Origin of the sequence: Pseudoalteromonas sp. S2721 (assembly GCF_005887425.1) — a bacterium.
In the GTDB taxonomy this organism is placed as follows: domain Bacteria; phylum Pseudomonadota; class Gammaproteobacteria; order Enterobacterales; family Alteromonadaceae; genus Pseudoalteromonas; species Pseudoalteromonas simplex.
On the sequence record NZ_PNCZ01000028.1, the window covers coordinates 1 to 187,182 of the forward strand.

Genomic DNA, 187,182 nt, shown 5'->3' on the forward strand with positions numbered 1-187,182 from the left:
CGTCGTTTTGCTTTTTTGTAAGCAGTCCGCCGTGTCGGTGGATGCGCATTATAGGGAGATCCGAATTGAGATCAACTGTTTTTTGAAGTTTTTATGAAAAAAATAACTGTTCGCGCAAAATACGAACGAAACGGGTAAAAATAACACTAAATTACTCGTATTATGGCTATTTAGGCAGTGTTTTTTATAAATGAGCTTGTATTTAAGTTGTATAGAAGGTGATTTAACTATAAAAGAACGCGAATTGATCTTTATATGTGATCTTAATTGCTGGGTGCTAGGTGCTAGGTGCTAGGTGCTAGGTGCTAGGTGCTTCAAGATTGTATGGTAATGTTTGGGGTTGATAGAGCTGTTTTATTGATAGTGAATTTTAGAAAGTAAAAAGCCGAGCATAAGCTCGGCTTTTTGGTGTCTTTACGACTTACTCTGCAGACTGCGCGTCTTCTTGAACTTCTTCGTTTGTCGCTGGGCGACCAACTAGTTCAATATAAGCCATTGGTGCATTATCACCAGCACGGAAGCCACACTTAAGAATACGAGTGTAACCACCAGGACGGTCTGTATTACGTGGACCGATTTCGCTGAATAATTTACCAACTACTTCATTATCACGCGTGCGAGCAAACGCTAAACGGCGGTTTGCTACACTGTCAGTCTTAGCCAGTGTGATTAAAGGTTCAATTACACGGCGCAACTCTTTAGCTTTAGGCAAAGTTGTTTTGATGATTTCATGTTTCACCAAAGAACCAGCCATGTTGCTGAACATCGCTTTGCGATGGCTGCTGTTACGGTTTAATTGACGACCACTCTTACGATGGCGCATGACCCTATCCTTCTAACTAAACTAATATAGTGATTTAGATTATTCAGCTAGGCTTGCAGGCGGCCAATTTTCTAGGCGCATACCTAGAGAAAGACCACGTGAAGCTAGCACGTCTTTAATTTCAGTTAGAGACTTCTTACCTAAGTTAGGCGTTTTAAGAAGCTCAACTTCAGTGCGCTGAACTAAATCACCGATATATTGAATTTGCTCGGCTTTCAAACAGTTTGCTGAACGTACTGTTAGCTCAAGATCATCAACTGGACGAAGCAGAATAGGATCGAATTCTGGCTTCTCTTCTTTCTCTTCTGGCTCAGTTACATCACGTAAATCTACGAATGCATCTAATTGCTCAGCTAAGATAGTAGACGCACGGCGGATCGCTTCTTCAGGATCTAAAGTGCCGTTTGTTTCCATATCAATGATTAACTTGTCTAAGTCTGTACGTTGCTCAACACGGGCTGATTCAACCGAGTACGCAATACGTTCAACTGGGCTGAATGATGCATCAAGCAGCAGACGACCAATTGGACGCTCATCGTCATCAGAGGATAAACGACTAGATGCCGGCACATAACCGCGACCGCGCTCAACACGAATACGCATGCTGATCTCGCTGCTATCTGTCGTAAGGTGACAGATAACGTGATCTGGGTTGGCGATAGTTACATCACCATCGTGCTGAATATCAGCCGCAGTCACAGGGCCTACACCAGATTTAGTCAGGGTCAGAAAAACTTCATCTTTGCCTTCTAAAGTTACTGCTAGACCTTTAAGGTTTAACAGAATTTCAATGATGTCTTCTTGTACGCCCTCTTTCGCGCTGTACTCATGCAATACACCGTCGATTTCTACTTCAGTTACTGCACATCCAGGCATAGATGATAACAGTATACGGCGTAAGGCATTACCCAAAGTGTGACCAAAGCCACGCTCTAATGGTTCTAAAACTACTTTAGAACGCGTTGGGTTGATAGCGTCGATATCGACTAACCTTGGTTTTAGGAATTCGGTAACAGAACCCTGCATTTTATCCTCTCTTAACTCTTAACTTTACTTAGAGTAAAGTTCGACGATTAGTTGTTCGTTAATGTCCGCAGACAGATCTGAACGCTCAGGTAGGCGCTTGAAGCTACCTTCCATTTTCTTACCGTCAACTTCAACCCAAGTCGGCTTTTCACGTTGCTCAGCCAACTCTAGAGCAGCGATGATACGTGCTTGTGTTTTTGACTTCTCACGAATTACAACAGTATCTTCTGGAGTAATTACGTATGAAGGAATGTTCACAACACGACCATTAACTAAAATCGCTTTGTGGCTTACTAACTGACGTGCTTCAGCGCGTGTGCTAGCAAAACCCATGCGATATACAACATTGTCTAAACGTTGCTCTAAAAGCTGTAACAAGTTTTCACCTGTATTACCTTTAAGGCGAGCAGCTTCTTTGTAGTAGTTACGGAATTGCTTTTCTAATACACCGTAGATACGACGTACTTTTTGCTTTTCACGTAGCTGTAAACCGTAATCAGATAAGCGACCTTTACGAGCGCCGTGCTGACCAGGTGCAGTCTCAAGTTTACACTTAGAGTCGATAGCTCTTACGCCGCTCTTAAGGAACAGGTCAGTACCTTCACGACGACTCAGCTTGAGCTTAGGGCCCAAATATCTTGCCATGTTATTTCTCCTAACCTATTGTTAAACGCGACGTTTCTTCGGTGGACGACAACCATTATGAGGGATTGGCGTCACGTCAGTGATGTTGGTGATACGGTAACCAGCAGCATTCAAAGCACGTACAGCAGATTCACGACCTGGACCTGGACCTTTGATGAAAACTTCTAGATTTTTTAAACCGTATTCTTGAGCAGCAGTACCTGCACGCTCTGCAGCAACCTGAGCCGCGAATGGAGTAGATTTACGTGAACCACGGAAACCTGAACCACCTGCTGTTGCCCAAGATAGTGCATTACCTTGACGGTCGGTAATTGTTACAATAGTGTTGTTGAAAGAAGCATGAACGTGAGCCATACCATCAGCAACTTGCTTTTTAACCTTCTTACGACGAATTGGTGCTTTAGCCATAATCTACCCCACCTTATTTCTTGATAGGCTTGCGAGGACCCTTACGAGTACGCGCGTTAGTCTTAGTACGTTGACCACGTAGTGGTAACGAACGACGGTGACGTAGGCCACGGAAACAACCAAGGTCCATAAGGCGCTTGATATTTAATGTAACTTCACGACGAAGGTCACCTTCTACAGTGTACTTGCCAACTGCTTCACGCAATACGTCAAGTGTTTCGTCTGAAAGTTCACCGATTTTTGTGGTCTCGGCGATACCAGTCGCTGCTAAGATAGCCTTAGAGCGAGTCTTACCTATGCCATAAATAGCAGTTAAACCGATAACTGCGTGTTTATGATCAGGGACGTTAATGCCAGCGATACGGGCCACTAACACATCTCCTATATTTGAATTTGGTAATCATCTGTTTGAAAAGCCCGTAAGGATACTCAAACGAAGACCAAATCACAACTAAAAACACAGGCCGAGTAAATAACTCAGCCTGCACGACTGTTTAATTAGCCTTGCCTTTGCTTGTGCTTAGGCTCACTGCAAATTACGCGTACTACACCAGCACGTTTAATAACTTTACAGTTACGGCATATTTTCTTAACGGAAGCACGTACTTTCATTGCTCAACTCCGTAAAATGACCTTATCGACCGTAGCCTTTAAGGTTTGCTTTTTTCAGCACAGAATCATACTGATGTGACATCAGATGCGTCTGTACTTGTGCCATAAAGTCCATGATTACAACAACGATAATCAAAATTGATGTACCGCCGAAATAGAATGGCGTTTGCCATGCCATAGTCATGAATTCGGGCACCAGACAGATAAAGGTTATATACAAAGCACCTGCCAATGTCAGGCGTGTCATCACTTTATCAATGTATTTAGATGTCTGCTCACCTGGACGAATACCTGGGATAAATGCGCCAGATTTTTTCAGGTTATCTGCTGTTTCACGCGGGTTAAATACCAACGCGGTGTAGAAAAAGCAGAAGAAGATAATAGCCGCAGCTAAAACCATCGCATATAAAGGTTGACCTGGAGTCAACGTTGTAGCGATTGCTTGTAGCACATCAGCGACCGGACCTTCACCCTGGCCGAACCAGCTTGCAATTGTACCAGGGAACAGAATTATACTGCTAGCAAAGATTGGTGGAATAACACCCGCCATGTTTACTTTCAGTGGTAAGTGCGTGCTTTGAGCAGCAAATACCTGACGACCTTGTTGACGCTTTGCGTAGTTAACGACGATACGACGTTGGCCACGTTCAAAGAATACAACTAGGTAAGTAACAGCGAATACGATTACAGCAATCAATAACAGTACAAGTACATTCAGATCACCTTGGCGCGCCATTTCGGCTGTCGAACCAATAGCAGACGGCAGGTTAGCTACGATACCAACAAAAATCAGAACTGAGATACCGTTACCGATACCACGTTCTGTAATTTGTTCGCCCAACCACATTAGGAACATAGTACCAGTTACTAAACTCACTACAGCAGTGAAGTAGAAACCGATACCTGGGTTAACAACTAACCCGTCCATCATGCCCGGTAAGCTGGTAGCAATACCGATTGATTGGATTGTAGCAAGCACAAGCGTGCCGTAGCGTGTGTACTGGCTAATTTTCTTACGCCCTTGCTCACCTTCTTTCTTAAGCTCTATAAACGGCGGATACATATGCGTTAATAGTTGCGTAATAATCGAAGCCGAGATGTACGGCATAATACCCAGTGCTAACACTGAAGCGCGCTCAAGCGCACCACCGCTGAACATGTTAAACATTTCAACAATGGTGCCCTTTTGTTGCTCGAAGAAATCGGCAAGTACAGCGGCGTCAATCCCAGGGATCGGCACGAATGAACCTAGACGGTAAATAATGATAGCACCTAATACAAATAGTAATCGACGCTTCAATTCCGAAAGCCCACTTTGTGCACTTTTCATATCTTGACCTGGTTTAGCCATTAGTACTTCCTTAGTCTTCTACCTTGCCTCCGGCAGCTTCGATAGCTTCGCGAGCACCTTTAGTCACTTTAAGACCTTTAACGGTAACTGCGCGTGAAACTTCGCCAGATTTAACTACTTTAACGAACTGGATGTTCTTTTTAACTAGACCAGCTGCTTGTAACGCGTTTACGTCTACTACATCGCCTTCAACTTTAGCGATTTCAAAAAGGTTAACTTCAGTAGATACTAATGATTTACGTGAAGTGAAACCAAATTTAGGTAGACGACGTTGCATAGGCATTTGACCGCCTTCGAAACCAACGCGTACTTTACCGCCAGAACGTGATTTTTGGCCTTTATGACCACGGCCACCAGTCTTACCAAGACCAGAACCAATACCACGACCTAGACGTTTCTTTTCAGTTTTTGCACCAGCAGCAGGTGAAAGTGTATTCAAATGCATCGAATTAACCCTCAACCTTTACCATGTAAGAAACTTGGTTAATCATACCACGCACACATGCTGTGTCTTCTAACTCAACAGTGTGATTGATACGACGTAGACCAAGACCGCGTAATGTAGCTTTATGCTTCGGTAAACGACCGATAGAGCTCTTTACTTGTGTTACTTTTACAGTTTTATTAGCCATGGTTTACCCCGTGATTTCGTCAACGCTAAGACCACGTTTAGCAGCGATTGACTCTGGAGAGTTCATGTTCTCTAGAGCAGCAATCGTTGCACGAACGATGTTGATCGGGTTAGTTGAACCGTATGCTTTTGACAATACGTTCTGTACACCAGTTACTTCTAGTACTGCACGCATCGCACCACCGGCGATGATACCTGTACCTTCAGAAGCAGGCTGCATGTATACTTTAGAACCCGCGTGGCGACCCTTGATTGGGTGCTGTAGCGTGTTACCGTTAAGGTCTACACTGATCATGTTGCGACGTGCTTTTTCCATTGCTTTTTGAATAGCAGCTGGAACTTCACGTGCTTTACCATAACCAAAACCTACTTTACCTGCGCCGTCACCAACTACTGTTAGTGCAGTGAAGCTAAAGATACGACCACCTTTAACCACTTTAGACACACGGTTTACCGCGATTAGCTTTTCAGCCAAATCAGGCTGTTGTTGCTTTGCTTCTACGTTAGCCATTGTCTACTCCTAGAATTGCAGACCGGCTTCACGCGCTGCATCAGCAAGCGCCTTCACACGGCCGTGATATTTAAAGCCACTGCGATCAAAAGCAATCTTTTCGATGCCTTTGTCAGCTGCACGTTCAGCAACCGCTTTACCAACTGCTTGAGCAGCTGCAACGTTACCTGTGCCTTTAACTGTTTCGCTAATTGCTTTTTCAACAGTAGAAGCAGCAGCCAGTACAGTACCCTCAGCAGTAACTACTTGAGCGTAAATGTGACGTGGCGTGCGGTGGATAACAAGACGCGTTGTGCCTTGTTCAATATAATTTCTACGAGTGCGCTTAGCACGACGTAGACGAGCTGTTTTTTTATCCATCGTCTTACCTTACTTCTTCTTAGCCTCTTTACGGCGTACATTCTCGTCCGCGTAACGAACACCTTTACCTTTATAAGGCTCAGGTTTACGGTATGCACGGATGTTAGCAGCTGTTTGACCAACTAACTGCTTGTCTACGCCCTTAACTAGAACTTCTGTTTGGCTTGGTGTTTCAATCGTAATACCTTCTGGTACTTCGAAATTCACTGGGTGTGAGAAACCAAGAGTTAAGTCTAATACTTTGCCCTTAGCTGCTGCACGGTAACCAACACCTACTAACTGAAGTTTCTTCTCGTAACCTTCATGCGTACCAACAACCATGTTGTTGATTAGAGCGCGAGCAGTACCTGCTTGTGCCCATGCATTAGCTACGCCTTCACGAGGTAAAGTTGTAATAACGTTGTCGTTAACTTGTACTTCAACAGCGTCGTTGATTGTACGAGTTAATTCACCGTTTTTGCCTTTAACTGTGATGTCCTGGCCTTTTAATGTAACTTCTACACCGGCAGGAACATTGATTGGTGCCTTTGCTATGCGAGACATAGTTCCCCTCCGATTAAGCTACAAAGCCAATGATCTCACCACCAACGCCGGCACTACGTGCTGCGCGGTCTGTCATTAGGCCTTTAGAAGTTGATACGATAGCGATACCAAGACCACCCATTACCTTTGGTAATTCGTCACGTTTCTTATAGATACGTAGACCAGGGCGGCTAACACGCTGGATGTTTTCAATAACAGCTTTGCCTTCGAAATATTTTAAATCGATAGAAAGCTCAGGCTTCGCTTCACCGCTTACAGCGTAATCTGCGATATAACCTTCATCTTTTAATACTTTAGCTACTGCTACTTTCAGTTTTGAAGTTGGCATCGTTACTGATACTTTCTTCGCTGACTGACCGTTACGGATACGTGTAAACAAATCCGCAATAGGATCTTGCAAGCTCATAGTCTTACTCCCGTGATACTATTACCAGCTAGCCTTTTTAAGGCCAGGAATTTCACCGCGCATAGCTGCTTCGCGAACTTTAATACGGCTCATGCCGAATTTGCGAAGGTAACCATGTGGGCGGCCCGTAACGTTACAACGATTACGTTGACGTGAAGAGCTAGAATCACGTGGTAAAGCTTGTAGCTTTAATACCGCGTCCCAACGATCATCGTCAGATGTATTAACATCACTGATGATAGCTTTTAGTGCCGCACGCTTTTCAGCGAACTGAGCAACTAATTTCGCACGCTTTGCTTCGCGCGCTTTCATAGAATTCTTTGCCATAACCCTACCCTTATTTCTTGAATGGGAAGTTAAACGCTTCTAACAACGCACGGCCTTCATCATCTGTTTTCGCAGAAGTAGTGATTGTGATATCTAAACCGCGAACACGGTCTACTTTATCATAATCGATTTCTGGGAAGATGATTTGCTCACGTACGCCCATGCTGTAGTTACCACGTCCATCAAAAGACTTAGCACTTACACCACGGAAGTCACGGATACGTGGGATAGCGATTGAAACCAAACGCTCAAAAAAGTCCCACATACGCTCGCCACGTAGGGTTACTTTACAACCAATTGGGTAGCCTTCACGCACTTTGAAGCCAGCAACTGATTTGCGTGCTTTAGTGATTAGAGGTTTCTGACCAGAGATTGCTTCTAGATCCGCAACAGCGTTATCTAGGATCTTCTTGTCAGCTAGAGCTTCGCCCACACCCATGTTTAATGTGATCTTTTCGATCTGAGGGACTTGCATGACAGAGCTGAAACCAAACTTCTCTTGAAGCTCAGCAACTACTTTGTCTTTATATACTTCATGCAGTTTCGCCATCATTCTACTCCAACTATTAGATAGTTTTACCAGTAGATTTAAAGATACGTAATTTCTTACCATCTTCAATCTTGAAACCTACACGATCTGCTTTACCCGTTTCCGAGTTGTAGATCGCAACGTTTGATACGTCGATAGACGCTTCTTTCTCAACAATACCGCCAGCTTGGTTCAACTGAGGAACAGGCTTTTGGTGCTTCTTGATTAAGTTGATGCCTTCGACAAATACTCGACCAGATTCAGCAACAACTGAAAGCACTTTACCGCGCTTACCTTTGTCTTTGCCTGCTAGTACGATTACTTCGTCATCACGACGGATTTTTGCTGCCATGATAGACTCCTTATAGTACTTCTGGTGCTAGTGAAACGATTTTCATGAACTTTTCAGTACGAAGTTCACGAGTCACAGGGCCGAAGATACGAGTACCAATTGGCTGTAAGTTATCGTTTAAGATAACAGCCGCATTGCTATCGAAACGGATCAAAGAACCGTCCGGACGACGAACGCCTTTTTTAGTACGCACAACTACCGCGTTTTTAACATCACCTTTCTTCACTTTACCGCGAGGAATAGCTTCTTTTACAGAAACTTTGATGATATCGCCAACCGCTGCATAGCGACGGTGCGAACCGCCAAGGACTTTAATACACTGCACTTTGCGAGCGCCGCTGTTATCAGCAACGTCCAGCTGAGTTTGCATTTGGATCATGTTAATGACCTCCGGTGTAGAAATTACAACGCGCCTTAATTTTGTTTAAAATCAAGACATTTCGGTTAAATTCCACTCAAAAAACAAGCAAGTTGTCTCTTAAGGGCGGGCAATTGTAGCAGCAATGGCAAGGAAGTGGTAGGTTATTTTTTAATTAATTTGGAATTAATCGCAATGCTTGCATTGAGGAATTACAGCAGCTTGCTGGTTTGTTATTGATTATAAAACAAACAGGACGCAAATGCGCCCTGTTTTTGACTTTAATTAAATTTTTATTAATTACCAAATAGACCTTTTAATTTGTCTTTGATTTTATCTTTAGCTTTTTCTTTGACTTCTTCTTTAGCCGCATCACTGACATCTAGGCTATAACCAACATCATGGAATGGACCTTTGATACGCAGTGGAATTTTAAAGCCGGTACTGTCATCGGTCGTGCCTTGCCCTTCGATTGAATCAACAATCCCCGTTACCAAGCGATAGTCTACATTCGTCATAGGTAAATCAACTTTACCTGAGCCTGTAATGCGAATAAGCGGGCTAAGTAGTGATAGGTCTTTATTTTCACCAACACCGTTAGTGAATACAAAACTGCCCTGCAATGCCGAGAAGTCTGTTTGCTGTGAGTTATCAAAGCCTGTATCTAAACCTTCTGATACTGCACTCAAGTTACCTTTGATAAGCTCTTTTGCTTTACGAACCATCTCTGCAATGTTGGCCCCTTTTACCGCACCATCAGCAAACTCAAAGCCTAACTTACCATTTAAAGCATTGATAAAGCTCTTTTGGCTTTGACCTGTGGTCGTTAGATCCCAATTTAGAGAGCCTTTACCCATTAACTTATCGAAACCAGCCGCATCAGTTAGTAATGGCTGTGCATCAATTTTATCTAAAGAAAAGTTAGTACTAATTTTATAAGGTGTTTGCTTGGCGTTAACGGTTATCACACCTTTACCATTGCCTTCATAAGCAACAAACTTGTCTAGACTGATTTTTGCCACTGCATTTTTTAGGTTCACCGTTAACTGGTTTTCACCAAGGGTAATATCATTTGCTTGTAAGCCACTTGAACGCACGACTACATTTGCATCAAGTGCATTTAAGCCGCTCATATCAATTGCAGTATCATCCCAAACAATTGGTTGTGCTGGCGCATCTGCTGCAGGCTCTGCTTGCTCTTGTTTAGCTACGCCTTCTGGTAGGTAAGGGTTTAAATCAAGCATGCCCAAATCAATATCGGCATTCACAGCTAAACGTTCACCAAGCTTAATATCGCTTTTACCTTTAATTTGCAGCTCATCGAGGGTGGCAAGTAGCTCAGTAAGCTTAAACTGCTGTCCTTTTAGGTGCATCGAACCTTTTACATTAAAGGCATTAAACGCATTTTCTTTTGCATTAAGCTCAACACCTTGCCAACTCGCAATATTTTTTACTGAGTCACCACTGACAGAAAGAAGCCCTTGCACGTCATTACCCATTTCTGCAATTGCACCTTTAAAATTTAAATCGACTAAACGTGAATCAACCTCAGTGCTTACATTAAAGGTTTCGCCTTCAATCGCTTTAACAGGTGTATCTAGGGTGACATCTAAATCAAAGCGCTCACCCATATAGGTAATACCGCCTTTTAATTCTAAGGTCTTACGAAGAGAAGGTAATAAGATGGCTAACTCTAAATCGCTTATCTGTTGCTTTGCCCCGGTTTTACCATCTAGATAAGTGAAAGTACCACCGTAGATTGCTACTTCACCAAGTTCGATATCAAAGTTATCTGGTAAGTTAACAGCGCCAGAACTCTTTTGCTGCTCTGTCTGTGGTTGCTCAGCAACCGCATCAAATAATTGCCAGTTTGCTTTACCATTTTTATCGGTTTCTAACAAAATTGTTGGTTCGTTAATAACGAATTTATCGAGCTTAAACTCACCGCCAAATAACGACATCCACGGGATACGGATAGCAAGTTGCTGCATGCTTGCCATATCTTTTTGCGAGCCAGTTTGCATATTGGCAAAGTGCACATCATTCAATTCGAGTTTTAATGATGGAAATACCGACAGTTTTTTATCGCCATTAATAGTCAGACTACGACCTGTGGTTTGTTCTACTTGCTCCGATACTTTATTAAATATCGCGTCTGTAGGTATTAGGAATGGTGCTGCGACTACCAATGCAATCAGTAATACGAAGATGACACCAACAATTTTCAGTAAGGTTTTCATAATCATCCTTAAAAATGGGCAAACAATGTTCTTATCATAGCGGGAGTTAGGCGCAATTGCATTGCCGAACACACAAAAAGGTTTGTAAACAAGCTTAGGTACAAGAATATGAATCAGCGCTGAAACTTTTTGATACCTATAGGTTACAAAAAGATCTTGACCGTATGATACCCTAGGGTTACATTGATACCTGTAGGTTACATTTGAGTTTAAAATAAAAGGAAACGATTATGTCTAAGCAAGATATCAAAACGGAAGAAAAGTTTATGAGTCATAACGAATGGTTTTCAATATTCATGGGAGTCACGTTATTAATTATTAGTGTTTACCCAATGCTCAAGCAAACATCTGTATTTTTACTATTTATTGGTGTTGCCGCATTTTTAGGATCTTTCTTTATGTTTGTGATTAGAGGGGGATTTACATGGAAACTTGGTTATCGCCTTACTTATAAGGATGAATTTTTAAATACGATTGATACCATCGCTTATAAACATGTTGTGCTTGGATTACTTTTTAGCATGGGGGCTATTTTTTTATTGTCTGATGAACTTGCTTTAAATGTATCTCATAGCATGATGGCCACATTTTACCTTGCCTTGATGTGTTTGATATATGGCGTATCAATTCTTTGGCAAAGTAGAGACTAGGTATAAAAGTGCAAAATAATATCGCTAAATTCCGCAAAGAAAAGGGATTATCGCAGCAAGAACTTGCTGATGCTATTGCAGTATCACGTAAAACCATTAGCACAGTTGAAACAGGCCGCTTTATACCCTCAGTGATTATCGCGTTAAAAATCGCTGCTCACTTTGAACTCAGTGTTGAGCAATTATTTACACTCGATGACCATGATTAATAAACCACGTCAGTCGCAATCTTACTTATAAATTATCAGTAAGATTGCATCATTTCATTACTTCGGTATGATGCACGACCCTGTTGTTTTTGCACCCTGTGTACTAAAATTAAACAACCCAATTTGGTCAAAACTGGAGTATCGATTAAGCATGAAGAAACTGCTTATTTCACCGTCAAAAATGGCGCTTGGCGAGCAAGAAAGTCAAATTTATCAAAATATTCTCAAGCAAGCCTCTGATATCAGCTTAAACCTTATGGCAGTTAAAGTAGAAAACCACCCTGAAGACTTTTTAGGTTGGTGCTATGAGCTATTAAGTGCAAGCCGCGATCGCATTAACTACGATCTGTTAGAAGATAAGCAATTACCCACTCTTAAAAAACTTCATGACTTATTAATTTCTGCAATCAGCTTTTTGCAGCTAAAAACATTAAGGGTTGCGCCATGGCCTGTTATTGCAGGCTTCATCGAGCAGCATAAAGAGCTTGTAGCCCTTGATGAGCAACTACGCTTAGCTAAGTACATTGCTGCAATTAAATCGCAATCCCTAAAAGAGATGATCCCAGAAGACCGTTTAGCGTTTTCAGGTAAACACAGTGCCTCGCTTGATCCAAGTAGCTATAACTTCGACGTTGAATGGTTTGCTTCTACTAAGAACGCGAAAGGTTTCCACCAAATGTTGAGTGATTTACCAGGTGCGTTCGATGAGGCGCTTGCACACATTCCACTTGAGGGTGAAGTAACGCAAGAACATTATCAGCATTTTATGGTTGCTTACTTCATGGCATTTAATGGCAGCGATGAAAAGCCAACGCTTGCTCCTGCTACTCGCTTGCTTGCGATGCGCCGACCTGACGTGTTTACACCAATCGTAAATAGTAAACTTGATGCCCTTTGTGCGGCATTAGGCATTACTAAGCTTAATAACCGTGATTTTGAGCGCTACTGGCAAGATGTTGTCGAAGCAATACATAGCATGCCTTGGTTCAAAATGGCCAGTGCAGCAAATGAGCTTGAACAATCTCTGGTTGAAATCAAAGCCCTATTGCCTAACTTCTTTTATTATGCAGATAAAAGTACCGCTGATAACTCTAACTATATTAAGTTGTTAAACAAACCTAAGAGTACCACGAGCTCAGCAGGTAAAAAGACCGTACGCCGTGGCAAAGAATCAGCAGAGATACTGGTAGACCGAGCATTAGCAAATGATGATATCCCTGAACATATCAAAGCTAAGCGCGATTCAATCATCAGTGAAGTAGAAAAAGGCCGCAGTGTTGAAGAAACCATTAGTCTAATGCGTGCAATTTTCGGCTAAGTTACTCTCAAATAAGCAAAACCCGGTTGCTTCGCAATTGTGCAACCGGGTTATTTTTTGCACCACACATGTGCGCATGAACAATTCAAATAACCATCCTTTTCACAATTAAACAAGTTTAAAAGCCTGTTTTTAAAGCCTTTAAGCATAAAATATCCCGTTAGAAATTAACTTGGCACAACCAGTGCAATATCGTATCCAGACAACACATAGAAAATGTCCTCAAATAATAACCAGACTGCAATCTGAAAATGGGACAAAATCAACATAACAACAGGATACAGAAACATGCTAAAACTAAAAAAAACGGTCGCAGCAAGCGCCCTTGCGCTATTAACTTTGAGCTCAACATATAGCTATGCAGAAGTCACAGCAAACGCTGCGGCAACTTCAAACTACTTATGGCGTGGTCAAGAGCAAGGCGGTGGTGATGCTGCAATCCAAGGTGGTATCGACTACGCAAGTGAATCTGGCTTTTATGCGGGTACTTGGGTATCGAATGCTAGCTGGGCTGACGACATGACTTACGAGCTAGACCTTTATGCTGGTTTTGGCGGTGAAATCAATGAAACCTTTAGCTACGATGTTGGCTACATTTATTATGCATACCCAGATGCAGCGTCTTACACAGATGCAGACTTCTCAGAAATCTACGGTAGCATTAGCATGGGTAGTTTCACCTTTGGTGCAGCTGTCCTAGCAACATCAGCAGCAAGCGGTGACGGTACAGATTTTGGTGATTCACTTTATTTAAATGCTGACTACAGTTTCCCAGTTGGCAGTACCGGTGCAGAAATGGCCCTTCACTTAGGTCATTACTCAGGGGATTTCATTGGTGATGATGACATCATCGACTACGGTGTTTCAGTGTCGAAAGACGGCTTTACTTTCGGTCTTTCAGACAACGACATTGATGGTTCAGATGTAAAAGTGTACGTCGCTTACGCGGTTGACTTCACTTTATAAAGAATGTGTTACTTGCTGCAACACGAAGGGCCGTTAAGGCCCTTTTCTCATTTATATCAATACACTTATGGTACACTATGACCAGTTGAGCCTTGCCAAATGCGATACCATTGTTCACGGTTCATAGTAAGCTGCTTAGCGTCAACAGCTGATTTAACACGCTCAATATTACCCGTACCAAGTACCACAGACGGTGCACTTGGGTGCATTAACAGCCAAGCATAAACAACCTGATCAATGGCTGTGGCGCCAATTTCAGCCCCAACCTGCTCCAACACTGCACGTAAACGCACCGCTTTTTCATCTTCACTTGAGAATAAGCGACCCCCAGCTAATGGAGACCAAAGCATAGGTTTGATATCAAGTAATTGGCATTGGTCTAAGCTGCCATCATCAAGGGCTTTCATCTCGTAAGGTGAAAACTCAATTTGATTAGTCACAAGCTCAAAGTCTAAACGCGACTGCAACAAGCTAAGTTGCGATGGGGTAAAATTAGATACACCAAAGTCAAGCACATCACCATTTGCTTTTAGGGTATTAAATGCTTGTGCCATTTCATCGGCGTTCATCAAGTAATCAGGGCGATGAATAAGTAATACATCTAAACGATCAGTGCTGAAGTTTTTAAGTGACTGCTGTGCCGAGGCAATAATATGCGCGGCACTTGAATCATAATGATTTGCTTTGCCTTGTAGCCCTAGGCTTGCAAACGCAGGCTTGATACCACACTTTGTGATTATTTTGATTTCATCACGAATACTTGGTTTTAGTTTAAGTGCTTTACCAAATTCAGCTTCACAACCGTATTCACCGTAAATGTCAGCGTGATCGGTATGTGACACCCCCATTTCAATTGCATTTTCTAAAAAACTTAAGCATTGCTGGGGCGTTATCTGCCAATCTAGCAAACGCCAGAACCCTAATACCAACTCATCAATACAACGATCATTGTTATTCACCATAACGACCTACTTTTCCTAATAAACTCGACTCAAATTAACTCTTTAACCATATCACAGATTTACCAATCACAGCTGTTAACATACAGTTACAAAATAGATTGCTAATTTGTTACTAAACAGGATATTTTAGTACCTAAAAACAAATGTTATAAAACAAGGAATAAAAAATGAAATCGTCAAATGTTATGACTGCTTTGGTTGATATTTTTATCAGTCCAAGCAGAGCCTTTAATGGTTTAAAAGAGGCAAAAGGTTGGTCTTTTGTTGCCTTTATTTTACTTGCCGGCATTCTCGCTGCCAGCATGTTTGCTTTTTACAATAAGGCTGACCCGCAGTTTTTAATAGATCAACAAGTGGCAGCGGCCAGTGTTGATGCCACCATTGCAGAACAAAAAATGATTCGCCAAAGCATGGAGCAAACCATAGATATGCAAGTATGGTTTGCTATGTTTGGTGGCATTATTGGTTTGGCTGTTATTAATGCTCTAATGGCAGGCTACTACCTATTTGTATCTAAGCAAGACCCAGAAGCTAATTATGGCTATGGTGCGTGGTATGGCTTTGGTGTGTGGACTATGATGCCAATGATTATTTCAAGCCTAGGTTTACTCATCTTAGTATTAACTGCGAGTACCGACCAAATCTCACAGACGTTATTTAACTATGCTTCGATTAACCAACTTTTAATTGGTTTAGAAATTGGCCACCCATTCTACACCTTACTTGAAAGTCTCAATATCTTTTCTATTTGGGGTATTTTCATCGCAGCTATCGGTTTAAAGAGCTGGACTAATTTCACTTTCAATAAGGCACTACTGTTTGCAGCCTTACCAAGTATTGTTATTTACGGTATTTGGACTGTAATCGCTCTCGTTTAATTCTGCTTTGAGCGGCAATATGCCGCTCTTAACTTCCAAGGAAGAAAGATGAAAAAAGCCATTATAATTGGCCTCGCTGTTACGGCATTTGTCGCTTTACTAATCTCAAAACAAGTCACAGGCAATAAAGATGCACCAGAAATGCATATTGCAGAAGTTGAACAAGGCAATATTGCCGATTCAATTTTAGCCTCTGGTAACCTAGTTTTTAACACCCAAGTGCAACTGCGCTCAGAAGTGACTGGCCGTGTAGCGAAAGTGTTTGTAGAAGAAGGCGAAAGTGTCACTGAAGGCGATATTCTTATGCGCTTAGATACGACCGCGTTTGAATCTGAAGTTGCCCGCAATAAAGCTGTGCTTCGTGCGACCGAAATCGATATTAAACATAGCGAAACCCGATTAAAAAATATTGAGCGCCAATTAAGCCGCCAAAAAGAGCTTTATGAAGTTGGCCTTGCTGGCCAAGAAGTGTATGAAAACCTACAAAATGCCCGCGATTTAGCAAAAATAGATATTGAAGCAAAACGTGAAGCTTACAACCAAGCCCAAGCGTCACTATTGATTGCTGAAGACCGTTTAAATAAAAGCGTGTTTCGCGCTCCAATGAGTGGCCTACTTGCTTCGGTAAATATTAAAGAAGGTGAAACCGTTATTGCGGGAACAACCAACATTATTGGCTCAGACTTGATGCTAGTAGCTGACCCCAGCGCAATATTAGCCGAACTTCGAGTGGATGAAACCGATATTGCTGGTATCAAACTAGACCAACATGCAGATATCTATGCTGCCGCTTACCCAAATCAACCTTTTACTGGCAAAGTCATAAACATTGGCACATCAGCAAAAAATCAAGCTGGTTCACAAGGCTTATCATTTAAAGTCAAGGTACTGCTTGATGCCACTGACCGCCAGCTTTATGCCGGAATGAGCTGCCGCGCAGAAATCGCCACAAGCATTGCCGAAAACGGCTTAAAACTGCCTATTGAAGCTATTCAAAAAGAGGATGATAGCTACTTTGTTTGGAAGCTTAACGCTGATAACACAGTAACTAAAACAGCTGTTACGGTAGGTATTTCTTCAGATATCGAACAAGCGCTAACCAGCGGTGTTGCAAAAGGAGATCGTATTGTTATCGGCCCAGCTAGACCACTTAGCTCACTTAAAGAGGGTGATACGGTAGCCGTTAAAAACAGCCCTGAAAAAGGTGCTAGCTAATGTCTGTGGTGATCAAACTCAGTAATATCAATAAACAATACAAAATGGGCGAACAAGTTTTCAAAGCCCTTGATGATATTAATATTGAAATTGCTCAAAATGAGTATGTTGCCATTATTGGCCCTTCCGGCTCAGGTAAATCAACCCTGATGAACTTGCTTGGCTGCTTAGATACTCCCACCAGTGGTGACTACTATTTAAAAGATAAGCTCGTAAAGCGCATGACCGAAACGGAGCTTGCTCATCAGCGTAATGAAAGTGTTGGCTTTATTTTTCAAAGTTTCAATTTATTACCACGAGCATCCGCCCTTGAAAATGTTATGCAGCCCTTAGTGTATCGATTTATCTCAGCCAAAGAGCGAAAGCAACAAGCGCTCGAATCATTACAACGGGTTGGTCTTGGCGATAAGGTGAATCACCTTTCAAGCCAACTTTCTGGCGGTCAACGTCAACGTGTCGCTATAGCTCGCGCACTAGTTACTAAGCCCCATATTCTACTTGGTGATGAGCCTACCGGTAACCTAGATAGTAAAACCACCACTGAGATCATGGCGCTGTTTGATGAGCTTCATAACGAAGGACACACCATTATTTTGGTTACTCACGAACAAGATATTGCTGATCACTGCCAACGTGTTATTCGTTTAGTTGATGGCAAAGTTGTTAGTGATACCCGCAAAGGCGAAGGAGCAAGACAACATGTTTAAATCTGCTATCGCTGTAATGGAAGGCACAAAAGCAGCACTGATGGCAATTAAAGCCAATGCAATGCGTAGTGCCCTTACCTGCTTGGGCATTATTATTGGTGTTGCTGCAGTTGTGACCGTGGTAGCAGTAATGCAAGGGTTTACCAAGCAAATTAATGATCAGCTTGCTGATATGTCTCCAGATGTCACCAATATAAAGCCTTACACTAGCGTAGAAAAAGAAATGGTAGGGCAACAAGCAAAGTTAACCTACAGCGACTTTCTAACTCTAAAAGCACGCGTGAAAGAAGCTGAAACCTTTACTGCGCTTATGTTTACTTGGCGCTTTTCGGGTGCAGCAGAGTATGGCAATAAAAGCCATGCTTCACGGGTAATGGGCACAGAGCAAGACTACCAAAAAGCTTACCGCACCTACCCAGAACTCGGCCGATTTATTCGCGCAGAAGATGATGCAAAACGCCGTAGAGTGGCGTTTATTGGCCCTTCAATTATCGAAAAGCTTAACCTGCCTGAAAACCCTGTAGGTGAATATATCAAACTCGGTGGTGAGTGGTTTCGCATTATTGGTGTTGCTGAAAAACAAGGTAGTTTATTAGGTTTTGACCAAGACGATTACATTAATATTCCGATAAGTACCATGAGTGCGCTAGAGGGCGGCAGTGTTGATACCAATGTACAAATGATGTTTCGTTTGAAAGACGATGCTAACGAAGCGCAAGTACTGGCTAAAATTCGCCGCATCTTACGTCAATTACATAAACTGAAAGACGGTGAAGATGACGACTTTGAATTTGAAACCGCCGAAAAAGCCCGTGCTAATATCGATAAATTTACCGGAAGTGCAACCGCAATTACCGCGGGGATCGTAGGTATCAGCCTGGTAGTTGGTGGTATCGGAGTGATGAATATCATGCTGGTTTCGGTAACAGAACGTACGCGTGTGATCGGCACTTTAAAAGCATTAGGGGCAACACCTGGTTTTATTATGCTGCAATTTTTAGTTGAAGCGGTGGTGCTATCACTGTTTGGTGGTTTAATTGGTTTAGCGATAGGCTACGGTGCTGCGGCACTAATTTCAGTTTTAGTGCCGAGCATGCCAGATGCCTACATACCGGGTTGGGCGATTATGCTGTCATTTGGCTTTACTTCATTGATTGGTATTGTGTTTGGCTTAGCGCCCGCTATTAAAGCGGCACGCTTAAACCCAATTGATGCACTGCGTTATGAATAACTAGTCTGGCTTATAAGCTACTTGAGCGCAGCTTATTTCAACTGTTTTCGGGTACCAAATAGGCCCAACTTGGTTTACTGCAGCTTCAGCTAAACCATTGGTGAACGACTTATAAGTGTGAACGGTTTGCCATTCGGAATCAGGGCACTCCTCAGATAGGTCGACAGGCTCTGAACCTTCGTAAAGCGCCGCGGCAAAGTTATGATGCCATTGCTCTGTTGCAGGCGCTTTATTGGCTTGTGCAGCACTGCCATTATCAAAGTAGATATTTGTGCAACCACTTAAGGTTGCCACTAACACAGTTGTTGCTAGTAGGCTTTTCATAATTGTTGCTCCTGTGCTTGTTGCTCACACCATACTTTTACTGTGTGAGGAGCATAAATTCCGAGTGTAACGAGTCCTAATGCGCCATCAGCGAATGTTTGTTGCGATTGCATTTGGGCAACTTTTTTATCTTGGCAAATAGCCTTTACATCAACGCGCTCTTCACCAACGAGGCCCCACAAAAAGAATGGTCGGCTATCTTGGTAATCAGCTTTAGTAGCTAATTTATTGGTTGTTTTTTCTGGCACTATGGTGACTGATGAACACGCTGTCACCGATAAGGCAAGCAGCATACAGGCCATTTGTTTCATGAGTAGTTCCTTTGTCTGAGTTGTTAAGCTCAGTAAGTATAAGAATATGAGTACTCATTTTGGGTAAGAAAGCGTATAGAAATTGTAGGAAATACTACAGTTTCTAACATTTAGCCTTTGAACTAAACTGGGGCTATCGACGACTAACTCTCAAGGAAAGTAACTAAAGGTCATTATGACGGCATATCTACGAATATTTTTATTACTTGTGTGTTTAAGTGTGCTGTCTTGGTATAGCTTTTCAAGCGATCCTAGCTCTGATGAGCAACAAGGTATAACCAAAACCGCTGTGAACCTTGCTAATTGCCAACAGCAGTTAGCACAAAGTCGTATGCAAACTTACGCTGAACATTATATTTTGCCCTATCAGTTCAAGTTATTGAGTTGGAATATTTACAAGGCGCAAATAGATGGCTTGCTCACCGATTTGCAAAACCTAAATGCCGATGCTGATATTGTGTTACTGCAAGAAGCTATCGAAGAACCTGCGCTTACAAAGCTCAAACCTTATTGGCGATTTGCTAAAGGGTATAAGAGTGGTGGCGTGCAATCTGGGGTTATGACACTCAGCCGCTGGCCAGCTACGGTGCATTGCACACTCACCCACAAAGAACCTTGGCTACGGAGCCCAAAAGCCACCAATATTGTGGAGTATGCACTGCCAGATCAACAGTTATTACTGAGTATTAACCTGCATGCCATTAACTTTGCTTTTGGCGTTAGTGACTTTAAACAACAGCTAGACGATGCCGCTGCTATTATGCAAACGCATAAGGGCCCAATCGTATTTGCCGGTGATCTCAATACTTGGAGTGATGAGCGCCAAGCATTATTACAGAAAACATTAACCCAGCTAGGTTTACACGAAGCTATCTATTTAGATGATAAACGTACCAAAGCATTTGGCTTAGCGCTTGACCAAGTATGGGTGCGCGGTGTCAAAATAAAGACAACCATAGTACCTGAGCTTGCAAGCTCAGATCATAACCCAATCATTGCAACCCTGACCATAGAGCAAAAAGTACAGTGAAAATAATAATGAAAGGATATTGGTTTATCGCGTTAATGTTATTGAGCATTAGCCAACTCAGTTATGCAGCGACCCCAGAACAAGAGATAAATCACCTCATTGATTTTGTCGCTAAGAGTGATGCCGTATTTATTCGCAACGGCACAGAGCACTCAAGCCAAGATGCTGCCGAACACCTAGCTATGAAGTATCGAAAAGCAACCCGCTATGCAAAAACTGCCGAAAAGTTTATCGAAAATCTGGCGAGCAAAAGCTCATGGAGCGGTAAGCCCTATAAAGTTAAACTCAGCAACGGTAACTTAATCAATGCAAAAGATTGGTTAAGCAATGAATTAAAAGAGTACCGTCGAAACCAACATATTCATAATTAAAATCATCAACACACAAGAAGCGAAAAGCCATGCAAGAACACAAGAATCAGCCACTCAATGACTTTATTGAGTACCCTCATGACGAGATGCTAAAACGCGCCGAAGAGTTTTTAGCCGTGAGTCAGCGTCGCCACAGTATTCGTAGCTTTAGCGATCGCCCAGTGCCAAAAGAAATAATCGAAACTTGTATTAAAGCGGCTGGCACTGCACCCAGTGGGGCCAATCATCAACCTTGGCACTTTGTAGCAATACACAGCAGCGATGTGAAAAAACAAATTCGAGAAGCCGCTGAAAAACTAGAGCGCTCATTTTATGAAGGTCGCGCAGGTGAAGAATGGTTAGATGCCTTAAAACCACTTGGCACCGATGCCAGTAAGCCCTACCTTGAGCATGCACCTTGGCTAATTGCCGTGTTTAGTCAAAAGAAAGGCGGTATTTCTGCCGATGACAAAAATACCAATTACTATGTTCATGAATCTGTTGGCCTAGCAACCGGTTTTTTAATTCAAGCACTACACAGAGCTGGCCTTGCTACCCTTACGCATACACCAAAACCAATGAGCTTTTTAACCGAAATTTGTGGCCGAGATAAAGATAATGAGCGCCCTTACATGCTGCTAATTGCTGGCTACCCAAGCACAGATGCAACCATCCCTGAGCATGCCTTAGTGAAAAAGTCGCTGGACGAAATAGCGACCTTTATTTAGCTTTAAAATCAACAGCCAGCACATCACCCGGGTTTAAACCTGAAACGATGTGCTGCTTACCATCGAGCATTTCGCCAAGGCGCACATAGCGACGCACTATCTGATTATTTTCAAGTAAATAGACCATACTCAATTGGCCATATTGCTGCACCCAGCTTGACTCAATCAACACCCCTTTTTCAGTGGCGAGTGGTAATTGTAATTGCGCATAAAGACCAGGCATTAACCCAGTTTGGGCATCTGTTTCTAAACGGATTTCCATACTACGCGCAGCACTATCAGCAACGGGCACAATTTCTGTCACTGTGGCAGGCATTGACGTAGATAAAGCAGGTAATTTGACCGTTAAAGTTTGCCCAACATTCAATTTAATTGCTTGTTGTTCTCTGACATTAAATGCTAATTGCAATTGTTGTGGGTTATACAGCGCGAGTAATGGCGTGCCAGGAGTTGCGGTATCGCCAGGCTCTGCAAAACGCTCAACCACAACACCTGAAATCGGCGCTTTAATTTGCGTAAAACTCAGTGCAACTTGCGCTTGTGTTTGCTGCTGTTTAGCAATCGCTAGGTTCGCAGTTAAATTATCGAACCTTGCTTTTGCATCGTCGTATTCGCTAACAGATACCAAGCCTTGCTTGTATAAATCGTTAATACGCTTTAGTTGTTTCTCCGCTTGAGTCAGCGAGGCATTAATTGCATTTATTTGTGCTTCGCTTTGAGCCAGCCCTGCTTCAAAGTCATCTTGCTGCAAGGTAATTAGCACGTCACCTTGTTTTACAGTATCGCCAGCGCGTACATTTAAACGCTCAACTTGTGCCATTACACGAGAAGAGATTTGCGTATTTTGTTTTGCAATCACGGTGCCCGGTACAACTTCATCACGCGCAATATTTGCCAGTGTCACAGTCACTAACTGACCAGTGTAATCATTTGCCGATGGGGTTTTCATGCCTGCAGCTTGCTTATCAGAAAAACTGCCCGCCATGTAAAGTACCGCCACAATAATCACTGATAACGCGATGATTGAACCAATAAGTTTTGATTTACCCTGCATGAGCTTGTTCCTCTTTGGCTGCATCCTTTGCAAACACTAAATAATAAACCAGTGGCACAACAAATAATGAGAACAATGTTGATGCCACAATACCAAAAATAATTGCGATCGCTAGACCGCTAAATACCGGATCTAGGGTGATCACCAAGTTACCTAATAAGGTGGTTCCCGCTGTGAGTAACACAGGGCGCATACGCACGGTGCCTGCGGCGATTAAAGCCTGTTTAATTGCCATACCTTGGCCGCGAGCTTGATTAATAAACTCAACTAAAATAAGTGAGTTACGAACCACAATACCAGCAAGTGCAATCATGCCAATCATGGCTGTTGCAGTGAATAACACCGGCTCTGGAGCACCAGCAATGCTGCGCTCTCCAAATTGATTTAATAGCCAAAAGCCCGGCATGATCCCTATTACGGTTAATGGAATAGCCGACATGATGATCAGTGACAAACTGGCAGAGTGTGTTTGAATGCGTAAGATGATGAAAATTGCTGTTAGCGCAAACGCAAAGGCAACCCCCATATCTCTGAATACATCGATGGTAATTCGCCATTCACCTTCACCACTAAAGGTCACGTCAGTGCCTGCAGGTAATTGCCAAGCTTGGCTACCACCATTGTTGAAAAAGTGCCTACTTTGCCAATCAGTTTGGCTAAATTCGTCAGCGCTGATGCCTAAGTCGGCATTGACGTCAGCAATAATTTCAGCGGGTGTACGGCCATTTAGCTCAGCCATTACATACACAACATTACGCTGATCTTTACGCATAATTGGCTTGGCAACATCTTGATGCTGAAATTCACCTAACTCAGAAAGCGCCACCAGCGGACGTGGTGCACTTTGCAGCCCAAATTCATCACTGGTTTTTGCAAGCTCCCTATCACCACGAACTTGTAATGCCAGCAATTGAGCAAATTGGTTACGATCTTGATAAGGCAGTTGTAACTTTATATCGACAGGGTCTGTTTCGCCGCTAACATATAACACCCCAACATTTTTCCCATGTGAGGCAATGGCTAAGGTCTGGGCAATATCTTGCGTAGACACCGCCGACAATGACGCTTTACTTTTATCGGTAACAAAACGCTGTAAGGGTGCATTGGCAGCAATACTGGTATCAACTTCAACCACATGCGGCTCTTGTTTTAACCTTGCAGCAACAGCAAGGGCTGCTTGATAGTGCGTGTCTGTATCAACAAATGGCTCACTGTAAACTTCAGCCACTAAGGTACTTAAAACAGGCGGACCCGGTGGCACTTCAACCACTTTAATTACAATGCCATCGGTTGCCAGTGGCGCTAATGCTGCTCGCAAGCGCATGACCACGCCATGAGATTGATGATCACGCTCAGTCTTATCGAGCAATAATACTCTGAGCTCAGCAAGGTTCGCTGCTTCACGTCGATAATACCCACGCACCATACCATTAAAGTCCATGCTTGATGGCTGACCAACGTAGGCTGCCGCCTCGCTTACTTCATTTAGTTGCCAAGTGATGGTTTGTACTTGTCGAGTGAAAGCGGCGGTTTGCTCCAGGCTTGTACCTTCTGGCATATCAATTAAAACTTGTAACTCGTTTTTATTATCAAACGGTAATAGCTTTAAAGGCACTGCACGCATTACGGGTAACATGGCACTGGCGACAAACAAGGCTAATGTAGTCCATAAAACGAGTTTGGCGCGGCCTTTAGACTCAAGTAATGGTGATAATATGCGCTCATATAAGCCATGCTGATTGGCATCGAGTTGAACGCTGTCACCGACTGGCGCTTTAAGTAGTTTCATTGCCAACCACGGCGTAACAAAAAATGCCACTATGGTCGAAACCATTACACTAATTGGCACATTGAATGCCATCGGTGCCATGTACGGCCCCATCATGCCAGTAATAAACGCAAGTGGGATAAACGCCACCATAATGGTCAATGTTGACATAAACAGCGCCACACGAATTTCGCTCATGGCATCAACTATGCGTTGTTTTTTATCGCCTTTGTGGGTTAAAAAACGACTTATGTTGTCTATCCCAGTAATTGGATCATCAACCAACAAACCTAAAGAAAGGATTAGTGCAAACAGTGTGACTCGGTTAATTGTATAGCCAAAGGCAAAATCAAGTGTCAGGGTGATGCCGTAGCAAATAGGCACTGCCAAACCAACCACAATCGCTGGTCGCCAACCTAAAAATACGCCAACAAAAATAACCACGGTAAATACCGCAAACACTAAGCTTGAGGTAAGGTTATTTACTTTCTCGTTCGCGGTTTGGCCATAATAACGCAGTACGGTGTAGCCCACTTCATCTGGCAATAGATTAGCCGATAAACTGTCCATCATGCTGTGCACTTCGTTGGCTACAGCGACCGCATTGGTGCCTGCTTGCTTAGCGACACTAATGGTGACTAAAGGAAGTTGTTGTTGGTTATCTGAATGAGCCAGCCATTGATAGCTTTGCGCTTCGCTTGGACCATCACTCACCTCGGCCACATCGCTTAGATAAACACTCTTACCGTTTACCACGTTGACAACAAGACGTTCAATCGCAGATTGAGAGCGTAAAACATCACCCACTTGTAAGGCAATTTGCTGCTTACCCTCAACAACACTGCCCACATTCACTAATTGGTTAGATACGCTAAGCGCATAATACACATCAGTTAGGGTTGTTTGATGGGCAGCAAGAGCACTTGCATCAAGGTTAATTGTTAATTGACGGGTTCTACCAGCAATCACTTTCACTTCGCTGGTGTTTTCGATGCGCTGTAAACTATTAGCGATTTCGTTAGCAAAGCGGGTTAGTTGATAGTCATCGTAAAGTTTTGGATCTTTACTAAATAAGCCCAGCATCACAATGGGCACATCGTTCACTTCAACCGGACGTATTTGCCATGAGCTGATCACTGACGCCATCGTGTGTTGATAGCTATAGAGTTTAGCGTAAGTATCGAGAATAGCTTGCTCACGATCGTGACCGACTTCAAAGCGAAGGGTGACAACAGCAGCATTACTTTGTGTAGTTGAGTAAATATGCTCAACACCCGTTAACTGCGCCAATAACTTCTCCAATGGCTCTGTTACCAGCCTGGCTACTTCTGGCGCTTCAACGTTTGGTGCTGCTACATATATATCAAGCATAGGAACCACAATTTGCGGTTCCTCTTCACGCGGGGTTTGCTTTAATGCCATTAAGCCAAGCAACACCGACATAATAAAAATAATAACAGGAAGGCGGCCGCTCAAGCTGTTTTTAACAGCATTATCGATAGCACTCACTGCTTAATTACCTTTGCAAAATAAGCCATATAGAGTTGCTAGGATCGATACTACATTTTCATCAACCACGCGATAATAGATAGTTTGGCTTTCGCGTCGAGTAGCAACTATCTGAGCTTTTCTCAGCGCCGCTAAGTGTTGCGATAATGCAGACTGCGCCAACGGCACAGCTTCGTTTAATTCGCTCACGCTCATTTCACCATCTTGCAGCGAACATAAGATCATCAAGCGATTTTTATTCGCCAATATCTTTAGCATTTGCTCTGCTTGCTCCACATTGTCGGCCATAGCCGCAAAATCGATGTTCATATTCACACTACTCTATATTCTTAAAATGCCGCTAAAGTATAGATTGATATATTAGAAAAGTCTAATATTAGAGTTTGCTAATATAGTGTTATCTAATATATTAAATACATCACCCTTTTACGAAAACTTGGCATGGAGGATTAGTATGCTGACCCCAATTCCTGACTTAATGAAAATTATTGCCCCCAACCAGCGCCGTATTAGCGCTGACCAAGCAAAACAAGAATTAAGCGAAAACCACGGTTTATTAATAGACGTACGAGAACCTGCTGAGCACGCAACTAAAGCAGCAACAGGTGCAATTAATATCCCGCGTGGTGTACTTGAAATGAAATTAATGGAAATTGAAAAAGATCCTGCAAGGCCCATTTACTTACACTGTGCAAGTAGTGCCCGCGCCACACTAAGTGCCGAAGCACTGACTCGTGTTGGCTACGAAAATGTCACTGTAATCACCTGTAATACAGAACAAATTTGTCAGGTTTTTTAACTTCATAGAACAGTAACACTGGTCGGATAAGCTCGTGCTTTTCTACTTATAGGTACAGAGCAATGACTTTTACGCGCAGACGCTTTTTAAAAGCATCGGCGGCTGGTTTTGGAGCCGCCGTTTTATCTTTTGGTTTAATGGGCTGTAGTCTTAATGACGATGATGACGAAACTACAAAGCAAATCCCTGTCAGCTTTGATCACGGTGTTGCCAGTGGCGACCCGCTCGCTGACAGTCTAATTATTTGGACTCGCATAACACCTCTTGAAAACGTCACGAGTGTTAACGTAGTTTGGCAAGCCTCAACAGATGCTAACTTTACAACCATTAGCCATGATGGCGAAACACAGGTAAGCGATGCAACTGACTTCACCTTAAAAGTTGATCTGCAAGGTCTCGATGCCAACACCACCTATTACTACCGCTTCATAAGTAATGGTAAAACCTCACCCACTGGAGCAGGTAAAACACTTCCAACCGACAACATAGAACAAGTAAAATTTGCCGTTGTCTCTTGCGCTAACTATCCTGCAGGCTACTTCCATGTGTATGGTGAAATCGCAAAACAAACCGATTTAGATGCAGTACTGCACTTAGGTGACTACATCTATGAATACGGTAATACAGGTTATGCCACTGAAGATGCCGCCGAACTTGGCCGTTTATTACCTGATGACAATAACGATGAAATCATTTCTTTAGCGGATTATCGCAAACGTTACGCCCATTATCGTAAAGACGAAAACCTGCAAGCTGCCCATAGTCATTGTGCATTTATTACTGTTTGGGACGACCATGAAATAACTAATGATACATGGCATAGTGGCGCTGAAAATCACAACGACGGCGAAGGTGAATTTAGCGAGCGCAAAATGCATGCGCTACAAGCCTACTTTGAATGGATGCCTATCCGTAATGTTGCCGATAAAGAGCGTATTTATCGACGCTTCGAGTTTGGTAATTTAGTGTCATTGCACATGCTCGATACCCGTGTTTTAGCTCGCGACGAGCAAGTTAATTATGCAGATTTCGACTTAACCAGCAGCCAAGGACAAACTGACTTTGTTGCAGCAATTAGCTCACCTACTCGTGCTCTATTAGGTAACGAGCAACTTACATGGCTGACTGATGGTTTAACGACAGCAACAACACAATGGCAAGTACTTGGGCAACAGGTGCTGATGACCAAAATGCATTTGCCACTCGAGATTTTACAGTTACTAATGCATATCCAAGTGACTCAAGCAAACGGTGCTGATCCCTCGGCATTACTTGCTCAAGCAAACACATTATTTAGTGAGCTTGCGCAAATTAAAGGACGTATATTAGCTGGCGATCCAACGGTTACTAGTGAACAGCGAGCACGCGTAGAAACAACAGCACCTTATAATCTTGATGCATGGGATGGCTATGCTTATGAGCGCGAGCAAATACTAGGAACTGCAATTGCAGCACGAAAGAATTTAGTCGTTTTGGCAGGTGATACGCATAACAGTTGGGCAGGACACTTAGTCACTGATGCAAGCAATCCTGTTTCTGCTAAAGCCGCAGCTGGTGTTGAATTTGCAACATCTTCGGTTTCATCACCAGGTCTTGAGAACTACTTAGCGTTAAATACGCAATCGAGCGAAGCTGTCGCACAAATTGAGCAAGTCATTGCATTATTGGTTAACGACTTAGCCTACAACAACTTAGTTGAACGCGGCTACTTAACCGTCACCTTTACTCAACAGCAAGCGCTTGCCCAGTGGCAGTATGTAAGTAGCGTTAAAACAGCCGATTACACACTGCTTAACGAGCGTCAAAAAGCGCTCAGCGTACAAGCTGGTAACCCTACTTTACAAATGGTTTAACGCTTTTCATCTAATAGCGTAACTAACATTTGCTCAATGTTTTTTACGCTATAAGTAAGTGAACGCAGCAGCTCTAACTGACTATCTTCAGGTTGATGCTCAGCTTTAGTACTGCTGCTTTGAGTCATCTCATCTTTTTGTTTTAAGATTGCCTCGCGAAACGTCTCTGCATCAACCACTCCGAGCAATGATACTAATGCACCTTGCCCTGATTGACCTGCCGTTTCAAAACTCAGTCGATAAAGACCAAATTGACGCATTAAAGGACCTTGGCTTAGTGCTACATCGGTTATTTTTTCAAGTGGGATCGATTTTTCTTCTTTAAAGAAGACACCGCGTTTTACCACTAACTTACGTGTTAACAACGTGGCTGACATCGCCGCTAAAATACGCCCTGCCACCAGCCAGATTATTAACGCAACAATGGGAATGAAAGGGATCCCTACCATACTAATCACACAGGTAAAAATACCCAGTAATAACCAATACTGTTTTACTTTTGGATCAAAACTGGCACTCAATAAACTGGTTTCTGTCATCATAGGCTCCTTGATAGAGAGTTATGACAATATACAAACTTTTCATTAAACACAAAAAAAGCCGAGCAAAGCCCGGCTTAAGGGTACTGCAGGGAAAGCTATTCCACTGCTTCAACCGTCACTGTTAATTTACTCAGATCAGGTCCTTGCACTGTAAAACGATAATCCCCCGCTACAGCAATACTCAAGGTGATATCGCCCCCAACGGCTTCTAATAAGGTCGCTTCACCAATAATAGCGATGGGTGAATCACCACTACCGCCATAATTTATGGTGTTCCAGTCGCTTGAAGCGACTTTGAATCCATATTCTCCCACTTCAAGTGCCAGTGTCGTACTATATAAAGCATCGCCAGTATAAATTAACGGATCCACTGGATCCCAATTATTCATGCTGCCTCGCAAATAGACTTGAGTTTCGCCAAACATTTCTGCATTAAATACGGTCATGAGTGGCTCTTCAAGGTTACTAGCATCAAACACAAACTGATATTGACCATCGCTGGCAATATCCATTGTCATGTTTGCGCCTTTTACTGCGAGTAGTTTTTCAGTACCCACTGTAACCGCTGCGCTACTTTCACCTGAGCCATAATCGACTGTATTCCAATCACTTGAAGCAAACTTAAAGCTATAGCTACCTGCAGTTAATTGTTTAGTGAAAGTATAAACACCTTTGCCTTGGTACATTAACTCATCACTGCTATCCCAACTATTGAAGTCACCGCGCACATAAATTGGGGTGCCAACAAATGGCTCTTCATTATAGATTTTAAGCACTGGGTTATCGGTGTCTGTGGCATCGAATGAGAACACATAAACAGCATCCATTGCCGCCGTAAAGGTCATATTGGCGCCACTGCGTGTTAGCGGCTCATCTTCACCTTCGATCACTTCAGCAACATCGGCAGAAAGCGCACCAAAATCAACGGTAGACCAATCTTCAGAAGCCACTTTAAATTCATAGCTACCTGCTGTTAGAGGAATCGCAATTTTGTACTCGCCATTACCTACATATTCAAAGCTATTTGCCGTCCCCCAGTCATTTAACGAGCCACGAACATAAACTGTTGTGCTACCAAATGGCACAATATCTGGCGCCCCCACAGTCGCATCGGCACTTAAGCCTTCACCTTGTGCATCAGCTTGTGGTTTCACAAACACAGCAACAGTATATGGTGGAACATTAAAGGTACCTTCGCCCTCACCAGCCATAAAGCTTGCCGCTGACATACTTGAGTCAACACTCGCTTTTAAAACAGGATGAAGCTCAAAACCCGCAGCCGTTGATACCGTATGCGATAAGCTTTGCTCAGTGCCGTTCATCACCACGACAATGGCATCGTATTGGCTATCTAGGTCAGTCAACCCAACACCATCATCAATACTCATCACGACTAAGCCTTGTTGTTGACGCTTACCAATATTGTGGAAGCCAACGCGGTCTAGAATGTCTTGCTCTGTGGTTAAACTAAATAATGGGCTGGCACTACGAATTGCTAAGAACTCAGTAAATACATTACTTGCGTACTCAATGTCGCTTGCCATCGCTTGCGCATTCGTATTTGCAGAAATAGGTGCAATTTCGCCCCACTTCGCTTGGTTATCTTGCGCAGGAGGTAGGCCTACATTCCAGTTATTGGTATCCATACTGAAATCAACAAAGTTGAACCAATCACCAGAATCATAGCTGTTACGATCCATTGATTTAGAACGCAGCATATCAGCACCCATTTGCATAAATGGAATACCTTGGCTCATCAGCGGCATAGCTAAAGCCATATTGTGAACACGCACACGCTCTTCAATACTTAAGTTAGTACCATGCTTATATTGCAGCTGATCCCATAGTGTTTCGTTATCATGCTTAGAGACATAGTTAATGCTATCAGCTGGGTCGAGTGCATAAGCTGCTGGCTGACCACCCCAACTAAAGCTGCTACCTTTTGCTGAATTACCTTTAAAGTCTTTAAGAATGTAGTTTTGTAAGTTACCTGCCAGCGATAAACGCAACGTATCTTGCTCAGATAAATTGCCATCTGTGGCATTATTGCTAAAGAATGCACCACCACGAATTGCTTCACGGATACGGTCATTAAAGGTACCTACTTCAGTTCCAGCCATATCCATTTGTTTAGCTTGCACAAATAAACGGTTATCAGCGACTTCATCAAAGTTCCATCCTTCACCGTAAAAGTAAGTATCTGGGTCAACTGCTTGCACTGCATTAAGCGCTGCCATAATTGAGGCTTTTGGCATATGCCCCATCACATCAAAGCGGAAGCTATCGTAACCAAAGTCACGGGCTAAAATCACCATAGAGTCAGTAACAAACTTATCCATCATGACATGTTCTGTTGCAGTATTCTCACAACATGTTGAGCGTTCCATTATGCCTGTTGTTTCGTTATATCTGTGGTAGTAACCTGGTACTAGTTTATCAAACACAGATTTATCCCAAACACCTGATGAGGTAGTGTGGTTATAAACAACATCAAGCACAACACGCAAACCAATTTCCTGTAAAGACTGGATCATCGCACGCGTTTCTTTGACTCGTGCAATACCTTCAGGCGATGAAGCGTAAGAGCCTTCAGGCGCAATAAAATGATGCGGATCATAACCCCAGTTAAAGCTATCAACACCACGCATTGCATTAGCAAGTGCTTGAGCATCATCAGAGCCAGGTAGGTATGACGCCATTAAATCAACTATCAATGAACTCTTATCTTCGGTTTTACATGCATCGGCATCATCGTCAATGCGGCTACATAAATCACCTAAGGTTGCAGTGATATCAACACGCTGACTGGCATCTTCATCTATGGTGCCAATATCTGTCAGTGGCAGTAAATGGAAATGGGTTAAACCATTATCTGCTAGCTTTTTAAGATGTTGCATTGGTGCGCTATCAAGCTCAGTAAACGCTAGATACTTACCACGGTTTGCTTCACTGACGGTTTCATCCCGTACACTAAAATCACGCACATGACCTTCGTAAATGACCGCTTGCTCAGGGTAATCAACCGTTGGCACCATACGCTCATCCCAGCCGGTTGGTTTAGTATCTTCATCATCAAGGTTGATCAGTTGGCTATATAGACCATTGGTTGAAACGTTTAATGAGTAAGGATCTGTGCTCCATAAGCTTTCAATTTGCTTGGTCGCTGGGTGATAAACATCAAACATAAAGCGGTAGTAATGGCGATCGTGACTAATATCGATATTGCTAGACCAAATACCCGTTGTGCTATCCAAGGTCATAGCAAATTGTTCAAGCTCTGTTTTATCAGCATCATACAGCGCTAATTTCATATTGCTTGCAGTCGGTGCCCATACCGACACATCAATGCCATTATTTGCGTAATGCACACCAAGTTGTGCTTCATTAGCGTCACTTTCGCCACTGGTATATAAGTCATCAAGGGCTTTAGCGGTTTGCACATAAGTGGCTTCTGTTAGCTTGCCATCAGCGTCATAGCCTGCCACAACCAGTTGTTGTTTAATAAGCTCTTTTGCAGTGGCGGCATCCCAGTTACCTTGGTACGCATTCCATCCGGCAAGGTGTGGTACTTTAGCGATTTGCTCATCACTTAAAGATGTCGATGTAAGCTCAACCACTTGACCATTTAGCTCTTCGGTGTCTTCATCTATTGCTAAATCTGCATTGTTTGATGAGTGTAATTTAATGATACTAGTCAGTTCATTACTTGGATTATAGACAAAGGTTGAGAGGTCAAGCCAATGTGCTGAGGCACCTGAAAGACTCACTCCTAAACTCAAAATTGGGAATTCAAAAACAGACGGTTCACCATGAAAAGTAAAGTTCATACGTTGGAACTTTTCATCGTCCTGCATCAATGGCATTTTTAAGTCAACATCACCAAACGCTTTGCCGGACCCTTCGGTTCCAATATGCACAATGAAGTTAGCACACTCGTTGTAACCCTCTTTTAGTTTTACAATCCAATACGCGCCGTAGTTAGGGTCAACACCATCGTATTCATGACCATTTGCCCAATCAGTGGCATCAAACGGCGCTGCGTACGCATCACAGTCATCGTTATTCCATGAGTGTAAACGGTATCCTTCATAGATTTTATCTGTGCGGTTATAGAATAAGATGGCTTCGTCGTCTGCAGGGAAAACCACAGGATCAGGCAAAGTGGGATCAGCGCCTACTACGCAGCTCTCATTATTTTCATCTGGTACGGAATTGCCTTTACAACTAATTGGTGGTGGATCTACACACTCAGTCCCCGATTCATTAGGGATTTGCGGTACGCTACAAGTTAATAAAACTTGCCCAGAATCTATATCGTTACTAGCGCCACCACCACATGCAGTTAGCAATACCATGCTATATGCAATCAGTAAGCGGCTAAAATTAGCTATTATTTTCATATTATTATCTCCAGCTTACTGATCAATGGTTATAGGTAAAACCCAGATAAAACTGACGACCAAAGAATTGCGTGGTGCCTGTTTTACTGGTTGTTCCAAAGTAGCTTTGTGTTGGTTCATCGGTTAAGTTATTCACTTGTAATAACATGCCGAATGAATCTGTGAACTGATACGACGTTTGGAAATCGATAACCGTTTCCGCATCAAAGTTCACCACTTGCTCATTGACAGCAACTTGCTCTGAAACGAAATCATCGCGATAACGCACATTCAAACGTGTTTCAAAGTTTTCATAGCTGTAAAAAAGTGTGCCGTTAAAGACATTGTTTGACAGGCCAGGCAAATCTTGCGACACAGAATCACCACCTAAGTCGGTGATAGACTGCACTTCGCTCTCGGTATATGAGTAACTGGCATTAATGCCTAGGCCTTCAAACGGCGAGGGTAAGAAAGAGAAAACTTGCGTATAGGCAAGCTCAATACCACGAATATAACCCCCTTTGGCATTATTAACCGCAGTGGTGTACACACCATTAGTAGTTTCGATTTGCTCACCGCTGACAGGGTCAACAATGTATTCTGGTACGTTAAAACCATTACCCTTAAAGTCAAAGTTCTCTATGGCTACCGTGTCTATGAATGAGTCGATATTCTTATAAAACGCAGCAACAACCAGCGCACCATCGGTGTCTTCAAAGTATTGCTCGTACGAGATATCGTACTGATCCGCATAAAAAGGTTTTAAGAATGGGTTATTAGTACTTGAACCGTTAATTTCGCCGTCATTGTTAACCGATGCACTGGCATCGCCTGCTAAACGGTTAATCGGAGCACGCGCCATCACTTTTGCCGCAGCAAAACGAATTTGTGTCGCGTCACTCACTTTAAAGTTTAGGTTTAATGAAGGCAGGTAATCAGTGTATTTAATGCCTAACACGCTTGGTGCATAAAGGTCGTTAACAATGCCATTGTCATCAACAATATACTGCGCTCCGAGCTGCGGATCACCACCGACGTTTTCAAGCACCGTCGCGGACTGATCGGTATCTACTCGGCGAATACCAATATTACCTGTGATTGGCAGCTTGCCAATTTCAGTATCAATGTTAAGCATAAGGTAAGCGGACACCACTTCTTCATACACTGAACCACTTTGCAACATGGTCCATGAGTAGTTAGTGGTATAGTCTTGTGCATCTGGCTCACCATCACCATCTAAATCAACAACACCATCGGCATTACCCCAGGTTTGTACTGGTTGCGGAATACCATTTGGGAACCATGCGTTAAGTGCTTTATCTAAATCTATCGCTAGATATGATGGGAAATAACTAAACTCACCTTGCCAATCAACTACGGTGGTCATGTCATCGGTAAGGCGAAGCGGTGGTTGAGTCGAAGAAAATGCACCATCGTTACCGTATTCAAATACAGAGCGATTATTGCTGTATTCACGGTCAGAATAACGAGCGCCAAATTCAATGGAGCTAAACCAGTTACTCTCTAACTCATACTTAAAATCGAGTCGAAATGCTTTTACTTCATCTTCATTTTCATACGGGTAAATACCGTATTTACTTACCATAACTCGGTCAATATCGCTAAATGCGTCGGCTTGGTTAAAACCTACATCAGGCAAGTTTAAGCCGTTCAATTGATAGTTAAGTGATACATTAGTATCGAACACTGGGTTCTCAACGGTGGCATCTTCCGCAACCAATGCCCAAAGTAAACCATTACGGAAATTACTCTTAGCACGTGATAGCGACACGTCAGCATTAACGTTTAAACGCTCAGTAACTTGCCAATCCGCATTAATGCCGTAGCTGTCTACTTCATCGAAATCTTGGTTATCATCATTAACAATTTCAACACGGGTAAAGCTATTTGATGTGCGGTTAATCGCACCACCAATCACCGCATTACCGTCAAGCACTGGGTTAGCATACACCGCAGACGGACCACCAAACTTAACTCGGAAACCACGGGCAAATGACTCGCTATCAAAACGCGATAAAAACGCATCACCCTTTAATTTAAAGTTATCGGCTGGCACCCATTCAATTGAGGTTAAATAACCATTACGGGTTTCTTCACCACCTAAGTGCTGAAGCTCAAATCCCTCGCTGATGTATTCATTGGCAGGATTATCTGCAGGGCCATCGGTATCATTTGCCAGTCCATCAACATCTTTGTTTCCGTTATATGCTAAACCGATAAACTGAGTCGCCACACTTGGTTGGAATAAGCGCGCGTAACCCACTGCGACACCTAGCGTATCGTCAAGAAACTTACCTTGGTAAGAAAAGCTAATACGGTCGCCGTACTCGGTTGCATCAAAGACCTCTGAAGCACGGTCGTTATACATACCACGCACATTCGCAGTAAATTTGTGTTGCTGGTCATTATCCAATGGGCTGGCTGTTTGTAGCTCTACCGTACCTGCTACGCCCCCTTCAATGAGGGATGCCTTTGGCGACTTGTAGACCGCCGCTGAACTGATTAACTCAGACGGGTATTGATCAAACTCAATACTGCGACTACCACTAGTAGATACTTGCTCACGACCATTTAATGTCGAAAAAACAAAGCCACCAGATAAACCGCGAATGTTGATTTCGGCAGCTTGGCCTCCGGTACGTACCGCCGAGATCCCCGGTAGACGTGTTAATGCATCAGCCATAGACACATCAGGTAATGCCCCTAAGTCATCAGCTGATAGTTGCTCAGAGACAGTGTCGCTAAAGCGTTTTTGATTTAATGATTGAATTAAGCTGCGACTAAAGCCGCGCACTTCGATTACTTCTAGCTCAGGATCGATTTCCTTTGCTGATGTGCGTTCTTGTTCCGTCGCCGCTATTGCACTATTTGCTGCCACTAAAGCCAGCATAAGCGCACTTAGCTTGAATTTCCCCATTGGATTTCCACCCTGTTGTCGTTGGAGGTGTTGTATTTGTGGTTATTGTTGTTGTCAAAAAACAACCAATAAAGTGTAACCAAAAGGTAAATATTGTGTGATGAATACGTATGCAATAGGAGCTTGCTGGGGAGAGCAGCGATCACAACCCTTTTTCTATTAGTGATGTAATCGCAATATAGAGGGATTTATAAAGTAATAACGACGCGAACAGCTAGAGCAATAAAGATTATCCCTAGCAATTTTTCGAGCCATGGATTTGTCTTGGTGAAACCAAAACGCTTTTTTGATATGTCGGTTAACAGTGCAACAACTAGATACCAGCCCGTATCAAGCACAAATACCGTTAAACACATGATTAAACCAACTTGCAAAGTCAGCTTTTCAGGATCAATAAATTGCGAAAACAGTGCTAAAAAGAACACCGCAAGTTTTGGGTTTAAAAAGGCAATAGCAAAGCCATCTTGCAATGCGCTACGAGGACTCGGCTTAGTCTGCTCAACATTCAATGTTTGCGAGCTAGGTTTAGCTAACAAAATACGAATACCCAAATATGCGAGATAGGCTGCACCGCCATAGACCAGCACTTGATAAAGCGTTGGCAACTGAGTCATCAGCGCACCTAAACCAAGTAACGAGGCACACGCATAAAAGCCAACCCCAATACCATGGCTTAACGCCGCTAACATGCCATTCTTCATACCGCCATGTAAACTGTGCTTTAAAACCACAGCTAAACTCGGCCCCGGCGACATCGCTCCCATCACGCAAATTAAAACTAAACTCAACCACTCAGTTAGTGTCATTATTCGTTATTCTCGATTAGCAATAAAACGGATGTTATCTGACCATAAACCCCTGTTGCTGTAGTGATGGTTTTCACTTGCCAACCAGCTTGACCTAATTCGAACACTCGTTGATTTAATGCATCAATATCGATGCCGCCAAAAAAGCGTTTCTTTTTAAACTCTACAACTTTTTGCATGTTAGTCCGTCAGTTGGTATTCAAAGTCATAATGATGAATACCCGATTCAATTCGAATTGCCATTTTACCAGAAATACCTTCAAGTTCACCTGCGCCTGAGTCTGGTACCACTTCTAAAATCAATCGGTCAGCCCCTTTATCCATGGTGCCAAAATGTTGCAGCACAAAACTGCCTTGCTTACCTTCTAAGCTACCAACAACTTGCTCTATCGCTACATAACCTGCACTGCCCTGAGTTGCAGTCATGGCACTGAGCATTTCGCCTTGGCTTGTTGCTTCTAATGGACCTGAAAACTGTTTATCAATCGACATGCGTCCCAAATTTACGCCATCTTGCCCTGTGGCATAGCCGCCAATTGGGTTTAACTTTACGGTGAATTGACCACTGATCGTTGTAGATTCCATACTAATCCCTTAATAACTGTTGATTTTTAGAGCATTGATAACCATATCTATACCCTATTCATCAACAAGAATCTAGCATGTCTACCAATAAAGAAAAGGCCGCATTTAGTAGCCTGTTACCGATTTTAGCTTTTATTAAACCCTATAAATGGGTGGTGTTTGCAGCCCTTGGCGCCTTGCTGCTTACGGCCGGTGTTAACTTATCACTCGGACAAGGCGTTAAATTTGTTATCGACCATGGCTTTATTGCAGGCTCACAAGCTCAGCTTCAACAAGCAGTAATGGTGTTGATTGGTTTAATAAGCTTATTAGCTGTAGGTACTTTTTGTCGCTTTTATTTAATGTCGTGGATTGGTGAGCGAGTCAGTAACGATATCCGTAAAGCCGTGTTTGATCGCATCGTTACATTACACCCGAGCTACTTTGAAGAAAACCGTAGTGGCGAGCTGATGTCGCGCCTGACCACCGACACCACCTTATTGCAATCTATCATTGGTTCCTCTTTTTCAATGGCACTACGTAGTAGTTTAATGCTGATTGGTGGCTTGGCTATGCTACTTATTACCAACCTAAAGCTGACTCTTGTCGTTGTTGCCTGCGTACCAGTAGTATTAGTGCCGATGATGATTTTTGGCCGAAAAGTAAGAAAACTGGCAAGCTCAAGCCAAGATGCCATTGCCGATATCAGCACCTATGCTGGTGAGATCATTCAAAATATTAAAGTAGTGCAAAGTTATAGCCATGAAGAACGTGAAAAAGCAGCATTTAGCGAAGAGACCAACAAGGCGTTTCAAGTAGCGAAGAGCCGAATCAAACAGCGCTCGTTTTTGATTGCAGCGGTGATATTTCTGACCTTTAGTGCTATTAGCGTGATGCTTTGGGTTGGTGGCAGTGACGTATTAGCTGGCACTATGACAGGTGGTGAGCTAGGTGCTTTCGTGTTCTATGCGATTATGGTGGCGATGTCTGTAGCAACCGTTGCCGAAGTGTATGGTGAGCTGCAAAGAGCCGCAGGTGCAGCAGCACGGCTGTTAGAGCTACTTGCCGTTGAAAGCATGATCAAAAGTCCAGATACAAATCATGATGCACAACTTGAAGCAAACAAACTTAATCACCCTGCTATCGAGTTTAATGAGGTATCTTTTCATTACCCTTCAAGGCCAGATAAAGCCGCTTTAAATACGCTGAATTTACAAGTAAAACAAGGTCAAACTCTTGCTATCGTTGGCCCATCGGGGGCTGGTAAAACAACGTTGTTTGAGTTACTGCAGCGCTTTTACGACCCAAGCTCAGGGAGTATTTCGCTGGCAGGAATAAACATAAAAGCACTCTCTCTTGATTGCTTACGCCAGCAAATGGGGATGGTGGCACAAAACCCAATTTTATTTAGCTCAGACGTAATGCATAACATACGTTATGGCAACCCAAGCGCCAGCGACGAGCAAGTATATGCGGCGGCCAAATATGCCCATGCCGATGAGTTTATTAGTCAACTGCCAGATGGTTACCACAGCTTTTTAGGGGAGCAAGGTGTTAGGCTTTCAGGTGGGCAAAAACAACGCATAGTTCTGGCCCGCGCAATATTAAAAGACCCTGCAATTTTATTGCTTGATGAAGCAACCAGTGCACTCGACGCACAAAGTGAGTTTCATGTACAAGCTGCCCTTGAGCATCTAATGAAAGACAGAACAACACTGATCATTGCCCATCGTTTGGCAACGGTTAAACACGCCGATGTGATTGTCGTGATGGATAAAGGAGAAATTATTGCAATGGGTACGCATCAGCAATTGTTTGAGACTAACCCATTGTATAAACAATTGTGCGAATTACAGTTTAATCGAGATTAAGAAGGGAAATGTCAGGTTTGAAAGGGCATATCAAACCTGACCACAAATCTAGATATAAAATCTAACCTTGTGTATTCGGTACGATCTGAATTTCTACGCGGCGGTTTAAAGCTCGGCCATTTACTGAGTCATTGCTTGCCACAGGGCGTGTTTCACCATAGCCTCGTGTGCTGATACGCGCAGACATAATCTGATGATTCACTAAGTAATCTTTTACGCTTTGCGCACGTTGTTGAGATAACGTCATATTGTAGCTATCTTTACCTGTGCTGTCGGTATGACCTTCTACGCTTAAGTAGGTTTTTTCGTATTTATTCATCACCTTAGCAATCGCATCTAAGGTGCTATGAAAGCCCGACGAAATATAAGATTGGTCAGTTGCAAAAGTAATATTTGATGGCATGACTAGACGAATATTGTCGCCTTCACGAACCACTTCAACACCTGAGCCTGCTAGCTCATCGCGAAATGCTTCTTCTTGCTTATCCATATAATCGCCAACGGCTGCACCTGCTAATGCACCAATAGCCGCACCAATGAAGATACGTTTATCATCGTGGTCGCCAGTTGCTTTACCTAGAACGGCACCTGTAGCAGCACCAATCGCAGCGCCTTTACCTGTATTCGTTGTCTCACAACCTGTCAATAAAACGGCTAATACGCCCACTGTTAAAACTGATTTTGTAAAAGTCATGTGTCTCTCCATGGCAATTATTCAAATTGAATTGTTAACAATTATGAATGAACGTCTATGAACAAACTATGAAGAATGGGTTACTTATCGATTGCTACAGCAGTAACCGGAGGTAAGTTATAACTTTTGACCAATTCTGTTAAACGGCCATTGAGGACTAAGGTATTAAGGCGCTCTTGAATTTTTTCGGCTAAACTCAAGCTTGCAAACTGTTTACTTAGGGCAATGTGACCATAAATAACATCTTTATAGCGATAAGGCATTTTTACAATTTCTTGTGAAGGTCGCTGCAAAAAAACGGAGGCATGATCTGCAGTCTCTTCAACAGCAATCACTAAATCAACACGATTTTTTAATAACATCTCAAAAGCATTATGTTCGCTTAAAGCCTCGATTTTAGTGAGGGTTTTATCAGTGTCGAAGCGGGGAAAATGCGCAGCACCTCGCATTACCGCAATGCGCTTACCGACTAGGTCTTGATAATTGTTTATTTTAAGCTCGCTATCAGCTTTTGCATAAAACACGAAAGAAGACGACAGCATCATATACGGCGGGGTAAGAAACTGCATTTTTTGTTCGCGCGCTTCTGTGCGAATAAGGCCGCCCATCACATCCAGCTCATTTTGTTCAAGCATCTTTAAACAACGAGAAAATGGGCAAGCAACATACTCAAACTTAATTGGTAAGCTAGGTTGCATTTCACGCATAATATCAACAATTGCGCCACTCACTTTACCATCATCAGAAATCATGCCATAAGGGGGCGCATGATCAACAGCCACCAACACTTTCTCATAAGAGTTCGCAGATACTAAGCCACTGAAAAAAAATAACAACAAACTTGCAATGTAGTGTTTCATAGTGATACTCATGACTACGTTCACTGGTTCTGTATATTGTAGACGGCCTTGTGTCATAAAAACCACAAAAATGTCATACAATTTTGTCATAATTGAAAAAAAATTACTGTTGGCAAATCAATGTTATTCATCATATTTAAGCAATTCTTTTTATTAGGCTGTATGAGCTTTGGTGGCCCTGCAGCACACCTTGGTTACTTCAAACGCCACTTTGTTGATAATTTAAAATGGCTTTCTGCTGAACGCTATGCCCAACTGATTAGCCTTAGCCAAGCATTACCGGGCCCAGGTTCGAGTCAAGTTAGCTTTGCGATGGGGGTTGAAAAAGGAGGCGTATTGGGTGGCCTGTGCGCTTTTATTGGGTTTACCCTACCCTCATTTTTAATCATGTTTTTTCTGGCTCTAAGCGCTCATCAATTTGGTGATATATACTTTGCAGTAATTGCTGGGCTAAAACTCTTTGCAGTAGTGATTGTTGCCGATGCAACCTATAGCATGGCAATGAGCTTTTGCAAAAACCACTTACATAAACTTATAGCAGTGCTAAGTACTGTTGTATTGATTATTTTCTCACAATTATCGAGCCAAATTTTAGTACTTATTGCAGCAGCGGCTATAGGTTGGTGCTATCCACAACTTAAACTCCCTGAAAGCCAAGAGCAAAAATCAGTGAAAATTGCTTGGTTACCACTTGGCTTATTTGCCATCTTGTTATTAATTAGTTTTTTACCTTTCGGTGAATGGCTTTCTTTGTTTGCCCCATTTTATCAAACTGGCGCTATGGTCTTTGGTGGCGGTCACGTTGTGTTACCTATTTTACAAGCTGGTGTACCGAGCCTTGAAACTGAGCAGTTTTTATCGGCTTATGCCAGTGCCCAAGCCATACCTGGACCGATGTTTACTATCGCTACTTATTTGGGAGCACAAGTTACACCAAGCATTCCACTTGTAGGTGCTATTGTCGCGACCATCCTGATTTTCTTACCGGGTTTTTTGTTGATGTTAGCCTTTATGAAAAGCTGGTTACAGTTAGCAGATAAGCCACGCTTTGCAGGCAGTATCGCAGCTCTAAATGCCGCTGTAGTGGGGTTTTTAGCCGCTGCTCTTTATTCACCGATTTGGCAATCGGCAGTGCAAAATCTATGGCAAGTAGCTTTAGTCATTGCAGCATTTACATGGCTAAGAATGGCAAAGCCACCTATTTGGTGGCTTTTGTTAGGCTTTATTACGATTAGCTTATTGATTGGTCAGCTTTAAGCTTTCTCACGTGGAGGATTAGCTACCTTGATACTAGGCTTTAAGCCAGTTTGGGCTTCGCTTGTGCTCAACTGACCCGTAACACTTTGATAAGGTCTAAGCCCAAAAATAGGCAGTACAGCAAGTAGATGATCCATGATCTCTGCTTGCAAGTGCTCGTATGAAATCCAGCGCTTATCCTCACTAAAGCAATAAAACTCAATAGGTAAACCATGATTTATTGGTTGCAGCTCTCGCACCATTAAAGTTAAATCACGATTAATTTTTTCATGTTGCTTTAAGTAACCTTCAGCATAACGTCTAAATAAGCCAAGATTTGTTACTGGGTTAGGTAAATTTGCTACTCGTATGTAGTCATGCAAAGGAATTGCATCATCAATTTGCTCTCGAAAAGCATCATCCACCAAACGAATACTATTCATATCAATGTTTAAAGAACGCTTGATACGACGACCACCTGACTCTTGCATACCACGCCAGTTTTTAAATGACCCTGCAACTAACATGTAAGTTGGAATGGTTGTAATCGTGTTATCCCAGTTACGCACTTTTACTGTATTTAAACCAAGGTCGATAACTTCACCGTCTGCGCCATAGCTATCCACTTGGATCCAATCACCGTAAGTTACTAGTCGATTTGCCGCAATTTGAATACTGGCGACAAAACCCAAAATGGTATCTTTAAATACGAGTAAGGTCACCGCCGCTATCGCACCAAAGCCAGACAAAATATAAGTTGGCGACTTCTCTAGCAAAATGCTCACAATGAGAATGGCGCAAACCATAAAGGTGATAAGTTTTACAACTTGGATCAAGCCCTGAATCGGAATATCGCGCGCAAAATCAAGCTGGTTATAAATACCACCAGCAATGCTCACCACACTACTTAAAATGAAGCCACCGTAAATGATCAGTGCAATTTGACCCACCGTTTTAAGTACTAATGCAGCGACATCATGAACTGGATAAACATAATCGAAGGTCGCTAAATAAAGTACACAGCACAATATCCCTGCAAAACGACGGTTTAACTTATTGAGCATAGGTGTGAGCGCACCAATACGCTCAGGAGACAGGCGTGTAACAACCTTTTGAATACCCGGCAGTAATAAGCGACGGGTAAACATGTAAATTATTAGTAATGAGCCAACACCGATAGCTGTAGCGGTTAATGCACTTATTAGCGCCGCGTCTGGCATTGATTCAAACCAAGGCATCACCAACTCTTGTAGGTGAGTTTGCTTCATGGCGCTTCAATCTCCTTATTGATGGTAGCAAGGTACTCAGCTTGCTGAGCTTGGTGATAAGTTAGTAGCTGAGCATCTTTTTGTAACCACAACTCATTAATATGTTGTTGGAAAGCCGTTCTAAATGCACGGTCATGCTGATAATCACCAATCATCTCTGCGCTAATTGCTTGCACTTGCACTTCAACTTTAATCACGTTTAAACGGCCACGCATAAGGTTACGGCAAATATGGTCGCCCTCCCCCTGATAAATAATCGAGGTATTTAATAATGCATCAAATTGCTCACCTAACACCTCAAGAGCAAATGCTATACCGCCTGCTTTGGGCTTTAAAAGGTAAGTAAACGGACTATTTTGCTTACTGTGCTTTTGACTTGTAAAGCGCGTGCCTTCAACAAAGTTAATGATTGTTGTTGGGTGATTACGAAAATCACGACAGCTACGTTTGGTGCGCTCAACATCAAGCCCTTTCAGCTTAGGATTTTTTGCCAGTTGCGCTTTGCTCACCCGCTTCATAAAAGGCATACCCATAGCCCATGCGCCAGTGCCAATGAATGGCACATACTTCAGCTCATCTTTTAAGAAAAACTTTGGCGCGGGTAAAACATCGATTGCACTCAGAACAACAATGTCTAGCCAGCTCATATGATTAGAGATAAGTAAGTACCAACCATCTGTAGTAACTTTACCTTTAATATCAATTTCAATTACTGGGCAACCTAACCACAAGGCAAAGCGGTTACCTTTACACCAACCGCGATAAGCTAAATGAAGAATATCGCTAACCACCTTAAATGGCAGTAGTAACTTAAGCACACCAAGCAGCAGCACCAGCGTGCCCCAAATAATCACATTAGCAAACAAGACAATACTAACTAGAACGCCTGTTAACCAATTTGGTAAAAATTTCTTTAACATATGTGTGCTCTCGACTGCGTTAGCAATACTACTGCGTTTTAGCTTCTAATTCGGCTAACTGTTGATTTTTTTCTTCCCAAATTCGATTTAGCTCAGCTTGAAAGTTAACTCTAAACTCTGCATCGCCCGTATAATCCCCAATCAAATTTGGACTCACTTCCATCACTTCTACTCGCACATCGACTTGCTTTACTCGACCACTAGCAAAGTCCACAAAGCTAGGAATACCACCAGGGTAATGAATGGTTACATTCACTACTTTGGAAATTTGTTCACCCATTGCTTGCATAACAAACGCAACCCCGCCCGCTTTCGGCTTTAATAGGTGCTCAAAAGGACTATTTTGGCGAGAATGCTTTTGCTCAGTAAAACGCGTACCTTCAACAAAGTTAACAATACTCACTGGCATTTCTTTAAACTTTTCACAGGCTTTGCGCGTGGTTTCTAAGTCTTTGCCACGCAATTTAGGGTTTTTCTTTAACTGGGCTTTACTCGTACGAGTCATGAATGGGAAATCCAACGCCCACCATGCAAGACCCAAGAAAGGAACGTATATCAGCTCTTTTTTCAAGAAAAAGTTTAAAAACGGAATACGGCGATTAAACAGACGTTGCATAACAACGATATCGACCCAGCTTTGATGATTCGCGATCACCAAGTACCAGTCTTTCGCTTTTAACTGCTCAAGACCTGTCACGTTCAGATTATATGAAGCAAATATGTTTTGGTTGATGCTGTTGCAACTCACCCACATAGTGGCGCATTGCTTAGCAATCCAACTCATTAATTTTTGCAATGGCTTGATTGGAATAAGCTTTATGAGGCCACAAATAAAAATAGGCACAAACCAAAAAAGGGTATTGAGGGTGTAAAATAAAAAACTGAACACACAACGGATCATCGACATTACTACTTATTCCTTTAACGCTTAATCTTCAAAATACGTATAGCCAGCAAGGCCTGCATTTAGTTCTGATAAATATTGTGCCTTAGATTGCTCATCAATTGCCAGTGAGTTGACCCGTTTTGCAAAGTTTTCAGCAAGAATCTCGCTATCATAATCAACAAACTTTAATACGTCCTTAACACTGTCACCTTTAATGGCATTAGTCAGTTGATAGCCTGCTTCTGTAAGCTCAACATGCACTGAATCTGTATCGCCGAACAGGTTATGTAAATCACCTAAAATCTCTTGATACGCACCCACTAAAAACATTGCAATATGGTATTGCTGACCTTGCTTGTACTCAGGAATAGGTAAGCTGCTCTCTATGCCTGTGCCTTCGACATAATCACGAATTTGCCCATCTGAGTCACAGGTAATGTCTTGAATAATGGCGCGCTGTGTTAATGGCTGATGCAAGTTTTCAACTGGCATGACAGGGAATAACTGCCCAATCCCCCAGACATCGGGGAGTGACTGAAATAATGAGAAGTTAACGAAGAGCTTATCGGCAAGTTTCTCGTTTAAATCGTCTAACACTTCTCGATGTGAACGGGCATTCTCACTAAGTGATGCACGAACACGATGTAAAATTGTGAAATACAACTGCTCGAGCTTCGCCCACTCAAGCATAGTGAGTAGGCCATGCACATATTGGTCATGGGCTTCACTGAATAGATGCATTGCATCATGATAAATTTCCAACGCCATACGCGGTGTTAAACGCTGTAAACACTGCCACATTTCATCTAGTACCAATACACTGCCTGCCTCTGGCGCCGTTGGATTTGCATGGTTTGGCGCACGCTCAACATCAATAACATCTGTAATTAATACCGCGTGGTGCGCTGTTAACGCACGGCCTGACTCGGTAATAATGGCAGGGTGTTTAAGGTCATGTTGCTGACACACTTCAGCAAACGCATTAACTACATTACGCGCATATTCTTCAACACTGTAGTTCATTGAACACGAACTACGTGACCCAGAGCCTTCGTAATCAACACCTAAACCGCCACCGACATCCACGGTATTAAGTGGTACGCCTAACTGTGTTAACTCTGCAAAGTGACGAGCACATTCACGCAGTGCGCGATGAATATCGCGGATATTGGCAATTTGCGAGCCGATGTGGAAATGCACTAGTTGCATTAAATGAAGTTTATTGCGCGATTTAAGCAGCTCAACCGCAGATAGCACTTGCCCTGCTGTTAAACCAAACTTACCTTTTTCGCCACCGGTATTCTGCCATTTCCCCTTACCAACCGAGTTTAAGCGAATACGAATCCCAATTGATGGCTCGATGCCTAGATCATCAATTTCTGCCAATAGAGTAGTTAGCTCAGAAAGTTTTTCTACAACAATATGAACCTTATGACCCATACCTTGGCCAATACAGGCTAAGCGTAAAAACTCACTGTCTTTATAACCATTACAAACGATGGTAATTGGCTCTTGTGCTACACCTAAAATAGCCATCAGCTCAGGTTTTGAGCCGGCTTCAAGGCCCACTAAACCACTTGGGTGAGCAAGTAGTTTACTGACCACAGAACGCTGTTGATTAACTTTAATTGGATAAACACAGGTATAACTACCTTGGTATTCACGGGCATTTCGTGCTTTGGTAAATGCGCTAGTCAGCGTTTCAACGCGATTTTGTAAGATATCGGTAAAACGCACTAAAACAGGTAGGGTAAGACCTTGCTTTTTAAATTGCTCAGTCAGTTCAGATAAAGACACCGCGGCTTTAGTTTGATCGCCATCTGGGTAAGCCACCAGCTCACCTTGTGCGTTAATGTCAAAGTAACCGTCACTCCAGTGAGCAACATTGTATGTTTCGCGTGCTTTATCTAAACCCCAAGTCATGGCAATGTCTTCTGTAAATTCATTAAATATAAACGCACATTTTAATACGCTAGGGCTGACCACGCTAACAAAAATTGCGCTGTATGCCAAAGTGATAAAAAATATTCGCTATACTGATTAAAATTTGATTGAGCAATTAGCCAAGCACTGGCAGAATTGCACCCCTTTTTTACCATTAACCAAAAGTGTATAAGCAAGATGGCTAATTTAGATCAAAATAACTGGTTCACTGAAATTAGTGACCGTGATGGTAGTGCCTTTTCATTACGCATTACTAAGAAGCTTGATGAACAGCAATCGCCATTTCAAAAAGTAGAAATGTACGAAACAACTGACTTCGGTAATCTGATGATTATTGACGGTTGTACTATGGTAAGTAGCCGTGAAAACTTTTTTTACCACGAGATGATCAGCCATCCGGCATTGCTTGCACACCCAAATCCAAAAAATGTTGTGATCATTGGTGGTGGTGACTGCGGTACTTTACGCGAAGTATTAAAACACCCAAGTGTTGAAAACGTAACGCAAATTGATATCGACGAAGTCGTGACACAAATGTCACTTAAATACTTCCCTGAGCTGTGTGAATCAAATCAAGATCCGCGTGCTACAGTGATGTTTGATGACGGCATCAAGTACATGCGCGAAGCAGCGCCAGAATCAATCGATGTAGTAATTGTTGATGGTACAGATCCAGTTGGCCCAGGCGAAGGTTTATTTAACCACGCTTTCTATACCAGCTGTTTAACTGCACTTCGCCCGGGTGGCATCTTAATTCAGCAAAGTGAATCGCCACTTATGCACATGCCACTTTTAGTTGAAATGCGTGATGCAATGACTGAAGTGGGCTTTGTTGACTTACAAACGCTGCCTTTCCCACAACCAATTTATCCAAGTGGTTTATGGTCTGTAACGCTTGCTCGTAAGTCAGAAGCGTTCGCTGGTTTTCGTGAAGATGATGCCAATAAACTTGCGCAAAGCACTGAATACTATAATGCAGGTATTCACCACGGTGCATTAGCCACACCTAATTATATGAAACGTGCTTTCGAGAAAAAGTAAGCGTTTTGACTAAATGAAAAAAGGGCTCATTGAGCCCTTTTTGTTGTATTAAACCTTAAATCTATTAACTAACTGATTCAGTTCGTCAGTAAGCTGATTCATACGGTTAGCGACCTCTTGTGTTGAACTCGCTAACCCGCCTCCATGTTGGGTTTGATCGTTTAGATCAGACAGGTTTTGACTAATTTCATCTGCCACAGCAGTTTGCTCTTCAGTTGCTTGTGCTGTTTGCATCGCCATATCATTTACTTTGACCGATGATTCTTGCATCGAGTTAAGTATATCGTTAGTTTGGGTAAACGATTCTACTGCTTCATCAGCAAAACGCTTACCACTATTAATCGCCTGTAAGGATTGCTCAACACTGGCTGCAAATTGCTCAACCATAGTTTGAATATCATTAGTGCTTTCTTGGGTCCGAGTTGCTAGGGTACGAACCTCATCTGCAACCACCGCAAAACCTCGCCCTTGCTCACCAGCTCGCGCAGCTTCAATTGCAGCATTGAGTGCAAGTAAGTTAGTTTGCTCAGCTATAGCGCGAATAACTTCAAGCACTTTAGCAATGTTGTCTGAGCTTTGTTGCAGTTCAGTGGAACGTTGGCTGGCATGTTCCATATTATCTGACAAGGCAACAATTTTTCGACTCGAGTTATCAACCGCAGCCAAGCCTTGTTTAGCCAGTTGCTGTGAGTTGTCAGCTTCATGGGATGAGTTTTGTGCCACACCTGCAACCTCACGACTTGCAACGCTCATTTCATGTACTGCACTAACTATTGATTCAGATGCTTGGCTAAGCTTTTGATTTATTTGATGGTTCTGATTAGCAAAATTATCAAGGTCACGACCTAAATTATGCAGCTCTTTAGCCTGTCCAAGTATGTCTTTGATAAGTTGTTGTAGGTTATCTAAAAACCCGTTAAAAGCCGTCGCAAGTTCTGCAAACTCGTCTTGTGTTTTTACATTGATACGGCCTGTTAAATCACCATCTCCCGACGCAATCTCATTAATTCGCTCTGTCACAAAGTTAATCTGCTTCGTGAGTTGTCGAGGTACATAATAGCTAAACCAACCAGCGACAAGTAAAACGATAGCGATCATTATCATTAGTTTAACTTTAAAGCTGATAACACCATCCATTAACTTCTCAGTTTCAGATTTTGATGTTTTATCTGCTGCTTCGCCTGCTTTATCTAAAATATCCCTCAGTGCTGAAAATGTTTGTTCAGCAATCTGCTTTTTTTCACTGTTTTGTGGGTCATTGATAAAGTTTTTTGATGCCGAATACCATGAATCAAATGCGCTATCAAAATGACTAAACCGGTCGACTACCTCGGTGTAAGGTGACATGTAAGACAAGTATTGCCCAAAGCGCTCTTTAACTTGCTCGGCATTTTCTTGATGTTCATTTAGATAAGTTTTATCTGTGTTACTGCTTGTAACAAGAGTAAGCTCGGCAACCTTTGCTTGGTAAATATCTCTATCAGCATTAACAACGACCGAAATCGCATTCAAAAATCGTTCTGATTGCGCGTCAACAGCTTGTTTTTGCAAACTGATAAGATAAGTGTAGCCTGCAATTAGAATAAGAATGGCAATGCCTAACAAAATAATCGGTAGGGAACTTTTAACGCGAATGCTTTGTAAATTCATACATTTTCCTAATTAAAAATCGAAACCAGCATGCTTATTGAATCTTAGCTGAAAAATATAAAACTGTATGAAATTAAAAGTGCCAACTCGCTGAAAGCTGAAATTGCTGCTGCGAGTTATGCTCATTAAATCCCATACCGGGTCTGTTTTGAGCGTCACTGCTCAGCACTGAATATTCAGCACCTACTTGCCACTTGGTTGACAGTTGATAACGCCAACTTGCGGTTAAAGCTTCTCCACGACTTTGGTTAGGATCAAATTGCCAATCATCATGATCGCTAACCTTGAAATAATCATACCTAATTGTGAGACGATGCTGGTCTAACTTGTGGCTTAATAAAACAAAATGGCTATAAAAATCATTGTCTACCCCACGATTTGTACCCATCGCAGTTTTACCATCAAGGAGCTGTACAATAATGCGTGTTTGCTTATTAAACTTATACAACCATGCCGCGCTTAAAAAACGTGTATCCCACGCATATTGACCAGTACGGGTATTCAAAGCACCTGGATCGCCATTGTTGTCATAATAATAGACACGTAATTGTGATTTTTTTTGATAATCCCAATGAGCGCCAACGTAATAGCCAAAGCGCCCATCGACTTCTTCGAAAGGCTCCACGTGCTCGGCTTGCTTATCTAGCTGCGACCATTCAAATGAACGTGGAACAGCAAAATCAATTTGTTCATTGAACGTAGTCTGCCTGTCATGCATAGCAAAGCCACGCCATGACAGCAACGTCCCAGCAGGATCGTTGCCTTTAAAAACCGCAGCAAAGCCTTCAAAACTATGATTACTTCTAAATTGCCTACCTGGGCGCTTGATGTTTGCCTCTAAACCAAAGGCCCGCACTTCTTCGCCAATCCAAGTATTAATCGCAGAATTAGTGTAGTTATAAGGTGACATCCAGCCATTTTGCGGGTTCTCAAGCGACATTTTGGGATAAAAGCCACCTCCTTTCACTGTCCATTTATAACGACTAGCTGTAAGAGGCTGATATTGCAAATAAGCCTGAGTTAAACCAACTGTTAGTTCTGGATCAGGGTGAGCGTTAAGTACTGTGTGCGCAGACCAATCGCTATTTAACTCAAAACGACTACTCAGCATAGCTTGGGATATCACAACACCATCATGCTCTTGGTCATAACGGTATAAGCCAATTCCTTTACGCTGATAGCTAGCTAGTTGGTCACCACGCACAGCCGAAACAGTTACCAGACCATCATGCTCAGCATATACCACTGCAGGCAACCCAAAAACACTCGCCAATAGCAAGGCTTGCCATTTATTCATAATCATCAAACTCGTCACTGCTTAGTTCTAATTTTGGTAATAAGTTTTGCTTTAACTGATAGCTCACCGACTTTGCATTGTTCGTTATCTCGATAGTTTCTGGTGTACTGATATCATTAAAGCGGTCATGCCAAACAGCCAAAGTAAACTTACTTTCAGGTAAGCTTAATTCAACCATACCTTGATCATCTGTTTGCCCATAAATCCCACCATCGACGACCACAATGTAACCCAGCATCCAGTCATGAATGTTACAGCCAAGCTCAACAACCCCCGATTGTGCAAAGTTAATCGGTTTTTCGGGTTTATCGTGGTAAAGCTTTAACTCAAATTGCTTTGTTTTAGAAAATGAATAAACGTGGTGCATGATTGAATCAAGGTTAGGAAATTCAACATTTGCCCCTTGTGGCACTGCCAGCACATGAGGCACAAAGGCACGTTCTTTTTGGCTCATGGTATAGTGACTATCAGCAACAGCAAGCTGTTTTGAACCTTTGAGCCAAACCACGGCATTCTTGACTGGCTGATTCTGCTTATCAACTATCTGTATTTGCTGTGCCAATAAACTTTGACTAAACAATAGTAGCAACAGGGTTATTCTTATCATTTTGCTTAACCTTTTTAGGTGCAGGGCTGATATCGCAGCGTTCACTTTGTTGAATACGTATGCAGATCTCTCGTATTAACCGGCAAGTCACTTTATGCTTTAAGGATGTATGAGAATACGTGACAACAATCCATAACCATAAGCCGCCAAGGAACAATAATGCGATTAACTGCCTTAATGTTAGCAGCCTTTTCAGGTACTTGCCTAGCACAAACCACAACCGTCAGTTCACCTGATGGGCAGATCAAAGTAACTATCTCAGATGAGCAACACACACCTAGCTACGAAATCAGCTTTGCAGGTAAACAAGTCATTGCTAACTCTTCGTTAGGCCTTGTTTTTAAACAACAACCAGCAATGAGCGAAGGTTACAAAATTAGCAGCCAAACCACTGATTCGGTAAAAAGCAGCTGGGAGCAACCTTGGGGTGAGCGCCAAACAGTAGTTGATAACCATAACGAAGTCGCTGTTACTTTTAAAAAACCACAACCACAAGGTGGCACGTTTACGGTACGTTTTCGCGCTTTTAATGATGGTGTAGGTTTTCGATACGAATTACCAAAACAAGCTGGCTATGATGATGTAGAAATCACTAAAGAACTTACAGAGTTTGCTATTACAGACTCATCAGATGCAACTGCATGGTGGATACCAGCTCGTGGTTGGAACCGTTATGAGTATGTTTATAACACCACTCCACTTCATAAAGCAGCACTTGTGCACACACCATTTACTATAAAAAATAAAGAGGGTGTGCATATCAGTATTCACGAAGCTGCCCTTGTTGATTATGCAGGCATGGTGTTAAATCAACGTCGTGATGGTACCTTCCAAGCCGATTTAACACCTTGGTCAGACGGTGTAGCGGTTAAAAAGCACGGCGCATTTAATACTCCTTGGCGTACAATTCAAATTGGTGATGAAGCCGTTGATTTAATCAACTCAGATATCATCTTAAACCTAAATGAGCCAAATAAGCTGGGTGATGTATCTTGGGTTAAACCGGGTAAATACGTAGGTATTTGGTGGGGTATGCACATCAATGAAAATACTTGGGGTAGCGGTAAAATTCATGGTGCAACCACTGCAAACACGAAATATTACATGGACTTCGCTGCTAAATATGGCTTCGATGGCGTGCTAGTCGAAGGCTGGAATATTGGCTGGGATGGCGACTGGTTCTATAACGGTGACGTTTTTAGCTTTACACAACCTTATGACGACTTTGATATTGAAGAGCTGACACGTTACGGCAAAGAAAAAGGCGTACAATTAATCGGTCACCACGAAACGTCGGGTAACGTGACTAACTACCGTAACCAAATGGAAGATGCATTTGCGTTATACGAAAAATCAAATGTAAGCCAAGTTAAAACAGGTTATGTCGCCGACGGTGGTAACATCAAGCGTATCGATGAAAATGGTATTGTACGCAAAGAGTGGCACGATGGTCAGTTCATGGTTAATGAATACCTACACAACGTAAAACTTGCTGCAAAACATAAAATTAGTATCAACACGCATGAGCCTGTGAAAGATACCGGCCTACGTCGTACATACCCGAACTGGATTGCTCGTGAAGGTGCCCGTGGTCAAGAGTTTAACGCATGGGGTACACCGCCGAATCCACCAGAGCATATTCCAATGCTAGCTTTCACGCGTATGCTTGCAGGCCCAATGGACTTTACGCCAGGTATTTTTGATATGGGCTTTAACGGTTTAGGTGCTGATACCAACCGCCCACAAACAACCCTAGCGAAGCAATTAGCGCTATACGTTGTAATGTACAGCCCAATTCAAATGGCGGCAGATTTACCACGTAATTATTTAGCGAAGCCAGATGCATTCCAGTTTATTCAGGATGTACCAACTGATTGGCAACAAAGTATTGCACTACAAGGTGAAGTTGGCGATTTCGTTGTATTTGTACGTAAAGAACGCAAGCGTGATCAATACTCAGGTAACGACTGGTATCTAGGTGCTGTTACAGACGAAAAAGCCCGCACTTTAGAAGTGAAGTTAGACTTCTTAGATAAAGGTAAAAAGTTTGAAGCGCAAATCTACCGCGACGGTGACAAAGCTGAATGGGTAAATAACCCTTACGACTTAAAAGTAGAAAAACGCATAGTGACTGCTGATGATAAGCTAACGTTAAAGCTTGCCACCAGCGGCGGTACAGCGATTCGTTTTAAAGCAATCTAAGCTAAAAGCTGTTAGTTTAAGCTTCAAGTAAAAAGAGCGCGGCATTTGATGTCGCGCTTTTTTATTGCCATAAAAAAGCAGCCCACTCGGGCTGCTTGAAACTTATAGCTTAAGGCTTAAAGCTAAATACTTTTAAAAAGGCAAATAGATTTGCGCGCTGAGGCCACCTTCTGGGCGATTAAGTAGTTGTACTCGGCCGCCGTGCATATCGACAATACGTTTAATTATCGCAAGGCCTAAGCCACTGCCTTCGCTACCGCGAGCGGCATCACCTTGTTTAAACGGTTCAAATACAGTTTCAAGTTCGCTTTCAGGGATCCCCGGGCCATGATCGTTAACCACGACCATAGCAAACTTTTTATTACTGCTCACGCGGGTTTCAACCTCTATATCACCATCTGAATAGCGAATTGCGTTTTCAATCATATTAGTAACAACACGCTTTATTGCTACCATACTCACTGGCACTTCACTTAAGCTCGGGTTTTCTTTAAAGGTAATAGTGCGGTGATGTTTTTGTTCAGCTTCGACAACTTCTGACACAATCGCGTTCAAGTCTTCTAGCTCAAGCTCTTCACGTTTATGGTGGCGTAAATATTCAATGAATTGGTCGATAATGGCATTCATGTCTTCAATATCATGAATGATCCCTTCACGCAGGTAATCTTCATCGTCCGACATCATTTCGGTGGCAAGGCGAATTCGTGTAAGCGGCGTGCGCAAGTCATGAGAGACACCTGCCATTAATAACCGACGGTCGTTCTCAAGAGCTGCAATACCACGCGACATTTGGTTAAACGCACGGGTTACTTCAATGACTTCTGTAGAACCTTGTTCTTCTAATTTGGTAGAAAAGTCACCTACCCCTACTTTAACAGCGGCTTGTTGCAGTGCTTTTAAAGGTCTATTTAGATGGCGGGCAAACAACCAACCACCGAGCACACTTAAAAAGCCAATACTCGATAAATAAAAGGTTAAGAATTTTAGGTTGTTTTCTTGCAGGCCGGTGAGCGGCACGCGCACCCAATAACCCGGTGCTTGTGGAGCTTCAACCCAATAAACAAGTGGGTCGGTTTGGCTAATACGTACCCGAGCAGAACCATTGAGCTCTTTCGACATACTGCGCGATAACATTGAGTACTCACGAGTTTCAGCCAAACCCTGACTCATTGCTTGGCGCTGGGTCATGACCTCGATGCCGGTGATCTCAAAAAACTTGTCTGAGGCTTCCTTGCTTACCTCAACCCCTTCTTCCCATTCAATAAACACGGTTTTCACCTGTTTAGATAGGATCAGGTTTACTTGTTCTATAGTTGGTTTAACAACATAAAAACTGACCGTGATATAAGAGACAATTTGATTGATTAACAGCAGGGCTGCAACCAAAAATACCGTTTGTCCAAACGCACTACGTGGAAACATGCCCATTACTGTTATTTTTCACCGTCTGGCACAAATACGTAGCCTAAGCCCCATACTGTTTGTATATAACGCGGGTTAGCGGCATCAACTTCGATCATCCGGCGTAAGCGTGAAACCTGCACATCGATACTGCGCTCAAGCGCACTGTAATCACGACCGCGCGCTAAGTTCATCAGTTTATCGCGACTAAGCGGTTCACGAGGATGAGTCACTAATGCTTTTAATACCGCAAACTCACCACTGGTTAACGACATTGTTTTATCACCATGGCTCATTTCGCGGGTCGCAAGGTTTAGTGTGAAGTCACCAAAGCTAATTTCGTTTTCTTCGGCAGCAGGCGCACCTGGCACTTCTTTCGCACGACGACGTAAAATTGCTTTAATACGCGCTAACAGTTCACGTGGGTTGAATGGTTTAGGAATGTAATCATCAGCACCAAGCTCTAAACCGATTATGCGGTCAACTTCATCGCCTTTGGCTGTAAGCATTACAATTGGAATGTCATTTTCTTTTTGACGTAAACGACGGCAAATTGATAACCCATCTTCACCTGGTAACATTAAATCTAATACAATCAAGTGGAAGTTCTCGCGCTCTAATAAGCGATCCATCTGCTCTGAATTTGCTGCTGAGCGAACAATAAAGCCTTGTTCTACAAGGTAACGCTCTAGCAAACTACGTAAGCGCATATCGTCATCAACAACCAATACTTTTGTCGTTTCGTGTCCCATAACTTTCATTCTTTTTGTAATATGTTACTTATTAATATAAATGAAAAAGTTAAGAATAAAAAACGAATTACGCGCTTAGATTGTTACTGAACATTTCAAAATCCGACTCGACAAAGGTAAAAGACTTTTATACCTTGCGGCTGATTTTCTTTTTAGGCTGAATAAAATGGCAAAGACAAATTTAATAACCCGAGAAGGGTATCAGCAATTACAACAAGAACATGACTACTTATGGCATGAAAAGCGCCCTGAAATTACCAAAATTGTGACTTGGGCAGCAAGCTTGGGCGACCGTTCTGAAAACGCAGATTATCAGTTTAATAAGCGTGTTTTACGACAGATAGATCGACGTGTGCGCTATCTTCGTAAACGCATGCCAGATCTTAAAATTGTTGACTACAACCCGCAACAAGCAGGTAAAGTGTTTTTTGGTGCTTGGGTCGAAATTGAGAATGAACAAGGCGATACAAAGCGTTTTCGCATTGTCGGCCCCGACGAAATTTACGAGCGCAAAGATTACATTTCGATTGATGCACCTATGGCTCGAGCGCTCCTTGGCAAACAGGTAGATGATGATTTTTCGGTGATCACGCCTGAAGGCGCAAAAGAATGGTATATCAACGAGATAACTTATCCTGATGCAAACTAATTTTCCCTGAAAATTCAGAAAGCGTTAATTAGTGATTGTTTAGTCTAAAAATGTGATCTATAACTAAAGGTACTCAAGATAAATCATTACTTGAGTTTTAGAAGGTAGTAAGTATGTCAAACGCAATACAACGCATAATGAGTAATGCCATTGTATTCGCACTATTAATTAGTGTGAGTTTGATATCTTACGCCAGTGATATAGAAAGCCACTCAGACAGTGTTACGCCAACTGCTCATTTTATTGCGTGTGATAGTGCGGACCCTGCTAACTTAGATACCGACCTCGATAAACATACTCCTGCGTTCATCACTAATGTAGCCCAACCACTGCAAGATGCACCTGTTGTTTCGTATGTTCCCCCTTTTAATAAGGTGTCTGTTTATAGCGCGCACCAGCGAGGACCACCTGCTTTTTAATTAACTCAAATTTTCTATTTCAGTTTTATTAAAATGTATGGTGATCAAAATGAATAAATTCAAAGAATTACGTCTTCAAGACATTTCTAATGGTGCTTTATCTAATACTGTAAACGAAGTCGAACCAACCCTCGACTTAACTTCTCCAGCGCTAAAAGTATTAAATAGCTTTACAAGCAAAGACCCTGTGCGAGCACATCATGATTTGAGTATTGTCGATGCACTTAAACAAACCAGCAGTCGTTGTTCTGACTTTATTTTAGTCGTAGATAATGACGAAAAGCTTATTGGTATTACTTCAAGTGCTGACTTACAAAGCTCTAAAATCATGATTCTTGCTCAGCGCCTCAATTTACATCGCAATGAAGTTACTTTGCAGCATGTAATGACACCACTTAGCAGCTTAGCTGGTGTAAGCTTACAAAGTATTAGCTATGCATGCATTGGCGATGCACTGCAAACTATGGAACACCAAGGTATGATGTTCCTTTTAGTAACCAGCGCTGAACATGAAATTTGTGGTTTGATTTCAGCCCGTGAAATTGCTAAAAAATTACATATTCCTGTTAATATCAACCCAATTGCTAATGGCTTCAGCGAAGTATTACAGCAGGTTGATCACCCGCACTAAGCGTTAAAACCCGCGTTGTGTAAGACTATTTTTGCAGGCCTTAAAAGCAGTGCTTTTAAGGCCTTCTTATTGTGATATTATTCAGGCAATTAATCTTCAGTTTTACTGATTTTCTATTTTTAAAAAGGGTTATGCATGAGCAATATCTCTGCACGCTTAGCAACTGAGCTAAGTGCCCAGCAACCACAAGTTGTTGCTGCAATCAAATTACTTGATGAAGGTGCCACAGTTCCTTTTATCGCCCGTTATCGTAAAGAAGTAACTGGTGGCTTAGATGACACGCAATTACGTTTACTTGAGCAGCGTTTATCGTATTTACGTGAATTAGAAGAGCGCCGCGGCTTTATCCTTAATACTATCGAAGAGCAAGGCAAGTTAACTGCTGAGCTAAGTGCTGATATTAATAACGCTGACAGTAAAACTGAGCTTGAAGATTTATATTTGCCTTTCAAACCTAAGCGCCGTACAAAAGGACAAATTGCCATTGAAGCGGGTATTGAGCCGCTTGCCGATGCGCTATTTAACAACCCTAGCCTCGACCCTGAACAACAAGCAAGTGACTACATTAATGCCGATGCAGGCTTTGCAGATAATAAAGCGGTGTTAGATGGCGCTAAGTTTATCTTAATGGAGCGTTTTGCAGAAGACGCCAAACTACTTGCTAAATTCCGTAGTCATATCGCACAACATGGTCAGATTGAAAGTACTGTAATCGCTGGTCAAGAAAATGAAGGCGTAAAGTACCGCGACTACTTTAAGCATCAAGAACCACTTAAAAAAGTACCATCACACCGTGCACTTGCTATGCTGCGTGCGCGTAATGAAGGCGTCTTACAACTTAGTATCAACCCAGAGCCTGGCGCAGAAAATCCGGCGCAAGTGTGTGCACAAATGATTGCCGATCATTATCGCTTAGATGTTAGCAATTCTGCTGCAAGTAGTTGGTTAATGGGCGTAGTGCAATGGGCATGGAAAATTAAGTTAAGCTTTCACCTTGAGAATGAATTTTTAGGTGCAATGCGCGAAAAAGCAGAAACCGGCGCAATTGACGTTTTTGCTAAAAACTTAAAAGATTTATTAATGGCCGCTCCTGCAGGTCCACGTACTACGTTAGGTCTCGATCCTGGCCTGCGTACTGGTTGTAAAATTGCCGTTGTCGATAGCACAGGCAAGCTGTTAACAACACAAACGATTTTCCCGCACGCACCACAAAATCATTGGGATAAATCACTTCGTACTCTTGAGCAATTATGCCGCCAACATAAAGTTGAGCTAATCGCTATTGGTAATGGTACGGCTTCACGTGAATCTGACAAGTTAGTTGCAGAGCTGATTAAAGCGAACAGTGAGCTTAAGCTAAATAAAATTATGGTCAGTGAAGCGGGCGCTTCTGTTTATTCAGCGTCTGAGTTTGCCGCCAATGAATTCCCTAACCTTGATGTTTCACTACGTGGTGCTGTGTCTATCGCGCGCCGCTTACAAGACCCACTTGCTGAGCTGGTAAAAATTGAGCCTAAATCAATCGGTGTAGGTCAATATCAGCACGATGTATCGCAAAGCCAACTTGGTCAAACGCTAACATCTGTGGTTGAAGACTGTGTAAACTCAGTGGGTGTAGACTTAAATATGGCGTCGGTGCCATTACTTACTCGCGTATCTGGCTTAAACAAAACGTTAGCACAAAATATCGTTAGCTACCGTGATGCGAATGGCTCATTTAGCAAACGTTCTGAACTTAAAAAAGTTGAACGTTTAGGGCCTAAAGCCTTTGAACAAGCTGCCGGTTTCTTACGTATCAGCACAGGCTCAGATCCTCTTGATAACTCGTCAGTTCACCCTGAAGCCTACCCAGTTGTTAAGCGTATCTGCGAGAAGAACAGCTTAGATGTTAACAGCCTAATTGGTAACTCTGACATCCTAAACAAGCTCGTTGCGAACGACTACACGGACGAAAAGTTTGGTTTACCAACGGTTACCGACATTATCAAAGAACTTGATAAACCGGGCCGCGACCCGCGCCCTGAGTTTAAAACAGCTGAATTTAAAGCCGGTGTTGAAACCATTAATGACCTAAAACCGGGTATGATTTTAGAAGGTGTAGTGTCTAACGTTGCTAACTTTGGTGCCTTTGTTGATGTGGGTGTACACCAAGACGGTTTAGTGCATATTTCTGCTATTACGAACAAGTTTATCTCTGATCCACGTGAAGTGGTTAAAGCGGGCGATATTGTAAAAGTAAAAGTAGTTGAAGTAGATGCTGCCCGTAAACGTATTAGCTTTACCATGCGTTTAGACGATGATGTTGATACCAGCAATAAAGCCGCATCAGCTAGCAAACCTAAGCCAGCTGCGAAAGCGAAAAGTGCACCTAAACAAAAACGCGAATTTGGCAATGTTGCCATGGGTAATGCCTTTGCTGATGCATTTGCCAATGCAAAAGTGAAAAAATAATAGGCTGTAGGCATAAGTCGAAAAAAACCGCGTAAGTGTAAACTTACGCGGTTTTTTATTTTAGAAACTTAAATAAAAGCAGAGAACTGATTTTGATTAGTTGGCGAGGTCGCTGCTTGATAAAAATTAGCAATACGTGCAGCGCGCTCATCTACTTCAACGTCACGCTTTGCTGTTTTGGTTTCGCTGGTTTGAGTAGCGCTATCTTCGGCATACTCACTGTTTATTTTGAAAGTCGATTTGCCTGAATCAACATCGCCATCAGCTGATTGACTGGCAAGTTCAGCCTGCGCAGCCATAAGCTTTTGTGTGGCATCGGCAGCAATTGAGCGATCAGCACTTGAAGGCTCTTGAGGTGCAAGCGCAGCTGCACGCACAGTCTGCATTTTTTCAATTGTAGCTTTTGGGTCGCCTTTGACTTCAGCAACGTCAATTTGCACCTCGCCGCCCACGGCATAGTTCGTACCATCAGGGCCACGTTGATACTCATAGCTTGGTGAGCCAGCATATTGCCCCCCGACTGTTGCATGCGCTTGTTCATGAATACGCACTTCGGTATCGCGGGCTTTTAGCTCTTTAATTTGCTCAGCGTCTTGTTGCTCTTGCTCAGCAACCTTTTGCTCTTTTTGCTGCTCTTGTTTAGCTTCTTGCTGTTCTTGCTCTGATTGTTCAGGCTCGCCTTGTTCGCTACCTTGTTGGCGCTCTTCAATCACTTTGTCTTCAGCAAGACGACCTTTAGCATCATAGGTACCAGCCTCAGAACCTGGCTGCTTGGTTTTGTCACCATCATTCAGGGTTTTATTTTCTGCGTTACTCGGCTTGGTAGCAGCAGGAGGTGGGATCACTTCACGTAACTGATTATCACGGTGAGCACTTTCGGTGTGCACATTCGCCGTGTTGATATTAATCGAAGGAAACGGAGTGACGATATTCATAAGTACTAAACTTTAATATCTATTAATGTACCGAGCACTTCATCAGCAGTCTGAATCGTGTTGATATTGGCTTTTGCATTAAACTCTTCAACTTTTAAATTAACAAGCGACTCATCAATTGGGGCAGGTTGTGAAACTGGCGGAGTTACAGCTTCATTTGGAGTTGCCGCTTGTAATTGGCGTTGTTGAGCTAATTGGGCATCATCTTGCTGATCAATTGAGGCACGGCTAATCTCAGCGCTCGCCTTTTCGATACCTTGGCTTGCACGGTTATAACCTTCTACCGCATTATTAAAAACAGAACTGATTGGCATAACACCCTCCAACAGTGAGATCTACCCGTTAAGTATCGCTCATAAAACGAGCAAAATAAAGCTAAATCCCGCTATTTTTCTGGCCTCTCAGCGAGCTTTGCTTAACACATTGATTTCAGTGCTGATATAAATGCCGCTTTATGTGAAATAAAAGGCGCGTGTGAGGCCTTATCTAAAACTTCATATTCAAACTGAGGTTGTAAGGCATGCATTTTTTCAATCGCGCGATAAGGTACTAATGAATCTAAGCGACCGAAAATACCACGCACTGGTACGCTAAGGTTAGCGAATAGTTCCCGTAAATCATCCTGCTGTAAAATGTCTAAGCCCGCACTTAAAGCTTGCTCTTGAGGCGCTGGGTATTGGTTCAAAAGTGCTTTTAATTGCTTAATATCATCCCGTGCTGATTCACTGCCCATCGCTTGTATCGCCAAAAACCGTTCTATCGTTTTTTCTCTGTGACTAACTAGCTGATCTTTAAATGCGTTCAATACGTCAGGTTTAATACCCGGCCATTCGTCGGTTTGCGCAAAAAAAGGCGTTGAGGCAACCAACACAACCTTTGCTACTTTGTCAGGCCAATGTGCTGCAATATACAAGGCAAAAAGTCCGCCCAACGACCAGCCAACAAGAATAGAATTTTCATTTAGCTGTGTACTTAGTTGCTCAGCTGCAGCGTGCAAAGTGTAAGGTGTAGGAATAGACTGCGCGTTACCAAAGCCAGGTAAATCGAGACAACGGACTTCACCATCATGAAAAAACTCAAGCTCAGGTTTGATCACTTGCCAAACCCCTTGGTTCATTCCCCAGCCATGTAATAGCACCATCTCATTTTGCATATTTAATATTTCCCAACCACACTTAGCGCTCATAATAGCGTTTAAAGGAATGAATGCAATGTCTCACTTACCTCATGCCTTAAAACTAGGGCTAGACGCACTATTCCCCAACTTTTGCATTAGCTGCCAGAATCACATACAGGCTGATCAAGCTTTGTGTCAGTATTGTTTAGATGACCTTAATTTATTTGACCTTACACGCCATCCAAATCTGTTACACCGACCAGATATATGTGATGCATTTCCTGATAGTAATTTTGACCATTTAATTGCCTGTGCGTGGTATCAAGCACCTTTTAAACTTTGGCTCAAGCAATTGAAATTTAATGACCAACAATATTTTCGTGTGGCACTACAACAAGTGATAGGGAAACAGCTGCAATTAGCTCGTCAAGTTAATGCAAATTGGCCAGACCTTTTTATTGTGCTGCCTCTGCATAATCAACGCTTTTTAGCACGCGGCTTTAATCAGGTAAGCCAAACTTGGCTGCCTGTTTTAAAAAACCAGCAATGTACTGTTAGCTCAGCTCTTTACAAGCAAAAAGCAACCAAAGCACAATCACAGTTAAGTAAAGCGAAAAGAGTTAAAAATCTACAAAATGCATTTGTTTGTCAGCAAGATTTAACAGGGAAAACCGTGGCAGTTGTTGATGATGTGATGACCTCTGGCGCAACTTTAAATGCTGCGACAGAAGCCATAAAAAATGCAGGGGCGAAGCAAATATGGGCTATGCTCACTTGCCTAACAGGGTTAGGCAACCTGCATTATGATTAAGTGTGATTATTTATCACCAGAGGCATGAAAGGCATTACCAAAAAATAAGGCATTGCTTAGTAATCGACTCGTGCCGTACCAGTAACCACGGAATACTGGGTTATCTGTCATGCCTATCACACTGCCTTTGCCATATGAATGCGCAATGAGGCCAGCAGCACCCGCTACTTGCTCTACGTTTACGTCATCAGTAAAGCCAGCTAAAAGCGGTTTATCTGTGTAAGTAAGCACATTAACAAATGGGGCATCTGACTTCTCAAGTAGCCAAGTGCTATTCTTAAACACAGGTAATGTATTACGATTCAGCGAATAGGTAAGTGGATGAGATAAATCCACTGAGGTATTAAAAATAGCCCCTGCAATACGCTGACGGCCTGCTAAGTCATCTTTATCAGCATAGCTAAGCCCTGTGGTATCAAAGGCACTCGCTACATCACGACGAGATAAGTAATTGGCTTTTAGTAGCTGCTGATCGGCTAAGAACTTAGCACCGCCTTTGTGACCCCAAATAACACCGCCTTTACGCACCCACGACTTAATAGCCACTTTAGTCGCATCATCAAGACGATTGAAATTTCCGTGCGCTAAAATAATATGGCTGTAGTTTTCAAGGTCGATGTTACCTAAACGTTCCATTTCGATAATGCTTGGCGCTGTACCAACAAAACGATCTAAGTAGTACCACACTTCTCCCAGCTCATACTGGCTAGTTCCTTGACCACCCACTAGCAATACTTTAGGCGCTTTCACAACCGCCATTGCACGAGAACCTAAATCAGCCCCCTTCACCGTTAAGCCCGAACTAATGGGTGTAATTTCAATGCCAAACTCATTCTGTGCTTGGTTTAAATAACTAACCCAGTTGCTATCAGTTTGCAGACCAGCAGGAACAAGAATACTACCTGGCTCAAAAGCGATTTCACCTGATGGTGTTTTTGCTGTTAGTGGGCTTAATGCCACACGTGCTTTCACGCCTTGCTCGAGTAAGCTATTAAGCATTTTTGGCGCTAGGTAGTCATCCCATTTGAATGCGTAAGCATAGCTTTGCGGTAATGCTGCAAAGCTTGACTTAACACTTTGCTGCCAAGGCATTTTTGCCACATTTAAACCCCAGTTGCTGCTTACCTTTGCAAATTCTAGGTTGAAGGCATGAGCAAGTGTCCAGCCAGATACATCATAAAACGTATTATCAACAAAACGCTGCTGCTCACTGAAAATTGCTTTAATTAAACGAAATTGTGGCTGTGCTAATGGCACATAATAGCTCTGCTCAGAAAAGCTTTGACCGTTTACTTTTAACGGCTCTTCTAACATGTACGCATTGATTTGATGTTGTCTAAGTAAATCAAGGAAGTATTGCATGCGGCTTTGATCAGCACCGCCTTTAACTACATACCCTTTAAAGTCTTCATCACCAGCAAGATCAACTGCTTTGTTGTAAAATTTTGCTTGATAATCAAGTAAGTCTGTACGGTTATCAATCGCTGCTTGGAATGTCGATAAGCTAGTTAATAACTGATTTTTAATTGTAAACGGGAAGCTTAACGGACCGTTGATCGTTTCTTGTAAGTGACCACGCGAGCTCGCTTGTTCAAATAAGATGCCTACACCGCCATTGACGTCTGGGTAAGTTGAGCCTTTACCATAGTAAAAGTCATCAAAGCTTTCTTCAGTGAAGTAAAGTGCGTTGTGCTCATCAAGTGTCTTTGCATGATAGTTTGCAATTGCTTTAGTCAGCGTGACATTTTCTTCAGGCGTGATTGGGTGCTTACGAGTTGGGATCCCTGGTTGGAAAAAATAAGTGCTGTTTGGGCCCATCTCATGGAAGTCAGTTAGGATATTCGGTTTCCATTGGTGAAACTGTGCAATACGTGCACGTGATTCAGGATGTTGTAGTAATAACCAGTCACGGTTTAAATCAAACAAGTAATGGTTAGTACGGCTACTAGGCCAACTTTCGATATGCTCACGAGTTTGCGGATCTGATGATAACTTCATGCCACGGTTGCTGTTTGCCCAATTTGCAAAACGCGCTAAGCCATCAGGGTTTAATGATGGGTCGAGTAAAATAACCGTGTTGTTAAGTAAGGCGTCAATTTCTGGGCCCTGTGCAGCTGCAAGGTAATACGCAACCAGTAACGACGCATTGCTACCTGATGATTCATTACCGTGAACACTGTAACCCATCCAAACAACCGCTGGCTGCTTACTTGAGTCACTTGCTTCACCATTTAGGCGAGCTAAGTGAGCCTTACGAATTTGCTCAACTTGGCCAAGTTTGTCGGACGCTGTAATTGTTAGCATCACCAATGGACGCTGCTCATGAGTACGACCGATTACTTTAAAATTCATTCGGTCACTTTTTTCAGCAAGAATTTGCATATATTGCACAAGTTGATCGTGACGTACATGCCACTCACCCACTTCGTAACCTAACACCTGCTCAGGAGTCGGAATACTTGGGTCAAATTTCACATCTTGTTCAAAGTAATAAGAAAGAGGTTTTGCTAATGCGCTAACGCTCACTAGCATGGTTAATATTGTTATTATTAAACGCATAGATAGCACCCGTAATTATTTGATGTTTTAACGCTACCATTCGATAAAATAGATGCAACTTTTTACGCTCAACACTGGCGACAACACGATGAGCGGAGTATGATACACAGTATCCGAGTAATTTAGTCAAGTATAGTCCGTTTTATGATCTCTATTTCTGAATCTGCACAATCTCATTTTGCTAAACTTTTAGCAGACCAAGCTGAACAAACAAACATTCGTGTGTTTGTAGTAAACCCAGGTACTTCGCAGGCTGAGTGTGGTGTATCTTACTGCCCAGAAGACGCCGTTGAAGCGACTGATATTCGTCTACCATTCAATGGTTTTGATGCCGTTGTTGATGCAGAAAGCGCCCCTTTCTTAGAAGAAGCTGAAATCGATTTTGTAACTGACAAAATGGGTACTCAGTTAACGCTTAAAGCACCAAACGCAAAAGCACGCAAACTTAGCGATGATGCGTCACTACAAGAGCGTGTTCAACACATGCTTGAAACCGAAGTTAATCCACAGCTCGCAAACCACGGCGGTCAAGTAAGCCTAGTAGAAATTACAGCTGACGGTATCGCGGTACTGCAATTTGGCGGTGGCTGTAACGGTTGTTCAATGATTGACGTCACACTTAAAGAAGGCATCGAGAAAGAAATGATCGCCAAGTTTGACGAAATCAACGGTGTAAGAGACATTACTGATCACCAATCTGGTGAGCACTCTTACTACTAACCGGTATCTAAAGCATGCTTAAAAAATGGGTATTTCGCTTAGGTAGCGATCCCAAATTAAGCTTAAAACGCTTTCTTCGCGGCCTAGCACTGTTTGTGCTAGCCGTGATTTTTATTGCCATAGGTTATTATGGGCCCGCACTATTTCAATTAATTGGCCTAGTCATACTCGCAGTGGCTTTATTCTTTGCTGGTTGGGGCTATTTAGGTATTTTTGCCAACCGCTTCGCGCAAGTTTTAGAGCGCTCTTCACCCAAAAATCACGACCCTGATTTGTGGAAGTAATTTAATCTAATAATTGCTGATTATTGACAATTTTACGGTAGCGAAACCACAGCGTTAACCCGCGCATCAGCATAAAGCTGGTCATCGCAAACCATAAACCATGATTTTGCCAGCTACTCACTAACCAAAACAGTCCAAAAAAGCCCACTAAAGCACTAAATAGCATAGTATTACGCATATCTTTAGCACGGGTTAAACCAACAAATATGCCATCAAATAAGAAGCAGCCCATCGCCGCGATAGGCAATATAATCACCCAAGGAAGGTAAACCGTTGCAAGACTGATAACTTCGGGCACATCGGTAAGTAAGCGAATAATTGCCTCACCAAATAATAAAAATATAAGGCTATAAAACAGCGCAAATAACCCGCCCCAAAATAAGCTCAAATTAACCCATAACTTAATCTGCTTAGCGCTGTGCTCACCTTTCGCTTTACCGACCTTAGCTTCACTCGCATAAGCAATACCATCAAGCGCAAAGCTCACCAACATTAAAAAGTTTAGCAATACGGCATTAGCCGCTAAAGTTGTTTCGCCGATCCGTGCGCCATAAAAAGTCATAAAACTAAAACACAGCTGGAGTGCTAGTGAGCGAATAAAAATATCGCGATTTAAGCTCACCAAATCAAGTAACTTAGCAATACTTAACCAGGCTTTCACGGCAAGGTTGACACCTTGCTTTTTGGCGAGCTGAGCAACTAACATAAGTGCAAAAGCAAGGGCGATATAATCAGCAATTAAAGACGCCCACGCAGCTCCAGCCACACCCCAATCAAGAAACACCACAAAATAAATATCAAGCACGATATTGGTAATATTGGTGATTAGTAATAAATAAAAAGGCCCGCGGCCATAATGGACACCTAGCATCCAACCAAGTAAAACCAAATTACATAAAGCAGCGGGCGCACTAAAAATACGAATAGAAAAATAGCTATTTGCTTGTTCTAAAACAGCTTCATTAGCATTTGATAAATATGCCATTAAGGATTGAATAGGTATACTCAGCGCTATTAATAACAGCGCAACCGCTGTTGCTAGTAACAAGCTGCGCTTTAATAGCTCAGCGAGCAAGGTATGATCGCTTTTACCATAAGCCTGGGCAACCAAACCTGTGGTACTCATGCGCAAAAAGCCTGCTAGCCAAAATAATAACGAGATAACTGCTGAGCCCAGCGCTATACCAGCCAAATAGTGAGCGCTTCCTAAGTGGCCGATTACAGCAGTATCAACTAAACCTAACATTGGCACGGTAATATTTGATAAAATCATCGGACCGGCTAATAACAGTAAACTTTTATGGTGTGCCTTATGACGTTTAAGAAAATGTTTCATGTAGTATTTGCAGTCCTGTTAGGTTTATCTTTGCGCGCCCATGGTGCAGTCATTCTACAGTATCACCACGTCAGTGAAAGCCTTCCTGCGGTTACCAGTGTCAGTAGCGAAACATTCACTGAACATATGCAATATTTAAAAGATAATAACTTTAACGTTATTCCATTAGATGAACTCATTACCTCATTACAAACAGGCCAACCGCTAACAGATAAAACCGTCGCGATTACCTTCGACGATGGCTACAAAAATAACTATGAAGAAGCAGCGCCCATCTTAGAAAAATTTGGCTATCCGTACACTATTTTCGTCAATCCCGAGCTAATTGATGAAGGCAAAAGCTATGTAATGACTTGGCAGCAGTTAAAGGAGCTATCGAAAAAAGGTGCCTTAATTAGCAACCATACGCAAATTCATAATTACTTACATCGCAAACAACCAGGCGAGAGTGCAGAAGCATGGCTTGCACGTACTAAAAAAGACATTTTATCTGCCCAGCAGCGAATTAAAGAAGAAATTGGCCATGATTATAAATACCTCGCTTACCCTTATGGCGAGTTTAATAATTCATTGCAACAACTAGTAAAATCGCTAGGCTTTGTTGGTATAGGTCAGCATTCGGGTGCTGTTGGTATCCATTCTGACTTTACCCGATTACCACGTTTTCCAGCATCGGGCTTTTATTCAAAGCTTGAAACACTTGCCACTAAACTCGACTCTCAAGCATTCACTATCAAACAGCTCACCTACTCAGATAGTGTGACAGACGAAAACCCACCTAGTTTAACGATGCAATTTGATATGCAGGACTTTCATAAAAGCCAGTTTGCTTGTTATGTATCAGGTATTGGTCAAGCTGATTTAACCTGGCTTAGTAAAGATACGGTGAAGATCACATCACCTGAAAAACTGAAAAAAGGCCGTTCTCGCTTTAACTGCACGGCCCCTTCTATCGCGAAGAAAGGCAGCTATTATTGGTTCTCTCAACCTTGGGTTATTGTACCTTAACTGCTTGTTTTAGCATTTGCGCTGTGACTTTATCAAGGCGAACCACTTCATTAGCCGCATTGAGTTCGACTGCGGCTTTTGGCATGCCCCATACCACTGACGATAATTCATCTTGCGCGATGGTGTAAGCTCCTGCTTGATTTAATGCGAGCATGCCTTTTGCGCCATCGCTGCCCATACCGGTCAATAACGCAGCCACAACCGCTTTAGGGCAAGCCACAACCAAGGAGTTAAATAGCACATCAACCGCTGGGCGATGGCGATTAACCAACTCATTAGTATCAAGCTGGCAGTATAGGCCGCCTGCTTTTTTCACTACACTTAAATGCTGATCGCCTGGCGCAATGTACGCCCAACCTGACTGTAACTTATCGCCATGTTCAGCCTCCTTAACACTAATTTTGCAGGTTCTATCCATGCGCATCGCAAACGAAGTACTAAAAACCGGCGGGATATGCTGTGTAATCACTATCGGTGGACAGTTTTCTGGCATGCGCACAAGCACTTCTTTAATTGCTTCTGTTCCACCTGTTGAAGCACCAATTGCAAGTACACTATTGGGCTTAAATTGCAGTGCTGTTAAGGCGCTATCGTCTTCAATTTTTGTTTCTTTAAATGCACGTATTCTTGCACCTGCGGCTGTGCGTACTTTTTGATGAAGTAAATGTGCATATCGCTGCAAGTTTTCTGTTACATTGATAGTTGGTTTAGCAATAAAATCAACAGCACCAATTTCGAGGGCTTCCAGTGTAATGGGTGAGCCTTTTTGAGTCAGTGTTGAAATCATCACAACTGGCATAGGACGAAGGCGCATCAAGTTTTTTAAAAAGCTTAGTCCATCCATTTTCGGCATTTCGATATCCAGCGTTAAGACATCAGGATTGAGGCGCTTAATTAAATCTCGGGCTTGATAAGGATCTTCTGCCGCGCCAACAACTTGAATGTCTTCTGCTTGCTCGAGTACTTCCTTGAGTAAACCACGGATCAAAGCAGAATCATCAACTATGAGTACTTTGATCATTTGCTCTCCTAAAATAATTCAATATCCGTTTCTGCATCTTGCTGTTCGATATCGTGTAGGTATTTGATTTCACGTTTTTCGAGCTTATCTGAATGCAGTTCACGCATTTTTTTTACTTGGGCTTTACCTGTTTGAGGATCAAACATCACCTTTCGGGGCCAAGGCCCACCGACATCATGAGATACTAAATCTAAACCTTCCTCAAGTATATAAGCATTTGCAAAACGAATGTTGCCAACACCAATATCAGTCATTGAGCGGATTATTTTCCCTCCGCCAAACAGTTTTACTTTGAGATTGCGCCTAGAAGCACCGTTTTTAAGGATTTCATTGATCAGATATTCCATTGCCCAGTTACCGTAACGACAATTAAGACTATGAGCATTACTAGGATCGACTCCTTTTTCTACAGGCAACATAAAGTGATTCATGCCGCCAATTCCTAGGCCTTCATCATAAATACATGCAGCAATACATGAACCAAGCACTGTCGTGATCAATTCATCAGTTTTAGAGACATAAAACTCGCCAGGTAATACCTTAGCAATTACCTTCCCACGACGATTATCCCAAAACCGTTTCACATGCTCAAAGCCAGATATAACAGGCCGGAAGTGGCTATTCATGATCCGCCCCTTTGGTAAATAGTCTGGCCTAAGTTTTTAAATTCCTTATGATCCTTCCCTAATGTCTCTGAATGCCCTAAAAATAAGTAGCCAGTGTTAGTCAGTAAGTCGTGATAGCGTTTAAAAAGTTCGTCTTTGGTTGGCTTATCGAAATAGATAACAACATTACGACAAAAAATCACATCAAACGGTCCTTTCATAGGCCAGCTCTGTAATAAGTTTAGACGCTTAAAAAAAATGTTCTTTTGTAGTTCGGGCTTTACTTTATAAAGTTCTCCATCGTGGCTTTTCAAAAACCAGCGCTTAAGATGGCTTTTGTCTAGTCCATTCACATTTGCTGCGGTATAGGTGCCAGCCTGCGCTTTTGCGAGTACATTTGAGTCTAAATCGGTGGCTAAAATTTTCACATCCCAATCGGGTGGAAATAAACCATGCAATGTCATAGCAATCGTATAAGGCTCTTCGCCAGTGGAACAACCAGCTGACCAGACCCTTACCCGCTTTTGTTTTGCATTACCAACCAATAGTTTTGGCACTATAGTATTTTTCAGGTAATTAAAGTGATGGGGCTCACGAAAAAAAGAAGTCAGATTAGTGGTTATAGCATTAATAAATTCACTGAACTCTTGCTCTTTATTCTCATCAAGAAAACCTAAGTACTCCCTAAAACTCTTTAGCTTGTGATGGCGGATACGTCTTGCTAAACGCGAGTAAACCATTTCACGTTTATGCTCCGCCAATACAATGCCACACGCATCGTACACCTGAGAAGAAATAGCCTTGAAATCATTATCCGTTAATAAAAACTCTTTCATGTGTTTGACCCTGCAGCTGTAACAGTCGGTGCAATTAACTTATTAGAATAAAGTCGGGAAGAGTTTAAAACTCTTCCCACTCGTCACTGGGATCAACAAAATTGTTGCCCTTTGGTGCCGAGCGCACTGTCGAACTAGGCTGTTTAACTGCTGGCGCTGAACTAGCGCTGTTTGAAATATCAACTTCGTTATTTGATAACGAGAAGAAGTTTAACAAGCGGCGCATATCATTTGCTTGTTCAGCCATTGATTCGCCCGCAGCTGATGCTTCTTCAACTAAAGCTGCATTTTGTTGAGTCATTTCATCCATTTGAGCGATGGCTTTATTAACTTGCTCAATGCCAGAGCTTTGCTCTTCTGATGCTTGGGCTATATCAGAGATCATTGCCGTAACTCTTTGTACTGCTGTTACTATTTCTTGCAATGTTGAACCTGATTCATTAACAAGTAATGTACCATCTTCAACTTTGCCAACACTGTCTCGGATTAATTCTTTGATTTCTTTTGCTGCGGCGGCTGAACGCTGTGCTAAGTTACGGACCTCACCAGCAACAACAGCGAAACCTCGGCCTTGCTCACCTGCTCGTGCAGCTTCGACTGCAGCATTCAACGCAAGTAGGTTTGTTTGGAAAGCTATTTCATCAATCACACTAATGATGTCAGCAATTTTCTTACTCGATTCATTAATTGCCGACATGCTGGTTACGGCGCGATTGACAACTTCACCACCTTTTTGCGCTTTTGTACGCGTTTCTTCCGCAAGTTCATTCACTTCTTTTGCATTATCAGCATTTTGACGAACCGTACTGGTCATTTCTTCCATGCTTGATGCTGTTTCTTCAAGTGATGAAGCTTGCTCTTCAGTCCGTTGACTTAAATCTGCATTACCTTGCGAAATTTCTTCTGCACCACTGGCAACGAGCGTTGCAGAGGTATTAATGCGATTAATCACTTCAGTAAGCTTATCAGCTGTGGCATTTGCATCACGTTTTAACTTATCGAATGAACCTTGGTACTCTTGTTCTATTCGTTTTGATAAATCACCATTTGCCATGGCATCAAGCATATTGCCCGTGTCTTTTACTGCATCATCGACGATACTAACTAGACTATTCAAGCCCTGCGCTAGACGTAAGAAGAATCCTTGTTTGCCCGCTTCTTCAACACGCGCTTCTAAATCACCATTCCCGGCAGCAGCAACAAGGCCTGCAATTTCTTTTTCAATCGCCACTTCAGCTGTTCTATCTTCCCACTCTACAACCGTACCAATTCGTTCGTTTTCTGGCGTAAAGATAGGGTTTGCAACTAATCCAAATGTTCGACCACCAACATATATTTCAGTGCTATATGTGCTACTCAGCTTCGCCAGCATATTGCGCTGATGTGCTGGGTTTTTATGGAACACATCAATATTTTGACCAATGAGGTTACTACTGTTGAAATTAGGTAAGTCTTTACGTAAATCACTTTCAGCTGCTTTCATCATATTTAAAACAGCTTCGTTCATGTAAATAATATTATTGCCGGCGTCTGCAATCATGGTATTGGTTGCCACACGGTCTAACGCGCGTCGAACACGAAGATTCTCTTCTGCTTCACGTTTTTCAGCTTCCGCTTTTGCCACGCTATCAGTGATATCTTGCCATTCAACAATTGTTCCTAGACGACTTCCAGATACACTGAGCCACGGCGTTGCTATTAAACTAAATATTAAATCCGCAATTTTAAGCGTTGTTTTAAAAGGCTCGGTCAAGGTTCTTAGTACTTCACGCTGATGAGATGGTTGCTTATGAAAGTCATCAACACAGGTGCCAACTAAGCTATCAACCGAGAAGTTTGGCAGCACCTCTTTTAAAGCTTCTTCACGAAACTTAAGCATTTTTTGTACTTGGTCGTTAACAAAAATAATTTCTAGGTCATTATTAGCAATCATCACATTGGCTTGGCAGACCCGAAGCGCGTTTGACAGATCTGCATCACGCTTAGATTTTTTTTCTAGCTCTTTTTGCGCTGTAATATCACTGGCAAACTTAATAACTTTAACGACATTGCCATTACTATCAATAATTGGGTTATAGGTAGCTTGAATCCAAATTTCTTTACCATTTTTGGCAAACCGCTTGAATTCATCTGACATAAATTCACCTGTGCGCAAGCGCTGCCAGAACTGTTGGTATTCAGGACTTTGAGTTTCTTGGTCATCAACAAAAATTGCGTGATGTTGCCCTTGAATTTCTTCAAGTCGGTAACCCATGGCATTCAAAAAATTAGCATTCGCAGTGATTATGTTTCCACTTGGTTCGAACTCAATAACTGCCAGCGATTTGTTCAGTGCTGCAACAACTAAATCATTATTTGACTCAACGTTTTTAGGACTACTAAACCATCCCATACCCTTCACCTTCTTGTTAATCTACCCAATTAAATGTCCATTGTTTTTTGTAGGTCTAGTAACGCGACCATCTTTTCACCCACATTGACTAAACCCGCAACAAATTGAGTGTTGTCTGAGTCAGACAAGTGCGGCACCGCTTTCGCTTCATGCTCTGCAATGCTATAGACATCCGACACGGCATCAACCACGATACCCATAATTTTACATGTGCTCTCTAGTTTAACTTTCAGTACAATAACGACAGTTAACGGTCCATAAGTGACAGCGGGCAAGCCAAAGCGCAGCCGTAAATCAATAATAGGAACTATAGTGCCGCGCAAATTTATAACGCCTTTAACAAAGTCAGGTGAGTTTGGAATTTCAGTAATTTCTTCCCAACTACGAATTTCCTGTACCGTAAGAATATCTACACCGTACTCTTCATCAGCCATGAAAAAGGTTAAAAACTGTTTAATATCTTCGTCTTGCCCGATATTCAGCTTACTTTGTAGGTCATCGTGCTCAACAATCATGACGCCTCCAAATTAGCTTTTGATTCAATAATTAACTCTTGGCTTCCTGGCTTCCTTAAGCCTGACAATTTAATTAAGCCGCTGATATCTATAATTAAAGATACTCTGCCATCTCCTAAAATTGTCGCTCCTGATACACCATCAACTTTTTGATAATTCGCCTCTAAACTTTTAATAACCACTTGTTGCTGTGATAATAAATCATCAACCAACAAACCAACTTTTTGATTATCGCTCTCAACAACAACCAACAAAGTTCTATCAAGCGTTTCTATCGCACCTTTGTGATTAAAAATATTGTAAAGCCTTAAAATTGGGATGTACTCATCTCTCAAACGAAGTACATCTAAATCTTTACCGACGCGACTGACTTTGCTGATATCAATTTGTAGTGACTCAATAATAGAAATGAGTGGAATAATGTATGTATGCTGGGCAACTTTAACCAATTGACCATCCAAAATAGCTAGAGTAAGAGGTAACCGGATGGTGAAGGTTGAACCGACACCTGGCGCTGAAGCCACCTCAACCGAGCCACTGAGCGCTTCGATATTACGCCTAACCACGTCCATACCAACACCGCGGCCAGATAAGTCACTCACTTGATCCGCTGTCGAAAAGCCAGGTAAAAAGATAAGCTCATTAATTTCGTTATCGTTTAAATCGTCACTTTCAGAGATCAAGCCATTTTTTATCGCCTTTTCTCTGATCTTTTGCGTGTTGAGCCCCTGACCATCATCCATAATTTCGATAACAATATTACCGCCTTGATGAAATGCATTAAGCGTCACAGTGCCAACAGGGTCTTTGCCCGCAGCAACACGCTTATCAACTGTCTCTAAGCCATGATCTAAGGAGTTTCTCACTAGATGCACCATAGGATCTGAAAGCTTCTCCATCACCGTTTTGTCTAGTTCTGTTTGTTCACCAAGCAATTTAAGCTCAACTTGTTTATCCAACTTTTGCGAGATATCACGAACTAACCGAGGGAAGCGACTAAATACAAAGCTTATTGGTAACATACGAATACGCATGACATTTTCTTGTAAGTCACGAGTATTATGTGCCAGTTGCGCTAAGCCCTCTTGTAACGAGGCGATGGTTGCTTCGGTGATTTCTTGCTCACCTAACTGGCTTAACATCGCTTGGGTAATAACTAACTCACCCACCATGTTGATCAATGAATCAACTTTGTCGATACCAACTCTGATTGAGGTTGACTCTGCATTGGCTGTGGTCGCTTTAACGGGTACTGGTTTTTTCGTATCAGTAGTTGGTTTAACTGGAATAGGCTCGGCTTCTTTCTTTGGTTCGACAACTGCTGTAGCCGTTTCAGTCGTTGTAATTTCTTCATCACCAAACAAGCCACCGCACAATGTGATAGCAATGTCAGCGTCATCCTCAACCCACTCAAAAATTTCTTCTATGCAACTTTGCTCTTTGTCTGTGGTTAAGAAAAAACGCCATGATAAGAAACAGTCTTCGGGGGCAAGGTTAGTAATATCGGGGACATCATCTTGAAAGGCTTGTGTTTCTAGCTCACCCAACTCAGCAAGTTCACTGATCATGTACAGTGGTTCATTGCCAGTTTTAAATAAATGATGATGGGGTTTGAAGTCAATTTGAAAGGTATTTTTTATGTTAGTTTCGTTACTAACTGCCTGCTGCTGAACAACTTTGCTCTTAGAGCGCATGCCCAGAATTTCTTCAAATTTAACCCGTAACTCATCAGCCTCTGTTAAGTCTGGCTGCTGCTCCGCTTGTAATGTTCTTAACAACGCTCTTAAGCAATCAACCGACTTGAGAAGTAGATTAACGTGTTCTGCGGTTAAGGTACGAGCGCCTTCACGGATTTGATCTAACAAAGTCTCAAGTACATGAGTAAAGTCAGCAACGGCGCTGAAACCAAAGGTACCACTGCCTCCTTTTATTGAGTGTGCAGCACGGAAAATTGTATTTATCGTTTCCAAGTCTTCTTCGCCTGGCACCAAGTTCAATAACTCGGCTTCCATTGCATCAAGACCTTCGAAGCTTTCTTCAAAGAAAACCTCAAAAAATTGGCTTAGATCTATACTCATGCCCCGCTCCTATTATTAGCGAATCACTTTTTTCAATACCGCTAACAATTGCTCAGGATTAAATGGTTTAACAATCCACCCTGTTGCTCCAGCAGCTTTACCTTCTGTTTTTTTATCAAGCCCTGACTCTGTGGTCAGCATTAGTAGTGGTGTAAACTTATAATTCGGTAAGCTACGCAGCTCGCGAATAAGAGTAATGCCATCCATGACAGGCATATTCACATCAGAAATAACCGCATCAAAACCTTGTTGCTTAGCGATATTTAGTGCTTCGCTACCATCTTTTGCTTCTGTTACATCGAAGCCTGCTTTTTTTAGTGTAAAGCTGACCATTTGGCGCATTGATGCAGAATCATCGACAGCTAGAATTCTCTTCATAAAAACCTCTTAATTGGCATTTTCAAGCACAAGATAATGGCTTAAACCCAAACTAGTAATTGCTTGTTGCAAAGGCTTGCTTTCACCAACCCATATGATTTTGTGTTGTACCGAAAGCAAATGTTTTTGCAGCGCACATAAAAGCTGAATTGACGCCGTATCAGCTCGTGTCACTTCACTAATATCAAGACAAATATCGTCATTCGCAGACAATTCTTGTAGCAAATCTTGATGGAGTGTTTCGACCTGAGTAATGGCTAATTCAATAGGGAGCTTTAACATTATTTGAATCTTCCCTGCTTAAAACAATTCATAATAAAAGCTTAGACTGACTAAACGAAATTGCCATAAATTGCTTTAAAAAATAGTAAATTTTTTTAGTAGCTTAGCGAGTTATGGCAAAAAATGTATTTACTATTGTTAGCTAATATCGCAAGGCAAATGCTTTATTCTGCATAATAGTCTGCTATTAACTTAAACTCCTCCGTTAACTTGCTAGCATCTACTAATGGCACATTACCTTGCTTAAATTGTGGTTTAAAAATAGCTCTAACAGAGCCTGTAGGATCAACTAAAACAACTGATGCACTATGATCAACTGCGTATTCTTGCTGATCGCTATCGTTAATTGCGTAAATTAAGCCTAACTCTCTTACAAATGGAAAAAGTTGTTTATGCGGACCTGAAACAGCAAGAAAGTTAGGATTAAAGTAATCAATATAAGCTTTACGCTTTTCAGTTGTGTCACGCTTTGGATCAACAGCAACAAACCATACTTGTACTTTGTAATCTTGACTTAACTGTTTTTGAATCGCGGTTAGTTTTGCCAGTGTCATTGGACAAATATCTGGGCAACTGGTGTAACCTAGAAAGACCAAATTCCAATGATCCATAAATTGGCTGTTATCTGCAGGCGCACCATGTTGATCAGTTAATAAAAAAGGACTAATCGGTTTCGCTTGCTCATAAACCAGCGCTTCCACCTCAGGGACGCTATTATTTTTTTCACATCCAGCAATAAATAACACCAAGCCCATAAATAATAAAGCGACTATTCGCGTCATAAAACTAACCATTTATCAATAAATAAGACAATAAAGAGTAGCATTAAATGCACAATTGAAAAACGAAATAAGTCCATTGCAGTATCATCTTTAGGTGCTATTTTCAGCTTCAGCGCCTTATAAATGAAAACAGCATTTAGTATGCTCGCCCCAAGCAAATAAATTAGCCCTGACATACCAATTAAGTAAGGGAGTACACACACTAACGCGAGTAAAATGCTGTAAGCCACTACACATGTTTTACAAAATTCAATACCGTGAGTAACTGGCAGCATCGGAATTTTTGCCCGCTCGTAATCACTTTTACGTGCAATCGCTAATGCCCAAAAATGTGGTGGGGTCCAGGTAAATATAATCATCACCAATAACCATGGTGCAGCAGCCATATGGCCAGTTTCAGATACCCATCCTAACAGCGGTGGCATAGCTCCAGCCAAACCACCAATAACAATATTTTGCGGTGTGGCACGCTTTAAAAATGAAGTGTAAATAAAGGCATAGCCAACAAGCGCAAACAAAGTAAGAATGGCTGTAAGTGTATTCGCCCAAATCACAAGCATCATAAAACCTATTACGCCAATCACTCCAGCAAAGCTCAAAGCGTGCTGTTTACTGAGTCGACCTTTTGCCACAGGGCGATGGCGCGTACGTGCCATTTTACTGTCGATTTCACTATCAACAACATGATTGATCACAGCAGCTGCGGCCGACAGCAAGCCAATGCCTAGCAAGCTTGCAAGTTGCACAAATACTCCTCGCCCAACATCAGGAGCTAATGCCAGACCAACCCATGCTGTGAGTACAAGCATGGCAACCACTTTAAATTTACTTATAGCTAAGTAATCTTTAAGTAACTCTGAGCTTTGAATAAATAATGATTTTTCTGAGCTTAGTAATAATGCCATCACAGCCTCCTAGGTTCTTATTTTTAAATGGAAGCATAGTCTTACCATGCTAAGCAGTAACAATGCGGCCATTAGGTTGTGCGCAAGCGCAACACTTAATGGAAAGTGCCAGTGCACAACAGCTAGACCTAAACAGATTTGGCACAACAAAGCGATTAATACAGTGACGGTACAGTGCTTAATTTTTCGTGAGTAACAGCGTGAATATATGCGCCACATGATCAGCGCTAACACTACACAAGTAACCAGCGCCCAAATACGATGCAGCAAATGAATAGACATACGCGCTTGCTGCGATAGCACACCATATTCATAGGTACTGTGCTCGAGCGGTAATTGAAAAACGCTCTTCAAAGAAAACGGTTGTCCGTAGCTACACAGCGGTAAGCCATTGCAATGTGGAGCTGCATAATTCGCCGCAAGCCAGCCACCCAATGCAATTTGCAGTATAAGCACCACCAAGCCCACCAGCGCTAACCGGTAATATGGCTTTGCGCCGCTATCACTGCTAGCAACAGGTTCGGTCTTTAAACGTAGATACAATAAAAACAGCAACGACAAAATACTAAAACCGCCAAGCAAATGCCCCATTACAACTAAAGGTTGTAGGTTCATAGTGACAGTCCACATGCCCAATACGGCTTGGAATACCACCAGTAATAATAGTGCTAATGGCAGCTTAACCGGCATATTTGGATATTGACGTTTTAAAAATGCAAAAACAAACAAAGCTAAAATTAATAGGCCAAGGGCACCGGCAAAATAGCGGTGGATCATTTCTTTCCATGCTTTTGCAGCCTCAAACATCATATCAGGGTAGTTTTGCTCAACATGTAACAGAGCAGTTTCATGTTTTGGCACGGTTAAAAATCCATAGCACCCAGGCCAGTCAGGACAGCCAAGCCCAGCATCACTCAGCCGTGTATAAGCACCAAGCCCAACAACTAAGATTGAGAAGAAAACCGTAATTAAGACTAAATATTTATAATTTTTATACATCTTTATCCCCTTAATGAGGTTTAACTTGAACGCGCATAGTTAAGTAGTTTCTTTAAGTCTTTAAGTAAGCCTTTTTGAATCAGTCTGTTTTGTTCTGGCTCAGCCGTGTAGGGGTAATGCAAAACCACTAAGCCCATGTGATCAACTAAATATAGGTCTCCCGCTTTGAGTGCAGGACTTACTGCTAATTGACGCCAATTTGCCGATACCTGCTGTTGATTTGTCAGTACCGCCACATCCACTTTTTGCTGATTTTTACCTAAAGCGACATATAGGTTATCTAGACTGGCTAATTGGCTTGCACAAACATCAGTGCACTCTTTTGGATAATTAAGCGCAATAGTCCATTGTTTAGGTTCGCCTTGTTGCCAATCAACTAGCTTCACTTCTTCACTTAAAAGCTCACCATGATTACTCGAACCACTCGGTAACCACTCAAGCTTTAATGCTGCATATGCAAGTGCCAACGGCACAAAACAGCATAAAACGAATAAACTAAGCGGGTTTATTTTCATAACCTCTCCTTCTCATCGCAAAATAAGCAATAACAACACACGCTAAGCCGATTAATAACCACTGCACGGCATAGGCGTAATGTTTATCTGGCCCCATCACGACACTCTGGTAATGCGGGGTTGCAATACCATCTGCTTCATTGCGATAACCAATAAACTCTTGTAAGGGCTTTGCTAATTGAGCACTAAAAATTGCTAAGTCGATGCCTTGAATACGCTTAGGCCAGCCTTGCTCTGCACCAATCTCATCGGCAAGAGTGAAGCCTTGTAAGTTGCCTTGTTTCAATTGCACAGTAGCCGTAAAGCTTGTTGATTCTGGCCACACAACGGTTGGTAACTGGTTGCGGTTTACAGGAGCTTTTAACCAACCAAAGTTAACGATTAAAGGCGCGGTTTCACCGGTAATTGTCATAGCTACTAGTAAGTCATAGCCCACTTGCCCCTGATAAATTTGATTATCAAGCAGCCAGTATTGTTGTTTATTTACCTCGCCAGAGACCTTGACTTGCAAGCCCGTTTTGTTCAGCTCTTTAGATAAATTTTGCAGCTCTTGCCAATTCAAAACTCCTTGCTCTTTCGAAACGGCTAACTGGCTTAGTTGCTGCTGTTTTTGCTCGCCTCGCTGGTATTGCCAAACGCTGAGTCGTAAACAAATAAGCACTGCAAGTATCACAACGCAAATTGCGATAATTGAGCTAAGCTTTTGTTTGCGCCATAAAATTAACTGCATTTGGAATACCTAATATGATTAAAATCATTATTGTTTTGTTATTACTTTATATTCTGTTCAACCTGTTTAGAGCGCTGTTTGTGATGATGTCAGCAAAAGAGCACTCGAAACCCATGTCGCATTATTTAGGTCGTCGAGTGCTGTTTTCAGGTATTGTGCTGGTGCTCATCATTGCCGCAATGAAATTAGGCTTTATTCACACCAACCCGTCGCCGCTTCACAAAGCTACAGCACGTACACAAATACAAATAAACACAACCACACCACATCAACAAAGTGCCAATACCAAGCAGCTGCTTGAAAGGCAAAGTGCTTTTCACTCGTGAAGTGGCCTTTAAAAATTCTTAGTAGCACTACAAATAAAATAATGGTTCCAAGTGTCACGTGCATACCGTGAAAGCCCGTTAACAAGAAAAAGGTATTCCCATAAACGCCCGCATCTAAGGTCAAACCTAGATCTTGATAAGCATGCATATACTCATAAACTTGTAAGCCAAGGAAAATCACACCTAATAGCACGGTTAAAGATAAAAACACCTTCAGGGCGCCGCGCTTATTGTTTTCAATAGCAACATGAGCAAAGTGAATTGTGACCGACGAGGTAAGTAGAATAAGCGTGTTGATCAATGGTAGACCTTGCCAGCCCATAGCTTGTGTGGTCTCGCCCGCTGGCGTAGTTAATAGCGGCCATACGGCTTCAAAGGTTGGCCAGAGTACTTCATTGGTCATAGCATTATTACTTGCGCCACCAAGCCAAGGCACCGAAATCATACGGGCGTAAAATAGTGCGCCAAAAAATGCCATAAAGAACATAACTTCAGAGAAGATAAACCAGCCCATACCTTGTTTGAATGAACGGTCCATTTGCACTGAATAAAGCCCTTTATGAGACTCTTCAATAACGTTTTTAAACCAGCTAAAAACCATATAGATTAATATGGCAATGCCTAGATACAACACATACTGGCCACTACTGCTCTCACCACTTACTTGCATCACTGTTAAACCAGCACCAACAGCAATTAAAAACATCGCGATGGCGCCAACTATTGGCCAAGGACTCTCGGCTGGAACATAGTATTTTTCATAATTTTGATTCATTTTGTTTGCTCCCAATTAGCAATTAGCTTGGCGGCTTTTAATCGTTTTTAGCCACAACATGCCCGCTAATATCAAACACGGTATACGACAACGTCAGTTCCTCAACATCGTCGGGTAACTCAGTATCAACATAAAACAACAAGGTAAACTCCATTTCTTCACCGGCTTTCATTGGCTGCTGATCAAAGCAAAAACAGGCGATTTTATGTAAGTACTTTGCCGCTTTACCCGGTGATACTGATGGAATTGCTTGCATGACTTTGTCTTCATTACTGGTGTTTTTCGCTGAGAATTTAACTTCACGCATGGCACCAGGTTGTACTGCCACACTGTATTGCTCAGACTGCACCTTAAATGGCGCGCCGCTTTGAGCGTGAGTGGTAAAGCTGACATCAACTTGACGCTGTGTATTTATTGATTCACTCGCGCTCGCTTTTTCTAATGATGGCTTACCATTCAACCCTGTAACGTCGCAAAACACGTCGTAAAGCGGCACCATTGCAAAAGCAAAAGCAAACATGAGCAAGCATGTAATCAGCAGTTTTTTTAGCAAAGGTGCATGGTTCATTACTTAATCTCCGGCGGTGTTTCAAAGGTATGATAAGGTGCTGGAGAATCGACTTCCCACTCTAAACCTTCAGCTCCATCCCATACTTTGGCAGGCGCTTTTTCGCCCCCTCTGGCACATTTAAATACCACCAACACAAACAACAGTTGCGATAAGCCAAATGCAAAACCACCAATACTGATAATGGCGTTAAAGTCAGCGAATTGCAGTGCATAGTCAGGAATACGACGCGGCATACCGGCAAGGCCAACAAAGTGCATAGGGAAGAACAACACGTTGACACTGATTAGCGATAACCAAAAATGCCATTTCGCCAGCGTTTCGTTGTACATGTTGCCAGTCCATTTCGGTAGCCAATAATAGGCTCCCGCCATAATTGAGAACACAGCCCCTGTCACAAGCACATAATGGAAATGAGCCACCACAAAATAGGTATCGTGATACTGAAAATCTGCCGGTGTAATCGCAAGCATCAAGCCAGAGAAACCGCCTAAGGTGAATAACACGATAAAGGCGATGGCAAACATCATCGGAATTTCGAAGCTAATTGAACCGCGCCACATGGTGGCCACCCAGTTAAACACTTTAACGCCCGTTGGTACCGAAATGAGCATGGTGGCGTACATGAAAAACAACTCGCCTGCCACAGGCATCCCAGTGGTAAACATATGGTGTGCCCAAACGATAAAACTTAGCAGCGCAATCGATGAAGTTGCATACACCATAGACGCGTAGCCAAATAATTTCTTGCGCGAGAAGGTAGGTACGATAGTCGATATAATGCCAAAGGCTGGTAAAATCATGATGTACACTTCAGGGTGACCGAAGAACCAGAAAATGTGCTGGAACATCACAGGGTCGCCCCCTCCGGCTGCATCAAAAAAGCTGGTTGCAAAGTATTTATCGGTCAACACCATAGTGACCGCCCCTGCTAAAACAGGCATAACAGCAATTAACAAAAATGCAGTGATTAACCATGTCCAAACAAATAGCGGTAGCTTCATCCACGTCATACCCGGCGCTCTTAGGTTGACGATGGTCACGATAACGTTAATCGCCCCCATAATTGAGCTGATACCCATGATATGTACAGCAAATACAAACAGTGCGGTGTTGTCGTTACTGTAAGTGGTGGAGAGTGGTGCATAGAAAGTCCAACCAAACGCAGGACCGCCACCCGGCATGAGTAACGAAGCCAACAGGATTAAAAATGCGAAAGGCAATATCCAAAAGCTCCAGTTATTCATACGTGGTAAGGCCATATCCGGTGCGCCTATCATCATAGGTACCATCCAGTTTGCAAGCCCAGTGAACGCGGGCATAACGGCACCAAACACCATGATCAAGCCATGTACGGTAGTCATTTGATTAAAAAAGTGCGGATCGACTAACTGTAATCCAGGCTGAAACAGTTCAGCGCGGATCACCATTGCCATTGCTCCGCCAATTAAAAACATGGTGAGTGAAAAAATCAGGTATAAACTCCCGATGTCTTTATGATTGGTGGTGTAAAGCCAACGCTTAAAACCTTTAGCAGGGTGATGATGGTCGTGATGCGCATGCCCAGTTGCTTGCTCGTTAATAACGTTACTCATTAGTTCGCCTCCGCTGCTGCATCAATCGCGGCTTGAATTTGACTCGGTTGGATAACATCGCCGGTGTCATTACCCCACGCATTTCGCTTATAAGTAATAACCGCAGCAAGTTGTTTGATTGAAAGCTGTTTATCAAACGCTTGCATTGCTGTGCCAGGCTTACCGTGTAACACAATATCTATATGATCTTTTACATCACCTAATACAATCGGGCTGCCTTTAAGTGCTGGAAATACGCCAGGTAGGCCCATACCGGTAGGTTGGTGGCATGCAGCACAACTAGCCATGTAGACTTGCTCACCCAAGGTCATAAGCTCTTCTTTCGGTAATGTTTGATCAAGCAAAGCAGCATCCGCTGCGGCCGCATTGGCTTTTTCTTGCTTAGCATCTGCAAGCCAATTAGCAAACTCATCTTCAGGTAAAGCTTTCACCACTACAGGCATAAAGCCATGATCTTTACCGCATAACTCAGCACATTGGCCACGGTACACGCCTGGCTCGTTAATACGTGTCCACGCTTCATTGATAAACCCAGGATTTGCATCCTTTTTAACCGCAAAATCAGGCACCCACCATGAATGAATTACATCGTCTGAAGTCATTAAAAAGCGAACTTTTTTATTGATAGGAAGTACTAGCGGTTTATCTACTTCAAGCAAATAATGTTCAGTTTTCTCTGCTTGGTTGTCTATTTGATCTTTAGGAGTAGATAGAATCGAGTAATAGGCAATGTCTTCACCCATGTACTCATAATGCCACTTCCACTGTGAGCCCGTCACTTTAATGGTGATATCGGCTTTAGAGGCATCTTCCATGGCAATTAAGGTTTTTGTGGCAGGCACAGCCATGGCGATTAAGATGACAAATGGAATGGCAGTCCAAAGTATTTCAACTTTTGTACTTTCATGAAATTGGGCAGGCTTGGCCCCTTTGGATTTACGGTGGTGTATTAAAGCCCAAAACATCACCGCAAATACGATGATGCCGATTACACAGCAGATAATAAATATCGTCATGTGTAACTCATAAACATTATTACTTATATCGGTCACCCCTTTACGCATATTGTATTGGCTGTTCGCCAATGCAAGTTCAGGAAGTGCAACCAATATAAGCCACAAGGCGTAACGCAGTTTACCCATGTGACGGCTCCTTTAGATGCTATTGCAAGACGCAAAGCGAAAAGGCGATACAGCAAGGTGCCCATTCGTTTTTCTTATTGTTCAGAGCGACTACGTATCATTTTGACCCACTTATGATACCGACCCCCTGTCTAACACCTCGCACATTTTTGTGTCTTTTTATTAATTAGGTGTTAATACAGTGTATTAACCAATTAGTTAAAAAATGACCAATAAGCAAGTTTTAATGATAATAAATGTTTATTTTGGTGCAGAAATAACAACTATAATCAGCGCGTTATTTAATGTTTAGGAGTAAAAACGAAATATAAAAAGAGAGGAAAACTGCGCCATATAAGGCTTTAAATGAAGAGTAAGGATTCACAAATCCTAATTAAGTAGTAAAATTTCAGCGGCGCACCAAATTGAGTCAATTTGGTGCACCAAATTGGGAACAGTTACATCCAATCAGCGTTACGAATAACCCCAACAGCTAACCCTTCGATGTTGAACGACTCGTGCTCAAGATCAACCTCAATAGGCGAAAACTCTTCGTTCTCAGCGTGTAAAAGTACTTTGCGACCCGCTTTTTCTAGACGCTTAACTGTTACATCTTCATCGACTCGAGCTACAACTACTTGCCCATTTTCAGCAACTTGTGTTCTGTGTACTGCAAGCAAATCGCCATCCATAATACCAATGTCTTTCATACTCATGCCATTTACACGCAGTAAGAAATCGGCAGCAGGTTTAAATAATGAAGGATCAACTTGGCAGTGACTTTCAACATGTTCTTGCGCCAAAATAGGTTCACCGGCTGCAACACGGCCAATTAAAGGTAAGCCTAATTGCTCTGGCTCATCTTCTTCAATTAACTGAATACCGCGACTCGCCCCAGGCTTCATTTTGATCATGCCTTTTTTAGCCAGTGCTTTTAGGTGTTCTTCAGCAGCGTTGGCACTTTTAAAACCTAATGTTTGAGCTATTTCAGCACGCGTAGGTGGCATGCCTGTATCTTTAATAAAGACTTTAATTAGTTCTAAAATTTGCGATTGGCGTTTAGTTAATGGGCGCATACAACTGGTTTTCCATACAGTACATTTAACTGTGAGTATATACAGTTATTTGAAAATCGCAAATTTAAATTAACCCCACCATATTGCTACAAAACTAACATTGAACCACACCGAAAGATGCCATAAGGTATTAGCTTTAATTAGCAGGCTAAGGAAACACAATGAGTATTTGGCACCACCCAATCACGTTAGAGCTTTGCAAAGAGCTAGAACAAGGGATCACCGGTCAAGGCACTTTAATGAAAACTATGGGCATTGAGGTGACTGAAATTGGTGATGATTATTTAATGGCAACTATGCCTGCTATTCCTGAGCATCATAACCCTATGGGTATGGTTCATGGCGGAGCAAACGTTGTATTAGCAGAGACAGTGGCAAGCTATGCAGCCAATTTCGTGGTTGATTTCAATAAGTTCTATGCTGTTGGCCAAGAAATTAATGCCAACCACATGAAAGCGTCACGCAAAGGAACGTTAACAGCAACAGCAAGACCGCTGCATTTAGGTAAGCGAACATCTGTTTGGGATATTAAAATTACCAATGCCGCAGGAGAGCTTTGCTGCGTATCAAGAATGACCGCAGCTGTTGTAGAGCGATAAATTCTGGCTATTTTTCGACAGGATAAATAGTAATTTCAATCCCTGCACCAATTGCTGAGATACGTAACAAGGTGTCGGCATGCAGGGGTTGGTTAAAGCATTTAGGCGAATTACCTGATTCAAAGCCTATATCAAATGTACGCTTTGAGCACGATAACCACTGTTTTAATGCATTGCGCGAGCATGACTCAATAAGCTCGCAAAGCTGGTTAATGGCTTTATCTGGAGAGCTGATATCTGCGGTTGCTTCAATACGTGCTAGTTGGCGGTATTCATCTTGGTCATAATGTAAAACCATGGCGTTTTTCTTCAAATCAGCAACAAGCGCACTAATATCGTGCTTTGATTCAAGCTCCAGATCTACATTTAAAAATTGAATTTCCGACATACTCTCGTTTTTACCCTCTATTGATATCGACTGAAACTTTAACTCAGTTTTGTATATATACCAAATCTAGAATACAGTTAATGCGACATTATGCCGCATTGGCAATCTAGCTAAACAACCTAAAATAGCGCCCACATAACAATAATAACGGGGTAATAATGAATAAACGCCTGTTTAAGTATGCTCGTAAAGGGCATAAATGGCTTGGCTACTTACTTGCTTTGCAGATCTTTTTTTGGCTCTTAGGTGGGCTGGTAATGAGCTCATTACCACTTGAAAAAGTGCATGGTAAGCATCTGGCTAATCGCAGTTTAAGTAGCCCATTTTTATTGTCGGACTACCCTGCTTCAATTGATAAAATAACAGCGCAATTTGAGCAAATCGAAGGTATTAAATATAGCCACTTTCTAAATACACCGATTATAGAAGTAACAACCTCTAGCGGTACATTCAACTTTGATGGTAGAACAGGTGCTAAAATGCCTGCACCGAGTAAAGCGCAAATCATTGAAAATGCGCAAGCTCACCTGCTTATTGACGCAAAAATAACGCAAGCGCAGTTATTAACAAAAGGGCCTAGAGAAGTCGGTCACAAAGCCAATGTTTGGCAAGTAAGCTTTGATGATTGGCGATCAACAACCTTATATTTAGATAGCCAAACCGGTAACCTTATTACTGTGCGCAGCACCCTGTGGCGCATTTTCGACTTTTTCTGGATGCTACACATTATGGATTATGATGAGCGTGAGAACTTTAACAATCCACTACTCATCAGCTTCTCGGCCACCAGCGTACTATTTTGTATTACAGGAGTTCTCTTGTTACTACAAAACGTTCGAATTAAACGTAAAAAGCCAGCTACACGTGTTGGTCAATCAAAATAGGATTGCCATCTGGGTCGGTGATAATAAAACTCGCGTCACCGGCCTTTTGTATTTCTAATCCTTGTTGCTGAAATTGTGCAGCTAATTGCTCAAAGGTTGCAAATTCATCCAAAGCTTCAGCATTTTGATCCCACCCTGGGTTAAAGGTCAGCATGGTTTTGTCGAACATACCTTGAAACAAACCAATTAAATGTTCACCGTTTTTCATAATTAGCCAATGCTGTTCTATCTCCCCAGCAAACTCGTTGAAACCTAGCTTTTCATAAAACTGCTTTGAAGCACGAATATCTTTGACATTTAAACTCACTGAGAAGGCACCTAATAACATAGTTGTAATTCCTTTAATTAAAACGGCCTAACAACTATAGCTGAGTTGAAAAACTTTTCATTTTTAGAATAGTCGCTCTAAAATAGCGCTTCCTGTAGTTCACTGATGTGATGGATATGCGTTTATTTCTATACTTAGCCCTGTGTTTTATTTTCACTTTTCCTATATTCGCTAAAGAATTTTCGAGCTTTTACAGTGCCAAAAAGCATTTAATTAAGAATCTACCAAGCAACAGTAAAAGCTTATATTGTGGCTGCGACATAAAGCGCCAAGGTAAAAAACTTGTGCCAGATCCTGATGCGTGTGGTTATATTCCTAGAAACCCTGTCACCCGCTCAGGAAAAGAGAATGCCCGCGCAAAAAGAATAGAGTGGGAGCACATTGTGCCTGCCTGGGAGTTTGGTCATCAATTACAATGCTGGCAAGATGGCGGTCGTAAAAACTGTAAAAAGGTCAGTGCGAAATTCCGTCAAATGGAAGCCGACATTAATAACCTTGCCCCTGCTATAGGCGAGATCAATGCTGACCGTTCAAACTTTCGCTACGGCATGGTGTCAACATCAAGTGCAAGTTACGGAGCATGCCCTGTAAAAATCGACTTTAAGCAGCGCGTATTTGAGCCACCCATTTATGCAAGAAAGCAAATAGCCGATACCTATTTTTATATGCAAAAAACCTATGGCTTAAAAATATCAGACAAACAACGCAAGCTATTTGAATCGTGGCAAAAGCTTGAAATAGCTGAAATTAGCAATCGTAAGTTACTCTAATAGTGAAATTCTTATGGGCTTCTAAAGTACAAAAAGAGCTCCGTATTTCACTTCCTGATCTAGAGCGCGAAGTTAACTAACAAAAAAGGCGCAGCTTCAGCTACGCCTTTTACATCATAAGCTTTGGTGAGGGCCAAACACCTCGTAGTGAATGCGTTCACTTGCAACCCCAATACTTAGCAGCTGCTCTTTGATCATTGCCATAAAGGCGATAGGGCCACACAGGTAAAAGTCACCTTTACTAATTGGTAAGCTGTCAGCTATGTGGTTTACATCCATTAAGCCCGCAAAATCGCCCCCCTTGCCATCTTTAAACCAGGTAACACAATGTAATGAAGCGTGCGCTTGTTGTTGCTGTATTAAATACTCTTTAAAGGCAAACTGCGTCTCACTGTCGCAAGCATGTAGATAATGGATTGACTGGTTAGGTTGATTACTTAATAGTGTTTCGAGCATCGCCATCATTGGGGTTTGACCAACACCCGCAGAAATCAATACAACAGGCGAGTCGATTTCGCGAAGCACAAAGTCGCCTGCAGGTGGGTAAATTTCTACCTCATCCCCCTCAGTTAAGCTATGTAAGTAGTTAGATACTAAGCCTTCTTTTTTCACGCTAATTCGGTAATTGTGGCCATTACTTTGCTGTGATAAAGAGTATTGCCTAACTTGCGTTAACTCACTGTTTGCTGGCGTTACTTTAATTCCTAAATATTGGCCCGGTAAATACGCCACAACAGGCTTTGCATCGGCAGGCGTTAATATGAAACTGCAAATTTGCGATGACTCCATACGTTTTTCTGTAATTGTGAAAGTACGAGTACCAAACCAACCTCCCGGTGCCTTTTTGGTTTTTTGATATAGCGACATCTCCTCATTGATACATACATCCGCTAATAATGAATAGGCTTCACGCCATGCATACTCGACCTCAGGAGTAAATTGTTCTGGCAATAACTCTTTTAGAGTCGCAATCAAATGCCCACCAACAATAGGATAATGCTCTGGCAAAATATGGTAACTGGTGTGTTTATGATTAATGCGCGCAAGCGCACCTTTTAACACTGCCAAGTTATCAATATTTGCCGCGTAGGCAGCTAAGGCATTAAACAGCGCAAATTGCTGAGAGCCCGATTGCTGATGCGTCATATTAAAAATATTTTTAAGCTCTGGGTTGTAGCTAAACATACGATCATAAAAATACTCAGTCACTTGAGGGCCTGCTTGTGCAAGCAACGGCAAAGTACTTTTAACAATCTGGATCGTTTTTTCAGATAACATAGTTTTTCCTATTGGAGAGATTAACCGCGGCGACCATCAACACGACGATTCACTAAGATGGGCGCACAATGAAATAAAAATAAGCTAAAGCCAGCAACCCACAGCAACGCACTTAACTGCCATGCAAGGTGATGACCTAAATAAACGGGAAGTAACGAACGTACAGTGGCAGCTATCACAATGAGTACAAATGCCAAACTAATGTACGCAGGGGCTTGTAATGCGCGCCCAGTGTGACCATGAGAGACACGTACCATCATGGCGATGATCATCACACCTATGGTGCCAACAGTGATCAGATGAAGCGCATCTTTGAATAAGATAATTGGGCTGAAATAGCTCAGCGCGACGAGTATTAAACCAACCGATAAAGCCCAATAAGCCACATGTAATGACCATAGCAAAGGCACTTTTAGAATGCCTTTATGCCACCACAAAACACACCGGGCTGAATGTAAACAAGCAAGCCAAGCAAAAACCCAACCGGTGCTCATTGCGCTAAAAAATAGCTGACTCATAAAAAACCACGCAATGGCGAAAAATGAGCTAAATACGACTAATTTATCGAGCTTGGGGGTTCTAACTTGTTCACTTAGGTTAAGGCCGCGCGCGGTAAAAAATGGCACAACTCGCCCAGCCACAACACCAACTAGCAGTGTCATGATAAGTACAGCGGTATCAACAACCCCCAGTGCCAGCGACATTTTATTAAGTACAACTAAGCTCAAAAAAATCACATTGAGCGCACAGAGCAAAGATGCGATGACAACAAACAAGTAGTTATGGCTGCTTTTTGCCTGTATCAGCATGTCAGCTAGAATAATAATTCCAGCTAGCCACCAAACGAGTTGTAGCGCACTAACAATATAAAGGTTTAGCTGCTCGAACCCTGCAATCTCAATAAAAAAACTAAACCTTGCAGCAAGCCAAATCATGCTAAGCAAACAAAGCTTAATACCACTTACACTCGCCACACCTGTCCATGTTTGTGCGGCGGTTAGCAAAAAGCCCATGGCAACCACGCCTGCAAAGCCAAACAGCATTTCGTGAGCATGCCAAAGCGTTGCGGGCATTGTTAGGTGCCACTGTGCATAGCCCGCCAAGATTAAAAACCAGTAACTCATAGCAAATACAGCTAAGGCACCTGCCGCCAAGAAAAAAGGCCGAAATGCTAATGCCCATAACGGCCACTGGCTGAGTTGATAAAATTTGATCTTAGTTGGCATAGGTTCAGTTAAATTAATGACTTTCATTCGTGCTCTCAGCGTTTAATTTCCCCAGCTATTGCACAGTTCAAGCCAAAAATAAAAACCATTAAATATCAATGCATTAAATTTGGACACTTGATAAATAAGTCAAAATGACACATCATTAAAAGCATCAATAAAACACATTCAGGTCAAATTGACATGATACTCAAAAAATCCCTTCTTGATGTTGCACTAGCACTTACCAAAGCAAGCAGTGTTGATCATAATTTCAGTTATCTGTTGAGTTGCATTAATGATTGGCTTGAATGTGATGCAGTTGCCTTATTATTGAAACAAGGCGATGTGTTAAAGCCCGTAGCCCTTCATGGGTTGTCGGACGATACGTTAGGAAGACGCTTTAAAATAGCGGAGCATCCGCGCTTATTTGAAATATGCCGTGGCAGTGAACCGCTAAAATTTGCCAAAGACTGTGGCCTACCCGACCCCTACGATGGTTTATTACAAAGCCAGCATGGCGACTTTCCTGTTCATGCCTGCATGGGCGTGCCGCTGCTGAGTAGCAAAGATAACAACGAACTATTGGGTGTTTTGACCTTTGATAGTTTAGATGAACATGCCTTTGACGCTTTAGCAATGAACGAGCTCAATCAACTAAAACAGCTAGCTGCAGGCTATGTTGAGCATGCCCTAACCTTGCAGCATTTTATGCAACACGCACAGCACAGCCATCAAGTTGCGCAGCAGCTTAACCTTGAGGCACTAACACGAGAAGGTGTCGAAATTATTGGTAATAGCCAAGCAATGCAGACCCTTAAAAATGATATTCAGCTGGTGGCTGCCTCAGAATTTAGCGTTTTAATACAAGGTGATACAGGCGTCGGTAAAGAACTCGTTGCGCGCAATATCCATTTAAACTCAAAACGCCGTGACATGCCGTTGATCCACTTAAACTGCGCATCGTTACCAGAGAACTTAGCCGAAAGTGAATTTTTTGGTCACAGTAAAGGCGCATTTACTGGCGCACATACTGCTCGCCAGGGTAAGTTTCAACTCGCCGATGGCGGCACGCTATTTTTAGATGAAATCGGCGAACTTCCGCTTGCCATGCAAAGTAAGTTATTGCGTGTATTACAAAGTGGTGAAGTACAAACGGTGGGGGAAGATCAAAGCCGTTATGTTGATGTCAGAGTGATTGCAGCAACCAATCGCGATTTAAAACAAGAAGTCGCTGCGGGGCGCTTTCGTGCAGATCTTTATCACCGATTAAGCGTTTACCCATTGCATGTTGCACCACTAAAAGAGCGCGATAACGATGTTATTTTATTAGCAGGCTTTTTTATTGAGCAAACATCTAAAAAACTGGCAATTAAGCAACTTAAGCTTAGTAGCGATACACAATTACTACTGCGTCAATATGATTGGCCAGGCAATGTGAGAGAGCTTGAACATGTGATCAGTCGCGCAGCACTCAAAGCCAAACAACAGCAATGGCAACAAAGCATTGTCACAATCGAGCCTGAACATTGTGATATTGCTAAAACCGCCGTTGCCGCACCAAGCCCTGTTGCAGTTAACGAACAAAAAGCCACTCGCTTATCGCTGAAAGAGGCAACTGACGCTTTTAGTTATCAATTGATTATGCAACAACTTGAACTACATAACCTAAACTGGGCTGCCACAGCACGTAGCTTAAGTGTTGATAGAGCCAACCTTGTGCGCCTAGCCAAACGGCTAGGCATTAGCGTTAAAAAGTCTGTTTAAGCTTTTAAATCTTTAAAATAGGCTTTTAAAAGCTGACTAAATGCTTGGACTTTGGCTGTGCGATGCACCAAGTGATGCGTTACCAGCCAAAGATCCGTTGGCCAGTTTAGCTCTTTAGGAAGCACTGGCAGCAGATCAGGGTATTGGCTTGCCACTTCATGCTGTAAACCACCAATTCCTAAGCCCCTCACAATCGCCCGTGTAGCTTCTGATGTTTCAGACACCCGTAACTTAATTTGCGAAGGTTCAATGTGTTGATCAACCCATGCAAAATAAGGCACTTTACCGTTATAGCCAGCCACCCCAGAGACAAAACTATGCTGCTGCAACTGCTCAATATTCTTTGGCATGCCATACTTTTCAATATAACTTTTAGAGGCATAAAACCCTGACGAAAGTTCAGCTAAATGCTGGGCAATATAGTCGCCTTCATCAGGCCGAGGACCTGCTCGCACGGCAATGTGTGCCTGACCGTGATCAAGACGTAAGCGGTTTTGATCAAGAATAACTTCGAGCTGCACTTGCGGGTGCAGGCTTTGAAACTGTTCGCAGACATCACTAAGCACATCAATAAAACCACTGACTGTAGTTAATAATAAACTGCCTCGCAGTTGGCTATCAGCGGCAATAATATCGTTGTGAAGTTTTTCAAGTTCAGCGTTAATCGATTTTGCAGTAGCAAACAACTTAGCGCCAATTTCTGTCACTGTATAGCCACGGGCATGACGGTGGAATAACCGCGCATCAAGGTTATCTTCTAAATTGTTGATTCTTCTAAGCACAGTGCTGTGATGAACACCTAACGATTCGGCAGCAGCGGTTAACGTACCGAGCCTTGCCACCTCATAAGCGACTTTTACATCTTGCCAATCATCAAATTGAATCGCCATAACGGCTCCTTGTGTGCATATACGCACATAAGTTTTGCGTTTATTTGGCTTTTCTGCAAGCTGTTTTTTGCTACAGTGAGTATATCAACAGTGAAGCTTAAAAAAGGAAGCCATCATGACAGCACCAAAAATTATTGCCCTAGCAGGCAGCCTACGTAAAGACAGCTTTAATCAAAAACTGATTAATGAAGCTGCACGCTTCGCCCTCGAAAGTGGTGCTGAAGTAGAAGTGATTAAATTAAGTGATTTAAACTTACCATTATTTGATGAAGATATTGAAGCGCAAGGTACACCTGCTGGCGCACAATTATTAAAAGATAAGCTTCGCGCTGCTGATGGCATTTTATTAGCAAGCCCAGAATATAATGGCTCAATTACAGCGCCACTTAAAAACGCAATCGATTGGGCTTCTCGTACAGAGCAAGGCGCAGTACCCGCATTTCGTAATAAAGTCACAGCACTTTATGCATCTTCACCGGGTGGTTTAGGCGGCTTACGTGGTTTAAATCACGTACGTGATATTTTATCGGGTATTGGTAGTTTAGTGCTTGCAGATCAACTTGCAGTGCCTGCTATCCACAGCAAATTAGATGAGCAGGGCCGCATCAGCGATGCTGATACAGCCGATAAAGTTGCCAGCCTTGCCCAGCAGCTTGTGAGCGTAGCGAGCAAATTAAATAAATAATTGCTAGCCTAGTTTTATCGCTATTAACTTAGCTTTGTCGCTGCTAGCTTAGCAGCGATAAAATCTTCATGGGTTACATACAGTAAGCTTGCGACGCGGCGAATAACCATTTCTTCATGCTTATCTAAATTGCCATCTGCGTAGGCTAATCGCCACAACAGTTCGATGATATCAATACGCTGCTCGGCGCTGCACTGGGCATTAATTTGCTTTGAAAACTGAAAATAATCTATTGCATCATCTAGGCTTTGTGATGCACTTGCAACTAACTCTTGAACCTCTTCCTCGTTAAGCGAGAAATACTTCTTTAAGGTCTCATTCAGGGTCTGTTGCTCATCATCTTGTAACTCATTATCTGCACGCATAACCTCAATCAATAACGCAGCAACGGCGGTTTTTAGGTCATGCTCAGTAATGCTAGATTGGGTATCATTCAGCGCTGAAAACAGCTGTTTTATTTTATTGAGCATCACATTTTCCCTTTTTGGGTGTTAGACTACATGTAAGACGTAACGTTACCTTAGTTTGACTATGGATGCTAATTCAGGTTCAACATCACGATGAAACAAGGTATTAATCACATGGAGTTAAGTGTTTATGAGTGAACTGAGAAGTACACAAGCACTATTAATTAGCGCCGTTTTAATGTTAGCGGGGTGCAGTAATGCACAGGCAGCAAAAGGCGAAACCGAAAAGCTCTATGACTTCGACGAAAAAGTCCATTACTACCAAACTAAATTGGCCGACGGCCGCTACCACCTCGAAATTCAGTCTGACGACTACAAGCACTTTCGCAATCAAAGCGTATTCTTACTGCGCCATGCTAGTCGCTTATGTAGAGACAAACCTTTTATGCTAAGAGTGACTGATGGGGTGCAGGAGTATGAACGTTTTCCAACTAAACCACGCGCCTATCAGCCACCTTTAACGGTTGTTTTACAGTGTGAAGACGAAGCTAAATAGCACTAGTCTTCATATCCCCACGGCGCGCTTGGCGGCGTGATAGGTTTAGTTAGGTCAAAATCAACGCGAAACTCACGTCCTTCACGCACTAAGCGATACGTAAATTGCTTTGGATAAATATACATTTGCCACGTGTTACCCATTGATTGGGGAATACCTTGACTCACAAACAACTCTTTTGAATACTGATCAGCCGGGAACGACTGTGCGTTAGCAAAACCCGCATCAAGAGTATGCCCACCATACATGGTTGATTTATCATCGCTGCCATCTTTATGGCGATGGTCATGCTTTAAACTAAGTCCACTGCCCGTTTTTGTGATGATCCAAGTACGAGATGCATCATCCCCTACATGAAATGGCACTTGTAACTCACGCTCGTTACAACGACGTACATGCATTACTAACTTTTTGCCCACAAATGAGCTCGGGCCAGCTGCGTTATCAACGCTCACTTTACCTTCGTAAGCTTTACCGCAATGGGCAGCGATATTATCAAAAAAGCCATCATGGCTTGGAATTGACACTAACGGTGCAGGTCGTGCAGCCGCTACTGATGATGCTGCCACGAGCATCGATGCCACTAAATATTTCATGGTGTGTTCCCTAAATAAAATTTCAGTCTAGGCTAATGGTTTAAAGGCCATAAAGAAAACAATTACGATAAATAACAAAAAAACGCGGCCTTGGCCGCGTTTAGGTTCACATGGAAAAAACAGGTTATTGCCAAGGGCGTTCTACTGCTAGCTGCTGCTCAAAGGCATCAATTTGGCTGTTAAGTGTTTCAGTCACACCGATAAAGTCTAAGCCACTTAACAAACGCTCTTTAATGTCATGGCGAATATCAAAGTGAATAGTGTCAAACTTATCGCTACGAAGTTGTTGGTTTTCTAAATCAACTTCAATGTGAATATCATCATGTTGTTCACTCAGCACAAATAATTGCTCAAGTGTTTCTGCTGGTAATGCGATAGCAAGCATTTGGTTATTGCCGCAGTTATTAAAGAAAATATCGGCAAAGCTTTCCGCTAAAATAACTTCAAAACCATATTGCTTTAATGCCCATGGCGCATGCTCTCGCGATGAACCACAACCAAAATTGTCGCGAGTTAAAAGAATTTGCGCACCTTGGTAACAAGGACGGTTCAAAATAAACTCAGGGTTTGGCTCGCCGTTATCTAGATAACGCCAATCGTAGAAAAGCGCCGCATCAAAACCATCACGGCTGGTCGAAGTTAAAAACTGCTTTGGAATAATTTGGTCAGTATCAACATTGTTTTTATCTAACGGGGCCATTAAGCCACTAAAAAATACACTCATTAGGCTTCTCCTCTGATATCAACAAAACGACCATGAATTGCCGCTGCCGCAGCCATTGCAGGGCTCACTAAGTGAGTGCGGCCACCGCGACCTTGGCGACCTTCAAAGTTACGATTAGAGGTCGACGCACAGCGTTTACCGGCTTCTAACCTATCGTCATTCATTGCTAAGCACATTGAACAACCTGGCTCACGCCATTCAAAGCCAGCTGCTTTAAAGATATCTGCAAGACCTTCGTCTTCGGCTTGTTTTTTAACAAGACCTGAGCCTGGAACAATCAGCGCTTCAACACCCGCTGCAACCTGCTTACCTTCAACAATTTGCGCAGCAGCACGTAAATCTTCAATTCGGCTATTTGTACATGAGCCAATAAATACGGTATCAACAGTCGCAGAAGACAATTTATCACCGGCTTTTAAACCCATATATTTTAGTGCGCTACGGATTGCATCAGCTTTGATTAGGTCTGGTTCTTGCTCAGGATCAGGAATGAATTCATCTACGCCAATCACTTGCTCAGGGCTGGTACCCCACGTAATTTGCGGTTGAATATCAGCAGCCTCTAATTCAACAACATGATCAAACTCTGCGCCTTCATCAGTTTTTAGTGTTTGCCAGTAGGCAACGGCACTATCAAAGTCAGCACCTTGTGGTGCAAATGGGCGACCTTTTAAATAATCATAAGTTGTTTGATCTGGTGCGATTAAACCCGCTTTTGCGCCCATTTCAATACTCATATTACAAAGCGTCATACGCGCTTCCATAGACAGCGCTTCGATCCCTTCACCACAAAACTCAGCAACATAGCCAGTACCACCCGCAGTGCCTAATTTACCGATCACTGCCATGATTAAATCTTTGGCAGTAACGGTTGGACGTAGGCGACCATTTATTTGAATTTTTAATGACTTGGCTTTTTTCTGCTGCAGTGTTTGAGTGGCTAGAACATGCTCAACTTCTGAAGTACCAATACCGTGCGCTAGTGCACCAAATGCACCATGGGTAGAGGTATGGCTGTCACCACACACTATGGTTGTGCCCGGTAAGGTAATGCCCTGTTCAGGCCCCATTACATGCACAATACCTTGATTAATCGAATTTAAATCATAAAGTTGAATACCAAACTCTTTACAGTTTGCATCCAGTGCCATTAATTGATTTTTCGACACTTCACTCGCAGCATCTAATGAACGGCTTTTTGTTGAAACATTATGGTCCATGGTCGCAAAGGTTTTTTCTGGGCAACGTACTTTACGGTTTTTCTCACGTAAACCAGCAAAGGCTTGCGGCGATGTAACTTCATGAACTAGGTGACGGTCGATATAAAGTAAATCGGTTTGATCATTTATGCTGGCGACTACATGAGCTTGCCAAATTTTATCGTATAAGGTTTGGGCCACTTGCTATTCCCTCATTTTAGTTACGCTGAGTGACGAGCTCAGCGCAAACAATTTTTAATTAAATACGTGCCACAATTGCCGCAGCAACATCACTAGTGGTGTACCCTGCATTTGGGTAGATATCTGGCGTACCAACACCTGCTTCAACCGCTTCTGCCACCGCTTTTTCAATCGTACGAGCCGCTTCATCTTGCCCTAGTGAGTAACGCAACATAAGCGCAGCACTTAAAATTTGTGCGATTGGGTTTGCAACCCCTTTACCAGCGATATCAGGTGCTGAGCCACCAGCTGGCTCATACAAACCAAAGCCAGACTGATTTAAACTCGCTGATGGTAATAAGCCCATAGAGCCGGTGATCATCGCGCACTCATCAGACAGAATGTCGCCAAATAAGTTATCGCAAAGTAATACATCAAACTGACTTGGCTGTTTAACTAACTGCATTGCCGCGTTATCAACATAAATGTAGTCAAGGCTTACCTCTGGGTAGTCTTTGCTCACTTCAGAGACCACTTCACGCCAAAGTACGCTGGTCGCTAACACATTCGCTTTATCAACCGAGGTAACATGATTACTACGCAGCTTAGCGGCTTCAAATGCAAAGCGTGCGATGCGCTCAATTTCTTTACGTGAATATGTTTGGGTATCGAAAGCAGCTTCTTGCTCCCCTTCGCCACTGCGGCCTTTTTCACCGAAATAAATACCGCCGGTTAGCTCGCGAACACATAAGATATCAAAGCCTTGTGCGCTGATATCTGCACGAAGTGGTGACGCAGCACTTAGTGCTGGTAATAATTGTGCTGGGCGTAAATTACAGAACAAACCAAAATGCTTGCGCAGTGGCAACAACGAAGCTCGCTCAGGTTGCTCATTCGGCGGTAAGTTTTCCCACTTAGGGCCCCCTACCGAGCCAAATAAAATCGCATCGGCATTTTCGCAGGCACTCAGTGTGCTTTGCGGCAGTGCCTGACCAAACTCATCAATGGCAGCACCACCAATCGCGTGGTGATGACGAGTCAAAGTAAAACCAAATTTTTCGCTTACAGCATCCAAGACGGTTTCTGCTGCTGCCATAACTTCTGGACCAATCCCGTCGCCTGCTAATACTGCGATACTGTAATTCGATTGACTCATCCTGCTTTCCTCTGTTGTTTTAAATCAGACACTTTTTGTGCACGATAAATTAAGTTATAAACGCGGATCATGGCGCGTACTGACGCTTCAACCACATCCGCAGCAATGCCCGCGCCGTGATATGGGCGACCATCGTATTTAGCGATAATATTCACTTGTCCTAGCGAGCTGGCGCCTTGGCCTGTTGCTTCTAGGTTGTATTCAATCATCTCAACCGACATACCCGTTAAGCGCTCAATTGCTAAGAATGATGCTTCGACAGGGCCGTTACCCGTTGCTGCCTCTTGCTTAGACTCGCCATCAATTGTCATGCCGATTGTTGAACTCGCCACCGATTGTGAGTTAGACGTAGAGTTAACAAACTCAAGTTGGTACTTCTCGTCTTTATCTTTGATTTGATTAAAGTAAATCATCGCTTCTAAGTCGTAGTCATACACAGTACCTTTTTGGTCTGCTAATGCTAAGAAGCTGCTGTATAAGCTATCCATATCGTAATCAGATTTTTGATAGCCTAACTCTTCTAAACGATGCTCAATAACATGACGACCTGAGCGCGAAGTCATGTTTAATTGATTATTAGGTACACCGACACTTTCTGGCGACATAATTTCGTAAGTGTTTTGGGCTTTTAATACGCCGTCTTGGTGGATCCCTGAGCTGTGTGCAAAGGCATTTTCACCAACAATTGCTTTGTTTGGTTGTACTGGCATATTACAAATCTTCGCGACTTGACGCGAAGCACGGTAAATTTCTTCACTACGAATATCGGTATGCACTTTTAAGTGGTCTTCACGCATCTTCATGATCATCGCCACTTCTTCAAGCGAACAGTTACCTGCACGCTCACCAATACCATTAATCGTACATTCGATTTGGCGAGCACCGGCTTGTACCGCTGCGATTGAGTTAGCAACCGCTAAACCTAAATCGTTATGGCAATGCACGCTTAAACGCGCCTTGTCGATATTTGGCACATTGTTCATTAAGTGATGGATCATCGCAGCGTATTCGTCTGGCGTTACATAGCCTACGGTGTCAGGTAAGTTGATAGTTGATGCACCCGCATCAATAGCGCTCTCAACGATGCGGCATAAATCCCAATGCGGTGTACGACCTGCATCTTCACACGAAAACTCAACGTCATCGGTGTAGTTACGCGCAAGTTTAATCGACTTAACAGCCATTGCCGTTGCATCGTCTAAGCTCATACGTAATTTGTGTTCAAGGTGTAATGGGCTGGTTGCAATAAATGTATGAATACGGCCCTGCTCTGCCGGGCGAAGTGCTTCACCACATGCTTCAATATCTTTTGCTACTGCACGTGCTAAGCCACAAATAATCGGCCCTTTCACTTCAGTCGCAATGCGCTGTACAGAGCGAAAATCTGCCGGGCTAGATACCGGAAAACCCACTTCCATTACATCCACATTTAAGCGGCTAATGGTATGCGCAAGTTGAATTTTGTCGTCTTCGGTTAGGCTTGCTTTTAATGCTTGCTCACCATCACGTAACGTTGTGTCAAAAATCCAAACCTTATCTTTCATAAACTGTCCTCGTTCCCAATGACCCATTAGCGAGATAAAAAAAACCCCGCGGTTGCGGGGTTTTTTAATGTTCTACAAATGCAAATACACTAAGCCCCGCTCACTGATTTAAGCAGTAAGAGGTTTAGTTTTAATGTAATTGAATGTGTAATTTGCATCTTAATTTACTAAATGTGTGTTCAGTGGCTGTATTTTTAACATTCAAAAAACCAGCTTGCAAGCATAATTTTTCCACAAAATCGATAAAATCAAGTCTGCAAAAGGTTAAAACAACCAAATATCAACAATTACACAAATAAAAATACCAACTCTACTTACTAAACATGATAAATAAAATAATGTTCGAGCAATCTGTAACTAGAAAACGTAAAGAAAATATTTAACTCTGTGGCTAATAAATTTGATGGTGAGAATTCACAGTTCTGTAGATAACACGACGAGTATAAATTATGTGTTGATTTATCCTGTTGGGTTGTCCTTCGTTGCCATTGCTTTGTAATAGCCTAGCTTGATGATCTCTCAAATCAACTGATGTTGCATTGCTAGCAGCCTCTGAGCTATGGTTCTTTGAAATAGTAGCGCTTTTTGGGTATAGCGCAATTCGGCTATAAACATGGCGAAACTGACTGTAGGGAACTCGCTTCCAACCATTTTGGTTAATCCAAAACTGGCAGCGTTTGTCATCTCGAAATTGTAAGACCTGATGAGCGTCTAATACGCCAAGCAGGTTATCTTGAATTTTCTTTTGCACACTTTTCGGTAGCGAGTATAACAAACTGCGGCTCAAGTCCCGAAAGCTTGGGCTGTTTTTTACCGTTGTTTCTTCACTCTGTTCTAAAAAATGGGCATGAGTATCATTCACCGGATCCTTGGTGAGCATATGCGTCCTCGCTATTTATTCATATTTTGAGGTAACTGAATAACGAAAAATCAGTTACTTAATTTGGCAGCGAACAATACATAAAACAGGAACAAAAATCCACCATGCTTTAGGCTGTTTTTTCTACACTACCTTTACTATCACGACCATACAAAGTGGCGCCGCGAGCAATATAACGTAATTGCCAGATCAAGCGTTCAACCAGCTCTTCGCGTTGTGTCCCTTCAATATCGAGGGCTTCGGCACCGGCATTAAAGACTAAAGTCACCATGGCTTCGGCTTGAATATATGCATGAGTTGGATCGCATGGTGTTTCGCTTTCAAGGTAATGCGCAAGCTCTAAAATGAAATGTTTAATTTCACGAGCAACCGCAGCACGAAATGCTTTTGAAGTTCCTGAGCGCTCACGCAATAACAATCTAAATTGGTTGCTCGAGTTATCGATAAACTCCATAAAGGTCACGATTGATGTCGTGATCACACTACCGCCGCTCTCAATACGGCGACGCGCTTGGCGCATAAGTTGACGCAGTGTTAAACCAGCTTCATCAACCATGGTCAAACCAAGCTCATTCATGTCTTTAAAGTGGCGGTAAAAAGAGGTGGGGGCAATCCCTGCTTCACGGGCAACTTCACGTAAGCTTAAATTAGAAAAACTATGATCGGCACTCAATTGATTGAATGCGGCCTCGATTAGTGCTTGTCGTGTTTTTTGTTTCTGTTGCGCTCTAACACCCGACATGGAAACTCCCAGCGTGAACTTTTAATGATTTTTCGGTTAATGAGCTAGTCTAATACTTGACGCGGAGAGAATGAAACACTATTTTAGCGTACAACTGTACGCCGAGATTTATTCAGATGAAAAAACCACCGATTATTTGGACCAACGTGCTATTTTTTAGCCTTACATTTTTGGCCGCGATCACCCTTGTTCCTTGGTATGGCTTTAGCTACGGATACACCAGTACACAGTGGATAGCCTTTGTTGGCTGTATGTTCTACGCCGGACTTTCTATTACTGCAGGTTATCACCGCTTGTGGGCACACAAAGCCTATGATGTGCATCCTGTTATTGAAGTGATTTTTGCCTTAGGTGGTGCTTTTGCACTGCAAAATAGTGCCTTGCACTGGAGTAGCGATCACCGAATTCACCATGGTCAAGTTGATGATCCAATCAAAGACCCTTACGCCGCTACTAATGGCTTTTGGTATAGCCACATCGGTTGGATGCTGCGCGATTATCAAGGCGAACAATACGGTAACTACAGTAACTGCCGAGACTTACAAAAAAACAAAGTCGTTATGTGGCAACACCGTCACTATATGAAGTTAGTCGTCGCGACTAATTTTGGTATTCCTTTACTACTTGGTTTAATGCTTGGCGATGTATGGGGCATGTTATTACTAGTTGGTTTACTGCGCTTGGTATTGAGCCAACATTTTACCTTTTTTATCAACTCGCTGGCGCATATCTGGGGTTCACGTCCGTACACAGAAAAAAACACCGCCCGTGATAATGGCTTTTTAGCGCTATTCACATACGGTGAAGGCTATCATAACTTCCACCATATTTTTGCTAGCGACTATCGCAATGGCATTAAGTGGTATCACTATGATCCAACTAAGTGGATGATCCGCTCTTTAGCGGCAATCGGTCTTGCTTCAAAATTAAAGCGCACACCGATTGAGCGAATCGAAAAAGCCAAAGCAGAAACCTTGATGAATAAGACTCAAGGTCGCCTTGCAAAATTGCCTTTAGCGCAAGATAAGCTTACATTATTACAATCTGAGTACGATTTACTGCTGAAAAAACTGCAACACTTCTGTGCCTTGCAAAAACGCGTGTTAGAAATCAAACGCAATAAAATGATGAAACAGTGTGAAAAATCAGCATTAATGACACAATATCACGAGCTTGAAGCCGCTTGGGAAAACCAAAAGCAGGCTTGGCTTGCACTAAATGCGAGGTTGTTAAAAGCCTCTTTTAGTTAACATAGGAGCGGCTGTGGCCAAACAACAAGTAAAGCAAAAAGATACTCCATCTTATCAATATGATGCAATCATCATAGGTACAGGTCCTGGCGGTGAAGGTACCGCCATGAACCTATCTAAAAGCAACAAAAGAGTCGCTGTTATTGAACGTCAAGAAGCGGTAGGCGGCGGCTGTGTGCACTGGGGTACTATCCCTTCAAAAGCATTACGTCACTCTGTAAGTCGTTATATTGAATATAAAGCAAACCCGCTATTTAATATTAGTGAGCGCCCTAACCGCTTAACTTTCCCCGATATTTTGCGCCACGCAAGTAACGTCATTTCAAAGCAATCTAATTTACGTAGCAGCTTTTATGAACGTAACCGCATTCATATGTATCAAGGTGATGCTGAGTTTATTGATAAACACACTATTAAAGTGACGCACCTAGACGGTTCGTTTGAAACGCTTACTGCACAAACAATCGTTATTGCTACTGGCTCGCGCCCTTACCGTCCACCAGGTGTAGACTTTAAACATCCACGTATTTACGACAGCGATACCATTTTAGGCCTTGAAGATGACCCTCATCGTGTGCTGATTTATGGTGCAGGTGTAATTGGTTGTGAGTATGCCTCTATTTTTAAAGGTTTAGGCGCCAAGGTTGACCTAGTGAATACCCGTGACCGCCTACTTGCCTTTATGGATGCGGAAATTTCAGATGCTCTGAGCTATCACTTTTGGAATAGCGGTATTGTTATTCGTCATAATGAAGAGTTTGATCGTGTAGAAACCCGTGATGACTGTGTGGTAATGCACTTGAAATCAGGCAAGCGCGTAAAAGCTGACTGTATTTTATTTGCCAATGGCCGTACCGGTAACACAGACACATTAAACCTTGAAGCTGTTGGCCTAAAAGCGGATGGTCGTGGCCAGCTTAAAGTGAATGAAACATACCAAACAGAAGTCGATAACATTTATGCTGTGGGCGATGTAATAGGTTACCCAAGCCTTGCCAGTGCGGCATTTGACCAAGGCCGTATTGCAGCCGATGCGATTGCATGTGGTAACTGTGATGAAAAGCTGATCATTGATATCCCAGCAGGTATTTATACAATCCCTGAAATGAGCTCAGTGGGTAAAACCGAGCAAGAGTTAACTGCTGCAAAAGTCCCTTACGAGGTAGGCCGTGCTCAATTTAAGCATTTAGCGCGTGCACAAATTGCAGGCACCGAGGTGGGTAGCTTAAAGATTCTATTCCATGTTGATACCAAAGAAGTACTGGGTGTGCACTGCTTCGGTGAGCGTGCCTCTGAAATCGTTCACATCGGCCAAGCGATTATGGAGCAAAAGAACGGCGGTAATAACATTGATTACTTTGTAAATACCACGTTCAACTACCCGACCATGGCTGAAGCCTATCGCGTAGCTGCATTAAATGGTTTAAATCGTTTGTTTAAGTAAATAAAAAAGCCCGCTTAATGCGGGCTTTTTTACGATTAGCTTTTGCTTATTTGTGGTATTTACCACTGAATTCATGAACGGCGTTGATAAATACACCTGCATTTTCTGGGTCTACATCTGGTGTAATACCGTGACCTAGGTTGAATACATGGCCAGAGCCTGTACCAAAATCTTCTAGGATAGTGGCAACTTCTTGGCGAATACGCTCAGGCGTGCCATGCAGCATTGCTGGGTCCATGTTGCCTTGCAGCGCGACTTTATCGCCAACACGACGTTTTGCATCACCGATATTAATAGTCCAGTCTAGACCTACTGCATCACAGCCTGTTGCTGCAATTGCTTCAATCCACTGACCACCATTTTTAGTAAATAACGTCACTGGTACTTTACGGCCATCGTATTCGCGAATTAAGCCATCAACAATCTTGTGCATGTATTGTAATGAAAACTCATTGTAGTCACGTGGGCTTAATACACCGCCCCATGAGTCAAATACCATTAACGATTGCGCGCCCGCTTTAACTTGCGCGTTTAAATAGTCGATTACTGAGTCCGCTACTTTATCAAGTAATAGGTGCAGTGTTTGTGGCTCTGCAAAGGCCATTTTCTTGATTTTACCGAATGTTTTGCTGCTACCACCTTCAACCATGTAAGTAGCAAGTGTCCAAGGTGAACCAGAGAAACCAATTAACGGTACTTCACCTTTTAATTCGCGACGAATCGTACTTACCGCATTCATCACATAACCAAGCTCATCAGTTGGATCGATATTTGGGATTTTTTTAACATCTGCTAATGAAGAAATCGGACGTTCAAATTTTGGACCTTCACCTGTTTCAAAGTAAAGACCTAAGCCCATAGCATCAGGAATAGTTAAAATATCACTGAATAGAATTGCAGCATCAAGCGGATAACGACGTAATGGCTGTAACGTTACTTCACAAGCAAGTTCAGCGTTTTTACATAAACTCATAAAGTCGCCTGCTTGGGCACGTGTAGCACGGTATTCAGGTAAATAGCGGCCAGCTTGGCGCATCATCCATACCGGTGTGACATCAACAGGTTGCTTTTGTAGTGCACGTAAATAACGATCGTTTTTTAATTCGCTCATGCGTATAGAATCCTAGAACTGAATGAAATTGAGCAGATTGTATCACCATATTGCGCGTCTCACTATGGATAGATAATCAAGGCTAGATATAGATCATGTTTTTTAAGCCAGCCTAAGCCTAATGTGCGTTTTTTGAGCGAAAATAAAATAAATTTAAAACTTTTCATTAATAAATTTGCAACATACAAAAAAGCTTGGTATAACTTATCCCGCGTTAACAAAAACAATAATAAAAATCTTATAACAATAAGAACAACAATCTTCCCATAATAATAAGAACGCTTGTTTTAACAAGTCTTAGAAAAAGAATTAAACCACCAATTTTGGTGGTTTTTTCTTTTCTAAATCAGCAAATTACAACTCATCCGCTTAGATAAAAATTGCAAAATTAATACTAGTAGTTTTGAATCAATTCCCATACACTGCAATGAGAGCAAAAAAAGTCCACTCTAAAAACAAGGTCATTTTTTGGCCTATTCAATGCTGAAAAGTATGTCTTTAGAATGACTTTTACAATCTGTTGCAATTAGACACTAAGAATTTAGTTGATCTTTGTGTCATATTTCCTTTTTATATATACAAAGGAAAACCTACTCAGCGAGGAGATGAAATATGCTGACGCGTTTGGAAAAAGCTCAACAAAAATGGGGTGGTAGTCACTCTGTAATCGACAAATGGCTCACAGAACGTCAAGAGCTGCTTGTGTTGTTCTGCCGTATTGCAGGCTTTTCACCGTACGAAAAGAAAGATCATGCCCTTCCTGATCAGCTGCAAATTCAAAACTTTTGCCAAATTCTGATGGATTACCTTTCTGCTGGCCATTTCGAAATTTACGACGACATTGCCAAAGCGTGTGAAGAAAAAGGTCCTGAGAGCCAAAAGCTGGCGAATGCCTTATACCCGCGCATTTCTGAAACCACAGATGTAGCACTCGACTTTAACGACAAATACGCAGAAGTTGACAAAGATGACTTGCTTGATGAGTTTGATAAAGACCTATCAATCTTAGGCGAAGCACTTGAACTGCGCTTTGAGCTAGAAGATGAGTTAATCGATAACTTATATTCTAATCACACCAGCTAACAGCTTAGTTACACAGCAGAGAAACACTCTCTGCTGAAAAACACCTTTTTGCCTGCCTAAAAAGAATCATCTATTCCATTCATAACAAATATTTGAAATATTTTCTTCAATGCGATACTCATACTATAAAAACATGAGGCTCGCTATGAATAAACGGTCATTTTTAAAGTCACTTTCAATTCTTGCCGCTGGCGCAAGTTTAACATCAGCTCCTTTAATGGCTGCTCAGAATAGCAGTACCCAAACATTAATTAAGCCAAAAGCTCTTCCTACAGGCGGCACAATTGGGATATGTAGCCCGTCAGCTGCCACTGCCGAACAGGCTGATATCATACTAGCAAAAGGCGTTATAGAGGCACTGGGATACAAGGCTAAGCTTGCACCAAACATTTTAGCAAGACGCGGCCATTTAGCTGGCACTGATGCAATGCGAGCCGGCGACTTAAATAGTTTATTCAGCGATAAAGAGGTTGATGCCATTTTGTGTTTACGTGGCGGTTCAGGCGCTGCCCGTATTTTACCTTTGCTAGACTACGCAATGATCCGTAACAACCCAAAACCTCTGATGGGCTATTCGGACATTACCGCTCTTCACAATGCATTACTATCTCAAGCTGGGTTAATCAGCTTTCATGGCCCAAATGCATCGAGTGACTGGAACCCGTTTCATGTTGCGCAATTTAAGAACATGTTCGAAGCGCGTAAGCTAATGCAATTCCAAAACTTACCAAAAGCCGATGATGAGCTTGTTAACACTCAGTACCTGACCCAAACGATTACATCAGGTAAAACCTCTGGACGATTAATCGGCGGTAATTTAACAGTACTGACTGCCCTTGCAGGCTCGAATTATTTACCTGACTTTAATGGCGCAATATTATTTTTAGAAGATATCGACGAAGCGCCGTATCGAATTGACAGAATGATGAGCACACTAAAACTCATGGGCGCACTGGATAAAATTGCAGGCTTTGTATTTGGCGATTGTAATGACTGTAAGCCAGGCCGTGGTTATGGCTCATTAACCCTTGATGATATTTTTGCAGATTATATAAAACCGCTGGGGATCCCTGCTTATCGTGGAGCTATGATTGGCCATATTAAGCGCCAATTTATCCTGCCTGTTGGTACTGTGGTTGAGCTTGATGCTGATAGTGGCACATTAAAAATGAAAGAAACGGCATTTAGTTAATAAACTTCGCGCATAAAAAAAGGGCTTTTCAGCCCTTTTTGTATTGAGTTAAATATTACTCAGCTGGAACAGCTTTTTCATCGCTTTGGATTTCAAGTAATTCTACTTCGAAAACAAGCGTTGAGTTTGCTGGGATCTTACCAAGATCACGCTCACCGTATGCAAGTTCAGATGGAATAGTGAACTTGTACTTAGAGCCAACTGGCATTAGTTGTAAACCTTCAGTCCAACCTGGGATCACACGGTTAAGTGGGAAAGTAGTTGGTTCGTTACGTGAGTAAGAGCTATCGAACTCAGTACCGTCTAATAAAGTGCCTTTGTAGTGTACTTTAACAACGTCAGTTGCTACTGGCTTTTCGCCTTCACCTTCAGTGATCACTTCGTACTGTAGGCCAGACTCAGTTACTGTAACGCCTTCTTTTTTCGCGTTTTCAGCTAGGTATTTTTCGCCTTCAGCTTTGCTCTTTTCAGATTCTACTTTCGCTTTTTCTTGTTGTTTAGTGCGAATGCTTTGATCAAGTGCAGTTAACACTTCACGAATTTTTTCGTCATCAAGTTTAGCGTTACCCGCTAGTGCGTCTTCAAAACCACGCTTAAGAAGTGCTTCGTCTAATTCAACACCTAGCGCTTTTTTATCAGCAAGGTCTTGGTTTAAGAAGTTACCAACAGATGCACCAATACCGTATGCTTGTTGTTGAGCTTCAGTCTCTAGTTTAACTTCAACTTGCTGTTCTTTTTTTGCTTCCTGATTACAAGCTGTAAGCGCTAAAACTGACGCTGCAATCAATGACAATTTAATCGTCTTTTTCATTTTATATCTCCGACACACTTTGCAGTTGTCAATTATTGTATTATTACTAGTTAAAGATTAACGACCTACATGGTAGGCTGCTTGTCTAATAACTAACGTCATGCCAATGCATGATCAGCGATTAGACTAACAACCTAGGCCTTCAACGAGACCTAGTCTAACCTCTCAATCACTAAGAGTTAAGGGGAAATACTCGTAATATGTCGATATTTCGTACTTTTTTGTATCTGCTCAGCCTTTGCTTAGTTGTAGCGTGCTCTGAGCAACATGAGCAATCAACTGCACGCTATGAGCATGCGGCTAAAGGTGCCTTCGCCTGTGCGCTGTCGCACGATGGTAAATACAGCTTAATCTCATCAATACACCATGGGGTTGCATTGTGGGATAATCAACAGCAGGTATTAAAATACCAATGGTTTCAACAACAAGCCCAAGATAGTCTCGTCCATACTGTTGCTATCTCGTACGACAACAGCCATGCAGTTACCGCTGAGAAGTCCACCTTTGCAGTGTGGAACATTGCCACGGGCAACAACACGGGTTATTACAAAATACACGCCTCAACAATTAGAGATATCGCGATAAGTAACCAAGGGCGCAGTGTATTATATGGTCGCGCCGACGGTGTAGTCGTTTACCTCGACTTAGAGAGTGGCAGGCGCATAGAGTTCCTTGGCCACCAAGAAAAAGTCAATGTTGTTGATCTATCACCTAACGGTCACTACGCCATTAGCGGCTCAAATGACTATGTTGCTTACTTTTGGGACACTCGCACAGGGCAAGTGATCCATCGCTTTAATCACCCAAGTCGCGTTACTCAAGTCGCCCTTGATCCACAAGGTCGTTACGCATTTACCGCAGACAGTATGAAGCAAGCAAATGTATGGCAACTGACTACAGGTGATCTTGTTAGCAAACTGGCGTATATTGCGCGTCAGAAAATTTTTACCGCCGTCCGTTTTAACGATGAAGGCACTTTAATTGCCACAGGTTCACCCAATCGATTGGTTGATTTATGGCAACTAGAGTCAGGTAAAAAATTACAAACGTGGCAAGTGATTCCTCGTGAAGGAAGCCGCCCGAAATCAGCCGTGGTGTTAGATGTTGCGTTTACTGATAACAACCAAGCGTTATTAACCGAAAGCTCCAGCGGATTCGCTGAAAGTTTTAATCTAAGAGAATCAAATGAATACAATTGAAGATCGTCTAATGGAACTTGAAGCGAAAGTCGCTTTTCAAGATGAAACAATTGAAATATTAAACGATGAGCTTAAAGCGCACCAACAGCAGCTGGCTAAAATGAAGCGCCAGACAGAGTTACTTGCAGAAAAGATTAAAGAAGCGCAGCAGCCATCTTTAATGTCACAAATGCAAGAGCCGCCACCGCCGCACTATTAATTTAGTAATGATAGAGCCGGGAATTAATCGCCCGGCTTAAATACACCAATCACTTGCTCAAATTGGCGTGTTGAGGCCTGAACAGCCTGCTCTGGTTGCGTCATTTTGTGGCCACACTGTACGCACTCCACTTTTTCCACATCATGTTCTTTATAAAGCATCATGGTATCCATGGCCTTACACTCAGGGCATGATGCGCCAGCAATAAAGCGTTTTCTTTGTCTCATAGATGATCTCCCGTGGCATGTAGGCGGCTATTTTAGCCTAATAATTCTCTGTTTGATACGATTGCGAAGGCTAATGTGATCCGTGTTATGATAGCGGCAATTTAATCAGTGCTGTGCAAGTAAACATTCATGATCCAAATTTCAGACATCGAACTTCTACGTGGTGGTAACGCCTTACTAAAAGGGGCTTCTGCAACCTTATTCCCAGAGCATAAAGTCGGCCTTGTTGGTGCTAATGGCTGTGGTAAATCAACGCTGTTCGCGCTATTAAAGTCTGAATTGCAACTCGATGCCGGTGAATGCCAAATTCCTAAAGACTGGTCAATTGCCTCTGTAAAACAAGAAACTCCCGCGCTCGAAATCAGCGCTCTGGATTATGTATTACAAGGTCACCCTGAATATTACGCGCTAAGAATTGCACTACGCGAAGCTGAGCAAAATAACGACGGCGATGCGCAGGCAAAAGCACATATTGGCCTTGAACATATTCAAGGCTATAGCATTGAGGCAAAAGCAGGTGAGCTATTACACGGTTTAGGTTTTAGTAATGAGCAAATTGACAACCCAGTGAGCGCCTTTTCAGGTGGCTGGCGTATGCGCTTAAACTTAGCACAAGCACTTATTCGTGATGCTGATTTATTACTGCTAGATGAGCCAACCAACCACTTAGATCTCGATGCCGTTTACTGGTTAGAGCGCTTTTTACGCGCCTACACAGGCACTCTAGTGCTTATTTCCCATGACCGAGAATTCTTAGATGCCGTTGTTGACCAAATTTGGCACATAGACGCACAAAAAATAAATGTTTATAAAGGCAATTACTCGCAATTCGAACGCCAAAAAGCAGAGCGCTTATTACAACAACAAGCGATGTTCGAAAAGCAACAAGAACAAATTGCTCATCTAGAAAAATTCATTACGCGCTTCAAAGCAAAAGCCAGTAAGGCTAAGCAAGCACAAAGCCGCGTAAAAGCCCTAGAGCGTATGGAAAAATTAGCCCCAGCCCATGTTGACTCACCCTTTGATTTTGAATTTGCGGAGCCAACAGCGCTGCCAAACCCGTTAATGACTCTCGACCAAGCCAAAGCAGGCTATGGCGACACCACCATTTTGCATAGCATCAAGCTAAACCTTGTGCCGGGTAGCCGTATTGCGCTGCTTGGCCGAAATGGTGCGGGTAAATCAACACTGATTAAATTATTAGCTGGCGATTTACAACCTCAAGCAGGTGAAGTATTTCAGCATCAGGGCTTAAATATTGGTTACTTTGCGCAGCATCAACTTGAGTCACTTGATTTAAAAGCCAGTGCAGTGACCCATTTACAACGTTTAAATCCGCAAGCTCCTGAGCAATCATTGCGTGACTTTTTAGGCGGTTTTGCATTCTTTGGCGATAAAGCACTTGAGCCAGTTGCGCCATTTTCTGGCGGTGAAAAAGCCCGTTTAGTGCTAGCAATGCTGGTGTACCAAAAGCCAAACCTACTGTTACTGGATGAGCCAACCAACCACCTAGACTTAGAAATGCGTCATGCCTTAGTAATGGCGCTACAAGGCTTCGAAGGTGCTATGGTGACCGTATCGCACGACCGTCACATGCTTAAAAATACCGCTGATGAGTATTACCTTGTTGATAACGGCGAAGTAACACAATTTGGTTATGACCTTGATGCCTATTACCAATGGCTACTCAATGCCAATAAAGAAGCTGCTAAAAGCCCTGAAGACAATGCCCCTAAAGCACATTCAAGCGTTAACCGCAAAGAGCAAAAGCGCTTAGAAGCTGAGTTCAGAAAGTCAGTGCAGCCGTTGAAAAAGCAAATCGAAAAGCTTGAAAAGCAACTTGATAAGTACTCTACAGAGCTTGGAGAAATCGAAAACGCACTTGCCGATAATGATTTATATAGTGATGAAAATAAAGCCAAACTGACAGAGCTGCTCACTAAGCAAGCAAGCTTAACACCCAAGCTTAATGACGTTGAAGAAGAGCTGCTCATGGCACTTGAAGAGCTTGAAGAAAAAGAGCAGGCCTTTGCCGATGAAACCGCTTAACAGCGAACAGTTTTGGCAGTTTGCATGCAAGCTTTACAGCAAAGACGGCATGCAAACCAAGCTACTAGGCTATCAAGACCAGCAAAGCAAAAATGTTAACCTTTGCCTGCTGCTTTATTATCTTGATTCGTTAGAGCTGGCTGTAACACCCTCTCAACTGAGTGAGCTTGAGTCGTGCATTGCCGAATTTGACCAACAGGCTTTACAGCCCCTACGAGCCACACGCGCCTACCTTAAAACCATTCAAAACGAGGTTTCAGACTACCCTACCATTCGCAAAGAGCTACTTAGCGCAGAATTAAAGCTAGAAAAAAAGCAGCAACAATTACTGATAAACGCAGCAAATACCATGATATTCACCCTCCATAAACAGGCTGAAAATGTAAGGCTTTATTTAAGCGACAAGCAGTAAAATCTAGTCGGTAGCAATCTTAATTGAACTGCCCTCAATAAAGGCCCCTTTTTATCTGATTAAAACTTATAGCTAAAAGCTCCGAACTCCCCTAATAAACTTGATCCAAATCAACAATTAAATCACCTCCTATAGCATCAGGAAAATTGCTTGATCTGGATCATATCTGCCGTCCTCAAGCCAGCCTATGATTAACCCATAGACATTAGGAGGCACAACCATGAACGTATTCTTTAGAGATTTTTTTAGCGACCCAGTTTTATTTATGTCATTCGGCATTTTGGCAGTTGTTATCGTTTTATGCCTTTTCTATGTTGGTTACTTCATTAAAAAAGTACATGACGCAGAAGTTCCTAAGTAAGAATTAAGCACGACGCACAAAGCCCCTATCCAATTTATTGTTTAGGGGCTTTTTATTTGTGTATAGCTAAAATCTTGTAGCGGTTCTCAAAAAGCAAAAACTTGCTACAATAGGTGCTTATTTTGTTTCGAAAGTGTCAGCTATGTTACCTGAATTTAAGCCTGCGTGGTGGATGCGCAATCGCCATTTACAAACCATAATGCCGCGCTTTTTTCGCCCTTTTCATAATACCCGGTATGACTTATCGACTATCGATACCCCTGATGGTGACTTTTTAGAACTGGCTTGGGCAACACCTCATAATGAGCAAGCCCCCCTCGCTATTGTATTGCATGGCTTAGAAGGCAATATAAATAGCTTTTATGCTAAAGGCATGATGAAAAAACTTAAGCAACAAGGCTTTGCTGTAGTTTTAATGCATTTTCGAAACTGCTCGCGCGAAGTTAACCGTTTAGCACGTGCTTATCACAGCGGCGAAACAGAAGACCTGCGCTTTTTCATCAATCACCTTAAGAGCAAATTCCCAAAACGCCCGTTATTTGCCGTGGGCTTTTCACTAGGTGGTAATGTACTAGCAAAATATTTAGGTGAGCATGGTACTAAATCGAACTTAACTGGCGCAGCCGTTGTGTCTGCACCATTTGACTTGTCATCATCGTGCGAAGTTATTCGTAAAAGCTTAGGTAAGATTTATCAAAAATATTTGCTCGATCGAATGAAAAAATCGATGCAAAGAAAGCTGCCACAAATCGAACAGCAAATTAGCCTAACGCCAGAAAAACTGATGGCGATTGATGACTTATGGCAATTCGATAATATGCTCACGGCACCATTGCACGGCTTTGCCGGTGCTGAAGATTACTATCAGCAAGCGAGTGCAAAACCATTTTTAAAAAGCATTGCAACACCTACGCTGATTGTGCACGCCAAAGATGACCCAATGTTATCAATAGAAGCCGTGCCAGATAGCTTAGATGTGAGTGAACATGTTACGCTGCGCATCTCAGAACAAGGGGGCCATGTCGGTTTTATTAGCGGTAAAAACCCTTTTAAGCCCGAATATTGGCTTGAACGAATTGTTCCTGAGTATTTTCAACAATTAGTTAAAAAAGAGCAGTTATGATCATTCCCCACGAACGCCTCGATAAAGAGACTCTGTATAATTTAATCGAAAGTTATGTTTTACGTGAAGGCACTGATTACGGCGAGCAAGAATTTAGCATTGAAAGCAAAGTAGCACAGGTTCATCAACAACTTAAAAGTGGTGAAGCCATGGTGTTTTTTTCTGAGTTACATGAGTCAGTGACAATTATATCTAAAGCTGAATTCATTGCTCTACAAGCAGATCCAGAGTACCAAGCGTCGTTTAACGACTAAACTTGTAAGTTATACTGTAACCCTTCACAATGGCTTTTTAACTTAAAGAGCCATTAAAAAATGAAAAAACTAAGCTCACTGGTTGCCGCTGTTTCTTTGGCCTTAATTGGTCAAGCAAATGCAGATCAGGTTACTGCATCAGATAAAGCCATTAAACTGGCAAAAGACACTATTTTAATCGATACCCATATCGATGTGCCTTACCGTATTCATAACAAGTGGGCTGACGTAGCCAAAGCTACAAGCGACGGTGATTTTGATTATCCGCGTGCTGTGCAAGGTGGTTTGAACGCTCCTTTCATGTCAATTTACATTCCTGCAAACCTAGAATTTGAAGGCAAAGGTAAAAGCTACCAATTAGCAAATCAGTTAATCGACTCTATGGAAGCGATTGTACAACGCGCGCCAGATAAGTTCGCCATTGCAGACTCGACTGCCGATATTATAGAGCAGTTTAAACAAGGCAAAATGTCGATTGCTATGGGTATGGAAAACGGCTCACCTATCGAAGGCGACATTAAAAACCTTAAGCATTTTTATGAGCGTGGCGTACGTTACATTACGCTCGCTCACTCGCAGAGTAACCACATTTCTGATTCATCTTATGATATTCGTCGTAAGTGGAAAGGCCTGAGCCCATTCGGTAAAGAGCTGGTAAAAGAAATGAACAACATTGGTATGCTGGTTGATGTATCACATATTTCTGATGATGCGTTTTACCAAGTGATGGAAATTTCGAAAGTACCCGTGATTGCTTCACACTCATCACTGCGTAAATACACGCCTGGCTTTGAGCGTAATATGAATGACGACATGCTATTAGCTCTTAAAAAGAATGGTGGTGTTATTCAAATTAACTTCGGTTCAAGCTTTGTTACGGCAAAAGCTGGCTCTTGGTACGATCAACTTAAATCAGCAAAGGCTGAAAAGAAAAAAGACGGTACTAAGCTAAGTAAAGATTTTGATGCTGCCTATCGCGCTAAAAACCCGTTTCCATTTGCAAGCTTAGAACAAGTACTTGATCACATTGACCATGTAGTTGAGCTAATTGGTATCGATTATGTGGGTATTGGCTCAGATTACGATGGTGTAGGCGACTCTCTACCTACTGGCTTAAAAGATGTATCTAGCTACCCTAACCTAGTGCAAGGCCTAATGGACCGTGGTTATAGCAATAAAGACATCAAAAAGATTTTAAGTGGCAATATGCTCCGTGTATGGCAACAAGCTGAAGCATACGCAAAAGCCCATTAATCGACATAAACTCTATTTAAAAGCGCAGCTAACTAGCTGCGCTTTTTGTTTTTATCATCATAAGTAATTGATAATACAAATGGCTTGTTTTAATCTGCTGATATTACAAAGCAACTTGGATGATGTGATATGTCGACTTGGCAAGGGAGTACTGCGCTGGCATTTGCAAGCATTGCACTGGGCTTATCAATTTATAGCTATACAAAAGTAAACTCGACTGACAAGCCTGTAGTTATACAGCAGGCAAAACCTAACTTAAAAGAGTTAACCATTCCAGAGCAAGACAGAGAAAACCTAGTTGCCTTACATGGCTATATTTTAGATCTCGAAACACGCATTCACGAGCTTGAAAATCAAGCGCCAGCCATTGATCCCGAGCTGCTAGCAACATTGGTTGAACAGGCGATAGAAAAGCAAGAAAACGAGCGACGTGCCGAAATTGAGAAGAGAAATCCGGCGCTTGGTTGGCTAAGTAATTTACCTGATGACTACCGCGAACGCATCAAAGCAGACCCACAATATGCCGACAGCTCAATAAATGAAGCTCTTGCTACCTTGCTCAATTTGAGTAAGTCCGAAAATGAGCGCTTAGCAGCCTACGGGCAACTAAAAATGACCTTAAGCATGCTCAGACGCGACTTAGATGAAAACCAAGAAAATGCTGTTATCGATGCCATGATAAGCATTAGCGAATACACTAATGATCCTAAGATTCGTGTCAGTACTTTAGAGAATTTATCTCGCCAAAATAACGTCTCGCCTAAGCTCGCTGAGCATTTTCAAAAGCTGTTACAAACAGACGACAATGATTATGTTCGCAATATTTCTGCCACAGCCCTCATCGGCCAATTTTTTCGCGCCACAAGAGACGGCAACAATAGTTATGCCAGTGATTTAGCAGAACGAATTACCACCCTTGAGAATAGCAGTAATGCAAAAGCCGCCGAAATCATGGCTGAAAATCTAAAAGGTCCACGCTTAAGAGAAGAACTAGATAAAGCGTTGGGGAAATGAAAAAGCAGTAGGCGATGGTAAAGTTAGAAGAGCCTAGCTCAAGACTAATCGAAGGAATGCTTAAAGGTAAATTATCTTTATAAAAGAAAAGGTTTAAATGGATTTTGATGCGTTTCGCTCCGCTCAAACCAACCTACTCCCTCCCATACCTATCATCAAATCGCTCGATGTCAGTTTCATCAAGTATCGCTCCGGTTTGTACTTCGATAACGATTAGTGGCGTGTATTGTTGATTAGCAAGGCTGTGTAGCTGCTTAGCCGCGATGTAACAAGATTGGTCGGCGGATAATTCAAATTCATCATCACCTACTCGCACGCTTGCCACTCCAGATACGACAACCCAATGTTCTGCACGGTGCTGATGGCGTTGAGTTGAAAGCTTTGCGCCGCTGTTTACGATTATTTTCTTTACTTTAAAGCCAGTGCTTTCAATTAAAGTTCGATAGTTGCCCCAAGGTCTGAATACGGCTTGATGGTGGGTTAGTTTATCGCTATCAACAACAGCAAGCTGTTTAAGTAAATCAGGGAGCTTATCGAGCGCACTTTTGTCTGCCACTAAGGTGGCATCATGAGTATGTATAATTGCTTGATTACTCACGCCGAGCGCCGCAATAGTGTGATCAGCCTCGCTGATCAGTAGATTATTTTCGCTATCTAAACTCACTCCTTGTGAAGCTAAATAGTTGCCATGATGGTCTTTTTCTGCGATTTTCGATAATGCAGAAAAGCTGCCAACATCGCTCCAATTTAAGTCAACAGGTATAACAGCAACGTTAGCGCTACGCTCCAAAATAGCATAATCAATAGAATCACTTGGGCATGCTGTGAGCGCACCCGCAACAGGCCGTTGAAACCCTAAATCTGCGGTGAAGCTAGCCGCTTTTGCGACACTGTCAGCAATCTTTGGCGCAAAACGATTAAGCTCACTCAAGTACACATCTGGCAAAAATAAAAACATGCCGCTATTCCAGCCATACTCACCACTGGCAAGGTATTTTTCGGCTAATTGCAGAGCTGGTTTTTCTTTGAACTCAGCCACCTTAAAACAGCCTTTATGAGCTAACTGTTCACCTTGGCGAATATAACCATAGCCGGTATGTGGCTCAGTGGGAGTAATGGCAAAGGTTACTAATTGTTGTTGCTGACAAAGCGCTATCGCATTATCTAAGCAGGCAATAAGTTTATCAAAATCACTGATATGATGATCAGCAGGCATCACCAACAAGGGATCAGTTAGACCATTTTGCAGTGCAAATTCAGCGGCTAGGGCAATCGCGGGGGCGGTATTTTTACCTTCAGGTTCAAGCAATAAAGTATAGCTATCTGTGATTTCTGCAATTTGCGCTTTAGCGATAAAGCGATGCTCTTCATTGCACACTAGAATTGGCGCATTAAATCGTGAGTCAGCCACTCGTAAAAGCGTGCTCTGTAACAGTGATTTTTCGCTAAGCAAAGACAAAAACTGCTTAGGCATCGCTTTACGCGACAAAGGCCATAAACGAGAACCTATGCCACCAGCAAGAATAACGGGGGTGATTTTGCGACTCATGATTGCTTAAAGTAAATAATCCAACCATGAGTTTAACAAATTTTTGAGTATGCGGCTTCGAGCAATTACAGTAACTGAAATTGATCAGCATCTAAGTGAGCAGGAAACGTTCTTCGAAAGTCATCAAGCGGTGATTTTTCTAAGCGCTGAATAATGATACCCGATTGGCCATCTTCGAGCTTAGCCAAGGTGTCACCTTTAAAATCATAAACGGCAGTTCCACCACTGTGGGCAACATTATTACCATCAGCACCAATGCGATTGACACCCACGACATAACACAGGTTTTCCATTGCGCGTGCTTTTAGCAGGGTATCCCAGACATGGCGACGAGCTGCTGGCCAATTAGCTACGTTGATCATCACATCATAGTCGTTGCAATTACGCTGAAATACAGGAAAGCGTAAGTCGTAACACACTTGCGGCAAAATGCGAAAATCATTGATAGCGAATATCTCGCGATGCTCGCCTGCTGCGACGAAATTGCCTTCGTTACCTAAACAGAATAAATGGCGTTTGTCGTAATACTTCACTTCGCCATTTGGCCAAACCCAATAAAAGCGATTAGCCTTTTTGTCGCCTTTTGCAACTAAAACAGAGCCTGCAACCACAGCATTTTTTTGCTTAGCTGTGGCTTTTAACCAGCTAAGTACCTCGCCTTGTTCTGGTTCGCTGCAATCTAGATTAATCGCAAAACCAGTGGCAAATGTTTCTGGCAAGACAATTAAATCAACTTGCTCGTTTAAACTGTTAAGCTGCTCAGTAAAGTGCGCAAGGTTAGCGCTTTTATCAAGCCAATGCAGTGATGACTGCACTAAAGCTAAGGTTAAAGTTGGCATAAAATCTCCGCGGCACATTTTAATGTGTCATCATTTTTAGCAAAACATAAACGAATCACTTTATCGCTGCTTGTACTGTTATAAAACACACTGAGTGGTACAGCTGCAACACCCGCTTGCTCAACCAACCATTGGCAAAACTCAACATCATCAAGATCAGACACATCACTGTAATCGAGTAGCAAAAAATAGGTGCCTTCACTTGGTAATATTTTAAAACAGCTTTGCGCTAGTGCTTCGCTGAGCAAGTCGCGTTTTTGTTGATAAAAACAACTAAGTTCATCAACATGCTCAGGCTCTAACTCAAGCATATCGGCTAATGCATGCTGAGCAGGCGTAAAACTTGAAAAGGTCACATATTGGTGAATTTTACGAAACTCCACCATGAGCTGAGCGGGTGCTACACAGTAACCCATCTTCCAGCCGGTGCTGTGAAAGGTTTTACCAAAGCTTGAGATCACAAAACTGCGTGCAAATAACTCAGGGTCGATCAACGCACTTAAATGCAAAGCACCATCAAAGGTAATGTGCTCATACACTTCATCACTGATCACATATAAATCATGCTTAGTAACAAGCGCTTTAAGGGCGTTAATATCTTCTGTTTTAAAGATTTTACCGCTTGGGTTATGTGGCGTGTTGATGATGATGACACGTGTTTTTTCTGTAATAGCATCAGCTACGGCTTGCCAATCGATTTTGTAGTCTGGCGCATGCAAAGCAACATGAACTGAACGACCGCCTGCAAGTTCAATGGCCGGTTGATACGAGTCATACGCGGGGTCAAATACCACAACTTCATCACCCTCTTTGACAAGTGCTTGAATTGCTACGAATAATGCCTCTGTTGCCCCTGACGTAACAGTAACTTGTTGCTCGTAATTTATGTTGTTATGGTATTTTCTCGCTATCAGAGCCGCTATTTGCTGTTGTAGCTTTGCAACCCCACTTGAAGGCGCATATTGATTTACCCCCTCAAGTACATAATGATTGAGCTGTTTTTTTAGTAATTCTGGTGCATCAAATTCAGGAAAACCCTGAGATAAATTAAGCGCTTGGTGCTTATTTGCTAGAGCGGTCATTTGACTAAAAATACTGGTGCCTAAATTCGGCAATTTACTTTCAAACACAGAGGTTCCTTAAAGATGGTTTTGCGCCCGAAGCGATGCTATCATTGCTTAAAACAGATGTATAGCCGTCTAAATAACTTTTAGAATGTCGAGGAATATATGCATAACAATACCGCTATTTCAGAACTAATTGAAGCTGGTAAATGGGTAAGCCAACGTGGCTGGGTCCCTGCTACTGGTGGTAACTTTTCAGCCCGCACAGCAAGCGGTTATGTCGTCACAGCAAGTGGTTTCGATAAAGGTCAACTCGGCACTCATGCATTTATTGAATTTGATCATGAAGGCAATCGTACTAAAGGCTCTGGCAATCCATCAGCTGAAACTGAGCTACATTTGAATATGTATAAGCTTATCCCGTCAGCTAAATTTGTTTTGCACACTCATTCTGTTGCGGCAACCGTGTTATCTCGTGTGATCAAAGGCCACGCTATCAATTTGCATGGCTACGAAATGCAAAAATCTTTAAGCGGTATCAAATCGCACTTAGATACCTTAACTATTCCCATTTTTGATAATGACCAAGACATTGACCGTTTAAGCTTACTAGTCAGTGATCATCACCTTCACACCCCTATTGAGCATGCTGTATTAATTCGTGGCCATGGTTTATATGTCGTTGGTCGAGATATCAAAGAAGTACTTCGTCATTTAGAAGGATTAGAGTTTCTATTTAGCTGTGAACTGGAGCGCTTAAAACTAGAAGGTATTCAAGCTGGAGTTCAGTCATGATCAAAGCGATTTTAACCGATATTGAAGGCACAATTACCCGCATCTCATTTGTTAAAGATGTATTATTTCCCTACGCAGCTGGGCAATTACCTGAGTTTGTAAAATCACATCAAACAGACCCAGAAGTTGCAGCCCAAATTGAGGCTGTTAAGGCACATATAGAGCAACCCGAAGCCGATATCGACACGGTCATTAAGCATTTAATTCATTGGATTGAAACTGATCAAAAAATTACCCCACTCAAGCAGTTGCAAGGCTTAATTTGGCAAACGGGCTACGAAAGTGGTGATTTTTCTGGCCACCTTTACCCTGACGCTTATGACTTTTTACAAGCCCAAAAACATGCTGGTAAAAGTTTATATGTCTACTCATCAGGCTCAGTAAAAGCCCAGCACCTGATTTTTGAGTTTTCTGATTATGGTGATGTTAGACCTTTATTTAGTGATTACTTCGACACTAAAGTTGGCGCAAAACAACAGCAGAGCTCTTATGAAAATATTATTGCCGAGCTGCCATTTGACGCTGCCGAAGTATTGTTTTTAAGCGATGTGGTGGCAGAGCTTGATGCTGCCAAAGCTGCAGGCCTTGGCACTTTACACCTTGTTCGCGATGGACAAGCAGTAAGCGACGCTCACCCATACATTAACGATTTCACAGCATTTAGTGCGGAGCTTTTAGCATGAGCCAATTAACTATTTTTAATGATAACAACGCAAACAACATACTGTTTCATAGTGAAGACTTAAGCGCGATTGCCAATGAACTAAATACCGTTGGCGTTCGCTTTGAGCAGTGGCAAGCAACAGCACAGATTGACCAAGAGACCAGTCATGACGCAATTTTAACTGCTTATGCTAAAGATATAGAGCGCTTAAAAGCTGAAGGGGGCTATCAAACAGTGGATGTTATTTCGCTTGCTAAGGGTAATCCAAATGCCAGCGAACTACGCGGTAAGTTCTTGTTTGAGCATACACATAGCGAAGATGAAGTTCGTTTTTTTGTGAAAGGCCAAGGCTTATTCTGCTTACACCTAGGCGATAAAGTGTATCAAGTGCTGTGTCAACAAGGCGACCTAATTTCAGTACCAGAACTCACACCACATTGGTTTGATATGGGCAGCGACCCTGAATTCACAGCAATTCGCTTATTCAATAATACCGAAGGTTGGGTCGCTAAAAGCACTGAGTCAACTATTGCTACCAACTTCCCGCTGCTGGACTAACATGGAAAAGCTATTTTCTTACGGTACATTACAGTACCCGCAGGTTCAGCTTGATACCTTTGGGCGTTTGCTCGAAGGTCAACCTGCTACGCTAACTGGGTATGTCATTGGTGAAGTCGAGATCACCGACGAAGCCGTGCTTAAAAGTAGTGGTCAACGTTTTCACCCGGCGTTAATCAAAACAGGCAAACAAAGTGATATTGTTAATGGCACTATTTATTTAATCACTAAACGTGAGCTCAATCAGGCTGATGCTTACGAAGTAGATGATTATCAACGAATCGCAGAAACATTCCAATGTAACAACCAAGCTTGGCTATATGTTGCAAAAAACAGCCTTTAATTTACAAATATAAAACAAAAAGACCCAAATCAAGAACAAAAGCTGTTATTATCTTCCCTATCAAAATTAATATTTTTTAGTTAAAGGACTAAACATGGGGTCGGCATTTTCACCCTTACGCGATACCGTTATTTATGTGGGTGAGTGGCAATTTAACACTCAGCAGCAAACCATCAGCGATGGCACTCATAAGCGTGAACTAGAACCTTTATTGTTTAAATTGCTGTGTTTCTTTATTGAGCATAATGATCGCATTATCACTCGCCAAGAGCTGGTTGAGAATATTTGGCAACAAAGTTTTGTTGATGACAATGCTATTAACCGTGCCATCTCTGAACTAAGAAAAACTCTCAAATCAGAAAAGCAGCCCGGGCAAACTATTAAAACCCATTACCGCAAAGGTTATAGCCTATTTATTAAAGTTAAGCCTCTTGAGCCCACCCCCATTTCAGACCCACAAATAACAGAAGATAAAAACACAGAACATAAAGAAGCTGAAACTCCAGTTAATACAACTCCCCTTAACGTGCAAAAAGCGCATTCTTCACGCTGGCCATGGTCTTTTGCGGCCTTAGCGCTTGGTTTATTGATTGCGGCTATTTGGTTGTTCTTACAGCAACCTAAAGTAAATGATGAAGCACAAAACGAAGCGCCATTTTTAGACCTGCAAGCCGAAACGATTTCATGGCATAAGGGCACTCACTATCAATTATTGCTAAATCACGACAAAACGCAGCTTGCCTATGTGCTGCAAAATGACAATCAACATATTTATGTTGTCGACTTAACGACAAAAAAAGAGTACTCAATTACATCTGGCGCTGTCTTTTTACAGGGCTGGTCTGAAGATGGCGAGCGGCTATTTTATAGTTCATGTGAAAACAGTGACTTCAATGATTGTAGTGCTTGGCAAGCAAGCAATTTGCTATCAAATGAAGTATTACTAAAGCCAGTTACAAATCAATCTATATTAAATATCACACCAGATCAGTACATTGAAATTGGTAATACGGCAATTACAAGACGTAATAATTACCGTGGCTTAACTCACCTATCTGCTCTGTATGCGCAAGACTTAAAGACCGGTGAAGAAATTCGCATTACATCACCTAATATTACTGGCACTGGCGATTATATTTTAACAACACTTAAAAACCCCAACCGTGTTATTTTTGAACGCCACAATGTTGGCCAAGCAGAAATTTATATAGCGAATTTAGACGGTAGCTCACTCAAACTTTTAACCACCAACGAATACCGAGCTTGGGCTGCAACTTATGATAAACAAACTAACTCGCTTGTTTGGTATAACCGCGGTAAATTAACTATTGAATCATTTTCATTTGATACCATGAGTCGGGGACAAGCCATTAAAGCCCCAGTAAAACGAGCAAATTACGCTTACCCTCTTAATAAACAAAGTGTACTGATCAGCACTGATTTACACGACAGTGATGCGGCTATATTTGACATAAAATCAAAACAAATGAGCTATATTGCCACAGCTAATAAGCATGAGGATGATGTTGTCGCACTACCGAATAATGATGTCTACTTCGCTGATCTTGAATACTATAAACGACAGCACTGGCTCAGAAAAAACAACCAATATATAGATATAACCGACAAAATTGGTGAAGATACCACCATTATTTCTGCAAATAACGACAGCAGTCAGCTGGTGAGTTTTAATAAAAGCAATCAAAAGCTAAGCTTATTAAATGCCAATGACTTTTCAGAAGTTAAACACTGGACACTACCAGGAAACAGCAAACTAGCAGCAGTCAGAGGTAATAAAATTGCAGTAATCTTTACCGAGCTTAGTAACCAGCAAAACCAACTAATGATTTTGCACACCAACAGCGATCAGGTTGTCAAAAGCACCATCGACACCCCATTGGCAATTGCTTGGTATGATGATAATCAGCTAATCGTCCATTCTAAATACGGAAAATATTTGCTTTTAGATAGTGACAGCAATACTTATAGTGAGCTGATAACTCCTGACAAACTAATCGAGCTAAAGCCTTCAATTATCACTATGACAAGCAACCATCACAGCTTATATATTGCCACAAATAATGAAATTTATAGTATTGACTTGGCAAACATACAAGATGTTGATCTAGCAATGAAAATGCGGCCCTTACACTATATAACGCATATCAATGCGAGTAATGACAAGCTGGCGATTTCGTTACTAACCGCAAATAGTCAAAATAGCATTGAGCTCTACACTAAAAAAAGCGCAGAGTAATTTACGACTTTAACTGTTTTAGAATACCTTGCTCGATATCGGACTGGTTATAAACTCCGCTATCGAGCACCCAGCCTGTGACTAGGCTCGCCGGTGTCACATCAAATGCCGGGTTATAAACCTTCGCGTTAGTCGGTGCCCACATCGCTTCACCAAAACTGCCACTAACACCGCGCACTTCATTAGGACTGCGTTGCTCAATTTCGATATCTGCACCACACAACGTTTGTGTATCAAGTGTAGTAAGTGGCGCAACGACATAAAATGGAATGTTATGGAAATGCGCTAACACAGCGAGATTATAAGTGCCGACTTTATTGGCAAAATCACCGTTTGCAGCAATACGGTCTGCCCCTACAAAGATTTTATCTACTTTGCCCGCAGCCATTAAACTCGCCGCCATGTTATCGCAAATCAAGGTGTAAGGAATTTGCCAGCGCTCAAGCTCAAAAGCCGTTAAACGACCGCCTTGCAGTAACGGCCTTGTTTCATCAACCCAAACATGAATATCACCATGACGTTGCTGCGCTTTATAAATCACACCTAATGCAGTGCCTACGCCCGCAGTCGCTAAAGCACCGGTATTACAATGGGTTAAAATGTTATCTCCCTTATTTACCAAAGCCGCACCACGTTCTGCCATGCTATCGCAAAGGGCAATATCTTCTTTAAATAACTGCTCAGCAGTCGCGACAACAGCAGTTACAAAGTCAGTCTCTGCAAGCGCTAGGCGTAACTTGGCCATGCAGTGCATAAGGTTAACGGCGGTTGGGCGTGTCGCTTCTAGTTCATCTATAGCAACCGCAAGTGCTGATTGACTCATGCCTTGCTCAGCTAGGTGTGCAACCAATAAGCTAGCACCTAAGCCGATTAAAGGCGCTCCCCGGATTTTCAAAGTCAGAATCAAATCTTTCATCGTTTCAACATCGTTACATACATGCCAATGCTGTTGATGTGGTAACAAATACTGATCAAGCACGGTTAGCGTACCTTGCTGATATTTAATACTGCTGGCGATGAGATCTTGCATACTGAATCCGAATAACTAATGAATAACTAATTTATGTGAATAGTTATTTTACATCAGTTTTGACAACTAACAAGCTAGATGTATGGACATCTAAACGGTTACAGGTATAGAATGCTCAAAGTTAATTGTATTACGAGATAGAGCCATGGCTAAATACACTGCCTTTAATGCAGAGCATGCTGTTGATTACATTAAAGAACTTGTTAAAAGTGAACTAATTTCAGTCTTCCCTGCTGATGCAACACTGACTGCATACGAGTTTGGAGATGGAAACTTAAACTTAGTTTTTCGGGTTGCTGATCAGCACAACAACAGTGTAATTCTAAAGCAAGCACTCCCTTATGCCCGCTGCGTAGGTGAGTCATGGCCATTATCGTTAGACCGCGCCAGAATCGAAGCCGAAGTATTGATTAATCATGGTAAGTTATGCCCAGAGCATACCGTGGCGATATTACATCACAATGTCGAGCTGGCATTAACCGTGTTAGAAGATTTAGGTGAGTTACAAATTTTACGTGGCGCACAAATCAACGCAGAGCAATTTCCCTTATTGGCAAGTCATGTTGCGCTCTACTTAAGCCGTATAGGCTTTTATAACTCGGATTTTTACTTATCTGCTGAAGATAAAAAAGCCAAAGTCAGTCAATTTATTAACCCTGATTTATGTAAGATCACAGAAGACTTATTCTTTACTGATCCGTACATTGAGCATGAGCGCAATAATTTCCCTGCAGAGCTTACTGAGCACGTCGAAAGTATTCGTAATAATGATGCTTTAAAACTAGCCGCAGCTAAATTAAAAGCGAAATTTTTATCGTGCCCGCAAACTTTATTGCATGGCGATATGCACAGTGGCAGCATTTTTGTTGATAGCAAAACCACTAAAATGATCGACCCAGAGTTCGGCTTTTTTGGCCCTGTTGGTTTCGATATCGGCTCATTTATGGGTAACTTGCTACTAAATTACTGTGCCCAAAACGCCCGTATTACAGAGCAAGCAAAACGCCGCCAGTATCAAACCCATTTATTAACTTGCTTACAAGACTGTTATAGCCAATTTGAGCAACATTGGCTGAACCTAGCAAGCAGCGAAGCAACTGATATTAGCTTTGCAAACCGCGCCTTTAGCGAAGATTACTTACAACACGTATTGCGTGATGCGATTGGCTACTGTGGCGCTGAACTTATTCGCCGTACTATTGGTTTAGCCCATGTTGCAGATATAGACGGTATTGAAGATGCACAAGCTCGTTTAGCAGTACAACAGCAAACGCTCGTACTCGGCGAGCAACTGATGCTCAATGCCACAAGCTGTAACAATAAAGACGAGTTCTTTTCGTTGTTAATCAGTTTATTAAACTGATAGTCAAAAAGTAAAAAGGCGCTCAATGCGCCTTTTAATTATTCAACTCAACTAGATTATTTATTGTAGTGCTCATACATTTTATCGAGCGGCTCTGATAAACCATTTTCTTGTACCACTCGCACATGCTGGCGAGCTAACTCGCGGGCACTTGATACACCACATGAATGAGCAATCAGCCCTGCACCATAATGAATAAACTTATTATAATTGGCGACACGTTGTGCCTTATCGGTCACATCTAGGCCCCGCTGTAAGCGTTCATTATGAGTCGTAATACCGGTCGGGCAGGTATCTTTATTACATTGTAGAGCCTGAATACAACCTAACGAAAACATATGACCACGCGCCGACACAATAAAATCAGCACCCAGCGCGAGTGCCCAAGCCACTTTTGACGGTACGATTAGCTTACCCGATGCAATCACTTTCACTCGTTCTCTGAGACCATGTTTTTTTAGCAAGTCAACAACCAAAGGCAGGCTCTCTCGTAGCGGTAAACCAACTGAATCCATCAAGGGTTGAGGGGCAGCGCCCGTTCCACCGTCGGCACTATCAATAGTGATAAAATCAGGGGCAGATTCAATACCACGGTTATTTATTTCACTAAACAAGGTTTCGAGCCAAGTGTATTCACCAATAACCGCTTTAAAACCGGTTGGTTTACCTGTGGTACTGCGTACCGTTTCAATCATATCGAGTAAATCTGCTGGGCATTTAATCTCTGGGTGACCATTTGGACTAATCGAGTCATGCCCTTCAGGAATACCCCGAATTTTTGCAATTTCAGCAGTCACTTTGCGCCCTGGTAACATACCCCCTTTACCGGGTTTAGCACCTTGACTCATTTTAATTTCGAACATTTTAACTTGTTCGTGCTCAGCAATCGCTTTGAGTTTTTCGGTGCTTAATTTACCGTGCTCATCTCGTACACCATATTTTGCCGTGCCAATCTGAAACACAATATCAGCGCCACCTTCAAGGTGGTAAGGGCTGAGCCCTCCTTCGCCGGTATTCATCCAACAGCCGGCTAATTTTGCCCCTCGCGATAATGCGCGAACAGCGGGCTTAGATAAGGCACCGAAGCTCATACCTGAAATATTAAATAACGAGTTTGTTGTATAAGGAGCTTGGCAATAAGGCCCTAACGTGACTTCGCTTGGATCAAGTGCATCTTCATCTAAAGTCGGAAACGCACAGTTCATAAACATCACAGTGCCCGTTGCTTCAAGGCTTTGGGTTGAACCAAAGGCCGTAGTACGATCAACATTTTTCGCAGCACGATACACCCAGCTTCGCTCAGCACGATTAAATGGTAGCTCTTCCCTATCCATGGCAAAAAAGTATTGTCGGAAGAATTCACCTTGGCGTTCAAAAAAATAACGAAAGCGACCGATCACCGGGTAATTACGGCGAATCGCCTGTTTAGATTGCGTCACATCACTAATGTAAAAGCACACAATCACCAGTAAACCTATACCGAGTGCAAAAATAAACAAGCTGGCAAATACATCGATACTAAAAATTATAAAATCACTCATCCAAGGCCCCTTTGTGAAATGACATCCTTCAAAGCATATAAGGTGTTTATATTACGTGCAATAAGCACTTCATATATTTAAGGTTTCGTTGGTTCAAAGAATAAGTATTTACAAAATAGAAGTGATAAGAGCATTGAATTCAAAAAAATAGGTATGCCGAGGTTGACGGCACACCTAATCAATTAGCGTGTTGTATAGCCGCCGTTAGCAAAAATAGTTTGCCCAGTGATCCACCAACCATCAGTCGCTAAAAATTTAACGATCGGTACGATATCTTCAATTTGTGTTAATTGGTTTCCCATTGCTTGTGATTTGTGAAATGCCACACGCTCTGGCGTTTCTTCACCATAAAAGAAAGGCGTATCCATTGGACCAGGACCAATACCTGTAACCGAAATCCCACGACCAGAGAACTCTTTTGCAGCAGCTCGGGTAAAGTGCTCAACAGGTGCCTTACCGCCAGCATATGTTGAATACCCATCTGTAAATGCGGCGAGTAAAGAGGTGACTATTGTGATGATTTTGCCGTTGTTATTTAACTGCTTACCCGCTTCTTTTATAAAGAAATACGCTGTTTTTGAGTTAACATCAAACATCGAATCATAATCCGCTTCTGATGTTTCAACTATTGGCTTTCTTAGGACCTTGCCAACTGTATTTACAGCTATATCGATACCACCATAAGTAGACATAGCAAAATCAAAAAGCGCCGTTACATTATCAGCCTTAGACAAATCACCTTGAAACGTCACCGCCTCACCTCCTGTCGCTAGAATCGCATCAACAGTCGCCTCAGCTTCCGCTTTCGAAGAGTCACTATGATAGTGTGCAACAATTTTTGCACCCTCTTTAGCAAACTCTTGGCTGATCAAGCCACCTAAATTTTTGCCACCGCCAGCAACAACCACCACTTTACCTTTAACATCATGTTTTGACATTCCTATCTCCTTTAAGTAATTCATATCAAAGTCAGTAAGTAACCTAAAACGGATTAGGCGTACCTATTCTCAATTCATTACTTTATCCAATTGAATAAAGTGCGGGAATTAGGTGAATATGCAATTACTGATTGTCAAAAATGCAATTAACTAAATGCACGATGCTAAGTCACTGTTTATTCGAGTTGTAGAAGCTGGCAGCCTCAAAAATGCTGCGGCACAATTAGGGATCGAACCTTCCTCTATCAGCCGTAAAGTTGCTGCACTAGAGAAGCGCTTAGGGGTAAAATTACTTAATCGTTCAACTGTTCGTACTACTCCTACAGAACAAGGACAAACTTATTTTGAACGACTAAAAGATATCCTTGATGCTCAACAAGCATTAGACGAAGAAATCTCGAACAGTATTCATAAAGTAAGCGGCACTTTAAGAATAGGAGCCCCAGTCGACTTTGGCTCGCAATTTGTCGTCCCAGTATGTAGGGCAATGCAAAAGCAATACCCTGACTTAAATTTTGAATTATTCCTTGGTAGTGATTTTGAGAACTTATTTAGCAATAAAATTGACGTTGCGGTGAGAATTGGTGAGTTAGCCAACTCGCAGCTTATTGCCAGAAAACTTGGAGAAATCCCCAGAGTTCTGGTTGCGAGTCAGCAGTATTTAGAGAAATTTGGTATACCATTGAATCCAATGGATCTTGAACAACACAATTTTATTTTTTATTCACAAAAACAAGCAAAAAGCGATATTGAATACCTTAATTTTACTCGTTTTCCACATGTTAAAATGCACAGTAACTTCACAGTTAATAGTGTGTCTGCGGTGAGAGACCTAGTCATTAATGGCGTAGGTATTCACCTTGGGCCTCTTTGGTTTTTCTCAGAGGCTATCCACAAAAAACAGCTCATTCCTCTTCTAACAGATTATCAGTTAAAAAGTTACTCATCACACGCAGTGTATAAAAAGCAACCTTACACACCACAAAAAATTAAGGTGTTTATTGATAAAATGAAAGAAGCCGTTAGCACATTACACAACTCAAGTTTCAACTAAGGCGAATTCTTAATCGTACCGCATTGTCCAGCTAACAATCTTACCCTGCTCTACCACTAATAAAAAATTTGCTGGGCTGGAGTAACCATCATTGTTTTTATAAGTACCAGTGACAACCACTTGATTACCCGTCATTTTTAATACAGGTTCAATTACTTGGCCATGAACATTAATAATATCTGATTCAAGCCAGCTTTTAAATCTATCACCACTATTCTTATGCTTATACCAACGTTCATATTCTTGGCTTGCATTGTCGGCAAAAACAGCTCGAATTTGTTCCTCATTATTATTTTTCATTGCATTAAGCAGTACTGTAACAACCTCTTTGGGTGTAGGTTCCTCTTTTGCAAAAACTGAATTTTGAAAAGTATATACAACCAATACACTTAAAAGTAAAAGGCGAGCTTTTGGAATAATGTCCATTTAATCTACTCCTAACAAATTTGATTAAAATAATATTACCCAAAGATAAATAACAAAGGCGCTAGGAGAATTCGCATTTTATTAATTAAAAAAGGCGTGATGTAAATCACGCCTCTTCTTTTATACTGCTATACAGCTATGCTGCTCGTTTGGCTAATTCAGCTTTAATATAAAGTTGAATTTGCTCTTCGAGCACTGACATTGGCACTGAGCCATGACGCAATATTTGATGGTGGAATTCGCGAATATCGAAATCTGCACCAAGTGCTTGCTCAGCTTCGTGGCGTAGACGTTTAATAGTTAGCTCACCAATTTTGTATGACAACGCTTGTGCAGGCCATGAGATATAACGATCAGTTTCTGTCTTCACATTATGCAATGAAAGCGCGGTGTTTTCGCTCATAAACTTCATTGCACGCTCGCGGCTCCAGCCATACATATGCATACCGGTATCAACCACTAAACGTGCCGCTCGCCACATCTCATAAGTTAAACGACCAAAGTCACTGTATGGGTCTTGATAAAAGCCCGCTTCGATACCTAAAAACTCCGAATATAAGCCCCAACCTTCACCAAATGCCGACAAATATGCATTACGGCGATAACTTGGTAATGACTCAAGTTCAGCATTTAGCGAGATTTGTAAATGATGCCCAGGTACTGCTTCGTGTAAAGTTAATGCTTCAAGTACATACAACGGGCGCTTATCTAACGCATAGGTATTAACCCAGTAATAACCTGCTTGGTCATCACGGCGAGAGCCTGAGTAACGACCCGTTGTATATTTAGGTGCAATGCTCTCTGGCACTGGCGCAACACCGTACGGCATTCTTGGCAAGGTGTGGAATAACTTAGGTAACTGCGCATCCATTTTCTTGGCAATGTAAGACGCTTCTTTTAGCAAATCTTTTGGTGTTTTTGCGTAAAATTGCGGATCAGTACGTAAAAAGTGCACAAAATCAGCAAACGAGCCTTCAAAGCCTACTTTCTCGATAATTTTTTCCATTTCTGCGCGAATACGCGCGACTTCTTGTAAACCCAGCTCATGGATTTCTTTTGGCGTCATATCTGTGGTGGTGTAGTACTTAGCGCGATTTTCGTAAAACGCTTTGCCATTCGGCGTACTTGAAATACCAATATCTGTACGTGCACCCGGTTGATATTCATTGTTAAAGAAGGTTAAGTAACCTTGATATGCCGGAATAACTTGTTCTGTGATAATGGTTTGCGCTTGCTTTTGTAGCGCTGCAAACTCGCTATCACTTAGGCCTGCCGTATTATTTAAAAATGGTTTGTAGAATTCAGACTTAGTAGCATCATCAACAATATAAGCCGTGATTGAGTCTTGATAACCTTCTAAAACAGCCTTTGGCTGGGTTAGGCCCACTTCAAGCCCCTTTCGCATCCAGCCGATATTTTGCGAAAAATAGCGAGGAATTTGCTGTAATTTAGCAAGATATAGCTGGTAATCTTGTGGTTTTGTGTAATCTGAGCTGGAGATCATAAATGACAAGCTAGAATGGAACCCATATTCAGATGTCAGCGGCATATAGTGCGCATTAAACACATATTCATCGACACTATTTTGCACTTGGCCGCGTAAAATAGTCAGGTTAATGCGATTTTCTTCCGATAACTTATCACGGTCGATAGCGTCTAGCTCGGCAAGTAACTCTGTATTCTTTTGGTATTTTTGTTCTAAAAATTCAGCCGATAGATTTTCTAATAAATAACCATCAACGTCATTATCTTTACCATACGGGCTGATGCTTTGGCGGTAATTAACAATATTTTCGGCTACTTGAGTAAATTGCTGATCAGCATCAATATTTGTTACTTGGCAAGCGCTTAAAGTACACGCTAAAGCAACCGCAATAACAGAACGATTTAAAGTTCGCGACAGTGTTTGTTTCATAGCATTCTTTTTAGTTTTAATCAGTATCGCTAAAGTAGCGCAGCACTGGCTAAAACCCAAACAAATGCGACCAAGCTCAGGTTAAATACGCTCAAATTAACAACGGTGTATAAATAAGAATGAGCAAGGTTTAAGCAATTTTTAATTACACTTGTTAAAGTTGTTGAGAAAATCAGCTAATAGACACAAACGAAACAAATTTAAGTTCCAAAGTAAGCGATTTTGCTTTTAAATAGGCTGATTACAGATTACTGTAGACTCAGTATTTATGCTTGGAAGCAGCTATACCTTACGGAAGAGATGATTAATTGGTTGATATGCGTATTTAGTGGTATTGAAAAATGATGTTCCATGATCCCATGGCTATTGCTCAAGAAAAAATGACAAAGGTATGTATCTTTTTAGAACATCATGCATTACCGCCGTCACCACTTAACTACCAAGTTGTTTACACCTACGTCAGCCAGTCTAACCCTAAACTTAACGCCGCTATTGACCGTGCCATCGCACAAAGAAAAACCATCGATTGTGTCTATGTAGAACAGCTTTATTTCGATTTTATAGAGCAAGGGCATAAAATGAAAACCGCCATTGTTCGCAACGTTGACTCAGTAATAAACACCCTTTCGCGAAATGCTAACAATAACGAGCAAAATATTGTGCGCTTTGCTGATCAAGTCACGGAATGTGTTCATTCAATTGATGAAAACAATATTGAGCAAACGCGTCATGCATTAAAAATGCTCAGTAAGCAATCTGAAGTCCTGCTCAATCAGCATCGTCAATTTAAGCAAGAAATAGCAAAAGCCAAATCACTGCAAGAAAAAACCCAAAAACAGCTCACTCAATTACGCAAACAACACATCACCGACCAACAAACCGGCTTATACAAGCGCCATTACTTAAATCAACAAACTCAACTTTGGGTCGGCCAAAATAAAGCGGTTTGTGCTATCTCTATTCACATTGAAAACTTAAACCATTTTATTGAAAACTATGGTGATGTGATTGGTGAGGTGATTTTAAATAAAGTCGCCAAGCAGGTGCAAAAATACGTACAAGAAAGCGGTTTACCTGGGCGCACAAGTAAAGATGAATTTACCATCTTACTTGCCGACATAGAGCCTGAAACTGCCAACTTAATAGCCGAAAAAGTACGAAATGGTGTCGAAAAGCTGCGCTTTGTCAGCTCAAAAAATGGCACCAAACTCCCCGCTATTACCTTAGCCCTAGGTATCGCTAAACATGAAGACGATGGCGACTTTAACAGCTTAGCCCGTAAAGCCTCTTTAGCAGCTGCGAAAGCCAAGTCGCTTGGGCAAAGTAGTTTTATTGCCGGCCAGTAAAGTTTAAACCTGTGCTAAATCATGAAAAGCAATGCTAATCTGATGATTTAGTTATAATCAAATTGCACCCCACAGCTACAATCAAGTACACTAGTCTTTATTGCCACGATAGAGATTAATCATGAACGAGAATCAAGAAAAGACCACGCATTTTGGCTATAAAACCGTTGCTGAAAACGACAAAGCATCAATGGTTGCAGATGTATTCCACTCAGTCGCTGCAAAGTATGACGTAATGAATGATCTGATGTCGTTCGGTATTCATCGTTTATGGAAACGCCAAACTATTGCAAGTTCTGGTGTTCGCAAAGGTCACTATGTATTAGACCTTGCAGGCGGTACAGGCGATTTAACCGCTAAATTTAGTCAGCTAGTGGGTGAAACCGGTCAGGTAATCTTAGGCGATATTAACTCTTCAATGCTGAAAGTTGGCCGTGAGAAACTTCGTAATCTTGGTCGTGTTGGCAATATCGAATATGTTCAAATGAATGCAGAAGCATTGCCATTTCCTGATAACAGCTTCGACTTAATTACGATTGCCTTTGGTCTTCGTAACGTGACCGATAAAGATAAAGCTCTGCGCTCAATGTATCGTATTCTTAAGCCTGGCGGTCGTTTACTTGTGCTTGAGTTCTCAAAACCAGAGCAAGAAATACTGAGCAAAGCCTACGATTTCTACTCATTTAATATCTTACCTAAGATGGGTGAGCTGGTTGCGAATGACAGCGAGTCTTATCAATACCTTGCTGAGTCTATCCGTATGCATCCAGATCAAGAAACATTAAAAGGCATGATGGAAGATGCGGGTTTTGAACAAACCAGTTATCAAAACCTTACTGGCGGTATTGTAGCCCTTCACCGTGGTTTTAAATACTAAAAACTCTGTAAATTAAGTAGGTAACGCGATGTTAGCAAACGCTCTGTTATCACTCGTCGAACGAATCATTAATCAACTGCTGCAGTTAGACCCTCAGTTAAAGGGTAAGCTTGCAGCAATTGCTGATAAACAGCTGTTGATTGAGATACGTGATTGGCAACAGTCAATTTTGTGCGTTTACAGCGACGAGCAAATTCACTTATACAGTACGCAAGAACGCAGTTTTGACTGCATGATCAGCGCCGATATCAACACTTTATTGGCGCTTAAAGATCCATCAATGCTCACGCAACTCATTCGCCAAGACAAGCTCGACTTACAAGGCGATTTAAATCTTGCGCAAGGCTTTAGCAATGCGTTTGCTGAGCTTGATATTGATTGGCCAGAACATTTTTCTCGATACATTGGCGATGCCCCAGCACAACAGTTGTGGCTCTCTATTCAAGCTTTAAAACGTCGTAGTTCACAAACGAAAAGCAAGTTAGAAAATACCTTAACAACGCTTTGCCAAGATGAGTTAGCAGTGACCATACACCCTCTTGAACTTGCTGAATTTAAACAGCAAAATCGCCAATTAAAAAGCCAAGTATCTCAATTAGAGATGCGAATTAACGCGCTGTTACAGTCACGCTAATGCGCTAAGGAACTTGTGTGTCGTCTGCTCGTCTTTATTACATTACTAAAACCCTACTGAGCTATGGCTTAGACGAATTAATTCCGCGTAAACGAGTGCCTTGGTTTGCCAAACTCGCCCGTGGCAGCTTATTTTGGTTACGTAACCAACATAAAGATAAACCTGCAGGTATGCGCTTAAGACTTGCATTGCAAGAGCTCGGCCCGGTGTGGATCAAGTTTGGTCAAATGCTTTCTACACGCCGTGATTTACTGCCGCATGATGTCGCATTAGAGCTTGCACTGCTACAAGATCAGGTTGAACCTTTTGAAGGTGAGCTTGCCCAGCAACTGATCGAAAAGGCGCTCGGTATTAATGATATTAGTGAATTATTTAGTGATTTTTCGCAAACACCTTTGGCATCAGCCTCGATTGCACAAGTTCACACGGCAACTTTAATTGATGAGCATGGCGCGCCACAAGATGTGGTGATTAAAGTCATTCGCCCTAACATTAAAGAGCAAATTGATGCTGACTTAATGCTAATGCAAAAAGTCGCTCGCTTGGTTGCTAAGTTATTAAAAGAAGCAAAACGTTTACGCCCTATTGAAGTAGTAAACGAGTACAAAAAAACTTTACTCGATGAGCTCGACTTAATGCGTGAAGGGGCGAATGCGATTCAGCTACGCCGTAACTTCGAAGACTCAGATTCGCTCTACATTCCCTTTGTTTACAGTGACTACAGCCGCAATAACGTATTAGTAATGGAGCGCATTTACGGTATTCCAGTATCTGATACCGACGCATTACTGGCACAAAATACCAATATGCAGCTACTAGCTGAGCGTGGAGTCGAAGTATTTTTCACACAAGTATTCCGCGACAGTTTCTTCCACGCTGATATGCATCCGGGTAATATTTTCGTTTCACGTGAAAACCCTCATAACCCAAAATATATCGGCATTGATTGCGGCATTGTGGGCACCCTTAATCGTGAAGATAAACGCTATTTAGCAGAGAACTTTATTGCCTTTTTCAACCGTGATTACCGCCAAGTAGCGCAACTGCATGTTGATTCTGGCTGGGTACCCGCCGATACCAGCATTGAAGAGTTTGAATTTGCCATTCGTACTGTGTGTGAACCAATTTTCAACAAACCACTGGCCGAAATCTCTTTTGGCCACGTGCTAGTTAACCTGTTTAATACGGCTCGTCGCTTTAATATGCAAGTTCAACCGCAATTAGTGTTACTACAAAAGACGCTGTTGTATGTTGAAGGCCTTGGCAGACAACTGTATCCGCAGCTTGATTTATGGAAAACCGCTAAACCTTTTCTAGAAGATTGGGTCAAAGAACAAGTTGGTCCGCTTGCAGTAATGAAAAAAATGTATGCGAACTTGCCATTTTGGGCAGAAAAAATGCCTGAATTACCTGATTTAATTTATCAAAACTTAAAACGTCAACAACAACCTGTACAATTGCCAGCGCCGCAATCTGCTAAGCCTTTGTTACTTAGTATCTTTGCTGGTAGCTGTTTAATAGTTTCAGGCTTATGTTATTTACAGCATGACTTAGTCGCCTGTGTAATTACCGCAGGCTTTGCTATAGCAGGCTTTATTGCAGCATGGCGAAGCGCATAAACTAAGTGCTATTTATGTTTTGGTGGGTATAATCAAGGCAAGTCTATTCAATAAATTTGATAAAAACGGAGTAACCCATGGGTTTTGGTGGTATCAGTATTTGGCAATTAATCATTATTTTAGCAATCATCGTGTTGTTATTTGGCACAAAGAAACTTCGTGGCATTGGCGGTGATTTAGGTAGCGCAGTAAAAGGCTTTAAAAAAGCCGTGTCTGATGATGACCAAACTAATTCCAAAAGCGAGCAAATAGAGCAAGCTTCTAACACGCAAAGCAAAGAAACCGTAGAGAAAAGCAAAGACGACCATAAGGCTTAATCAACATGGGGATGTGGGAACTTGTTGTCGTACTTATCGTAGGTCTGATTGTGTTAGGCCCTGAGCGCTTGCCTGTGGCAATTCGTACAGTTAGCCGCTGGGTAAAAACATTAAAGTCAGTCGCCAATTCAGTGAAAGCTGAAGTGAACGAAGAACTCCGTATCCATGAGCTTCACGAGAACTTAAAAAAAGCAGAACAGCAAAATTTGCAAGAGCTCACACCAGATCTGCAAGATTCTGTAAACGAACTTCAAAAGGCTGCTCAGTCAGTTACCCACAGTTATAAAAAAGACACACCAGAAAAAGCAGAAACTAACAATAATGACGAAAAAAAGTGAATTTAATCTCTGCTTTTGTGGTCAATAACAATGATGATGAATAGTAAATTATGACCGAGCAAGCTCACACAGGCTTTGTTGGCCACTTGATTGAGTTACGAAACCGACTCATGAAAGCTTTGTTAAGCATTTTGCTAATATTTATCGCCTTGGTGTACTTTGCCAACGATATTTATAGCTTTGTTGCAGCTCCACTGATTGCAAACTTGCCAAGCACTGCCACCATGATCGCAACGGATGTAACAGCACCTTTTTTTGCACCGTTTAAACTCACCTTATTTGTAGCGTTATTTGCTGCTATTCCCATGATACTGCATCAAGTTTGGAGCTTTATAGCACCAGGTTTGTATCAACATGAAAAGCGCATGCTAATGCCAATTTTGGCCTCAAGTATCTTGCTATTTTATAGTGGTATCGCATTTTGCTACTTTATGGTGCTACCTATTATTTTAGGGTTTTTTACTAATACTGGCCCTGATATGATGACATTAGCACCTGATATTAGTAGTTATTTAAGTTTTGCTTTAAAACTGTTTTTTGCTTTTGGTATTGCGTTTGAAATACCTGTTGCCATCATGCTGTTATGCTGGAGTGGCGCAACAACAACGAAAAGTTTAAAAGAAAAACGACCTTATATCGTGGTAGGTGTATTCGTGGTTGCCATGTTCTTAACACCTCCTGATGTACTGTCACAAACATTGCTAGCATTACCCATGCTGTTATTATTTGAATTAGGTTTAATTTTGGCTGCATTCTATACCGCCAAACCTCAACAGGAATCCGAGGAATAAAATGAAAAAACAACTCATTCCCTTCGTTGCTCTTTTAACTATTGCTGGTACTGCACAGGCAGACGAAGTTAACTTACAAGCATTGCAAGCCTGTACTTTTGTTGAAAATGATTTTAACCGCTTACTTTGTTACGACAACGTAATGGCAGGTAAATCACTTTCAAAACCGGCTACAAAAAAACAAATTGAGCAACCTGTAACTAGCTCAGCAGCTCCTGTTGCCGCGGCAGCCGCAACAAGTGAACAAGCTCTAAAAACAAAAAATGAAGACTTTGGTTTAGAGCACAAAGAAGTTGCAAAAAAAAATGATGACGAAATAACCGCAGTGGTTAAGAGCGTTAGAAAAGCGCCTTACGGGGAGCTGATTATAGAGCTAGAAAACGGTCAACAGTGGCGCCAAGTAGGCTCAGATAGAATGAAGCTAGAGGTGAGCGACAAAGTCATAATTGAACGAGGCGTTTTCAATTCATTCTTGTTAAGAATCGAAGGGCAAAACCGTTCAATTCGTGTTAAGCGTACTGACTAATGAACTATTCGCTAGTTGATGCTGGCGTCAATTTAAGCAATCATCAATTTGATGATATTCATCAAGCTGTGTTACAACGTGCCGCAGAGGCAAATGTAACACAGATGCTTCTTATTGGCTGCGATCTGCAAAGTAGCCAAGCCTCTCTTAAACTCGCCAAACAGTTTAAGCAATTTTGCACAGCTGGGGTCCACCCTCATGATGCAAAAACTGCAGATGATCAGCTTGAAGCACACTTAACAACTCTCAGCCAACACCCTGAAGTGGTTGCAATTGGCGAGTGTGGCCTCGATTACAATCGTGACTTTTCTCCTCGCGATGTTCAGCGCAGCGTTTTTAGACGCCAGTTACAGCTTGCTGAGCAACTAAATATGCCTGTGTATTTGCATGAGCGAGATGCCAGCGAAGATATGCTCGCAATCTTGAGTGATTACAAGGTACGAGGCGTACTACACTGCTTCACGGGTGACGAAAACGCACTCCAAAGTTACCTAGCAATGGGGCTTTATATCGGTGTTACAGGCTGGGTCTGCGATGAACGCCGTGGTGAACAACTACAAGCCTTAGTACCAACTATCCCTTTAAATCGCTTGTTAATTGAGACTGATGCGCCCTTTTTAATGCCGAGAAATATTAGGCCTAGACCTAAAACTCGCCGTAATGAGCCTCAGAACCTTCCTTATGTATGTCAGCAAATTGCTGATTTAAAAGGCTCAGAATTTACTGAAGTGGCAAAACAAACTACACTAAACTTTCAGCAATTATTTTCCATAAAGGGTTAAGATGAAGCGCCTATGGTCACTTTGTGGCGTAATCTTCGTTGTTTTATTTACTCCTTACTTGCAGGCTAACTCCATTGTTGTTAGTTCACAATTCAAATCTCAACATACGCTTAATGTTGAGTACACCCTTGATCCTATCACTCAACAGCAAGCCTTTAGCAGTAACAATGTAACTTGGCATTCAAGCCAAGGCGAAACCCTAAATCTAGGTATGACTCTAAAACCAATGTGGCTCAAGCTATCGATAAGAAACACCTCATTAGATGTTATTCCACTGATATTATCGATAGATAACCCTTTACTCGATGAAGTGAGCGTGTTTCATCTTCAAGGTAGCCAATTATTATTTAACACAAAGATTGGGGATGCAGTCCCATTATCTAATCGGCAAATCAAAAATGAGTCTCTGTTAGTCTCATTAACCATTCCAAAAGCCAGCCACTCCGTTGTTTATCTTAAAGTTAAAAACAATGGGGGTTTAAGAGTACCTCTAAGCCTTTGGAAACCCTCAGAATACCTAAAGCATAAAAGTAAATTTAATTTATTGTACGGTTTATTAGTCGGTTTTATATTATCACTCGCACTCACTAATTTAGTGCTTTATGGCTTTTCTAGACGCCGCTATTTCGCCTATACAGGATTATTACTTACCTTGCTGTGGCTTTCTTTGGCTTACCTTTATGGCTTTGGTTATCGTTATTTACAACCTAGTGGCTCATCGTTTCAACAACTGACAATCCCAACTCTATTTTTTATCTGTGGTGCGTTATTTGTACCATTGCAAGGCTATATATTCGGCTTTACCAAATCTCGCTTAAACCGTTTTCAGTACTGGCTAGCATGGGCAGTTGTGCTTGCCACTATAACAATGTGGTTTTTGCCTATTCATATTGCTATCACACTCTGCTTATTGAGTTTACCTGCGGTGCTTATCATTTTTGCAGGTATTGCTCTAAAGCAGTTTAATCATGAATATAAGCAGCCGTGCATTGGCTTTTTTGTTGCTTTGTTCGCTTTCTTCTGTGCCATTGTTTACAGTGCACTCGGTGTATTTAATCCATTTGATTTAAATATCGGAATGCTTTCGCTCACCTTCGTTTGCTTTTTAGTTTGTAGCTTGAGCTTGAGTTATGCGGTAATAAAATTGTTTTTGATGCAACGCGACGCTGAAGTCGCAGCGCAACAAAATGCACTAGCAGAGAGTAAAGCACAAGATACCTTAATGCGTGAGCGCCTTGAACTGCAAGAGCAAGCACGCCAAGATCTTGAAGCTAATATTGAAGAGCGTACCTTTGAGTTACAAGTGACATTACGCGAACTTGAAGAGAAAAACCGAGAGCTTGAACAGCTCAATATGGAAGATGCCCTCACTAAAACCAAAAACCGCCGCTACTTTGATAAAAAACTATTGATGGATATTCGTCGCTCGCGACGTGAACAAACACCTTTAGCTATCATCATGTTAGATATTGACCACTTCAAAGCAATCAATGATACCTATGGTCATTTAACCGGTGATCAAACCATTCAAGCAGCTGCAGATGTCATCAAACAGCATCTTAAACGACCTCTCGATGAAGTGGCGCGCTATGGCGGCGAAGAATTTGTAGTGTTATTACCGAATACACCACTAGAAGGTGCATTAGAAATTGCCGAACAAATACGCAAAGCAGCCCAAAATACTGATATAATAGTTGCCGGAACAACGATTAAATTTACTTTGAGTGCAGGTGTTTACAGCGCAATTGCTGAAGACATTAATAACCCAAGTTTTTTCACTGACTATGCCGACAAAGCCTTATATCATGCCAAGCAAACAGGTCGAAATCGCGTAGTGAGTTATCCTCTACCAGACTAGGAGTATACAAAGCATGGCCCAATCAGGACTCGACCTTTTCCCTTATACACGTATGCGCCGCATGCGTCGTGATGACTTCTCTCGTCGCCTAATGGCTGAAAACCAACTAACTGTAAATGACCTTATTTTTCCCGTATTTGTGCTAGAAGGTAAGAACCGCCGCGAAGCCATTGAGTCAATGCCAGGTATAGATCGTCTTTCTATTGATTTGTTGCTTGAGGAAGCAAAAGAGCTTGTAGAGCTAGGTGTACCTGCCGTCGCTATTTTCCCGGTAACACCGAGCGATAAAAAATCCCTTCTTGCTGAAGAAGCCTATAACCCAGATGCATTAGCACAACGCACTGTACGCGCACTGAAAGAAGCTTTTCCTACATTAGGTGTGATCACAGATGTTGCACTTGACCCATTCACTGTTCATGGTCAAGACGGCATCATCGATGAAGACGGTTATGTGATTAACGATGTAACAACTGAAATCTTAGTTAAACAAGCGTTATCGCATGCCGAAGCGGGTGCTGATGTAGTTGCGCCATCAGACATGATGGATGGACGTATTGGTGCAATTCGTGAAGCTCTCGAAGCCGAAGGCCATATCCACACTCGTATCATGGCTTACTCAGCTAAATACGCTTCAAGCTACTATGGCCCATTCCGTGATGCGGTAGGTTCTGCAGGCAACTTAAAAGGTGCCGATAAAAAGACCTATCAAATGGACCCTGCCAACTCTGATGAAGCGATTCGTGAAGTAGCCCTTGATCTGCAAGAAGGTGCAGACATGGTAATGGTGAAACCAGGTATGCCATATTTAGATGTAGTACGCCGCGTAAAAGATGAGTTTGGTGTACCAACATTTGCATACCAAGTAAGCGGTGAATATGCTATGCATAAAGCAGCCATTGATAACGGTTGGCTTGCAGAAGATGCAATAATCATGGAGTCATTATTAGCATTTAAGCGCGCTGGCGCCGATGGCATCCTGACTTATTTTGCAAAACAAGCTGCAAAATGGTTAAAAAACAACTAACTTAAAAAAATGTTCTTAAAATAGGTCATTATTTCTATTTTATTAACATTTTGTATTTAATTTGTCATAGATTTTTCTTAAAGTACTGTGTCCCATATTGGGACTTTAATAATACATACACGGGAAAAATAATGATAAATACAAAATTAACGCCGCTCGCGCTTGTTATTGCAAGCCTGAGCGCGCCTGCTTCTGCCAACCTAATCATCTCTGAATATGTTGAAGGAAGCTCTAACAATAAAGCGGTAGAGCTATACAACACATCGAGTGCTGAACTATCGCTTGACGGTTACACCATCTCTTTATACTCAAATGGTAACGGCGATCTAGCAGACCCTAATAACAGCTTAGCTTTAACAGGTACTCTTGCAGCAAATGCAACCTACGTTATTGTAAATGCGGGCTCTGCTGATGAGTTAAAAGCCAATGCAGATACTGAATCAACAATCACTTACTTCAACGGTGATGACGCATTAGTGCTAACTAAAGATGGTGCAATTGTTGATAGCTTTGGTCAACTGGGCGTTGATCCAGGTTCAGCATGGGATGAAGGCGGCGTTTCAACACAAAATAAAACACTGCGCCGTAAAGCAACTGTTACTACAGGCCGTACTGATGCAACCTCTGCGTTCAACCCAAGCGATGAGTGGGAGCAATTCGACCAAGACGATTTCAGCAATATTGGTCAATATGGTGAGAGCACAGAGCCAACGCCTGAGCCAGAACCTGTCACTCCCCTTGAGTGTGGTGCAGCAAAAACCTTAATCAGCGCAATTCAAGGTGAAGGCGGCGACAGCCCGCTTATTAACACTGAAGTAGAAGTTGAAGGTGTTGTTACAGCTGACTTCCAAGGTGATGATCAACTAAAAGGTTTCTTCATTAGCTCACTTGCTGCTGATGTTGATACAAACCCACTAACTTCTGAAGGTGTATTTGTTTATTTCGCAGATACCGACGTTGCAGTTGGTGACCATGTGCGTGTTAAAGGTAGCGTTGCTGAATACTACAGCGCAACACAACTAGGCGATGTTAGCCAAGTTGAGATCTGTGCGACAGGTTTATCTACTGATGCAACCGCTATCACTTTACCAGTTACTGACGTGGCAGACCTTGAAGCTTACGAAGGTATGTTAGTAACCATCGCGCAACCTTTAGTCGTTAATAACAACTACGGCCTTGGTCGCTATGGTGAAGTTGACTTAGGTACTGAGCGTTTATACCAAGGAACTCAAGTAGCGCTTCCAGGCGATGCAGCAAATGCTGTTGAAGCTGAAAACCTGAAAAAACAAATCTTAATCGACGATGGTTCAACAAAGCAAAACCTTGATCCTATTGCTTACCCAGGTACGGGCCTTGATGCCTATAACACATTACGTTTAGGCGATACTGTTAATACGATTACCGGTGTAATGGGTTACAGCTTCGACCGTTATCGTATTCACCCAACAGTACAACCTGAGTTCACTGCAACTAACCCTCGTACAGATGCACCAGAGCTTAACGAAGATGCAGATCTACGTGTAGCAAGCTTTAACGTATTAAACTACTTTAATGGCGACGGCCAAGGTGCAGGCTTCCCAACTAGCCGTGGTGCAGATAGCGAAGAAGAGTTTACTCGCCAAGAAGCTAAATTAGTTAGCGCAATCACGGCTATAAATGCTGATGTGATTGGCTTAATGGAAATCGAAAATGACGGTTTCGGTGAAAATAGCGCCATTGTTAGCCTAGTATCTGCACTTAATGATGAAGATGCAGAAAATACCTACGCATTCGTTGATTTCGGCGTTGACCAAATTGGTACTGATGCAATCACGACAGCACTTATTTATCGCTCAAATAAAGTATCTGAAGTTGGTAAGGCTGCTCATACCACAGTAGAACCTTTCGATTACAGCAATCGCCCGCCAATTGCACAAAGCTTCCAGTCTCTTGAAAGCAAAGAAATCTTCACTGTTGCCGTTGCCCACCTAAAATCTAAAGGCGGCTGTGGTAGCGCTGAAGGTAATAATGCTGACTTAGGCGATGGTCAATCATGTTGGAATGAAATCCGTGTTGCGGGTGCAAATGCATATGCTGATTGGTTAGCCACTTACCCAACAGAAGTTGAAGATGAAGATATCATCCTAGTGGGTGATATGAACGCATACGCGATGGAAGATCCTATCCGTGCATTTGCAGATAAAGGTCTGAAGAGTGCGGTTGCTGAACTAGACGGCGACACATTAGGTTATTCTTATAGCTTCTCTGGCCGCATTGGTAGCCTTGACCACGCACTAGTCTCTGAATCTATGCTTGCTAAAGTTGTTGCTGCTACGGATTGGCATATCAATGCCGATGAGCCAATCAGCCTAGACTACAACCTTGAGTATAAATCATCGACACAACAAGCTAGCCTTTACGCTGACGATGCATACCGTGCATCTGATCACGACCCAGTGATTGTTGATATCCAATCTGCAGAGCCTGTTCCAGAACAACAAGCGCCAGTAATCGAAGTTCAGCAATCATTCGAAATCGTTGAAAACAGTGAGGTAGGCGCTGTGATTGGTCAACTTGTTTTCTCTGATGGTGACGCTGATTATACACCTGTCGTTAGCTTTAGCATTGAAGGTGAGCATGCTGACGCGATTGCAATCAGTGCTACAGGTGAAATCACAGTAGCCAAAGAGCTCGATTTTGAAGAAGAAGACAAGCTTACATTAATGATCCGTGCAGAAGATAGCGCAGGCAACTTATCAGAAGCACAACTGCTATACATCAACATTACCAATGATGTGGCAGATGATGTAACCGAAGAAGTTGAAGAAGATGAAACTGAAGAAGAGTCAAAAGATGATGATTCTGGTTCATTTGCTTGGTTAAGTCTACTTGCTTTACCATTTGCACTTCGTCGTCGCATGAAAAAATAAGCGACACCGCATTAAGTAAAAAGGCCGCTTATCGCGGCCTTTTTTATATTTCACACTCTAAAACTGATTCAACTCTAGAGTTGGCTTTTGCCTTATAGAGTCTTTCAATCTCAATTTTTTGCTCATCGCTAACTTGCCAATTAAAGAATTGGCAGCTTTTTCCATTTACTAAATCTACTTTAAAAATAGTTAGAAATGCGAGCTGAGAGAACTCAACTGCAGCAATATCTTCAGTGTTAATATAACGCTTTTTAATTCCACGCGAATAACAAATTCCCGCTTTATAACAGTGTAAAAAGCGCAGTTGTAAGAAATTTAAAATAGTTATAAAGAGCAAAATAGGTAAAAGAAACAAAAGTAGCGATGTTCCAAGAAAAGTAACGCTTAATAAAACAAGAATAGCAAACGCTATCTTGGTTCCCTGTAGAGTCCAATTAGGACTTAACTTTATCGTTTTCATGAGGCTGAATCTTAAAATTTTAATGATAATAAGCTGACGTTTAATACAAAATGATTAAAGAATCATTCGATTGCTATTTTACAGAGTCTAAAAAAGGGACACAAGGTACAAAAAAAATACTTTTGTACTAGAAAAAAGAAACTGGACCACAACTCATTATAAAACCGCTACTTTTTACCTATCATAGATTTAAATTAAAATATTATAATTTATACCACTCATACCAATCCGCTTAATTAAGTTGTCTATTTTGAGGCAATAAAACCTCAAAATGATTAAGTATTATTGCGGGTTGGTATCACACCAATTCATTTAATAAGCGGTCTATTTTAGGCAATAAAAAACCCGCAACAAGTGCGGGTTTTTTAAAGAAGTTAAAAGGCTAATTACTTAGCAGCTTTTTTCTCTTTTTCTGCAGCGATTACTGTTTCAGCAACGTTTGCAGGACATGGTGCGTAGTGTGAGAACTCCATAGAGAACTGACCACGACCAGAAGTGATAGTACGTAAGTGGCCGATGTAACCGAACATTTCAGAAAGTGGTACATCACCCTTGATGCGAACGCCCATTGCGCCAGCTTCTTGGTCTTTAATCATACCACGACGACGGTTAAGGTCACCGATTACGTCACCTACGTTGTCTTCCGGAGTGAATACGTCAACTTTCATGATTGGCTCAAGAAGTTGTGCACCCGCTTTAGGGATAGACTGACGGAAAGCGCCTTTAGCAGCGATTTCGAACGCGATTGCTGATGAGTCAACTGCGTGGAAAGCACCGTCGAAAAGTTCAACTTCAACGTCTAATACTGGGAAGCCAGCTAGAACACCTTCTTGCATCATTGATGCGAAGCCTTTCTCAACTGCAGGCCAGAATTCTTTAGGTACGTTACCACCAACAACTGATGAAGAGAACGTGAAGCCTGAGTTTTGCTCGCCTGGCTTGATGCGGTAATCGATCTTACCGAATTGACCAGAACCACCAGATTGTTTCTTATGCGTGTAGCTATCTTCGATTTCTTTCGTGATAGTTTCACGGTAAGCAACCTGAGGTTGACCAACAACTAGGTCTACGCCGTAAGTACGCTTAAGGATATCTACTTTGATATCTAAGTGAAGCTCACCCATACCTTTAAGGATGGTTTCGCCTGAATCTTCGTCAGTTTCAACTTGGAATGAAGGATCTTCTGCAACCATCTTACCGATCGCGATACCCATCTTCTCGTTACCGCCTTTGTCTTTAGGAGCAACAGCGATTGAGATAACTGGATCAGGGAAGATCATCGCTTCAAGTGTACATTCATGCTTAGGATCACAAAGAGTGTGACCAGTTTGAACGTTCTTCATACCAACAACAGCGATGATGTCACCCGCTTGTGCTTCAGTAAGTTCGTTACGCTCGTCAGCTTGCATCTCAACCATACGGCCGATACGCTCTGTTTTACCAGTTGCTGAGTTAAGGATTGTATCACCTTTCTTCATGCGGCCAGCGTAGATACGGATGAACGTAAGTGCACCGAAACGGTCGTCCATGATTTTGAACGCTAACGCTTTAAGTGGCTCATCTGCAGAAACAGTTGCTACTTCACCAGTAGGCTCACCTGTTTCAGGATCAGTTAGAGGTTGTGGGTCAACTTCTGTAGGCGAAGGTAGGTAATCTACAACCGCGTCTAATACTAACTGCATACCTTTGTTTTTGAATGCAGAACCACAGTATGTTGGGAAGAACGCAAGATCACGAGTACCTTTACGGATACAACGTTTGATGTCTTCTAGAGAAGGCTCTTCACCTTCCATGTAAGCCATCATTAGGTCTTCGTCTTGCTCAACAGCAGACTCAACAAGCATCTCATGGTATTCATCAACTTTGTCTACCATGTCAGCTGGAACGTCTTGTACTTCGTAGTTTTCAGGAAGACCAGTCTCGTCCCAAACGTATGCTTTTTTCTCAAGTACGTCTACAACACCAGTGAATTGGTCTTCGATACCGATTGGTAAAGTCATAACTAGTGGGTTAGCACCTAGTACTTTCTCAACTTGACCTACAACGCGGTAGAAATCAGCACCCATACGGTCTAATTTGTTTACGAAGATTACACGTGCAACTTCTGATTCGTTCGCATAACGCCAGTTAGTTTCTGACTGCGGCTCAACACCACCAGAACCACAGAATACACCGATACCACCGTCTAGTACTTTAAGTGAACGGTATACTTCTACTGTGAAGTCAACGTGTCCCGGAGTATCGATAACGTTTAAGCGGTGGCCTTTCCACTCACAAGTTACAGCTGCTGATTGGATTGTAATACCGCGCTCAGCTTCTTGTTCCATGAAGTCAGTAGTAGACTCACCGTCGTGTACCTCACCAGTCTTATGAATTTTACCCGTAAGCTTAAGGATACGCTCAGTGGTGGTAGTTTTACCCGCGTCAACGTGGGCGAAAATACCAATATTTCTGTACTTCGATAAATCTGCCATTATTTTACTCTTAATAAAGTCGAAAAATTATTCGGCGGGAGTATAGCATTACTTAAAGCGAACATCACCATCGAAGTCGCTTAAAATGCAATCAATTTTATAAAATTTTTCTATGCTCAGGATAAGCGGCACTTTTTAACGTGCCGAACAGTGAGTTTATGCTACTAAAATCGCTAATTTAGCGCTGATTTGGCATTTAAATGATGTGATTAGCTACTTGTCATTTTATAACAACGCTCGGGTCGCCCGATACTTCCGTAGCTCTGATCAGCACTGACTTGCTCAGCTTCAAGCAAGTATTCAAGGTAACGACGGGCTGTTGAGCGGCTTACGCCGACTAAATCACCCATTTGCTGAGCAGTAAAAGCCGTGCCAATATTCGCTTTAAACGCTTTTAAGATCTTTTGCAAAGTAAGCTGATCCACCCCTTTTGGCAACCTGACCGGGGCTTTTAACTGTTCTTGCGATCCAAATAAAGTATCGACCATAGATTGAGTTACTTCATCGGCATCTGACAAACATTGTTGCCTTGCTTCGAATCGCGCCAGCGCTTGATCTAAACGATTTAGCATTAATGGTTTTACTAAGAAGTCACAGGCGCCAAGTTGCATGGCTTTTTCCAGTGTTTCTACTTCTTTTGCTGCGGTTAATAGCATTACTTCGCTTTTCATTTCTTCGCGGCGTAATTCATTAAGTAAATCAAGGCCATTACCATCGGGTAAATGAATATCGAGCAAAATTAAATCGGCATTAATCGCCGATAATAGCGCTTTCGCAGTAGCAAGATTGCCTGCAATACCAACAACCTGATATTGCCCCTGACGCAGTGTTTGCCGCGCCCCTTGTTGGCCAGCAACGCCATGAGGAAGTAATAAGTATTGCGCCAATAATTGGGCTACTTCAACTTCGTCTTCAACAATGACAACTGAGTAAGTCATGTTCTTTACCTTTTATTTATAGGCTGATCATTTTTTATTATTTTGGAATGTAGACACTTAAGCGTGCCCCCATCAGATCAGACTCACCTATTTCTAAACTACCACGACACGAATCTAAGTTGGTTTTGACCAAATAAAGGCCGATACCATGCTCAGCCCCTGACTTAGAACTGTATTGTGGTGTAAATATCACATCCTTGTCATCGCCTAAACCAAAACCGCTGTCTTCAACATCAAACAATAGTGTTTTACTGGTTTCATCAACCGTAACACGAACCTTAGGGGTACGTGTATCGCTAGCTCGAATAGCAGCTTCAATTGCGTTATCAATCAAATTGCCAAGTATCGAGACAACCCGTTCAAGCATATCTTTACGGGTGATCGATCCTAATAAGCTATCTGGATTAAGCTCAAGTATCACGTTTAATTCACGGGCTTTGTGGTATTTACCAACCAATAAACCTGCTAGTACCGGATCTTGGATCCTTTCGAGTAAATGATGGATCTGCGCTTGCGAGCCTTTACTTTCTTGACCAATTAACTCAATTGCCTGATCCGTTTGCCCCATTTGAATTAACGCACCAATTAAGTTTAGCTTGTTCGAGTAATCATGCGTTTGCACTCGTAATAACTCAGCAAAGGCTTGCACTTTAGTTAATTGCTGCGATAAATATTCGAGTTCATCCGCAGGGCGCATACTCAGCAAAATACCATCAGCCTGACCTTGCACTTGCAATGCATATCGTGACAACACAATGCGTTTATCGGCGGCAAATAATTCAAAACCTACAATCGGACGCTGTTGGTTATGCATCAAAAACTCGCTATGTTCAGGAAGCAAATCTGCAAGCTTAAGTGGCTGATGAATACAGCTAGTCGGTTTACCGAGGATTTCGCAAGCACGCTGGTTTAAGTTACGCACGTTACCCTCAGGATCGAGAGCGATAATGCCGCTACGAACAGTGTTCAAAATAGCATCTTGCTCAGAGAACAATCGTGCTATTTCATCAGGCTGTAAACCAAAAATAGCATTACGAACCCGTTGACCAATATACACCGCAGCCAAAATACTTAAACCGACTAATAATAAGCCCCAAAGCATAATTTCAGCACTGCGAGCACGAATAAGCGGTTCAATTGACTGCACTAAAAAGCCAACCGAAACCAAGCCGATAACTTCGCCCTGCTCTGAAAGCACGGGGACTTTGCCACGAATAGACTCGCCCAAACTCCCTTTTGCAATCGACACATACCGCTCACCACGTAGCGCCGCTTTACTATCACCACCCACCATCGGCTTACCGAGCTTATCAGAGTCGGGGTGAACAATGCGGCGAGTATTTCTATCACCAATCACGATAAAGCTGGCAGCGGTGAGTTCACGAATATGCTCTATTTGCGTATTTAACTCATCAAGCCCTTGCTTGGTCTGCAATGCGCTTTGCACATCATCCCGTGAGGCAATACTGGTTGCGAGCGCAAGCGCTTTATCACCCATGTGGTTATGTAAGCTTTCTGCAGTGATCTGATACACCAAAGCGCCAAACAACACAGCTTGCAAAACACATAGACCGGTAACCCAAATAATGAGTCGCGTTTCTAAGCGCTTAGGTTTTTTAACCATATGCTGAAATGGGTTTAGCTTATTGGTGTATCTCATATCAGTGCCTTGTTCTACGCATGTTGCTCTGCTTGCGTAGCTGCTTTTTCTTTACGACGTTGGACAATATAGTCTTTCAGTGGGAACAACAACACTAAGATCGAAATCACAAAAATACTCAGTGTTAATGGGCGGTCCCATAAAAAGCTCAGCGAGCCATCTGAAATCATCATGGCACGGCGGAAGTTTCGCTCAATCATATCACCGAGGATAAAGCCAAGTAATAAAGGTGCCATCGGGAAAGCTAACAATCGAAGCACCAAGGCCACCAGCGCAAAGCCCACCATCATAAATAAATCAAAGGTGTTAAATGACACTAAATACACACCAATTAAGCTGAAGAATAAAATCATCACGGTCAGCACAGATTTAGGCATTGCCAACACTTTAGCGAAATATGGGATCAACGGCAGATTCAAAATCAGCAGTACAATGTTGCCAAAGTACATACTGACAATAACTGCCCAAAACACGCTTGGGTTTTCTTGCATTAACATAGGGCCCGGCTGAATACCGTAAGCAATTAATGCCCCTAGCATGATCGCTGTTGTACCAGAGCCTGGAATACCTAAAGTCAGTAATGGTACAAATGAGCCCGTACAGGCTGCATTATTAGCCGACTCAGGTGCCGCTAAGCCACGCATTGAACCCTTACCAAATTTATCTTTCAGTGCTTTTGGAGCAAGGTTACGCTCAGTAGCATAGGCCATAAAGCTGGCAATCGTTGCCCCTGCGCCCGGTAAAACACCGACTATAAAGCCAAGTAAAGATGAGCGGCCAACCACAGGAGCCATATCTTTGACTTCTTCTTTAGTCAGTTTTGTTGAACCAATTTTTGGCGTATCAGGATCGTCAATTTTTTTATCTGGCTCAGCTTCTGGGCGCGCCACATTAATCAGTGCCTCAGCCAACGCAAACGTTGCCATTGCTACTAATAAAAAGCTAATACCATCTAATAAATCAGCTTGGCCAAAGGTAAAGCGCTCGGTACCTGAAGAGGGATCAATACCTACCGTTGCCAGCATTAAACCAAATACCGTCATCATCATGGCTTTTAAAAATTGCCCTTTATTAGAGAACGCAGCAATCGCCGTTAAGCCTAAAAACATCAGTACAACATAATCAGGCGATTGGAAACTTAATGACACTTTCGCTAATAATGGCGCAGCCACCATCAATAAAATGGCGCCAATCGTCCCACCTATAAAGGATGAATAAGCTGCAATCGCAAGGGCTTTACCAGCCTTACCTTGTTTTGCTAGTGGGTAACCATCAAACGATGACGCTACTGTCCCCGCTACACCCGGCGCATTAATCAAAATAGAAGAAGTAGAGCCACCGAATATAGCCCCGTAGTAAACACCGGCCATTAAAATCATGCCCGAATCAGCACCGATGCTGTAAGTGATCGGGATCATCAACGCAATTGCAGTAATTGGACCAAGACCAGGTAGCATACCAATGAACGTGCCAACAAAGCAGCCTACAATCACATATAACAAGTTGTTCCAGTCGAGTACGGTCGACAAACCTAACATAATTCCATCAAGCATAACTTAACTCCACAGGTTGCCAGGTACTAAGTAAATGCCCAGTACTTGTGTCATTAAAAACCAAAAAACCACGGCCACAGGCACAGAAGCAAACAACAACACTGCCTTACGGCGTTCGCCCATGATAAAAAAGCCCGTAATTAAAAAGGCACTGGTGGCAATTAAAAAGCCGAACGGTTCAAGCATGGCGCTATAAGCAACCATTAAAACCAACAGTGCAAAGGTACGTAGTAAGTTGCCCTTACTGAGTAGATCTGCTTTTTCTGCAGGCGCTTGCTTTAATAAGTTGGCACCAATCGATAGTACACACACCACGATACCGAATACTGCATACACTTTTGGTAAGGTAGCAGAAGTAACGCTTTCGTACTCTTCAAATGGCATAAGTGGAATTTGCCAAGCCACAAGGGCGTAGAGAGTAAAGAGGACCAAGAATAAACTTGGTCCAATTAGTTCACGGTTTAACATCGTCTAACCTTAGCCTCGGATAAAACCAAGTTCTTTCATTACAACGCGTAATTGCGCTTCTTGCTGTTCAAGCGATTTAATAAACGCTTCTTTTTCTTGAAATAGATTTAGCCAACCATTACGAGCACGAACCGCTTCCCACTCAGGAGTTTGTTGTAGCTTACGTAGCTTTTCTGTGTACTCGGCTAGTTTGTCTGCTGGTAAATCTGGGGTTGCAAAAAAGCCGCGCCAGTTTACGAACTCCATGTCGTAACCTAGCGACTTTAAGGTTGGAATTGCTGGGTAATCTGGCAATTTATCTGCAGAAGTCACCGCTAAAATACGTGCCTGACCGCCATTCGCGACTTCGAGTGCTTCACTTAAGCCTGTTGAAAGTAAGTTGACCTCACCCGACAGTAAACCTGCTTTCGCTTTACCACCGGCATCGTAAGGAATGTAACGTAAACGACGACCATCAAGACCCGCCGCTTTCACCGCTTGTGCAGCCACTAAGTGATCCATGCTGCCGCGCGCAGAGCCACCTGCTACTTTTACAGAGCCTGGGTCTTTTTTCATGGCATCAATAACGTCTTGCCATGTTTTAAATGGTGAGTCATTACGCACAACAAACGCACCATAATCAGCAATCATGCTGGCAACTGGTGTTAAATCGCGATAGCTGTAAGGAATTTTGCCTGATAATGCGCGCAGTACGATAGGCGTTGAGTTAACCATCAACATATCGCCTTTTTTAGTGCCCGACTCAATCAAGTAAGCAATTGCACGGCCACCGCCGCCGCCCGACATATTCTGAAATGATGCATTATCTTCAATGCCCGCTTTGACCATTGCTTCACCGACACCACGTGCTGTAGTATCCCAACCGCCGCCTGGGCCACCCGGTACCAAAAAGTGTAAGTTTGCTAATGCCAGTGGGCTGGCTACTAATAATGAAGCTGCTAAAACAGATCTTTTTAATGATTTAAACATAGTCATAATGCACGACTCCTAAAATAAGTACTGCATACGAGCACTGATGCCCATACCTGAATCTTCATCACCTACCAGCGTAGAAGCACCGGCACCATCAACATCGCTGTAAATCAGGTTGCCCATAAATTTGATATCGCTGCTTAGATAATAAGATGTGCCTAATGTGTAAGTGGTTACGTCGGTACCTTGCTGTTTGCTGCTAGCGTTCATTTGTGACACACGGGCAACAAGTTCCCATGCATCTTTAATTCCTTTCGGTTGTACAAATAATGCTGAGCCTGCTTTGTAACGGCGCTGCTCACCACCTAAGAAGTAACTTGCCGAAACATGGAAGCCATCAAAACGTTCACCATCAAGTTCGTTGCTACTATCGACCGTATCAAGGTAACGGCTGGCATATTCAGCCTCTAGAGTGAATGCATTCGCTTGGTAGGCAAATTCAAGACCGCTTTGCGACATGCTATTTAGCGCTGCGGTTTCACCACCGACTGCGTAATCCACTAAGCGAACATTGGTTTCACGCACTTCACCACGGGCAAAACGAGCGCTTAAGTCATTGCCGCCCATATCACGATAAGAGTGCCAAGCACCTAAATGAATCACATCACCCGGTGCTGCACTTGACCAGGTTAAGCGACCTGTTACAGCCAATGTCAGTTTGTCATTTTCGTCATGGCCTGAAGCACCAAACGCATCGTTTTTGTAAACACCCACGGCGTAACGCAAGCCTGAATCTTTAAAGTATTGATAAGCCGAGATACCCCAGCGGAAGAAAGGAGAGAAGGTGTTAGCAAGGGTGCTACGCTCAATGGTATTAATATGTTTAGAACTGGTTAGCGCATTGAGCGACATGTCTTCACGGATTTTACCGGCTTTTACTTTTAAGCCGTTGTCGAATGCATAACGTACCCGCGCTAACACGATTTCAGCCGTGCCTTCAGAAAATTCGAGTAGTAATTTGTGATCCCAGTTACCATGTTCACTTTCAACATAAGTACGGATACGACGTGGGAAGAAGTCGCTGCCTCCAGCGCCATCATTGTCGGCATTGTAAGCACCGTCGAAATAGTTGTAATCAAGTTGCACGCGACCACCAAATTCTAGGTTGAAGCCGCTAGATGTTTTTAATGAATCCACTTCTTTTTGAAGTGCATCGAGTTGTTGCTGTAGTTGTTCAGTGTCGCTTTGTGCGAATGCTGATGTACTTGCTAACGCCGCTGCAACGGCTAAAGCGAGCTGTGTGTTACTTGCTTTCATGAATTACTCCACACCAGATTATAATTATTTGTTGTCGTTGATCGGCCTACTGCAAACGGCGATCTGGTTTGGAGCATAGTGTTAACGATAGATTAACGAAATGTTTAGGGGGTAAGTTGCATTGATGGTGATAAATGGCTTTTTGTTCATAAAACTCATGAACAAAAAGCACATTACTGGGGGTTAGTATAAAATCTAGGCAAATTAGCTGCTTATAAGTCGCAAAACTAGCAAAAAGTCATCTCAGGAATGTCACCAGAGACAATAAGCTTGCCCTGTGTCTTAGCAATAATCTCATCAACCGAAACACCCGGAGCACGCTCTAATAAATGAAATGCACCGTCTTTAATTTCTAAAAGTGCCAAATCGGTGATCACTTTATTGATACAACCAACGCCCGTTAACGGCAAACTACATTCGGTCAGCAGTTTTGATTCACCATGCTTGTTGGCATGGGTCATGGTACAAATAATGTTTTTAGCACCGGCCACTAAATCCATCGCACCGCCCATCCCTTTAACCAGCTTTTTCGGGATCATCCAACTGGCTATGTTGCCGTTTTGGTCTACTTCAAACGCGCCCAGCACGGTTAAATCAACGTGGCCGCCGCGGATCATGGCAAAGCTTTCTGCAGAGCTAAATATAGCCGCCCCCGTTGCAGCGGTGACCGTTTCTTTACCTGCGTTAATCATATCGGCATCAACTTGGTCTGCACTTGGGTATGGCCCCATACCGAGTAAACCATTTTCTGATTGCAGCATCACTTCGATGCCATCAGGGACATAATTAGCGACCAAGGTTGGAATACCTATACCTAAGTTAACGTAGTAACCATCCTGTAGTTCCATCGCCACGCGTTTAGCGATTTGTTCTCGTGATAATGCCATCAGCGTGCTCCTTATTGATTCTCTTGCTTAGTGGTAACTTTCTCGATGCGCTTTTCAAATTCACCTTTAATCACTCGGTCAATATAGATACCCGGCGTGTGAATTTGGCTTGGCTCTAGCTCCCCTGGCTCAACAATTTCTTCAACTTCAAGAACCGTAATTTTGCCAGCGGTTGCTGCCATCGGATTAAAGTTCATCGCCGTATGACGATAAATGCAGTTACCATAACGATCTGCTTTCCACGCTTTAACTATCGCAAAGTCGCCAGTAATGCTTGGCTCCAATAAATAGTCACGACCATTAATATTGCGGGTTTCTTTACCGTCAGCCACCGGTGTACCGACACCCGTTGCGGTATAAAATGCAGGAATACCCGCGCCGCCAGCACGCATTTTTTCAGCTAAGGTGCCTTGCGGTGTCAGCTCAACTTCTAGTTCACCATTTAATAGTTGCTGCTCAAATAACGCGTTTTCACCAACGTAAGAGGCAACCATCTTGCTGATTTGCTTGTCTTCAAGTAGCACCCCTAAACCAAAACCATCAACACCACAGTTATTCGATACCACGGTTAAATCTCGGGTGCCTTGACGTTTAATTTGCGCAATCAAGCCTTCAGGAATACCGCATAAGCCAAATCCACCGGCTATCACTGTCATGCCATCTTCAAGGCCAGCCATTGCTTCGCTATAACTTGTAACTACTTTATCAAAACCTGCCATTGGCTCCTCCTATTGTGCAGTCCAACCGCCATCAATGGCGATTGCTTGGGCGGTAATATTGCGTGCTGCATCGGCCATTAAAAAGCTAACGGTATGCAGGATCTCATCTAAGCCGATAAATGCTTTTTTCGGCATTGGTGCTAGCATAATTGTGTCGATCACTTGTTGCTCAGAAATGCCATGTTCTTTGGCTTGCGAGGCAATTTGTTGCTCCACAAGCGGCGTTTTTACATAGGCTGGGCACACAGTATTAATCGTGATGTTGGCATCACCAGTTTCGAGTGCCATGGTTTTAGCAAAGCCGATTAAGCCATGTTTTGCAGCGATATAAGCCGACTTATATTTAGACGCCACCATGGCATGAATTGAGCCAATATTAATGATGCGACCAAAATCTTGCTCACGCATGCGAGGGAGTACCGCCTTGGTCATCATCGCCGGGCCAACGAGCATAACTTGCTGTAAGAACTGCCATTTATCAGCAGGAAAATCTTCAAGCTTTGCCACGTGCTGAATACCTGCATTATTAATAAGTACATCAATTGGCTGATTAAGCTCAGTGAAAAACTGCTCAATTGCATCACTATCTGCCACATTAAGCGCATACCCTTCGGCGCTACCACCTTGCTCAACAATGCCTGCCGCCGCTTGTTGTGCTGCTTGCTGATTTAAATCAGTCACAATAATAGTGTGACCTTGCATCGCCAGTTGCTGGGCAACATATAGACCAATCCCACTGGCTGCACCGGTAATTAAAACTGTTTTGCTCATCGGGTTACTCCTCTAAAAACTCACTGATAAGCTGCGCTTTCGGGGCGATTGAGAAAATGCCATCAAGGTGTCCCCAGCCCCCTTCAATTTCTGAAATCTCAACGTCTTTACCTGCCGCTTTCATGGTGTCAAACACAGTACGCATGTTTTCAGGGCGAAGCAGTAAGTCGTTCGTTGCGGGTAGTAATAATGTTTTGGCAGAGACATTTTTAAGTGCCGTTGTTAAATCGCTTTGCATACCAGCGGTAAATAATTGTGATGCCCGGACCAAATAAAGTACATGGTTGGCATCTTGCGTTTTCGCTCGTGCCATTGCGCGCTGAGCGAGTACTTGGTTTAACTTAGGCAAGGTACGAATATCTTTTAATGCACCTTCATCCAATACATTAAAGTCAGGGAAGCTCGCGTTATAAATAATTGGATGCATCGCATCTTGCGTAATATTAAGCATGGTTGCCGCTAAACCATCTAACGGGCGCTCTTTGCCGTAGTAATTACCTTGCTGCCAGTTTTTATCTAGACGAATTGGTAACGCCCATTTTTCAAGTGCCGCGACTGTCCATGCATCCATCGTTGCAGCGCCAATCACATGAATTAAACGCTCTACTTTATCTGGGTAACGTGTTGCCCACTCAAGTGCTTGAAACGACCCCATTGATGCGCCCATCACAGCATGTAACTTAGTGATACCTAGGCTGTCGAGTAAACGCTTTTGCACATTCACAAAGTCAGTAATCGTAACCACAGGGAAATTCAAACCATAAGGTTTACCTGTTTTTGGATTAGTTGACGCAGGACCTGTGGTGATTACATTTTCATCATGCCAGTTGGCATTCACTAAGGTATCTGAGCTAATCACATAATATTTATTCGTATCGATAGCTTTACCTGGGCCGATAATCGCATCCCAATAACCCGGTAGGGCATCATCCGCTTTATATTTACCTGCGGCATGAGAAGTACCAGAGAAGTAATGAGTGATTAAAATCACGTTATCTTTATTGGCGTTTAGTTTTCCGTAACTTTCCCAACCAATATCCACTTGCTCTAACGTCACACCAGACACAGTGGTAAAATCTTTTGTCGTAAAATGCTGCTTTTCCACCAGCATGGTGTCGGCTTTGTTTGCAGCGCCAAACGCGGTGCTACTAAATACAACCAGCCATAGCAAAATTATTAATTTGGTTTTCATTGCTGTTCCTTAAAAGAAAATAAAGAGTCCGAGTGCCAATGCGACACCGATAAGCGGAATGACCGCAGTCAGCGCTGCCATTGACCAATACGCACGTTGGTGCGTTTCTTTACAGATAGCGCGTATTGTTGTGACCACATAACCATTATGCGGCAAGGTATCGAGGGCTCCAGAGCTAATTGCCACTACTCGGTGCAGTTGTTCAGGGTTTACACCCATGTCTAAATAACCTGGTGCGACAAGGGGTAATGCAATGGCTTGCCCGCCAGAAGCAGAGCCAGTTAAACCAGCAATTACACTAACCGCAACCGCAGCACCAACCAACTCATTCCCCGGCATATGGGTCATCACATCGACAGCGGCGGTAAATGCCGGTGATACTTTCGCCACAGCGCCAAAACCAACCACAGCAGCGGTATTACCGATTGCCACTAAAGCGCCGGTTGTACCAACATTAATAGCGTTACCCATATCGTGAAAATGCTTAAAATTGATAATCACAATACTCAGTACACCACCAAGCAAAGCGACAATAAGCGCGGTTTGCTGCAGTACATCATGTAGCGTAAATGATAAAAGCAGCACCACAATCAGTGGGATCACACCCGTAATTGGATGCGGACGACGACGCTCAATAATGACAGGATCATCATCACGCGCTTCAAAGGTTTCGCCATTAGCAACGGCTTTTTTGATCATCTTGTTCAACCAAAAGTAACCTGCTGTGGCCATGAAAATAGCGACCACTAAGCTCACTTCCCACGCTGCATAGGGTGACGTACCAAGGTGCTTAACCGGGATCCAGTTTTGAATTTCTGGCGAGCCTGCCGAAGTCATGGTAAAGGTCACCGAACCAAATGCCAGCGTTGCTGGAATAAAGCGGCGCGGTAAGTTTGCATCTTTAAACAGACTTAATGCCATTGGATAAACGGAAAACGCAACAATAAAGACGCTCACGCCACCGTAGGTTAAAACAGCACAGGCAATCACAACCGCAAGAACGGCATGCTTCATACCTAGTTTACCCACAATGTAGCTTGCAACACTGTCTGCAGCACCGGTGTCTTCCATGAATTTACCGAACAACGACCCCAGTAAGAACATAAAAAACCACGCACTTAAGAAGCCTGCAAAGCCATCCATATAGGCGTTAATAAAGTTTGTATCTGCCGATACAGGGAAAATGGCCATGCCACTACTAAGTGCAACTAACAGTGCACAGATTGGCGCAGCGATAAATAAATTTACCCCACGCAGCGTTAAAATGATCAGCAGTATTAAACCGCCTAACAGTCCTATCATGCTCAGCATAGACATTCCTATAATTATTGTTATTACACAGATGAGGTGACATCGGAATAATGCTTTCAGTCTTACCCTAAGCGCTCAAAAAATACATAACACTAAGGTACTATCTGCTTTAAAAATAGCTTCATTGCTTGATAAATAAAGGGCTGTGGCGGGTATAGCACTATGGTACTAATTCAATTTCTGCAACTATCTTCTACATTAACTGACAGGTGACACGGGCAAATCTTATTCAGTCTTCGGCAACATCGATGTGAGTGGCCATAAGACTAATGACAACAATAACAAGGAATACAACATGATAAAGCTTAACCCAAAAGTCGCGCCACTTACTCTGGCTGTATCACTTGCTTTGGCAGGTGTCAGTACTCAAGCGGCAGAACAAGCCGAACCTGCAGCAAAAAAAGGGGAACTTGAACGTATTCAGGTAACAGCACGTAAAACTGTTGAAAACCTGCAAGAAGTGCCAGTCGCAGTCACTTCAATTGGTGCTGAAGAGCTGGCTGAAAATGGCATTGTCGTTATGACCGAAGTTCAGCAGTTCTCGCCAAATACTACCTTGCAAGCAAGCCGTGGTACTAACTCTACAATTACTGCGTTTATTCGTGGTGTAGGTCAACAAGATCCACTTTGGGGGTATGAGCCAGGCGTAGGTATTTATATCGATGATGTTTATCTTGCTCGCCCTCAAGGTGCCGTGCTTGATCTACTTGATGTTCAACAAATCGAAGTATTACGCGGCCCGCAAGGGACGCTTTACGGTAAAAATACCATTGGTGGTGCCATTAAATACGTCACCAAAGAAATGAGCGGTGATGCAACATTAAATATTCAAGGCACTGTAGGTAGCTATAACCAAAAAGATTTAAAAATCACTGGCCAATTACCGATTGTTGACGAAAAACTTTACGTGGGTTTTGGTTTTGCAACGCTTAACCGTGATGGCTTTGGTGAGTTTTTAACATCGGCTCTTGATAACCAAGACCGCGAAAACTACAACAAAGACGTAACCGCAGCTCGTGTTACACTCGAATACACACCGACTGATGACTTATTCTTCCGCCTCGCGTGGGATAAAACAGAAGACAAATCAAACGCAAAAGGTGGTTACCGTTTACTACCAAGTATTCTTACTGATGCACCAGTTCCAGACAGCGTGTATGACTCTTACACCAGCTTACCAACATGGAATAAAGTTGAACTCGAAGGTTACAGCCTAACTGCTCGTTGGGATATGACTGACAGCACTAGCATTAAATATATCGGTTCAAGCCGTGAGAGCTACTCACCAACCAATATCGACTTTGATAACACGTCACTGCAAATTTTCGACGTACCTGCTATTTACGATGATGAGCAAACGACTCACGAGTTGCAGCTAAATCATCAAGGCGATAACTACAAATTGGTTTCAGGTATTTACTACTATGATGGTGAATCTTGCGGTCAATTTGAGGCTATTTTAGGTATCTTAGGTCAAAGTCTAGGTGCTCCGGGTCTGACTCGTGAAGTAAGCGGCTGTAGTAACTCAAACAGTAAAGCAGCGTATATCCAAAGCTCGATTGATTTAACAGATAAATGGTCAATGACACTCGGCGCACGTTACACCAAAGACAAAAAAGAAGCGCAGGTTAACAATGGCCTAATCTTTGACATTGTTTACCCTGAATCAGGTTGGGTACCAGGTTACACTCGCCCAGAAGGTCAGCTTGTACCAACGGTACTCGATGATGAAGAAGAATGGTCACGCTTCACACCACGTGCTGGCGTTGAATACCAGTACAATCGTGACATCATGTTCTTTGCAAGTTATGCGCAAGGCTTTAAGTCAGGTACTTTCAATCCACGTGCAACCACTGCAGAGCCAGCTGCAAAGCCAGAAATCGTCGATTCATTCGAAATCGGTATGAAGAGTGAGTGGAACAACAACTTACGTGCAAACGTCACGTTATTCACCCTTGACCATAAAGACCGTCAATATATTTCGGTATTACCGGGCGATAGCGCAGCAGATCTGAACCAACGTTTAGGTAACATTGGTGAGTCAACCTCAGATGGTATCGAGCTTGAACTAAACTATGTTGCATCAGAATCACTCAGCTTTGATGCGTCAGTGGGTTACATCGATAGTAACTTCGATAACGTAATTGATTACGACCCAGAAACCGGTGAAGCATTCGATAAATCAGACCGCTTTACGGTATCAAACACACCTGACTTAACCTTTAATCTGGGTGCAACGTACCGTATGTACACAGAAATGGGTGACTTCGTTATCAATGGTAACTACTACCACAGAGGCGACTACGCGCTATTCGAAGAAGATAGCCTACTAACGCAAGATGCTTACGGTATCTTTAATATGGGTATTACTTGGTACAGCACAGATGGTCACTGGACGGCAGGTCTTTACGGTAAAAACTTAACGGACGAAGAGTACATGATTGGTGGTTACCAGTTCGTGGCACCGGATCCAACAGACCCAACAGATACCAGCAAATACACCCCAGGTTTAGGTGGTGATAATACGCTAATTGGTTACTACGGCGACCCTCGCACTGTAGCCTTCACTGTTGGTTACCGTTTCTAAAATAGAATCTAAATCCTTGTGTGAGAAAGGTTTGTCTGAAACTTCCCCTCAGGCAAACCTTGTTTCAAAAGGCAAAATCACTTATAACATAACGCATTGGAGAATCGAGGGAATGTCTTTAGCTGTGAACACCATAATCGCCGATGATCACCCGTTATTTAGAAGTGCGCTGCGTCAAGCTGCCGCGACATCAGTGCCTGAAGAACATATTAAAGAAACCAGTGACATTGATGGTTTGTTTGCACTGTTAAGCGCTCATCCTGAGATTGAACTGATATTTTTAGACCTCACCATCCCAGGTGCAAATGGCCTGCAAGCCCTTTCGCAACTGCGTAACCACTACCCTGATATCTTGGTAATCATGGTCTCTGCCAATGAGACACCCGCCATAATCAAACAAGCGATGAGCCTTGGCGCTGCTGGCTATATTCCTAAGTCATCTTCTTTAGATGTTATTAGTGAAGCAATTAGTCATGTACTCAATGGCGACACTTGGTTACCACCTGAAGTGGATTTAACCGATGTGGTGATCAACGACGAACAAAGCGAATTTGCTCGTAACCTTGAAAAACTAACTCCGCAGCAATACCGCGTACTAGCGATGATTGCCGACGGTTTATTGAATAAACAAATCGCCTTTGAAATGTCGATTCAAGAAACCACAATAAAACAACATGTGTCAGCGATTTTACGCAAACTTAATGTCTATAACCGCACCCAAGCAGGCATTTTGTTTAACCAGCTTTCGCAGGTTGGCAAAATCGAAGAAAGCTAATTTAAGCATTCACTCCCAGTTTTAAAACTCGCTTTCCCAGTAGTGGGAAAAGCTCACGTTGCAAAAGATAAAAAGTTACTACTTTTCAACACCTTAACTTTTGGCACAAAACTCGCCTTAGCTATTCCATGATTATTTATTTTTCTCAGTATCATGGATTTAGACAGCACACTAAAACGCAAACCTCAGCAATCAAAAGCTAAAAAATGGCTGGCTGTTGCAGCCATTGGCGTATCGGCTCTTGGCGCTTTAATGGTGTATCAATGGACAACCCCCACAGTGGTTGCTGCAAGCCAGCTGCAAATAGCAACCGTAGAACAAGCCGATTTTGTGGTAAAAATACGTGGCTTTGGCCGTTTAAAGCCAAAGTATCAACGTTATTTAACCAATACCGACACCGCAATGGTCGAAGCTATCCATGTATACCCCGGCACTATCGTCAAAAAAGACACAGTGATTTTAAGCCTCGTCAACCCACAGCAAGCGCAGCGTTTATCGGTCGCTCGGCTAGAACTTGCTCGCCAAAAAGCCAGTGTTAATGAGCAAAGAATTAACCAGCAAAGTGAACTACTTGAGCGCCAAGCAAATCTCGCCATATTAAAAAGTGAGCTGCAAAGTGCAGAGCTTAGAGTCGATGCTGAAAGCAAACTGATCGAGCAAGGGATTGTTTCAAGCCTCGATTACAAACGAAGCATGCTAAACGTTGCACAGCTTACAGAACGCGTAAGTATCGAGCAACAACGCCTTGCACAGCTTAAAGAAATGCACTTACAACGTAGCAAAATACAGCAAGAACTATTAAGCCAATTTGAGCTTAATTATCAAGTTGAGCAACAGGCTTTTGATCAGCTGCAAATAACGTCAGGTATCGATGGCATGCTGCAAGAATTGAATGTTGAACTTGGCCAAAACCTCGTGCCCGGTACCCGCCTTGCGGTGGTTGGCTCAAATAAAGCACTCAAAGCAGAGCTAAGCGTTAAGCAAGCAGATGCCGAAAAAGTGGCACTCAATATGGCAGCGAAAGTAAATACTTTTAGCCAAGCAGACCACGGTGAAGTTGATGCCAAAGTCACCCGAATTGACCCTATTGTTACCGATGGTCGAGTTATTATCGAACTTGATTTACAAGGCACACTGCCCGCTAATGCTCGCCCCGATTTAAGCATCGAAGGCTATGTCGTTAGCAACATTATTCCCGATGCATTAACCATTAACGTGCCACAAAAAGCACAAGCACACAGCGAAGCCACGCTGTTTAAACTTAATCCAAATACCCAGTTAGCAACGCCAACCAATATCGAATTTGGTACACTTAGTGACAATCAAATTCAACTTTTGAGCGGTGCCACCGTGGGCGAACAGCTGATCATTTCAGACCTTTCTAAATGGCAGCATTTGGCAACAATAAAAATCGAACAGGACAGTTTATGAAAACCAATACGCTTATCTCATTAAACAAAATCGCCAAAGTTTATCGCGGCCAAAATGTTGAAACCTATGCATTAAAAGACATCAGCCTGAATATTAACCAAGGTGACTATATCTGCATTAGCGGCCCATCTGGCTGTGGTAAATCGACGTTACTGTCATTATTAGGCTTACTCGATAGCCCAACTGCTGGCGACTATTTCATTAAAGAAGTCGACACAAAAACCCTTGATATGGATCAGCAAGCTGAACTTAGAAACCTTCACATTGGTTTTATATTTCAGTCGTTTAACCTAATTGATGAATTATCGGTATTTGACAACGTAGCACTGCCGCTCACTTATCGAGAGCCAGCCATGAGCCCAAGCGAAATTGAGCTTGCTGTAAAACAAGCCCTTGATGAAGTTGAGATGGGCCATCGTGCTCAGCATAAACCAAACCAATTATCAGGTGGTCAGCAACAGCGTATTGCTATTGCCCGCGCACTGGCTGGCAAGCCAAGCATTTTATTGGTGGATGAGCCAACTGGTAACTTAGATTCAAAAAATGGTGATGCCGTCATGGACTTGCTTGATGAGCTGAATAAAAAAGGCACCACCATTTGTATGGTAACCCATGATTTACGTTATGCCGGACGTGCTAAAACGCAACTTAAATTGCTAGATGGTGAAATTGTTTCCTACTCTGAAGCTCGCCAAGCACCTAGCAGCGACAATACTGAGCATGCACTTGAAAGCGCTGAGGTGATGTAATGAAATTAACCAAAACACGCGCCCAATTTAGCTTAGCGTGGGCATCATTAATGAATGCTCCGGGCTTTGTAACAGCAGTTATCGCAACGCTTGCTTTAACTCTTGCCACCTTGTTTGTGGTGCTTAGCCTTGTTAACAGCTACTTTTTAAAGCCCCTTGATGTGTACGATGAAAGCCGTATGGTGGTGGTTGAGCAATCACTTACCTATGATGACTACGATGCTACCGGCTTTCAAAGCTATCAATCGATGGTGCATTGGCTTAAGCATAATCAAAGCTTTGAACAAAGTATGATGATCAATGCGGGTGAGCAAATCTTTGCAAACCTAGATGGCGAACCGAAAGAACCAGTGCTGTATGTTGGCGGCAACTATTTTGACTTATTAAACACACCATTTTTAATGGGACAAGGTTTTGACCTTGGAGAAACACTCGAAACTCCTGATGACCGCGTTGTTATCTCTGCTAACTTCTGGCGCAAGCATTACAACAGCGACCCGAACATTATTGGTAAAACACTTTCAGTCATGGCGGGTGAAACCGATTACGTTCACCGTATCGTCGGTGTTGTTGATGACTCATTCAGCCCACCCTACATGTTTAAAGCAAGTGACGTTGAAGTGTGGTTTCCATCCAGTGCGGACCGCCGTTTCTTTCACAATGACGATTGGCAAAGCCCGTGGACAAACACTTTCAAAAACCTAAAACTGATTGCAGTTTTAAAGCCTGGGGTCACCATAGATCAAGTTAAAGTCGATTTAAAACAGCAAATTGATACGGTTAAATCAGAGTGGCTAAACAACGGGGGGATCACCGATGTAAAACCTGAAGTAACCCCGTATCGTGACGTTGAGCTGGGTAATAACGATGACTTAAGCTTAATGATGTTAGCCGGTGCAGTAGGGCTACTGATTATTGCAGTACTTAATGTAAGCACGTTGTTTTTCTCACGCGCTCTTGCTCAACATAAAACCCTCGCTTTGCAGGCGGTATTAGGCGCTAAACGCAGCACATTATTTAAAAGTATCTTTTTACAGTCACTGATTTTAATGACCTTATCGGTAAGCATTGCGCTGTTTTTATCGGTATGGGGCATACGTTTATTTAAAGTACTAGCAGAAGGCCGACTGCCACTGGTTAATAGCTTGGCCGTGGATAGCACGTTGGTCATTGTTGCCATCATACTGTGTATTGCTCTTGCTTATATTTTCTCTGTAATTACAGCGCGTTTGGTGAATTACAAAACCCTAAATACGCAAATGCAGAACAGTGGTAAAGGCGGGGTTTCACAGGTATCTGGCCGTACAGTGCGTATTTTAATTGGTTCACAAATGTTTGTTGCCGCGCTGCTTGTGAGTTTTTCGGTGATGGTAGTGAGTAAAGCCATGGGCACGATTAACCGCCCACTCGGCAGTGATACCGAAAACCTATATTTTGCCAACCTTTTCCAGCCAAATAATCAGATGTCATTGGCTGAGCGCTACGAACATATGCTGCAATACAAGCAGGTTTTGCTTGATAGCCAAGGCATTGATGATGTTGCCCTGGGTCATAGCCCGGTTTCGCAAAGACAAAACGCCAACACCTTGACTGATGTAAACGGTAAAAGCTCCGTTTTCTTCCCTAGTCAGTGGGTAGGGCCTGATTACTTTGTGTTAGTTAACACCAAAATTCTCGCTGGCCGCACCTTTACTGAACAAGCAATACGCGGTGAAACTAACGAGATACTGGTATCGGTCAGCGTGGCTGAAAACTTATTACCAGGCCAAGACTATCGAAATATCATCGGCAAGAGCTACCAAGGCTTAGAAGAAAAGATGTATGAAGTGGTGGGTGTAACCGAAGATTTTAATCACCCTAAATACTACGATGAATCGTTTGGTCGTCACATTTGGTGGCCTGCGACACCGTATAGCTACATGTTTACTATCAAAGCTTCTGAAGGCGTTAAGCTGACTAATAAACAAATACTTAATACGCTAAAAGAAAAAAACAGCGACCTAACCATGTGGCAGTTTAATGACCTGCAACAAGAGTACGACAATTTACTGTACATGAGCCGACTGACCGTGGTTCTGTGTAGTACCTTAGCGCTATTTACTCTATTATTAGCAGCAATCGGTATTTTTGGGGTACTGAGCTACAACCTGGGTCTGCGCCGCTATGAGTTTGGTATTCGTATGGCATTAGGTGCGAAAAAAGCGCGCTTATTTAAGCTGATGAGTGTTGAAGCTATTATCCCTGTGCTCATTGGTTTTGCGGTTGCTCTCGCCGCAGTAATAGTGGGTTTTTACATGTTACAAGGACAGCTAATGTCTTGGCTGATACTTGATGTAAGACTGCAATTACTCGCTTGGAGTATTACCTTATGTATTGCGCTATTCGCTTGCTTTAGACCTTTGGTTTTACTGCTTAAAGCAAAACCTATGGCCGCACTACGTAACGATTAACAGCACAAAATGGTGGCTTAAATTTAAGCCACCTCAACAGGATAATAAGAAAACATCATGGACAAAATCTTAGTCATAGACGATCAAGCTGATGTGCGTCTGGCTGCTACTGTTGCATTACAACAACTGGGCTTACATTGCCTTGAGGCCGAAGGCCCTGAACATGCCCTTGAATTATTAAAATCGGAGCACATTAGCCTGATTTTGCTTGATATGAACTACAAGCTCGACACGACCTCAGGTGAAGAAGGGTTACGCTTTTTAAAGCAACTAAATCAATTAGGTTCGACCATACCTGTCATTGTCATGACCGCATGGGCCAGCATTGATGTCGCTGTTAAAGCCATGCAATTAGGGGCTGTCGACTTTGTTGAAAAGCCATGGAATAACTTACGCTTAACCGCCGTTGTGCAACAACAACTCAAGCTCAAGCAAAGTAATCACGACAACGCGTGCTTAAAGGCGCTAACCAGTGACACAGAAGCACATTACATAGCTCAATCAGAAATCATGCAGCTGTTGCTTGCCAAAGCTGAGCGCGCAGCTAAAACCGATGCCAGCATTTTAATTACCGGCGAAAATGGCACTGGCAAAAGCTTATTAGCACATTATATTCACCAGCATTCACTCAGAGCTGATAAACGCTATGTCAGCGTGAATGTTGGCGCCATTGCGCCAACGCTATTCGAAAGCGAATTATTTGGCCATAAGAAAGGTTCTTTTACTGATGCCAAAGAAGACCGCCTAGGGCGTTTTGAAATTGCCGAAGGCGGTACTTTATTTTTAGATGAAATTGCGACTTTAAGCCTTGAGCTGCAAAGTAAAATGCTCCGTGTGCTAGAAAGCAAAGAATTCGAAGTGCTAGGCTCAAGCCAAACCAAAACCGCGGATGTTCGGATTATTTCTGCCACCAATAGTGAATTAGCTACGACCATTGAGCAGGGTGAATTCCGCCGTGACTTATTATTTAGACTCAATACCATTGAACTACACATTCCACCGCTTCGCGACAGAAAAGACGACATCGCTCCCTTGGCAGAACACTTGTTGTTAGTGCATGGTAAAAAATACCAACGAGCGAATATGGCGCTAAGTCCTGATGCCCTAAACGCGCTAAAAAATTACAGCTGGCCTGGTAATATTCGTGAGCTAAGTCACTGCATTGAACGCGCGGTGATCATGAGCGATAACAACAATGTTCAAGCCAATGACCTCATTTTAGATCAACCAAGTTGCGAGCAAACAAATAGTAATGCAGAACAAGCTTTGCCACTATTGCCCCTTGAAGAGCTTGAAAAACAGATGATTCAAAAAGCACTGCTGCAATTTAATGGCAATGTTATCGCCGCAGGAGAGTTTTTAGGATTAAGTAAATCAGCTATTTATCGTCGCATTGATAAACATCAGCTCGATTTAAAAGAAGTAGAACGCTAAATGAGTAGCAAGTTGTCGTTAGAGCAGCGTGTTCGACGCTATTTTTATATGGTTATAGCGGTGCTATTAGCACTTGGTATTGCCCTTTCGCTCAGCTTAGAACTAGATTTGTTTGCCAGTATCAGCCTATTATTGCCGTTTATCGGGATAAGCGCTTTTGCTTTAATTAAAAGCTACCGTGCGATCACCGATGTGGTTGAACGCTTTGGCCTGCAACTAGATGCACTGGCAAATGACGAAAGTAATAGTTGGCATTTAGCGTCTTATCAAAGTGGACGAGTCGCAGCGCTTAAGCAAGATTTTGCCAAGCTCAGCAATAAAATAGCCAAGAACAAACGCCATTATATGCAAACAGAAGAGTTTGTTTTTGAGTTTGCCAGCATGCTGGACTTACCCATCGTTATACTAGACCCCCATGGCTTGATTTACTTTAGTAATAAGGCGTTTATCAACAGTATTAGTCATCGCCAGATTGAAGGTAAATCGGCCAGCGACTTAGGCATTGCACTGCATGATGGCGAATGGCAACAAAACAGTGACTCACTGTTTAAACAACGCTTTCAAATCTCATCGCAGACTTTTTGGCGGACCGGCAGAAACTTTGAATTACTAACCTTCTTTTCAATTGAGCAACAGCTTCGCGATAACGAACAACTTGTTTGGCAACGTTTAATTCGCGTGTTGAATCATGAAGTACGTAACTCACTCACGCCGATTTATTCAATGAGTCAATCATTGCAAACCCTCAAGCGCCAAGGACAAATTAGCAGTCACGATGATCTCGCCCAAGATATGCTGCAAGTAATAGAAAAACGCGCTCAACACTTGCTTGATTTTGTAGCCAGTTACAGTGCATTTGCCAAGCTACCACCCGCACAAAAACAAACAATCAGTAGCGAGCAACTAAACACACGTTTAAACGCTATCTTTCCTGAACTAGTAATAAATAGCAGCGAAGAGTTACATGTTAATGCCGACTTTGGTCAGCTAGAACAAGCATTGATCAACTTGATAAAAAATGCCTTTGAAGCAGGCAGCAATTCTGCCCCAACCCTCACTTGGTCAAGGCAAGGTGATAACTTAAATATTGCAATTAGCGACCAAGGTTGTGGTATTCAAAACCCCGATAACTTGTTCGTACCATTTTACTCAACCAAAGCAAATGGCACAGGCATCGGGCTTGTGATCACCCGAGAACTTGTGCGCAACCAAGGTTTTGAGTTATCGATAAATTCAAAACCCCAGCAAGGCACACAAGCTATAATTACTGTGCCCTGCTAACTTATTTTACAAATGTGGCTTTCACACGCTTAGATAAACCTAAATAAAAAGCAAAACTTCAGCGCCATTTTCTAGGCATTTATATGAGCCAAATTAAAAAAGCCCTAAATAGTGAATTTTATTTGGCTCATGCAGCGAAATTCAGTAATTTGTCATATAAAGCTAAACGTAATTAGAAAATAACAATGAAATGGATGCACTTACAACTTAAGCTACTGGCTGTTTTTTTATTCTTTGTGAGCTGCTTTGCAGCCGCAGAAGAGTATCAAGTTGCGCCCGCAGCTAACTGGGTAAAACAACATAAGTTACTCACCCCTGAGATTCCTCGAGACCAAATACGAGACGGGACTTTCTACCTGATGCTCGACACTCAGCTTCAGGTATCTGAGCAAGCCCCACAGCAACGCTTTAATCGTACTGTAATGCAAGCGGTCAATCAGTCTGGGGTTGATTATATTAGCCAGCTGAATATTGATTTTGACCCAAATTATCAATCTCTTACGCTCAATAGTTTAGGCATTATTCGTGACGGCCAATATATAGATAAACTAAATAGTGCCGAGCTACAGGTGTTACAACGCGAGACTGACTTAGCAAGTCGTATATACAATGGCACCTTAAGCCTAAATGTCATTATTGATGATATGCGGGTCATGGATATTTTAGATTACAGCTATACGGTTTCGGGCAGTAATCCGGTTTATCAACACTTCAGCACCAAGCGCACACTGAACTGGTCGGTGCCGATAGTGCAGCAATTTATGCGGGTACAGTGGCAAAAGCCTACGCCCTTATATATCAACTTTATAAATGGCGAGTCGCCTGTTACTAAAACCAAGCTAGATACGGGTTTTGACTACCAGATTAGCCAACACAATGAGCCGACCCTTAGCTCTGCAAGCGAAGTACCGCATTGGTATTCGCCTTACAAGGAAGTGTACTTTTCTGAAGTAAATAATTGGCAAGAGGTAGTCAATTGGTCGTTACCTTTGTACCAATCTGCCATCGAAGTGAGCCCTGCTATTGAAACAATTGCTCGTCAAATTAAGTTTCAACATGCCGATTTAGAGTCTCAAATTGTGGCTGCCCTGCGCTTTAGCCAAGACGAAGTACGTTATTTGGGCCTAGAAATGGGCACCAACTCACACCAGCCTACTCCAGCATCAGAAACTCTGGCACTGCGCTATGGCGACTGTAAAGACAAAACCGTCTTGCTCATTTCTTTACTTAAAGCGCTCGGGGTAGAGGCTCATCCTGCTTTAGTTAACACTGAAGACCGAAAACGTACTGCTAGTTTACCGGTCTCTCCTAGCTTATTTGACCATGTCATTGTCACCTTAGAGCATCAAGGTAAACGATATTGGCTTGATCCGACCATTTCGTATCAACGCGGCGATTTAGAAAATTTAGCTCAACCGAACTACGATGTAGCGTTAATAATTAAACAAGGTGAAACAGGCTTTACGGATATGTTCACTGAGCCTGCCCTAAAACGCATACAGGTTTTTGATAATTATCAGATCCCAGAAGGTATTGATGAGCCAGTTAGTTTCTCAACTCAATATAAATACGGTGACTTTGAAGCAATTAGCCGCCGCAGTTCAATCGCTAAAAACAGCTTAAAAAGCATAGAAGATGATTACCGCGAATATTATCAAGATACCTACAAAGGCTTAAAAACTGCCAAACCTATGCTAGTTGAATCCCCAGAGGACACCGGTCAGCTAATTACCAATGAGCACTATACTATTGATAACTTTTGGCGACCTGAGGGTAATGATTTTCAAAACGACTTTTACGCCAGTGAAATTCAAAACTCAGTTTATAAGCCGGAGCAGCGAGAGCGAAACAATGCACCAATGTGGTTTCGTTACCCAAATAATATCGAAACAACCATAAAGGTTACGTTTACGGACTCTAATTGGCAGTTTGATGATGAGCAGGTCACGATCGACAACCCATTTTTTCATCTCGAAAAGCGCGTAACATTTAAAGACTCAGTGTTGACCTTATACTTTGATTACAGTGCTAAGCAGGATCATATTCCAGCCGATCAAATAGACCTTTACCTAAGCGAGCGCAAAAAACTCAATAACGCGACCCATTACGGCATCATTAAATACGGCACAAATAGGGCCACAACCACACCAGTAGATGACGAAACCAACTGGTATAGCGTTTTTATTTTAAGTTACTTAGCGGCAATCATCTTTTTCATCGCGGCTTGGCGTTTTGAAGTTCGAAAACGTCCAGAATTTGAAGGTGTGCAGTTTTACCCTGTAAGCAACAGTAAATTTTACCTTTATAGTTTATTCAGCTTGGGCATATTTATTAATTACTGGAGTTATCGCAATTGGAAGTTTATTAAGCAGCAACAAAACAGCCATATGATGCCCATTGCCCGAGGTATTTTTGCGCCTTTATTCTTTTTTGCACTGTTTCTTCAACTTATAAAACATAGCGAACAAACCTTTAACAAAAATAAAATATTACCAACTGCGGTTGCTTTTGTAATTTGGCTAATGATTATTGTATGTGAAATAGCAAGTTCACTAGGTGACTATGGTATGTGGCTATTCTTAATCATTCCTTTATTGTGGCTACCAATTGTTAACTACATTCAAAACCTTAACCAACCTAAAGATGCGTTAGAGTACAACTCAAAATGGCGTGCAAGACAGCTGCTAATTTCTGTATTCGCGACGCCTTTACTACTTTATGGGCTAATTGCTGAATTATACTTATTGCCTAATTCAACCATAGTTACAGGTGACAAACTTTGGTCTTATCAGGTTAACTTTTTAAAGCGTCAAGAGATTATGCCTAGTGATGAAAATGTGGAGTATTTTTATAGCGATGCATTTTTTGATTTCAGAGATGATGGCAATGGCATGACGAAAAATACGCTTTTTAGTTACTGGAAAAATGAACAAGGTGTAATTGAAAAAGATCTGCTCTACTTTAATGAAATAAAAGAAGTGAAAGCAGACTATGCAAAAAGTCCTCTAACAACATCTTCACTTACCGTTATTGATCATGACGGTAATGAGATGCTTTTATTCTTAAGCAATGAAGACGACCTAGATAGACGCTTTGTTGCCAAGGTTAAGCAACGCCTCAAAGAGTCAACCTTAGCAACTGAGCAAAACGCAGATTAAGTCAGTCGCTTAATCATGCGTTTTAAGGCGGGCGCTTTCAGAGGCTTATAAAGCAATGGATAGCCCGCATCGAGCACTAACTCGCGTATGCCTTCATCATGATTCGCGGTATTAACGATGGCTGGTAAGCGTGTTAGTGCCGCTTGCTCAATCACTTCAAGTCCCGTTACTCCATCATCAAGCTGATAATCAATAATCAACAATTGCGGCAGGGCTTGACTTGCCTTTAACTGCTCAAGCTCCGCTAAGTTAGTGGCTATTGAAATTTCACAGCCCCAATTTTCGAGTAGCTGCTTTAATGCCTCTAACACGTTGCGGTCGTTATCAAGCAACCAAATACGCAATTGCCCCAGCTCTGTTTCTTGTGATGCCTCAGCGCCTTTCGCTTGCGCAGGCGCAGTACTCACTCTACAAGGCAGGGTAAGGGTAAATTGCGTGCCTTTACCAAGTTCAGACCCCATCACTAAGGGTATTTTAAGTAAGTCACATATACGTTTAGTGATTGCCAACCCTAAGCCTAACCCCTCGGCGCTTGGCTTTGCACCAAGCTGTTTAAACTCTTGGAAAATAGTTTGTTGATCGCTCGATGCAATCCCAATCCCTGTGTCTTCAACAATAAAGGATACATGATCATCGTCGTACTGCATTTTTAAGCGCACTTCACCTTGCTCAGTATAACGAATCGCATTACTCAAAAGGTTACGCAGCACTCGTCGCAGCAGTGCTTTGTCGGTATGCAAGCGCACATCGCAGGTTTCAATAATAAACTTTAAGCCTTTTTCGCGGGCAAGGGCTTCGTAGTCATTACGCAATGGTTCAACCAACGAGCTGGCAGCAAACTCGCTCATTTGTACTTTAAACGAGCCCGAATCGAGCTTAGTTAACTCTAAAATACTCGATAATAACTCTTCGGCGCTGCCCAATGAATTCTTAATATTCATCGCCAGCTCTTTAAGTTCGGTGTCTTGGGCTTTTTCATTCATTAAAGAACAAAACAAGCTCGCAGCATTGAAAGGTTGCAGTAAATCATGGCTAGCAGCGGCAAAAAAGCGCGTTTTACTGACCGTTGCTTGCTCCGCCACTTGCTTTGCCATCGACAACTCTTGGTTTGCTTGAGTCAATGCTAAGGTGCGTGCTGCGACTTTTTCTTCAAGGCTAACATTGGCTTCGGTTAACGCTTTTTGTTGTTTTACGAACTCGGTGATGTCGGTATAGGTTGTTACAAAGCCGCCACCTGGCAGTGGGTTACCTTGCATTTCAAACACGCGACCATCATTGTGCGAGCGCTGGTATTTATAAGCGCTGCCTTGGCGTAAATAGGCTAAGCGTTTTTCAACTTCGCTGGTCATGCTCTCGCCGCTAAATAAACCGCGTTCGGCATTAAAACGAATAATGTCGGCAACCGGGCGGCCTATGTAAAGCGCATCATCTGGGTAGGCGAACATGTTTTTGTAGCCTTGGTTCCAAGCTACCAAGCGCAGCTCACTATCAACTACACTGATCCCTTGTTGAATATTTTCGATTGTTGATTGCAGTAAGTCACGATTAAATTTAAGCACTTGGCTTGCTTCGTCAACAAACTCAGCAACCTGCTCTAGAGGCTGGCGCTGCTCATTCTTAGCCACATCTAAAATAAGCCGTGCCGATGCGCCGCCGATCACCGCAGACATCTCACGCTCAACTAATAGTTCTAACTCAACATTGGCAGGACGTTTCCACTTACTTTTATCATCCGGAAAGTAATGATTTACCAAAGACTGTGCCGCTTCTTTTTCGGCAAATCGTTGCAATAGTGCACCTAGATCATGGTAACTCAAAGGCTGTAGATGATTACTCACTCGAGAATCACTAAGCTGCGACACAAACTTATTGCTCTGCAAGCGTTCAGCTAAGGTTGCTCGACTAAATAACGGTACTAAGAAATACACTAAACAGTTCGCACCTAGCGATAGCAATAAAGCTTGGCTAATGCTTTCCATGCCTAATGAGAATAAGTCGGTTGGCGCTAACCAGCTTATTCCCCAAGGTCCATTTACAAGCCATAAACTATCGCTTCCTAAACCTCCGGCGATATTCGGTAGTAAAAGTGTATAACCCCAAATAATAAAACCGCTTAAAATCCCTAATTGCGCACCGCGACACGATGCTTGTCGCCACCATAAGCCTATAATCATGGCTGGCGAAAATTGCGCGACTAAGGTGAACGACATCAAACCCACATTGGCAAGGGTTGTACTTTCGCCCAGCACTCGGTGAGTGAAATAGCTTAGCAATAAAATCAATACGATAACGATTTTACGTGCATGTAATAGGTTATTTTTATCAAGCCCGCGACTGCTCGATGTAAGTTGCGAGCGGCGTAAAATAAATTGGTTAATAAAGTCATTAGTGATCATCACTGAAAGCACAATTGATGACACTATTACCATACTTGTTGCCGCTGAAAAGCCACCTAAAAAGGCTAATAACGCCACAAAGGCATCATCAGCTGCCATAGGTAAAGCCAATACAAAGGTGTCGTAGCCGACTTTTTGACCTTGAAAGTAAATTAATCCGGCGTATGCAATCGGTAGAATAAACAGGTTAATAAGTAAGAGGTAAATCGGAAATAGCCAACGCGCCGAGGCCAGCTCTTTATCGTTATTTTTTTCGATAAAGCTCATGTGGAATTGTCTTGGCAAACATAAGGTCGCCAAAATACCAAGCAAAGTATGAGCAACATACACATAGGTTGGACTTTGTGTGGCAGCCACTTGCTGATCAATATTTAGGTCATGCGCTTTTTCAAACAGTGCCACAGGGCTGTCGAATAAAGCAAAGCACACATACAAACCCACCGCTAAAAACGCCAATAATTTAACCACAGATTCAAAGGCTATACTGGCAATCAAACCAGGATTATGTTCGCTGGGCTTTAACCGCCTCGCGCCGAATAAAATAGCAAACAGTGCCAATACAATCGTGATGTAAAAAGTACTGTCGGCCCATACTTCATGGCTTTGTGTGGCAGCACGGTCGGTAAGTAAGTTGATACTTTGTGCAGTTGCACTTAGCTGTAAAGAGATATAGGGCACAATGGCAATCACTGAAATCAATGAAATGAGCCCAGACAAACTCGACGATTGACCATATCGGGTCGCAATAAAATCTGCCATTGAGGTTATTTTTTGCTGCCGACAAATATGCGCTATGCGGCAATAGACTTGCCAGCCAAAAATGAATAACAAGATAGTGCCTGCATAGGTCGGAGCCAACCACCAACCGTTGTATGCAGCTTGTGCTGTGGTGCCAAAGAACGCCCAAGAGGTGCAATACACCCCAAGTGATAAACCATAGGTTAAGCCTTTAAAAGGCAATACTTTTCTTTTATCAGCCCAGCCTGCAACCGCAAATAAAATTGCCAGGTATACAATTGCAAGAAGGCTTATTGACCAAATTGAGAACATCGCATGTGATTATTTTAATTGTTATAGCCCCAGCATAGTTTTTATTGCACGTAATTTACAGCCTAACTTTAGTGCTAATGCATTGTATTACGGAAGTTTAAAAAACAAACACAAAGAAATGAGAATTATTTTCAATTGAGTGTTGACAGACATGTAAATCTAATTGATAATCACTATCAACAAGACGATAAAGTACTTGTTCGGAATAAACTGATTTGTTTCTCGACCCTGAAACACGTGTGGCCCACGATAAAGCTAAGATCGCCTGTTGCTAATCGCAACGCCCCTTGATATTGGCAACAGGTGATCGCCCTACTATTTTACTTGCTACATTGCTCATATCGGTGACGGTAGATATGAAACTCAAAAAGCCCTTACAGGGCTTTTTTTATGTCTGAAATTCGTACAAAACCTGCAATAAAACTAAATGAGAATTATTTTCAAAAAAGTATTGACAGCATCACAAACCTAATTGATAATTAATCTCAACAAGCCAAGCGAAGTATGATGACTTGTTGAGATTGAATTTGTTTCTCCCCAGAAACGCGTGTCGCCACGTTAAAGCTTTAGCTTATATGTTGCTAATCGCAACGCCCCTTGATATTGGCGACATATAAGCGACCCTACTTATTTTACTTGCTACATTGCTCATATCGGTGACGGTAGATATGAAACTAAAAAAGCCCTTGCAGGGCTTTTTTTATGTCTAAAAGTTAATGCGTTAACTTTATCGACGGTTCTTACGTGCACGTGCACGGCGTTGTTTTTTCTCTTCTTCTTTAGCGGCTTTTTTCGCCTCTGCAGCAGCGCGAAGCTGTGCAACCATTTGCTCTTCTTCTTCACGCATGGCCGGTGTTTCCATGGTAATACGACCAATAATGCCATCGCGTAATTCGTTGATAAGAATTTCAGACATTTTGTAAGTATCGATTTGATTACCACCGCGGATACAACCACGCTTTTTACCTGCCATTTCAACAAACTCCCAGTCAGACTCTGGTAGCTCATCAATTTTATAGCGGCTTTTTAAAAGCTCTGGGTATGCATGCAGTAAATATTCAGCGGTGTAACTTGCCACTTCTTCGTAGTCGATAGCGGTATCACGAATTGCACCAGTTGCCCCTAAACGATAACCAGAGTTTTCGTTCTCTACTTTAGGCCATAACATACCTGGCGTGTCGTAAAGCATAATGCCATCGTCAAGCTTAATACGTTGCTGCGCTTTGGTTACCGCAGGTTCATTACCTGTTTTTGCCACGATACGGCCGGCCAAGGTATTAATAAGAGTTGATTTACCAACGTTTGGAATACCCATGATCATGGCTTTAATTTGTTTATCAGCGCCTACTTTATGCGGCACTAACTTTTTACAAAGCTCATTAATACGGTGCACTTCACCCGCTTTATCATTACCAAAATCAATCGCTTTCACACCACTTTGCTGCTCAAAGTAGTCTTTCCAAGCTTGCGTTAACTTAGGATCAGCCAAGTCCGCCTTGTTCATGATTTTGATCACCGGCTTGTCGCCACGCAGCGCAGTAACCATTGGGTTTTCACTACTGTAAGGAATACGGGCATCAAGTACCTCAATGATCACATCCATCTGTGGCATGATTTCTTTAATTTCGTTTCGGGCTTTGTTCATGTGACCCGGGAACCACTGGATGGCCATTTTTAACTCCTACAAGATAATTTCACGGTATTTTAACTGGCTCGGCAACGAATTGCGCTATAATGACGCAAATTTTTTCAAGTAAGCAGTTATGGCTCTTAAATCAACCATTATTAAAGCGCAATTATCGTTAAGCGATATGGATCGCCACATTTATCAAGATTTCAATTTAACTCTGGCACAACACCCATCAGAAACCGAACAACGCTTGATGATCCGCTTGTTGGCTTTTGCACTAAATGCCCGTGAAGGCTTAGAGTTTACTAAAGGCTTATGCGCCGATGATGAACCTGAGCTTTGGCACATTAACTATAGCGAAGAAATTGAATTATGGGTTGAGCTTGGTTTACCTGATGAAAAACGCCTGAAAAAAGCCTGCAATAAGTCGAAGCAAGTTGTTTTATATACCTATGGTGAAAATAACCAAGCGATTTGGTGGCAAAAACATCAACCTAAGTTGTATGATTTTAAAAACTTAAGTATTTTTAGTCTCGATTATGCTGCGACTCAGGCATTAGCCGACTTAGCTGATCGTAATATTAAGCTCACTATTACCATTCAAGACGGTGAAGTATGGGTTAGCTCAGACACAGCAAATATCGAAATTAAACCGCAACAGTTAATGTAAGGAATGCGATGGCTATTAGGCAAGTTGTAGTATTACACGGACTATATATGTCAGGCTTTGTGATGCGCCCACTGTGCGCGCGTCTTGAAAAGTCAGGACTAAAAATACTCAATTTGACCTATAACACGCTCTCTCCCGATAGAGCGGCGATTTTCGATAAGATTGATCGCTTTATTGGTGGTAAACCTACCGCCTTAGTTTGCCACTCAATGGGCGGCTTGGTTGCTCGCGCTTACTTAGAGGCCAATTCTCTTCAAAGCCGCCATGTCGAAAAGGTGATCACCTTAGGCACCCCGCATAAAGGCAGCCATATTGCCAAACAAATGCAGCTGAAGGGCTTTGAAATGCTGTTAAAAAATAGCGTGGAGTTTCTATTATCTGAGAATGGCAATTGGCCGTTTAATGCCAAGCTTTATAGTATTGCTGGTGACTTACCCATAGGGCTAATGCCACTGATTGCTAAAGGCAGTGTCTCTGATGGTACAGTTTTGATAGATGAAACCAAGCTCAATGGCATGGCAGAACATAAGGTGTTTCATTTGAGTCACACCAGTATGATCTACTCACGCCAAGTGATGGATTACATCATTAAGCTTATAAATCAAAGTGAGTGATACTTTAATCTTCAGCACTTGCAGCCACTTTATATGAGATTAAAACAATGATCCCTAAGATCAATGGTACAGGTGCTGCAATATAGCCAAAGGTATCAAAGTTTGCGAAGCTAGCACCTGCTAGATGACCTACCAAACCGATAACAAATGCAAGTAATGCGATCACGACAACGACTATTTCAGCTTTGTTTTCTTTAACTGTTTTACCGTCCATTTTTCTTCTCCTGGTTAAATGCGGTAAAGTCATTATGCGCTTCTGGTTCGTTGTTTTTTTGACCTAAATCAAGTTCTAAATCAGCGTGTTTCTCAGCAGGTGCAAACCTTGTTTTAGATCATACTTTCTGCCTAATTTTAAAATATTCGTAAAATAAGGTAGATTTTTTGCTCAGTTGCCCCAAGTCTATTAAAAGTAATTCAAAGTTATATTGATAGTGCATAAATGGACAACACCAACCTTTGATAGGTAAAACCTATCACTGTGTTCGAATTAAACCATTTTACAGATTAACCAAGATGGCTAATACTTAACACCAAGCACTAGCAAGTAAACACTTAACGGTTTTTTTAAGGAGCAATCTATGTCACAGGTAAATGCAATTGGTTTAAACAGCGCAAAAAGTGAAGATATCGTAAATTCACTAAACTCTTTACTAAGCTGCTACCAAATTCAATATATGAACGCACGCGGCTTTCATTGGAATATCAAAGGTCGTAACTTTTTTGAATTACACCTTAAATTTGAAGAAATTTATAACTTACTACTTGAGAAAGTAGACGAGATTGCAGAGCGTATTTTAACGTTAGGTGGTACACCGGTACATGCATTCTCTGAATACATTGAAGCAAGTAAGATCAGTGAAGCTAAAAATATCACTGAAGGCACTGCTGCAGTAGAAAACCTTTTAGCAGGTTACAGCACGCTTATTCAAATGCAGCGTGAAATCTTAGCACAAGCTGGTGATGCAGATGACGAAGGTACAGCATCATTAATGGGCGACTACATTAAAGAACAAGAGAAACTTGTTTGGATGTTAAAAGCTTACCTAGGTTAATATTCAGAATTGACACGGAAAAGCCCTCTCTTGAGGGCTTTTTTTATATTCAGAAGGTATTATTTTAACCACTTTCTTAAATTATCGTACTCGGGTCTTATTTGAAAAAAGCTTTCAGCGTCTTGGTGAAAGTTAATATCCATTTCGACACCAGACCAAACTGTTTCTAATAAATTGCGGGCAATGATATTCGCTTTGATGTAATCAACGCGTTTGTAGCCTCGTGCTTTGACAGCCTGAAAGTAAACCTTAGCAGTTTCAATACTATCGGCAGTTGCTAATTCAAATTGTTCCAAATTAACCACAGCATACTGAATTGAAAACTCTGGGTACTTCATGATTTCTTGAGCAACTTCAATACTAAATGAAGCAACGGCTTCTTTATTAAAACTGCCACTCATTTCCACATAAATCACCGGCGGCTCAACAAAATAACGCCAATCACCATGGGCTTTAAACATGCTTACCCCTTTGAAATACAACTTAAGTTTACGCTTATAAAATTTATTTACCTATTTATCTAAGCCTTTATTCGATAATAAAGCAATAAAAAAGGCCATTTCTAATGCCTTTTCTTCAAGGCTTTTAAAGCGACCCGATGCACCACCATGACCTGCATCCATGTCGGTTTTAAATACCAAAATGTTGTCATCGGTTTTAAGCTCACGTAGCTTAGCAACCCACTTCATTGGCTCCCAGTATTGCACTTGAGAGTCATGAAACCCTGTTGTAACAAGAATATTAGGGTAAGCCTGTGGCTTAATATTATCGTACGGTGAGTAAGCCTGAATCACATCATAAAACGCAGGATCATTTGGATTACCCCATTCGTCGTATTCATTGGTCGTCAGTGGAATACTCTCATCTAGCATAGTAGTTAGCACATCCAAAAATGGCACATGACAACCAATACCTAAATAAAGCTCAGGTGCTTGGTTAACCACAGCGCCCATTAATAAGCCACCAGCACTGCCACCAGACGCGAATACTTTCTCTGGGTGTGCATAGCCTTGCTCAGTAAGCGCATGCGTAACATCAATAAAATCGCTAAAGCTATTTTGCTTATATTGCTTTTTACCTTGCTCATACCAGTGACGCCCTAGCATTTCACCACCACGAATATGTGCAATCGCATAAACAAAACCGCGGTCAAGCAAGCTTAGTGAGCTACTTGAAAAACTAGGATCGATGGTAATACCATACGCGCCATAGCCATATTGCAACAGCGGATTACTTCCATCTTTATTAAATTGGTCGATACGATAAACCAAAGATACCGGCACTTGCTCGCCATCTCTTGCAGTAACCATTAAACGTTCTGAGCGATAATGCTCTGGGTTAAAATCACCCAATACTTGCTGTTGTTTTAATAAGGTTTTGTTACCTGTTTTTAAATCAACATCATACAAAGAACCTGGCGTCGTTAAGCTTGAATAGTAAATACGCGCAGAGCTCACATTCGGCTCAGGGTTCATGGCAATAGCAGCATAATAGCAAGGGTCATCAAACTCTAAAGTAAGACGCCCTGCTTGCTGATCCACCACCACAAAACGTGTTTGGCCAAGCTCTCGTTCGGTGAGGATAAGGTAGTCATTGAAAATTTCGACCCCTTCTAACAATACGTTCTCGCGATGTGGTGTATGCTCCTGCCAACGATTTTTATCGGCAATGGTGCTTTGCGTCGCGGTCATTAAGCGAAAGTTTTTCGCTTGCCAGTTGGTAACAATGTAAAAGGTATCACCTAGCTTATCGACATCGAACTCATGACCTTCTTCGCGTGGCATTAAGGCGCTAAATTCACCCTCTGGGTTATTGGCATCAAGCACCCACGTATCGTTTGTTTCTGTGGTCGCAAGGTCAATTATGATCAGGCTTTCATCGCGGCTTTTGCCAAGCCCCATAAAGAAGCTTTTATCTTGCTCTTCATAAACCAGTTCGTCATCAGCTTGCGGGGTGCCTAAAACATGGCGGTAAACCTGAAAACCCAATAAGGTTTGCAGGTCTTTTTTCACATAAAACACCGTTTTATTATCATTAGCCCACACCACTTGGCCTTCGGTGTTTTCCAGCAAATCACTAAACATCTCACCGCTGGCAATATTTTTAAAACGCACGGTATAAATACGACGACCTTCAGTGTCTTCAGAGTATGCAAGTAGCTGCTCGTCAGGGCTAATTGCAACTTCGCCTAATTCATAAAATTCGTAATCGCCAGCTAATTGATTTACATCTAACAGCAAGTGCTTGTCGCGCGCCTCTATTGAGCTACTGCGATAATGACGTGCATATTCATCGTCGCCACGTACTTCTGAGTGATACCAATATTGGCCATCTTTCACGGGTACCGTGTTGTCGTCTTTTACAATGCGGTCTTTTAGTTCATTAAATAATTGTTCGCGCAGTGGCTTTATATCGGCGAGTTGCTCATCGCAATAATCGTTTTCGGCGTTTAAGTGCGCTAATACATCTTTATTTTCACGCTCATCATCACGCATCCAATAATAGTTATCGGTGCGAGTTAGTTGATGAGTAGTTAATGGATGAGGCTGTTTTTTGGCAACAGGAGGATGCGCTAATAAAGACAAAGAATACGAATTTGACGACACAAGAAAAAACCAAAATAAAAAACGAATTGCTGGCAGTTTATCACAGAATTATACCAATCAGCTTAATTAAGTAGTCTATTTTGAGGCAATAAAACCTCGTTGATAACAAGGCAAAAATTTCGTTATTTAGTTGTTCTAAATGAGAAATTTTTAACGCAGTTAACGACAGGTTTAATCCCTCAAAATGATTAAGTATTATTGCGGGTTGGTATAAGCCGTTTTAGAGATCGCTAACCTGTTATACCATTCCGCTTAAAT

181 protein-coding genes are annotated in these 187,182 nt (G+C 42.4%); 75 read left to right on the plus strand and 106 right to left on the minus strand.

Annotation, left to right across the window (positions count from 1 at the left end; genetic code table 11):
* Positions 1 to 421: 421 nt before the first annotated feature.
* The 18 genes from rplQ to CWC02_RS11595 all read right to left on the minus strand — a co-directional run bounded on the left by rplQ (position 422) and on the right by CWC02_RS11595 (position 11,122).
* Positions 422 to 823, minus strand: a complete 402-nt coding sequence (gene rplQ, locus CWC02_RS11510; RefSeq protein WP_004589197.1) for a 50S ribosomal protein L17 — start codon at positions 821 to 823, stop codon at positions 422 to 424.
* Between the two features lie 39 nt (positions 824 to 862).
* A complete protein-coding gene (locus CWC02_RS11515) occupies positions 863 to 1,849 on the minus strand; it encodes a DNA-directed RNA polymerase subunit alpha (RefSeq protein ID WP_004589198.1) in 987 nt (328 codons plus the stop codon).
* A gap of 24 nt (positions 1,850 to 1,873) precedes the next feature.
* Complete coding sequence (gene rpsD / locus CWC02_RS11520; protein ID WP_036974007.1) at positions 1,874 to 2,494, minus strand: 30S ribosomal protein S4; 621 nt, start codon at positions 2,492 to 2,494, stop codon at positions 1,874 to 1,876.
* 21 nt (positions 2,495 to 2,515) lie between these two features.
* Positions 2,516 to 2,902: a 30S ribosomal protein S11 gene (rpsK, locus tag CWC02_RS11525; protein WP_036974009.1), complete on the minus strand. Its 387-nt coding sequence runs from the start codon at positions 2,900 to 2,902 to the stop codon at positions 2,516 to 2,518.
* A 13-nt stretch (positions 2,903 to 2,915) separates the two neighbouring features.
* Positions 2,916 to 3,272 (minus strand): 30S ribosomal protein S13, encoded by a 357-nt coding sequence (gene rpsM, locus CWC02_RS11530; protein WP_036974011.1) that lies wholly within the window; start codon positions 3,270 to 3,272, stop codon positions 2,916 to 2,918.
* A 128-nt stretch (positions 3,273 to 3,400) separates the two neighbouring features.
* Positions 3,401 to 3,514 (minus strand): 50S ribosomal protein L36, encoded by a 114-nt coding sequence (gene rpmJ, locus CWC02_RS11535; protein ID WP_002959476.1) that lies wholly within the window; start codon positions 3,512 to 3,514, stop codon positions 3,401 to 3,403.
* Between the two features lie 22 nt (positions 3,515 to 3,536).
* Entirely contained in the window at positions 3,537 to 4,865 is a 1,329-nt protein-coding gene (gene secY / locus CWC02_RS11540; protein WP_036974013.1) for a preprotein translocase subunit SecY, read from the minus strand.
* 10 nt (positions 4,866 to 4,875) lie between these two features.
* Positions 4,876 to 5,310: a 50S ribosomal protein L15 gene (gene rplO, locus CWC02_RS11545; protein ID WP_054554386.1), complete on the minus strand. Its 435-nt coding sequence runs from the start codon at positions 5,308 to 5,310 to the stop codon at positions 4,876 to 4,878.
* A 4-nt stretch (positions 5,311 to 5,314) separates the two neighbouring features.
* Positions 5,315 to 5,497, minus strand: coding sequence for a 50S ribosomal protein L30 (gene rpmD, locus CWC02_RS11550; protein ID WP_016710201.1), 183 nt, complete (start codon positions 5,495 to 5,497; stop codon positions 5,315 to 5,317).
* Between the two features lie 3 nt (positions 5,498 to 5,500).
* A complete protein-coding gene (gene rpsE / locus CWC02_RS11555; protein WP_036974018.1) occupies positions 5,501 to 6,007 on the minus strand; it encodes a 30S ribosomal protein S5 in 507 nt (168 codons plus the stop codon).
* 9 nt (positions 6,008 to 6,016) lie between these two features.
* A complete protein-coding gene (gene rplR / locus CWC02_RS11560) occupies positions 6,017 to 6,367 on the minus strand; it encodes a 50S ribosomal protein L18 (RefSeq protein WP_036974021.1) in 351 nt (116 codons plus the stop codon).
* A gap of 9 nt (positions 6,368 to 6,376) precedes the next feature.
* Entirely contained in the window at positions 6,377 to 6,910 is a 534-nt protein-coding gene (rplF, locus tag CWC02_RS11565) for a 50S ribosomal protein L6 (protein ID WP_054554387.1), read from the minus strand.
* A gap of 13 nt (positions 6,911 to 6,923) precedes the next feature.
* Positions 6,924 to 7,316, minus strand: coding sequence for a 30S ribosomal protein S8 (rpsH, locus tag CWC02_RS11570; RefSeq protein ID WP_054554388.1), 393 nt, complete (start codon positions 7,314 to 7,316; stop codon positions 6,924 to 6,926).
* Positions 7,317 to 7,337: 21 nt separating this feature from the next.
* Positions 7,338 to 7,643 (minus strand): 30S ribosomal protein S14, encoded by a 306-nt coding sequence (gene rpsN, locus CWC02_RS11575; RefSeq protein ID WP_054554389.1) that lies wholly within the window; start codon positions 7,641 to 7,643, stop codon positions 7,338 to 7,340.
* A gap of 10 nt (positions 7,644 to 7,653) precedes the next feature.
* A complete protein-coding gene (rplE, locus tag CWC02_RS11580; protein ID WP_058586187.1) occupies positions 7,654 to 8,193 on the minus strand; it encodes a 50S ribosomal protein L5 in 540 nt (179 codons plus the stop codon).
* 16 nt (positions 8,194 to 8,209) lie between these two features.
* Positions 8,210 to 8,524 (minus strand): 50S ribosomal protein L24, encoded by a 315-nt coding sequence (gene rplX, locus CWC02_RS11585; RefSeq protein WP_054554391.1) that lies wholly within the window; start codon positions 8,522 to 8,524, stop codon positions 8,210 to 8,212.
* A gap of 10 nt (positions 8,525 to 8,534) precedes the next feature.
* Positions 8,535 to 8,903, minus strand: coding sequence for a 50S ribosomal protein L14 (gene rplN, locus CWC02_RS11590; RefSeq protein WP_010378257.1), 369 nt, complete (start codon positions 8,901 to 8,903; stop codon positions 8,535 to 8,537).
* A 275-nt stretch (positions 8,904 to 9,178) separates the two neighbouring features.
* On the minus strand, positions 9,179 to 11,122 hold the full coding sequence (locus CWC02_RS11595) for an AsmA family protein (protein ID WP_138618378.1): 1,944 nt from the start codon (positions 11,120 to 11,122) through the stop codon (positions 9,179 to 9,181).
* Between the two features lie 230 nt (positions 11,123 to 11,352).
* Here CWC02_RS11595 and CWC02_RS11600 point away from each other — a divergent pair, with 230 nt between their 5' ends.
* From CWC02_RS11600 to CWC02_RS11615, 4 genes are all read left to right on the plus strand, one after another.
* The gene (locus CWC02_RS11600) at positions 11,353 to 11,772 is read left to right on the plus strand and encodes a hypothetical protein (RefSeq protein WP_138618380.1); all 420 of its coding nucleotides are present in this window, start codon (positions 11,353 to 11,355) and stop codon (positions 11,770 to 11,772) included.
* Positions 11,773 to 11,780: 8 nt separating this feature from the next.
* Positions 11,781 to 11,981 carry a helix-turn-helix transcriptional regulator gene (locus CWC02_RS11605; RefSeq protein WP_138618382.1) on the plus strand — a complete coding sequence of 67 codons (201 nt, stop codon included), beginning with the start codon at positions 11,781 to 11,783 and terminating at the stop codon, positions 11,979 to 11,981.
* A 151-nt stretch (positions 11,982 to 12,132) separates the two neighbouring features.
* Positions 12,133 to 13,299: a hypothetical protein gene (locus tag CWC02_RS11610; RefSeq protein WP_138618384.1), complete on the plus strand. Its 1,167-nt coding sequence runs from the start codon at positions 12,133 to 12,135 to the stop codon at positions 13,297 to 13,299.
* Positions 13,300 to 13,587: 288 nt separating this feature from the next.
* Positions 13,588 to 14,265, plus strand: a complete 678-nt coding sequence (locus CWC02_RS11615; RefSeq protein ID WP_054554395.1) for a TorF family putative porin — start codon at positions 13,588 to 13,590, stop codon at positions 14,263 to 14,265.
* 65 nt (positions 14,266 to 14,330) lie between these two features.
* Here the strand turns inward: CWC02_RS11615 and CWC02_RS11620 are convergent, their stop codons facing one another.
* Positions 14,331 to 15,224 carry an aldo/keto reductase gene (locus CWC02_RS11620; protein ID WP_138601069.1) on the minus strand — a complete coding sequence of 298 codons (894 nt, stop codon included), beginning with the start codon at positions 15,222 to 15,224 and terminating at the stop codon, positions 14,331 to 14,333.
* 170 nt (positions 15,225 to 15,394) lie between these two features.
* Between CWC02_RS11620 and CWC02_RS11625 the strand changes: the two genes are divergently transcribed.
* The 4 genes from CWC02_RS11625 to CWC02_RS11640 are packed head-to-tail and all read left to right on the plus strand — an operon-like array spanning position 15,395 to position 19,258.
* Complete coding sequence (locus CWC02_RS11625) at positions 15,395 to 16,105, plus strand: YIP1 family protein (protein ID WP_138618386.1); 711 nt, start codon at positions 15,395 to 15,397, stop codon at positions 16,103 to 16,105.
* A gap of 48 nt (positions 16,106 to 16,153) precedes the next feature.
* Positions 16,154 to 17,320: an efflux RND transporter periplasmic adaptor subunit gene (locus tag CWC02_RS11630; protein ID WP_054554397.1), complete on the plus strand. Its 1,167-nt coding sequence runs from the start codon at positions 16,154 to 16,156 to the stop codon at positions 17,318 to 17,320.
* The gene (locus CWC02_RS11635; protein WP_138618388.1) at positions 17,320 to 18,027 is read left to right on the plus strand and encodes an ABC transporter ATP-binding protein; all 708 of its coding nucleotides are present in this window, start codon (positions 17,320 to 17,322) and stop codon (positions 18,025 to 18,027) included. Before CWC02_RS11630 ends, CWC02_RS11635 begins: the two co-directional genes overlap by 1 nt.
* On the plus strand, positions 18,020 to 19,258 hold the full coding sequence (locus CWC02_RS11640) for an ABC transporter permease (RefSeq protein ID WP_138601053.1): 1,239 nt from the start codon (positions 18,020 to 18,022) through the stop codon (positions 19,256 to 19,258). Before CWC02_RS11635 ends, CWC02_RS11640 begins: the two co-directional genes overlap by 8 nt.
* Here the strand turns inward: CWC02_RS11640 and CWC02_RS11645 are convergent, their stop codons facing one another.
* Positions 19,259 to 19,582, minus strand: coding sequence for a Bor/Iss family lipoprotein (locus CWC02_RS11645; RefSeq protein ID WP_138618390.1), 324 nt, complete (start codon positions 19,580 to 19,582; stop codon positions 19,259 to 19,261).
* A complete protein-coding gene (locus CWC02_RS11650) occupies positions 19,579 to 19,893 on the minus strand; it encodes a Bor family protein (RefSeq protein WP_054554401.1) in 315 nt (104 codons plus the stop codon). Before CWC02_RS11650 ends, CWC02_RS11645 begins: the two co-directional genes overlap by 4 nt.
* Before the next feature lie 175 nt (positions 19,894 to 20,068).
* On the opposite strand from CWC02_RS11650, the gene CWC02_RS11655 reads away from it, so the two are divergent.
* From CWC02_RS11655 to CWC02_RS11665, 3 genes are read left to right on the plus strand one after another with little or no spacing between them, the layout of a single operon-like run.
* The gene (locus CWC02_RS11655; protein ID WP_138618392.1) at positions 20,069 to 20,923 is read left to right on the plus strand and encodes an endonuclease/exonuclease/phosphatase family protein; all 855 of its coding nucleotides are present in this window, start codon (positions 20,069 to 20,071) and stop codon (positions 20,921 to 20,923) included.
* Positions 20,924 to 20,931: 8 nt separating this feature from the next.
* The gene (locus CWC02_RS11660; protein WP_138618394.1) at positions 20,932 to 21,294 is read left to right on the plus strand and encodes a YfeK family protein; all 363 of its coding nucleotides are present in this window, start codon (positions 20,932 to 20,934) and stop codon (positions 21,292 to 21,294) included.
* 29 nt (positions 21,295 to 21,323) lie between these two features.
* Complete coding sequence (locus tag CWC02_RS11665) at positions 21,324 to 22,001, plus strand: nitroreductase family protein (protein ID WP_138618396.1); 678 nt, start codon at positions 21,324 to 21,326, stop codon at positions 21,999 to 22,001.
* Here CWC02_RS11665 and CWC02_RS11670 read toward each other — a convergent pair.
* From CWC02_RS11670 to CWC02_RS11680, 3 genes are read right to left on the minus strand one after another with little or no spacing between them, the layout of a single operon-like run.
* Entirely contained in the window at positions 21,994 to 23,055 is a 1,062-nt protein-coding gene (locus tag CWC02_RS11670) for an efflux RND transporter periplasmic adaptor subunit (RefSeq protein WP_138618398.1), read from the minus strand. The two genes, CWC02_RS11665 and CWC02_RS11670, sit on opposite strands and share 8 nt — an antisense overlap.
* On the minus strand, positions 23,045 to 26,332 hold the full coding sequence (locus CWC02_RS11675) for an efflux RND transporter permease subunit (RefSeq protein WP_138618400.1): 3,288 nt from the start codon (positions 26,330 to 26,332) through the stop codon (positions 23,045 to 23,047). Before CWC02_RS11675 ends, CWC02_RS11670 begins: the two co-directional genes overlap by 11 nt.
* 3 nt (positions 26,333 to 26,335) lie before the next feature.
* Positions 26,336 to 26,641, minus strand: coding sequence for an ArsR/SmtB family transcription factor (locus tag CWC02_RS11680; protein WP_054554407.1), 306 nt, complete (start codon positions 26,639 to 26,641; stop codon positions 26,336 to 26,338).
* A gap of 145 nt (positions 26,642 to 26,786) precedes the next feature.
* On the opposite strand from CWC02_RS11680, the gene CWC02_RS11685 reads away from it, so the two are divergent.
* On the plus strand, positions 26,787 to 27,131 hold the full coding sequence (locus tag CWC02_RS11685; protein ID WP_138618402.1) for a rhodanese-like domain-containing protein: 345 nt from the start codon (positions 26,787 to 26,789) through the stop codon (positions 27,129 to 27,131).
* A 62-nt stretch (positions 27,132 to 27,193) separates the two neighbouring features.
* Positions 27,194 to 28,984: an alkaline phosphatase D family protein gene (locus tag CWC02_RS11690; protein WP_138618404.1), complete on the plus strand. Its 1,791-nt coding sequence runs from the start codon at positions 27,194 to 27,196 to the stop codon at positions 28,982 to 28,984.
* On the opposite strand, the gene CWC02_RS11695 is transcribed toward CWC02_RS11690, so the two are convergent.
* The 6 genes from CWC02_RS11695 to CWC02_RS11720 form a co-directional block, all read right to left on the minus strand.
* Positions 28,981 to 29,523 carry a PH domain-containing protein gene (locus tag CWC02_RS11695; RefSeq protein WP_054554410.1) on the minus strand — a complete coding sequence of 181 codons (543 nt, stop codon included), beginning with the start codon at positions 29,521 to 29,523 and terminating at the stop codon, positions 28,981 to 28,983. The genes CWC02_RS11690 and CWC02_RS11695 overlap by 4 nt on opposite strands.
* 98 nt (positions 29,524 to 29,621) lie before the next feature.
* Positions 29,622 to 33,926: an alpha-1,6-glucosidase domain-containing protein gene (locus CWC02_RS11700; RefSeq protein WP_138618406.1), complete on the minus strand. Its 4,305-nt coding sequence runs from the start codon at positions 33,924 to 33,926 to the stop codon at positions 29,622 to 29,624.
* A gap of 22 nt (positions 33,927 to 33,948) precedes the next feature.
* Entirely contained in the window at positions 33,949 to 36,843 is a 2,895-nt protein-coding gene (locus CWC02_RS11705; protein WP_138618408.1) for a TonB-dependent receptor, read from the minus strand.
* Positions 36,844 to 37,031: 188 nt separating this feature from the next.
* The gene (locus CWC02_RS11710; protein ID WP_054554413.1) at positions 37,032 to 37,649 is read right to left on the minus strand and encodes a LysE family translocator; all 618 of its coding nucleotides are present in this window, start codon (positions 37,647 to 37,649) and stop codon (positions 37,032 to 37,034) included.
* Positions 37,649 to 37,828 (minus strand): DUF4177 domain-containing protein, encoded by a 180-nt coding sequence (locus tag CWC02_RS11715; protein WP_054554414.1) that lies wholly within the window; start codon positions 37,826 to 37,828, stop codon positions 37,649 to 37,651. The genes CWC02_RS11710 and CWC02_RS11715 overlap by 1 nt, the downstream gene beginning before the upstream one ends.
* Position 37,829: 1 nt before the next feature.
* Positions 37,830 to 38,234, minus strand: a complete 405-nt coding sequence (locus tag CWC02_RS11720) for a DUF3224 domain-containing protein (RefSeq protein ID WP_054554415.1) — start codon at positions 38,232 to 38,234, stop codon at positions 37,830 to 37,832.
* Positions 38,235 to 38,311: 77 nt separating this feature from the next.
* Between CWC02_RS11720 and CWC02_RS11725 the strand changes: the two genes are divergently transcribed.
* The gene (locus CWC02_RS11725) at positions 38,312 to 40,084 is read left to right on the plus strand and encodes an ABC transporter transmembrane domain-containing protein (protein ID WP_138618410.1); all 1,773 of its coding nucleotides are present in this window, start codon (positions 38,312 to 38,314) and stop codon (positions 40,082 to 40,084) included.
* Between the two features lie 61 nt (positions 40,085 to 40,145).
* On the opposite strand, the gene CWC02_RS11730 is transcribed toward CWC02_RS11725, so the two are convergent.
* Both CWC02_RS11730 and CWC02_RS11735 read right to left on the minus strand, forming a co-directional pair.
* Positions 40,146 to 40,778, minus strand: coding sequence for a YiaD family glycine zipper/OmpA-like lipoprotein (locus CWC02_RS11730; RefSeq protein WP_138618412.1), 633 nt, complete (start codon positions 40,776 to 40,778; stop codon positions 40,146 to 40,148).
* Positions 40,779 to 40,858: 80 nt separating this feature from the next.
* A complete protein-coding gene (locus CWC02_RS11735; RefSeq protein ID WP_171043843.1) occupies positions 40,859 to 41,638 on the minus strand; it encodes a substrate-binding periplasmic protein in 780 nt (259 codons plus the stop codon).
* A 120-nt stretch (positions 41,639 to 41,758) separates the two neighbouring features.
* On the opposite strand from CWC02_RS11735, the gene chrA reads away from it, so the two are divergent.
* Positions 41,759 to 42,895 (plus strand): chromate efflux transporter, encoded by a 1,137-nt coding sequence (chrA, locus tag CWC02_RS11740; RefSeq protein ID WP_138618416.1) that lies wholly within the window; start codon positions 41,759 to 41,761, stop codon positions 42,893 to 42,895.
* Here chrA and CWC02_RS11745 read toward each other — a convergent pair.
* The 4 genes from CWC02_RS11745 to speA are packed head-to-tail and all read right to left on the minus strand — an operon-like array spanning position 42,892 to position 47,871.
* Positions 42,892 to 44,142: a mechanosensitive ion channel family protein gene (locus CWC02_RS11745; RefSeq protein WP_054554419.1), complete on the minus strand. Its 1,251-nt coding sequence runs from the start codon at positions 44,140 to 44,142 to the stop codon at positions 42,892 to 42,894. The two genes, chrA and CWC02_RS11745, sit on opposite strands and share 4 nt — an antisense overlap.
* Complete coding sequence (gene yihG / locus CWC02_RS11750) at positions 44,139 to 45,062, minus strand: 1-acylglycerol-3-phosphate O-acyltransferase, YihG family (protein WP_138618418.1); 924 nt, start codon at positions 45,060 to 45,062, stop codon at positions 44,139 to 44,141. The genes CWC02_RS11745 and yihG (CWC02_RS11750) overlap by 4 nt, the downstream gene beginning before the upstream one ends.
* 28 nt (positions 45,063 to 45,090) lie before the next feature.
* Positions 45,091 to 45,969, minus strand: coding sequence for a 1-acylglycerol-3-phosphate O-acyltransferase, YihG family (gene yihG / locus CWC02_RS11755; RefSeq protein WP_054554421.1), 879 nt, complete (start codon positions 45,967 to 45,969; stop codon positions 45,091 to 45,093).
* A gap of 21 nt (positions 45,970 to 45,990) precedes the next feature.
* Positions 45,991 to 47,871 (minus strand): biosynthetic arginine decarboxylase, encoded by a 1,881-nt coding sequence (gene speA / locus CWC02_RS11760; protein WP_054554514.1) that lies wholly within the window; start codon positions 47,869 to 47,871, stop codon positions 45,991 to 45,993.
* A gap of 198 nt (positions 47,872 to 48,069) precedes the next feature.
* On the opposite strand from speA, the gene speE reads away from it, so the two are divergent.
* Positions 48,070 to 48,933, plus strand: coding sequence for a polyamine aminopropyltransferase (gene speE, locus CWC02_RS11765; protein ID WP_054554422.1), 864 nt, complete (start codon positions 48,070 to 48,072; stop codon positions 48,931 to 48,933).
* A gap of 48 nt (positions 48,934 to 48,981) precedes the next feature.
* Here speE and CWC02_RS11770 read toward each other — a convergent pair whose 3' ends face one another.
* The 3 genes from CWC02_RS11770 to CWC02_RS11780 all read right to left on the minus strand — a co-directional run bounded on the left by CWC02_RS11770 (position 48,982) and on the right by CWC02_RS11780 (position 52,487).
* Positions 48,982 to 50,583: a methyl-accepting chemotaxis protein gene (locus CWC02_RS11770; protein ID WP_138618420.1), complete on the minus strand. Its 1,602-nt coding sequence runs from the start codon at positions 50,581 to 50,583 to the stop codon at positions 48,982 to 48,984.
* Between the two features lie 73 nt (positions 50,584 to 50,656).
* Entirely contained in the window at positions 50,657 to 51,886 is a 1,230-nt protein-coding gene (locus CWC02_RS11775) for a hypothetical protein (RefSeq protein WP_138618422.1), read from the minus strand.
* Positions 51,873 to 52,487, minus strand: a complete 615-nt coding sequence (locus CWC02_RS11780) for a methylamine utilization protein (RefSeq protein ID WP_138618424.1) — start codon at positions 52,485 to 52,487, stop codon at positions 51,873 to 51,875. Before CWC02_RS11780 ends, CWC02_RS11775 begins: the two co-directional genes overlap by 14 nt.
* A gap of 159 nt (positions 52,488 to 52,646) precedes the next feature.
* On the opposite strand from CWC02_RS11780, the gene CWC02_RS11785 reads away from it, so the two are divergent.
* The gene (locus CWC02_RS11785; RefSeq protein ID WP_138618426.1) at positions 52,647 to 54,689 is read left to right on the plus strand and encodes a glycoside hydrolase family 97 protein; all 2,043 of its coding nucleotides are present in this window, start codon (positions 52,647 to 52,649) and stop codon (positions 54,687 to 54,689) included.
* 132 nt (positions 54,690 to 54,821) lie between these two features.
* Here CWC02_RS11785 and envZ read toward each other — a convergent pair whose 3' ends face one another.
* Positions 54,822 to 56,117 (minus strand): two-component system sensor histidine kinase EnvZ, encoded by a 1,296-nt coding sequence (envZ, locus tag CWC02_RS11790; RefSeq protein WP_138618428.1) that lies wholly within the window; start codon positions 56,115 to 56,117, stop codon positions 54,822 to 54,824.
* Positions 56,118 to 56,122: 5 nt separating this feature from the next.
* Entirely contained in the window at positions 56,123 to 56,842 is a 720-nt protein-coding gene (gene ompR, locus CWC02_RS11795) for an osmolarity response regulator transcription factor OmpR (protein WP_054554428.1), read from the minus strand.
* A 166-nt stretch (positions 56,843 to 57,008) separates the two neighbouring features.
* Between ompR and greB the strand changes: the two genes are divergently transcribed.
* The 4 genes from greB (at position 57,009) to CWC02_RS11815 (ending at position 60,992) form a co-directional block, all read left to right on the plus strand.
* Positions 57,009 to 57,491: a transcription elongation factor GreB gene (gene greB, locus CWC02_RS11800; RefSeq protein ID WP_054554429.1), complete on the plus strand. Its 483-nt coding sequence runs from the start codon at positions 57,009 to 57,011 to the stop codon at positions 57,489 to 57,491.
* Between the two features lie 113 nt (positions 57,492 to 57,604).
* A complete protein-coding gene (locus CWC02_RS11805; protein ID WP_138618430.1) occupies positions 57,605 to 57,910 on the plus strand; it encodes a hypothetical protein in 306 nt (101 codons plus the stop codon).
* 49 nt (positions 57,911 to 57,959) lie between these two features.
* The gene (locus tag CWC02_RS11810) at positions 57,960 to 58,541 is read left to right on the plus strand and encodes a CBS domain-containing protein (RefSeq protein ID WP_054554431.1); all 582 of its coding nucleotides are present in this window, start codon (positions 57,960 to 57,962) and stop codon (positions 58,539 to 58,541) included.
* Positions 58,542 to 58,676: 135 nt separating this feature from the next.
* Positions 58,677 to 60,992, plus strand: a complete 2,316-nt coding sequence (locus CWC02_RS11815) for a Tex family protein (protein ID WP_138618432.1) — start codon at positions 58,677 to 58,679, stop codon at positions 60,990 to 60,992.
* Between the two features lie 68 nt (positions 60,993 to 61,060).
* On the opposite strand, the gene CWC02_RS11820 is transcribed toward CWC02_RS11815, so the two are convergent.
* The 3 genes from CWC02_RS11820 to bioH form a co-directional block, all read right to left on the minus strand.
* The gene (locus CWC02_RS11820; protein WP_138618434.1) at positions 61,061 to 61,927 is read right to left on the minus strand and encodes a putative metalloprotease CJM1_0395 family protein; all 867 of its coding nucleotides are present in this window, start codon (positions 61,925 to 61,927) and stop codon (positions 61,061 to 61,063) included.
* Positions 61,928 to 61,932: 5 nt separating this feature from the next.
* Complete coding sequence (locus CWC02_RS11825; protein WP_054554434.1) at positions 61,933 to 62,241, minus strand: hypothetical protein; 309 nt, start codon at positions 62,239 to 62,241, stop codon at positions 61,933 to 61,935.
* A gap of 101 nt (positions 62,242 to 62,342) precedes the next feature.
* Complete coding sequence (gene bioH, locus CWC02_RS11830; protein WP_138618436.1) at positions 62,343 to 63,080, minus strand: pimeloyl-ACP methyl ester esterase BioH; 738 nt, start codon at positions 63,078 to 63,080, stop codon at positions 62,343 to 62,345.
* 58 nt (positions 63,081 to 63,138) lie between these two features.
* Here bioH and CWC02_RS11835 point away from each other — a divergent pair, with 58 nt between their 5' ends.
* Positions 63,139 to 63,855, plus strand: coding sequence for a ComF family protein (locus tag CWC02_RS11835; protein ID WP_138601023.1), 717 nt, complete (start codon positions 63,139 to 63,141; stop codon positions 63,853 to 63,855).
* 6 nt (positions 63,856 to 63,861) lie between these two features.
* On the opposite strand, the gene CWC02_RS11840 is transcribed toward CWC02_RS11835, so the two are convergent.
* The gene (locus tag CWC02_RS11840; protein ID WP_138618438.1) at positions 63,862 to 66,414 is read right to left on the minus strand and encodes a M14 metallopeptidase family protein; all 2,553 of its coding nucleotides are present in this window, start codon (positions 66,412 to 66,414) and stop codon (positions 63,862 to 63,864) included.
* A 144-nt stretch (positions 66,415 to 66,558) separates the two neighbouring features.
* Here CWC02_RS11840 and nfuA point away from each other — a divergent pair, with 144 nt between their 5' ends.
* Positions 66,559 to 67,134 (plus strand): Fe-S biogenesis protein NfuA, encoded by a 576-nt coding sequence (gene nfuA, locus CWC02_RS11845; protein WP_054554437.1) that lies wholly within the window; start codon positions 66,559 to 66,561, stop codon positions 67,132 to 67,134.
* A gap of 14 nt (positions 67,135 to 67,148) precedes the next feature.
* Positions 67,149 to 67,418: a hypothetical protein gene (locus CWC02_RS11850; RefSeq protein WP_054554438.1), complete on the plus strand. Its 270-nt coding sequence runs from the start codon at positions 67,149 to 67,151 to the stop codon at positions 67,416 to 67,418.
* A 1-nt stretch (position 67,419) separates the two neighbouring features.
* Here the strand turns inward: CWC02_RS11850 and dinF are convergent, their stop codons facing one another.
* Positions 67,420 to 68,754 (minus strand): MATE family efflux transporter DinF, encoded by a 1,335-nt coding sequence (dinF, locus tag CWC02_RS11855; protein WP_138618440.1) that lies wholly within the window; start codon positions 68,752 to 68,754, stop codon positions 67,420 to 67,422.
* Between dinF and CWC02_RS11860 the strand changes: the two genes are divergently transcribed.
* The gene (locus CWC02_RS11860; protein ID WP_235377643.1) at positions 68,731 to 69,762 is read left to right on the plus strand and encodes a polysaccharide deacetylase family protein; all 1,032 of its coding nucleotides are present in this window, start codon (positions 68,731 to 68,733) and stop codon (positions 69,760 to 69,762) included. The two genes, dinF and CWC02_RS11860, sit on opposite strands and share 24 nt — an antisense overlap.
* Here CWC02_RS11860 and CWC02_RS11865 read toward each other — a convergent pair.
* The 13 genes from CWC02_RS11865 to CWC02_RS11925 form a co-directional block, all read right to left on the minus strand.
* Positions 69,749 to 70,783: a protein-glutamate methylesterase/protein-glutamine glutaminase gene (locus tag CWC02_RS11865; RefSeq protein WP_138601017.1), complete on the minus strand. Its 1,035-nt coding sequence runs from the start codon at positions 70,781 to 70,783 to the stop codon at positions 69,749 to 69,751. The two genes, CWC02_RS11860 and CWC02_RS11865, sit on opposite strands and share 14 nt — an antisense overlap.
* An 8-nt stretch (positions 70,784 to 70,791) precedes the next feature.
* Positions 70,792 to 71,409, minus strand: coding sequence for a chemoreceptor glutamine deamidase CheD (cheD, locus tag CWC02_RS11870; RefSeq protein ID WP_054554441.1), 618 nt, complete (start codon positions 71,407 to 71,409; stop codon positions 70,792 to 70,794).
* Positions 71,406 to 72,224 (minus strand): CheR family methyltransferase, encoded by an 819-nt coding sequence (locus CWC02_RS11875; RefSeq protein ID WP_054554442.1) that lies wholly within the window; start codon positions 72,222 to 72,224, stop codon positions 71,406 to 71,408. Before CWC02_RS11875 ends, cheD begins: the two co-directional genes overlap by 4 nt.
* A gap of 64 nt (positions 72,225 to 72,288) precedes the next feature.
* Positions 72,289 to 74,616, minus strand: coding sequence for a methyl-accepting chemotaxis protein (locus CWC02_RS11880; protein WP_138618442.1), 2,328 nt, complete (start codon positions 74,614 to 74,616; stop codon positions 72,289 to 72,291).
* Between the two features lie 29 nt (positions 74,617 to 74,645).
* On the minus strand, positions 74,646 to 75,131 hold the full coding sequence (locus CWC02_RS11885) for a chemotaxis protein CheW (RefSeq protein ID WP_054554444.1): 486 nt from the start codon (positions 75,129 to 75,131) through the stop codon (positions 74,646 to 74,648).
* The gene (locus CWC02_RS11890; RefSeq protein ID WP_138618444.1) at positions 75,128 to 77,209 is read right to left on the minus strand and encodes a chemotaxis protein CheA; all 2,082 of its coding nucleotides are present in this window, start codon (positions 77,207 to 77,209) and stop codon (positions 75,128 to 75,130) included. Before CWC02_RS11890 ends, CWC02_RS11885 begins: the two co-directional genes overlap by 4 nt.
* 15 nt (positions 77,210 to 77,224) lie before the next feature.
* On the minus strand, positions 77,225 to 77,587 hold the full coding sequence (locus tag CWC02_RS11895; protein ID WP_054554446.1) for a response regulator: 363 nt from the start codon (positions 77,585 to 77,587) through the stop codon (positions 77,225 to 77,227).
* A gap of 9 nt (positions 77,588 to 77,596) precedes the next feature.
* Positions 77,597 to 77,869 (minus strand): STAS domain-containing protein, encoded by a 273-nt coding sequence (locus CWC02_RS11900; protein WP_054554447.1) that lies wholly within the window; start codon positions 77,867 to 77,869, stop codon positions 77,597 to 77,599.
* Positions 77,870 to 78,033: 164 nt separating this feature from the next.
* On the minus strand, positions 78,034 to 78,651 hold the full coding sequence (locus tag CWC02_RS11905) for an SCO family protein (RefSeq protein WP_054554448.1): 618 nt from the start codon (positions 78,649 to 78,651) through the stop codon (positions 78,034 to 78,036).
* Positions 78,648 to 79,556: a heme o synthase gene (gene cyoE, locus CWC02_RS11910; protein ID WP_054554449.1), complete on the minus strand. Its 909-nt coding sequence runs from the start codon at positions 79,554 to 79,556 to the stop codon at positions 78,648 to 78,650. The genes CWC02_RS11905 and cyoE overlap by 4 nt, the downstream gene beginning before the upstream one ends.
* Positions 79,557 to 79,565: 9 nt before the next feature.
* Positions 79,566 to 80,555 carry a COX15/CtaA family protein gene (locus tag CWC02_RS11915; RefSeq protein ID WP_054554450.1) on the minus strand — a complete coding sequence of 330 codons (990 nt, stop codon included), beginning with the start codon at positions 80,553 to 80,555 and terminating at the stop codon, positions 79,566 to 79,568.
* A 20-nt stretch (positions 80,556 to 80,575) separates the two neighbouring features.
* Positions 80,576 to 81,070: a redox-active disulfide-containing membrane protein gene (locus tag CWC02_RS11920; RefSeq protein ID WP_054554451.1), complete on the minus strand. Its 495-nt coding sequence runs from the start codon at positions 81,068 to 81,070 to the stop codon at positions 80,576 to 80,578.
* The gene (locus CWC02_RS11925; RefSeq protein WP_138618446.1) at positions 81,051 to 81,800 is read right to left on the minus strand and encodes an SURF1 family protein; all 750 of its coding nucleotides are present in this window, start codon (positions 81,798 to 81,800) and stop codon (positions 81,051 to 81,053) included. Before CWC02_RS11925 ends, CWC02_RS11920 begins: the two co-directional genes overlap by 20 nt.
* A gap of 14 nt (positions 81,801 to 81,814) precedes the next feature.
* Here CWC02_RS11925 and CWC02_RS21100 point away from each other — a divergent pair, with 14 nt between their 5' ends.
* Positions 81,815 to 82,126: a DUF2909 domain-containing protein gene (locus CWC02_RS21100; protein WP_138618448.1), complete on the plus strand. Its 312-nt coding sequence runs from the start codon at positions 81,815 to 81,817 to the stop codon at positions 82,124 to 82,126.
* On the opposite strand, the gene CWC02_RS11935 is transcribed toward CWC02_RS21100, so the two are convergent.
* The 5 genes from CWC02_RS11935 to lexA form a co-directional block, all read right to left on the minus strand.
* Complete coding sequence (locus CWC02_RS11935) at positions 82,026 to 82,901, minus strand: cytochrome c oxidase subunit 3 (RefSeq protein ID WP_138618450.1); 876 nt, start codon at positions 82,899 to 82,901, stop codon at positions 82,026 to 82,028. The genes CWC02_RS21100 and CWC02_RS11935 overlap by 101 nt on opposite strands.
* A 37-nt stretch (positions 82,902 to 82,938) precedes the next feature.
* Positions 82,939 to 83,469 carry a cytochrome c oxidase assembly protein gene (locus tag CWC02_RS11940; protein WP_054554454.1) on the minus strand — a complete coding sequence of 177 codons (531 nt, stop codon included), beginning with the start codon at positions 83,467 to 83,469 and terminating at the stop codon, positions 82,939 to 82,941.
* Complete coding sequence (gene ctaD / locus CWC02_RS11945; RefSeq protein ID WP_054554455.1) at positions 83,469 to 85,064, minus strand: cytochrome c oxidase subunit I; 1,596 nt, start codon at positions 85,062 to 85,064, stop codon at positions 83,469 to 83,471. Before ctaD ends, CWC02_RS11940 begins: the two co-directional genes overlap by 1 nt.
* A complete protein-coding gene (gene coxB, locus CWC02_RS11950) occupies positions 85,064 to 86,206 on the minus strand; it encodes a cytochrome c oxidase subunit II (protein ID WP_138618452.1) in 1,143 nt (380 codons plus the stop codon). The genes ctaD and coxB overlap by 1 nt, the downstream gene beginning before the upstream one ends.
* Positions 86,207 to 86,643: 437 nt before the next feature.
* Positions 86,644 to 87,261 (minus strand): transcriptional repressor LexA, encoded by a 618-nt coding sequence (gene lexA, locus CWC02_RS11955; RefSeq protein ID WP_054554457.1) that lies wholly within the window; start codon positions 87,259 to 87,261, stop codon positions 86,644 to 86,646.
* A 161-nt stretch (positions 87,262 to 87,422) separates the two neighbouring features.
* Between lexA and CWC02_RS11960 the strand changes: the two genes are divergently transcribed.
* Entirely contained in the window at positions 87,423 to 87,860 is a 438-nt protein-coding gene (locus tag CWC02_RS11960) for a PaaI family thioesterase (protein WP_054554458.1), read from the plus strand.
* Between the two features lie 7 nt (positions 87,861 to 87,867).
* Here the strand turns inward: CWC02_RS11960 and CWC02_RS11965 are convergent, their stop codons facing one another.
* On the minus strand, positions 87,868 to 88,248 hold the full coding sequence (locus CWC02_RS11965) for a hypothetical protein (protein ID WP_054554459.1): 381 nt from the start codon (positions 88,246 to 88,248) through the stop codon (positions 87,868 to 87,870).
* Between the two features lie 158 nt (positions 88,249 to 88,406).
* Here CWC02_RS11965 and CWC02_RS11970 point away from each other — a divergent pair, with 158 nt between their 5' ends.
* Positions 88,407 to 89,132, plus strand: a complete 726-nt coding sequence (locus CWC02_RS11970; RefSeq protein WP_138601003.1) for a PepSY-associated transmembrane domain-containing protein — start codon at positions 88,407 to 88,409, stop codon at positions 89,130 to 89,132.
* On the opposite strand, the gene CWC02_RS11975 is transcribed toward CWC02_RS11970, so the two are convergent.
* Positions 89,107 to 89,460, minus strand: a complete 354-nt coding sequence (locus CWC02_RS11975) for a VOC family protein (protein WP_054554461.1) — start codon at positions 89,458 to 89,460, stop codon at positions 89,107 to 89,109. The two genes, CWC02_RS11970 and CWC02_RS11975, sit on opposite strands and share 26 nt — an antisense overlap.
* Positions 89,461 to 89,576: 116 nt before the next feature.
* On the opposite strand from CWC02_RS11975, the gene CWC02_RS11980 reads away from it, so the two are divergent.
* Positions 89,577 to 90,230 carry an endonuclease gene (locus CWC02_RS11980; protein ID WP_138618454.1) on the plus strand — a complete coding sequence of 218 codons (654 nt, stop codon included), beginning with the start codon at positions 89,577 to 89,579 and terminating at the stop codon, positions 90,228 to 90,230.
* Between the two features lie 114 nt (positions 90,231 to 90,344).
* On the opposite strand, the gene hmpA is transcribed toward CWC02_RS11980, so the two are convergent.
* Together hmpA and CWC02_RS11990 are read right to left on the minus strand one after the other, a co-directional pair.
* Positions 90,345 to 91,508: an NO-inducible flavohemoprotein gene (gene hmpA, locus CWC02_RS11985; protein WP_138618456.1), complete on the minus strand. Its 1,164-nt coding sequence runs from the start codon at positions 91,506 to 91,508 to the stop codon at positions 90,345 to 90,347.
* 20 nt (positions 91,509 to 91,528) lie between these two features.
* Positions 91,529 to 92,761: an NnrS family protein gene (locus CWC02_RS11990; RefSeq protein WP_138618458.1), complete on the minus strand. Its 1,233-nt coding sequence runs from the start codon at positions 92,759 to 92,761 to the stop codon at positions 91,529 to 91,531.
* A 156-nt stretch (positions 92,762 to 92,917) separates the two neighbouring features.
* Between CWC02_RS11990 and norR the strand changes: the two genes are divergently transcribed.
* On the plus strand, positions 92,918 to 94,480 hold the full coding sequence (norR, locus tag CWC02_RS11995; RefSeq protein ID WP_138618460.1) for a nitric oxide reductase transcriptional regulator NorR: 1,563 nt from the start codon (positions 92,918 to 92,920) through the stop codon (positions 94,478 to 94,480).
* On the opposite strand, the gene CWC02_RS12000 is transcribed toward norR, so the two are convergent.
* Positions 94,477 to 95,370 carry a LysR family transcriptional regulator gene (locus CWC02_RS12000; protein WP_054562888.1) on the minus strand — a complete coding sequence of 298 codons (894 nt, stop codon included), beginning with the start codon at positions 95,368 to 95,370 and terminating at the stop codon, positions 94,477 to 94,479. The two genes, norR and CWC02_RS12000, sit on opposite strands and share 4 nt — an antisense overlap.
* Positions 95,371 to 95,485: 115 nt before the next feature.
* On the opposite strand from CWC02_RS12000, the gene CWC02_RS12005 reads away from it, so the two are divergent.
* Entirely contained in the window at positions 95,486 to 96,055 is a 570-nt protein-coding gene (locus tag CWC02_RS12005; protein ID WP_138600997.1) for an NADPH-dependent FMN reductase, read from the plus strand.
* Between the two features lie 23 nt (positions 96,056 to 96,078).
* Here the strand turns inward: CWC02_RS12005 and CWC02_RS12010 are convergent, their stop codons facing one another.
* On the minus strand, positions 96,079 to 96,525 hold the full coding sequence (locus CWC02_RS12010) for a tellurite resistance TerB family protein (RefSeq protein ID WP_054554468.1): 447 nt from the start codon (positions 96,523 to 96,525) through the stop codon (positions 96,079 to 96,081).
* A gap of 175 nt (positions 96,526 to 96,700) precedes the next feature.
* On the opposite strand from CWC02_RS12010, the gene CWC02_RS12015 reads away from it, so the two are divergent.
* On the plus strand, positions 96,701 to 97,018 hold the full coding sequence (locus CWC02_RS12015) for a hypothetical protein (RefSeq protein ID WP_251603649.1): 318 nt from the start codon (positions 96,701 to 96,703) through the stop codon (positions 97,016 to 97,018).
* A 2-nt stretch (positions 97,019 to 97,020) separates the two neighbouring features.
* On the opposite strand, the gene CWC02_RS12020 is transcribed toward CWC02_RS12015, so the two are convergent.
* The 7 genes from CWC02_RS12020 to fabR all read right to left on the minus strand — a co-directional run bounded on the left by CWC02_RS12020 (position 97,021) and on the right by fabR (position 104,039).
* Complete coding sequence (locus CWC02_RS12020) at positions 97,021 to 97,614, minus strand: hypothetical protein (protein WP_138618462.1); 594 nt, start codon at positions 97,612 to 97,614, stop codon at positions 97,021 to 97,023.
* Between the two features lie 124 nt (positions 97,615 to 97,738).
* A complete protein-coding gene (gene leuD, locus CWC02_RS12025; RefSeq protein WP_138618464.1) occupies positions 97,739 to 98,338 on the minus strand; it encodes a 3-isopropylmalate dehydratase small subunit in 600 nt (199 codons plus the stop codon).
* Positions 98,338 to 99,738, minus strand: coding sequence for a 3-isopropylmalate dehydratase large subunit (gene leuC, locus CWC02_RS12030; protein ID WP_054554474.1), 1,401 nt, complete (start codon positions 99,736 to 99,738; stop codon positions 98,338 to 98,340). Before leuC ends, leuD begins: the two co-directional genes overlap by 1 nt.
* A gap of 58 nt (positions 99,739 to 99,796) precedes the next feature.
* On the minus strand, positions 99,797 to 100,873 hold the full coding sequence (gene leuB, locus CWC02_RS12035; RefSeq protein ID WP_054554475.1) for a 3-isopropylmalate dehydrogenase: 1,077 nt from the start codon (positions 100,871 to 100,873) through the stop codon (positions 99,797 to 99,799).
* Positions 100,870 to 102,417, minus strand: a complete 1,548-nt coding sequence (leuA, locus tag CWC02_RS12040; RefSeq protein ID WP_063528590.1) for a 2-isopropylmalate synthase — start codon at positions 102,415 to 102,417, stop codon at positions 100,870 to 100,872. Before leuA ends, leuB begins: the two co-directional genes overlap by 4 nt.
* 391 nt (positions 102,418 to 102,808) lie before the next feature.
* Positions 102,809 to 103,297 (minus strand): hypothetical protein, encoded by a 489-nt coding sequence (locus tag CWC02_RS12045; RefSeq protein ID WP_138618466.1) that lies wholly within the window; start codon positions 103,295 to 103,297, stop codon positions 102,809 to 102,811.
* A gap of 109 nt (positions 103,298 to 103,406) precedes the next feature.
* Positions 103,407 to 104,039, minus strand: a complete 633-nt coding sequence (fabR, locus tag CWC02_RS12050) for an HTH-type transcriptional repressor FabR (protein ID WP_054554482.1) — start codon at positions 104,037 to 104,039, stop codon at positions 103,407 to 103,409.
* A 116-nt stretch (positions 104,040 to 104,155) separates the two neighbouring features.
* On the opposite strand from fabR, the gene CWC02_RS12055 reads away from it, so the two are divergent.
* Both CWC02_RS12055 and sthA read left to right on the plus strand, forming a co-directional pair.
* Positions 104,156 to 105,289 carry an acyl-CoA desaturase gene (locus CWC02_RS12055; RefSeq protein ID WP_058586121.1) on the plus strand — a complete coding sequence of 378 codons (1,134 nt, stop codon included), beginning with the start codon at positions 104,156 to 104,158 and terminating at the stop codon, positions 105,287 to 105,289.
* A gap of 13 nt (positions 105,290 to 105,302) precedes the next feature.
* The gene (sthA, locus tag CWC02_RS12060) at positions 105,303 to 106,733 is read left to right on the plus strand and encodes a Si-specific NAD(P)(+) transhydrogenase (RefSeq protein WP_138618468.1); all 1,431 of its coding nucleotides are present in this window, start codon (positions 105,303 to 105,305) and stop codon (positions 106,731 to 106,733) included.
* A 46-nt stretch (positions 106,734 to 106,779) separates the two neighbouring features.
* On the opposite strand, the gene hemE is transcribed toward sthA, so the two are convergent.
* Complete coding sequence (gene hemE / locus CWC02_RS12065) at positions 106,780 to 107,844, minus strand: uroporphyrinogen decarboxylase (RefSeq protein WP_138618470.1); 1,065 nt, start codon at positions 107,842 to 107,844, stop codon at positions 106,780 to 106,782.
* A gap of 612 nt (positions 107,845 to 108,456) precedes the next feature.
* On the opposite strand from hemE, the gene CWC02_RS12070 reads away from it, so the two are divergent.
* Positions 108,457 to 108,927 (plus strand): Rsd/AlgQ family anti-sigma factor, encoded by a 471-nt coding sequence (locus tag CWC02_RS12070; protein WP_054562902.1) that lies wholly within the window; start codon positions 108,457 to 108,459, stop codon positions 108,925 to 108,927.
* Positions 108,928 to 109,072: 145 nt separating this feature from the next.
* The gene (locus tag CWC02_RS12075) at positions 109,073 to 110,119 is read left to right on the plus strand and encodes a S66 peptidase family protein (protein ID WP_171043844.1); all 1,047 of its coding nucleotides are present in this window, start codon (positions 109,073 to 109,075) and stop codon (positions 110,117 to 110,119) included.
* Between the two features lie 55 nt (positions 110,120 to 110,174).
* On the opposite strand, the gene fkpA is transcribed toward CWC02_RS12075, so the two are convergent.
* A complete protein-coding gene (gene fkpA, locus CWC02_RS12080) occupies positions 110,175 to 110,930 on the minus strand; it encodes an FKBP-type peptidyl-prolyl cis-trans isomerase (RefSeq protein WP_054554488.1) in 756 nt (251 codons plus the stop codon).
* 200 nt (positions 110,931 to 111,130) lie between these two features.
* Between fkpA and CWC02_RS12085 the strand changes: the two genes are divergently transcribed.
* A complete protein-coding gene (locus CWC02_RS12085) occupies positions 111,131 to 112,129 on the plus strand; it encodes a WD40 repeat domain-containing protein (protein ID WP_138618472.1) in 999 nt (332 codons plus the stop codon).
* Positions 112,116 to 112,328, plus strand: coding sequence for a SlyX family protein (locus CWC02_RS12090; protein WP_054554490.1), 213 nt, complete (start codon positions 112,116 to 112,118; stop codon positions 112,326 to 112,328). The genes CWC02_RS12085 and CWC02_RS12090 overlap by 14 nt, the downstream gene beginning before the upstream one ends.
* Positions 112,329 to 112,351: 23 nt before the next feature.
* Here the strand turns inward: CWC02_RS12090 and CWC02_RS12095 are convergent, their stop codons facing one another.
* A complete protein-coding gene (locus CWC02_RS12095; RefSeq protein WP_054554491.1) occupies positions 112,352 to 112,555 on the minus strand; it encodes a YheV family putative zinc ribbon protein in 204 nt (67 codons plus the stop codon).
* A gap of 129 nt (positions 112,556 to 112,684) precedes the next feature.
* On the opposite strand from CWC02_RS12095, the gene CWC02_RS12100 reads away from it, so the two are divergent.
* The 7 genes from CWC02_RS12100 (at position 112,685) to CWC02_RS12130 (ending at position 119,022) form a co-directional block, all read left to right on the plus strand.
* A complete protein-coding gene (locus tag CWC02_RS12100; protein ID WP_054554492.1) occupies positions 112,685 to 114,604 on the plus strand; it encodes an ATP-binding cassette domain-containing protein in 1,920 nt (639 codons plus the stop codon).
* On the plus strand, positions 114,591 to 115,016 hold the full coding sequence (locus CWC02_RS12105; RefSeq protein WP_138618474.1) for a TIGR02444 family protein: 426 nt from the start codon (positions 114,591 to 114,593) through the stop codon (positions 115,014 to 115,016). The genes CWC02_RS12100 and CWC02_RS12105 overlap by 14 nt, the downstream gene beginning before the upstream one ends.
* A 220-nt stretch (positions 115,017 to 115,236) precedes the next feature.
* Positions 115,237 to 115,377, plus strand: a complete 141-nt coding sequence (locus CWC02_RS12110; protein ID WP_074989877.1) for a DUF3149 domain-containing protein — start codon at positions 115,237 to 115,239, stop codon at positions 115,375 to 115,377.
* Between the two features lie 142 nt (positions 115,378 to 115,519).
* Positions 115,520 to 116,500: a hydrolase gene (locus tag CWC02_RS12115; protein WP_138618476.1), complete on the plus strand. Its 981-nt coding sequence runs from the start codon at positions 115,520 to 115,522 to the stop codon at positions 116,498 to 116,500.
* The gene (locus CWC02_RS12120; RefSeq protein WP_138600969.1) at positions 116,497 to 116,754 is read left to right on the plus strand and encodes a YheU family protein; all 258 of its coding nucleotides are present in this window, start codon (positions 116,497 to 116,499) and stop codon (positions 116,752 to 116,754) included. Before CWC02_RS12115 ends, CWC02_RS12120 begins: the two co-directional genes overlap by 4 nt.
* A 60-nt stretch (positions 116,755 to 116,814) precedes the next feature.
* Positions 116,815 to 118,008: a dipeptidase gene (locus CWC02_RS12125; RefSeq protein WP_054554496.1), complete on the plus strand. Its 1,194-nt coding sequence runs from the start codon at positions 116,815 to 116,817 to the stop codon at positions 118,006 to 118,008.
* A gap of 129 nt (positions 118,009 to 118,137) precedes the next feature.
* Positions 118,138 to 119,022: a hypothetical protein gene (locus CWC02_RS12130; RefSeq protein WP_138618478.1), complete on the plus strand. Its 885-nt coding sequence runs from the start codon at positions 118,138 to 118,140 to the stop codon at positions 119,020 to 119,022.
* Between the two features lie 133 nt (positions 119,023 to 119,155).
* Here CWC02_RS12130 and CWC02_RS12135 read toward each other — a convergent pair whose 3' ends face one another.
* The 3 genes from CWC02_RS12135 to CWC02_RS12145 all read right to left on the minus strand — a co-directional run bounded on the left by CWC02_RS12135 (position 119,156) and on the right by CWC02_RS12145 (position 122,540).
* On the minus strand, positions 119,156 to 120,571 hold the full coding sequence (locus tag CWC02_RS12135) for a mannose-1-phosphate guanylyltransferase/mannose-6-phosphate isomerase (RefSeq protein WP_171043845.1): 1,416 nt from the start codon (positions 120,569 to 120,571) through the stop codon (positions 119,156 to 119,158).
* A gap of 65 nt (positions 120,572 to 120,636) precedes the next feature.
* Positions 120,637 to 121,410: an amidohydrolase gene (locus CWC02_RS12140; protein WP_138618482.1), complete on the minus strand. Its 774-nt coding sequence runs from the start codon at positions 121,408 to 121,410 to the stop codon at positions 120,637 to 120,639.
* Positions 121,398 to 122,540 (minus strand): methionine aminotransferase, encoded by a 1,143-nt coding sequence (locus tag CWC02_RS12145; protein WP_138618484.1) that lies wholly within the window; start codon positions 122,538 to 122,540, stop codon positions 121,398 to 121,400. The genes CWC02_RS12140 and CWC02_RS12145 overlap by 13 nt, the downstream gene beginning before the upstream one ends.
* Positions 122,541 to 122,639: 99 nt before the next feature.
* Here CWC02_RS12145 and CWC02_RS12150 point away from each other — a divergent pair, with 99 nt between their 5' ends.
* The 5 genes from CWC02_RS12150 to CWC02_RS12170 all read left to right on the plus strand — a co-directional run bounded on the left by CWC02_RS12150 (position 122,640) and on the right by CWC02_RS12170 (position 127,091).
* Positions 122,640 to 123,269 (plus strand): methylthioribulose 1-phosphate dehydratase, encoded by a 630-nt coding sequence (locus tag CWC02_RS12150; RefSeq protein WP_138618486.1) that lies wholly within the window; start codon positions 122,640 to 122,642, stop codon positions 123,267 to 123,269.
* Positions 123,266 to 123,952 (plus strand): acireductone synthase, encoded by a 687-nt coding sequence (gene mtnC / locus CWC02_RS12155; RefSeq protein ID WP_138618488.1) that lies wholly within the window; start codon positions 123,266 to 123,268, stop codon positions 123,950 to 123,952. Before CWC02_RS12150 ends, mtnC begins: the two co-directional genes overlap by 4 nt.
* Positions 123,949 to 124,491, plus strand: a complete 543-nt coding sequence (locus CWC02_RS12160; RefSeq protein ID WP_138618490.1) for a 1,2-dihydroxy-3-keto-5-methylthiopentene dioxygenase — start codon at positions 123,949 to 123,951, stop codon at positions 124,489 to 124,491. Before mtnC ends, CWC02_RS12160 begins: the two co-directional genes overlap by 4 nt.
* Position 124,492: 1 nt before the next feature.
* Complete coding sequence (locus tag CWC02_RS12165; protein ID WP_054552356.1) at positions 124,493 to 124,834, plus strand: gamma-glutamylcyclotransferase family protein; 342 nt, start codon at positions 124,493 to 124,495, stop codon at positions 124,832 to 124,834.
* A 94-nt stretch (positions 124,835 to 124,928) separates the two neighbouring features.
* Positions 124,929 to 127,091: a winged helix-turn-helix domain-containing protein gene (locus tag CWC02_RS12170; RefSeq protein WP_138618492.1), complete on the plus strand. Its 2,163-nt coding sequence runs from the start codon at positions 124,929 to 124,931 to the stop codon at positions 127,089 to 127,091.
* Between the two features lies 1 nt (position 127,092).
* On the opposite strand, the gene mtnA is transcribed toward CWC02_RS12170, so the two are convergent.
* Positions 127,093 to 128,121, minus strand: a complete 1,029-nt coding sequence (gene mtnA / locus CWC02_RS12175; RefSeq protein ID WP_138618494.1) for an S-methyl-5-thioribose-1-phosphate isomerase — start codon at positions 128,119 to 128,121, stop codon at positions 127,093 to 127,095.
* 145 nt (positions 128,122 to 128,266) lie between these two features.
* Here mtnA and mtnK point away from each other — a divergent pair, with 145 nt between their 5' ends.
* Positions 128,267 to 129,484 carry an S-methyl-5-thioribose kinase gene (mtnK, locus tag CWC02_RS12180; protein ID WP_138618496.1) on the plus strand — a complete coding sequence of 406 codons (1,218 nt, stop codon included), beginning with the start codon at positions 128,267 to 128,269 and terminating at the stop codon, positions 129,482 to 129,484.
* 56 nt (positions 129,485 to 129,540) lie between these two features.
* Here mtnK and CWC02_RS12185 read toward each other — a convergent pair whose 3' ends face one another.
* Entirely contained in the window at positions 129,541 to 131,025 is a 1,485-nt protein-coding gene (locus CWC02_RS12185; RefSeq protein ID WP_055020563.1) for an FMN-binding glutamate synthase family protein, read from the minus strand.
* A gap of 182 nt (positions 131,026 to 131,207) precedes the next feature.
* Complete coding sequence (locus tag CWC02_RS12190; RefSeq protein ID WP_138618498.1) at positions 131,208 to 131,963, minus strand: SDR family oxidoreductase; 756 nt, start codon at positions 131,961 to 131,963, stop codon at positions 131,208 to 131,210.
* A gap of 154 nt (positions 131,964 to 132,117) precedes the next feature.
* Between CWC02_RS12190 and CWC02_RS12195 the strand changes: the two genes are divergently transcribed.
* Positions 132,118 to 133,017, plus strand: coding sequence for a LysR family transcriptional regulator (locus tag CWC02_RS12195; RefSeq protein WP_138618500.1), 900 nt, complete (start codon positions 132,118 to 132,120; stop codon positions 133,015 to 133,017).
* A gap of 9 nt (positions 133,018 to 133,026) precedes the next feature.
* Here the strand turns inward: CWC02_RS12195 and CWC02_RS12200 are convergent, their stop codons facing one another.
* Positions 133,027 to 133,443: a nuclear transport factor 2 family protein gene (locus tag CWC02_RS12200; RefSeq protein ID WP_138618502.1), complete on the minus strand. Its 417-nt coding sequence runs from the start codon at positions 133,441 to 133,443 to the stop codon at positions 133,027 to 133,029.
* 136 nt (positions 133,444 to 133,579) lie between these two features.
* Entirely contained in the window at positions 133,580 to 135,358 is a 1,779-nt protein-coding gene (locus CWC02_RS12205) for a DUF885 domain-containing protein (RefSeq protein WP_138618504.1), read from the minus strand.
* A gap of 359 nt (positions 135,359 to 135,717) precedes the next feature.
* On the opposite strand from CWC02_RS12205, the gene CWC02_RS12210 reads away from it, so the two are divergent.
* The 12 genes from CWC02_RS12210 (at position 135,718) to CWC02_RS12265 (ending at position 148,379) form a co-directional block, all read left to right on the plus strand.
* Positions 135,718 to 136,704, plus strand: coding sequence for a GGDEF domain-containing protein (locus CWC02_RS12210; protein WP_138618532.1), 987 nt, complete (start codon positions 135,718 to 135,720; stop codon positions 136,702 to 136,704).
* A 121-nt stretch (positions 136,705 to 136,825) separates the two neighbouring features.
* On the plus strand, positions 136,826 to 137,581 hold the full coding sequence (gene ubiE / locus CWC02_RS12215; RefSeq protein WP_054552346.1) for a bifunctional demethylmenaquinone methyltransferase/2-methoxy-6-polyprenyl-1,4-benzoquinol methylase UbiE: 756 nt from the start codon (positions 136,826 to 136,828) through the stop codon (positions 137,579 to 137,581).
* A 28-nt stretch (positions 137,582 to 137,609) separates the two neighbouring features.
* Positions 137,610 to 138,215: a ubiquinone biosynthesis accessory factor UbiJ gene (locus CWC02_RS12220; RefSeq protein WP_138618506.1), complete on the plus strand. Its 606-nt coding sequence runs from the start codon at positions 137,610 to 137,612 to the stop codon at positions 138,213 to 138,215.
* 17 nt (positions 138,216 to 138,232) lie between these two features.
* Complete coding sequence (gene ubiB / locus CWC02_RS12225; protein WP_138618508.1) at positions 138,233 to 139,834, plus strand: ubiquinone biosynthesis regulatory protein kinase UbiB; 1,602 nt, start codon at positions 138,233 to 138,235, stop codon at positions 139,832 to 139,834.
* Positions 139,835 to 139,911: 77 nt separating this feature from the next.
* Positions 139,912 to 140,151, plus strand: a complete 240-nt coding sequence (tatA, locus tag CWC02_RS12230; RefSeq protein WP_054552343.1) for a Sec-independent protein translocase subunit TatA — start codon at positions 139,912 to 139,914, stop codon at positions 140,149 to 140,151.
* A 5-nt stretch (positions 140,152 to 140,156) separates the two neighbouring features.
* Positions 140,157 to 140,489: a Sec-independent protein translocase protein TatB gene (gene tatB / locus CWC02_RS12235; RefSeq protein ID WP_054552342.1), complete on the plus strand. Its 333-nt coding sequence runs from the start codon at positions 140,157 to 140,159 to the stop codon at positions 140,487 to 140,489.
* Between the two features lie 50 nt (positions 140,490 to 140,539).
* Entirely contained in the window at positions 140,540 to 141,280 is a 741-nt protein-coding gene (tatC, locus tag CWC02_RS12240) for a twin-arginine translocase subunit TatC (RefSeq protein ID WP_138618510.1), read from the plus strand.
* 1 nt (position 141,281) lies between these two features.
* Positions 141,282 to 141,806: a hypothetical protein gene (locus CWC02_RS12245; protein WP_054552340.1), complete on the plus strand. Its 525-nt coding sequence runs from the start codon at positions 141,282 to 141,284 to the stop codon at positions 141,804 to 141,806.
* Positions 141,806 to 142,588, plus strand: coding sequence for a TatD family hydrolase (locus CWC02_RS12250; RefSeq protein WP_138599080.1), 783 nt, complete (start codon positions 141,806 to 141,808; stop codon positions 142,586 to 142,588). Before CWC02_RS12245 ends, CWC02_RS12250 begins: the two co-directional genes overlap by 1 nt.
* A gap of 1 nt (position 142,589) precedes the next feature.
* Positions 142,590 to 144,446 (plus strand): sensor domain-containing diguanylate cyclase, encoded by a 1,857-nt coding sequence (locus CWC02_RS12255; protein WP_054552338.1) that lies wholly within the window; start codon positions 142,590 to 142,592, stop codon positions 144,444 to 144,446.
* Positions 144,447 to 144,459: 13 nt separating this feature from the next.
* Complete coding sequence (gene hemB / locus CWC02_RS12260) at positions 144,460 to 145,470, plus strand: porphobilinogen synthase (RefSeq protein WP_054552337.1); 1,011 nt, start codon at positions 144,460 to 144,462, stop codon at positions 145,468 to 145,470.
* A gap of 131 nt (positions 145,471 to 145,601) precedes the next feature.
* The gene (locus CWC02_RS12265) at positions 145,602 to 148,379 is read left to right on the plus strand and encodes an ExeM/NucH family extracellular endonuclease (protein ID WP_138618512.1); all 2,778 of its coding nucleotides are present in this window, start codon (positions 145,602 to 145,604) and stop codon (positions 148,377 to 148,379) included.
* Between the two features lie 43 nt (positions 148,380 to 148,422).
* Here the strand turns inward: CWC02_RS12265 and CWC02_RS12270 are convergent, their stop codons facing one another.
* The 13 genes from CWC02_RS12270 to CWC02_RS12330 all read right to left on the minus strand — a co-directional run bounded on the left by CWC02_RS12270 (position 148,423) and on the right by CWC02_RS12330 (position 163,041).
* Positions 148,423 to 148,839, minus strand: a complete 417-nt coding sequence (locus CWC02_RS12270) for a hypothetical protein (protein WP_138618514.1) — start codon at positions 148,837 to 148,839, stop codon at positions 148,423 to 148,425.
* A gap of 386 nt (positions 148,840 to 149,225) precedes the next feature.
* On the minus strand, positions 149,226 to 151,313 hold the full coding sequence (gene fusA, locus CWC02_RS12275; RefSeq protein WP_062566304.1) for an elongation factor G: 2,088 nt from the start codon (positions 151,311 to 151,313) through the stop codon (positions 149,226 to 149,228).
* Positions 151,314 to 151,522: 209 nt separating this feature from the next.
* Positions 151,523 to 152,251 carry a response regulator gene (locus tag CWC02_RS12280; protein WP_054552333.1) on the minus strand — a complete coding sequence of 243 codons (729 nt, stop codon included), beginning with the start codon at positions 152,249 to 152,251 and terminating at the stop codon, positions 151,523 to 151,525.
* A 37-nt stretch (positions 152,252 to 152,288) separates the two neighbouring features.
* The gene (locus tag CWC02_RS12285) at positions 152,289 to 153,911 is read right to left on the minus strand and encodes an ATP-binding protein (RefSeq protein ID WP_054552332.1); all 1,623 of its coding nucleotides are present in this window, start codon (positions 153,909 to 153,911) and stop codon (positions 152,289 to 152,291) included.
* 14 nt (positions 153,912 to 153,925) lie between these two features.
* Positions 153,926 to 155,464, minus strand: coding sequence for a tripartite tricarboxylate transporter permease (locus CWC02_RS12290; protein ID WP_054552331.1), 1,539 nt, complete (start codon positions 155,462 to 155,464; stop codon positions 153,926 to 153,928).
* Between the two features lie 3 nt (positions 155,465 to 155,467).
* The gene (locus CWC02_RS12295; protein WP_054552330.1) at positions 155,468 to 155,932 is read right to left on the minus strand and encodes a tripartite tricarboxylate transporter TctB family protein; all 465 of its coding nucleotides are present in this window, start codon (positions 155,930 to 155,932) and stop codon (positions 155,468 to 155,470) included.
* A gap of 9 nt (positions 155,933 to 155,941) precedes the next feature.
* Entirely contained in the window at positions 155,942 to 156,907 is a 966-nt protein-coding gene (locus tag CWC02_RS12300) for a Bug family tripartite tricarboxylate transporter substrate binding protein (protein WP_370316435.1), read from the minus strand.
* A gap of 12 nt (positions 156,908 to 156,919) precedes the next feature.
* Positions 156,920 to 158,161 (minus strand): OprO/OprP family phosphate-selective porin, encoded by a 1,242-nt coding sequence (locus CWC02_RS12305; RefSeq protein WP_138618516.1) that lies wholly within the window; start codon positions 158,159 to 158,161, stop codon positions 156,920 to 156,922.
* A gap of 227 nt (positions 158,162 to 158,388) precedes the next feature.
* Positions 158,389 to 159,048, minus strand: coding sequence for a 3-oxoacid CoA-transferase subunit B (locus CWC02_RS12310; RefSeq protein WP_138618518.1), 660 nt, complete (start codon positions 159,046 to 159,048; stop codon positions 158,389 to 158,391).
* An 11-nt stretch (positions 159,049 to 159,059) separates the two neighbouring features.
* Positions 159,060 to 159,767 carry a CoA transferase subunit A gene (locus CWC02_RS12315; protein ID WP_063527828.1) on the minus strand — a complete coding sequence of 236 codons (708 nt, stop codon included), beginning with the start codon at positions 159,765 to 159,767 and terminating at the stop codon, positions 159,060 to 159,062.
* A 9-nt stretch (positions 159,768 to 159,776) separates the two neighbouring features.
* Positions 159,777 to 160,538 (minus strand): 3-hydroxybutyrate dehydrogenase, encoded by a 762-nt coding sequence (locus tag CWC02_RS12320; RefSeq protein WP_054552326.1) that lies wholly within the window; start codon positions 160,536 to 160,538, stop codon positions 159,777 to 159,779.
* A 4-nt stretch (positions 160,539 to 160,542) separates the two neighbouring features.
* A complete protein-coding gene (locus CWC02_RS12325; protein WP_138618520.1) occupies positions 160,543 to 161,730 on the minus strand; it encodes an E22 family MetX-like putative esterase in 1,188 nt (395 codons plus the stop codon).
* 9 nt (positions 161,731 to 161,739) lie between these two features.
* Positions 161,740 to 163,041, minus strand: coding sequence for a GntP family permease (locus CWC02_RS12330; RefSeq protein ID WP_054552324.1), 1,302 nt, complete (start codon positions 163,039 to 163,041; stop codon positions 161,740 to 161,742).
* Positions 163,042 to 163,336: 295 nt separating this feature from the next.
* Here CWC02_RS12330 and CWC02_RS12335 point away from each other — a divergent pair, with 295 nt between their 5' ends.
* The 8 genes from CWC02_RS12335 to CWC02_RS12370 all read left to right on the plus strand — a co-directional run bounded on the left by CWC02_RS12335 (position 163,337) and on the right by CWC02_RS12370 (position 176,906).
* Complete coding sequence (locus tag CWC02_RS12335; protein ID WP_138618522.1) at positions 163,337 to 165,628, plus strand: TonB-dependent receptor; 2,292 nt, start codon at positions 163,337 to 163,339, stop codon at positions 165,626 to 165,628.
* A gap of 112 nt (positions 165,629 to 165,740) precedes the next feature.
* Positions 165,741 to 166,403 (plus strand): response regulator transcription factor, encoded by a 663-nt coding sequence (locus tag CWC02_RS12340; RefSeq protein ID WP_054552322.1) that lies wholly within the window; start codon positions 165,741 to 165,743, stop codon positions 166,401 to 166,403.
* A gap of 153 nt (positions 166,404 to 166,556) precedes the next feature.
* A complete protein-coding gene (locus CWC02_RS12345; RefSeq protein ID WP_138599091.1) occupies positions 166,557 to 167,834 on the plus strand; it encodes an HlyD family secretion protein in 1,278 nt (425 codons plus the stop codon).
* The gene (locus tag CWC02_RS12350; protein WP_055198568.1) at positions 167,831 to 168,583 is read left to right on the plus strand and encodes an ABC transporter ATP-binding protein; all 753 of its coding nucleotides are present in this window, start codon (positions 167,831 to 167,833) and stop codon (positions 168,581 to 168,583) included. The genes CWC02_RS12345 and CWC02_RS12350 overlap by 4 nt, the downstream gene beginning before the upstream one ends.
* Complete coding sequence (locus CWC02_RS12355) at positions 168,583 to 171,033, plus strand: ABC transporter permease (protein ID WP_138618524.1); 2,451 nt, start codon at positions 168,583 to 168,585, stop codon at positions 171,031 to 171,033. Before CWC02_RS12350 ends, CWC02_RS12355 begins: the two co-directional genes overlap by 1 nt.
* Before the next feature lie 57 nt (positions 171,034 to 171,090).
* Entirely contained in the window at positions 171,091 to 172,467 is a 1,377-nt protein-coding gene (locus CWC02_RS12360; protein ID WP_138599093.1) for a sigma-54-dependent transcriptional regulator, read from the plus strand.
* Positions 172,468 to 173,748 (plus strand): sensor histidine kinase, encoded by a 1,281-nt coding sequence (locus tag CWC02_RS12365; RefSeq protein WP_138599094.1) that lies wholly within the window; start codon positions 172,468 to 172,470, stop codon positions 173,746 to 173,748. It begins immediately after the preceding gene.
* 185 nt (positions 173,749 to 173,933) lie between these two features.
* Complete coding sequence (locus CWC02_RS12370; protein WP_138599095.1) at positions 173,934 to 176,906, plus strand: DUF3857 domain-containing transglutaminase family protein; 2,973 nt, start codon at positions 173,934 to 173,936, stop codon at positions 176,904 to 176,906.
* Here CWC02_RS12370 and CWC02_RS12375 read toward each other — a convergent pair.
* Both CWC02_RS12375 and ylqF read right to left on the minus strand, forming a co-directional pair.
* A complete protein-coding gene (locus CWC02_RS12375; protein ID WP_138599096.1) occupies positions 176,903 to 180,352 on the minus strand; it encodes a PAS domain-containing hybrid sensor histidine kinase/response regulator in 3,450 nt (1,149 codons plus the stop codon). The genes CWC02_RS12370 and CWC02_RS12375 overlap by 4 nt on opposite strands.
* A 727-nt stretch (positions 180,353 to 181,079) precedes the next feature.
* The gene (gene ylqF / locus CWC02_RS12380) at positions 181,080 to 182,024 is read right to left on the minus strand and encodes a ribosome biogenesis GTPase YlqF (protein ID WP_054552314.1); all 945 of its coding nucleotides are present in this window, start codon (positions 182,022 to 182,024) and stop codon (positions 181,080 to 181,082) included.
* Between the two features lie 91 nt (positions 182,025 to 182,115).
* Here ylqF and CWC02_RS12385 point away from each other — a divergent pair, with 91 nt between their 5' ends.
* Both CWC02_RS12385 and CWC02_RS12390 read left to right on the plus strand, forming a co-directional pair.
* On the plus strand, positions 182,116 to 182,652 hold the full coding sequence (locus CWC02_RS12385; RefSeq protein WP_054552313.1) for a YaeQ family protein: 537 nt from the start codon (positions 182,116 to 182,118) through the stop codon (positions 182,650 to 182,652).
* Between the two features lie 8 nt (positions 182,653 to 182,660).
* Positions 182,661 to 183,266: a PGAP1-like alpha/beta domain-containing protein gene (locus CWC02_RS12390; RefSeq protein WP_138599097.1), complete on the plus strand. Its 606-nt coding sequence runs from the start codon at positions 182,661 to 182,663 to the stop codon at positions 183,264 to 183,266.
* Positions 183,267 to 183,270: 4 nt separating this feature from the next.
* Here the strand turns inward: CWC02_RS12390 and CWC02_RS12395 are convergent, their stop codons facing one another.
* Positions 183,271 to 183,480 carry a hypothetical protein gene (locus CWC02_RS12395; RefSeq protein WP_054552311.1) on the minus strand — a complete coding sequence of 70 codons (210 nt, stop codon included), beginning with the start codon at positions 183,478 to 183,480 and terminating at the stop codon, positions 183,271 to 183,273.
* Between the two features lie 364 nt (positions 183,481 to 183,844).
* Here CWC02_RS12395 and CWC02_RS12400 point away from each other — a divergent pair, with 364 nt between their 5' ends.
* On the plus strand, positions 183,845 to 184,318 hold the full coding sequence (locus CWC02_RS12400; protein WP_054552310.1) for a Dps family protein: 474 nt from the start codon (positions 183,845 to 183,847) through the stop codon (positions 184,316 to 184,318).
* Positions 184,319 to 184,377: 59 nt separating this feature from the next.
* Here CWC02_RS12400 and CWC02_RS12405 read toward each other — a convergent pair whose 3' ends face one another.
* On the minus strand, positions 184,378 to 184,779 hold the full coding sequence (locus CWC02_RS12405; protein WP_054552309.1) for a hypothetical protein: 402 nt from the start codon (positions 184,777 to 184,779) through the stop codon (positions 184,378 to 184,380).
* 51 nt (positions 184,780 to 184,830) lie between these two features.
* Positions 184,831 to 186,924, minus strand: coding sequence for a S9 family peptidase (locus CWC02_RS12410; RefSeq protein ID WP_138618526.1), 2,094 nt, complete (start codon positions 186,922 to 186,924; stop codon positions 184,831 to 184,833).
* Positions 186,925 to 187,182: the final 258 nt, after the last annotated feature.

Bases quoted from the DNA above. Each gene is read 5' to 3' on its own strand.
- rplQ (WP_004589197.1), bottom strand. From the start codon at position 823: ATGCGCCATCGTAAGAGTGGTCGTCAATTAAACCGTAACAGCAGCCAT.
- CWC02_RS11515 (WP_004589198.1), bottom strand. From the start codon at position 1,849: ATGCAGGGTTCTGTTACCGAATTCCTAAAACCAAGGTTAGTCGATATC.
- rpsD (WP_036974007.1), bottom strand. From the start codon at position 2,494: ATGGCAAGATATTTGGGCCCTAAGCTCAAGCTGAGTCGTCGTGAAGGT.
- rpsK (WP_036974009.1), bottom strand. From the start codon at position 2,902: ATGGCTAAAGCACCAATTCGTCGTAAGAAGGTTAAAAAGCAAGTTGCT.
- rpmJ (WP_002959476.1), bottom strand. From the start codon at position 3,514: ATGAAAGTACGTGCTTCCGTTAAGAAAATATGCCGTAACTGTAAAGTT.
- secY (WP_036974013.1), bottom strand. From the start codon at position 4,865: ATGGCTAAACCAGGTCAAGATATGAAAAGTGCACAAAGTGGGCTTTCG.
- rplO (WP_054554386.1), bottom strand. From the start codon at position 5,310: ATGCATTTGAATACACTTTCACCTGCTGCTGGTGCAAAAACTGAAAAG.
- rpmD (WP_016710201.1), bottom strand. From the start codon at position 5,497: ATGGCTAATAAAACTGTAAAAGTAACACAAGTAAAGAGCTCTATCGGT.
- rpsE (WP_036974018.1), bottom strand. From the start codon at position 6,007: ATGGCTAACGTAGAAGCAAAGCAACAACAGCCTGATTTGGCTGAAAAG.
- rplR (WP_036974021.1), bottom strand. From the start codon at position 6,367: ATGGATAAAAAAACAGCTCGTCTACGTCGTGCTAAGCGCACTCGTAGA.
- rplF (WP_054554387.1), bottom strand. From the start codon at position 6,910: ATGTCTCGCATAGCAAAGGCACCAATCAATGTTCCTGCCGGTGTAGAA.
- rpsH (WP_054554388.1), bottom strand. From the start codon at position 7,316: ATGAGCTTGCAAGATCCTATTGCGGATTTGTTTACACGTATCCGTAAC.
- rpsN (WP_054554389.1), bottom strand. From the start codon at position 7,643: ATGGCAAAGAATTCTATGAAAGCGCGCGAAGCAAAGCGTGCGAAATTA.
- rplE (WP_058586187.1), bottom strand. From the start codon at position 8,193: ATGGCGAAACTGCATGAAGTATATAAAGACAAAGTAGTTGCTGAGCTT.
- rplX (WP_054554391.1), bottom strand. From the start codon at position 8,524: ATGGCAGCAAAAATCCGTCGTGATGACGAAGTAATCGTACTAGCAGGC.
- rplN (WP_010378257.1), bottom strand. From the start codon at position 8,903: ATGATCCAAATGCAAACTCAGCTGGACGTTGCTGATAACAGCGGCGCT.
- CWC02_RS11595 (WP_138618378.1), bottom strand. From the start codon at position 11,122: ATGAAAACCTTACTGAAAATTGTTGGTGTCATCTTCGTATTACTGATT.
- CWC02_RS11600 (WP_138618380.1), top strand. From the start codon at position 11,353: ATGTCTAAGCAAGATATCAAAACGGAAGAAAAGTTTATGAGTCATAAC.
- CWC02_RS11610 (WP_138618384.1), top strand. From the start codon at position 12,133: ATGAAGAAACTGCTTATTTCACCGTCAAAAATGGCGCTTGGCGAGCAA.
- CWC02_RS11615 (WP_054554395.1), top strand. From the start codon at position 13,588: ATGCTAAAACTAAAAAAAACGGTCGCAGCAAGCGCCCTTGCGCTATTA.
- CWC02_RS11625 (WP_138618386.1), top strand. From the start codon at position 15,395: ATGAAATCGTCAAATGTTATGACTGCTTTGGTTGATATTTTTATCAGT.
- CWC02_RS11630 (WP_054554397.1), top strand. From the start codon at position 16,154: ATGAAAAAAGCCATTATAATTGGCCTCGCTGTTACGGCATTTGTCGCT.
- CWC02_RS11635 (WP_138618388.1), top strand. From the start codon at position 17,320: ATGTCTGTGGTGATCAAACTCAGTAATATCAATAAACAATACAAAATG.
- CWC02_RS11640 (WP_138601053.1), top strand. From the start codon at position 18,020: ATGTTTAAATCTGCTATCGCTGTAATGGAAGGCACAAAAGCAGCACTG.
- CWC02_RS11645 (WP_138618390.1), bottom strand. From the start codon at position 19,582: ATGAAAAGCCTACTAGCAACAACTGTGTTAGTGGCAACCTTAAGTGGT.
- CWC02_RS11650 (WP_054554401.1), bottom strand. From the start codon at position 19,893: ATGAAACAAATGGCCTGTATGCTGCTTGCCTTATCGGTGACAGCGTGT.
- CWC02_RS11655 (WP_138618392.1), top strand. From the start codon at position 20,069: ATGACGGCATATCTACGAATATTTTTATTACTTGTGTGTTTAAGTGTG.
- CWC02_RS11660 (WP_138618394.1), top strand. From the start codon at position 20,932: ATGAAAGGATATTGGTTTATCGCGTTAATGTTATTGAGCATTAGCCAA.
- CWC02_RS11665 (WP_138618396.1), top strand. From the start codon at position 21,324: ATGCAAGAACACAAGAATCAGCCACTCAATGACTTTATTGAGTACCCT.
- CWC02_RS11670 (WP_138618398.1), bottom strand. From the start codon at position 23,055: ATGCAGGGTAAATCAAAACTTATTGGTTCAATCATCGCGTTATCAGTG.
- CWC02_RS11680 (WP_054554407.1), bottom strand. From the start codon at position 26,641: ATGAACATCGATTTTGCGGCTATGGCCGACAATGTGGAGCAAGCAGAG.
- CWC02_RS11685 (WP_138618402.1), top strand. From the start codon at position 26,787: ATGCTGACCCCAATTCCTGACTTAATGAAAATTATTGCCCCCAACCAG.
- CWC02_RS11690 (WP_138618404.1), top strand. From the start codon at position 27,194: ATGACTTTTACGCGCAGACGCTTTTTAAAAGCATCGGCGGCTGGTTTT.
- CWC02_RS11695 (WP_054554410.1), bottom strand. From the start codon at position 29,523: ATGACAGAAACCAGTTTATTGAGTGCCAGTTTTGATCCAAAAGTAAAA.
- CWC02_RS11700 (WP_138618406.1), bottom strand. From the start codon at position 33,926: ATGAAAATAATAGCTAATTTTAGCCGCTTACTGATTGCATATAGCATG.
- CWC02_RS11705 (WP_138618408.1), bottom strand. From the start codon at position 36,843: ATGGGGAAATTCAAGCTAAGTGCGCTTATGCTGGCTTTAGTGGCAGCA.
- CWC02_RS11710 (WP_054554413.1), bottom strand. From the start codon at position 37,649: ATGACACTAACTGAGTGGTTGAGTTTAGTTTTAATTTGCGTGATGGGA.
- CWC02_RS11715 (WP_054554414.1), bottom strand. From the start codon at position 37,828: ATGCAAAAAGTTGTAGAGTTTAAAAAGAAACGCTTTTTTGGCGGCATC.
- CWC02_RS11720 (WP_054554415.1), bottom strand. From the start codon at position 38,234: ATGGAATCTACAACGATCAGTGGTCAATTCACCGTAAAGTTAAACCCA.
- CWC02_RS11725 (WP_138618410.1), top strand. From the start codon at position 38,312: ATGTCTACCAATAAAGAAAAGGCCGCATTTAGTAGCCTGTTACCGATT.
- CWC02_RS11730 (WP_138618412.1), bottom strand. From the start codon at position 40,778: ATGACTTTTACAAAATCAGTTTTAACAGTGGGCGTATTAGCCGTTTTA.
- CWC02_RS11735 (WP_171043843.1), bottom strand. From the start codon at position 41,638: ATGAAACACTACATTGCAAGTTTGTTGTTATTTTTTTTCAGTGGCTTA.
- chrA (WP_138618416.1), top strand. From the start codon at position 41,759: ATGTTATTCATCATATTTAAGCAATTCTTTTTATTAGGCTGTATGAGC.
- CWC02_RS11745 (WP_054554419.1), bottom strand. From the start codon at position 44,142: ATGAAGCAAACTCACCTACAAGAGTTGGTGATGCCTTGGTTTGAATCA.
- yihG (WP_138618418.1), bottom strand. From the start codon at position 45,062: ATGTTAAAGAAATTTTTACCAAATTGGTTAACAGGCGTTCTAGTTAGT.
- yihG (WP_054554421.1), bottom strand. From the start codon at position 45,969: ATGTCGATGATCCGTTGTGTGTTCAGTTTTTTATTTTACACCCTCAAT.
- speA (WP_054554514.1), bottom strand. From the start codon at position 47,871: ATGACTTGGGGTTTAGATAAAGCACGCGAAACATACAATGTTGCTCAC.
- speE (WP_054554422.1), top strand. From the start codon at position 48,070: ATGGCTAATTTAGATCAAAATAACTGGTTCACTGAAATTAGTGACCGT.
- CWC02_RS11770 (WP_138618420.1), bottom strand. From the start codon at position 50,583: ATGAATTTACAAAGCATTCGCGTTAAAAGTTCCCTACCGATTATTTTG.
- CWC02_RS11775 (WP_138618422.1), bottom strand. From the start codon at position 51,886: ATGATTATGAATAAATGGCAAGCCTTGCTATTGGCGAGTGTTTTTGGG.
- CWC02_RS11780 (WP_138618424.1), bottom strand. From the start codon at position 52,487: ATGATAAGAATAACCCTGTTGCTACTATTGTTTAGTCAAAGTTTATTG.
- CWC02_RS11785 (WP_138618426.1), top strand. From the start codon at position 52,647: ATGCGATTAACTGCCTTAATGTTAGCAGCCTTTTCAGGTACTTGCCTA.
- envZ (WP_138618428.1), bottom strand. From the start codon at position 56,117: ATGGGCATGTTTCCACGTAGTGCGTTTGGACAAACGGTATTTTTGGTT.
- ompR (WP_054554428.1), bottom strand. From the start codon at position 56,842: ATGGGACACGAAACGACAAAAGTATTGGTTGTTGATGACGATATGCGC.
- greB (WP_054554429.1), top strand. From the start codon at position 57,009: ATGGCAAAGACAAATTTAATAACCCGAGAAGGGTATCAGCAATTACAA.
- CWC02_RS11805 (WP_138618430.1), top strand. From the start codon at position 57,605: ATGTCAAACGCAATACAACGCATAATGAGTAATGCCATTGTATTCGCA.
- CWC02_RS11810 (WP_054554431.1), top strand. From the start codon at position 57,960: ATGAATAAATTCAAAGAATTACGTCTTCAAGACATTTCTAATGGTGCT.
- CWC02_RS11815 (WP_138618432.1), top strand. From the start codon at position 58,677: ATGAGCAATATCTCTGCACGCTTAGCAACTGAGCTAAGTGCCCAGCAA.
- CWC02_RS11820 (WP_138618434.1), bottom strand. From the start codon at position 61,927: ATGAATATCGTCACTCCGTTTCCTTCGATTAATATCAACACGGCGAAT.
- CWC02_RS11825 (WP_054554434.1), bottom strand. From the start codon at position 62,241: ATGCCAATCAGTTCTGTTTTTAATAATGCGGTAGAAGGTTATAACCGT.
- bioH (WP_138618436.1), bottom strand. From the start codon at position 63,080: ATGCAAAATGAGATGGTGCTATTACATGGCTGGGGAATGAACCAAGGG.
- CWC02_RS11835 (WP_138601023.1), top strand. From the start codon at position 63,139: ATGTCTCACTTACCTCATGCCTTAAAACTAGGGCTAGACGCACTATTC.
- CWC02_RS11840 (WP_138618438.1), bottom strand. From the start codon at position 66,414: ATGCGTTTAATAATAACAATATTAACCATGCTAGTGAGCGTTAGCGCA.
- nfuA (WP_054554437.1), top strand. From the start codon at position 66,559: ATGATCTCTATTTCTGAATCTGCACAATCTCATTTTGCTAAACTTTTA.
- CWC02_RS11850 (WP_054554438.1), top strand. From the start codon at position 67,149: ATGCTTAAAAAATGGGTATTTCGCTTAGGTAGCGATCCCAAATTAAGC.
- CWC02_RS11860 (WP_235377643.1), top strand. From the start codon at position 68,731: ATGACGTTTAAGAAAATGTTTCATGTAGTATTTGCAGTCCTGTTAGGT.
- dinF (WP_138618440.1), bottom strand. From the start codon at position 68,754: ATGAAACATTTTCTTAAACGTCATAAGGCACACCATAAAAGTTTACTG.
- CWC02_RS11865 (WP_138601017.1), bottom strand. From the start codon at position 70,783: ATGATCAAAGTACTCATAGTTGATGATTCTGCTTTGATCCGTGGTTTA.
- cheD (WP_054554441.1), bottom strand. From the start codon at position 71,409: ATGAATAGCCACTTCCGGCCTGTTATATCTGGCTTTGAGCATGTGAAA.
- CWC02_RS11875 (WP_054554442.1), bottom strand. From the start codon at position 72,224: ATGAAAGAGTTTTTATTAACGGATAATGATTTCAAGGCTATTTCTTCT.
- CWC02_RS11880 (WP_138618442.1), bottom strand. From the start codon at position 74,616: ATGGGATGGTTTAGTAGTCCTAAAAACGTTGAGTCAAATAATGATTTA.
- CWC02_RS11885 (WP_054554444.1), bottom strand. From the start codon at position 75,131: ATGATTGTTGAGCACGATGACCTACAAAGTAAGCTGAATATCGGGCAA.
- CWC02_RS11890 (WP_138618444.1), bottom strand. From the start codon at position 77,209: ATGAGTATAGATCTAAGCCAATTTTTTGAGGTTTTCTTTGAAGAAAGC.
- CWC02_RS11895 (WP_054554446.1), bottom strand. From the start codon at position 77,587: ATGAAGAGAATTCTAGCTGTCGATGATTCTGCATCAATGCGCCAAATG.
- CWC02_RS11900 (WP_054554447.1), bottom strand. From the start codon at position 77,869: ATGTTAAAGCTCCCTATTGAATTAGCCATTACTCAGGTCGAAACACTC.
- CWC02_RS11905 (WP_054554448.1), bottom strand. From the start codon at position 78,651: ATGACGCGAATAGTCGCTTTATTATTTATGGGCTTGGTGTTATTTATT.
- cyoE (WP_054554449.1), bottom strand. From the start codon at position 79,556: ATGGCATTATTACTAAGCTCAGAAAAATCATTATTTATTCAAAGCTCA.
- CWC02_RS11915 (WP_054554450.1), bottom strand. From the start codon at position 80,555: ATGTATAAAAATTATAAATATTTAGTCTTAATTACGGTTTTCTTCTCA.
- CWC02_RS11920 (WP_054554451.1), bottom strand. From the start codon at position 81,070: ATGAAAATAAACCCGCTTAGTTTATTCGTTTTATGCTGTTTTGTGCCG.
- CWC02_RS11925 (WP_138618446.1), bottom strand. From the start codon at position 81,800: ATGCAGTTAATTTTATGGCGCAAACAAAAGCTTAGCTCAATTATCGCA.
- CWC02_RS21100 (WP_138618448.1), top strand. From the start codon at position 81,815: ATGATTAAAATCATTATTGTTTTGTTATTACTTTATATTCTGTTCAAC.
- CWC02_RS11935 (WP_138618450.1), bottom strand. From the start codon at position 82,901: ATGAATCAAAATTATGAAAAATACTATGTTCCAGCCGAGAGTCCTTGG.
- CWC02_RS11940 (WP_054554454.1), bottom strand. From the start codon at position 83,469: ATGAACCATGCACCTTTGCTAAAAAAACTGCTGATTACATGCTTGCTC.
- ctaD (WP_054554455.1), bottom strand. From the start codon at position 85,064: ATGAGTAACGTTATTAACGAGCAAGCAACTGGGCATGCGCATCACGAC.
- coxB (WP_138618452.1), bottom strand. From the start codon at position 86,206: ATGGGTAAACTGCGTTACGCCTTGTGGCTTATATTGGTTGCACTTCCT.
- lexA (WP_054554457.1), bottom strand. From the start codon at position 87,261: ATGCGCCCATTAACTAAACGCCAATCGCAAATTTTAGAACTAATTAAA.
- CWC02_RS11960 (WP_054554458.1), top strand. From the start codon at position 87,423: ATGAGTATTTGGCACCACCCAATCACGTTAGAGCTTTGCAAAGAGCTA.
- CWC02_RS11965 (WP_054554459.1), bottom strand. From the start codon at position 88,248: ATGTCGGAAATTCAATTTTTAAATGTAGATCTGGAGCTTGAATCAAAG.
- CWC02_RS11970 (WP_138601003.1), top strand. From the start codon at position 88,407: ATGAATAAACGCCTGTTTAAGTATGCTCGTAAAGGGCATAAATGGCTT.
- CWC02_RS11975 (WP_054554461.1), bottom strand. From the start codon at position 89,460: ATGTTATTAGGTGCCTTCTCAGTGAGTTTAAATGTCAAAGATATTCGT.
- CWC02_RS11980 (WP_138618454.1), top strand. From the start codon at position 89,577: ATGCGTTTATTTCTATACTTAGCCCTGTGTTTTATTTTCACTTTTCCT.
- hmpA (WP_138618456.1), bottom strand. From the start codon at position 91,508: ATGTTATCTGAAAAAACGATCCAGATTGTTAAAAGTACTTTGCCGTTG.
- CWC02_RS11990 (WP_138618458.1), bottom strand. From the start codon at position 92,761: ATGAAAGTCATTAATTTAACTGAACCTATGCCAACTAAGATCAAATTT.
- norR (WP_138618460.1), top strand. From the start codon at position 92,918: ATGATACTCAAAAAATCCCTTCTTGATGTTGCACTAGCACTTACCAAA.
- CWC02_RS12000 (WP_054562888.1), bottom strand. From the start codon at position 95,370: ATGGCGATTCAATTTGATGATTGGCAAGATGTAAAAGTCGCTTATGAG.
- CWC02_RS12005 (WP_138600997.1), top strand. From the start codon at position 95,486: ATGACAGCACCAAAAATTATTGCCCTAGCAGGCAGCCTACGTAAAGAC.
- CWC02_RS12010 (WP_054554468.1), bottom strand. From the start codon at position 96,525: ATGCTCAATAAAATAAAACAGCTGTTTTCAGCGCTGAATGATACCCAA.
- CWC02_RS12015 (WP_251603649.1), top strand. From the start codon at position 96,701: ATGTTAGCGGGGTGCAGTAATGCACAGGCAGCAAAAGGCGAAACCGAA.
- CWC02_RS12020 (WP_138618462.1), bottom strand. From the start codon at position 97,614: ATGAAATATTTAGTGGCATCGATGCTCGTGGCAGCATCATCAGTAGCG.
- leuD (WP_138618464.1), bottom strand. From the start codon at position 98,338: ATGAGTGTATTTTTTAGTGGCTTAATGGCCCCGTTAGATAAAAACAAT.
- leuB (WP_054554475.1), bottom strand. From the start codon at position 100,873: ATGAGTCAATCGAATTACAGTATCGCAGTATTAGCAGGCGACGGGATT.
- leuA (WP_063528590.1), bottom strand. From the start codon at position 102,417: ATGAAAGATAAGGTTTGGATTTTTGACACAACGTTACGTGATGGTGAG.
- CWC02_RS12045 (WP_138618466.1), bottom strand. From the start codon at position 103,297: ATGCTCACCAAGGATCCGGTGAATGATACTCATGCCCATTTTTTAGAA.
- fabR (WP_054554482.1), bottom strand. From the start codon at position 104,039: ATGTCGGGTGTTAGAGCGCAACAGAAACAAAAAACACGACAAGCACTA.
- CWC02_RS12055 (WP_058586121.1), top strand. From the start codon at position 104,156: ATGAAAAAACCACCGATTATTTGGACCAACGTGCTATTTTTTAGCCTT.
- hemE (WP_138618470.1), bottom strand. From the start codon at position 107,844: ATGAGCGAATTAAAAAACGATCGTTATTTACGTGCACTACAAAAGCAA.
- CWC02_RS12070 (WP_054562902.1), top strand. From the start codon at position 108,457: ATGCTGACGCGTTTGGAAAAAGCTCAACAAAAATGGGGTGGTAGTCAC.
- CWC02_RS12075 (WP_171043844.1), top strand. From the start codon at position 109,073: ATGAATAAACGGTCATTTTTAAAGTCACTTTCAATTCTTGCCGCTGGC.
- fkpA (WP_054554488.1), bottom strand. From the start codon at position 110,930: ATGAAAAAGACGATTAAATTGTCATTGATTGCAGCGTCAGTTTTAGCG.
- CWC02_RS12085 (WP_138618472.1), top strand. From the start codon at position 111,131: ATGTCGATATTTCGTACTTTTTTGTATCTGCTCAGCCTTTGCTTAGTT.
- CWC02_RS12090 (WP_054554490.1), top strand. From the start codon at position 112,116: ATGAATACAATTGAAGATCGTCTAATGGAACTTGAAGCGAAAGTCGCT.
- CWC02_RS12095 (WP_054554491.1), bottom strand. From the start codon at position 112,555: ATGAGACAAAGAAAACGCTTTATTGCTGGCGCATCATGCCCTGAGTGT.
- CWC02_RS12100 (WP_054554492.1), top strand. From the start codon at position 112,685: ATGATCCAAATTTCAGACATCGAACTTCTACGTGGTGGTAACGCCTTA.
- CWC02_RS12105 (WP_138618474.1), top strand. From the start codon at position 114,591: ATGAAACCGCTTAACAGCGAACAGTTTTGGCAGTTTGCATGCAAGCTT.
- CWC02_RS12110 (WP_074989877.1), top strand. From the start codon at position 115,237: ATGAACGTATTCTTTAGAGATTTTTTTAGCGACCCAGTTTTATTTATG.
- CWC02_RS12115 (WP_138618476.1), top strand. From the start codon at position 115,520: ATGTTACCTGAATTTAAGCCTGCGTGGTGGATGCGCAATCGCCATTTA.
- CWC02_RS12120 (WP_138600969.1), top strand. From the start codon at position 116,497: ATGATCATTCCCCACGAACGCCTCGATAAAGAGACTCTGTATAATTTA.
- CWC02_RS12125 (WP_054554496.1), top strand. From the start codon at position 116,815: ATGAAAAAACTAAGCTCACTGGTTGCCGCTGTTTCTTTGGCCTTAATT.
- CWC02_RS12130 (WP_138618478.1), top strand. From the start codon at position 118,138: ATGTCGACTTGGCAAGGGAGTACTGCGCTGGCATTTGCAAGCATTGCA.
- CWC02_RS12135 (WP_171043845.1), bottom strand. From the start codon at position 120,571: ATGAGTCGCAAAATCACCCCCGTTATTCTTGCTGGTGGCATAGGTTCT.
- CWC02_RS12140 (WP_138618482.1), bottom strand. From the start codon at position 121,410: ATGCCAACTTTAACCTTAGCTTTAGTGCAGTCATCACTGCATTGGCTT.
- CWC02_RS12150 (WP_138618486.1), top strand. From the start codon at position 122,640: ATGCATAACAATACCGCTATTTCAGAACTAATTGAAGCTGGTAAATGG.
- mtnC (WP_138618488.1), top strand. From the start codon at position 123,266: ATGATCAAAGCGATTTTAACCGATATTGAAGGCACAATTACCCGCATC.
- CWC02_RS12160 (WP_138618490.1), top strand. From the start codon at position 123,949: ATGAGCCAATTAACTATTTTTAATGATAACAACGCAAACAACATACTG.
- CWC02_RS12165 (WP_054552356.1), top strand. From the start codon at position 124,493: ATGGAAAAGCTATTTTCTTACGGTACATTACAGTACCCGCAGGTTCAG.
- CWC02_RS12170 (WP_138618492.1), top strand. From the start codon at position 124,929: ATGGGGTCGGCATTTTCACCCTTACGCGATACCGTTATTTATGTGGGT.
- mtnA (WP_138618494.1), bottom strand. From the start codon at position 128,121: ATGCAAGATCTCATCGCCAGCAGTATTAAATATCAGCAAGGTACGCTA.
- mtnK (WP_138618496.1), top strand. From the start codon at position 128,267: ATGGCTAAATACACTGCCTTTAATGCAGAGCATGCTGTTGATTACATT.
- CWC02_RS12185 (WP_055020563.1), bottom strand. From the start codon at position 131,025: ATGAGTGATTTTATAATTTTTAGTATCGATGTATTTGCCAGCTTGTTT.
- CWC02_RS12190 (WP_138618498.1), bottom strand. From the start codon at position 131,963: ATGTCAAAACATGATGTTAAAGGTAAAGTGGTGGTTGTTGCTGGCGGT.
- CWC02_RS12195 (WP_138618500.1), top strand. From the start codon at position 132,118: ATGCACGATGCTAAGTCACTGTTTATTCGAGTTGTAGAAGCTGGCAGC.
- CWC02_RS12200 (WP_138618502.1), bottom strand. From the start codon at position 133,443: ATGGACATTATTCCAAAAGCTCGCCTTTTACTTTTAAGTGTATTGGTT.
- CWC02_RS12205 (WP_138618504.1), bottom strand. From the start codon at position 135,358: ATGAAACAAACACTGTCGCGAACTTTAAATCGTTCTGTTATTGCGGTT.
- CWC02_RS12210 (WP_138618532.1), top strand. From the start codon at position 135,718: ATGGCTATTGCTCAAGAAAAAATGACAAAGGTATGTATCTTTTTAGAA.
- ubiE (WP_054552346.1), top strand. From the start codon at position 136,826: ATGAACGAGAATCAAGAAAAGACCACGCATTTTGGCTATAAAACCGTT.
- CWC02_RS12220 (WP_138618506.1), top strand. From the start codon at position 137,610: ATGTTAGCAAACGCTCTGTTATCACTCGTCGAACGAATCATTAATCAA.
- tatA (WP_054552343.1), top strand. From the start codon at position 139,912: ATGGGTTTTGGTGGTATCAGTATTTGGCAATTAATCATTATTTTAGCA.
- tatB (WP_054552342.1), top strand. From the start codon at position 140,157: ATGGGGATGTGGGAACTTGTTGTCGTACTTATCGTAGGTCTGATTGTG.
- tatC (WP_138618510.1), top strand. From the start codon at position 140,540: ATGACCGAGCAAGCTCACACAGGCTTTGTTGGCCACTTGATTGAGTTA.
- CWC02_RS12245 (WP_054552340.1), top strand. From the start codon at position 141,282: ATGAAAAAACAACTCATTCCCTTCGTTGCTCTTTTAACTATTGCTGGT.
- CWC02_RS12250 (WP_138599080.1), top strand. From the start codon at position 141,806: ATGAACTATTCGCTAGTTGATGCTGGCGTCAATTTAAGCAATCATCAA.
- CWC02_RS12255 (WP_054552338.1), top strand. From the start codon at position 142,590: ATGAAGCGCCTATGGTCACTTTGTGGCGTAATCTTCGTTGTTTTATTT.
- hemB (WP_054552337.1), top strand. From the start codon at position 144,460: ATGGCCCAATCAGGACTCGACCTTTTCCCTTATACACGTATGCGCCGC.
- CWC02_RS12265 (WP_138618512.1), top strand. From the start codon at position 145,602: ATGATAAATACAAAATTAACGCCGCTCGCGCTTGTTATTGCAAGCCTG.
- CWC02_RS12270 (WP_138618514.1), bottom strand. From the start codon at position 148,839: ATGAAAACGATAAAGTTAAGTCCTAATTGGACTCTACAGGGAACCAAG.
- fusA (WP_062566304.1), bottom strand. From the start codon at position 151,313: ATGGCAGATTTATCGAAGTACAGAAATATTGGTATTTTCGCCCACGTT.
- CWC02_RS12280 (WP_054552333.1), bottom strand. From the start codon at position 152,251: ATGACTTACTCAGTTGTCATTGTTGAAGACGAAGTTGAAGTAGCCCAA.
- CWC02_RS12285 (WP_054552332.1), bottom strand. From the start codon at position 153,911: ATGAGATACACCAATAAGCTAAACCCATTTCAGCATATGGTTAAAAAA.
- CWC02_RS12290 (WP_054552331.1), bottom strand. From the start codon at position 155,464: ATGCTTGATGGAATTATGTTAGGTTTGTCGACCGTACTCGACTGGAAC.
- CWC02_RS12295 (WP_054552330.1), bottom strand. From the start codon at position 155,932: ATGTTAAACCGTGAACTAATTGGACCAAGTTTATTCTTGGTCCTCTTT.
- CWC02_RS12300 (WP_370316435.1), bottom strand. From the start codon at position 156,907: ATGACTATGTTTAAATCATTAAAAAGATCTGTTTTAGCAGCTTCATTA.
- CWC02_RS12305 (WP_138618516.1), bottom strand. From the start codon at position 158,161: ATGAAAGCAAGTAACACACAGCTCGCTTTAGCCGTTGCAGCGGCGTTA.
- CWC02_RS12310 (WP_138618518.1), bottom strand. From the start codon at position 159,048: ATGGCATTATCACGAGAACAAATCGCTAAACGCGTGGCGATGGAACTA.
- CWC02_RS12315 (WP_063527828.1), bottom strand. From the start codon at position 159,767: ATGGCAGGTTTTGATAAAGTAGTTACAAGTTATAGCGAAGCAATGGCT.
- CWC02_RS12320 (WP_054552326.1), bottom strand. From the start codon at position 160,538: ATGAGCAAAACAGTTTTAATTACCGGTGCAGCCAGTGGGATTGGTCTA.
- CWC02_RS12325 (WP_138618520.1), bottom strand. From the start codon at position 161,730: ATGAAAACCAAATTAATAATTTTGCTATGGCTGGTTGTATTTAGTAGC.
- CWC02_RS12330 (WP_054552324.1), bottom strand. From the start codon at position 163,041: ATGCTGAGCATGATAGGACTGTTAGGCGGTTTAATACTGCTGATCATT.
- CWC02_RS12335 (WP_138618522.1), top strand. From the start codon at position 163,337: ATGATAAAGCTTAACCCAAAAGTCGCGCCACTTACTCTGGCTGTATCA.
- CWC02_RS12340 (WP_054552322.1), top strand. From the start codon at position 165,741: ATGTCTTTAGCTGTGAACACCATAATCGCCGATGATCACCCGTTATTT.
- CWC02_RS12345 (WP_138599091.1), top strand. From the start codon at position 166,557: ATGGATTTAGACAGCACACTAAAACGCAAACCTCAGCAATCAAAAGCT.
- CWC02_RS12350 (WP_055198568.1), top strand. From the start codon at position 167,831: ATGAAAACCAATACGCTTATCTCATTAAACAAAATCGCCAAAGTTTAT.
- CWC02_RS12355 (WP_138618524.1), top strand. From the start codon at position 168,583: ATGAAATTAACCAAAACACGCGCCCAATTTAGCTTAGCGTGGGCATCA.
- CWC02_RS12360 (WP_138599093.1), top strand. From the start codon at position 171,091: ATGGACAAAATCTTAGTCATAGACGATCAAGCTGATGTGCGTCTGGCT.
- CWC02_RS12365 (WP_138599094.1), top strand. From the start codon at position 172,468: ATGAGTAGCAAGTTGTCGTTAGAGCAGCGTGTTCGACGCTATTTTTAT.
- CWC02_RS12370 (WP_138599095.1), top strand. From the start codon at position 173,934: ATGAAATGGATGCACTTACAACTTAAGCTACTGGCTGTTTTTTTATTC.
- CWC02_RS12375 (WP_138599096.1), bottom strand. From the start codon at position 180,352: ATGTTCTCAATTTGGTCAATAAGCCTTCTTGCAATTGTATACCTGGCA.
- ylqF (WP_054552314.1), bottom strand. From the start codon at position 182,024: ATGGCCATCCAGTGGTTCCCGGGTCACATGAACAAAGCCCGAAACGAA.
- CWC02_RS12385 (WP_054552313.1), top strand. From the start codon at position 182,116: ATGGCTCTTAAATCAACCATTATTAAAGCGCAATTATCGTTAAGCGAT.
- CWC02_RS12390 (WP_138599097.1), top strand. From the start codon at position 182,661: ATGGCTATTAGGCAAGTTGTAGTATTACACGGACTATATATGTCAGGC.
- CWC02_RS12395 (WP_054552311.1), bottom strand. From the start codon at position 183,480: ATGGACGGTAAAACAGTTAAAGAAAACAAAGCTGAAATAGTCGTTGTC.
- CWC02_RS12400 (WP_054552310.1), top strand. From the start codon at position 183,845: ATGTCACAGGTAAATGCAATTGGTTTAAACAGCGCAAAAAGTGAAGAT.
- CWC02_RS12405 (WP_054552309.1), bottom strand. From the start codon at position 184,779: ATGTTTAAAGCCCATGGTGATTGGCGTTATTTTGTTGAGCCGCCGGTG.